The following is a 230,686-nucleotide window of genomic DNA, read 5'->3' on the forward strand; positions in this document are numbered from 1 at the left end:
TGTCCTCGGGAAGTTCCGCCGTCATGTCGGTGTCGATGAAGCCGGGCGCGACGACGTTCGCCGTGATGCCGCGCGATCCGAGCTCGCGCGTGAGGGAGCGGGCGATCCCGATGAGCCCCGACTTGGACGCCGAGTAGTTGATCTGCCCGGGCGCTCCGTACAGGCCGGTCACGCTCGAGATGAGGATCACCCGGCCCCGCCGGAGCCGGATCATGCCGCGGGAGGCGCGCTTGACCACACGGAAAGCACCGGTGAGGTTGGTGTCGATGACGTCGGTGAAATCGCTCTCCGACATGCGCAGGAGCAGCGTGTCCCTCGTGATGCCGGCGTTGGCGACGAGGACCTCCACCGGACCGTGCTCGGCCTCGACCCGGGTGAACGCGGCGTCGATCTGCTCCTCGCTGGTGACGTCCGCCTTGACGCCCAGCATGCCCTCGGGAATCTCACCACTTCGGTAGGTGATGGCAACCTTGTCGCCGTTGGCTACGAATACCTTGGCGATGGCCAGTCCGATCCCACGGTTGCCCCCGGTGATGAGGACGCTGCGGCCGGTGGCCGTCGTCGTGTTGTCTGCACCAGATGCCACGGGAAGAACTCCTCTGTCTGCGGGCCGGAAAGGGGTCCACGTTGTCCGTATCGACGATGTCGCGAGCGATCCGGCGGGGATGTACCGCGTCCCGCCGGCCCCGTCCGCGCCTGTTCGTCAAACTATCCCGACGATCCTATCGGCGCATCCCTCGACTTCGGGAACGAACCCCGAAGTGAGACAATAGAGGGAGTCTCCTTGGAGTGTGATGAGTAAACAAACGAAGCACAACACAGACGTCCACAGCATCTCAGACGCACGTGAATCACACAGCGATGAAATGCGAACCCGAATGATCCGCTACACGGTCTCGATGAGCATCCGTCTCGTCTGCTTCATCCTGGTCTTCGTCGTTCCCTACGGCTGGCTGTCCTGGGTCATGATCGCCGGCGCGGTCTTCCTGCCGTACTTCGCTGTCGTCGTCGCCAACGGCGGCGGTGACACGAGCAACATCAGGCACAGTGATGCGCTGATCGACCGGGCGCCGGTCCGCGAGATCGAAGCGAAGGTGGTCGACGCCGGTCCCGAGGACGACGACGACATCCTGAGCGGCGAGATCATCGATGACAGCGCCGACCCCGCCCATCACGGGTCACACGCGACGGGCACCGGAAGACCGGGTACGGATGCCTGACGTACCACCGATTCCCCGACCCGCGGTCACCTCGACCGCGGGTCTCGGTCTGTTCGGGGTGCACCCGGCACCCGGCGACGCTCCCGTCTGCTCCCGCAAGGGATGCCGCGAGCGGGCCACCTGGCAACTGCTCTGGAACAATCCGCGGATCCACGCACCCGAGCGTCGTAAGGCCTGGGCCTCCTGTCCCGAGCACGTGACGTGGTTCGAGGAGTACCTGCGCGAGCGCGGGCTGTGGAAAGAGACGCTGCCCCTGACCGCCGGCCAGCCGATGGGAGCTCTCTAGATGTACCGGTTCCTCTTCTCCGCACGCTGGTTCGGCTGGCTCGCCATGGTGATCGTGCTGGCAGCCGGCTGCGTGGGGCTCGGCCGCTGGCAGCTCGACCGGCGGGAGGCCGTCGTGGAGGACATCCAGCGCATCGAGGCGAATTACGACGCCGCGCCCCAGCGCTACGTCCCGGGCGAGAACGGCTTCGACAGGTATGACCCTGCACGCGAGTGGACCCCCGTGACCTTCGTCGGGACCTACGACGTGGACAACCAGGTCGTGGCACGGAACCGTCCCCTCAACGGCCAGCCCGGGTACGAGGTGCTCACGCCGTTGCGGCTCGACGACGGCACGGCCGTCATCATCGATCGCGGCTGGCTGCCGATCGGGAACATCGAGGCCGGCCGGCCCGATGAAATCCCGGCGCCTCCGTCCGGGCAGGTCGAGGTGACCGCGAGGATGAAGCCGGGCGAGCCGGCCGTCAACCGCGGAGCGCCGGAGGGCCAGGTGGCATCGATCGACCTCGTCGCGCTGTCCGACCGCCTCGACTACCCGCTGCAGGACGCGGCCTACGGACTCCTCGCGCTCGAGCGGCCCGGAGCCGCAGTCACGCCCGTCGCGGCCCCCAAGCCGTCGATCGACGAGGGCCCGCATCTGTCCTACTCCCTGCAGTGGTTCGCCTTCGGGGTCCTCGCCTTCGTGGGCCTCGGGTACGCCGCCCGGCAGCAGCGACGCAGCAATGCCGAGCTGGACGGGAGCGCTCCCGACCTGCCGACGCGGCAGCGCCGTCGTCCCTCGTCCGAGGAGGAGGAGGACGCCATCCTCGACGCACAGGGGATCCGCTAGCTCCGCACGCCGGGCTCTCCTCAGCGACCGAGCCAGCCGAGCGCAGCACGCTGGACAGCGGGCAGCGAGGAGACGACGAGGTCGTAGGAGTCCTCGATCAGGTCGCGGAGCATCCCCTCGTCCAGGGTTCCGTCGAGACGCACACCGTTCCAGTGCTTCTTGTTCAGGTGCCATGCGCCGGTGATCTCCGGATGGGCGGAACGGAGCTGCACGGCGAGGGCGGGGTCGCACTTGAGGGAGATGGAGAGCGGTTCGACCTCCACCCGGACGAGGGCGAAGATCCTGCCGGGTCCGGGCGGTGCGGCCCCTCCGGGGACCCGCACCCGGAACACGGCGATCTCCGGACCGAACGGATAGTCCTCGTAGGCACCGGCGAGTCCCAGGCAGGCGGCCCGGAGCCGTTCGACATCCATACGGCCACCCTAGTCCCGCCCGTCCGTGACTGCGTCGCCGGACGGGCGGGAGGTCGTCCGAGAAACTTAGGCGCCGACCGGTTCGACAGCCTCCTGAGGAGTTATGCTGACGGAAGCACGGTGACCTGTCTCCTCACCCTCGTGCTGATCACCTCGTGACCTGATCCGAGATCATCCCTTCTGGATACTCAGCAGTGCGATCGCGCTTTCGGCCCCGCCCCTCCGCTGGAAGGCGACCCTTGAAAAGCAGCAGTACAGCACGCCATGCCCACTCCCGCTCGAGCCGACGGGCGCCCGGCGCCCTGGCGGCGGGGGCGCTCGTCTTCACGCTGCTGGCCACGGCCAGCGGCCCCTGGTCGGCCTCCGCCGCCGAAGCCCCCGTGGGCCTCGGCACGGCCGGTTCCTACTCCGTCCTCGGCGGAGAGACCGTCACCAACACCGGCCCCACCATTCTCAGCGGCAGCCTCGGCGTCAGCCCCGGATCCGCGATCACGGGCTTCCCGCCGGGCGTCGCGGCCGGGACGATCAATGCCGCCAACGCCGAAGCGCTGCAGGCGCAGTCCGACGTCGGGATCGCGTACGACGACGCCGCGAGCCGCGCCCTCACCGAGAGCGTCGCCGGCGATCTCGTGGGGCGCACCTTGCCTGCCGGCGTCTACAACTCCACCGGCCCGCTGGCCCTCAGTGGCACGGTGACCCTGGATGCGCAGGGAGATCCGAACGCCGTCTTCATCTTCCAGGTCGCATCGACGCTCATCACGGCGTCCGCGAGCACCGTGGCCCTGATCGGCGGAGCCAGCGCGTGCAACGTCTTCTGGCAGGTCGGCTCCTCCGCGACCCTCGGGACCGCCTCCACCTTCAAGGGCACGATCCTCGCCCTCACCTCGATCCAGGTGACGACATCCGCCAGCGTCGAAGGCCGGGCGCTTGCGCGGACCGGTGCCGTCACCCTCGACAACAACGTCTTCCTCACGAACTCGTGCGGCGTCGTCCCGACGGTGCCGCCCACGGCCACTCCGACGGTTACGCCGACGGTCACTCCGACGCCCACGGCCTCTCCGACGGTTACGCCGACGGCAACTCCGACGCCCACGGCCACTCCGACGACGCCCACCCAGCAGCCGACCGTCCCCCAGCCGACGACCCCTCCCGCCGGTCCCTCCGACGCTCCCGGCGCCCCGATCCAGCCGGGCGGCGGGCCGGGCACCGGGGACGGCACCGGCGGTTCGGGTGGCGCGGGCGACGGCACCGGTGGTTCGGGTGGTATCGGCGACGGCACCGGCGGTTCGGGTGGTATCGGTGACGGCGCCAGCGGGTCGACCGACGATACGGCCGGCGGCGGCAGCACGTCGCTCGGCATGAATCGCGGGACGAACGTCCAGACCTCGGCCACCGCCGCGAGCCCGTTGACGCCGTTCACTCCGATCTTCGTCGGCGCCGCCCTGCTGTGCGCGGTCGCCGCGCTGGGCTCGCTGAAGGACGTGGCAATCAGGCGCACGGCGGGATCGCACCGCCGGCACTGACCCGCTTCGGGCAACGGTCCGGGCGCTTCTTCCATCCGGCGTCGCGACAGTGCTCCTGCCCCGGGACCGGCTCGGTCGAAGCCGGCCCGGACAGGCCCCTACACAGGCACGGCGCAGCCGATGACGGCGACGGCGGAGAGGACAGCGTCCGCTGTCCTGTGGTGTCCCGCCGGTGGTTCAGCGGCCGACGGATCCGGGTGCCCGGCGCGTCCGTTCCGCGGATCACCGCAGGGCGACGAGGACCAGGTCACATGATGCGGATCAGGCCAGGGTGACGAGCTCCAGGTAGTCCTGGTTCCAGAGATCCTCGACGCCGTCGGGCAGCAGCACCACCCGCTCGGGGTCGAGCGCATCCACCGCACCCTCGTCGTGACTCACCATCACCACGGCACCGCTGTAGTTCTTCAGCGCCCCGAGGATCTCGGCACGGCTCGCGGGATCGAGGTTGTTGGTGGGCTCGTCCAGGAGCAGCACATTGGCCGAGGAGGCGACGATCGTGGCGAGGGCAAGGCGCGTCTTCTCACCGCCGGAGAGCACTCCGGCGGGCTTGTCGACGTCGTCGCCCGAGAAGAGGAACGAGCCGAGGATGCCGCGTACTTCGGCGTCCTGCATGTCGGGGGCCGAGGACTTCATGTTCTCGAGCACGGAGCGTTCCGTGTCGAGCGTCTCGTGCTCCTGGGCGTAGTAGCCGACCTTGAGTCCGTGACCGGCGATGACCTTGCCGGTGTCCGGCGTGTCGACGCCCGCGAGCATGCGGAGCAGCGTCGTCTTGCCGGCTCCGTTGAGCCCGAGGATGACCACCTTCGAACCGCGATCGATGGCGAGATCGACGTCGGTGAAGATCTCGAGCGACCCGTAGGACTTGCTGAGCCCCTCGGCCGTCATCGGGGTCTTACCGCAGGGCGAGGGCTCGGGGAAGCGGAGCGCCGCCACGCGGTCCGAGGCGCGGACGGCGTCGAGCCCGCCGAGCAGCCGCTCGGCACGCTTGGCCATGTTCTGCGCGGCGACGGCCTTCGAGGCTTTCGCGCGCATCTTGTTCGCCTGGTCCATGAGGACCTGCGCCTTCTTCTCCGCGTTGGCCCGCTCGCGCTTCCGCGCGCGCTCGTCCGTCTCGCGCTGCAGCTGGAACCGCTTCCAGCCCATGTTGTAGATGTCGATCGTGCCGCGGTTCGCGTCGAGCTGGAACACCTTGTTGACGGTCGCCTGCAGCAGTTCCACATCGTGGCTGATCACGATCAGGCCGCCCTGGTGGTTCTTCAGGAACTCACGCAGCCAGGTGATGGAGTCGGCGTCGAGGTGGTTGGTGGGTTCGTCGAGGAGCATCGTCTCGGCGCCGGAGAAGAGGATCCGCGCGAGCTCGACCCGGCGGCGCTGGCCGCCCGAGAGCGTCTTCAGCGGCTGGTTCAGGATGCGCTCGGGCAGGGCGAGGTTGGAGGAGATGGCCGCGGCCTCGGCCTCTGCCGAGTAGCCGCCCCCTGCGAGGAACGCTGCCTCGATGCGGTCGTAGCGGGCCATGGCCTTGTTCCGCACCGACGTCTTCTCGCTCGCCATGTCCTCCTGCGCCTGGCGCAGTTCGGTCACGACGGCGTCGAGGTTCCGGGCCGAGAGGATGCGGTCCCGGGCGAGCTGCTCCATGTCGGGTGTTCGCGGGTCCTGGGGGAGGTAGCCGATCTCGCCGGACCGGGTGACAGTGCCGCCTGCGGGCAGCGACTCCCCCGCCAGGACCTTGGTCAGCGTCGTCTTGCCCGCGCCGTTCCGGCCCACGAGGCCGATCTTGTCGCCCTTGTCCACACGGAAGGACACCTCGTCCATGAGCAGGCGAGCGCCGGCCCGGAGCTCCAGGTTCGATACGTTGATCACGGTCAGGGCCTTTCGATGGTGTGCCTGAGACGGCGGTTTGTTGTAGGAACCCCACAAGGGATCCCCGGGTGACCGGCGCTAGTCTCGGTACAGAAGCAGTTACGGCTGGAGGAAGTCGACAAATCACCGGAGCAACCGGTGCGACTCCGGCCCGCTGGAGGAGCGTGTGCCATGCAGCCGACCGAGAAGACCTCTCCCGGACCTGTCGTCGACGGCCGTCCGTCGTCCCGCAAGCGGTGGGACACCACCGATCTCTCGCTGGTCGCGGTCTTCGCCGCCCTCATCGCCGCCCTAGCAATCGTACCCGGTATCCCGGTCGGCCCGCTCGGGGTGCCGATCACGCTGCAGACGCTCGGGGTCATGCTCACCGGAGTGGTCCTGGGACCAGGGCGCGGGACCGCCGCCGTCCTGCTGTACCTCGCCGCCGGACTGATCGGCCTCCCCGTGTTCAGCGGCTTCAGCGGCGGATTCGGCGTCCTCGCCGGACCGTCCGCCGGCTACCTCATCGCCTTCCCTCCGGCGGCCCTCGTCGCAGGGCTCCTCGCCAGGGCGGTCCTCCGTAGGGCCGCGCGTTTCCGCACCGTCCTGCTCTTCCTCGCGTGCGTCGTGGCGAGCCTGTCCACCATCCATCCGCTCGGAGTGGCGGGGCTCATGGTGAACGCCGATCTGTCCCTGCGGGACGCCGTGCTCGTCGACGCCGCCTACCTGCCGGGCGACATCGTCAAGAACGTCCTCGCGGCCCTCCTCGCGGTATCGGTGCATCGCGCCTTCCCACGGCTCCTCGCCCGACCCCGTGCCTGAGGGCCGCGCCTGCCCAGCCGGACGACGATGATCGAGTTCATCGGAGCGGCAGTGCAGTCGGACGACGACCGGCGCACGCTGCTGCACCCGCTGACCCTTTCCCTGGCGGAACGACGTGTCTCCGTCATCGGCGCCAACGGCTCGGGCAAGTCGACCCTCCTCCGCCTCGTCAACGGATTGCGTCTGCCCTCCCAAGGGAGGGTCGAGGTCCTCGGTCAGGACACCCGGAAGGCCGGCGGCGCCGTCCGCCGGTCGGTCGGCTTCGTCTTCACCGATCCCCTCTCGCAGCTGGTGATGCCCACGGGACGCGAGGACGTCGAACTGTCCCTCCGCACCCGGAAGCTGCCTGCCGCGGAGCGCCGGCTGCGTGCCGGGGAGGTCCTGCGGCGCTTCGGTCTGGAGCATCTCGCCGACCGCAGCATCTACGACCTCTCCGGCGGCGAACGGCAGATCCTCGCCCTCGCCGTCGTCCTCGCGGTCGAGCCACGCATCCTCCTGGCCGACGAACCGACCACGCTGCTCGACCTGCGGAACGACACCGTCGTGCGGGCCCTGCTCGCCGGCCTCCGGCAGCAGGTGGTGTTCACCACCCACAACCTCGACTTCGCCCGGGAGGCGGAGCGCACCCTCGTCATCGACGGCGGTCGGGTGGTGTTCGACGGCACGCCCGACGACGCGGTGGCCTGCTACCGGGCGCTGTCCACCCAGCCCGACGGCGGCCCGGCGGGCGACGGACACCTCCTGCCGTGAGGGGATTCGGCAGCACGCTCGGCCTGTACCGTCCCGGCGAGGGACTCCTGTACCGGTGGCCGCTCGCACCGAAAGCGGCGGCCTCACTGGGTTGCGCGATCGCCGTCGTCGGATGGGGTTCCGTGCCCACCACGAGCACCGTCCTGGCGCTCGCGCTCGCCGGCCTGCTGATCGGCGCCCGACAATCCGTGCTGCAGACGGTGCGGATGCTGCTTCCGGCGGCACCCGTGCTCGGGATCCTCGCGCTCCACCAGGGCCTTTCGCAGGGATGGGTCCAGGCGTTCGTCGTGGTGGGCGGAATCGCGGGATGCCTCCTCGCGGCGCGGTCGGTGACGCTGACGACTCCCCTGCAGGTGCTGCTGGACGGTACCGCGTCGCTCGCCCGCCCGTTCCGGCGGCTGGGCGCCGACCCGGAACGCTTCGCCCTGGCCCTGTCCATCATGCTGAGGAGCATCCCCTACCTCGCCGGCCTGTTCGTCGACGTCAGGGAGGCAGCACGCGCCCGGGGCCTGGAGCGGAGCCCCAGGGTCGCGGTGACCCCGCTGGTCCTCGGCGCCGTCGCGTATGCACACCGGACGGGTGAGGCGCTGGCCGCCCGGGGGCTGGGTGAGCACGACGAGGGGGACGACCGCGGGCAGGACCACGAGCGCGTCGTCGGATGAGACCGCCGGGTACGCAGAAGGGCGGTCCCGGTCGTCGCCGGAACCGCCCGTCATGGCACATCACGCCCGTCAGCGGCTGACATCAGCAGCCGGCATCGGACGATCAGATGTTGAAGCCGAGTGCCCGCATCTGGTCGCGGCCGTCCTCGGTGATCTTCTCGGGACCCCACGGCGGCATCCACACCCAGTTGAGGCGCCACTCGTCCACGACGCCGTCCAGCGCCTGGCCGACCTGCTCCTCGAGCACGTCGGTCAGCGGGCATGCCGCCGTCGTCAACGTCATGTCGATCAGGAGGGCGCCGTCCTCCGCGTACTTCAGGCCGTAGAGGAGGCCGAGATCGACGATGTTGACGCCCAGCTCGGGGTCGATCACATCACGGAGCGCTTCCTCGACGTCGCCCAGCGCGGTCTGCGCCTGCTGCACATCACTCATCGAACTGTTCCTTTCGCGTATCCCGACGGCGGCCGGGAGATCGGGGTGGTCCTAGGCCTCGACCGGGGTCTGGGCCGTGAACCGATCGTAGCCCTCGGCCTCGAGCTGGTCGGCGAGTTCGGGGCCGCCCTGCTCGGCGATGCGGCCGGCGACGAACACGTGGACGAAGTCCGGCTTGATGTAGCGGAGGATCCGCGTGTAGTGCGTGATGAGCAGCGTGCCCATCTCCCCCTTCGAGTGCTCACGGTTGACGCCCTCGGAGACGACCTTCAGGGCGTCGACGTCGAGACCGGAGTCGGTCTCGTCGAGAATGGCGAACTTGGGGCGGAAGAGCTCGAGCTGCAGGATCTCCACGCGCTTCTTCTCACCACCGGAGAAGCCCTCGTTGACGTTGCGCTGGGCGAAGTCCGCGTCGATGCGCAGCTGGGCCATGGCCGTCTTGACGTCCTTGGTCCAGTGGCGGAGGCTCGGCGCCTCGCCGTCGAGGGCGGTCTTCGCGGTCCGCAGGAAATTGGTCATGGTGACGCCCGGGACCTCGACGGGGTACTGCATCGCGAGGAAGAGGCCGGCACGCGCGCGCTCGTCGACGCTCATGGACAGGACGTCCTCGCCGTCGAGCGTGATGGAGCCACTGTCCACCGTGTAGCGGGGGTGGCCGGCGATGGTCGACGCGAGGGTCGACTTGCCGGAGCCGTTGGGCCCCATGATGGCGTGGGTCTCGCCGGTGTTGATGGTCAGCGTGACGCCCTTGAGGATGGGGACGTTGCCCTGCTCGGTGTCGATGCTGACGTGCAGGTCCTTGATTTCAAGTGTGGACATCGTGTTCTTTCTCCTTCGCCTGCTGGTGCAGGAAGAGTGCAGGAAGTAGGGGTGCGGGACGGCGTTGCGTCAGCCGAGCTGTGGTGCCGGCGCCCCGTTGGTGACGGTGGTGACATCGACGTAGACATTGCCGTCGTGGATCTCCAGCGCAAAGACCGGGACCGGCTCGTACGCCGGGAGCTGCAGGGGGGCGCCGCTGCGCAGGTCGAACTGGGAACCGTGGCCCCAGCACTCGATGGCGCACCCCTCGACGTCGCCCTCCGAGAGGGAGATGTCCGCGTGGGAGCAGGTGTCCCCCAGCGCATGGATCTCCCCGTCGGAGTCGCGGACGACGGCCACGGGGTAGTCGTCGATGAGGACCCTCAGCGCCTGCTTGACCTGGATGTCGTCGACGCTGCAGATCAGCTCGCCGCGGGGCTCGGCAGCCATCAGAGGTTGCCCGCAGCGAGCTCGCGCTCGACGGACTCGGACAGGCGCTCCTCGAGGGCGGGCACCTTGATCTGCTGGATGACCTCGGTGAGGAACCCGCGGACCACGAGGCGGCGTGCGGCCTTCTCGGGGATGCCACGTGCCATCAGGTAGAACAGGTGCTCGTCGTCGAAGCGGCCGGTGGCGCTGGCGTGGCCGGCTCCTTCGATCAGACCCGTCTCGATCTCGAGGTTCGGCACGGAGTCCGAGCGCGCACCGTCCGTGAGGATCAGGTTGCGGTTGGTCTCGTAGGTGTCGGTACCCTCGGCGGCCTTACGGATGAGGACGTCACCCACCCACACGGTATGTGCGTCGGCGCCCTGCAGGGCTCCCTTGTAGGTCACGCGGGACTTGCAGTTTGGTACGGCGTGGTCCACGAGGAGGCGCTGCTCGAGGTGCTGGCCGGCGTCGGCGAAGTACAGCCCGTACATCTCGACCTCCGCGCCGGGCGCGGTGAGGATCGACGACGGCGTGAGGCGCACGAGGTCGCCGCCGAGGCTGACGACGACGTGCTTGTAGCGCGCGTCGCGGCCCACCTTCGCCTGCTGCGAGGAGACGTGCACGGCGTCGTCGTCCCATTCCTGGACGCTGACGACGGTGAGCTCCGCACCGTCGCCGACCACGATCTCGACGTTCTGCGCGAGAGTCGCCGAGCCCTGGTGGTCGAGCACGACGACGGCCTTCGAGAAGGCCTTCGCGTCGATGAGGATGTGCTGCGCCGAGGCTTCGGCGTGCGTCCCCCTGACACTGACCATCACCTCGCCGTCGGCCACGGTCTCCTGCGGGACGGTGATGACGGTGGCGTCGCCGAAGGCATTCCACGCGGCGGCGGACACGCGGTCCTCCGGGGTCGCCGAGGCACCGAGCCGGACGTCGTCGCGACCGACGGTCTCGACGGTGACGTTGCCGGCCCCGGTGACCTCTACTGCCGGCGCGGAGGCGGACAGCGCCTCCGTGTGCAGGCCGCGCAGGCGCTTCAGCGGGGTGAAGCGCCAGTCCTCCTCGAGCCCCGTGAGGGTCGGGAAGTCCGCGATGTCGAAGGACCTGCGACGCTCACCGCGTGACGCCTCCGGGATCACCGGGGCATTGCCGTGGCTGTGCTTCTTCAGGCCGAGCTGCTCGCTGCCGGTGTCCCCGCTCGAGAGGGACTCGCCCTCCTCGGTGAAGCCGTCGATCGCGCTCGAGCTGTCGACGGCGCCTGCGGGAGCGCCGAGGCGCGCCTTCTCGTCGAGATCACCGAGATCGGTGACCTCGCCGTCGGGTGCTGTATCGGGTGTGAATTCCGTGTGGGTGGTCTCAGCCATTGCTAGCCTACGGCCCCTTCCATCTGCAGTTCGATCAGCCGGTTGAGCTCGAGCGCGTACTCCATGGGCAGCTCGCGTGCGATGGGCTCGATGAAGCCGCGCACGATCATGGCCATGGCCTCGTCCTCCGGCAGGCCGCGGGACATCAGGTAGAACAGCTGCTCCTCGCTGACGCGCGACACGGTCGCCTCGTGGCCCATGGTGACGTCGTCCTCGCGGATGTCGACGTACGGGTACGTGTCCGACCGCGAGATCGTGTCCACCAGGAGGGCGTCGCACCGCACCGTGTTCGCGGAGTGCTTGGCTCCCTCGCGCACCTGGACCAGGCCGCGGTAGGCGGCGCGGCCACCGCCGCGGGCAACGGACTTCGAGATGATCGAGGACTTCGTGTTCGGCGCGATGTGCACCATCTTCGACCCGGTGTCCTGGTGCTGGCCCTCGCCGGCGAAGGCGATCGAGAGCGTCTCACCCTTGGCGTGCTCGCCGACCAGGTAGACGGCCGGGTACTTCATGGTGACCTTCGACCCGATGTTGCCGTCGATCCACTCCATGGTGGCGCCCTCGTGCGCGATGGCGCGCTTGGTCACGAGGTTGTACACGTTGTTCGACCAGTTCTGGATGGTCGTGTACCGGACGCGCGCGCCCTTCTTGACCACGATCTCGACAACGGCCGAGTGCAGGGAGTCCGAGGTGTAGATCGGGGCGGTGCAGCCTTCGATGTAGTGCACGTAGGAGTCCTCGTCCGCGATGATCAGCGTGCGCTCGAACTGGCCCATGTTCTCGGTGTTGATGCGGAAGTAGGCCTGGAGCGGGATCTCCACGTGGACGCCCTTGGGGACGTAGACGAAGGAACCGCCCGACCAGACGGCCGTGTTCAGCGACGCGAACTTGTTGTCCCCGACGGGGATGATCGTGCCGAAGTACTCCTTGAAGATCTCGGGGTGCTCGCGCAGCGCGGTGTCGGTGTCGAGGAACAGGACACCCTGGCGCTCCAGGTCCTCACGGAGCTGGTGGTACACCACCTCGGACTCGTACTGGGCAGCGACGCCGGACACGAGGCGTGCACGCTCCGCCTCGGGGATGCCGAGCTTCTCGTACGTGTTGCGGATGTCCTCGGGGAGGTCCTCCCACGTGTTCGCCTGCTTCTCCGTGGACCGCACGAAGTACTTGATGTTGTCGAAGTCGATGCCGGAGAGATCTGCACCCCAGGCGGGCATGGGCTTGCGGTCGAAGTACTTCAGGCCCTTGAGGCGGAGGTCGAGCATCCACTGGGGCTCGTTCTTCTTCGCGGAGATGTCGCGGACGACCTCCTCGCTCAGGCCGCGGCGGGCGTTGTCGCTCACCTCGTTCTTGTCGGCCCAGCCGTACTGATAGGTGCCGATGCCCTCGAGCTCCGGGTTCTTCTCCAGGATGTCGCTGATCACCGACTCCGGCACTGCCGACGCGGCTGGCTTGCGGTCTACTTGATCCGTCATCACGGCCTTCCTTGCTGATGGATAGAAGGGGTTGCTGGATTGCTGGGCGGCGCGGCTTCCGCAGCCGCCGTGGATTCGGCGGTGCCGGGAGCATCCGGGCTGGCCGGCGCGGCAGGTGCCGCCGTCGTCCGTCCCAGGGGAATGTGGGTGGTGCAGACGTGACCGCCTGCCGCCAGGGTGGAGAGGCGCCGGACATCGACGCCGAGCAGCCGGGAGAACACGCCGGTCTCCTGCTCGCAGAAGGCGGGGAAGGCCGAGGCCAGCCCCTGGATGGGACAGTGTCCCTGGCAGAGCTGCACGCTCAGCATCACCGGCCGGCCGGAGGACGCGACGGCCCGGGAGCCCCGAAGCTGCGGCAGTCCGACGGTCTTGGTCGATCCGACGAAGCCGTCAGCGGTCAGCGCACCGGCCAGCGCCTGGGCCCGTGCCTCGAGGTCCGGGCCCGCGGCCTCGACGACGGGCCGGTAGCGCTCCTCCATCCCGGAGAAGCGCGCACGGGCGAACTCCTCGATGGCCTCCGGGCCCGCGGCCGCACCGAGCTGAGCCAGCGCAGCGGTGGCGATGTCGAGGTAGTCGTCGCCCATCTCGGTCTGGCCCCGCCGGCTGAGCACGTAGCGGCGTGCAGGGCGTCCCGCGCCGGTGGCGGAGCTCCGCACACGCTTCACCTCGATCAGGCCGTCCTGCGACAGTGCGTCCAGGTGCCGCCGCATGGCTGCAGGGGTGAAACCGAGACTGTCGCCGAGTTCCGCGGCGCTGACGGGACCGCGCTCGAGGACCGCGGACAGGACCCGGTCCCTGGTGCGCTCGTCGGGATCCGGCGAGACGATCTGGGCCGTCCGTTGCGCACCGCGCGGGGAGGCCGCCGTCGCAGGATCGGGAGCGGAGAGGGCGGCGCGTGGCGATACGGTCACAGTCCATTCCTCCCGTCGGCGACAAAATACACAACACAAGCATGACCTAATGTATTCCGGCCGACCACTTGGGCGAGGCTACCCATCGAGGACCCGCCGCCGCACTACTACCTGTCGTAGAATATGAGGGTGCCGACTACTGCCCCCGCCCTCGAGATCGACGGCCTGATCAAGGACTTCGGTCCGGTCGGCGCGCTCGACGGCCGCATGGTCCGCGTGCTGGACGGCGTGCACCTGCGCGCCTCGCACGGGGCGGTGACCGTGCTCCTCGGAGCGAACGGGGCGGGCAAGACCACCACTCTCGAATGCGCGCAGGGACTCCAGCGCGCCGACGGCGGCGTGGTGCGACTCCTCGGCCAGGACCCGTACCGTGCATCGCCGGACCTTCGCGCCCGCGTCGGCGTGATGCTGCAGGACGGCGGGTTGCCTCCGTCGGTGCGGCCGCTGGCACTGCTCCGTCACGTCGCCTCGATGTACAGCGATCCCCTGCCGGTCGACGGCCTCGCCGGGCGCCTCGGGCTCGACGAGTTCGGTGCCGTCTCGATCCGCCGGCTCTCGGGTGGGCAGAAGCAGCGCCTGGCCCTCGCCTGCGCCCTGGTGGGACGGCCCGAGGTGGTGTTCCTCGACGAACCCAGTGCAGGTCTGGACCCCCAGTCGCGGACGATCGTGTTCGATCTCATCAGGGAACTGCGTGCGGACGGCCTCGCAGTCATCCTCACCACGCACCTGCTCGACGACGCCCAGAAGCTGGCCGACTACGTGTACATCGTCGAGGGCGGCCGGACCGTAGCCGAGGGGACCGTCGCGGAGCTCACCGCCGACAGTGAGACGGACGGGATGCGCGAGCTGCGCTTCGAGACCGTCCCCGGTCTCACACTCCCGCCCGGGCTCCTCCCCCACCTGCACCAGCTCGAGTCCGAACCCGGGCAGTACGTCCTCCGGGGCACGCTCACGGCGGAGGACGTGGCACACCTCGCCACCTGGTGGGCCTCCTGCGGCGTCATGCCCACGACCATCTCCCTGGCGCCCCGATCCCTCGAGGACGTCTTCCTCGACATCTCCGGACGGAGCATCCGATGAGCCGCCCGCACACGGCCTCCGGCCTTCCCGCCGCGCCCCGCGGCAGGACGGCGTCGGGAACGGCCGCGCCGCTGTCCCTTCGGGTGCTCCGGCACGGCGGCTACGAGGCGCTGGCCATGCTGCGCAACGGGGAGCAGTTGGTGCTCGCGATCGTGCTGCCGCTGCTCGCCCTCGTGGCCCTCGTCCTCACCCCCCTGCTGGACGCCTACGGGCCGAGCCGCATCGACGTCGCCGCCCCGGGGGTCCTGGCCCTCTGCACCATGTCGACGGCCTTCACGGGCCAGGGGATCGCCACGGGCTTCGACCGGCGGTACGGGGTGCTCCGCTTCCTCTCGACCACTCCGCTCGGTCGATCGGGCCTCATCCTCGGGAAAGCCGTCGCCGTGGCCGCCGTCCTCGCCGTGCAGCTCGTGGTGATCGGCGGAGCAGCGCTGCTGCTGGGATGGTCGCCCCGGCCGGAGGGGATCCTCCCCGCCGCCCTCCTGCTGCTCGTCGGCTCCGCGGCGTTCACCTCCCTCGGACTCCTCGTCGCCGGCACGCTGCGGCCCGAGGCGACCCTCGCGGTCACCAATCTCGTATGGATCCTCCTCGCCGCCGCCGGCGGCGTGATCATCCCGGCCACGGGCCTCCCCGCCGCCGTCGAGCCGTTCGTCTCGATCCTGCCGTCCTCCGCGCTCGGCGACGGCCTGCGGAACGCCCTCGTGGACGGCGCCCTCGATCCCCTCGCGTGCCTGGTGCTCCTCGCCTGGGCCACCCTCGCCGGCCTGGCGGCCATCCGCTGGTTCAAATGGAGCTGACCTCATGACCTTCCCCCCACTCACCCGCCTCACCGGCCGCCTGCCGAGGACCACCACGCCGCTGGTGCGCCGCCTCGCGGTCGCGTCCCTCGTCTCCCAGATCGCCATCGTCGTCACCGGCGGGGCTGTCCGTCTGACGGCGTCGGGACTCGGGTGCCCCGAGTGGCCGCGCTGCACGCCGGAGTCGATCGTCACCACACCCGAGATGGGCTTCCACGGGGTCATCGAGTTCGGCAACCGCCTCCTGACCTTCGTGCTCGTCATCATCGCCGTCGCCATGATCGTGGCGCTGCTCGGGATGCGGCGGGAGCGCAAGGACCTGTTCAGGCTGTCCGTGGGACTGTTCCTGGGCATCCCGGCGCAGGCCGTGATCGGCGGCATCACGGTATGGACGGGGCTGAACCCCTGGGTCGTGGGACTGCACTTCATCGTCTCGATGGTCCTGGTGGCGCTCGCGACCGTCCTCGTCAACCGCGCACGGCTGACGACGGAGCAGTACGGGGTCCGCAGGCCCGCGGCGGCGCCGGCACTCCTGCGGCAACTCCTCGTCACCTCGACCGTTCTGACCTCAGTAGCCGTCGTCCTCGGCGTGATCGTGACGGGTTCTGGGCCGCACGCGGGTGATCACGGTGCCGCGCGCAACGGCCTCGACTCCGACCTCATGACGCGCCTCCACGCGGTCCCGGTGTACCTGCTGGTCGCCACGGTGGCACTCGCCGTCGTCGTCGCCTACCGCACCGGCGTCCACGCGAAGCTCCGCAAGGCGCTCGTCCTGCTGGCCGCCGTCGTGCTCGTCCAGGGTGCGATCGGCTACACCCAGCACTTCCTGCACCTGCCGGTCGTGCTCGTGGCGCTGCACATGCTCGGCGCGTCGCTGCTGATGGCTGCGGCGGTCCACGCCCACTACACGGGGACGACCAGACGCACCCTGCCGGGTACGGTCACGGCGACGAGGGTGCCGCAGCCCGTCGCGTAGCGCGACAGCCGGTGTCGCGAAGTGATGCGCGACGCCGGGGCCCCGTCCGACAAGCCGACCGGTCAGCCGTCGTCGAATTCGCTCTCGAGGACGTCGAGCAGCCGGCCGAGCTCGCGCAGCTCGGACCCGGGACTCGGCAGCAGGGGCGGCCGCGGATCACCGGCGGCCACGCCGCACGCGCGTGCCAGGAGGTGGAGCCCGCTGATCTTCCGAAGGCCGGCCACATGGTCGACCAGGGGGGCGAGCACGTGGCGCACCCGGTCGATCTCCCTCTGATCACCGTTCACCACGGCAGACCTGAGGCGGGCGTAGAAGGTGGGCAGCAGTGCTGCCGGACCACTGTGCCATGCCTCCGCAGCGACCTCGCCGGACATCATCAGGACGTCCCCGCTCACGCCGTGGCTGAAGGATCCGTCGACCAGCGCCCGGAGTGCAGCGTGCCGCGCGTTGAACGTCGCGGCGTCGGGCGCGGTGTCCTTGAACGCGACGACCTGAGGCAGCACGGCCACCTCGGCGACCACGTCGAGCGAGTAGTCGAACTGGGTGGTACCGGGGTTGTTGTAGAGGCAGATCGGCAGGTCCGTGGCCGCGCACACCGCATGCACCTGCGCCACCACCTCGTCATCCGTGAGCGGCACGTAGGAGACCGGGGAGAGGACGAGGCCGGCAGCACCGGCCTGCGCGGCGTCGACCGCGGACTCGAGGACCTCCCGCGTGCCCACCGAGCTGATGCCCACGGCGACGGGTCTCCTGCCTCCCACCGCGTCGATGGCGGTGCGTGCCACCTCCGCGCGTTCGGCGCGGTCGAGGTAGGCGAAGCTCCCCGAGGACCCGAGGACCGTGATCGCGTCGACGTCCGACGCCGCCAGACCGTCGAGGAGGGAGCGGAGGTCCGCGTGGGCCACGCCGCCGTCCGGGTCGAAGGGCGTGAGTGGATAGGCGATCAGGCCGGTGAAGTCCATGCCGACAGCCTAGGGGCTCGCCCCACCGGTCATCGACCGTGCGGGCGGATCGGCCGGCGGACGATCAGGGAAGGACGGCCGATCCGACGAACGGATCGACGGCGAGGGCGAGGAAGAGAACCGTCAGGTAGCTGATCGACCCGTGGAAGACCTTCATCGCGGCCTTGTTGCTGAGCTCACCCTGCTGTGCGAGGGAGTGGAGGCGGTGGGATTCGCGGATGAACCAGGCACCGCCGACGAGGGCCGCGACCGAGTACACCCAGCCGGCACCGGCGGGGATCAGCAGGAGCGAGCACGCGACCATGGCCCAGGCGTAGAGGACCACCTGGACGGACACCGTGCGGGCCCCGGCGATGGCTCCGAGCATCGGTACGCTGGCGGCGTTGTAGTCGTCGCTGTACTTCATCGACAGGGGCCAGTAGTGCGGCGGGGTCCACAGGAAGATGATGAGGAACAGCACGACGGCGGGCCAGTCCACGGAACCGGTGACAGCGGCCCACGCGATGAGCACGGGCATGCAGCCCGCTGCTCCACCCCAGACGATGTTCTGGGAGGTGCGACGCTTCAGGACCAGCGTGTACACGACCACGTAGAGGAAGATGGCCGCGACACCGAGCATGCCCGCCAGCGGGTTCGCGCCGAACCAGAGAACGGCGATCGCCACGATGCCGAGGACCCAGGAGAACACGAGTGCCTCGCGCGGGGTGACCTCGCCCGTGACGAGCGGCCGGTTCTCGGTGCGGTGCATGAGCTTGTCGATGTCGCGGTCGATGTAGCAGTTGAAGGCGCCGGCGCTACCGGCTGCGAGGGCTCCGCCGACCATCGTGGCGAGGATCAGTCCGAGAGGAGGGAACCCGCCCTGGGCGAAGATCATGGTGGGAAGTGTGGTGACCAGGAGCAGCTCGATCACGCGGGGCTTCGTCAGCGCGAGGTAGGCCTTCGCTTTGCGACCGAAACCTTGACGGGCCTGCGGGGAACGTGCCGGAGCAGGAGCCTGCTGGGTCTTCACAAGGCAACACTTTCGTTTCTTCCGGAGTAAAAGACAAGGCCCATCATACCCTTTTACGCCGTGTAGAAATGGGCGATAGGTGGGGACGGCGGGCGGTTGCGGGACCTCATCGGTCCTTCCCGCAGGTGAGGCGTCACGGACATACGCCGTCCTCGCCGCGCAGCCCCCTCCTCCGGCGCCGCATGCAACCGCCGGATGTGAGCAACGACATTCTTGGACTCCCACGGACGTGAGCGGAGCTGAAGGGATAGTGTGGGTTCGAAAGCCCGCCGCGGATGCGCGCCCGGAAGAGTTTGCCGGGGCTCAGTGCTGTCGCCGTGCGGAGCCTTATATGCAGTATTCAACGGTGAACGGCCAGTCCGACGGCGTGCCAGCAGGTACGCCCCGTCATCAGCTGAGGGGCCGTTCCGGACAGAGAGGGGCCCGGAAACGTGCCACAGACGCAAGAGCAGGAACTGACCTGGACCGAACTGGACCAGAAGGCGGTCGACACCGTCCGCATCCTCGCGGCGGACGCCGTGGAGAAGGTGGGCAACGGTCACCCGGGTACGGCGATGAGCCTCGCACCGGCGGCCTACCTCCTTTTCCAGAAGCTCATGCGGCACGACCCCTCGGACCCCGAGTGGACCGGACGCGACCGCTTCGTCCTCTCCCCCGGCCATACCTCGCTGACCCTCTACATCCAGCTCTTCCTCTCCGGGTACGGCCTGGAGCTCGACGACCTCAAGGCGCTGCGCACCTGGGGTTCGCTCACGCCCGGGCACCCCGAGTACCGCCACACCAAGGGCGTGGAGATCACCACCGGCCCGCTGGGTCAGGGCCTCGCGACGTCCGTCGGGTTCGCCTACGGCCAGCGCCGCCAGCGCGGCATGTTCGACGCCGACGCCCCCGCCGGCACCAGCCCGTTCGACCACACCATCTGGGTCATCGCCTCGGACGGTGACCTCCAGGAGGGTGTCACGGCGGAAGCATCCTCGCTCGCCGGGCACCAGGAGCTCGGCAACCTCGTGGTCGTCTACGACCAGAACCACATCTCAATCGAGGACGACACCGACATCGCGTTCTCCGAGGACGTCCTCAGGCGGTACGAGGCCTACGGCTGGCATGTCCAGCGCGTCGACTGGACGAAGACCGGTGAGTACGTCGAGGACGTCGCCGAGCTGTACTCCGCGCTCGTCGAGGCCAAGAACGAGACCTCCAAGCCCTCGATCGTCGCCCTGCGCACGATCATCGGGTACCCCGCGCCGAACAAGCAGAACACGGGTAAGATCCACGGTTCCGCCCTCGGTAAGGACGAGGTCGCGGCGGTGAAGGAAGCCCTCGGCTTCGACCCGGAGAAGCACTTCGACGTCGACCCGGAGGTCCTGGAGCACGCCCGTGGTGTGGTGCAGCGCGGCGCGGAGGCCCACGCCGAGTGGCAGCAGGGCTTCGACGCCTGGGCGTCGGCGCACGCGGACGAGGCGGCCCTGCTGGAGCGCATCCAGGCCCGCACGCTCCCCGAGGGCTGGGAGGCGAGCCTGCCCAGCTTCGAGGCGGGCAAGGACGTCTCGACCCGCGCAGCCTCGGGCAAGGTCCTCACCGCGATCGGTCCCGTGCTCCCCGAACTCTGGGGCGGCAGTGCGGACCTCGCCGAGTCGAACAACACGACCATCGAGGGATCGCCGTCCTTCATCCCCGAGAGCCGCCAGACCAACGCCTGGTCGGGGAACCCCTACGGCCGGGTCCTCCACTTCGGGATCCGTGAGCACGCGGCGGCCGCGATCGTCAACGGCATCGTGATGCACAGCAGCACGCGCGCCTTCTCCGGCACCTTCCTCATCTTCAGCGACTACCAGCGGCCCGCGGTCCGCCTCGGAGCGCTCATGGGCGTCCCCGCGATCTACGTGTGGACCCACGATTCCATCGGCCTCGGGGAGGACGGCCCCACTCACCAGCCAGTGGAGCAGCTCTCCTCGCTGCGCACCATCCCCGGTCTCGACGTCGTCCGCCCCGGCGACGCGAACGAGGTCGCCATCGCCTGGCGCACCATCCTCGAGAACACCGAGAACCCCGCCGGGATCGTGCTCACGCGCCAGAACATCCCCACCTACGAGCGGGGCGACGGCGTCGCATCGGGAGACACGTTCGGCTCGGCGGAGGGTGTGGCCAAGGGCGGGTACGTCCTCGCGGAGGCGAAGGACGGCGCCCCCGACGTCATCCTGATCGGTACGGGCTCCGAGGTGCAGCTGGCCGTCGAGGCCCGCGAGCAGCTCGAGTCGCAGGGCATCTCTGCGCGCGTCGTGTCCATGCCGTGCCTCGAGTGGTTCAACGCCCAGGACGCCGCGTACCGCGACAGCGTCCTGCCGCGCACCGTCCGTGCCCGCGTCTCCGTCGAGGCCGGCGTGTCCCAGAGCTGGCACGGGATCGTCGGCGACGCCGGACGCAGCGTGTCGCTGGAGCACTTCGGCGCATCCGCCGACTACAAGACGCTGTACCGGGAGTTCGGCATCACCAGCGACGCCGTCGTGGCCGCCGCGAAGGACTCGCTCGAGGCCGTCGCCGCCGACCCCCTGGCACCGAACGGCACCGCAGCCATGGCCTCGGGCCACCAGGCCACCGAGACCGGCGACCAGCAGTAGCCTGCACCGCACGTCCCACACCAGCACCCACCAGCACTCATCCGCAGCAGCGGACAAGGAGCACATCATGACCACAACACCCACCGCCGACCTCTCGGCCGCCGGCGTCTCCATCTGGCTCGACGACCTCTCGCGGGAACGCCTCAACTCGGGAGGCTTCAAGCGCCTCATCGAGGACCTGAACGTGGTCGGCGTGACCACGAACCCGAGTATCTTCGCCGCCGCCCTCAAGAACGGCGACTCGTACGCCACCCAGGTCGGCGCCCTCGCCGAGGCCGGGGCCGACGTCGACCGGGCCGTCTTCGACATCACGACCCACGACGTCGCCCAGGCCTGCGACCTCTTCGCCGCGGAGGCCAAGCGCACCGACGGCGCCGACGGCCGCGTCTCGATCGAGGTGGACCCCCGCCTGTCCCGCGACACGGCGGGAACCATCGCCGAGGCCAAGCGCCTGCACGCCAAGGTGCAGCGCACCAACGTGCTCATCAAGATCCCCGCGACGGTCGAGGGGCTCGAGGCCATCTCCGAGACGCTCGCCGCCGGCATCAGCGTCAACGTCACCCTGATCTTCTCCCTCGAGCGCTACCGGGCGGTCATCAACGCCTTCATGATCGGTCTCGAGCAGGCCAGGGAGAACGGGCACGACCTCGCCACGATCCACTCGGTCGCCTCCTTCTTCGTCTCGCGCGTCGACGCGGAGATCGACGCGCGGCTCGACGCCGTCGGCAGCGAGGAGGCCACGGCGCTCAAGGGCAAGGCAGGTCTTGCCAACGCGCGTCTCGCCTACCAGGTCTTCCAGGAGCAGTTCTCGTCCGAGCGCTGGCAGGTCCTCGAAGCGGCCGGGGCGAACGCCCAGCGCCCCCTCTGGGCCTCGACCGGCGTCAAGGATCCGAACCTCCCCGACACGCTCTACGTCGCAGGACTCGTCGCCGCGAACGTCGTGAACACCATGCCCGAGAAGACGCTCGACGCGATGGCCGACCACGGCGTGGTCGAGGGAGACACCATCACCGGCTCCTACGCGGAGGCCGCCGACGTGCTCGACAAGCTCGACGCCCTCGGCGTGTCCTACCAGGAGGTCGTCGAGAAGCTCGAGACGGAAGGCCTCGACAAGTTCGTGACCAGCTGGTCGGAGCTCCTCGAGACCGTCCAGACCGCGCTCGACGCGGCGAAGGGCTGACCCCCGTGGGCTCCTTCGCTCTGACCGCCTCCGGCGATGCGCTTACCGCCGTCGACGCCGCGGTACCCACGCTCGTCGCCGATCGTTTCGCCTCCCGGCTGATGGCCAAGGACGCCACCCTGTGGGGCGCCGACGCCGAGCCCGAGGCGTCGATCCGCCTCGGCTGGATCGATCTGTTCGACGGTTCCCGCGCTCTGCTGCCCGAGATCGCCGGGCTGCGCGCGGACCTGAACGGCGAGGGCGTGGACCGGATCGTCCTGTGCGGCATGGGCGGCTCGTCGCTCGCGCCGGAGGTCATCACCAAGGAGGCCGGAGTCGAGCTCGTCGTCCTCGACGCCACCGATCCGGAGCAGGTCCGGGCAGCCCTCGAGGATCAGCTGGAGCGCACCGCCATCGTGGTGTCGTCGAAGTCGGGTTCCACGGTGGAGACCGATTCCCAGCGCCGCGTGTTCGAGCAGGCCTTCACGGACGCGGGCATCGACGCCGCATCGCGCATCATCGTCGTCACCGACCCGGGCTCGCCCCTGGAGGAGGCCTCGAGGGCTGCCGGCTACCGCAGGGTCTTCACGGCCAACGCCGAGGTGGGCGGCCGGTACTCCGCGCTGACCGCGTTCGGCCTCGTGCCCTCGGGGCTCGCGGGTGCGGACATCGAGACGCTGCTCAACGATGCCGAGGACAGCGCGGAGTTCCTCGGTGACGATGACGCCGGCAACGTCGGGCTCCAGCTGGGTGCCGTCCTCGGAGGAACCGCTCCCCTGCGCGACAAGATCGTGTTCGCCGACGCAGGTTCCGGTCTCCCCGGCTTCGCCGACTGGGCGGAGCAGCTCATCGCGGAATCCACCGGCAAGCTCGGTACGGGCCTCCTGCCCGTCGTCGCGTCGATCGACGCTCCGGAACTGGCCGACGTCGCCGACGACGTGCTCCCCGTGGTCCTCGCGCCGTTCGACGAGGCGCCGAGCGACGAGTCGACGACCGGGACGCGGGTGACCGTCAGCGGGAACCTGGGCAGCCAGATGTTCGTCTGGGAGTACGCGGTCGCGGTGGCCGGCCGACTGCTCGGCATCAACCCCTTCGACCAGCCGGACGTCGAGGCCGCGAAGAAGGCCGCCCGCGGCCTGCTCGACGCCCAGCCCGAGCCCACGCCGGCCGCCTTCACCGACGGCGCCGTCGAGGTGCGCGGCGACGCCGGACTGCTGGGGTCGTCCAGCACCCTCGCGGAGGCTCTCGAGGCGCTCCTCGCGGCGATCCCCGTGAACGGCTACCTGTCGGTCCAGGCGTACCTCGACCGGCACCGCCAGGCGGATCTCGAGCACATCCGTGGCCCCCTGGCCGCTGCGACCGGACGCCCGGTCACCTTCGGGTGGGGTCCGCGCTTCCTGCACTCCACCGGTCAGTACCACAAGGGCGGCTCCGCCATCGGCGCATATCTGCAGCTCACGGGCGCCGGCAGCACCGATCTCGCGATCCCGGACCGCCCGTTCACCTTCGGTGAGCTCATCGCGGCCCAGGCCGCCGGTGACGCCCAGGTCCTCGCGGACCACGGCCGTCCGGTCCTCCGGCTGCACCTCACCGACCGCACCGCGGGCGTCCCCCAGCTGCGGGACGTCGTCGCCTCCCTCGCCGCCCCCGGCGAGGTCCGCGGGAACGGCTGAGGATGGCTGACAGCACATCGACCCGTGCGGCCAATCCCCTCCGCGATCCCCGTGACCGCCGGCTGAGCAGGATCGCGGGACCCTCGTCCCTGGTCCTGTTCGGCGTCACCGGCGATCTGGCCCGCAAGAAGCTCATGCCGGCCATCTACGACCTGGCGAACAGGGGCCTCCTGCCCCCGAGCTTCGGGCTCGTCGGCTTCGGCCGCAGGGACTGGAGCAACGAGGACTTCGTCCAGCAGGTCCGGGACTCCGTGACGCAGCACGCCCGGACGCCGTTCAACGAGACGGTCTGGGAGCAGCTCTCGGCGGGCATCCGCTTCGTCAGGGGCGAGTTCGACGACGACGACGCCTTCCGCGACCTGAAGGAGTGCATCGAGGAACTGGATGCGAGCCGGGGAACGCGGGGCAACCACGCGTTCTACCTCTCCATCCCGCCCAACGCCTTCGAGACGGTCTGCCAGAAGCTCTCCGAGCACGGCCTGGCCCAGCCCGACGACGGCGAGTGGCGCAGGGTGGTCATCGAGAAGCCCTTCGGCCACGACCTCGAGTCGGCGCGCGAGCTGAACAGCATCGTCGAGGAAGTCTTCCCTCCGGACGCCGTGTTCCGCATCGACCACTACCTCGGCAAGGAGACGGTCCAGAACATCCTGGCGCTGCGCTTCGCGAACCAGCTCTTCGAGCCGCTGTGGAACGCCAACTACGTGGACCACGTGCAGATCACCATGGCCGAGGACATCGGCATCGGCAGCCGCGCCGGGTACTACGACGGCGTCGGAGCGGCACGCGACGTCATCCAGAACCACCTCCTGCAGCTGCTCGCCCTCACGGCGATGGAGGAGCCCATCTCCTTCGACGCCCACCACCTGCGGTCCGAGAAGGAGAAGGTCCTCGCGGCCGTCTCCCTGCCGGAGGACCTGACCGAGCGTTCCGCCCGCGGACAGTACGAGGCAGGCTGGCAGGGCGGTGAGCGGGTCAACGGATTCCTCGAGGAGGACGGCATCCCCGCTGACTCCACGACGGAGAGCTTCGCGGCCCTCCGCCTCGACATCAACACACGGCGTTGGTCCGGGGTGCCCTTCTACCTGCGCGCGGGGAAGCGCCTCGGACGCAGGGTGACGGAGATCGCCGTCGTGTTCAAACGCGCACCGAACCTGCTGTTCCGGGACCACAACGAGGAGGACTTCGGGCAGAACGCCGTCGTCATCCGCGTCCAGCCGGACGAGGGCGTCACCATCCGCTTCGGGTCCAAGGTCCCCGGGACCCAGACCGAGGTACGCGACGTGACGATGGACTTCGGGTACGGCCACTCCTTCACGGAGTCCAGCCCCGAGGCCTACGAGCGCCTCATCCTCGACGTGCTGCTCGGCGAACCGCCGCTGTTCCCCCGCCAGGAGGAGGTCGAGCTCTCGTGGAAGATCCTCGACCCGTTCGAGAAGTACTGGGCCACCCTCGACGGCCAGCCCGAGCCCTACGTGCCCGGTAGCTGGGGCCCCGCATCCGCCGACGAGCTGCTCGCAGCCGATGGACGTACCTGGAGAAGGCCATGATCGTGGAACTGCCGGACACCACCACCTCGAAGGTGTCCAAGGAACTGATGGCCATGCGTGAGCGCGGTGGCGTCGTCGCTCTCGGGCGGGTCCTGACGCTCGTCGTCATCACGCGTTCCGGGTACGAGGAGGAGGCGATCGACGCGGCGAACGACGCGAGCCGCGAGCATCCGTGCCGCATCATCGTCCTCGCCGAGGGATCGCCGGACGAGCCGACCCGGCTCGACGGCCAGATCAGGGTGGGAGGTGACGCCGGCGCCTCCGAGGTGATCGTCCTGCGCGGGTACGGCGACCTCGCGGACGAGAACGAATCGCTCGTCTCCGCCCTGCTGCTCCCGGATGCGCCGATCGTCGCCTGGTGGCCCCACGGCGCGCCGGAAGCCGCAGCGCAGACGTCGATCGGCAGCATCGCGCACCGTCGCATCACCGACTCCGCCAATGAGAAGGACCCCACAGCGGCACTGTTCACCATCAGCAGCACCTACACGGCCGGGGACACCGATCTCGCCTGGACGAGGCTGACGAACTGGCGCATCCAGCTCGCGGCGGTCATGGACCAGGTGAAGGGCGACCAGCCCGTCACCGCCGTGACGGTCGAGGGCGCGTCCGACTCCCCCAGCACCGTCCTGCTCGCGGCATGGTTGACCATGACGCTGGACGCCCCCGTCACCATCGCGGCGGGACCCGCCGGCACGGGCCTGAAGCGGGTCCGGCTGAAGCGCAGCGGCGGGGACATCGAACTGCACCGTCCCGGTCACGACGTCGCCGAGCTGTACCAGCCCGATCAGCCGGTGCAGCGCATCTCGCTGCCCCGCCGCGGGCTGCGTGACTGCCTCGCGGAGGAGTTGCGACGCCTGGACCCGGACGAGGTCTTCGGCGAGGTCATCACCGAAGGACTGTCCCGCACCAACCTGAGGAGTGTACGAACGAGTGAGCGCTGAACCGAAAGTCAGCATCCATCCGTCCCAGACCTCGCTTGCGGCAGCCGTCGCGGCCCGGCTCATCACGAGACTGGTCGACGTGCAGAGCGACCGGGGCACCGCCACCGTGGTGCTCACCGGCGGCTCGATCGGCACCGCGGCACTGAGGGCGGTCGCCGAGTCCCCGGCGCACACCGCCGTGGACTGGTCCAACGTGCACGTCTGGTGGGGTGACGAGCGCTTCCTCGCGGCCGACGATCCCGAGCGGAACGCCGTCCAGGCCCGTGCGGCCCTCCTGGACCATGTCGGCGTGGATCCGGCGAAGGTCCACGAGTTCGGTGCGAGCGATGCGTTCGACGACGAGGATGCCGCAGCGGCGGACTACGCGGCCCAGCTCGCCGCTGCGGCCGAAGCCGAGCTCGATGCCGATCCTGGCGCCGTGCAGACGGATCCCCGACTGCCCCGATTCGACGTCCTCCTGCTGGGCGTGGGGCCGGACGCGCACATCGCCTCGCTGTTCCCGGAGATGGCGGGCATCCGTACGAAGGGTTCGACGACGGTGGGCGTGGCCGACGCGCCGAAGCCCCCGCCCAAGCGCGGCTCCCTGACCCTGGAGACGATCAACACCGCCCAGGAGGTCTGGCTGTCGGTGAGCGGCAGCGACAAGGCCGGTGCCGTGGGGCTCGCCCTCGCAGGGGCCGGACACGTCCAGGTCCCGGCCGCCGGCGCACGCGGGCTCCGGAAGACCCTGTGGCTCATCGACCAGGACGCGGCACAGAAGCTTCCCGGCCGGCTGATCGACCACGACGAGGAGCAGGCCGGCTGACGCCGCCACCTCGGAGACGACGAAAGAGCCCCCGCTTCGTCGAAGCGGGGGCTCTCTCGTCGTGTCGGAAGGGTCAGGATTCGCCGGCGAACCGCTGGATCAGGCCGAGCGCCACGATCACGACGCCCCAGGCGAGGCCCAGTGCAACCGTGAAGCGATTGAGGTTGCGCTCGGCAACACCGGAGGATCCCATGCTCGAGGTCATCCCACCGCCGAACATGTCCGACATTCCGCCGCCACGGCCCTTGTGCAGCAGGATCAGCAGGGTCAGCAGGAGGCTGGTGATCCCGAGCAGGACGAGCAGGATGATACGAAGGATGTCCACGGGGCCCTTTCAAGGCTCGGAAAGCCGCTCGTCGGAGCGGCAGGCGCAGGAACTAGTCTGTCACCAGATGCTGTTCGAACCTGACAATACTAGCAAATTCGGACACGTCGAGGCTCGCACCGCCGACGAGCACGCCGTCGACGTCGCGCTCCTTCAGGATGCTTGCGGCGTTCGCAGCCTTGACCGATCCACCGTAGAGCAGGCGCGTCTTCGCGGCGGTGTCGGCGTCGAAGAGGGTTGCGAGTTCGGCGCGGATGGCGGCGCACATCTCCTGCGCGTCCTCGGGCCCGGCGACCTCGCCCGTCCCGATGGCCCAGACGGGCTCGTAGGCGACGACGAGCCTTCCTGCCTGGTCCGCGTCGAGACCGGTGACACCCTGGCGCAGCTGCTCGAGGGTGTGGGCGACGTGCGTGCCGGCCTGGCGGATCTCGAGTCCCTCACCCACGCAGAGGACGGGCACGAGGTCGTGGCGGTAGGCAGCGTGCACCTTGCGGTTCAGGACCTCGTCCGACTCGTGGTGGATGGTACGGCGCTCGGAGTGGCCCACGAGCACGTACGTGCAGTCGAGCTTGGCGAGGAACTGACCCGAGATGTCGCCGGTGTAGGCACCGGAGTCCTCGGGTGAGAGATCCTGACCGCCGAAGACCACCTCCAGGTTGTCGCCCTTCACGAGGGTCTGCACGCCTCGGAGATCGGTGAACGGAGGGAAGACCGAGACCTCGACGCGGGAGAAGTCGTGGTCGGCGTCGTCGAGGGTCCAGGCGAGCTTCTGCAGGAACGTGATCCCCTGCATGTGGTCCAGGTTCATCTTCCAGTTGCCCGCGATGAGCGGCCGGCGATCGAACGCGCCGTTGGTCGAGGTGGTCATCGTCTTCTCCATCATGGTCGTGTCATGGCGGCGGGATCCGGTGCCCTGGGGCTCCGGATCCCGCCGGTGTGGGTCATGCAGGGGGACCGCCGGACAAATCCGGACCGGCCCCGTCGGGCCCTACCCGCGCTCGAGGGCGCTGAGGCCGGGCAGTTCCTTGCCCTCGAGGTATTCGAGGCTCGCACCGCCACCGGTCGAGATGTGCCCGAACTGGTCGTCGGCGAAACCGAGGCCCCGGACGGCTGCGGCGGAGTCGCCGCCACCGACGACCGTGAGAGCACCGGCGGCCTCCGCATCGACGAGCGCCTGGGCCACGGAGCGGGTGCCGCCGGCGAAGGAATCGAACTCGAACACGCCCATCGGGCCGTTCCAGAAGACCGTCTTCGCCTCGGCGATGTTCGCTGCGAAGTCCTGCGCCGTCACCGGTCCGATGTCCAGCCCGAGACCTTCGGCGCCATACGGCCCCGATTCGATGGCGTCGGCGGCGATCACGCTGCTGCCGGCGTCCGCGGCGAACTTCTCGGCCACCACGATGTCCGTCGGCAGCACGAACTGCGTGCCGTCACGTGGACCGCGCTCGAGGTAGCCGCGCACCGTCCCGATCTGGTCCTCCTCGAGGAGGCTCGCCCCGACGCGGTGACCCTGGGCTGCGAGGAACGTGAACACCATGCCGCCGCCCACGAGGATGCGGTCGGCGGTGCCGATCAGATTCTCGATCACGGCGAGCTTGTCCGAGACCTTCGACCCCCCGAGCACCACGACGAACGGCCGCTGCGGGTCCTTCGTCAGCCGTTCGAGGACCACGAGCTCCGCCCTGACCAGGTCACCCTGGTACGCGGGCAGCAGGGCCGCGATGTCGAAGACGCTCGCATGCCGGCGGTGCACGGCACCGAAGGCGTCGTCCACGTACGCGCCGTCCTCGCCGGCGAGCTCGGCGAGCTCCCGCGCGAAGGCCGTGCGGTCGCCGTCGTCCTTGCTCGTCTCACGGGCATCGAAACGGACGTTCTCCAGCACGAGCACCTCGCCCTCCCCGAGTGCGGCGGCAGCGCTCCGCGCCCCCTCACCCGTGGTGTCGGGCGCGAGTGCGACCGGGAAGTCTGCCAGCTCGCGGAGGACGTCGACAGCCGGCGCGAGGGAGTACTTCGCCTCGGGCGCCCCCTTGGGCCGGCCGAGGTGTGCCATGACGATCACGGCCGCCCCTGCCTGGACCAGCTTGCGCAGGACGGGCAGGGACGCGCGGACACGGCCGTCGTCGGTCACCGTCAGGGAGGGGACGTCACCCTCCAGGGGGACGTTGAGGTCGGAACGGACGAGGACGCGACGTCCCCGGACGCCCTCGGCGAGGAGGTCGTCGAGCGATGCGTAGGCCACGGGCGGATCCGCCTAGGAGAGCTTTGCCGCGACGATTTCGGTCAGGTCGACCAGGCGGTTCGAGTAGCCCCACTCGTTGTCGTACCAGCCGACGACCTTGACCTGGTTGCCGAGGACCTTCGTCAGGCCGGAGTCGAAGATGCACGACGCCGGATCCGTCACGATGTCCGAGGAGACGATGGGGTCCTCGGTGTAGGAGAGGTAGCCCTTGAGCGAGCCGTCGGCAGCTGCTGCCTTGTAGGCGGCGTTGACCTCCTCGGCGGTGACCTCGCGGCCGACCGTCACGGTCAGGTCCGTCGCGGAACCGGTGGGGACCGGGACGCGGATGGCGTAGCCGTCCAGCTTGCCCTTCAGTTCGGGCAGGACGAGGCCGATGGCCTTCGCCGCTCCCGTGGAGGTGGGGACCATGTTGATCGCGGCGGCGCGCGCACGGCGGAGATCCTTGTGGGGACCGTCCTGCAGGTTCTGGTCGGCCGTGTAGGCGTGCACCGTGGTCATGAGGCCGCGCTCGATACCGAAGGAGTCGTTCAGCACCTTGGCGAGAGGGCCGAGGCAGTTCGTGGTGCACGAGGCGTTCGAGATGATGTGGTGGTTCTCGGGGTCGTAGTCGCCGTCGTTGACGCCGAGCACCACGGTGAGATCCTCGTCGGAGGCGGGAGCGGAGATCAGGACCTTCCTCGCACCGGCGTCGATGTGCTTCTGAGCGTCGGAGGCCTTGGTGAAGAAGCCGGTGGACTCGATGACGATGTCCACGTCCAGGTCCTTCCAGGGCAGGTTCGCGGGATCGCGCTCGGCCAGCACCTTGACGCGCTTGCCTCCGACCACGAGGTCACCGCCGTCGACCTCCACGGAGGCCTTCAGGCGACCGGTGACGGAGTCGTACTTCAGCAGGTGCGCGAGGGCCTCGGGGCTCGTGAGGTCGTTGACGGCCACGATCTCGAGGTCGGCACCCTGCTCCAGGGCGGCGCGGAAGTAGTTGCGGCCGATGCGGCCGAAGCCGTTGATTCCAACACGGGTAGTCACGGGTTTCCATCTCCTTGATAGGTGGTGCCGCCGGCCCTCCCTCTCGGGTGACGCCGGCGACGAATACATCTTGTACCGGGCACCCCTTCGTGCCGACGTTGATCGGGTCCTGCGGGCTCCCTGTGAAGCCGGTCATCCGTTCGGAGCCGTGCGGGGATCGCTCCCTGCACGGCTCCAACCTTACTCAGCGCTGCGTTCCCGCGCGCACTCGTGACGCGGGTTGCCCCGCCGGTGAGGCGCGTGGTGGCGTCCTGCAGCCGGAGCGTGCAGTGCGGTGCGCTGTCGGGTGGCTAGTGGCCGGGGGTGATCAGGCTCGAGGCCCCGGTCCTCGCAGCCTGGAAACGGGTCTGGACATCGGCCCAGTTCACCAGGTTCCACCACGCCTTCACGTACTCGGGCTTCACGTTCACGTAGTCCAGGTAGAACGCGTGCTCCCACATGTCCAGCATCAGCAGCGGAACCGTGCCCACCGGCACGTTGCCCTGCTGGTCGTAGAGCTGCTCGATCACGATGTTCTTCCCCAGCGGCTCGTACGCCAGGACCGCCCACCCCGACCCCTGCAGCGACGTCGCCGCCGCCGTGAAGTGCGCCCGGAACGCGTCGAAGGACCCGAACGCGTCATCCAGCGCCGCAGCCAGCTCACCCTCGGGCTTGTCCCCGCCCTCGGGCGACATGTTCTTCCAGAAGATGCTGTGGTTGATCACACCACCCACATGGAACGCCAGATCCTTGGAGAGCTTCGGGATGGTCCCGAACTCACCCTTCTCACGCGCCTCGGCCAGCTGCGCCAGGGCATCATTGGCGCCCTTGACATAGGTGGCCTGGTGCTTGGAATGATGCAGCTCCATGATCCGGCCCGAGATGTGCGGCTCCAGGGCCGCGTAGTCGTAGTCAAGATCCGGCAGTACGTAAACGCTCACGTAGTCCTCCATGTAGTGATCCCGTGTACCCGCGCTGCCCGCAACCCCTCACGGGCTCCGAACGGCAGGAGTCCCGCCGGATCAGCTATCGACCGCGAGCGGGCTTGCTGTTCCATCCTATGCATTCATTCACTCGTCGAGCATGTCCGCGGTCACATTGGCGTCGGTCCCCGGGATGCCGATGTCCGAGGCCCTCTTGTCGGCCATCGCGAGGAGCCTCCGGATGCGGCCGGCGATGGCATCCTTCGTCATCGGAGGGTCCGCGAGGCGCCCCAGCTCGTCCAGGCTGGCCTGCTTGTGGGCCACCCTCAGCTCGCCGGCATAGCGCAGGTGCTCCGGGACCGTCTCACCGAGGATCTCGAGCGCGCGCTCCACGCGGGCACCGGCGGCGACGGCGGCCTGGGCGGAGCGGCGCAGGTTGGCGTCGTCGAAGTTCGCGAGGCGGTTCGCCGTGGCCCGCACCTCCTTGCGCATGCGCCGTTCCTCCCACACCATGAGGGCGTCGTGCGCGCCCATGCGGGTGAGGAGCGCGGCGATCGTGTCACCGTCCCGGATGACGACACGGTCGACGCCGCGTACCTCGCGGGCCTTCGCGGCGATGTCGAGGCGGCGGGCGGCGCCGACCAGTGCGAGGGCGGACTCGGGGCCGGGGCAGGTGACCTCGAGCGACGACGAGCGCCCGGGCTCCGTCAGCGAGCCGTGGGCGAGGAAGGCACCGCGCCAGACCGCCTCGGCGTCCGCGGTCGAGCCGTTGACGACGGCGGAGGGCAGTCCCCGCACGGGGCGGCCGCGGGTGTCGAGGAGCCCGGTCTGCCGGGCGAGGGACTCGCCCTCGCGCACCACGCGCACCACGTAGCGGTTGCCTCGCTTGAGTCCGCCGCCCGTGACCACGATGATCTCGCTGTTGTGGCCGTATACCTCCGCGATCGCGGCACGGAGGCGCCGCGCGGTCGACGCGAGATCCACCTCGGCCTCGATGACGATCCGGCCGGAGATGATGTGGAGTCCTCCGGCGAATCTCAGCAGCGCGGACACCTCGGCCTTGCGGACCGAGGACTTCTTGACGTCGAGGTGCGAGAGCTCCTCCTTGACGTCGGCGGTCAGGGCCACAGATACACTCCTAGTTCTCCCCAAACATGTCGTTGTAGGACGTCGCCAGCCGCAACGGATCATGTACGGGCTTTCCGGTCGAAACTCCCACTGTACCGAAGACGGCGCGCCCGCCCATCCCGGCGACGGCCCGCTCGAACGCGGCATGGTCCCCTACCACGGCGGGGTCGACGAGGACGACGTCGACGGTGAATTCCGGGGCGTAGCGCGAGATCACGGTGAGGTGGTCGATGGCGCTCATGCCCTGCGTCTCCTTCGTGTCGTTGCTGAGGTTCATGGTGAGGCAGCGCCGGGCCGACGTGCGGCAGAGGGCGTCCCGCAACTCGGGGAGGAGCAGGTGGGGCAGCACCGAGGTGTACCAGGAGCCCGGCCCGAGCACCACCCAGTCGGCGAGTTCGATCGCCTCGAGAGCGTCCTGGCACGCGGGGGCCGACGCCGGGAGGAGCCGGACGTTGCTCACGTTGCCGGTCTCGGCCGCGACGGCGAGCTTCGCCTGGCCGGAGACGTTCGTGACGCGCAGGGCACCGTCCACCTCGCTGAGGACGTCCCCCTCGATCGTCAGGGGGACGCTGGCCATCGGCAGCACGCGTCCGCGCGCCCCGAGGAGTGCCCCCGCCCATTGAAGGCCTGCCACAGGATCACCGAGGAGCTCCCAGAGCGTGACGATCAGCAGATTTCCCATGGCGTGGTGGTCGAGCGACCCCTCGACGCCGGGACGGGACGTGAACCGGTGCTGCATGACGTCGCGCCACGTGCGGCCCCAGTCGGTGTCGTCGCACAGGGCCGCCAGGGCCATGCGGAGATCCCCCGGCGGCAGCACTCCCAGTTCGTGGCGGAGGCGCCCGGAGGACCCGCCGTCGTCCGCCACCGTCACCACGGCGGTCAGTTCCTGCGTCAGGAGGCGCAGCGCCGAGAGGGAGGCGGACAGGCCGTGTCCACCGCCGAGGGCGACGACGGACGGCCCGGGTCCCTGCCCCTCACCGCCCTGGCGTGCCGCCGGCGGGATGAGGGGCAACGGGCCCGAGAACAGCGCCACTACTCACGCCCGAGGTCGCGGTGGTGGGCCGTGACCTGCACTCCGGGCAGCTGCGCCAGGCGCTGCGCGATCTCCTCGGTCACCGCGACGGAACGGTGCTTCCCGCCCGTGCAGCCGACGGCGATGGTCGCGTAGTGCTTGTTCTCCCGGCGGTAGCCGTCGAGGACGGGGACGAGGGCGTGCACGTAGCGGTCGATGAAGTCGCCGGCCCCCTGCGCCCCGAGGACGTAGTCGCGGACCGGCGCATCCAGCCCGGTCTGCGGGCGGAGGACCGGCACCCAGTGCGGGTTCGGGATGAAGCGCACGTCGGCGACGTAGTTGGCGTCCACCGGCAGTCCGTACTTGAAGCCGAAGCTCATCACGTTGAGGCGGAGGACGATCGGGCCCGACTCCGAGAACAGCTCGGTGACGCTGGTTGCCAGCGCGTGGACGTTGAGCTCGGTCGTGTCGATCACGATGTCCGAGGAGTGCTTGAGCTCCTTCAGGACCTCGCGCTCGGCGGCGATGCCGTCGAGGATGCGTCCGTCCCCCTGCAGCGGGTGCGGACGGCGCCCCTGCTCGAACCGGCGGACCAGCACGGCGTCGTCGGCGTCGAGGAACAGCACGCGGTAGTTGACGCCCGCTGCTCGCAGGGCCGCCAGCGAGGCGCGGATGTCGTTGAAGAGTTCCTTGCCGCGCACGTCGATCACGACGGCCAGCTTCGGGATGGACTGGGGCGTCCTGGCCACGAGTTCCGTCAGCGTGGACAGCATCTGCGGTGGGAGGTTCTCCACGACGTACCAGCCGTGGTCCTCGAGCGCATTGGCCGCCGTGCTGCGGCCGGCGCCCGACATGCCGGTCACCACCAGCAGCTCGGACTCGGTGGGTTTGACCGGAGTCAGGCTCGTGGCCTCAGTCATCGTGGTGCATCCGTTCCGGATCGACGGGGGCCCGGTCCCGCTGGATGCCCCGATGTGTGCGGTCTGTGTGATCAGCTCATGATCGGTGCGGCCTTCGAACCCACCGCGCCTTCAGCCTAGCTAATCTTCGATGATCTCGCCCGTGGCCATGTTCACGGCCGGGGCGGGAGCATGGTCGGGCTCGACGGCGAGCGAGCTGCGGACGGTCTCGGCGAGTGCGGGCCCGATGCCGGGCACTGCGAGGAGCTCGTCGACGGACGCCGCGCGGATCTTCTTGACCGAGCCGAAGTGCTTGAGCAGGGACTTCCGCTTCGCGGGCCCGAGCCCGGGGACCTCGTCGAGGGCGGAGGCCGTCATCGACTTCCCCCGTTTCTGGCGGTGGAAGGTGATCGCGAAGCGGTGCGCCTCGTCCCGGATGCGCTGCAGCATGAACAGTCCCTCGGATGCGCGGGGCAGGATCACGGGGAACTCGCTGTCCTGCACCCACACCTCCTCGAGGCGCTTGGCGAGCCCGACGACGTAGACGTCGTCGATCCCCAGGTCCTCCAGCGCACGCGCCGCTGCGGCCACCTGCGGCGGGCCACCGTCCACGACCACGAGACTCGGGGGGTAGGCGAACCGGTTCCGGGTGACCGCCGTCGTCGTGTCCCGCATCGGCTCGCCCGCCCCGTCGACCTCCGGATGGTCGAGGACCGAACCGGCGTCGTCCACGGGGTCGGTCTCCGGATCCGGCAGGTCCGCGGCGGCGTCGCGCTGCTCGCCCGCCTTGCCGGCCAGGTAATTGCGGAAGCGGCGGTGGATGACGTCGTACATCGACGCGGTGTCGTCCCGCGCCGCGTCGCCCGTGATGGAGAACTTCCTGTACTCGGACTTGCGGGGCAGGCCGTCCTCGACCACGACCATCGAGGCCACGACGTTGGTGCCCTGGACGTGGGAGATGTCGAAGCATTCGATGCGCATGAGCGGCTGGGGCAGGTCCAGGGCCTCCTGCAGTTCCTGCAGGGCGGCGGAGCGCGTGGTGATGTCACCCGCTCGGCGGCTCTTGTGGAGGCGCAGCGCATCCGCGGCATTCTGCTCCACGGTGCCCATGAGGGTCGCCTTGTCCCCGCGCTGCGGCACACGGATGTCGACGCGTCCGCCGCGCAGTCCGCGCAGCCACTCGAGCATCTGCTCGCCGTTGCTCGGGAGCACGGGCACGAGCACCTCCCGCGGGATCTCCTCGTTGCTGCTGCTGCCCTCGCCGTAGACCTGCTGCAGCAGGTGCTCCACGAGGTCGGCCGTGTCCATGTCCTCGACCTTCTCGACGACCCAGCCGCGCTGGCCCCGGATGCGGCCGCCGCGCACGTGGAAGACCTGCGCGGCGGCCTCGAGCTCGTCCTCCCTCAGGGCGAAGATGTCGGCATCGGTGTCCTCGGAGAGGACCACGGTGTTGCGCTCGAACACCCGCCGGAGCGCCGCGATGTCGTCCCGCAGGCGTGCCGCGGCCTCGAAGTCGAGCTCGGCGACAGCCTCGCCCATCTTCCGTTCCAGGCTCGAGATGAACTTCTTGGAGTCCCCCGCCATGAAGTCGCAGAAGTCGCGGGCCAGCGCGCGATGGTCGTCGGGGCTGATGCGTCCGACGCACGGCGCCGAGCACTTGTCGATGTAGCCGAGGAGGCAGGGCCTGCCGCTCCGCTCCGCGCGCTTGAAGACGCCGCTGCTGCAGGTCCGCACCGGGAAGACCCGGATCATCGTGTCCACCGTCTCGCGGATGGCCTTGGCGGGGTAGAACGGCCCGAAGTAGCGCGTGTCCTTCCTCTTGTCACCGCGCATCACCTGCACGCGGGGGTACTTCTCCCCCATCGTGACGGCCAGGTAGGGATAGGACTTGTCGTCGCGGAACATGATGTTGAAGCGCGGATCGAACTCCTTGATCCAGGTGTACTCGAGCTGCAGGGCCTCGAGTTCACTGCCGACCACGGTCCACTCCACGCTGGCAGCGGTGAACACCATGGAGCGCGTCTTCGGCAGCAAGCCCTGGGGGTTCGCGAAATAGGAGTTCAGGCGGGAGCGGAGGTTCTTGGCCTTGCCGACGTAAATGACCCGGCCGTGCTCGTCGCGGAAGCGGTAGACCCCGGGATCGAGCGGGATCTCGCCGGTCTTCGGACGGTAGGTCACTGGGTTTGCCACGCCATCAATCCTAGGGCTGCGCGGTGACACGCCCCGACCGTACGGGCCCCCGTCCGCTGACGGCTGCACCACCGACCGGCCCGGCGCCGGCAGGGATGCGGGACCTACTCCGCCGGCGGGCTCTGGTTGTAGTGGCCCACGCGTTCCTGGCCGCTCAGCGCCGCGATGCTGTCCATGATCGTGTCCGTCGCGTTCCGCCGGGCCGGCAGCGGATGGCCCGGACCCGTCCGGGCGAAGACGAGGGGCTCACCGATCCGCAGCGTGAAGTGCTGGGGCCGGACGCCCCGCCGCCCCGCCGGCTGCAGGGCGTCGGTCCCGATGAGGCCAACGGGCACCACGGGTGCGCCCGTCGTGAGGGCCAGCCACCCGACGCCGGTCCGCCCCCGGTACAGCCGGCCGTCCCGCGACCGGGTGCCCTCGGGGTAGATGCCGACACCGTCGCCCTGCTCCAGCAGGTCCAGGAGCGTCTTCAGTGCGGCGACGCTCGCGGCCTGCTGGCCCCGCTCGACCGGGATGGACCCGACGCCCTCGAAGAACGACCTCATGAGCGAGCCCCTGATCCCGGTGCCGGTGAAGTACTCGGCCTTGGCGAAGAACGCGACGGGCCGCGGCATGAGCGCCTGGACGAGGACGCTGTCGAGGAAGGACAGGTGGTTGGGCGCCACGATGAACGGACCGGTCTTCGGCACGTGGTGCAGGCCCTCGACCGTGGGACGGCACAGACCGGCGATCAGGCCCCGCGTGGTGCTGCGCGTCAGGTCATAGACCCCCACGGAGCACCTCCAGCAACTCGTCGGCCGTGTGCACGACGGCGGCCGCCCCGGCCTCCTCGAGCTCGCCGGGCGCGGCGAAGCCCCACGCGACGCCGACGCCGGGGAGGCCATTGGCACGGGCCCCCTCGACGTCGTGCCGCCGATCCCCGACCATCACGGCACGCCGAGCCACGGCAGGGTGGGTGTCGAGTGCGGCCCGGATGATGGAGGTCTTGCCCGTGGCCGCCAGGCGCTCGTCCCGCGGGGATCCGTGCACCGACGCGAAGAGGGACCGCAGGCCCTGGGTCTCGAGCAGTTCCTCCGCCAGCCATTCAGGCTTCTGCGTCGCCACGGCGACGACCGCCCCGGCCTCCGCGAGTATCTCGACGCCCCGCGCCACTCCCGGGTAGGGACGGCTCTGCTGCATGCCGGTCGACCGGTAGCCGGCCCGGTAGGTCGTTATGACGGCACCGATCAGCGGCGCCGGGACCCCGGCGATGACGCCGAGCGAGTGGAGGAGCGGCGGGCCGACCATGGCCTGCAGGGCGTCCTGGTCGGGGACGGCGAGGCCGTGGGCACGCAGGGCCTCGCTGATCCCGCCGGTAATGGCGCCGGCCGGGTCGACGAGGGTGCCGTCGAGGTCGAAGAGGATCAGCGAATACGGAGGAGGCACCGGGCAAGCTTGCCATAGTCCCCGGGCGGCATGCATCATGCATGCCGCGCCGGGAATATCCGCGGGAGCGGGGTGGGTCAGACCGCGGCTTTATCGAAGATCTCCTTGAGGAAGGTCCCCGTGTAGCTGCGATCGCTCTTCGCGACCGCCTCGGGCGTTCCTGTCGCGATGATCTGGCCTCCACCCGAACCGCCGTCGGGCCCGAGGTCGATGACCCAGTCGGCGCTCTTGATGACATCGAGGTTGTGCTCGATGGTGATGACGGTGTTGCCCTTGTCCACGAGTCCCTGCAGGACGATCAGCAGCTTGCGGATGTCCTCGAAGTGCAGACCCGTGGTCGGCTCGTCCAGCACGTAGATGCTGCGGCCGTTCGACCGCTTCTGGAGCTCACTCGCGAGCTTGACGCGCTGCGCCTCGCCGCCGGAGAGCGTCGTCGCCGGCTGGCCGAGCCGCACATAGCCGAGCCCCACTTCCACCAGGGTGTTCAGGTGCCGCGCGATCGGGCTGAACGCCGCGAAGAACTCGGCGCCCTCCTCGATCGGCATGTCCAGCACGTCCGCGATGGTCTTGCCCTTGTAGTGCACCTCGAGCGTCTCGCGGTTGTACCGCGCACCGTGGCACACCTCGCACGGGACGTAGACGTCGGGCAGGAAGTTCATCTCGATCTTCAGCGTGCCGTCACCGGAACACGCCTCGCAGCGGCCGCCCTTGACGTTGAAGGAGAACCGCCCCGGCAGATAGCCGCGGACCTTCGCCTCGGTGGTCTCGGCGAAGAGCTTGCGGATGTTGTCGAACACGCCGGTGTAGGTCGCCGGGTTCGAACGGGGGGTCCGGCCGATGGGGCTCTGGTCGACGTGGATGACCTTGTCGAGGTGCTCCAGTCCGTCGATCCGCTTGTGCCTCCCGGCGACCTGCTTGGCACCGTTGAGCTTGTTCGCCAGGACCTTGTAGAGGATGTCGTTGACCAGCGTGGACTTGCCGGACCCGCTGACGCCGGTCACGGCGGTCAGCACGCCCAAGGGGATCGTGGCGTCGAGGTTCGTGAGGTTGTGCTCGCGCGCACCGACGATCTTGAGCTGGCGTGACCGGTCGATCTTCCGCCGCTTCTTCGGGATCTCGATCTTCCGGCGCCCCGAGAGGTAGTCGCCCGTCAGCGACTTCTCGTTGGTCAGCAGGTCCTCGAGGAGTCCGGAGTGGACCACCTCGCCGCCGTGCTCGCCGGCACCGGGTCCGATGTCCACGATCCAGTCCGCCTCGGCGATCGTGTCCTCGTCGTGCTCGACGACGATGAGCGTGTTGCCCAGGTTGCGAAGGCGTGTGAGCGTCTCGATGAGGCGCCGGTTGTCGCGCTGGTGCAGGCCGATCGAGGGCTCGTCGAGGACGTAGAGCACCCCCACGAGACCGGAGCCGATCTGCGTGGCCAGGCGGATGCGCTGGGCCTCGCCGCCGGACAGCGTGCCGGACGCCCGTTCGAGGTTCAGGTACTCCAGTCCGACGTCGAGGAGGAACGTCAGGCGGGCCTGGATCTCCTTGAGGACCTGGTTGGCGATCTGCGCCTCGCGTCCCGTGAGGACGAGGTTGTCGAGGAAATCGGCGCAGTCGCGCATCGGCATGGCCGAGACCTCGGCGATGGACCGCCCGTTGATGAGCACCGAGAGCGACGCGGGGTTCAGCCGCGCCCCGCCGCACGTGGGGCAGGGGATCTCCCGCATGTACTCCTCGTAGCGGTCCCTGGCGTGGTCCGACTCCGTCTCGAGGTGCTTGCGCTGGATGTACTGGATGGCACCCTCGAAGCCCGTGCTGTACTTCCGCTCCCGACCGAACCGGTTCTTGTACTGCACCACCACCTTGTGGTCCTTGCCGTACAGCGCCGCCTCGCGGGCGCGGTCCGGGAGCTTGCGCCACGGCGTCGTGATGTCGAACTTCAGCTCCGAAGCGAGGCCCTCGAGGAGCCGCGTCCAGTACTCGAGGGTCGCGGTCCCGAGCGACCACGGTGCGATGGCACCCTCGGCGAGGCTGAGATCCGGGTTGGGGACCACGAGCTCCTCGTCGACCTCGAGCTTGGTGCCGATGCCGGTGCAGGCAGGGCAGGCGCCGAAGGGGTTGTTGAACGAGAAGGAGCGCGGCTCGATCTCGTCGATGGCGAGCGGGTGCTCGTTGGGGCAGGCCAGGTGCTCCGAGAAGGCGTGGAGGCGCTTCTCGTCGTCCTCGGGGAGGTCGACGAATTCCGCGAGGACGCGACCGTCGGCGAGCTTCAAAGCCGTTTCGACCGAGTCGGTGAGCCGCTGCTGGATTCCGCCCTTGACCACGAGGCGGTCGATGATGACCTCGATGGTGTGCTTGTACTGCTTGCCGAGCTTCGGCGGATCGCTGAGCTGGATCAGCGTGCCGTCGACGCGGGCACGCGAGTACCCCTTGGCCGTCAGCTCCTGGAAGAGGTCGACGAACTCGCCCTTGCGTGCCCGCACGACGGGTGCGAGGACCTGGAAGCGGGTCCCCTCGTCGAGTTCGAGCAGCTGGTCGACGATCTGCTGGGGGGTCTGCTTGGCGACGGGCTCGCCGCACACCGGGCAGTGCGGCCTGCCGACGCGCGCCCAGAGCAGACGCATGTAGTCGTAGATCTCGGTGATGGTGCCCACCGTGGAGCGCGGGTTCTTGCTCGTGGACTTCTGGTCGATCGACACCGCGGGCGAGAGGCCCTCGATGAAGTCGACGTCGGGCTTGTCCACCTGGCCGAGGAACTGGCGCGCGTAGGCCGACAGGGATTCGACGTACCGCCGCTGTCCCTCCGCGAAGATGGTGTCGAAGGCGAGCGACGACTTCCCGGAACCGGACAGACCGGTGAACACGATCATCGCGTCACGCGGGAGGTCGAGGTCCACGTTGCGCAGGTTGTGTTCGCGGGCGCCCTTGACGATCAGGCGCGAGAGGTCCTGGGGAGCGGGGTCCGGGTGATGGGCATGCTGCTCGAGAGAATGTGCTGTAGCCACCCGTCAACTGTAGGGGAAAAGGCGTTCGAAGACATATTCGAATCGGACATCCCCCGCCCTGATACTGCGCGTGCAGCGGACCCGTTCACGCTCGGCGCAATGCGGCCCTGATGATCGCCACCGCGTCGGCCTCGGAGAGGCCCACCGAGCGGACCGTCCCCGCGAATTCCTCGGCGGCAGCACCCACCTTCTGCCGAGCGTCGTCGCTCCCTGCCGCGATGACGGTGCCTGCCCTGCCGCGCGTCTCCACGACACCTGCCTGGTCGAGTTCGCGGTAGGCCCGGGCCACCGTGTTGGCCGCGACGCCGAGGTGGGTGGCGAGCGCGCGGACGGGTGGCAGGCGGGTCCCGACGGCGGCTCGGCCGGAGTTGGCCGCGGCCATGACGGCGTGCCTGACCTGCTCGAAAGGCGGGACCGCACTCGTCGGATCCAGCCTCAGCCATCGGGGGATGTCCTGCTCCATGCGTGTCCTTCCGTGGAGGCCGGCAACGGGTGGGCCTGGTACCTGCACCCTATCTCCGGCAGCGGGGGCGCCCGCGTGTCCCGGACCCCTGAACCACCGGTCCGTGTGCGTCCTGCGGGCTCCCGCTCCCCTGCCTACACTGAACCCATGCACCAGCTCAGCGAAGTGACCATCCGTTCGATCGCCGTCTCCGAGATGGACAACAACGTGTACCTGCTCACCTCCCGGTCCTCGGGTGCGCAGGTCCTGATCGACGCGGCGGACGACGCACCGGCGATCCTCGCCCTGCTGGCGGATGCACAGGAGGACACGGATGCCGAGGCCCGCGTGGCCCTCATCATCACCACCCACGCGCACTGGGACCACGTCCGGGCGCTGGCCGAGGTGAAGGAGGCGACCCACGCCAGGACGGCGGCGGGCGCGGACGACGTCGCGGACATCGCCGTTCCCACCGATGTCGCCCTGCAGCACCACGACGTCGGGTCCTTCGAGGGCTTCGAGCTGGAGGCGATCCACCTGCGCGGGCACACACCGGGGTCCGTCGCGCTGCTGTACCGCGACCCGCACGGTCCCGCCCATCTGTTCACGGGCGACTCGCTGTTCCCGGGGGGCGTGGGCAACACCCAGGGCGATCCCGACCGCTTCGCGTCCCTGATCGAGGACGTCGGGACGCGGATCTTCGACTACCTGCCCGACGACACCCTCGTGCATCCCGGGCACGGCGCGGGCACCACGCTCGGGGCGGAGCGCGGCTCGCTCACGGAATGGAAGCAGCGCGGCTGGTGACCAACGGGTCCCCTGAAGGACCGCGCCGTTCCGGCCGGCGGAGGGTTAGGAGCTCGGTGAGCCCACCGGCCCCCGGCGTGAGTGGCCACCGGTAGGCTGGACACACCATGAGGATCCACGAGCACCTGTCCCGGCACAACGACGGCCGACTCACCGCTGATGCGGTCTACGAGGCCTTCACGGGGTGGGCGGTCGAGCGGGGACTGGTGCTCTATCCGGCGCAGGACGAGGCGGCCATGGAGCTCGTCTCGGGGAACAACGTCATCCTCGCCACACCCACCGGATCCGGGAAGTCCCTCGTCGCCGTCGCCGCGCACCTGAAGTCCTTCGCCGAAGGGCGCACGAGCTACTACACCGCGCCCATCAAGGCGCTCGTGTCCGAGAAGTTCTTCGCGCTCTGCGAGATCTTCGGGCCTGAGAACGTCGGCATGATCACGGGCGACTCCGGGGTCAACCAGGACGCCCCGATCATCTGCTGCACCGCGGAGATCCTCGCGAACCTCGCGCTCCGGGAAGGTGCGCTGGCCGACGTCGACACCGTGGTGATGGACGAGTCCCACTTCTACTCCGACCCGCAGCGCGGCTGGGCCTGGCAGGTCCCCCTCCTCGAGCTCCCCCAGGCGCAGTTCCTCCTGATGTCGGCGACCCTCGGCGACGTCAGCAGGTTCGAGAAGGACCTCACCGACCTCACGGGTCGTCCCACCGCGACGGTGACCTCCGTCGAACGGCCCATCCCGCTGCACTTCTACTACGTCGAGACGCCGGTGCAGGAATCGCTCGAGGAACTGCTCACCACGCGGCAGGCCCCCGTGTACGTGGTGCACTTCAGCCAGGCGGAAGCCATCGAGCGAGCCCAGAACCTGATGAGCATCAACATCTGCACGCGCGAGGAGAAGGACCGGATCGCCGAACTGATCGCCACGTTCCGTTTCTCGGCGGGCTTCGGCAAGACCCTGAACCGCCTGGTCCGGCACGGCATCGGCGTCCACCACGCCGGCATGCTGCCGAAGTACCGCCGCCTCGTCGAGCAGCTCGCCCAGGCCGGCCTGCTCAAGGTGATCTGCGGGACGGACACGCTCGGCGTCGGGATCAACGTGCCCATCCGCACGGTCCTGCTGACCGCGCTCAGCAAGTACGACGGCGTGCGGACACGCCTGCTGAACTCCCGGGAGTTCCACCAGATCTCGGGCCGCGCGGGCCGCGCCGGCTACGACACGGCAGGCACCGTCGTCGTCCAGGCCCCCGAGCACGTCGTCGAGAACGTGAAGGCCATGACGAAGGCCGTGGGCAAATTCGGCGACGACCAGAAGAAACTGCGCCAGGTGGTCCGGAAGAAGCCACCGCAGGGGTTCGTGTCCTGGGGCAGACCGACCTATGAGCGGCTCGTCGAGAGCGTGCCGGATCCGCTGACGTCGTCGTTCTCCGTCAGCCACTCCATGCTGCTGAACCTGCTCGAGCGCCCCGGCGACCCGTTCGCCGCGGCCAAGCGGCTCCTCACCGAGAACCACGAGACGCGGGCGTCCCAGCTGCGGCTCATGCGCCGAGCCATCGGCATCTACCGCGAACTCGTGACCGCCGGCATCGTGGAGAGGCTCACCGAACCGGAGCCCGACGGCCGGATGATCCGCCTCAAGGTGCACCTGCAGGCGAACTTCGCGCTCAACCAGCCCCTCTCACCCTTCGCCCTCGCAAGCCTGGAGCTCCTCGACCCCGACGCGCCGGGGTACGCGCTCGATGTCGTCTCGGTCATCGAGGCGACACTGGAGAAGCCGCGCCAGGTGCTGAACGCGCAGGAGAAGAAGGCACGCGGCGAGGCCGTTGCTGCCATGAAGGCCGAGGGTATCGACTACGACGCGCGGATGGCGCGCCTCGAGGAGGTGACCTACCCGAAGCCGCTGGAGGAATTGCTGCAGCAGGCGTTCGACGTCTACCGCTCCTCGGCGCCGTGGCTGGGAGACTTCGAGCTCGCTCCGAAGTCCGTCGTCCGCGACATGTACGAGCGGGCCATGAGCTTCGGCGAGTACGTCGCCTTCTACTCCCTCACGCGCTCCGAGGGGATCCTGCTGCGCTACCTCGCCGACTGCTACAAGGCCCTGCGGCACACCGTCCCCGTCGAGGCACTGAGGGAGGACCTCAGCGACACGATGGAGTGGCTCGGCGAGCTCGTCCGCCAGGTGGACAGCAGCCTGCTCGACGAGTGGACCCAGCTCTCCGCCGGTATCGACGCGGGTGCGGCCGCCGCTGCCGCCGTCGACCTGCCGGAGGAACCGCCGTCGGTCACGTCGAACGAGCGCGCGTTCCGGGTGATGGTGCGCAACGAGATGTTCCAGCGGGTCAAGCTGTTCGCCGACGAGCAGGACGAGGCGCTCGGAGCCCTCGACGCGGAGTCCGGCTGGACGGCCGATCGCTGGGCAGAGGCACTCGACGGGTACTTCGGCGACTACGAGGACATCGACGACGGGCCGGAGGCCCGCGGTCCGGCCCTCCTGCTCATCACGAAGGCGCCCGGGACCTGGCGCGTCCGGCAGATCCTCAAGGACCCCGAGGGCAACGGGGATTGGGGCATCAACGCCGAGGTGGACCTCGCGGCCTCCGACGATGCAGGGAGTCCTGTCGTGCGGATCCTCGGTGTGGGCGCACCCGCAGGCTGAAGCGCTAATGCCGGGCGGCTGCCGGACGGATGCCCCGGCGTCGTTAAACTTGCCTCATGACGATCCGCGAAGCACGCCCGACCGATGTCCCGGTGATCCTGCAGCTCATCCATGACCTCGCCCTGTACGAGAAGGAGCCCGACGCCGTGAGGAACACGGCGGAGGGCCTGGAGGCCGCACTGTTCGGTGACCGCCCCACGATCTACGCGCACGTGGCGGAGGCGCAGGGCGAGGTGCAGGGTTTCGCCCTGTGGTTCCTGAACTACTCGACCTGGGAGGGCGTCAACGGGATCTACCTCGAGGACCTGTACGTGCGTCCCGACGCCCGCGGCGCCGGGTACGGGAAGGCGCTGCTGTCGAATCTCGCCCGCATCGCCGCCGACCGTGGGTACGCCCGTGTCGAGTGGTCGGTCCTGGACTGGAACGAACCGTCCATCCGCTTCTACGAGCGCCTCGGAGCCCGCCCGCAGTCGGGCTGGAGCACGTTCCGCCTCACGGGCGACGCCCTGGCCGAGGTTGCCGCGCTGTGACGCCGGCCACCGGGTCCGGCGTCCCGGACGTCCCGACGGACGCAGCGGACCACACCACCGGACCGACGCGGGTGATGAGGGGCCTCCGCGCAACCGGTCATGTCTTCCGCGTGCCGCTGGACCACGCCGACCCGGCCTCCCCGACCATCGAGGTCTTCGCCCGGGAATACTCCTCGCTCGACCACGACGACCCGGACGTCGCCCGGCTCCCCTGGCTGCTCTTCCTGCAGGGTGGACCGGGCGGACGCGGCGTGCGGACCACGCAGCTCTCGGGCTGGATGAAAGCCGCGGCGAAGGACTTCCGCATCCTCATGCTCGACCAGCGGGGCACCGGCCTGTCGACCCCGGCCGACGCCGCGACGCTCGGCCGCTTCCGGACTCCGGCGGAGCAGGCCGGCTACCTCGCCCATTTCCGGGCGGATTCGATCGTGGCGGACGCGGAACTGATCCGCCGCGCGCTCGGCAGCGGCCCGTGGACGGTCTTCGGCCAGAGCTACGGAGGCTTCTGCACCCTCACCTACCTCTCCCTCGCGCCCGAGGGGATGGAGCGGGCGCTCATCACGGGCGGCCTCGCCCCCCTGTCCGGCCCCGCCGACGATGTCTACCGCGCCACGTTCACGCGGGTGGAGGAGCGGAACCGCGAGTACTTCGCCTGGTATCCCGAGGACCGTGACCTGGTGACGCGCATCGCCCGCCACCTGGACGGCGTCGAGGAGGTCCTGCCCAGCGGGGAACGCCTCACCGTGCGGCGCTTCCAGATGGTCGGGGCCTTTCTCGGCGGCAACACCCGGGTGCACGCGCTGCACTACCTGCTCGAGGACGCGTTCATCGAGATCGACGGACGGCCCCGGCTCTCCGCCGTGTTCCTCGAGCAGGTCCACGCGGTGGTGAGCCGCGCATCGCAGCCGCTCTACGCCGTGCTGCACGAGTCGATCTACTGCCAGGGCACCGCGTCCGCCTGGGCCGCCGAGCGGGTCCTCGGAGATCATCCGCAGTTCCTCCCCGACGCCCCGAAGGTCCTGCTCACCGGCGAGATGGTCTACCCCTGGTACTTCGGGGAGGATCCTGCCCTCCGCGCGCTGCAACCCGTCGCGGAACTCCTCGCCGGCAAGGAGGACTGGGGGCGACTGTACGACGCCGACGTCCTGGCCACGAACACCGTCCCCGCCGCCGCCGCCGTGTACCGGCACGACATCTACGTCGACCGGGACCTGTCCCTGCGGACCGCCGCGGCCGTCCGCAGCCTCGAGGTCTGGGAGACGGACGAGTTCCACCACGACGGCATCGCCGACGACGGCGAGGCGATCTTCACCCGCCTGCTGGGCATGACCCGGCGGTAGCCCCTGATCGTTCCGGTGCCCCGGAGCGTCGATGCCGTCCGGCGTCGCGTGTCGCCTCCCGTGGCAGCCCGGTCCTCCCTTCCGCGCGGCGCAACGCGGAAGGACCCCCGTGCACGGCGGCACGGGGGTCCTTCGTCAGGTCGGGTGTGGAGTGGCCGGCACGTCCGCGGCTCCGCCCGTGGACAGGACACGGACGGGACCGACACGATTCCGCCTGCTAGCGGCGGGTGTCCTTCGCTCCGACGTCGCCCGCCGCCTGGTCCAGGTCCTCGTCGACGACGGGTGCCTCGGCGACCTCGCCCTTCTCATCCGCGCGCGCCGCGGGGTTGTCCGTCACGCGCGAGCGGATGAGGCTGGCCACGACGGCGATGACGATGGTCGCGATGATGACGGCCAGGGATACGAAGGTGGGGATCTCGGGCGCCCACTCGATGTGCTCGCCGCCGTTGATGAAGGGCAGCTCGTTCACGTGCATGGCGTGCAGGACGAGCTTCACACCGATGAACGCGAGGATCACCGACAGCGCGTGCTTGAGGTAGATGAGACGTGTCATCAGGCCGCCCAGCAGGAAGTACAGCTGACGGAGACCCATGAGGGCGAAGATGTTGGCCGTGAACACGATGAACGCGCTCTGCGTGAGACCGAAGATGGCGGGGATGGAATCGACCGCGAAGAGGAGGTCCGTGAGGCCGATCGTGACGAACACGATCAGCATCGGCGTGAAGACCTTCTTACCGTCGACGACGGTGCGGATCTTGTTGCCGTCGTAGGACTCGGACATCGGCAGGACCGACTTCAGCTTCGAGATGAGCTTGTTGTCGCCTGCGTGCTCCTCGTCCTCGCCGGAATCGGTCGCCTGCTTGTAGGCGGTGTAGAGGAGGAAGGCGCCGAAGATGTAGAAGATCCAGCTGAAGTTCTCGATGACGGCCGCGCCCAGGGCGATGAAGATGCCGCGCAGGATGAGCGCGATGATGATGCCCACCATCAGCACTTCCTGCTGGTACTTCCTCGGGACCGAGAACCTGGCCATGATGATGATGAACACGAACAGGTTGTCGATGCTGAGGCTGTACTCCGTGACCCAGCCGGCGACAAACTGCCCCCCGTACTCCGGACCCGTGAAGACGAACATCAGTGCCGCGAACACGAGCGCGAGGCCTACGTAGAAGGCGACCCACAGGCCCGCTTCCTTCATCGACGGCTCGTGCGGGCGCTTGACGACGAGCAGCAGGTCGAACAGCAGGATGATGCCGAGGACGACGAACGTGCCGACCTCGAACGCGAGGGGCAATGTGGGCATGGAGTACCTTCCGGGGGTGCAGTGACGTGCCGTAAGTCTCTCCGCCGCGGCATGCTGCCGACCGACCGCTACGCCCGGCGGAGCAACGATGCTCAGCGTGTTGACGTCCGTAGCGCTTGGGATACTCCCCTACGTCCGCCCAATCCTACCCGCGGCGCAGGAATACCGGGGTATGGGCACCTCGAGCCTTGACATCGACCCGGCCGGGCCGATCGACGTGCCACCCCGCACGGTGGACGACGGCGTCCGGCTCGCCCACGGGCATCGGGACAGTGCCGGGCCCGGACGGCGCGACGAACCCCGCAGCGCCGCAGGTCAGGCGTGACCGGCCGACTGCATCTGTCGAAGCTCCTTCTTGAGGTCGCTGATCTCGTCCCTCAGGCGACCGGCGAGCTCGAACTGCAGCTCGCCGGCAGCAGCATGCATCTGGTCGGTCAGCTGCTGGATGAGATCGGTCAGATCCTCCGCCGGCACCGAGGCGAGTCCGTCGTGCCGCCCTGCGCCCTTCTTCGGCTTCCGGCTCTTCCCGGCCTCCTCCAGCAGCGCGCGGGTGTCGGCGTCCTCCCGGTTGATGGTGTCGGTGATGTCGGCGATCCGCTTCCGGAGGGGCGTGGGGTCGATACCGTGTTCGAGGTTGTGCGCCACCTGGATGGCGCGGCGTCGGTTGGTCTCGTCGATCGCCCGGTCCATCGAGTCCGTGATGCGGTCGGCGTACATGTGCACCTCGCCGGACACGTTGCGGGCGGCACGCCCGATGGTCTGGATGAGCGACGTCGTGCTCCTGAGGAAGCCCTCCTTGTCCGCATCGAGGATGCTGACCAGGGACACCTCCGGCAGGTCGAGGCCTTCCCGGAGGAGGTTGATGCCCACGAGGACGTCGAAGGTCCCCATGCGGAGTTCACGCAGGAGCTCGACGCGCCGCAGGGTGTCGACGTCCGAGTGCAGGTACTCCACCTTGACGCCGTGTTCCAGAAGGTAGCCCGTGAGGTCCTCCGCCATGCGCTTCGTGAGCGTGGTGACGAGGACGCGCTCGTTGATCTCCGTGCGCTTGCGGATCTCCCCGAGGAGGTCGTCGATCTGGCCCTTGGTCGGCTTGACGACCACCTCGGGGTCGATCAGACCGGTGGGCCGGATGATCTGCTGGACGAATCCGTCCGCCTTGCCGAGCTCGTACTTGCCCGGGGTCGCCGACAGGTAGACGGTCTGCCCGATGCGGTCGAGGAACTCGTCCCACTTGAGCGGTCGGTTGTCCATCGCCGAGGGAAGCCGGAACCCGTGATCCACGAGGGTCCGCTTGCGGGAGGAGTCACCCTCGTACATGGCGCCGATCTGCGGGATGGTGACGTGCGACTCGTCCACGACCAGCAGGAAGTCGTCCGGGAAGTAGTCGAGGAGGCAGTGCGGCGCGGACGCCGGATCGCGCCCGTCGATGTGGCGCGAGTAGTTCTCGATGCCGTTGCAGAAGCCCATCTGCTGCATCATCTCGAGGTCGTACGTCACGCGCATGCGCAGCCGCTGCGCCTCGACGAGCTTGTTCTGGGATTCGAACTCGGCCAGCCGCACCTGCAGCTCGTCCTCGATGTCCTTGATGGCGCGCGTCATGCGGTCCTGGCCGGCGACGTAGTGCGAGGCAGGGAAGACGTACATCTCCTCCTCCTCGCGGATCACGTTGCCCGTGAGGGGATCGAGCGTGTAGATGTTCTCCACCTCGTCGCCGAAGAACTCGATCCGCAGGGCGTGCTCCTCGTACATGGGGATGATCTCGACGGTGTCCCCGCGCACCCGGAAGGTCCCCCGGTGGAAGTCCATGTCGTTGCGGGTGTACTGCATGCCGACGAACTGACGCAGCAGCTCGTCCCGGTTCATCTGATCGCCACGGCGCAGCGTGACCATCTTGTTGATGTACTCCTCCGGCGTGCCCAGGCCGTAGATGCAGGACACGGTGGCGACGACGATCACATCGCGCCTCGTGAGCAGGGCGTTGGTGGCCGAGTGCCGGAGGCGTTCCACCTCCTCGTTGATGGAGGAGTCCTTCTCGATGAACGTGTCCGTCTGCGGGACGTAGGCCTCGGGCTGGTAGTAGTCGTAGTACGAGACGAAATACTCCACCGCATTGTTCGGCAGCAGCTCCCGGAACTCGTTGGCCAGCTGCGCGGCGAGGGTCTTGTTCTGCACCATGACCAGGGTGGGGCGCTGGACCTGCTCGATCAGCCACGCCGTCGTTGCACTCTTGCCGGTACCGGTGGCTCCGAGCAGCACCACGTCCTTCTCGCCGGCGTTGATGCGTTCCGCCAGTTCCTTGATGGCCGTGGGTTGGTCACCCGCCGGCTGGTACTCGCTGATGACCTCGAAGGGCGCGACGACACGCTTGATATCCTGCGCAAGACTCATGCGTCAACGGTATCGCCTGACGGTGACACTTCTCCTCCGTTTTCCTGCAGGCTGAACATGGCTCGGCAGCCATCTGCGGCCTTCCCGTCCCAAGCCCGCCCGCGCACTGCCGAATGCGCCCGAGAGGCGGCCTCACGACCCGTCGGGGAGCACTCCTGCGCCCACAGGCAGCACGGTCACGGTGACGTCGAGCGCCGGATCCGCCGATCGGTGGATGACGGTGTCCGTCCCTGATCGGTGGACCCCGGCGTCGGAGCCCCGGGGCACCTCCGCCCGCGGGAAGCCCGCTGCCGCCACGGCGGCCGACACGGCAGCCAGGTCCTCCCCGGGTCCCGGCCGGACGAGCACCTCCGCGACGACGACGTCGGACCCTGGGCCGGGCTCGACGGCGGCTCCAGCAGGGAGGGCGGCGGTGAGTTTCGCCGCCATCCGTCGGGCGAGGCCGTGCGTCCCCGCGAGGCCCGCGGGGAGCTCGGCACCGCGGGGATCCGGCGCGGCGGGAGGGCGGGTACGGGCCGGTCGGCCGTGTACGAGGTTCACCGCGAACGGGAGGATCCTGATGTCCCAGAGGGCCTGGGTCGCGGCGACGAGTGCCTCAGGCGTCCCATCATTGACGAGCACTGCGTCCGCGGCCGCTCGTCGCTCGCCGCGTGGAGCCTGCGCCGCGATGCGCTGCTCGGCGTCCTCCCGGTCCATGCCCCGCCGTTCGATCATCCGGGCGATCCGCGTCTCGTCCGGGGCGTCCACCACCAGGACGAGATGGAAGCGCGCGGCCTGGTGCGTCTCGACGAGGAGCGGGATGTCCTCCACGACCACCGCGTCGGCCGGCGAACCGTCGATGAGCCGGGCGGCCTCCGCTCGGACCCGGGGATGGATGATCCGGTTCAGCGTCTCCCGCGCCCCGCTGTCACCGAAGACGAGCCGTCCCAGCGCCGGCCGGTCCAGGGCCCCGTCCCGGCCGAGCACGTCCGTGCCGAAAGTCCGGACGACCTCGTCGAACCCTGGCGTGCCCGGATCCACGACGGCCCGCGCCAGCAGGTCCGCATCGACCACCACCGCCCCGAGGCGTCCGAGTTCCGTGGCCACCGCGGACTTCCCCGCGGCGATGCCTCCTGTCAGACCGATGCGCAGCATGAGCACAGACTAGCCCGTCGCGAACCCTCTCCATCGTCCGGTCGCGAGTGTCTGTCAAGGGTCTCCTCGCTGCCCGCCCGACCCGGGGGAATGTCGGTACCCGTGAATACGCTCAGTGGACTTACTTTCTCGAGGAGGACCGTGTCCATCACGCTGCAGGACCTTCAGCACACCGCTGCTTCCACCTTCGGTTGGGACGATCTGCGGTCCGGCCAGGAGCATGCCATGGAGGCGGTCCTCGAGGACCACAGCATCCTCTGTGTCATGCCGACCGGCTCCGGCAAATCCGCCATCTACCAGGTTCCGGCCATGGCGCTGCCGGGCGTCGCCGTCGTCATCTCACCCCTCATCGCGCTGCAGCACGACCAGGCCGAGGCGATCAACGCCCATGCGGGCTCGCCGCGTGCCCGCGTCATCAACTCCGCCCTGCGGAAGCGCGAGCTCGAGGCCGCGTGGGAGGCAGCGGCCGACGACGACGAGCAGACCCGCGCCAAGTTCCTCTTCCTCGCACCGGAACAGGTGGCACGGGACGAGGTCGCGGCGCGGCTGCGGTCTCTCGACGTCTCCCTCGTGGTCGTGGACGAGGCGCACTGCGTGTCCTCGTGGGGCCATGACTTCCGCCCCGACTACCTGCAGCTCGGCCACCTGGTGCGGGACCTCGGTGCGCCCGTGGTCGCACTGACCGCGACCGCGTCGCGCCCCGTGCAGAAGGAGATCGTCGAACGTCTGCACCTGAAGGACCCGACGATCCTCGTCGAGGGCTTCGACCGTCCGAATCTGCACCTCGAGGTGGTGCACCACGTCGAGGACGCGGAGAAGCTCGACGCCGTCCGCAGCCAGGTGCTCGGCCTCATCGGACCGGGCCTCGTCTATGTCGCCACGAAGAAGGCGGCGGACCGGCTGGCCGCCGAACTCCAGGAAAGGGGTCGCCATGCGGACGCCTACCATGCAGGGCGGCGCAAGAAGGACCGCGAGTCGGTCCACGAAGGGTTCCTCGACGGTCGTATCGACGTCGTCGTCGCCACGACCGCCTTCGGCATGGGCATCGACAAGCCCGACGTCCGCTTCGTGGTGCACGCCGACATCTCGGACTCGCTGGACAGCTACTACCAGGAGATCGGTCGCGGCGGCCGCGACGGACTCGACGCCCGGGCCATCCTCCACTACCGGCCCGAGGATCTCTCGCTCCGTCGGTTCTTCGCCGCGAAGACCGCCAATCGCACTCAGCTGGAGGACCTATTCCGGCTCATCTCGTCGCAGGGTGGACCCGTGAAGATGAAGAGGCTGAAGGAACTGACCGGTCTCTCCTCCCGCAAGCTCGCGGGCCTGCTCAACCTCCTGACCGCCTCAGGGTGCGTGAGCGACGGAGTGAAGGGGTACCGGGCCCGGAAGATGAACGCCGGGGAGGCCGTCGACCGCGCGGTGGAGCAGGCAGCGAACCGGGAGCGGATCGACCGGTCGCGGATCGACATGGCCCGCCGCTACGCCGAGACGAAGGGGTGCCGCCGGCAGTTCCTCCTGTCCTATTTCGGCGAGGAGTTCCCGAAGACCTGCGGGGCGTGCGACAACTGCGAGCGGACCGCCGGGTCGGGCACACCGGACACGACGCAGGAGATGTACACGAACGGCACTGCGGCGGGCAGTGCCGACGGCAGCGCGGAGGAGACCGCGCACGTCGACGAGATGCCCTTCGCCGTCGACGCCGCGGTGGAACACGTCGAATGGGGGCGGGGCTCGGTGATGGGATATGAGGACGGGATCGTCACGGTCCTGTTCGAGACGGTCGGCTACAAGACCCTCTCCCTCGAGCTCGTCGAGGAAAAGGACCTGCTGACGGGCGTGTCGGCCGCCGGTTAGGCAGGCGGAGAACGCAAGGACCGGTCGTGGGAGAGCCCTCGAACGGACGTCCCGTTCAGGGGACGGCCAGCTCAGGGGACGATTCGTCGAGGGGACGGCCCGTCCGGAGGACCTCACGATGGGGCGCCGCCCGATGGGGCGCCCCCCTCGTCACCTCGGCTGGGCGGGGTTGGTCGGATCGCCCTGCGACGGCGGGTTGATGGGCGGACCGGACGTCACAGGGCTGACCGGTGACCCGCCGGCCGTACTTTCCATCTCCGGCATCGACGTGGCAGCCCCCTCGGAGAGTTCGGCACCGCGCAGCACGGCGTCGAGCCTGTGCTGCAGCACCACCTTCACCGGCAACCGGTCACCGTGTGCTTCCTCGTAGTCGATCAGCGCCTGCAGGCCACCCGCGTCGATGCCCGTGATGCGGGTGGGAAGGGTAGCGAGCGGGATGTGGTCGTAGTCGGGCAGGGGCAGCGCATCGTGGTCTGCTGATCCGGTCACGTCGACTCCTCGGGGTATCGGTAAGCATGCGTGGTGATTCCACCCTAGGGACGGCTGGTTGAGGGGTGCAAGCACCCTGCCGCCTGCCCTCCACTGGACCGGGAGCAGTCCTACCGTGTACGCGGGTCCGCTGTCTGCCCCGGATCCGGGGCGTGATCGACCATGGCCACGGGGCGGCGCTGTGTATCCTGATACTTTGTATCCGATCAGAATCACTCTGTTGCCGAGGCTGGAATCTTGACGTCACCGATGGAAGAACTGACCATGGTCTTCGCCCGGCTCAAGGGTCTCCTCCTGACCGAACTGAAGGCCGGGCAGGCGGTCGAGGACCTCGCCGAGGCCGTGAAGAAATCGGTCCCGGGGTCACTCGGCGCCGGAGTCTCGCTCATCGACGATCAGGGCCGGAGGCGCAGTACGGGGTACACCGACGACGTCGTGGCCACCGCGGACGCCCTGCAGTACGAGCTGGGACAGGGTCCCTGCCTCACCGCCTGGGCGGCGGAGTCGACGGTCCAGATCGATGACCTCCAGGAGGACGATCGCTGGCCGCTCTGGCGTCAGGCCGTCGCCGGCCTCCCCCTCCGTTCCACCCTCAGCACCGCGCTCATCCACGACGGGAAGAGCATCGGCGCGCTGAAGGTGTATTCGCCCCTCGCCTCGGCCTTCTCGACGCAGGACCGCAAGCAGCTCATGCTGCTCGCCTCCCCCGCGGCCACGCTCCTCGGCAGCGCCCAGCCGGACACCGCGGCCGGTACAGCAAGCAGGGCCCTCCGCGAGGCCCTGAACACCAGGGACGTCATCCACACGGCCCGGGGCATCCTCATGGAGCGGCACGGACTCGACCCCGAAGCATCGATGAGGCGCATGCTGGACGAGGCGTCCGCCACGAGAACCGATCTGAGGACCGTCGCCCTCGCCGTGATCGACGGCACTGCCGGTAGCTCGCACTAAGGCGAAGCCCGTGGAGAACCATCCAGATCACGAATATCAGCGGATCCACCTCCTCAGGGCCATCCGGCATGCCCAGATCGACGCGAGCGAACTGTGGCTGCACTACTTCGGGCTCGGCGGGGATGCCGGCGAATACGAGGTGGAGGCCTACCTGCACGGTTCCTTCACACTTCCCCCGCTGCAGCGGGACCTGCTCGCCCACGCCGCCAACGAACTGATCGATCGGCTCCCACCACCGCCGCGCGCCCCGTACAGCACCGACCCCTCGGCCGAGGAGGCGGACCTGCCGGAGCGGGGACCGTCCGGCCCGGAGAGGGCTGCCCCTGACGGCTCGTCACTCGACTGGCTCTTCGACGACCGGCGTGGGGACACCGAACCGGACGGCGGAGCCGACAGCAGTCCCGGCACCCCCTGATGGGAGAGTCGGGCGTCCTGGGACGGGCCCTACGATGGATCGGGTGAGCCCCTTCGATCCCGACCTGCTGCGCCGGCGCCCCGACCTCGAAGCCCCGGAGCTCGTCGCCGTGGACGCAGCGGACCGTCTCCTGCTCGACGTCGCAGCGGAGGCACTGCGACGCACCGACGGCGCGATTGCGACGATCGGGGATTCCTACGGAGCGGTGACCCTGGGAGCCGTGGACCTGACGGGGCGGAGCGACCTTCGGTCCTTCCAGGACGGCCTGGTGCACGAAAGGGCTCTCGCCCGCAATGCCGCGGAGCAGGGGCTGCACCGCGCCTACCGCTCCTATCCCCTCTCGCCCGAACTGCTCGACGGCGTCTCGACGGTACTGCTCCGTCTGCCCCGTGCACTCGACGAGCTGGACGAGCTGGCCTGGACGATCGCTGCCCACGCACGGCCGGACGTCCAGGTGTTCGCCGCAGGCCGCCTCAAGCACATGTCCGTCTCGATGAACGCCGTCCTGGCTCGCCACTTCGGGGCCGTCACCGCGAGCCTGGCGCGGCAGAAGTCGAGGGTCCTGGTCTCCCGGCAGCCGCTGGCCGTCCCCGCCACCGCCTTCCCCCGTCGCTCCGGGCACGACGTCGGCCTGGACCGACCGCTCGAGCTCCGCGCCTTCGGCGCCACCTTCGGCGGGGCCGCGCTCGATCCCGGCACGCGGCTGCTCCTCCCCCACCTGCAGGGCATCTCCGTCGGCGGGCCGGTGGAAGCAGAAGTGATCGACCTCGGCTGCGGCAACGGCGCGATCTCCGCCTTTCTCGCGCTCAGCCGGCCCGACCTCCGTCTGCACGCCAGCGACCAGTCGGCGTCGGCGGTCGCCTCCACGCTGGCGACCGCTGCGGCCAACGGGGTCGCTGACCGCGTGGCGGTCAGCCGGGATGATGCCCTCTCGGCCCGGCCGGATGCCTCCGCGCGCGTAATCGTTCTCAATCCGCCGTTCCACAGCGGGAGCACGGTCCACGAGGGTATTGCACACCGCCTCTTCGACGCGTGCGCGCGGGTACTGACGGAGGGCGGCGAGCTCTGGACGGTGTGGAACAGTCATCTCCGGTACAGGCCGGTCCTCGAGCGCACCATCGGCCCCACACGGCAGCTCGACCGCACCAGCCGCTTCACCGTGACCGTCTCGACCAGGAGGAAGCGGCCGCACGGGTGATCGACGTGCTGTCTCGTTCGGACGAGTGGCCGCGTACAGCCCCGGACGCACAGAAGGCCCCCATCCGATGGATGGGGGCCTTCTTGTCAGCGGTGAACCGGTGGCTTACGCTCCGGTCAGCTTCTCGCGGAGTGCCGCGAGTGCCTCGTCGGACGCGAGCGTCCCCGAACCGGAGTCGGTGACGACGGGCTCGGACGAGTAGCTGGTCGAGTTGGACTCGACCGGCTCGTTCGCCGCGGCGGCGTCGTCGGACGCGTGCTGGACGACCTGCTTCTTGTGGGCTTCCCAGCGGGACTGCGCCTCGGCGTACTGGGCTTCCCAGGCCGCGCGCTGCGTCTCGTAGCCCTCGAGCCATTCGTTCGACTCGGGGTCGAAGCCCTCGGGGTACTTGTAGTTGCCCTCGTCGTCGTACTCGGCGGCCATGCCGTAGAGCGCGGGATCGAACTCGGTGCTGTCGGCGTCGACGCCCTCGTTGGCCTGCTTGAGGCTGAGCGAGATGCGGCGGCGCTCCAGGTCGATGTCGATGACCTTGACGAAGAGCTCGTCCCCGACGGAGACGACCTGCTCGGCGAGTTCCACGTGGCGAACGGCGAGCTCCGAGATGTGCACGAGGCCTTCGATGCCGTCCTCGACGCGGACGAACGCGCCGAAGGGAACGAGCTTCGTGACCTTGCCCGGGACGACCTGGCCCAGGGCGTGCGTGCGGGCGAAGGTCTGCCAGGGATCTTCCTGCGTGGCCTTCAGCGACAGGGAGACGCGCTCGCGATCAAGATCGACCTCGAGCACCTCGACCGTGACCTCCTGGCCGACCTCGACGACCTCGGACGGGTGGTCGATGTGCTTCCAGGACAGCTCCGAGACGTGGACGAGGCCGTCGACGCCACCGAGGTCCACGAAGGCACCGAAGTTGACGATCGAGGAGACGACGCCCGGACGGACCTGGCCCTTCTCGAGCTTGTTGAGGAACGTGGAGCGGACCTCGGACTGCGTCTGCTCGAGCCATGCACGACGCGACAGCACGACGTTGTTGCGGTTCTTGTCGAGCTCGATGATCTTCGCTTCGATCTGCTGGCCGATGTACGGAGCCAGGTCGCGGACGCGACGCATCTCGACGAGCGATGCGGGCAGGAAGCCGCGCAGGCCGATGTCCAGGATGAGGCCACCCTTGACCACCTCGATAACGGTACCGGTGACGACACCGTCCTCTTCCTTGACCTTCTCGATGTCGCCCCAGGCGCGCTCGTACTGAGCCCGCTTCTTGGAGAGGATCAGTCGGCCTTCTTTGTCTTCCTTGGTGAGCACCAGAGCTTCGACCTGATCGCCCACGGAGACGACGTCCCCCGGGTCGACGTCGTGCTTGATGGACAGCTCGCGGGAAGGAATGACACCCTCGGTCTTGTAACCGATGTCGAGCAGGACCTCGTCGCGATCGACCTTGACGACCGTACCCTCGACGAGATCTCCGTCGTTGAAGTACTTGATGGTCGCGTCGATAGCTGCGAGGAAGTCCTCAGCGGTGCCGATGTCGTTGATAGCGACCTGCGGGGCACCTTGCTTCTCGGTGGTGGTGATGGTCATGTAGTTGGGACTCCGTTGTGGATGATGACGTGCTCCGGTCATGGTGAACGCCGCGGTTCCAGCCATGCCGGGAGCGGGTTCCCCTGTCCGGATGTGGACGAAAGGGACAGAACCTCGAGAGGTTCGACAGTGGTAGTGCCCTGCGGAGGACATCGGTCTGCACCGGGACCCGCCAGAGCGCACTACGCGCCTGTCCAGTCTAGCCTCGGCCCCCAACACCGTCAAAGCAGCCAGGTCGCGGCGAGCCGCTCGGACGGGGCCCTGCCCGACCCGGTCCGGCGGTCACCTTCGAAGCTAGAAGTGCGTGATGCAGTAGGGCTCCTGTGCCAGCCCGAACAGGACATCCAGCCGCTCGACCTCGGCCGCGCCGGCAGTGAGGCCACCGGCCGCCGCGAGGGTCGAGGCCTGGACTCCACCGAGGTAGAGCGATCCGAGGGCGTTGACCGTGAGCGTGACGTCGGCGGCGGTACCGTCGTCGACGATGTGCACCTGCGCGACGCCGTCCGTCACCGCCAGCGCGAAGGTGCCCTGTGCGAGGCCGAGATCGTCCTGCACATCGAGGACGATGCTCCCGCTGCCGCGGTAGGACCGCGCTCCGAGCGCCGCGGGGACGTCGAGCATGCGGACCCAGAGGACGTCGTCCGTGCCCTTGACGGCATAGCAGCGGCGGTCGCGCAACGCCCACGGGAGGGGGTCGTCGCGTCGGGCCTCGTCCCAGGTGACCACCTGGATGAGGTCGAGCGATCCCAGGTAGCGCCACAGTTCCAGATAAGCCGACGGGGTGCCGGCGACGAGGTCCAGGACCTTCATGGTGCGCGGCGACGTCTCCCAGCCCGCGAAGCGGTAGGTCACATAGCCCGCGGGCGTTCCCTCGGCGTCGTAGTGGACCGCCATCCGGACGGCACGGTCCTCGACAGGCCGCTCGCGTCCCCAATCGCCGGAGGCCCGCCGCGCATAGGCGTACTGTCGGCCCACGGATCCGAAGGTCGACGCCTGGAAGCCGGCGAACACCTGCCCGGCAAGGCGCACCGCGTGCTCGCGGGCCACGAGGGTCGTGGTGCCGGTGGCCGGAGCAGTCACCTCGAAGCGCTCCCGCACGTCCACCTCGATGCTCTGCGTGAACGTCGCTGCCCCGAACCCGAAGCGGCCGTAGATGGTCGCCTCCGATGCGGTGAGGATCGCGACGGGAAGGCCACGGTCCTTCGCCTCATGCAGGTCGCGCGTCATCATGGACCGCAGGATGCCCCGGCGGCGGTGGCTCGCCCGGACGGTCACCGCCGTGATCTGGTGGACCTCGATCTGGGCCGAGCCGACGTTCAGGGGGTGGACCATGGTGCCGTAGGTGCCCACCGGATGGTCGGCCCCGAGCGCTTCGGCCGGCTGGGCGTCGTCGTGGACACCCCAGAGCACGCGCCCGTCGGCCTGGTACGCCTCGAGGAAGCGCGGGATGTCCTCAGGATCGAAGGTGCCGTCGTGGAAACCGATGCCCTCGGCGTTCAGCCAGGTCGCGAAACGTCCCGTCGTCGAGGCGTCCTCGTCGGGATCGGGGGTGAAGATGCGGGTCTCGAGGGCAGGTGTCGTGTCATGGCTCACGAGGACCACCCTAGCCCGGCGACCGCGTCCCGGTCCCTCGTCGGCGCCTCCGTCCGCTCCTAGTGTGCGGCGTCGTGCCAGCTGGCTCCCGTACCCACCGAGACGTCGAGCGGGACGGAGAGGTCGGCCGCCGACCCCATCTGTTCGCGCACGAGTGCCTCGACCTCCTCGGCCTCGCCCTCGGCAATCTCGAGGACGAGTTCGTCATGCACCTGCAGCAGCATCCTCGAGGCGAGTCCGCGCCGGGTGAGGGCCTCGTCCACCCCGAGCATCGCCTTCTTGATGATGTCCGCCGCGGAGCCCTGGATGGGCGCGTTCAGGGCCGCGCGCTCGGCCATCTCCCGCAGCTGGCGGTTGTCGCTCGAGAGATCCGGGAGGTACCGGCGACGTCCCTCGATCGTGGAGGTGAAGCCGTCCTTGCGTGCCTGCTCCACGATGCCGCGCAGGTAGTCTCGCACGGCACCGAAGCGCTCGAAGTAGTCGCGCATCAGGGTGCGCGCCTCGTCGACGGAGATGTTCAGCTGCTTCGAGAGGCCGAAGGAGCTCAGACCGTACACCAGACCGTAGGACATGGCCTTGACCTTCGACCGCATCGCGTTGGTCACGTCCTCGGGAGCCACGCCGAAGATGTGCGAACCGACGAAGCGGTGGAGGTCCTCGCCCTCCTGGAAGGCGGCGATCAGCCCCTCGTCGCCGGAGAGGTGCGCCATGATCCGCATCTCGATCTGCGAGTAGTCCGCCGTCATCAGGCTCTCGTACTTCTCGCCGTTCCGTCCCTGCCCGACGACGAACACCTCGCGGATCCGCCGTCCCTCGTCCGAACGCACCGGGATGTTCTGCAGGTTCGGGTTCGTCGAGGACAGCCGGCCGGTCGCCGCGATCGTCTGGAGGTAGGTGGTGTGGATGCGGCCGTCGTCGTCCACCGCTTTCCGCAGGCCCTCGACCGTCTGGCGCAGCTTCATCGCGTCGCGGTACGCGAGCAGCTGCGTGAGGAACGGGTGCCCGGTCTTGACGATCAGATCGGTGAGCGCGTCCGCGTCCGTGGAGTACCCGGTCTTGATCTTCTTGGTCTTCGGGAGCTCGAGCTCGTCGAACAGCACCGCCTGGAGCTGCTTCGGGGAACCGAGGTTGATCTCCTTGCCGATGATCCGGTAGGCCTCGGCCCCGGCAGCGCTGATGGTGGTGGAGAAGTCGTCGTAGAGCCGGTCCAGACCCTCGACCGAGACGGCCACGCCGGTGAGCTCCATCCGGGCGAGGACCTCCGCGAGGGGCAGCTCGAGTCCGCCGAGCAGCTGGTTGGCGCCGCGCTCCACGAGCTGTCCGGCGAAGTGCTCGCTCAGCTGGAGCGCCGCGTAGGCCGCGACGACGGCGGGCGAGGCGACGTCGTTGCCGCCGAGGTCCAGAGCCTGCTGGCCCGAGGAATCGTTCGCGGCAGCCGTGATCGAGAGCCGGAGGTGATACTGCGCCAGATCGGCGAGCTCGTAGCTGCGGCGGTCCGGCTGGATCAGGTACCCGGAGATCGCCGTGTCGTCGACCTCGCCTGCCAGTGCGAACCCGCGAGCGTGCAGGAGCTTCGCGACGGTCTTGAAGTCGTGCACGATCTTGGGGGCGTCCGTGCCGGCCAACCACGCACCGAGGATCTTCTCCGCCTCGGCGTCGAGCTGCTCGAGCGGGATGAACGCGGCCTGCAGGGAGGTCACAACGGCGATCCCCACGACGTCCGTGGCGCCGGCCGTCGTCTCGGTGGCCAGGGAGACGGAGGCCTGGGCCTGGTTGGTCGACGCGAACCAGTGCGTCAGCGCTGCAGCGTCCTCGAGCATCACGTGGGCCGGGGCGCTCTGCTCCTCCCCCTCCTCCTCGGACTCCTCCTCCCCGAAGAGATCGAAGAGGCGCTTGCGCAGGGTGTTGAACTGGAGCGAGTCGAAGAGATCCTCGACGGCAGCGCGGTCGGGGTGCTGGGACACCATCGCGTCCAGGTCCACCGGCAGCTCGAGGTCGGTGAGCAGGCGGTTCAGGCGGCGGTTGCGCTTCACGTCCTCGATGTTGGCGCGCAGCGAGTCACCGACCTTGCCGCCGATCTTGTCCAGGTTCTCCAGGATGCCCTCGAGGCCGCCGTAGAGCTTGATCCACTTGGCCGCCGTCTTGGGGCCGACCCCCGGCACGCCCGGCAGGTTGTCCGCACTCTCTCCCACCAGCGCCGCGAGGTCCGAGTACTGGTGGGGCGGGACGAAGTACTTCTCCTCGATGGCCTGCGCGTCCATCTGCGGGATGTTCGTGACGCCCTGCTTCGGGTAGAGCACGGTCACGCGGTCGTTGACGAGCTGGAAGGCGTCCCGGTCACCGCTGACCACCTGCACGTCCCAGTCCGCCGCGGCTGCCTGGTGGGCGAGCGTCGCCAGGATGTCGTCCGCCTCGTAGCCATCGAGCGAGATGGTGGGGATCCGCATGGCCTCCATGACCTTGATGATGAGGTCCACCTGCCCGTGGAATTCCTCGGGCGTCTTGGATCGGCCGCCCTTGTACTCCGTGTACTCCTCCGAGCGGAAGGTCGGGGTGTCGAGGTCGAAGGCCACGCAGACGTGGCTCGGCTTCTGGTCCTTGATGAGGTTGATGAGCATCGCGGTGAAGCCGTAGACCGCGTTGGTGTGCTGACCGGTGTCGGTGGAGAAGTTCTCCGGCGGCAGTGCGTAGAAGGCGCGGAAGGCCATCGAATGGCCGTCGATCACCAGAAGTCTGTTGCGCGAGCCGTCGCTCCGCCGAGCCGACGCCTGCCCGCCGGCCGGTGCCACGGCGCCGTCCGGGGTGCCCTCGGCAGGCGGCGTCATGGTCAGGGTGGCAGCAGGTTTGGTCGTTTCACTCACAGGTGCCAGCCTAGTTGCCATGACAGACAACCGCACCCGCCCCGACCCCGTCCAGCAGCCCACGGAGGAGCGCCTGGCCGAGCTCACCGCCGCAGGGATCCCGCCCGAGATGCACGGGTGGCTCGGCCGGTACGGGGTGGGTGCGCTGACCGTGAAGATGGGCATCGTCTTCCAGGAGATGAGCGCCGAGCGGATGGTCGCCACGATGCCCGTCGAGGGGAACCAGCAGGTCGCCGGCATCCTCCACGGTGGCGCGCACGTGGTGCTGGCCGAGACGCTGGGGTCCTTCGCCGCCGGCCTGCACGCCGGTCCCGGTCGGCAGGCGGTCGGGATCGAGGTCGGAGCCACGCATCACCGGAGCATCGATTCCGGCACGGTGACCGGCACGGCGACGGCGATCCATCTCGGGCGGACGCTCACCACCCACGAGGTCGTCATGACCGACGAGCAGGGCAGGCGTCTGTCCACCGCCCGCATCACCAACATGATCCGGGACGCGCGCGGTTGATCCTCACCCCGTCCGGGCCCGCCCCTCGGTCCGTCCAGCGGACGGACACCCACCGCCCAGAGAACAGTCAGTCGATCCCCGGATACTGACTGCGGCCGGCCGGGTGGGACGCCCCGGGGCGTCCGCCCCGGGACACGCCGGGAGCGGGACGAGGGATGATGGCGGACAGACAGCAGGGAAGGCGACCAGCGCCGGGATCGATGCCATGGCGGATCGCGGTGATGCTCCGGTCCGCGTGGCACAGTCCGGTCCGGCCGGCCCGCACGGCTCCCCTCGCGCTGTCGGTCCTCGCCGCCGTCTGGCTCCTCGCCCTCGGCACGGGTGCGCTGCCCGCCGGACCGCCCGCCGGGCTCGCGCCGTCCGTCCTCTTCTCCGCCCGCACCTCGGAGCAGCACCCCCTCTCCCTGCTGCTGTCCCTGGTCTGGGCGCCGGATCTTCCCGCCTACCTCGGAGCGACGGCGGCGACCGCCGCCCTCGGCATCCTCGCCGAGACCCGGCTCGGGACGCGGCGCTTCGCCCTCGCCGTCGTCGTCACCCACCTCGCGGCGCTGATCGGCGCCCTGGTGCTCGGTACCGCCGTCGCTCCCCTCTTCCCCCGCTGGTCGGCAACGTTCGGCAGTGCATCGCTCGGCGGTCCGACGCTCGGGATGCTCGGTGCCATGCTGGCCGCCACCGCGGGGATGGGGCCCCTCTGGCGGCGGCGGCTGAGGATCATGGGCGTCCTCCTGCCGTTGACGCTCGTCCTCTACAACGGCGCGCTGATGTCCGTCGCGCTCCTGCTCGCAGCCCTCGCGGGCCTGGCTGCCGGGCCGCTCCTCCTGGGGCGCCACGCGCACCGACCGGCTGCGCCGTCCATCCGTGAGTCGCGTGTCCTGGTCGCGCTCGTCTGCGCCGCCGCCGCCGTCGGGCCCGCGCTCGCCGCCCTCTCGCCGCATGCGACCGGGCCGTTCGCGGTCCTCGGGATCCTCTTCACCTCCGTGGAGGGCGCCACGCCCGACGCCGTCCGAGCGGCCTGCAAGCCCGGCGGCGTGGTGCGGCGCTGCGCCGAGGCGCAACTGCAGGCACGGGCCGGTGCGGGGGGCCTCGTGATGTCCTGCCTCCCGACGGTCCTCCTGCTCGTCCTCGCCGACGGCCTGAGACGCGGCCGGCGCTTCGCGTGGGCCGGGACGATCGTGGTGCAGCTGGCCCTGGCGCTGCTGTCGGTCCACACCTTCCTCACCTTCCTGCGGCACCGCGCGGACGGTGAGCTCGCGACGCTCCTGGCGGGTGCACGCCCGGAACGCATCATCGCCGACCTCGTGGTGCCGGCGCTGCAGCCCGTGGTGATCGTCGTGCTCCTGGTCCTCGTCCGGCGCCTCTTCGTGCTTCGCGCGGCTCCCGGCACCTACCGCACCATCGGGCTTCACACGGCCGGCGCCCTCGTCGGTTCCGGCACCCTCTACGTGGGGCTCGGACTGGTGGTCGCGCGCCAGTTCAGCCCGGGGGCCACGCTGCCCACGCTCCTCGCCGACTTCCCGCAGCGGCTGCTGCCGATCGCGGCGACGCTGCACGTCTACCCCGGGTTCCTGCCCTCGGACAGCGCGGCGATCATCCTCTACGAGTGGATCGGGATCGCCTTCTGGGCTGTGGTCGCCGGACTCCTGCTCCGCTCCTTCCGGTCGGTCCGGCGCACCGGGGACGACGCCGACCGCGATCGCGCACGGAGCATCGCCTCGGTGGAGGGCCGCGGCTCCATGACCTGGATGGGCCTCTGGCCGGGCAACTCCTACTGGTTCGACGGGTCCTCCTACGTGCCCTACCGGGTGATCTCCGGCGTCGCACTGACCCTCGCGGGTCCGGTCGGCCCGGCCGCCGACACCGGACGAGCACTGCGCGGGTTCTCGGAGTACTGCCACACGCAGGGCTGGATCCCCTGCTTCTACTCGGTCACCGGCAAGGTGGCGGACCTGCTGCCGCGTGGGTACCGGCGCCTGCAGGTCGCGGAGGAGACAGTCCTGGACCTCGACGGGCTCGCCTTCACCGGCAAGCGGTTCCAGGACGTCCGCACCGCCCTGAACCAGGCCAGGAAGAACGGCGTCCACAACGAGTGGGTCGATCCCGTGCAGACCCCGCCGGTGATCCTCGACCAGGTGCGCAGCATCTCCGAGGAATGGGTGGCGGACAAGTCGTTGCCGGAGATGGGCTTCACCCTCGGCGGGATCGACGAGCTCCGCGACCCCGCCGTGCGCTGTTCCGTCATCATCAACGACGGACGGACGGTCCACGCCGTGGCGTCCTGGCTGCCCATCCACGACGGCGGACGGGTGACCGGGTGGACGCTCGACTTCATGCGCCGGCGCGGCTCCGGCTTCAAGCACAGCATCGAGGTGCTGATCGCGCAGGCCGCGCTGGACCTGCAGGCGGAGGGCCGTACAGAGCTCAGCCTCTCCGGTGCTCCCCTCGCCCGGTCGGGGTCGGAGGACGCCGACGGCGACCCGGGCGACGCCCTCGACCGGATGCTCGGCGTCGTCAGCCGCACCCTCGAGCCGGTCTACGGCTTCCGTTCCCTCTTCGCCTTCAAGGCCAAGTTCGGCCCGCGCTACGTCCCGCTGTACCTGTGCTTCGAGGACCCGGCCACGCTGCCGGCGATCGGGCAGGCCATCACGCGTGCCTATGCGCCCGACGTCGGCGCGGCGGACGTGTGGCGGCTCCTCGTCACAGGGCCGCGACGCAGGGGCCGGACCGCACCCGGGCCGGCGCCGGCCTCCCTGCCCGTCCGCGCATCCGGTCCCGTACCCGCACCCGCACCGCCCCTCCGCGAGCGCGACCCGTCCCCCACCCGTTCCGGCGGACCGAAGGAGTAGCCATGGACCCGCTCGAGTGGGACCTCATCGACGGGCCCGCGCCCGCCGTCCTCGCCGCCCTGGGCGGACTGGCCCTCCTGTGGCTCGTAGCGGGCCGCCGGCGGCACCTGGTTCGCGCCGTCGTCCCGGCCGCACTGATCGGCGCGGTAGGGGGTGTCGCGGTCTGGTTCGTGACCGAGGAGGTCCTCAACATCTGGGGGGCGCCACAGCCCCCCTGGTTCTACCTGCTGGGCGGCACGGCGATCGCGGCGGTCCTGCTCGGCGCGACGGGGCTCCGCACCCGCCGGCGGTGGTGGCAGCGCGTGCTGACCGTCGTCGCTCCCGTCCTGGTCCTCGTGGCGGTCGCCGTGAGCATCAACGCCTACTACGGTTCCTTTCCCACCCTGCAGGCGATAACCAACGGTGCGGACGTTCCCCGCCTGGAGGCCGTCCGCACTCCCGAGGGCTCCGGTCCGTTGACCACCCTCGACGCCTGGGAGCCACCGGCCGACATGCCCTCCACGGGGACCATCTCGGTGACGACGATCCCCGGGACGGTCTCGGGAGTGGAGGCCGGTGACGCCTACGTCTACCTGCCCCCGGCGTATCTTGCGTCCACCCCGGCCCACCTGCCGGTCCTCGTCCTCATCCATGGCGACCCCGGCGGGCCCGAGGACTGGATCACGGGCGGTCGGCTTCCCGCGGTGATGGATGCGTACGCCGCGGCGCACAAGGGCCTGGCCCCGATCGTGATCCTCCCTGATGGCTCTGCCAGCACCGGTCCCACGCCGTCACTGTGCCTGGACAGCAACTACGGCAAGGCCGGGACCTATCTGTCCACGGACGTCCCCGCATGGGTGAAGTCCACGCTGAAGGCGGGCACCCATGCAGCTACGGACTGGGCGATCGGGGGATTCTCCTACGGCGGGACCTGCTCGCTGACCCTGGCGACAGGACACCCGTCCGTGTATCCGACCTTCCTCGACATCTCCGGCGAGGACGAGCCCACCATCGAGGCGGGCCGCGACGCGCTGATCGCGAACTACTTCTCCGGTGACGCGGCGGCCTTCGAGGCCCAGAATGCCCTGGACGTCGTCACAACGACTCCCCTGCCCGGCACCGCGGGGATCATCACGGTCGGTGCCGATGACAGCTTCTACAGGCCGCAGGGCGAGAAGGTCTCGGCGGCCCTGACGTCGGCGGGGGTCGACGTCCAGCTGCAGACCGTACCCGGCGGTCACACGTGGGAGGCCTGGAATGCCGGCCTGCAGAACAACCTCGACTGGCTCATGCAGCGGGCCGGCGTCCTGGCCGGGTAGGAACCACGGTGCCGGAAAGCAAGTCCGCCCTGTGACCCCCGGGATGGTTGCCCGGGCTCCCCGGCTCTTCCTACCGTGGAAGGAGGGCCGGTCCCCGATGACCGTCCTGCCAGAGCACAGAACAGCACCCGGACGGAGCCTCCCATGGCAGACAAGCATCACAGGACCATCGCCGCCCTCCTCGCCGCGAGCACGCTCTTCCTGGGCGGCTGCGACCTCGGCACCAAGGACAGCGACAACTCCGGGACGGACACCGGAAACTACGACGACAACAACGGCATCGACACCGACCTCGGCGACGATGCCCGGGGGAACGACAACTAGTGGCGGAGCGCGCGGCGGCCCTCGGCCGGGCGGCTCTCCGCGGTGCCGCGGCAGGCCTGCTGGGGACCGCGGCCATGACCGCCGGTGAACTCCTGGAGCAGCGCGTCACCGGCCGGCCGGACTCCCACGTCCCCGCGCGCACGCTGCGTCTGCTGTTGCGCCGGCCCACCGGCCAGGCGGCGCAGTACCCGGGGTGGAACCACGCGATGCACTGGCTCACCGGTGCCGCGCTCGGCGCGGTGCGTGGCATCTGGTCCGTCACGGGGATCCGTGGTCCGTCAGCGACAGCCGCTCACACCGTGCTGCGCCTCGCCTTCGACCAGACACTCGAGAACGCGACCGGGGCGGGCGCCGCTCCGTCGCTCTGGCCCTCCGGCGAGAAGACCGTCGACTACCTCCACAAGGGCGTGTACTCGGTGGTCACGGGTGCGGCGTCCGACGCGCTGAACCCACCCGCACTCGTCAGCCGAGCCGGCGTGCGCTCGCACTGACGCAGGACCCACCCATCGGCACCTGCCGACATGGGTCAGGCGTCGGCGGTGGCCGTCCCCTCCTGGATGTGCCGTCGCAGCTCGGCGGGCCGGAAGGGCTTGCGGAGGTAGCGGTCCGCCCCGGACTCGAATCCCCGCTTCTCGTCCGAGGGATCCGCGCGCGCCGTCAGCATGACGATGAAGGTTCCCGAGAACCGACGGATGCGCTGCGCGACCTCGAAGCCGTCGATGTCGGGCAGGCCGACGTCGAGCGTCACGACGTCCGGCATCAGGCGCCGCACCATCTCGACCCCGGCGAGTCCCGCCGGCGCGGTGTGCACGCGGAAACCGGATCCTGTCAGCACGGTGTGCAGGAGATCCCGGACGTCGTCATCGTCCTCGATGACGACGGCAGTGCGGGCGCGGTCGGTACTCGGCATGCCGCAAGTTTACTCCGGGGCGTTTCCGCCGGGGCACGCAGCCCTACGGGATGCTGCAGCTGCGGGGAGGGTCAGGACTCGGGCCTGACCGTCGCCTCGACCGCCTCGACGCCGCCGGACGGCTGGACCATAACGGTCCGGAGGGTGCCCGGCAGTTCGGGGAACAACCCGATCATGAGGAGTTCGCTCGTTTCTCCCGGCAGCGCTCCCCCGCTGTACTCCTCCACGAGTCCGACGACGTCAGGATTGGCCTCACCGCCGTTCGCCGCCGCGCCCCACTCCTCGATCACCGCCGCTGCGGGTCGGAGTTCCAGCTCCTGCCCCTCGGGCGTGGAGATGGTCACGGTGTCCAGGTCGAGGGTCAGGCCACCCTCGGGATTCTGCACCGTGACCAGAGCGTAGGTCACGGCGTCCTCGCCCAGCTCGGCGCGCAGGGCCTCCACGTCGGCCGGCGCCTCGGCGGGCAGGACGACGTCCCCCTTCGCCTGGTCGACGAGGAAGGCGAAGCTGCCGCTGTTCGCATCCGCGAGCCCCTCCACGGAGGGCGCGTCGGACGGGGATGCAGCCTGCTCCGATGCCGTCTCGGCCGGATTCGGCGTGGGTCCGGCAGGTTCAGGACCGGTGGCGGGGTTGCCTCCGCAGCCGGAGAGCGCGAGGAGCAGCAGGAGGGTCGTCGGCAGGGCGTTCTTCTTCATGGTTCTCCCAGCGGCCGGCCAGGGACCGGCACGGTGTCAGGCCCGGTTCCACCGGGGCGCAGCAGCGTTCCTTCCTGTTCTACCAGCGGGCCATCGGCGTCGGGCAGGGACCTCGGACGACGCCGGACCGTTGACAGGCCGCGTCAGTCCCGGTTACGTGCACGACTGGGCTGCACCCGCATCGGTTCCCCGGGCATCTTGGGGAAGTCCGGTGGGAAGGGCAGCTCCCCGAGTCCCTGCTCGGCGTCGCGCTCCCACCACGAATGCAGCACGTCGATGCTCCCGGGTGCGTCATGCATGTGCTCCCACGGATCGCCGATCGTCCTCAGTCGCTGCGGGACCGTGGCGACCGTGAACGACGCCGGGTCCACGCCGGAGAGCTCCTCCCACGTCACGGGGCAGGAGACGGGCGCATGCGGCAGAGCCCTCGGGCTGTAGGCGCCCGCCATGGTGCGGTCCCGGTTCGCCTGGTTGTAGTCGACGAAGATCCGCTCGCCGCGCTCCTCCTTCCACCATGCCGTGGTCACACGGTCCGGCATCCGGCGCTCGAGCTCACGCGCGGCAGCGATCACGGCGCGGCGGACGTCGAGGAACTCGTGGGCGGGCTCGATCGGCGCGAAGATGTGCAGTCCCCTGTTGCCCGACGTCTTGACGAAGCACGCGAGCCCGGCGTGGGCGAGGACGGCGCGCAACTCGTGGGCTGCGGCCACGACGTCGGCGAAGGTGGTACCGGGCTGCGGGTCGAGGTCGATCCGCAGTTCGTCGGGGAGATCCGGCTCCGCGGCACGGGACGCCCACGGATGGAAGACGACCGTGTTCATCTGTGCGGCCCAGACGACGGACGCCGGTTCATCGAGGACCAGCTGCGGATGGGAGCGTCCGCTGGGATACGTCACCGTCACGCTCCGCACGTAGTCAGGAGCACCCTTGGGCGGATTCTTGCTGAAGAAGAACTCACCGTCCACGTCCGCGCCGAAGCGCTGCAGGGAGACGGGGCGGTTGCCGTTCGCACGGAGGAAGGCGGGGGCGACCTCCACGAGATACCGGGCGAGGTCCAGTTTGGTGAGGCCGACGTCGGGCCAGAGCACCCTCGAGGGGCTGGACACCCGGACCGGCCGCACGCCCTCCGGTCCGTCGACGTCGAGGATCATCGCTTCGCTGGCCATGCGCCCACAGTACCCGCGGGTCCTTCCGGGCGGCAGGCCCGGCGGGAGTCAGCCGTCCGCGGGCCGCTCCCCGAACGGCCTCACCGTGTCCCGCAGCACGTGGAGCGTGAAGGCGGGACAGGCGGGATCCATGACCAGCCGGACGAGCGGTCGCGCACCCCAGACGCAGGTGCAGCGGGTGGCGCTCACCGGCCGGACCCGGGGGCTGGTCCTGCAGTCCGAGGAGGCGTCTGGAGCGGAAGGGTCGGCGTCGTCATGACGCGATGATCCCGGGTGCGGAGCAGGAGAAACAGCAGGGTGCTTCACACACCCCGGGTGTTACGCGAACAACGCCGCCGGGTGATCCGCCTGACCATCCGCCGCATCGGCAGCGCGATCATCAGCGCGGTCATCAGCGCGGTCATCAGGGTGGTCCGCCGCGCGGAAGGACCGCGGCCGTGGTGCCCGAAGTGGGACTCGAACCCACACACCTCTCGATACTGCATTTTGAGTGCAGCGCGTCTGCCAATTCCGCCATTCGGGCCGTGCCCGCCACGGCTGTGAGGAAGAAGGCCGACTTCCGTCCTCCGCCGGTGCGCGAAACCACTCTACATGCCGATAGGCTGGATCCCGGATCGGGACCATGCCGTCCGCGGTCCGCCGGAACGCCGTCATCATCAAGGAGCAACAGTGTCTGAATCCACCGAAACCACGCCCGCCGGACCCGCTCGCCGGGTCATCGTGGCCGAGGACGAGACGCTGATCCGGCTCGACATCATCGAGATCCTCCGCGGCGAGGGCTACGAGGTCGTGGCGGAGGCCGACAACGGCGAGAAGGCGGTCGCCCTGGCCCAGGAGCACAGGCCCGACCTCGTCCTCATGGACGTCAAGATGCCCGTCATGGACGGCATCACCGCTGCGGAGCAGATCGTCAAGGCGCGCATCGCCCCCGTGGTCCTCCTCACGGCCTTCAGTCAGAAGGAACTCATCGAGCGCGCCCGTGACGCCGGTGCCATGGCGTACGTCGTCAAGCCCTTCACTCCCGCGGACCTGATCCCCGCCATCGAGATCGCGATGTCACGCCACGAGGAGATCAAGGCCCTCGAGGCCGAAGTGTCCGACCTCCAGGAACAGTTCGCCACCCGCAAGCTCGTGGAGCGGGCCAAGAGCCTGCTCACCACCAAGATGGGCCTCACCGAGCCCGAGGCCTTCCGCTGGATCCAGAAGACCTCCATGGACCGCCGCCTCAGCATGCGCGAGGTCGCGGAGACGATCATCAACCAGGTCAACTGACCCCGCAGGGACCCCTTGCGGTCCCACCCGGTCGGCAGCGCCGACCACGAAGACCCCCACCCGATCGGGTGGGGGTCTTCGTGGTCAGCGGGCGATCGCTACTTCTTCTTGACGGGCCAGGGGCCGACGTCCTCCTTGATGAAGGAGGTGTGGTCGTCGGGCAGCTGGCCGGCGTCGGTGATGTCGCCGACGCGGTGCACCTTGATCGAGTTGGTCGATCCTGCCTGCCCGGGAGGGGAACCGGCGGCGATGACCACGAGGTCGTCGACCTCGACGAGACCCTGCTCGAACAGGACGCGGTCCACCTGTGACGTCATCTGGTCCGTGTGCTCGACGAACTCGACGAGCTTCGGCTGGATGCCCCAGATGAGCGACATGGTGTTCAGCGTGGACTGCACCGGCGTGAAGGCGACGACCGGCTTCTTCGGGCGCAGGCGGGACAGGCGGCGGGCCGAGTCGCCGGACTGCGTGAAGGTGCAGATGTACTTCGCGTCGAGCTGGTCGGAGATCTCGACGGCCGCACGCGTAATGGCGCCACCGCGGGTCTTCGGCTTGCTGCCGAGCGGCGGGACGCGCTCGAGGCCGTGGCGCTCGGTGGACTCGATGATGTCGTTCATGATCTTCACCGTCTCCATCGGGTACTTGCCGACGCTCGTCTCACCGGAGAGCATGACGGCGTCCGCGCCGTCGAGGACGGCGTTGGCGCAGTCCGAGGCCTCGGCTCGCGTGGGCCGCGGGTTGTCGATCATCGACTCGAGGACCTGGGTCGCGACGATGACCGGCTTGGCCCAGCGGCGGGCGAGCTCGATCGCCCGCTTCTGCACGATCGGCACGTCCTGCAGCGGGAGCTCGACGCCGAGGTCCCCACGAGCAACCATGATGGCGTCGAAGGCGTCGATGATCTCCTCGAGGGCGTCGACGGCCTGGGGCTTCTCGATCTTCGCGATGACGGGGACCCGGCGTCCCTCCTCGTCCATGATCTCGTGCACGCGCCGGACATCACCGGCATCACGGACGAAGGACAGCGCGACCATGTCGACGCCGATCTGGATGGCCCAGCGGAGGTCCTCCTCGTCCTTGTCGCTGAGGGCGGGGACGTTGACGGCGACACCGGGCAGGTTGATGCCCTTGTTGTTGGACACCATCCCACCGACGACGACCTCGGTGGTGACCTTGACGTCGTCGACGGCAGTCGCGCGGAGCGATACCTTGCCGTCGTCGATAAGGAGCATGTCACCGACGTTGACGTCGTGGGGCAGTCCCTTGAAGGTGGTGGAGCAGATCTCCTGCGTCCCCTCGACGTCCTCGGTGGTGATCGTGAAGACGTCCCCCGGGGCGAGGGCGTGGGGTCCGTCGACGAACCGGCCGAGACGGATCTTCGGGCCCTGCAGGTCGGCGAAGATGCCGACGGGCTTGCCCAGCTCCTCCGAGGCGCGCCGCACGTTCTGGTAGGTGCTGCTGTGCACGGTGTAGTCACCGTGGCTCATGTTCATCCGGGCGACGTCCACGCCCGCCTCGAGCACGGCGAGCGTGTTCTCATAGCTGGCGATTGCGGGCCCGAATGTTGCAACGATTTTTGCGCGTCTCATAAACCTAGCCTAGTCGTGTTGGGGTCGTGGGGATGGTGTGGGGGCCGGTCAGAGAACGGCGATGGAGCGATCGGACGGTGCTACGGGCGCAGGCAGCTTCGTGGATCCCATGAGGTACTTGTCCACGGCGGCAGCGCACGCGCGGCCCTCCGCGATCGCCCAGACGATCAGCGACTGGCCGCGGCCGGCGTCGCCCACCGAGAAGACGCCCGCGGTATTCGTCATGTAGTAGCCGTCCCGCGCCAGGTTGCCCTGGTCGTCGAAGGCGGCCTCGACCTGCTCGGTGATGCCGGCGGGTTCGGCGCCCGTGAAACCGAGCGAGAGCAGCACGAGGTCCGCCGGGATCTCCCGTTCGGAGCCGGCCTTGGGGACACGCCGTCCGTCCACGAACTCCGTCTCCGCGACCTTGATGCCGCGCAGCACGCCGTTGTCGCCCACGAACTCGACGGTGGACGCGAGGTAGCGCCGCTCGCCGCCCTCCTCGTGCGCACTGGCGATGTCGAAGAGCGTCGGGAACGTGGGCCAGGGCTGGTCCGGCCGGCGCTCCGCGGGGGGCTGCTGGCCGATGGCGAGCGTGGTCACGGACGCGGCCTTCTGGCGGTGAGCGGTACCGAGGCAGTCGGCCCCCGTGTCGCCGCCGCCGAGGATGACGACGTGCTTGCCCTCGGCATGGATCTGGTCCTCGACGGCGTCACCGGCCACCACCCGGTTCGCCGGGACCAGGTAGTCCATGGCGAAGTGCACGCCCTGGAGGTCACGGCCCGGGATGGGCAGGTCGCGCGGGACCGTGGCTCCGGTCGCGACCACGACGGCGTCGTAGCGGCGCTTCAGCTGTCCCCAGCTGATGTCCCTGCCGACGTCGACGCCGGTCCGGAAGCGCGTCCCCTCGGCCTTCATCTGGTCGACGCGGCGCTCCACGTGGATCTTCTCCATCTTGAAGTCGGGGATCCCGTAGCGGAGGAGTCCGCCGATACGGTCGTCCCGCTCGTAGACGGCGACCGTGTGCCCGGCGCGCGTGAGCTGCTGGGCCACGGCGAGGCCCGCCGGTCCGGATCCGACGACGGCGACCGTGCGGCCCGTCAGGCGCTCCGGGGGATGCGGCTCCACCCAGCCCTCACCGAAGGCCTGGTCTGCGATGGACACCTCGACCTGCTTGATGGTCACGGGAGGCTGGTTGATGCCGAGCACGCACGAGGATTCGCACGGCGCCGGGCAGAGCCGGCCCGTGAACTCCGGGAAGTTGTTGGTCGCGTGCAGCCGGTCGATCGCCTCCCGGCCCTTCTCCCGGAACGTGAGGTCGTTCCACTCCGGGATGAGGTTGCCGAGCGGGCAGCCCTGGTGGCAGAACGGGATGCCGCAGTCCATGCAGCGGCCGGCCTGCGCCTTCAGGACGCCCTTCTCCTGGGCCTCGTACACTTCCTTCCAGTCCATGATGCGCACGGGGACCGGGCGTCGGGGCTGGGTCTGGCGCTCGCGCACCTTCATGAATCCGCGTGGGTCAGCCACCGGTTACCTCCAGGATCTTGGTCCACGCCTCTTCGCCGTCGGGGTCGAGCCCCTGGTCGACGGCGGTGGCACGGGCGTCCAGCACCGCGGCGTAGTCGCGCGGCAGGACCTTGGTGAGACGGGCGATGGTGTCCTCGAAGGACCCGAGCAGGCTCTCCGCGAGGGTGGACTCGGTCTCCTCGACGTGCTGGATCAGCAGCCGCCGGACGATCTCGATGTCCTCGGCGTCGAGGTCGACGAGCAGGAGCTCCCCGTTCTCGAGGCTCTGCTTGTTGACGCGCGCACGGTCCAGGTCCAGCACGAACGCCGTCCCTCCGGACATGCCCGCGCCGAAGTTGCGGCCCGTGCGCCCGAGGATGAGGGCCTGCCCTCCCGTCATGTACTCGCAGCCGTGGTCGCCGATCCCCTCGGCCACCGCCGTCGCGCCGGAGTTGCGGACGAGGAACCGCTCCCCCACCTGCCCGCGCAGGAACATCTCGCCGCTCGTCGCGCCGTAGCCGATGACGTTTCCGGCGATCACGTTGTGGTCGGCCCGGAACACGTTGGCGCGGTCCGGACGCACGATGATCCGGCCTCCGGAGAGCCCCTTGCCCACGTAGTCGTTCGAGTCGCCGAGCAGGCGCAGCGTGATGCCGGCCGGCAGGAAGGCCCCCAGGGACTGTCCGGCCTGGCCGGTCAGGGTGACGTCGATGGTGTCCGTCGCCAGGACGTCGAGGCCGAAGATGCGCGTGACCTCGTGCCCGAGCATCGTCCCGACGGAGCGGTCGGTGTTGACGACGTCCAGCGAGATGCGGACCGGCGAGCGGTGCTGCAGCGCGTCGGCGCTCATCTCGATGAGCTTGTTGTCGAAGTGCTGGTCCAGGTCGTGGTTCTGCTTCAGCATGTTGCGCATCGGCTCGCCGGAATCGAACTCGTTGCCGCGCAGGATCGGATCCAGGTCCAGTCCATCGGCCTTCCAGTGCTCGATCGCCGTGCGGGCGTCGAGCAGCTCGCTGTGGCCGATGGCCTCCTCGAGCGTCCGGAAGCCGAGCTCCGCCAGGATCTCGCGGACCTCCTCGGCGATGAACTCGAAGAAGTTGACCACGAACTCCGGCTTGCCGGTGAACCGGCTGCGGAGCTCGGGATTCTGCGTCGCCACACCCACCGGGCAGGTATCGAGGTGGCAGACGCGCATCATGATGCAGCCCGAGACCACGAGCGGAGCAGTCGCGAAACCGAACTCCTCACCGCCCAGCAGGGCGGCGATGACGACGTCGCGCCCGGTCTTCAGCTGCCCGTCGACCTGGACCACCACGCGGTCGCGCAGGCCGTTGAGCATGAGGGTCTGCTGCGTCTCGGCGAGGCCGAGCTCCCACGGGATGCCCGCGTGCTTCAGGGAGTTGAGCGGGCTCGCGCCCGTCCCGCCGTCGTGCCCGGACACCAGGACGACGTCGGCCTTGGCCTTGGTGACGCCCGCGGCCACCGTGCCGATGCCCACCTCGGACACCAGCTTCACGTGGACCCGCGCGCTCGGGTTGGAGCGCTTGAGGTCGTAGATGAGCTGGGCGAGGTCCTCGATGGAATAGATGTCGTGGTGCGGCGGCGGCGAGATCAGCGCGACGCCGGGCGTGGAGTGCCGCGTGCGGGCGATCCACGGGTAGACCTTCTGGCTCATGAGCTGGCCGCCCTCACCGGGCTTGGCTCCCTGCGCCATCTTGATCTGGATGTCGTCGGCGTTGGTCAGGTACAGGCTCGTGACGCCGAACCGGCCCGAGGCCACCTGCTTGATGGCCGACCGCCGCTCGGGATCGAGCAGGCGCTCGACGTCCTCGCCGCCCTCGCCCGTGTTCGACTTCCCGCCCAGGCGGTTCATCGCGATGGCGAGGGTCTCGTGCGCCTCCTGGGAGATGGAGCCGTAGCTCATCGCCCCCGTGGAGAAGCGCTTGACGATCTCCGAGACCGGCTCCACCTCGTCGAGCGGGATGGGCGGCCGGGCGTCGTCGCGCAGCCGCAGCAGGCCGCGGAGCGTCATGAGCTCGCGCGACTGGTCGTCGACGCCCTGCGTGTAGGCCTTGAAGATGTCGTAGCGGCGCTCGCGCGTCGCGTGCTGCAGCCGGAAGACCGTCTCCGGGTTGAACAGGTGCGGCGGGCCCTCGCGGCGCCACTGGTACTCGCCACCGTTGTCGAGGCCGCGGTGCGGGTCCTCGATGCCGTCCTGCGGGTACGCCGTGTCATGCCGTGCAGCGGTCTCCGCGGCGATGACGTCGAGGCCCACGCCACCGAGCTGCGTCTGGGTGCCGTGGAAGTACTCGTCCACGAGCTCCTGCGAGAGTCCGAGCGCCTCGAAGGTCTGCGCGCCGCAGTAGGAGCTGACCGTGGAGATGCCCATCTTGGACATGATCTTCAGGACGCCCTTGCCGAGGCCCTTGATGAGGTGCGCGACGGCGGCCTCGGCGCTCACGCCCGTGATGTCCCCGTTGCGGACCAGCTCCTCGCAGCTCTCCATCGCGAGGTAGGGGTTCACGGCGGACGCCCCGTAGCCGATCAGCACCGCGACGTGGTGGACCTCGCGGACATCGCCCGCCTCGACCACGAGGGACGTCTTGGTGCGGTTGGCGCTCTTGAGGAGGTGGTGGTGCACGGCGCTCGTCAGGAGCAGCGACGGGATGGGCGCCCACTGACCGTTCGAATCGCGATCGGAGAGCACCACGTACTCGACGCCGCGGTTCAGGGCGCTGGAGACCTGCTCGCAGATCTCGGCGAGGCGCGCCCGGAGGGCCGCCTCCCCGCCGTCGTGCCGGTACAGGCCGCGCACGCGCACGGTCAGGCGGTCGCCGTCGTCGGTCTCGAGGTTGGCGATCTTCGCCAGCTCGTCGTTGGTGATGACCGGGAACTTCAGGGCGATCTGCTTGGACCGGACCTGGCCGGTGGAGAGCAGGTTGCCGTCGGGCCCGATCGTGACACCCATGGAGGTCACGAGTTCCTCGCGGATGGAATCCAGCGGCGGATTGGTGACCTGCGCGAAGGACTGCACGAAGTAGTCGAAGAGCAGGCGCGGACGCTTGGACAGGACGGCGATCGGCGTGTCCGAGCCCATGGCGCCGAGCGGCTCCGCACCGTTCTTCGCCATCGGGCCGAGGAGGATGCGCAGCTCCTCCTGCGTGTAGCCGAAGGTGCGCTGGCGGCGGTTGATGGAGGCCTTGGTGTGCACCACGTGCTCGCGCTCGGGCAGGTCCTCGAGCTGGATCAGGTTCTCCCGGACCCACTCCCCCCACGGGTTCGCCGCGGCGACCTCGGCCTTGATCTCCTGGTCCTCGATCAGCCGGCCCGCCTCGGTGTCGACGAGGAACATCTTGCCGGGTGAGACACGGCCCTTGCGGACCACGCGGGACGGCTCGACGTCGAGCACGCCCACCTCGGAGGCGAGGATGACGAGGCCGTCCTCGGTGACCCAGTACCGGGCGGGGCGGAGGCCGTTGCGGTCCAGCACGGCGCCGACGAGCCGACCGTCCGTGAAGGACACGGCGGCGGGTCCGTCCCACGGCTCCATGAGCATGGAGTGGTACTGGTAGAACGCGCGGCGGGCGGGATCCATGGTGGCGTGGTTCTCCCACGCCTCCGGGATCATCATCATGATCGAGTGCGTGATGGGCCGGCCGGAGAGCGTGAGGAGCTCGGCCACCTCGTCGAAGGACGCGGAGTCCGACGCGCCGGGCGTGCAGATGGGGTACAGCTCCTCGGGCGAGTCCCCGAGCAGCGGGTTGGACAGCTGCGACTGGCGGGCCCGCATCCAGTTCCGGTTGCCCTTGACGGTGTTGATCTCGCCGTTGTGGGCGATGGTCCGGAAGGGCTGCGCGAGCGGCCACGACGGGAAGGTGTTGGTGGAGAAGCGCGAGTGGACGATCCCGAGGCGCGTCTTGAACCGCTCGTCCGACAGGTCCGGGTAGAACGGTTCCAGCTGCGCCGTGGTCAGCATGCCCTTGTAGACGATGGTCTTCGAGGACAGCGACGGGAAGTACACGCCGTACTTGTTCTGCGCCCGCTTCCGCAGGCGGAACGCGCGTCCGTCGAGATCCGACGCGTCTCCGTCGGCGGGAGCCAGGAACAGCTGGACGAAGTGCGGCATGCAGGCGCGCGCCATGGCTCCGACGAGCTCGGCGACGACGGGCACCACGCGCCAGCCGAGGACCTCCAGGCCTTCGGACTCGGCGATGGACTCCAGTCCGGCGCGGGCGGTCTCCTCCTCCTTCGCCTCGGCGGGCAGGAACGCGGTCCCGACCACGTAGCCGCCGGCGGGCGGCAGGTCGAAGCCCGCGACGGCGCGGAAGAACTCGTCGGGGATCTGGGTGAGGAGGCCCGCACCGTCTCCGGTGCCCTCGTCCGCCCCGACCGCGCCGCGGTGCTCGAGGTTGCGGAGCGCCGTCAGGGCGGCATCGACGATGTCGTGGCCGGGTTCACCGCGCAGGGTGGCGATGACGGCGAGGCCGCACGCGTCCTTCTCGTTCTGCGGGTCGTACAGACCCGTGGCCTCGGGCAGCGAGGCGAACCGCGTGAAGGGGGACTCGGCGGCGTCCGTCGAGGACGTGGCCGTGCCCGGGTCCGCCTGCAGAGGGTGTGGCGTCAAAGCAGTCATAGAAAGGATCCTTCCCCCATGATGGAGCGTCGGGAGGGGACAGCCTTGGCCCCGCGGGCACCGATCCGAGGGGAACGGGCACCGTCTGTCGATCTCGCGTGCACCGCCCGGCCCGGCGCCGCCCGGCGCTGTTGGCGGGCGATCACTGTGGTCATCCTGCGCTGGTCAGGGCGGTACCGGTGCAGGCTCGGAAGGTGATCCGGCCGTCGCACCTGTGGTCCACAACTGTGTGGTGTTGCGTCCTTGAGGGGCGGTGGCCCGGGGACTGCTGTCGGGGACCCAGTCCCGCGGCTCCGCTCTCGCGGGGTCCTCGGAGCGTGGATCGATCCTCAGGAGCCGTTTGTTTCGGACAGATTACCACGCTCGTTCCGCGCGTCCGACGCTCCATCCGGGGCGTGGCCACCTGTGGCTGAAGCGTTACTCGCGGACCGTCCGGCGTCGGCACGATCGGTGGCACCTGCGGCACCTGCGGCACCCGTGGCACCCGCGGCACCGGTGCCCTCGGTGGTGGGCGTGGTGTCGTTCGCGCTCGTGGCGCTCGTGGCGCTCGTGGCGTCCGCCCCGACGGCGTCCTTCGGTTCCCGACCCGACAGGTATACCGACGGCGCCTCGGCCGGCCGGCGCTTCACCGCGAGATACACGAGGACGGCCAGCGCGACGACGAACACCGCGATGCTGGTCCAGACGTTCAGGCGCTGCGTGACCCCGAAGAGCGTCACCATCTCGGCGTCGTCGATGCGCAGGGCCTCGATCCAGACGCGTCCGAGCGTGTAATAGGCGGCGTAGAGCCAGAACATGCGTCCGCCGCGGAGGTTCAGCTTCCGCGCGAGCAGCAGGAGGATCACGACTCCGGCGAGGTTCCACAGGAGCTCGTAGAGGAAGGTCGGGTGGAACAGCGTCCCGGGCTCCTGGTCGAGCGGGAAATTGGCGTTGTCGGCATCGATCTCGAGGCCCCACGGCAGCGTGGTGGGCGCGCCGAAGAGCTCCTGGTTGAACCAGTTGCCGAGACGCCCCACGGCTTGCGCGAGGAGGACGCCCGGTGCCGCCGCATCGGCGAAGGCGGAGAGCCGGACCCCGGCCCGCCGCGCCCCGATCCAGGCCCCGACGGCACCGAGGGCGATCGCGCCCCAGATCCCGAGGCCGCCCAGCCAGATCTGCGGGATCCGGGCGAGATCCCCCTCGGGCCCGAAGTACGCATCCGGCGACGACACCACGTGGTACAGCCGTCCCCCGATGATGCCGAAGGGGATGGCCCAGATGGCGATGTCCCACACAGCGTCGGCGTGCCCACCGAAGGCGACGAAGCGCTTCTGCGTGAGGATGAGCGCGAGGATGATGCCCGCGAGGATGCAGAGCGCGTAGGCGTGGATGGTGACCGGCCCGAGGGCGAAGCTCGCCCACTCCGACGGCGGGCTCGGGATGGACGCCGCGACGGCGATCCCGGTCATGCCGACCCTCCGGCGGACACCTTGGCGGCACCCGTGCTGAGCTCGCGCGTGAGGTCCGCGACGGCCTGCACGCCACCGTCCCTGAGGGCAGCCACCAGGGCCGTGCCGACGATCACGCCGTCGGCGTAGGCGCCGATCTCACGGACCTGGGCGGAGGACGAGACGCCGAGTCCGACGCAGACGCGCTCGGCGCCGGCGTCGTGCGCGGCGTCGACGACGGCCTGGGCCGCCGCGCCGACGGAGGTCCTGGCACCGGTCACGCCCATGACGGACACCGCGTAGACGAAGCCGCGGCTGGCATCGACGGTGTTCTGCATGCGCTGCGGGGAGGTGGAGGGCGCGACGAGGAACACCCGGTCGAGGCCGAGCTCCTCGGAGACCTGCAGCCATTCCGCCGCCTCGTCGGGGATGAGGTCGGGGGTGATGAGCCCGGCTCCCCCGGCGGCGGCGAGGCGCTCCGCGAAGTCGCGGACACCCATCCGCATCACGGGGTTCCAGTACGTCATCACGAGCACCGCGGCATCCGTCTTCCGGGTGATGCCTTCCACGACGTCGAAGATCTGCGGCACGGTGAAGCCGTTCGCGAGGGCCTCGACCGTCGCCTCCTGGATCACGACCCCGTCCATGACGGGGTCGGAGTACGGGATGCCGATCTCGATGAGGTCCACGCCGTTCTCCGCCATGGCGATCCCGGCCTCGATGGTGGTCCTGACATCGGGGAACCCCGCGGGCAGGTAGCCGATGAGCGCTGCGCGACCCTCGCTGCGGGCCTTCTCGATGGCGGCAGCCGCCTTCGAGGCGGGTGCGCCGGACTCCGGCTGCTGCCGGTCAGGGAGGTGTGTCGTCACAGCTGCTCACCTTCCTCCGCGATCTCCTGCTCCACGCTGTCGTCCGGCAGCAGGTCGAAGTAGCCCGCGGCGGTCGCCACGTCCTTGTCCCCACGGCCCGAGAGGTTCACGACGATGATCCTGTCCGAGGGCTGCTCTCCGGGAGCGAGGTCGGCGGCGAGGCGCCGGCCGAGCTTCATGGTCCCGGCGAGTGCATGTGCGGTCTCGATGGCGGGGATGATGCCCTCCGTCTGGCTCAGGAGCTTGAAGGCCTCCATGGCCTCGGCGTCGGTGATGGGCTCGTAGTGCGCGCGTCCGATGTCCGCGAGGTAGGCGTGCTCGGGCCCGACCCCGGGGTAGTCCAGGCCCGCCGAGATGGAGTGCGACTCCATGGTCTGGCCGTCCTCGTCCTGCATCAGGTAGGACCGGGCGCCGTGCAGCACACCCGGTCGGCCGAGCGTGATCGTCGCGGCGTGGCGGCCGGTCTCCACGCCGTCGCCCCCGGCCTCGAAGCCGTACAGCGCGACCTCGCGGTCGTCGAGGAAGCCGTGGAACATGCCGATCGCGTTGGACCCGCCGCCCACGCAGGCCGTCACGGCGTCGGGCAGGCGTCCGGTCTGCTCGAGGATCTGCTCGCGCGCCTCGTCGCCGATGACCTCGTGGAAGTAGCGGACCATCGACGGGAAGGGGTGAGCTCCCGCGGCGGTGCCGAGGAGGTAGTGCGTGGTCTCGACATTGGCGACCCAGTCCCGCAGGGCGTCGTTGATGGCGTCCTTGAGGGTCTGCGACCCGTTCGTCACGGGGACCACCGTCGCGCCGAGCAGCTGCATGCGGGCGACGTTCAGCGCCTGCCGGCGCGTGTCCTCCGCGCCCATGTACACGACGCACTCGAGGCCGAGGAGGGCTGCCGCGGTCGCGCTGGCGACGCCGTGCTGGCCGGCGCCGGTCTCCGCGATGACGCGGGTCTTACCCATGCGCTTGGCGATCAGCGCCTGGCCGAGCACGTTGTTGATCTTGTGGGACCCGGTGTGGTTGAGGTCCTCCCGCTTGAGGAAGACCCTGACGCCCCCGCAGTGCTCGGCGAAGCGCGCGGCCTCGGTGAGCAGCGAGGGACGGCCGGCGTAGTTCTTGTTGAGCTCCGCGACCTGGGCCGTGAACTCGGGATCCGCCTTGGCCTTGTCGAAGGTGTCCTGCAGCTCGTCGAGCGCAGCGATGAGCGATTCGGGCATCCAGCGGCCGCCGTAGGCACCGAAGTAGGGACCGGGGGCGTGGCGGAGGCTCTGGTCGTGGCTGAGGAAGGCCTCGGCCGTCCCGGCGTCGATGGCGTCCGCTGCTCCGGCGTCCGTGCCGGTCAGGCCCGTGTCCTGGTGCATATCAGTCATGACTTCAGCAATCCTGTCCTGTTGGTCCTCGCCCGGACGGGGATGCGTCGCGGGCGCCGACGGGTCCGGTGATCCGTCCCGCGTGCTGCTCGGTGGTGCTGGTGCCGACCGGTGGCCGGTGCTTGGCGGGCGCGTGCCCGGTACGGGTGGTCCGGCTGGACCGCTCCCCGGTGGGAGCTGACGCCGCCGGTCCGTCCACGCGTTCAGGCGCGTGCGGCCATGCCCGACTCCCGCCAGGCGGTCCGACCCGTCCGTCGGAACTCCTCGATCGTCGCGGCTGGATCGTCGTGCCGGACGAGTGCCTCGCCGACGAGGACCGCGTGCGCGCCCTGGCCCGCGTACTCCTCGACGTCCGCCGCATCACGGACGCCCGACTCGGCGATGACGACGGTCCCCGCCGGGATGAGGTGGGCCAGTCCGGCGAAGACGCCGCGGTCGATCTCGAGCGTCTTCAGGTTGCGGACGTTGACACCGATGATCGGCGCCCCCGCCGCGACGGCACGCCGTACCTCGTCCTCGGTGTGGGTCTCGACGATGGCGTTCATGCCGAGTTCGTGGGTGAGGGCGAGGAAACCTGCGAGCTCGGCGTCGGTGAGTGCCGCGACGATCAGGAGCACGACGTCGGCGCCGTGGGCCCGCGCCTCCCAGATCTGGTAGGCGTCCACCGTGAAGTCCTTCCGGAGCACGGGCAGCTGCACCGTCGCTCGGACGGCGTCGAGGTCGGCCAGCGAACCCCTGAAGCGCCGCTCCTCCGTGAGCACGGAGATGACGGCGGCTCCGCCGCGCTCGTAGGACGCGGCGAGGGACGCCGGATCGGCGATGTCCGCGAGGGCGCCCTTGGAGGGGCTGCTCCGCTTCACCTCGGCGACGACCGCCAGGTCTCCTCCCGCACCCGAGCCGAGCGCCGCGAAGGCGTCGATGGGCGAGGGAGCAGACGTCGCCGCCCTCCGGACGTCCTCGAGGGGAACGGCACGCCGACGCTCCGCGAGGTCCTCGCGGACGCCCTCGATGATGTCGTCGAGGACCGTCATCTAGTGGCCGTTGTTCTTGAGCTTGGAGCCGCCGACGCCGTAGCCGATCTTCCGGAGGACGAATCCGACGAGGAGGCCGACGAACATCACCGCGATCCCGATCCAGAAGAGGAGGGTGCCGAAGTCGTGGTTGCCCTCGGTGCTCGCCAGGATGTAGGCGAAGGAGGCCACAGCGGCACCGGCCAGCATGATGAGCACGCAGGTCCATGCCGCGGGGCTGTTGCCGTGACCGATCGTCTCGTCACCCATCCGGGCGTGGTTCGCGGGGGTGTTGCGGGTTGCGGAGGCGCGGGTCTCGGATGCCATGGTGAATCTCCTTCGAACGGGTCAGGTTCCATTCTGCCATTGATGGGGCGGTCGGGAGGAACCGGCGGGGAGGTACACGACCGGCTGTCAGCCGGTCGGGTCGTTGCCCCGTGAGAGCTGGTCCCAGCTGTCGATCTCGTCCGCGTGGGCACTGGACCGGCCGCGCGAGGGACGCGCCGCGGGCGAGGGTGCCCCGCCGGTCACGTCCCCACCCGGAGGCAGTGCGTCGGGGGTTCCGTCGGGCGCCGCCACGGACCGCGCTGCCGTGGCGGATGACGCGCCCCCCTGGACCGGTCGTCCGTCAGCGGGACCTTCTCCGCCGCCGGCGTCGTCACCGGAGGCGGGGACCACCCCGGGGGCGACGTCTCCCGTGGAGGGCGCGGGTGCTCCGGGCTGCAGGTCGCCGGCAGCGGGCGTGACCGCCCGGGAGGCTCCGGCGTCGTACCGTCGGTTGACCCCCCAGGTGCGGCCCGCGACGACCACCCAGGCGGCCGCGAGCACCAGGAGGACGCCGGCGGCGACGGCGAGCCACGGGAAGACGCCGGCCGTCGCCTCGGCGCCGGCCAGGCCGCTCACGCCGATGGCCTCGCCGACGGCGGGTTCGGCAGCCGCTTCCGGATCGAGAGCGACCCCCGCGCTGGACAGGGCGATACCGACGCCGGAGAGCACGAGGATCACGGCGATGACCCACCGTGCGAGGCGACCGGCGATGGAGACGGCGAGGGCCGCCGCCAGGGCCACGAGGGCGAAGGCCGTCACGGGGGTCGACGCGTCGCTCCCGGCGATCATGAGGTCCGGCGTCTGCACCGCCTCCTGCGGCAGGCGGACGGTGAGCCAGGTCTGGGTCGTGGAACCGAAGGCCAGGAGCGCGAGGACCACGATGCCCATGACGACGATGCCGCGGCGGGTGAACCTCCCCGGCGCGGTGCGCTCTGTGCGCCCGGCACTCATGGTGCGTCCACTGCAGCAGGCCGCAGCCCGGCCGCGGTGAGAGCGGCCCGCAGGGGTGCCGCAGCCTTGTTCACGGTCTCGAGGGCCTCGGCCTCCAGCACCGAGTCGGCGACGATCCCGCCGCCGGCCTGCACGTACGCCGTGCCCTCGCGCAGGAGGGCGGAGCGGATGGCGATGGCCATGTCCATGTCTCCCGCGAAGTCGAGGTAGCCGACCACTCCCCCGTAGATGCCGCGGCGGTGCGGTTCCACCTCGTCGATGATGCGCAGTGCGCGCGGCTTCGGCGCCCCGGAGAGTGTCCCGGCCGGGAAGGTCGCCGCGAGGACGTCGTAGGCCGTCTTCGCCGGCGAGAGCCGGCCGACGACCGTGGAGACGAGGTGCATGATGTGGCTGAACTTCTCCACCTCCATGAATTGCGTGACGTCGACGCTGCCCGGCGTGCACACCTTGGAGAGGTCGTTGCGCGCGAGGTCCACGAGCATGAGGTGCTCGGCCTTCTCCTTCGTGTCCGCCCGGAGCTCGACGGCGAGGTCGCGGTCCTCCTCCGTGGTCCTGCCGCGGGGGCGCGAGCCGGCGATGGGGTGGGTGATGACCTCGTCGCCCGTGACGGTGACGAGTGCCTCCGGCGAGCTGCCCACGATCGAGTACCCGCGTCCGTCCGAGTCCTCGAGGCTGAACAAGTACATGTAGGGGCTCGGGTTGGTGGTCCGCAGGATGCGGTAGACATCCAGCGGCGAGGCGTCGCACTCGATCTCGAAGCGGCGGCTGATCACGACCTGGAAGACCTCGCCGTCGACGATGGCCCGCTTGCCGCGCTCGATGGCGCGCAGGTACTCCGGCTCGAACCAGGACTCCCGGACGCGCTCCATCGACTCCTCCGCCGTCGGCGTGCCCTCGGCCATGACGGACACGGCGAGTTCGGCCGGGGCGACGAGCATGGCGAGCATGGCGCGCACCCGCGCGACGGCGTCGTGCCAGGCCTCGTCGACCCGCTCGTCGGTGCCGTCGAAGTTGACGGCGTTGGCGACGAGGGTGAGCGAGCCCTCGGAGTTGTCATGGATGGCGAGGTCGGAGACCAGGCACATCGCCAGTTCGGGCAGCAGGAGATCGTCCTCGGGCGGACTCGTCAGCCGCTCCCAGTGGCGCACGGCCTCCCAGCCCACGAAGCCGACCATGCCGGAGGTGAACGGAGGCAGTTCCTCGAAGCGCTCCGTGCGCAGGGCCTCGACGGTGAGGCGGAGCGCCTCGACGGGATCGCCCGCGACCGGGACGCCGGCCGGCGGCTCGCCCAGCCAGTGCGCCTCGCCGTCCCGCGTGGTCAGGGTCGCCCGGGAGTGCGCCCCGATGAACGAGTAGCGCGACCAGACGCCGCCGACGGCCGCGGATTCCATGAGGAACGTACCCGGGCGGCCGTCCGCGAGCTTGCGGTAGATCCCGATGGGCGTGTGCGCATCCGCCAGGACCTTCAGGTGCACCGGCACCACGCGCCGCGCCTTCGCCAGGTCGCGGAACTCCTCGAGGGTGGGGCTGATGGTGCCGAGCTGCTGCATGCGGGTCAGGATCCTTCCGCGTCGGGACGGCTGGAGGTGACGGAGGGCAGGTCGCGGCCGTCGAAGCAGGTGCGGGTGCCGGTATGGCAGGCGGCGCCTTCCTGGTCGACGGTGACGAGCAGGGCGTCGCCGTCGCAGTCCAGGGCCACGCCCTTGACCCACTGACGGTGTCCGGAGGTGTCACCCTTCCGCCAGTACTCGTCGCGTGACCGGGAGAAGAAGGTGACCCGACCCGTGGTCAGGGTCCGGCGCAGGGCCTCCTCGTCCATCCAGCCGAGCATGAGCACCTCGAGCGTGTCGTACTGCTGGACGACGGCGGCGACCAGGCCGGCGTCGTCCTTCTTGAGGGCCCCGGCGATCGCCGGATCGAGCAGGGGCGCGCCGGGCGCCGCCTGGCGTTCGGAGACCGGAGGAGCGCCTGTTCCGGCGGCGGACGGGGAGGACGTGGTGGGAGGCATCACCCCTGATTCTAGTGCGGCCGGGACGGCGGCGCGGCGCGCCTGCCACCGCTCTCGCGCAGCGTGCTAGTTTCAGCAGTGATGCACTACGTAACCCCGTCCCGCGAGGTCCTGGCCGAGACGCTCCTGGCAGCCGGTCCCGATGCCCCCACGCTCTGTGAGGGGTGGCACACGCGCGACCTGGCGGCGCATCTGTACCTGCGCGAGCACAAGCCGGCCCTGGGCCTCGGCATGGTCGTGAAGAGGTTCGCCCCGATCACCGAGCGCGCCACGCGGGAGACGGCCGAACGTGCCGGATCCCCGGCGGGCTACGAGGCGCTCGTGAGGCGTTTCCTCGCCGGTCCACCCGCGCTCTCACCGATGCGCCTCAATGCCGTCGACAAGAGCGCCAACCTGATCGAGTACTTCGTCCACACCGAGGACGTCCGGCGGGCCGGCTCGCGCTGGGCACCGAGGGCGCTCGACGAGGACTACGCGAACGCCCTGTGGGAGGAACTCGTGAAGCGCGCCGCCATCCTCTACCGCGGCGTGGATCTCGGGATCGTGCTGGTGCGGCCGGACGGTCCCCGCCACGTCGCGAAGCGCGCACCCGTATCGGTGGCCATCGTGGGCGAGCCGGGCGAGCTGCTCATGCACGCCCACGGTCGCCGCGCCCAGGCCCTCGTCACCTTCGAGGGCCGGCCGGATGCCGTCGCCCTGCTCGAGAGTGCCGACGTCGGTCTCTGAATCCTGCCGCTGCGGGCGGGACCCGGCGCCTAGCGGACGGGGAACCCTGCCGCGCGGATCGCGGCCTTGACGTCCGCGATCGCGGACACCGGACCGAAGTGGAACACGGACGCCGCCAGCACGGCGTCCGCGCCGGCCTCCACCGCAGGCGGGAAGTGTGCGGGCTCGCCCGCACCGCCCGAGGCGATGAGCGGCACGCCGACGGCGGCCCGCACGGCGCGGATGAGTTCGAGGTCGAACCCCTCCTTGGTGCCGTCGGCGTCGATCGAGTTCAGCAGGATCTCCCCCACCCCGCGGTCGGCGGCTTCCTTCGCCCAGGCGACGGCGTCGATCCCGGTACCCTTGCGGCCGCCGTAGGTCGTCACCTCGAAGCCCGACGGCGTCGCGGCGTCCCGGGTGCGACGCGCGTCGAGGGACAGGACGAGGACCTGGGCACCGAAGTGCTTCGTGATCTCGTCGATCACGGCCGGGCGAGCGACGGCGGCGGTGTTGATGGAGGCCTTGTCCGCGCCGTAGCGCAGGAGACGGTCGACGTCGGAGATCTCCCGGACCCCCCCGCCCACCGTCAGCGGGATGAAGACCTCCTCGGCGGTCCGCGAGACGACGTCGAACGTGGTCTCGCGGTTGCCGGAGGAAGCGGTCACGTCGAGGAAGGTGAGTTCGTCGGCACCGGCCCGGTCGTAGCGGTGCGCGAGCTCCACCGGGTCCCCGGCGTCACGCAGGTCCTCGAAGTTGACCCCTTTGACCACGCGTCCGGCGTCGACGTCGAGGCAGGGGATCACGCGGATGGCGACACTCATGCCCGCCTCCCTAGATCCTGCAGGCGTGGATGGTGCTGACGAGGATGGCGCGCGCACCGAGCTCGTACAGCTCGTCCATGATGCGGTTGGTCTGGTTCCGCCGGACCATGGAGCGCACGGCGACCCACTCGGAGTCGCGCAGGGGCGAGACGGTCGGGGACTCGAGGCCGGGGGTGAGCGCCGCCGCCGCGTCGACGAGGTCCTTCCTGACGTCGTAGTCCATCATCACGTACTGCCGGGCCACGAGGACGCCCTGCAGGCGGCGCAGGAGCACGTCGAGGCCCACGGGAGCCTCCCCCGCGCGGCCGATGAGCACCGCCTCGCTCTGCAGGATGGGATCCCCGAAGATCTCCATCCCCGCGGCGCGCAGCGTGTTGCCGGTCTCGACGACATCGGCGATGGCGTCGGCGACGCCGAGGCGCACGGAGGACTCCACGGCGCCGTCGAGCCGGACCACCGACGCCGTGATGCCGCGCTCGGCGAGGTAGTCCTTGAGCAGGCCCTCGTAGCTCGTGGCGAGCCGCTTGCCCTCGAGCTGCTCGAGGGCGTCGAAGTCGCCGACCGGGCCGGCGAAGCGGAAGGTGGACGCGCCGAAGCCCAGCTGCATGAGCTCCTCCGCCTTCACCTGAGCGTCGAGGAAGAGGTCACGGCCGGTGATACCGACGTCGAGCGTCCCGGAACCGACGTACACCGCGATGTCGCGGGGCCGAAGGAAGAAGAACTCGATCTCGTTCTCGGGATCCACGAGGACGAGCTCGCGGGAGTCGCGGCGCTGGCGGTAGCCGGCCTCGGCGAGCATGGACGAGGCGGCCTCGGAGAGGGCGCCCTTGTTGGGGACTGCTACACGGAGCATGGGGTACTTTCGCGTCAGGAGGGTGGGACAGGCGATCGTGGGCCGCGGGCGGATGGGCCGGCGCGGCTAGAGATGCTTGTAGACGTCCTGGAGCGTGAGGCCCTTCGCGATCATGAGGACCTGCAGGTGGTAGAGCAGCTGCGAGATCTCCTCGGCGGCGTCCTCCGTCGACTCGTACTCCGCGGCCATCCAGACCTCGGCGGCCTCCTCGACGACCTTCTTGCCGATGCCGTGCACGCCCGAGTCGAGTTCCGCGACGGTGCGCGACCCCGCAGGGCGCTCGACGGCCTTGGCGCTGAGCTCCTCGAACAGGGAATCAAAGGTTTTCACATCCCCTAGGCTATCGGCTCGCCGCACCGGCTCGGCACGCCCGGCCCGCCCTGTGACGGATGCCTCGGTCGTCACCGCCCGAAGGCCCGGAGGACGGAGGCCGTGGCCAGCGCCGCGGAGACCGCCTCGTGGCCCTTGTCCTCCGAGGAGCCGGGCAGGCCGGCGCGGTCGAGGCCCTGCTGCTCGGTGTCGCAGGTCAGGACGCCGAAGCCGACCGGTACGCCCGTCCGGACGCTGACGTCGGTCAGGCCGGAGGTCGCGGCCTGGCACACGTACTCGAAGTGGGGCGTGCCGCCGCGGATGACGACGCCGAGGGCAGCGACCGCGTCGAACTGCGGGGCGACGCGCGCGGCAGCGACGGGCAGCTCGAAGCTACCCGGCACGCGGATCTCGGTGACGTCCGCGCCCGCCTCCGCGGCGGCACGCCGGGCGCCGTCGAGCAGTCCGCCCATGATCTGGGTGTGCCAGCTCGCGGCGATGATCGCGAGCCGCAGTGGCGCACCGTCCTGGGTGGTGAGTGCGCTGATGTCGATGCTGGGTGCTCCGTGGCCGCTCATGATGGTCCTTCCGGGTGGTATCTGTGGGTATGTCTGTGGGGATGCCCAGGGGTGTCCGGACGATGGACTGCGCCGCCGGCGCCGGTGCGGCCGTCAGGCCCCGGACGCTGCACGTGCCCCGATGAAGGCGACGAGGTCCTCGATCGAGACGAGGGGGATGCCGTGCTCGTCGGCGAACCGGCGCAGGGCCGGCAGCCGCATCATGTCGCCGTCGTCGTGAACGAGTTCCGCGATGACGGCGGCCGGGCGCTTGCCCGCGAGGACACTGAGCTCCACCCCGGCCTCGGTGTGGCCGGCCCGCTCGCGCACGCCGCCCGGTGCAGCGCGGAGGGGGAAGACGTGGCCCGGCCGGGTGAGATCCATGGGCCCGCTGGCGCCGTCCGCCAGGACGCGCGCGGTCCGGGCCCGGTCCGCGGCGCTGATGCCCGTGCTGACGCCTGTCGCGGCGTCACAGGACACGGTGTACGCCGTGCCCTTGGAATCCTCGTTCACGGCGGTCATCGGCGGCAGGAGGAGGCGGTCCGCGTCCTCCGCGCGGAGCGGGACGCACAGCACACCGGAGGTCCACCGCACGGTCCAGCCGACGAGCTGCGGGGTCGCGTCCTCGGCGGCGAAGACGATGTCGCCCTCGTTCTCGCGGTCCTCGTCGTCGACCACGACGACTGCGCCGCCGGCCGCGATGGCGGCGATCGCGTCCTCGACGGGATCGAGGCGGAGGGGCGTCACGTCGCGGGCAGGCTCGCGGATCACTGCGCGTCCCCGGCCGCGTCCTGCCGCCGGGCGTCGGCCGCCGTGAAACCGAGCAGGCGCTCGGCGTACTTGGCGAGCACGTCCATCTCGAGGTTCACGGGATCGCCGATGCCCTTGGCGCCCAGGCCGGTCTCCTTCAGGGTCGTCGGGATGAGGCCGACCTCGAACCACTGGTCGAGCTCGTCCGGCGCGCTCACCGCGGTCACGGTCAGGGACACGCCGTCGATCGCGACGGACCCCTTCTCGGCGGCGTACCGGCCGAGCGTCGCGGGCAGGCCGAAACGGAGCCGGTGCCACGCGCCGAGGTCCTCGCGCTCGAGGAGCACCCCGATACCGTCGACATGGCCCTGGACGACATGACCGTCGAGGCGTCCGCCGGCCGGGACGCAGCGCTCGAGGTTGACGGGCGTCCCGGGCTGCAGCCCGCCCGTGGTGGTGCGCCGGAGGGTCTCTCCCATGACGTCGACGCCCACGCGCCCGCCGTCGAGCGTCACCGCCGTGAGGCAGACGCCGTTGACGGCGATCGACGCCCCGGGGCTGAGGTCCCTCCCGGTCTCGGGCGCCTCGAAGACGAGCAGCGCGCTCTCGCCGTCGGGGGTGACGTCGAGTGAGACGACGCTGCCCTGCTCGGACACGATTCCTGTGAACACGGGTACTTCCTTCGGGTGGGTCGGGTGGGTCTGGAGGAGATGGAGCGACGGGTGGGTCCCGTGGAACTACCTGGGGTCGGGTCGTCCGGCATCGGACACCGGGACAGGTTCGGCCTGCTCGCCGGGTGGCGGCGGGCGGAGGTGCAACCGCACATCAGCACCGAGCCGGCGGACGGCCGGTCCGCCCGCATCGTCCAGGCTCCAGCGCGGGGCGGCGGCGAGGGAGTCGATCCCCAGGTCCGGGAAAGCGGGAGCGCCGTCACCGAGAACCACGGGCGCCACGTAGCTGACCAGTTCGTCGACCACACCGGCGCGGAGGAAGGCGGCGGCGATCCGCGGTCCCCCTTCGACGAGGAGGTGCCGCACCCCCCGGGCGAAGAGCTCGTCGAGGGCGGCGGGGACGTCGCGGGTGGGCAGGTGGACGAAGCCCGCACCCCGGATGGCGGCCTCGGAGGGCACCGGAGTCAGCCCCATCGCGACGCGCAAAGCCGGCCCGGACCCCGCGGCAGGCTCCTCCCCCGAGGCCCCGCCGCGCGCGGTGAGGCGCGGATCGTCGTCGCGCACGGTCCCGCTGCCCACGAGGACCGCGTCGGCGAGGGCCCGGAGGCGGTGGCCGTCGGCGCGCGCCTCCGGTCCGGTGATCCACTGGCTGGAGCCGTCGACCGCAGCCACCCGCCCGTCGAGGGACTGGGCCGATTTCAGCGTCACGAAGGGGCGGCCCGCTACGACGGACGCCGTCCAGCGCTCGTTCAGGTGCTTCGACGCTTCCGCTTCGACCCCGCCGACGCACCCGACGCCCGCCGCGCGGAGCCGGCTCGCGCCGCCCGCCGCCGGTCCGTTGACGTCGTCCGCGGCGAAGACCACGCGGGCCACGCCCGCGCTGATGAGCGCCTCGCTGCACGGGCCGGTGCGTCCCGTGTGATTGCACGGTTCGAGCGTGACCACCATGGTGCCCCCGCGGGGGTCGTGCCCGCGGTCCCCGGCGTCCGCGAGGGCCGCGGGTTCCGCATGGGGTGTGCCGGCGCCCCGGTGGTGCCCCTCCCCGAGGACCGTGCCGTCGGGAGCCAGGAGCACGGCGCCGACGAGTGGGTTCGCGCCACGCACGCCGAGACCGGCGAGCTCGAGCGCGCGCAGCATAGCCCTCGCCTCGGCCTCCGCCACCCGCCGCGTCGTCGTGCTCATCGGAGGCTGGGGTCGGGCAGGAGGGCCTCGACACGGGGTTGCGCCGTGCGCTGGGCCCTGGCCCATACGAAGAAGCCCACCAGGGTGAAGACCCCGTAGAAGGCGTACATGACGGCGCTCGCGTAGTAGCCGGCGCTGAACAGCAGGGGAACACCCACGAGGTCCACGGCCACCCAGACCAGCCAGAACTCGACCCAGCCCCTGGCCATGCCGTAGGTGGCGAGGAGGGACCCGACGAAGGTCCAGGCATCGGCCCACACGGGCTCGTAGGAACCGAGCATGCGGAAGAGGGGGGTGAGGGCGACGGTCCCCAGGACCATGAAGGCGACCATGCCGATCCGGGCCCTGGTTCCGGCCCAGCGGGGCGTCACGGCCTGTCCGCCCCCGTGCCGGCTCGCCTGCCACTGGCGCCACCCGTAGACGGAGACGGCGATGAACATCACCTGGCGGCCGGCCTGGCCGAGGAGGTTGGCGGCACTCTCGGCGCCGAAGACCGAGCCGAGGAAGACGGTGAGGAGGAGGACGTTGCCGACGATGCCGACCGGCCAGGCCCAGACCCGACGCCGCATGCCGCCGAGGGCGCTGAGCAGGCCGAACACGTTGCCCATCACCTCACGGAGCAGCAGGGAGCCGTTGCCAACGGGGATGCGGGCTTCGAACAGCCACTGCAGTAAATCCATGCCGATCCTTCGCCGCTACGACGGCTCCGGGTGATGGCAGCAGTGGACCCCGTGCCGCGGCGGACTACGGCAGGGCCGCCACCCGTCGATCGGGCAGCGGACAGTGCACTGCTGTGCGTGCTTCTCCCATCCAGACTTTGACTGTCGGTCCCGGAATTCCACCGGCTCAACCGCCCTCGTTCCGCGGGTGCGGAACGACGGAGCGGGTCGCGGACTATCACCGCCGGTTCGGACTTACACCGACCCCGGAGCACGTACTGCGCCGATTATTTCACAGTGCCCGCGTACCCACCGCCGGATCGTCACAATTCGTCCGACAGCGATCATCGCGCGGCCGTGGCGGACGAGGCCCCGGACGACGGAGGGACGGGACACCCCTGCCGGTTGTCCCGTCCCTCGTGGCTCGCGGAGGAACCTAACCGGCCTGTCGGTCGGCCGTGGTCTCCGACCTGGGCTTCGCGTCGACGCCTGCCTCCTTGCGCTGCTGCGCCGTGATGGGCGCGGGGGCGGCGGTGAGCGGGTCGTAGCCGCCGCCGGACTTGGGGAACGCGATGACGTCACGGATGGAGTCCGTGCCGGCCAGCAGCGACACCACGCGGTCCCAGCCGAGCGCGATCCCGCCGTGGGGAGGCGCTCCGTACTTGAAGCCCTCGAGCAGGAATCCGAACTTCTCCTGGGCCTCCTCGGCGCTCAGTCCCATGACCGCGAACACGCGCTCCTGGACGTCACGCTGGTGGATACGGATGGATCCGCCACCGAGCTCGTTCCCGTTGCACACGATGTCGTACGCGTAGGCGAGGGCGTTCTCCGGGTCCGTGTCGAACGTGTCCACGAACTCGGGCTTCGGCGACGTGAAGGCGTGGTGCACGGCCGTCCACGCGCCGCCACCCACGGCGACGTCACCCGCGGCCACCGCGGCCGACGCGGGCTCGAACATCGGAGCGTCGACGACCCACACGAACGCCCAGTCACCCTCCTTGACGAGTCCCGTGCGTCGGCCGATCTCGACCCGTGCGGCGCCGAGGATGGCGCGCGACGACGCGGCGTCCCCGGCAGCGAAGAAGATGCAGTCGCCGGGGCTTGCACCGGTCGCCGCAGCGAGGCCCTCGCGCTCCGCGTCGGTCAGGTTCTTCGCGACCGGTCCGCGCAGGCTGCCGTCGTCGTCGATCAGGACGTACGCGAGGCCCTTGGCGCCGCGCTGCTTGGCCCATTCCTGCCAGGCATCGAGCTGGCGGCGGGGCTGCGACGCGCCGCCGGGCATGACGACGGCGCCCACATAGGGTGCCTTGAACACACCGAAGCCGGTGTCCTTGAAGAAGCCGGTCAGCTCGCTGAGCTCCAGACCGAAGCGCAGGTCAGGCTTGTCCGAGCCGTACTTCGCCATGGCGTCCGCGTAGGTCATGCGACGGATGGGCAGCGGTACGTCGACGTCGATGAGCTTCCACAGGCGGGAGACGAGCTGCTCGCCGAGGGCGATGATGTCGTCCTCCTCCACGAAGCTCGCCTCGATGTCGAGCTGCGTGAACTCGGGCTGGCGGTCCGCGCGGAAGTCCTCGTCGCGGTAGCAGCGGGCCAGCTGGTAGTACTTCTCGAAGCCGCCCACCTGGAGGAGTTGCTTGAACAGCTGCGGCGACTGCGGCAGGGCGTACCAGGAGCCGGGTGCGAGGCGAGCGGGCACCAGGAAGTCGCGCGCGCCCTCGGGCGTGGAGCGTGTCAGGGTGGGGGTCTCGATCTCCACGAACCCGTCCTCGTGCAGCAGCTCGCGGGCCACGCGGCTCGCCTCGGAGCGCAGGCGCAGGTTGGCCTGGGGGCCCGGACGGCGGAGGTCGAGGTAGCGGTGGCGGAGGCGTGCCTCCTCGCCGACCTCGACGTGCTCGTCGATCTGGAACGGCAGGGGGTCCGAGGTGTTGAGGATGGTCACGGAGTCCGCGATCACCTCGACGGCGCCCGTGGGGAGGGCCGGGTTCTCGTTGCCCTCGGGGCGCTGCTGCACGGTGCCGACGATCTGCAGGACGTACTCGTTGCGGAGGCTCGAGAAGACGTCCTCCTCGCGGACCACGACCTGCGCGAAACCGGAGGCATCACGAAGGTCGAGGAACGCCACGCCGCCGTGGTCGCGGCGTCGCGCGACCCAGCCTGCCAGGGTGACCGATTGTCCTACGTGCTCGGGCCGAAGGGAGCCGAGTTCATGCGTGCGGAGCACAGCATTCCTTCCCACAGGGGTGTCAGATGAATCGCAGGTGTCGATGCGCCTGCCTACAGTTGGTGCGAACCGAGACAACTTTACCGGTCCGCCCCAGGGCGCCCCGACACCGTCGGCCGGAGGAGGACGGCGCCCCGCCGTCCCACCCGACCGGCGTGATCCGCCACCCGGCCGGCCCGCACCCGAGGAGGACCATGTCCCAGCAACCAGCCCTGCGCCGCGTGATGGGCGCCTTCGATGCGACCACGGTGGGCGTGGGCGCGATGATCGGTGCCGGTGCCTTCGTCGTCTTCGCGCCTGCGGCAGCCGCCGCGGGGCGGTTCCTGCCCCTGGCGATACTGATCGCCGGCCTCGTCGCCTACTGCAACGCCTCCGCGACGGCCTCCCTGGCCGTCCGCTACCCGTCCAGCGGCGGTACGTACGTCTACGGCCGCGAGCAGCTCGGTCACTGGACCGGCTTCCTCGCGGGCTGGAGCTTCGTGACGGGAAAGCTGGCCTCCTGCGCGGCGATGGCCCTGACGTTCGGCCTCTACGCCGCCCCGGGTTTCGAGAAGGCAGCGGCCGTCACCGCCGTCGCCGGACTCACGGCCGTCAACCTCCTCGGCGTGACGCGCACGGCTCTCGCGACCCGCGTGATCGTCTCGCTCGTGGTCCCGGTGATCGCCTTCGTGATCGTGGTCGCCCTCAGCACGCCCCCGGCGGAGGCAGCCCCCGACGCCGTGTCCGTGGGAGCCGGCGGGGTCCTGCAGGCGGCGGCCCTGCTGTTCTTCGCCTTCGCCGGGTACGCACGCATCGCGACGATGGGCGAGGAGGTGCGCAATCCCCGCAGGACCATCCCACTGGCCATCCTCGGTGCCCTCGGCTTCACCGTGGTCCTCTACCTCGTCCTCGGGGTGTCCCTGCTCAGGTCGCTCGGCCCGGCAGCCCTGGCGGACGCCACCGCTCCCCTGCGCGACGTCTTCGACGCCGCTGTGCCGGGCGAGGGCTCGATGGGCAGGGGCGGCGCCGTCGTGACCCTCGCGGCAGCACTCGCGAGCCTGGGCGCGCTGCTCGCGCTCATCGCCGGCGTCGGGCGGACGAGCCTCGCGATGGCCCGCGGACGCGACCTGCCGCAGCTGCTGGGGCGCGTCTCGCGGGGCTTCGGCGTCCCCTGGGTCGCCGACATCGCCACGGCCGTGGTCGTCGTCGCGCTGCTGCTGGTCACGGACGTGCTGACGGTGGTCGGCTTCTCGAGCTTCGGTGTCCTGCTGTACTACGCGATCGCGAACATCGCGGCCTTCACCCTGACGGACCGGCAGTGGTACGCGCCGCGCTGGCTGAACGTGGCCGGCGCGCTCGCCTGCCTCGTCCTCGCCTTCACGCTCCCGGCGACGTCGGTGGTCACCATGCTGGTGGTGCTCGCCGTCGGACTCGCCGGCCGGGCGATCGTGCTCGCCCGGCGGCGCGCGACGACGTGAGCAGGGTCAGGCGCGGGTGACCACCGGGCGCAGGTCCGCCGCCGGGGGCATCCACGTGGCGGGGTCGGCCACGACCTGGTCGCCGGACCGGATGTCCTTCACCTCGTGCGTGCCGTCCGCGGCCGTGAACCAAACGAAGGGGATGCCCCGTCGATCGGCGAACCTGATCTGCTTGCCGAACTTCTCGGCACCCGCAGCGACCTCCGCGGAGATCCCGCGCAGGCGCAGGGCCGCGGCGACGTCCTGCGCCTGCGACCACGCGTCATCGTCGGCGAGTGCCACGAGGACCGCCGTCGGCACGGCACGGGAGGCGGTCGCGAAGCCCTGGCTGAGCATGCGCGAGACGATGCGGGTCACCCCGATGGACAGGCCGACACCGGGGAAGGTGCGGTTGCCCTTGCGGGCGAGGGAGTCGTAGCGGCCGCCCGAGCAGATGGAGCCGAGGCCCTCGTGCCCGTCGAGGACCGTCTCGTAGACGGTCCCCGTGTAGTAGTCGAGACCGCGGGCGATACTGAGGTCCGCGACGACCCGGCCCGGGGCGCGACGCGCCGCCTCACCGACCACCTGGCGGAGCTCGTCGAGGCCCTCCTCCAGCAGGTCGTTCGTCACCCCGAGGGCACGCACCTGGTCCACGAAGGACGTGTCCGGCGTGCGGATACCCGCCAGCTCGAGGGCGAGGCCCACCTGCCGGTCGTCGGCACCGGTCTCGTCCCGCAGCAGGGCGCCGACCTTCTCGGGGCCGATCTTCTCCAGCTTGTCGATGCTGCGCAGCACCGCCGCCGTGTCCTCGAGACCGATCCCCCGGTAGAACCCCTCCGCCAGCTTGCGGTTGTTGACGCGGAGCGTGACATCGGGGATCGGGAGGGCCCCCAGGGCCTCGACGACGGCGAGGGCGAGCTCGACGTCGTACCGGAACGGCAGGACGCCGTCACCCACCACGTCGATGTCCGCCTGCGTGAACTCGCGGGCCCTGCCCTCCTGCGGGCGCTCACCCCGCCAGCACTTCTGGATCTGGAACCGGCGGAACGGGAAGGTGAGGTGCCCCGCGTTCTCGACGACGTAGCGGGCGAACGGAACCGTGAGGTCGTAGTGCAGCGCCAGTCCGCTCTCCGAGGCCGAGGCCTCCTCGGCCTGGAGCCGCGACACGGCGTAGACCTCCTTGTCGATCTCGCCCTTGCGCAGGAGGTGCTCCACGGTCTCGACGGCGCGCGTCTCGATGCTCGAGAATCCGTGCAGCTCGAACGTGCGCTGCAGGACCTCGAGGACGTGCAGCTCGATCAGGCGCTCTTCCGGGAGCCACTCGGGAAAGCCGGACAGTGATGCCTTGCGGGCCATGGTGTTGATCTCCTCCTGCACGGGGTCCGGTCACCGCGGCCGTGCTGCCGGCGGTCCGGTTCTGCGGCCTCAATCCTAGGCGTCACGCAGGGCAGCCGGAAAAGGGACGGCAGGCGGTGACAGGGACCGGGTGGCGCTCGGGTGGACGCACCGGCCCGATCCGCGCCGGGACGCGGAACCGAGGGCAGTGGGTAAAGTAGCCTCAGGGGCAGGAATCGCGGTACTGCCGGTGTCGAGCAGGGGTGTCCGGTGGACGCCTCCCTCGCCGCCCGGGACCGGACCGATAGACTCCTGAACCCTGCATGGTGTGATCCTGCATGACATGGCTCCGGCGTTGATCAGGGCCATCCGACGAGCGAAAGACTTCTAGCGGTGACAGAGAGTCAGCAATCCGACGAAACGACCATCGGCCTCGGGACGCAGCAGGACGCTGCGGAGGCCGACGGTGCCATGGGCGACAACCCCTCGACCTCCGGGACGGAGGACGCTCCCGCGGACGCCCCTGCGGCTCCCGCGCCAGAGGCCCCTGCGGACGACGCGGCGGCTCCCGCGCAGGAGGCCCCTGCGGCTCCCGCTGACGAGGCAGTCGGGGACGGATCCGCCACGGATCATGACGCGACTGCGGATGAGGCGTCCGGAGACGGATCCGCCGCGGATCATGACGCGACGGCGGATGAGGCGTCCGCCGGTGCGGCGGACGCGGTGTCCACCGAGGTCGACACGGCTGCCGCCACGGTCGAGGAGGTCGCGGCTCCGGCCGACGCCGCAGCAGCGGATGCCGCCGGGGCTCCGGAAGCGGAGGCGACAGCGGACGACGTCGTGACGACGCCCGGAGCGACCGGGACGTCCGAGCCCGCCGCGCCCCTCGCCGCTGAACCCGCTCCTCTCAGCACCCCCTCCCCCCGCCTCGCAGCTCCCAAGCCGCCGCTGCCCACCGCCATGGCGCCGCGGCCGCTGAAGAAGGCCGCCCAGCCCGTCGTCGCTCCCCCGGCGCACAGCACCTCCCTCGAGGAGGCCGCGAAGTTCGCCCGTGTCGAGGAGGACGGCCATGTCTTCCTCCTCGTCGGCGGCGAGGAGCACGCGGTGGGCCAGTACCCCGATGCGACGCGTGACGAGGCGCTCAGCTACTTCGTCCGGAAGTACGACGACGTCGTCAGCCAGGTCGCCCTGCTCGAGCAGCGTGTCCAGGCGAAGGCGCCGTCGTCGGACATGACGAAGACCGCAAAGCACCTGCGCGCGCAGGTCGGCGAACGCAAGATGGTCGGCGACGTCCTGGCGCTGGAGGCGCGGATCGACGCACTCCTCGCGGCGATCGGCGGTCTCGAGAAGGCCGAGCGCGCCGTGCAGGACGAGTTGAAGGCGAAGGAACTCGCTGCCCGCGAAGCCATCGTCGCCGAGGCCGAGGAGCTCTCGGGACGGGATCCTTCCACCGTGCAGTGGAAGGCCAGCAGCACGCGCATGAACGAGCTGTTCGAGCTGTGGAAGGCGGCCCAGAAGAACGGGCCGCGCCTGGGCCGCGGCACGGAGGACGCCCTGTGGAAGCGGTTCCGCTCGGCCCGCACCGTGTTCGACCGCCACCGCCGTGCGTACTTCTCGCAGCTCGACAACGACAATGCCGAGGCCAAGCAGGCCAAGGAAGCGCTCATCAAGCGTGCCGAGCAGCTGTCCACCTCCACGGACTGGGGCCAGACCGCCGCCGAGTACCGGCGCCTGATGGACGAGTGGAAGGCGTCGAAGCGCGCCAGCCGCAAGGACGACGACGCCCTGTGGGCCCGCTTCCGGGCAGCGCAGGACCGCTTCTTCGAGGCCCGCAAGGCCGTCAACGAGGCCGTCGACGAGGAGTACGCCGGGAACCTCGTGGCGAAGGAGGCCCTGCTGAAGGAAGCCCAGCAGATCCTGCCGATCCGCGACCTCGCCGCCGCCAAGAAGGCGCTGCAGTCCATCCGCGACCGCTGGGACGAGGCCGGCAAGGTGCCCCGCGCGGACATGGGCCGGATCGATGCCGGTCTCCGCCAGGTCGAGGACGCCGTGAAGTCGGCGGACGACGAGCACTGGACGAAGACGAATCCCGAGACGAAGGCGCGCACCAACAGTGCGCTCAGCCAGCTGGAGGGGACGATCGCGCAGCTCCGGGAGGACCTCGCCTCGGCCGAGCGTGCAGGCAACGCGAAGAAGATCGCCAACGCGCGCGAAGCTCTCGCCGCTCGCGAACAGTGGCTGGAGATGCTGCAGAAGTCCGCCCAGGACTTTTCCTAGCCGGGGCCGGTCCGCCGGCCGCCAAGCCACCAGCCCTCCGACGCCGTTGTCCACATCGGCGCCGGAGGGCTTTTGCGTCGAGGCCGTCCTCGTGATGCTGGACCAATGCCTCCCCTCGACAGTGCCGACGCCGCAGCACCCCCGGAACGCCACCTGGGGGCGGGCGTCGTCCCGGTGACGTCGACCGGCGGCGCCCTGTTCCACGCCGGCGAGATCTTCACGTCGGCCGAGCTGCAGGCCATGCGGCTCGACGGCCTCGTCCGCCTCGTGATCGGGGACTCCTACCTCCGCAGCGACTTCCGGGAGGATCCTGCCACGAGGTCCCGGGCGGCGGCGCACAGCGTCCCGCACTCACTGCGCCCCCGGGTGGCGCTCGGTCGCTCCTGCGCGGCGTGGATCTACGGCTGCGCGCCTCCTCCGAGCCTGATCAGCCTCGTGACGGACCATCGGCGCCGCACGACCGCCCTCCCGCCCTTCTCGGCCGCCGTCATGCACCAGGTGGCGCTCGGGCCGTTCGACGTCAACCTGGTGGGTGGCGTGTCCGTGACGACCCCGCTGAGGACGGCGCTGGACATCGCCGTGCACGGAGAGGAGCGGGACGCGGTGGAGATCCTGCGCGCCATCGCGTCCTCGGCCACGCTGGACTGCCCGCTCCGGCTGGTGGAGGTGGCCCTGGCCAGGACCGCGCGCGTGCCGGGGAAGACCCGGGCACTGGAGCGGCTGCGTCAGGCCCGGGGTGCACGTCATGACTGAGCGCAGGGAGCGAGGCGGTGCAGGGAAGCCCGATCACGTCGTCCCGCCGGACGCCTGCCGGTCCAGGACCGGACAGGTCCGAGCACCGGCGCCACGTCCGCCCGTGATCCGATCAGCGGCGCTGCGAACCCGTCGTTCGGTACACGTCGAAGACGCCGTCGATACGGCGCACGGCACTGAGGATGTGGTTCAGGTACTTGGGATCACCCATCTCGAAGGCGAACCGCGACATGGCAACCCGGTCCGAGGACGTGTTCACGTTCGCCGCGAGGATGTTCACATGATTCTCGGCGAGCACGCTCGTGACGTCGGAGAGCAGGCTCTTGCGGTCCAGCGCCTCGACCTGGATCTCGACGAGGAACACGCTGGACTGCGTGGGGGCCCAGTCCACCGGAACGATCCGGTCCGGCTGATCCCTCAGCTCCGCCACGTTCCGGCAGTCGTTCCGGTGCACCGAGACGCCGGAGCCGCGCGTGACGAACCCGATGATGGGGTCCGGCGGGACGGGCGTGCAGCACCGGGCGAGCTTGACCCACACATCACCGACACCGCGGACCGTCACACCGGAGTCGGAGAACTTCGGTCTGCGGGGCTGCGTGGCAACCGCCGTCTCCGCAATCTTCTCCTCCGCGCTCTCATGACCGCCCATCAGCGCGACGAGGTGCTCGATCACGTTCTGCGCGGACGTGTGGCCATCACCCACGGCCGCGTACAGCGCGGAGATGTCCTGGTGTTTCAGCTCCTCCGCGACCGACATGAGGGCACTGTGCGTCATCATGCGCTGCAGCGGCAGGTTCTGCTTGCGCATGGCGCGCGTCAACAGCTCCTTGCCCTTGTCGATCGCCTCCTCGCGGCGCTCCTTGGTGAACCACTGGCGGATCTTGTTCCGGGCGCGGGGACTCTTGACGAAGCCCTGCCAGTCCTGGCTGGGACCGGCCCCCTCCGCCTTCGAGGTGAAGATCTCCACCCAGTCGCCGTGGTTCAGCTCGCTGTTGAGCGGCACCAGCTTCCCGTTGACCCGCGCGCCGATGGTCCGGTGTCCCACCTCGGTGTGGACGGCGTAGGCGTAGTCGACGGGCGTGGACCCGGCCGGCAGCGCCATGACCTCACCCTTCGGGGTGAACACGAACACCTCGCGCGCATTGATCTCGAAGCGCAGCGAATCGAGGAACTCGTTCGGGTCGGACGTCTCCTGCTGCCAGTCGACGAGGCTACGGAGCCACCCCATGTCGCCGTTCTCCGGGGTCTCGAGCGGCCGCCCGCCGTTCTTGTACTTCCAGTGCGCGGCGACGCCGTACTCGGCGCGGCGGTGCATGTCGTGCGTCCGGATCTGGATCTCCACCGGCTTCCCGCCGGGGCCGATCACCGTGGTGTGCAGCGACTGGTACATGTTGAACTTCGGCATCGCGATGTAGTCCTTGAACCGTCCGGGCAGGGGGTTCCAGCGCGAATGCAGCGAGCCGAGGGTCGCGTAGCAGTCGCGCACGCTGTCCACCAGCACGCGCACGCCCATCAGGTCATGGATGTCGTCGAAGTCCTTGCCGCGCACGATCATCTTCTGGTAGATCGAGTAGTAGTGCTTGGGCCGCCCGGTGATGGTGGCCTTGATCTTCACCGCGCGGAGGTCCTCCTCGACCTGGTTCCGCACGAGGCTCAGGTGCTTCTCCCGCTCGGGGGTCCTGTCCCCCACCATCCGGACGATCTCCTCGTACACCTTCGGATGCAGCGCGGCGAAGGAGAGATCCTCCAGCTCCCACTTGATGGTGTTCATGCCGAGGCGGTGCGCGAGTGGCGCGAAGATCTCGAGGGTCTCCCGTGCCTTCTTCGCCGAGGATGCCGGGGAGACGAACCGCCAGGTCCGGGCGTTGTGCAGCCGGTCGGCGAGCTTGATGACCAGCACGCGGATGTCCTTGGCCATCGCCACGACCATCTTGCGGACCGTCTCGGCCTGGGCTGCGTCCCCGAAGGACACCTTGTCCAGCTTCGTCACGCCGTCGACCAGCATGGCGACCTCCGCGCCGAAATCACGCTTCAGTTCGTCCAGGGTGTAGGAGGTGTCCTCTACGGTGTCGTGCAGCAGCGCTGCCGCCAGCGTGGTGCCGGTCATGCCGAGCTCCGCGAGGATGGTCGCGACGGCCACGGGGTGCGTGATGTAGGGGTCGCCGCTCTTGCGCGTCTGGCCCTCGTGGCTGCGCTCGGCGACCAGGTAGGCGCGCTGGATGAGGTCCAGGTCCTCCTTGGGGTTGTTGGCGCGTACGGTGCGCAGGAGCGGCTCGAGGACGGGCGAATACCCAGAGGAACCCCTCCCGGTGAGCCGCGCGATCCTGGCACGGGTGCGGCCGCGGCGGCCGGGGGCGACTTCACTGGCGCTGCTCGCGGAAGGCGCGGACGACGGCGAGGCGGGCTGCACGAGCCCCCGCGCTGCAGGCTGCGGGACCTCGGTGGTGACGGGCCCGGTGCCCTCGGCCGGGACGACGTCCTGGGCGTCACCGGGCCGCACTGCGGGGTTTACCGCTTCAGCCATGCACAGCCCCTCAATCTCGGTATCGGACCCTGGAAGGACTCAAGATGCCACAGGTCGGGTCGCACATCCAAGTCTAGCCGGGCTTTTCACCGCGCAGGCCGCAGCCTCCCGGGAAGGGAGGCTGCGGCCGGAGCAGCACATCGGAGTCGTCGCCGGAGTCGCCGATGCGCTCGTCGGGTCAGCGGTCCGGCGCTGCGATCAGGCGGCAGCGGCCTCCATGGAGCGACGGTTCAGGACCTTCTTCTCCTGCTTCCTCAATTCGGGCTCGTTGAGCCGCAGCGCCGCGTATAGGGGGGCTGCGATGAAGATGGTGCCGAGCGTCCCGAGGATGATGCCGATGAACAGTGCCAGGGAGAGGTCCTGGAGGGTTCCCGCCCCCAGGATGAACGCACCGATGAACAGGATCGAGGCGACAGGGAGGATGGCGACGACCGACGTGTTGATGGAGCGCACCAGGGTCTGGTTGACGGCGAGGTTGACCTGCTCGGCGAAGGTCCGCTTCGTGGAGATGGTGACGTCCGCCGTGTTCTCCCGGATCTTGTCGAACACCACCACCGTGTCGTAGAGGGCATAGCTCAGGATCGTCAGGAAGCCGATGATCGCCGAGGGGGTGACCTCGAAGTCACTGAGTGAGTACAGGCCGGCCGTCACGACCATGACGACCACGAGGGCCGCCATGGCGGCGAGGGACATCTTCCACGTGCGGAAGTAGATGCCCATCAGGATCGCGGCCAGGACCACGAACACACCGAACCCGATCAGCGCCTGGCGGCTGACGTCCTCGCCCCAGGTCGGGCCGACGAAGCTCGACGTGACCTGGTCCTCCCCCACACCGTAGCCGGTGACCAGGTTGTCGCGGACGCTGAGGGTCTCGTCGTCGGAGAGCCGCTCGGTCTGGATGCGCATCGTGTCCGCGGCGATGTTCGTCACGCGCGGCACGGCGTCGGGTACGACGTCGGTCACGGCCTGCTCACCGACGGCCACCTCGGTGTTCTCCGTCGCGGACACGGTGAACTCGGAACCACCCCGGAAGTCGATACCGAGGTTGAAGCCACCCTTGACCACCGGGATGACGATCGAGACGAGAAGGGCGATCCCTGCGATCAGGAACCAGAGGTTCCGCTTGGCGACGAAGGGATACGAGCGCTTGCCCGAGTAGAGCTCGTTGCCGAAGGTGGCGAAGCTTGTGCGGCTCATTCGTGGGTCTCTTTCTGGGAAGAACCGGTGCGGTCGACGACGGTGGACCCCGTACGTCCGGCGAGTGCCTCCTGCTGCTCCGCGCGACGACGCTCGGCGATGGTCAGGCGGCGTTCCGCCTCACCGGATGCGCCCTTGTTCCTGGTGCGGGTGGTGGCGGCCGGCACGGGAACGGTGGCGCCGGGCTCGCGGAGCCTGCCTGCTCCCCGGTAGAGGGGTATCCCGCCGAGGCGGCGGGGATCGAGGCCGGACCACGGGTGGCCCTCCCCGAAGAACTTCGTCCTCGCGAGGAGCCGCAGCACAGGGTGCGTGAACAGGAAGACGACGATCAGGTCGGCGATGGCGGTCAGGCCGAGGGTGAAGGCGAAGCCACGGACGTTGCCCACGGCGACGAAGTAGAGCACCAGCGCGGCGAGGAGGTTGACGGCCTTCGAGGCGAGGACCGTGCGCTTGGCCCGTCGCCACCCGTTCTCGACGGCGGAGACGAGCCCGCGCCCGTCGCGCAACTCGTCGCGGATGCGTTCGAAGTACACGATGAACGAGTCCGCGGTCTGGCCGATGGCCACGATCAGGCCTGCGACACCGGCGAGCGAGAGACGGTAGTTCTCCGTCCAGCCGAGGATGCAGATGGCCAGGTAGGTCAGGACGCCCGCGACGACGAGCGATGCGATGGTCACCAGTCCGAGGAGGCGGTACTGGAACATCGAGTACACGGCGACGAGGAGCAGGCCGATCAGCCCGGCGATCAGGCCCAGGCGCAGCTGGTCCGCACCGAGGGTCGCGGAGATCTGCTGCTCGCTCTGGATCTCGAAGCTGATCGGCAACGCACCGTACTTGAGCTGCTCGGCCAGCGCCGCGGCGGACTCCTCGGTGAAGTTGCCGCTGATCTGCGGATTGCCGTCGGGGATCACGGCGTTGGTGGTGGGCGCGGAGACGATCCGGCCGTCGAGCACGATGGCGAACTGGTTCCGCGGGTCCCCTTCGCCGAGGGCGAAGAGGCGCTCGGTGACCTCGCGGAAGATCTGCGTGCCCTCGTCGTTGAAGTCGATGTTGACGGCCCAGGTGTTCAGCGCCTGGCCCTGCGCACCTCGCTGCAGCCCGTAACTCGCGGTCGAGATATCGGTGCCCGGTACCTCGACCGGGCCGAGGATGTACTTGCCCTGGGTGTCGGGCTCGCAGGCCACCATGGGCTCATCGGCGGGTGCCGGCTCCTCCGCGGGCTCGAGAGCGGCGGGATCGAGGCAGTCGAGCGCCTCGAACTCCTTGTACAGCTCCGGGGTGATCCAATTCGGATCGCTGGCGTCCTGCGGCTCGGCCGCGGGCTGGGGCAACTGGTCGTCGGGCGTCGGCGTCTCAGCGGCAGGCGCCTGACCGGGGCCGCCCGCGAGGACCGGCCGGAACTCCATCTGCGCGGACGCCTGGATCAGGTCGCGCGTCTCCGGGTCAGGGGTACCCGGGAGGGACACGATCACGTTCTGGCCGGACTGGGTGTTGATCTCGGCTTCGGCGACGCCGGACCCGTCGACACGCTGGCGGATGATCTCGACGGCCTGGTCGAGCTGCTCTGGCGTGATCTCGCTGCCGCCCTGGACACGGGGGGCGAGGATCATCTGGGTGCCGCCCTCGAGGTCGAGGGCCAGGCGCGGGCTCCAGCTGGCCGTGCTCCAGATGGAGCCGGAGCCGAGGAGGATCGCGAGCAGTGCGGTCAGTACGCCCAGCCAGACAAGTGTCCGCTTGGCTGCCGTCCCGGGACCGGTACGAGGCATGGTGAGGTGTCCTTATGCTGTGGCGCCACGCGGGGCGCCGGTGTCACGACAGGCACGGCTGAGTACCGGCCCCTGAGGAATGCTAGTGGTCGGGGTTCGCTTTGGGGTCGCGGGCGTCGCGCGCGTCGCGGTTCTCCCGCAGCGGCTGCTCCCCCCCGGGCAGCTCGCCGCCCTGCTCGCGAGAGTGGTCGGGGGTCTCGGCACCGGACACCGTGGACGGCGAAGCGGCGGTCGCCCCACCGGTGGCGGGCCGGTCGACGCCGTCGAGCGAGGAGGCGTCGTCCGGAACGATCGCGCCGTCGTAGGCCTCGAGGTCGCGCTGTGCGGCATCATCGCCGTCGGCCGTACCGGGCGTGCCCTCCCCCGCGCCGGACTCCTGCTGGACGACCTTCGAGAGCGCCTGCGTGTGGACGGTCGCGAAGGTGCCCGGGGACAGTTCGAGGACAGCCTTGTTGTTCTCCTGGTCGATGGAGGCGATCGTGCCGAAGAGGCCGAACTGCGTCATGACCTCGGTGCCCGGCTCCATCTGCGTCCGCATCTCCTTGACCTGCTGCTGCGACTTACGCTGCCGCCGGAACATGGTGAAGATCAGGAACGCCAGCGCCAGAGGCAGCAGCAGCGAGAAGATGTCGAAGGGAGGAGCATCTTCGGATGCGGTCTGGGCAACTACGTGTGCAAGCACTGGGCGAATCCGTTCGTGGGGCTGGGTGTGTGCGGCAGGGATGTGCCCCGGCACACAGACGACGACACCAGTGTAGAGGGGAATCCTGACCGCTCCCGCGTCACGGGTCCGGCCGGGCCCAGCTGTCAAGCGCGGATTCACTGCCCATCAGGTCCTCCGGCGCCACGGAGAAGAGATCCTCGGGCATCGCGGCGGCCACGGTGGCGGGCATGATGAGGCCAAGATGTTTCCACGCGGCGGCGGTCGCGATCCGCCCCCTCGGGGTGCGTCCCAGCATGCCCTCACGCACCAGATAGGGCTCGGCCACGGTCTCCACGGTCTCTGGTTCCTCACCGACGGCGATGGCCAGGGTGGACAGCCCCACCGGCCCTCCGTTGAACTTGGTGATGAGGGCCGTGAGCACCGAGCGGTCGAGCCGGTCGAGTCCTCGCGCGTCCACCTCGTACATGTCCAGCGCCGCACTCGCGGACCGTGCATCGATGAGGTCGACACCGTGGACGAGCGCCCAGTCCCTGACACGCCGCAGCAGGCGGTTGGCGATACGCGGTGTCCCCCGGGAGCGGCCGGCGATCTCCGCGAAGGACGCCGAACTGACCTTCATGTCCATGAGCATCGCCGAGCGGCGGAGCACGAGCTCGAGTTCCTCGGTGGAGTAGAACTCGAGATGTCCGGTGAATCCGAACCGGTCCCTGAGCGGGCCGGGAAGCAGGCCCGCTCGCGTCGTGGCTCCGACGAGCGTGAACGGCGGCAGCTCCAGGGGGATGGCGGTGGCGCCGGGTCCCTTGCCGACGATGATGTCGACCCGGAAGTCCTCCATGGCCATGTACAGCATCTCCTCGGCGGGCCGGGACATGCGGTGGATCTCGTCGAGGAAGAGCACCTCCCCCTCCGTCAACGACGAGAGGATCGCCGCGAGGTCGCCGGCGTGCTGGATGGCGGGCCCGGACGTGATGCGCAGCGGCGCGTTCATCTCCGCGGCGATGATCATGGCGAGGGTCGTCTTCCCGAGCCCGGGAGGGCCGGACAGCAGGACGTGGTCGGCGCTGCGCCCCCTCAGCCGGGAGGCTTCGAGCACCAGCGAGAGCTGCCGCCTGACGCGCTTCTGCCCGACGAAGTCGTCGAGGTTCTTCGGCCGGAGCGCTGCCTCGACGGCGCGGTCCTCCGGGTCGGCCGAGGGCGCGACCAGCGGCACGTCCTCGGGGTGGTGGTCGGTCATGCGCCCACCCCGGCATCGGCCTGGGCCCGGCCGTCAGCGCCCGCAGGAGTGCGCGGACCCCGGGTGGTCGACCGGGCGGAGCTGCGCGCGCCGTCCTGGCCGAGCCTGCGGAGGGTGAGCTTGAGGATCTGCCCCACGTCGCCGGACGCGGCGACCTCGGGCGCCTCGGCGACGGCGGCGTCGATCGCCGCTCCGGCGTCCTTCTCGGACCAGCCGAGGCCCATCATGGCCGTGAGCACCTGGCCCTGCCAGGACTGCGGTGACACGCCGGGCTTCGCCTCCAGCGGCACGAGCTTGCCCGCGAGTTCCAGCACGATGCGCCGCGCGCCCTTGGGACCGATCCCGGGTACCTTGCTGAAGGCCTTGTCGTCGCCCGACGACGCCGCGATGCGCACGGCGTCCGGGGTGTGGACGGCGAGCACGGCCAGGGCCAGACGCGGACCGACGCCGCTGACGGCGAGGAGCGTCTCGAAGACCTCGCGCTGGTCGGCGTCCTCGAACCCGAAGAGCGTCATCGAGTCCTCGCGCACGATCATCGCGGTCGCGACGCTGGCCTCCTCGCCCGTCCGCAATCCCGAGAGGGTCTGCGGGGTGGCCTGGACCTGCATGCCGAAGCCGTTGACGTCGATGACGGCGGAGTGCAGGCCCACGTGGGTCACTGTCCCGCGGAGGGAACTGATCATGAGGAGCTCCAGAGGCACGTGCGGATGGATGGACCGGGCGCGCCCGGTGTCGAACATACGTTCTAATGCACTACGGTACCGGCGTCACGCTGTGCGATCGAGCCGCCACACCGCGGAGCGGGCCTACCGGCGTCGGGCCCTGGCTTCCGCTTCGGCCCACAGGCGCTGCGCCGGGGTGAGCGAGCCGCCGGACATCGCGGCGCCCTGCTGCCCCACTCCCCTGCGCCACGCGTGGGTGATGGCGAGGGCCAGCGCGTCGGCGGCATCCGCCGGCCGCGGAGGGGTGTCGAGGCGGAGGATCTTCGTGACCATCTTGGTGACGGCCACCTTGTCCGCCTGCCCGTTCCCCGTGACGGCGGCCTTGACCTCGGTGGGCGTGTGCAGGGCGACGGGGATCCCGCGGCGTGCGGCCGCGACGATGACCACGCCCGACGCCTGGGCCGTCCCCATGACGGTGCTCACGTTCAACTGGCTGAACACGCGCTCGACGGCGAGGACCTCCGGCTTGTGCAGGTCCAGCCAGGTGTCGACCGCCTCGGAGATGACGAGCAGCCGTTCGTCCAGGCTGCGGCCCGCCTCCGTCCCGACGACGCCGACGGCCACGAGCGTCGAGCGCCGGTTCGGTTCGATGTCGACGACGGCCAGGCCGCACCTCGTCAGGCCGGGGTCCACGCCCATGACACGGTAGGTCACCGGGCGGATCCGGTCAGCAGGACGACGCCGACAAGGAGGACGATGTCAGTCGTCCTCGAGCTCGGCCAGGACCTCGTCGGAGAGGTTGGCGTTCGAATACACGTTCTGGACGTCGTCGAGCTCCTCGAGGGCGTCCACGAGCTTCAGGAACTTGCGCGCACCGTCGGAGTCCAGGTCCACCTGCATGGACGGGACGAACTCGACCTCGTCGGTCTCGTACTCGATGCTGCTCGCGTCGAGGGCCTCGACGACCGCACGGAGGTCCTGTGGCTCCGACACGATCTCGAAGGTGTCGGCCGATTCCTTGACCTCGTCGGCGCCGGCGTCGAGCACGGACATGAGGAGCTCGTCCTCGGTCAGTCCGTTCTTCGGCAGCGTGACGACGCCCTTCCGGGCGAACAGGTAGGCCACGGAGCCGGGGTCGGCGATCGTCCCGCCGTTGCGGGAGATGCCGAGCCGCACTTCCGAGGCAGCACGGTTCTTGTTGTCCGTGAGGCACTCGATGAGGAGCGCCGAGCCCTGGGGCCCGCGGGCCTCGTACATGATGGTCTGGTAGTCGACGGCCTCGCCGAGCAGGCCGGCGCCGCGCTTCACCGCGCGGTTGATGTTGTCGATGGGCACGGAGGTCTTCTTGGCCTTCGAGACGGCGAGTTCGAGGCCGGGGTTACCGGCGACGTCGGCACCGCCCGCGCGCGCCGCGACCTCGATGTTCTTGATCAGCTTCGCGAAGGACTTCGCGCGCTTGGCGTCGATCGCCGCCTTCTTGTGCTTGGTGGTTGCCCACTTGGAGTGCCCCGACATGCTTACGCTTCTCCTCTGATCATCCGGATAAAGAGTTCGTGGACCCGCCGCTCACCGGTCACTTCCGGATGGAAACTCGTGGCCAGCAGGTTGCCCGAACGCACTGCGACAATTCTAGCGACCGGCTCCAAGTCCGCTCCTGCGCCGCCCGTCGCACCGCCGGGGCCATCGCCGGGGCCATCGCCGGAACCATCGCCGGAGCCATCGCCGGCAGCACTGTCACCGAAGCCGTTCCGGGGACCCGCCTGGGGTGTCCCGGCGGCGGGCACCTGCGCCAGCACCTCGACGCCTTCGCCCACCTTCTCGACCCAGGGCGCCCTGATGAAGACCGCGCGCACGGGGTCCCCGGCCGCGGCGGAGCCCGTGGCCGCCAGCTCCGCGAAGTCGAGGTCGGTCTCGAAGGACTCGCGCTGGCGTCCGAAGGCGTTGCGCCGCACCACCATGTCGAGCCCGCCGAACGTTTGCTGCGGGTTCCCCGAGCGGTCGGTGGCGGGGTCGGCGATGCCATCCGAGAGCATGATCATGCCCGCGCAGGAGCCGTACACGGGCAGGCCGCCGGCGATCAGCTCGCGCAGCGGCGCGGCCAGCCCGAAGGTGCGCGTCAGCTTGTCGATGGTGGTCGACTCCCCGCCGGGGATGATGAGGCCGTCCACAGCGGCGAGTTCCGCCGGACGCCGCACCGTGATGGCGCGTCCGCCGAGCGACTCGATCGTCGCGATGTGCTCTCGTACGTCGCCCTGCACCGCGAGGACCCCGACGACGACGTCGCGCCGTCCGGCCACGGTCCTCTCCTCCACGGACGCGCGATCCGCGGAAGCCAGCGCCGACCCGGACGGGGCCGACCCGAGCGGTGCGGACGTGGACGGGGCCGACCCGGACGGGCGCCCGCCGGGTCGACGGGCGCCGGCCGGGGCGTCGGCCGGCGCGTCGATTCGCGCATCGATCGGCGCGTCGGATACCGGGACCGACGTCGGCAGGGGCGCCGAGGAGGACGAGGAGGTCATCCCTCGATTCTAGGTCGTAGGCCGGGCGCAGCCGGCGCAGCCGGCGGCGTCTCGTCCACCGCCTAGCGGGAAGAGCACCGGCCCAGCGATATCGTGGAGGCATGAATCCCCTTCCAGTCCTCGTGGGCAAGGCCGTGCGCATCGCGTCCCGCCTGCGCGGCGGCGGCTCCGCCCTTCCCGGCCTCGTGGTCGAGCGCCTCGACCCCGGGTTCATGGCCCGCGCGCTGTCCACCCTCCCCCGCGGCGTCGTCGTCGTCAGCGGGACGAACGGCAAGACGACCACCACCAAGATGGTGGTGGAGCTCCTCGAGGGCCAGGGCCTGAGGGTCTTCACCAACCGCACCGGCAGCAACTTCACGCGCGGCGTGGCCGCCGCGCTGCTCGGCGAGGTGGACTGGCGCGGGCGCCTGACGGCGGACGTCGCCGTGCTCGAGCTCGACGAGGCGCACGCGGTGCACTTCGTCAAGCTCGTCCCCCCTCGCTTCTCCCTGCTCCTCAACGTACTTCGCGACCAACTGGACCGCTTCGGCGAGATCGACGCCACCACGCGGCTGCTCGAGCGCATCGCCCTGGCCACGACGGGCACCGTCGTGCTCAACCGCGAGGACCCGCGCGTCGCCGGTATCGCCTCGTCGGTCACGGCTGCCGACGTCGTGTACTTCGGCCTCGACGAGTCGCTGCGGAGCACGTTCCCGAACGACGACGAACTGCGCGGAGCGGCCGGCACCGCTCCTGCCTCCGCCCTGCCTGCCGACGTGGTCCTCCGCTCGGTCGACGGCAACTCCGCCGAGTTCGAGGCGGACGGCGCGGTGACCCGCACGGACCTCCGCCTCCGGGGCGTCTACAACATCTTCAACGCGGCCGCCGCGCTCGCTGCGGCGCGGACCGTCATGGCGGGAACCGCCGACGACGACGGGTTGTACGCGTCCCTGGCCGCCGTCGAGCCCGCGTTCGGACGGGGTGAGAGCCTCGTCGTCGACGGTCTTCCCCTGGAACTGGTCCTCGTGAAGAACCCGAGCGGCTTCCGGCTCGGGCTGAAATCGTTCGATCCTGCCGGCTGCGCGACGATGATCGCGATCAACGACAACTACGCCGACGGCCGCGACATGTCATGGCTCTGGGACGTCGACTTCGACTCGCTCGGACTCGGCGGCGTCGAGATGGTCAGCGGGGTCCGCGCCTACGACATGGCGCTCCGCCTGAAGTACGACGACGTCCGCGTGGGCGCCGTCGAGACCGACATCCCGGACGGGCTCAAGCAGTTCATCGGCTGTTCGGCGGGCCGCCCCAAGCGCATCTTCTGCACCTACACGGCGATGCTCGCCGTGCGCCGCGAACTCTCCAAGATCACGAAGGTCGAGGTGGTCTCCTGATGACCGATGCACCGTCCGCCAGCCACCTCAGCGAGGCTCCTGCCGACCCGGCGAAGGGGACGCTGCGCATCCTGCAGCTGTACCCACGGGAGATGAACATCTACGGCGACTACGGCAACGTCCTTGTCCTCAAGCAGCGGCTCGCCTGGCGCGGCTACGGCGCCGAGATCCTCGAACACAATGCCGGCGACGCCTTCCCCGCGGACATCGACGTCATCATCGGTGGCGGCGGCCAGGACAGCGGCCAGGTGGTCATCCAGGACGACCTCCAGTCGATCGCTCCGCGGCTCCGCGAGCTCGCGGAGGACGGCACGCCCATGCTGCTCATCTGCGGTCTGTACCAGCTCTTCGGGAGGGAGTTCCGGACGCACGACGGCACCGTGATCCCCGGCATCGGCGTGCTGGACCTCGAGACGCGGGGTGGCACGGAGCGACTGATCGGCAACGTCGTCGCCACCAGCGAGGAATTCGGTGACATCCACGGCTACGAGAACCACAGCGGACAGACCTTCCTCGGCGAAGGCGTCACGCCGCTCGCGACCGTCGTCAAGGGCGCGGGCAACAACGCCGAGGAGAAGCACGAGGGGGCGCGCTACCGGAACATCGTGGCGAGCTACCTGCACGGCTCGCTCCTGCCCAAGAACCCGGCCATCGCCGACTTCCTCCTGCGCAGCGCCGCCGAGCGCAAGTTCGGTTCCTTCGACGCCGCCGGCCTGGACGATTCCCTGGCCGATCTCGCGCGCAGCCACGCCGCCGAGCGCCCCCGATAGGACAGCACGGGCGAGCCGCCGTCAAGGGTCCTCTCCTGCGGAGCGCCGGCTCCGACCGGCCGGTAGCGTGCCGAGGGACGGGCCCGGCCGGGTCCGCGAACCCTCTGGATCCCCTCCGGATCCGCGGAAGGAGCATCATGGCCAAGGGAGTAGCAACCGTCTGGGTCCCCGTCGAGGACATGGACCGCGCGCTGGCCTTCTACCGGGACACCCTGGGACTGGACGTCAGCATGCAGGAGGACGAGTGGGCCGAGATCGACGCCGGCGGGCTCACCATCGGCCTCAACGCACGGGAGGACACCCATGGCGGAGCAGGCGGCGGAGCCGTCATCAGCCTCGAGCCGGAAGGCTCCATCGAGGACGAGCTCGAGCGCATCGCCGCCCGGGGTGGAGCGTCCGTGGAGGGCGACATCAGCGAGTACCCGTGGGGTCGCATCCTCCCGTTCAAGGACAGCGAGGGCAACGACCTCCAGCTCTACAGCCCCCCGAACGGCTGACCTGCGGACGACGTGGACCCGACGCCGTGCCCGCCCGACGCCGTGCCCGCCCGACTCCGTGGCGGGCACGGCCGGTGTCCGGGCGGGGTCCGCTCTGGCCTCCAGCGCATTCTGCTCCGGCGTCCAGGCCTTCCGCTCCGCCGGGTGGGCTGGTTCTCCTCCGCCGGACGGGTGACCGTCCTCCGCGCGGAGGACACCGGGATCAGCACGACGGCGGATGCGCCCGCGCCGGACAGGTCCGTAGCGTGGATCCCATGTCGCCGAAGACCGCACCTCCCCTCCCACTGCCAGCCGATCTCCTGTCCGGACTGGGCATCATCCTCTGGTACGCCCTGCCCGACTACACCACGAGCAGGCCGGTGCGCGTCGTCGCCAAGACGATGATCCTCACGGCCAGTGCGGCCTACGGGATCGCGATGATCAGACGCGGCAGGCACACCGCCGGCGACGACGCTGCACCGGAGCCGGAGCCCGGCGACCCAGGTGCCCCCGCCGATCCTCCATCACCCCGGTCGACCACCGATCGACGCTGCGGCAACGCCCGCGGCCCGCGTTTCCGATCGCCGATGCGCCACCCCGTCAGTCACCCGGTGCGCCACCCGGTGGTGCTCGCGGGAGCGGCCGTGGTTTTCCTCGGCGGGAGCATCGCGCTGACCGTCGGCATGGAACGGCTCGTTTTCGGTGTCGGGGAGCGCCTTGCCGACAGAGGTACGCGGCTCCCGCACACCCGCATCGGCCTGGTCCTCGGTGTGGGCAGCACGGCTGCGACCCTCGGTGCGGATGCGCTCAGGACGCGCGACCGCCTAGGCAAGGAAAGCTAGGACTCGCACCCGCCCCGCCAAGGACAGCCCGCACCGTGCTCGTTGCCATCCGCGTCGGACGGCGATGGAGGTGACCGTGGAGGCGGGCCGTGACCGCGGAGGGAAGCCGTGACCGCGGAGTGAGGCCGTGACCGTGCCGCGGAGGACGGACGCCACGTCACTCGCGGCGATGCCCGACCGGCTGCGGGGACGCGACGCGGTCCGACGTCGTGCTCGGCAGCTCGTCGGCGTAGGCACCGAGCGCTCTCCGGTAGCCGTCGAGCGTCGGGATCAGGGCCGCGAGTGCGGTGCGCAGGGCATCGCCATAGCGTCCCTCGTCGTAGAGGGCGAGGGCCAGGAAGGCCTGACGCGCCGCCTCGTCGGCCTCCGTCACCGGCATCGACTCGAGCATCCGCACCGCCTCGGCCGACGCGCCGACGTTCCGCAGGGTGCTGGCCAGCTGGATGAACACGCGGGTGGCGCGCTCGCCCTCGAGGCCCGCACGGATCGCCGCACGATACAGGGGGATCGCCTCGTGTTCGAGACCGAGGGCGTCGTGCACGCCCGCGTACTCGAAGAGGGCTGCCGCATCGCCGTCGGGCCGCACGGCGACCAGGTCGCGCATCCGGGCACCGGATTCCTCGGGACGCGTGTCGTCGAACTCCTGCTCCCAGTAGGTCCCGATCCGCTGTTCCCAGGTCTGCTCGTCCATCCGACAACCCTGCCACAGCCGATGTCCCCTTCCGGCCGTCCACGCAGAGAGGCCCCCGCCGGAGCGGAGGCCTCTCCTGTTCACCCCACCATCAGGGGATTCTGCTCTGCGCGGCGTCCCTCTGCAGCTCGCGTGCGTCGTAGGTGGTCAGGAAGCCCTCGCGTTCCAGGCTGCGTGCGCTGTCCTTGACCGCCTTCACGTAGGTTCCGTGGTTCCGGTAGAGGCTGTCGATCACCGTCTGGGACAGGGGGCGCTCGTATCCTGCGATGAAGCAGAAGGACGCGCCCGTCGCCGTGCCGTACCAGGTGCTGGTGGGCGCGTCGAGGAACGGCGACCGGAGGCCGCCCTGCACGTTGCCGAACCGGTCGAGGACCGGCGCGCCGTTACGCACCAGGATGGGCTCCGCGCGGGGAGGCGCGACGCCGTCGCGCACCCAGGCATCGAGGTTCCGCAGCGCTGCGTTGAAGAAGATCGAACTCGGGAACCGGCTGCGTGGCCCCTCGTTGCAGGATGCCGGCGGGACGGCGCGATCCGCGGCGAGGATGTCCGCGGAGGACGCGGAGAACGTCAGCTCGTCCGGGGTCGCGTGGCCCGCTCCGGCCATCTCGTAGTGGCGGTACTGGTCGCCCGGCGCATCGCTGTCCTCCCGGCGGGAGCCGATGCCGAGGAGATAGTCGGACTGCGACATCATGCGCATGATGGGCACGCCGACGTCCCTGAACTGGCGGCGGACATCGGTGGCCGGAGGAGCGGGCTCGCACTGGTTCATGGGGTACGCGCCGGCGAAGGCGCCACCGGCCACGGCGACGAGGTAGGCGTCGTAGATCGGCGCTCCGTCCGATTCGACGACGAGCGGGTGCACGCCGTTGATGTAGTTCACGAGGAAACCACCGGTCTGGGAGTATCCGAAGCCGTAGGCGTGCTCCACGCGGGTCGTCTGCGCGCCGTAGCGCAGCGGGTTCCTGGCGTCGTCGCTCCTCAGCCAGGCACCCACCTGCGAATAGATGTCCCAGATGAGCCCGTTCTCCGTGGTTCTGGAGGAGTCCGCGGCGACCGTTGCGCAGTTGGCCGGATCGGTCAGGGGCAGCGGATTGGCGAAGGACAGCGAGGCGTACCGCTCCGCGTCGAAGTTCTTGAGCGCCTCGACGGCGATCGGCTTGGCGGTGATGCCCACCCAGGCGTCGCCGTTGGCGACGATCTGCTCCTGCGCGACGGCCCAGCCGATGTTGAGGTCGAAGAGGTTGCTCGGATTGAGCATCTCGACGATCACGTTGCCACTGAAGGCCTGGCCCTTGGCCGGCTTACGGACCAGCACGCGGGTGCTGTACGGAGCGTCGGGGGTACGGATCTCGGCGGGCCCTGCCGCAGGCCACGTGTAGACGTTGGAGGTACCGCTCACGAGGTACTCCTCCTCCACGTACCCGAGGCGGGAGAGATCCTGCGGCACCTCCTGGTGGTCCGCCGCTCCGAAGGGGTAGGACTGCGCCGTGGAGGCCAGGGGGCCCTCGACGGCCGGGATCGGCGTCGTCCCCTCGGCGGCGAGGGGGGCGACGACGCGGGCCGGAGCCGGCGGTGGTGCCGCTGCTGCCGGGACGGCCGCGACGGTGACCCCGCTGAGGGCCAGCGACAGTGTCAGCAGGACGGATGTTCGGGAACGGGTTCTCATGGGTGCTCCTTCTCGGGACCGGGCTGCGCTGCCCGGCGTGCTCCGCGGCAACCGGCTCCTGTGCCGGCCGCCCCTGTCCTGGTGGCGCCCCCGGAAGGACGCCGATCATCAGGCAGCGAAGCATTCCCGACCCTAGGGAGCGTGATCCGGACGGGTCAAGGGTGGTGCGCATACGTGCAACAACGTGCAAAAGTTAGTTCTCATGAGCAACCCTTTCCTCGAGCCGAGCACCCTCGACTACCAGCTGCCACCCTTCGCCGCCCTGCAGGAGGAGCACTACCTGCCCGCCTTCGACGCCGGATTCGCCGAGCACCTCGCGGAGATCGACGCAATCACCGGTTCGGCCGAGGCCCCGACCTTCGAGAACACGGTCGTGGCACTCGAACGCGCCGGGGGTACGCTGCACCGGGTCGCGAGCGTGTTCTTCAGCAACTCGGTCAGCCACGCGACGCCCTTCATCCAGGATCTCGAACAGCAGGTGGCGCCGCGGCTCGCCGAGCACGAGGACAACATCAAGCTGAACCGGCCCCTGTTCGAGCGTCTCCGCCGGGTGCCGCTCGACGGGCTCGACGACGAATCCGTGCGCCTGGTCGAGGAGTACCTGCGCAGCTTCGTCCGGGCAGGTGCGGAACTGGACGACGACGCCCAGGTGACCCTGCGCCGCCTGAACTCCGAGCTCTCGGCCCTCAGCACGGAGTTCTCCCAGAAACTCCTGAAGGACACCAACGATTCGGCGCTGCTCCTCGACCGCGCGGACGAACTCGACGGCCTGTCATCCGATGCCGTCTCCGCCGCCGCCGGAGCTGCCGCGGAGGCGGGACACGAGGGCAAGTACCTGCTGACCCTCATCCTGCCGACCGCCCAGCCCGCGCTGGAGCTGCTGACGGACAGGGACGTCCGCCGCAGGCTCCACGAGGCGTCCGTCAACCGCGGAGCGCGCGGCAACGAGGCGGACACCCTCGCGATCGCGACCCGCATGGCGACCCTCCGCGCCGAACGCGCAGCCCTGCTCGGGTTCGACACGCACGCAGCGGCGGCGACCGACAACCAGACGGCGCCGTCGCTCGCCACGATCATGGACCGGATGCGGGAGCTGGCCGCTCCGGCCGTCCGTAACGCCAGGACCGAGGCCGCGGAACTCGAGGCCGAGGCCGGGCACCCGATCGAACCGTGGGACTGGGCGTTCTACGCGTCGCGGGTGCGGAAGGCGAAGTTCGACGTGGACCTCGACGCGCTGCGCCCGTACTTCGAACTGGAGAGCGTCATCGACAACGGCGTGTTCCACGCCGCGAACCTGCTGTACGGGCTCACGTTCACGGAGCGCCCCGACCTCGTCGGCTACCACCCGGACGTCCGCGTCTGGGAGGTCTTCGATGCGGACGGGTCAGGGCTGGGCCTGTTCCTCGGCGACTACTACACGCGTGACACGAAGAGCGGCGGTGCCTGGATGAACTCGTTCGTGGACCAGTCAGCGCTCGAGGGCACGCGCGCCGTCGTCGTCAACAACCTGAACCTGTCGAAGCCGGGCGCGGGCGAGCCGACACTGCTGTCCTACGACCAGGTGGTCACGACATTCCACGAGTTCGGCCACGCCCTGCACGGCCTGTTCTCGGACGTCACCTATCCGCTGTTCGCCGGGACCGCCGTCCCGCGCGACTTCGTCGAATACCCCTCACAGGTCAACGAGATGTGGATCCTGTGGCCCGAGATCGTCGCGAACTACGCACGCCACCACGAGACCGGGGAGGCGCTCCCCCAGGACGTCATCGACCGCATCCACGCGGCGGGCGCCTGGGGCGAGGGCTTCGAGACCACGGCCTACCTCGGCGCCACCCTGCTGGACCTCGCCTGGCACTCCATCCCCGCCGGCCCGGTGATCGAGGACCCGCTGGCCTTCGAGGCCGCCGCACTCGCGGAAGCGGGCGTGGATTTCACGCCGGTCCCGCCGCGCTACCGTACGTCCTACTTCAAGCACATCTTCGCCGGCGGGTACGCGGCGTCCTACTACGCCTACATCTGGAGCGAGATGCTCGACGCCGACACGGTCGAGTGGTTCAGGACCTCCGGCGGCCTGACGCGCGAGAACGGCGACCACTTCCGGCGCGAGCTGCTGTCCCGGGGCAACAGCATCGATCCGCTGGAGGCCTTCCGCCGGTTCCGCGGACGCGACGCGGACCTGCAGCCCCTGCTCGTGCGGCGCGGTCTCGCGTGAGAGGCGTCCGTCCGGGCGCACCCGCATGGTGACCATCGCGCAGTGCCAGCGGCTGGAGACGGCATGGTCGGCGGCGCTGGCGACGGCGACGGGTGGGAGGACGTTCTCGACGCACGGGAACACCTGGGTCTGGCTGCCGGCGCGGCGTGAGCTCGGGCTGATGTTCCCCTCCGCCGTCAGCGCCGCCGCCGTGCGGCCCGCGCTGGCCGAAGGAGTACGGCTCGGCGCCGCCTCGGTCCGCGTGTGGCTGAACGGGGCCGTGGACGCCGTCGAGCTCCGGGACCTCCGCTTCGAGCCGAGCTGGCAGCCGTGGTGGATGGCCGCACCGGTGTCCGCCGTCGCCGGTGACACGGGCGTGGCGCAGGAGGGCGACGACGATGGCGGGGACGCGGGCCCCGCCCGACTGACGGACGAGGTGCCCGACTACACCGGACCCCTGGCGCAGGAACTGCGCGTGGTGCGATCGCAGCCCCGCCAAGCGTGGCATGCAGTGTCACGGTCGGCCGACACCGGGAACATCACCGGAGCCGCCTACTCGTTCTATCCGTCCGGCGTCGCCGGGCTGCGCGGCCTCGGCGGCATCCAGCACCTCGAGGTGCTCCCGGATCACCAGCGGCAGGGACTGGCGACCTCCCTGGTGGCGACGACGGCACGGCGGGCCGCGGCGGCCGGCGCCCGCGACCTCGCGGTCAACGCCACTCCCCAGGGCTATCAGTTCTTCTCCCGACGCGGCTTCACGTTGCTGGGCCGCGGGAAGACGTTCTCGCTGCAGCTCGACGGGTCCGCACGCCCGTAAGCCGGTTCCGGCCAGGAACGGCAGGAGGACCGCAGCCCGTGCGGGCTGCGGTCCTCCTGAATCCTCGCGTCCCTGATCGGGGACGGGACGTACTACCAGCCGCGCTCTGCGAGGCGGTGCGGCTGCGGGATCTCGTCCACGTTGATGCCGACCATGGCTTCGCCGAGTCCGCGGGAGACCTTGGCGATCATGTCGGGGTCGTCGTGGAAGGTGGTCGCCTGGACGATCGCATTGGCGCGCTCGGCCGGGTTGCCGGACTTGAAGATCCCGGAACCGACGAACACGCCGTCCGCACCGAGCTGCATCATCATCGCGGCGTCCGACGGCGTCGCGATCCCGCCGGCGGTGAAGAGCACCACGGGGAGGCGGCCGGCCGAGGCAACCTCCCTGACCAGCTCGTAGGGCGCCTGGAGTTCCTTGGCGGCGACGTAGAGCTCGTCCTCGGCCATGGAGGACAGCCGGTTGAGCTCCGCGCGGATGGTGCGCATGTGCATCGTGGCGTTCGAGACGTCACCGGTGCCGGCCTCGCCCTTCGAGCGGATCATCGCAGCGCCCTCGTTGATGCGACGCAGCGCCTCACCGAGATTGGTGGCACCGCAGACGAAGGGGATCTGGAACTTCCACTTGTCGATGTGGTTCGTGTAGTCGGCCGGCGTGAGGACCTCCGACTCGTCGATGTAGTCGACACCGAGCGACTGCAGGACCTGCGCCTCGACGAAGTGACCGATGCGCGCCTTGGCCATCACCGGGATGGAGACGGCCTCGACGATGCTGTCGATCATGTCGGGATCGCTCATCCGGGACACGCCGCCCTGGGCGCGGATGTCCGCGGGAACCCGCTCGAGCGCCATGACGGCCACTGCACCGGCGTCCTCGGCGATGCGGGCCTGATCGGCTGTGACGACATCCATGATGACGCCGCCCTTGAGCATTTCGGCCATACCCCGCTTGACCCGGCTTCCGCCGGTCTGTGCTGTGGTTGCCGAATTGTCTTCAACGGTGGACACAACTTGCCCCTCAAGGTAGAAAAAAGCTGACCCTTCATGATACGACGCCCGGGGCACTGTTCCGGCCGCCGCGGCGCCTCCTGGGAGAGCTGCCGGCCCGCCCGCTCCACGGGGCCGGCGGGTGCGGACAGGGCATGAGGACCCCGACCTGCCCGAGGAACATCCGCTCCGGTCGGGCCGGTGGGGGCCCGGACGGCACAGATCCGCCCGGATGCCCCGATCAGGTCCAGTAGAGCAGGCGGGCCGCCGGGACGCGCCGCTCGAGCTCCTCGACGAACCAGGTCCGCATCTCACTCATGGTCTGCTTCGGGTACACGTACTTGACACCGCCGAACTTCGAGCGCTTCTGGCTCCGCAGGTCCTCGTCCATCTCGAGCTTCGTCCGCGGGTACCAGCCGAGCAGCACCTCCTTGCTGGCGGGCGTGAACCGGTGCGTGATGATCTCGGCCGTGAGGTCGAGGGCATCGATGCCGTCGAGGGCAGCGGCGACGTCGTCGAGCAACGCGCCGTACTGCTCGCGCCAGCCGGGGATGGGCATGATGGGGGCGATGGTCAGGCCCACGCGGTAGCCTGCCGCGGCGACCGCGCGGAGCGCCGTGAGCCGTGCCGGCATCCTGGCCGTCCCACCCTCGAAGCGGTTGGCCACCTCGGCGGCATTGACCGAGAAGCGCACCCGCGTCCGGCCGCCGTGATCCAGCGTCACCAGCTCGCCGACGTCGTCGAACTTCGTGGTGAACCTCAGCTGGACGTCCTCGCCGAACTCGCCCGAGCCCACACGGGAGATCGCCGCTGCGAGCGAGCCCGTCACGTTCTCGATGCCGAGCGGGTCGGTGTAGCAGGACATCTCGAAGGTGGTGCCCTCTCCCCCGCGCTCGATGGTGCCGCTCGTCACCGTGCCCCGGCCGGCGTGCGTGCGCACCCCGTCGAGGACGTCGTCGAGGTTCGCGTAGACGCGGGTCACCGGCGGGCCCTGGAGCGAGCCGGCCAGGTAGCAGTACTGGCAGTGGGCGGGGCAACCCTTCGCGAGGTCGATCCGCCAGTCGGCGCTCGGGGGGATCGGCTGGGGCTTCAGCGCACTGGGCGGTGCGACGACGACGGCCAGCGTGTTCTTCGCCGACGCGTAGGTCTCCCGCTCCGTGGCACCGCGGAGACCCGTCAGGGCATTGCCGGAGAGGATGCGGATGTCCTCGACTCCGGCTGCCTCGCAGCGGCGGACGATCTCCGCGGTGTGCGGTAGCTCGGAGGCTGCACGCGTGATCAGCACGTGTTTCGGGACCCACAGGCGCGTGGGGGTGATCGTGGTCAGATCCTGTTCCTGGGGCGTCATCATCACCCTGTACAACACTGCGAAGGGTACGTATGTTCCGCGGGCGACGGGTGTCCGGCACCGGCATCCGGGGCCAGGACGACCGCGGATCCCGGTCCGACAGGTGAGGGCACCCGAGGCCGCAGAGCGTCATCGGGGGTCATCGGAAGTCACGCTCCGACGCATTCCGGCACACCGGCGGTGGGAGGACCTAGCCTCGGAGGACAGATCAAGAGTTCCGACGCGAAGCCCTGGCTCGTCGGACGGCAACCCCCTCCGTGGCGGGGTGCCCCAGGTGAGGATCAGGCCCCGCGCAGCCCGCGTCGGGGCAAGCACGGCGCGCACCCCTGGTCCGCGTCCTGACGACGGGACATCCATGTCGTACATCTGCCTCCTGCTCTCCGGGGCCGCCCTTCTCGTCAACGGCGTCTCCCTGCTCGGCCGCGTGACCCCGCGCGACGCCGGTGTCTTCAACCTCGCGATCGGCCTGCTGCAACTGGTCGTGGCGCTGCTCATCGCCTCGGCCGATCCCGGCGCCGCCGGATCGGCGGCCGGGATCGTCCTGTTCGGCCTGACCTACCTGTACGTGGGCCTGAGCTCGGTCGCCGGCCTCGGATCGGCCGGCGTCGGCTGGTTCTGCGGCTTCGTCGCCGTGCTCGCCCTCGTCATCGCCGGCACGGCGGCCCGCGAGGACCCCGTCAGCTCTGTGCTCTGGATCGGCTGGGCCACACTCTGGACCCTGTTCTTCCTGCTCCTCGCCCGCGGCGCGGAGCGCCTCACGCGGGTCACCGGCTGGAGCGCGATCCTCGTGGGCACGGTCAGCACCGTGATTCCCGCGCTGCTCGGCCTCAACGGCGCCTGGCCGGGTGGGACCACGGCCGTCGTCGCGACGGCCGTGGTACTCGGTGCCCTCTTCGCGGTCGCCGTCACCCTCGGCGGCCGGCCCGTCCGCGTCACCACCGCGCAGCCGGTCGCCGTCGACGCCTGACGGCCGCTCCACTCCCTCTCCGCGCCCCGTCCGCCCTGAATCCCTCCACCGAAAGGTCCGTCATGACCACCATCACGAACATCACCCGCACCGCGGACGCCGACTACGAGCTCCTCGCCGCCCGCTTCCGCCCGCTCTTCGCCAGGATCGCCGAGGGCGCCTCCCGGCGGGACCGTGAGCACGAACTCCCCCGCAACGAGATCCGCGCCCTGATCGACGCAGGCTTCGGCGCCCTCCGGGTCCCCGTCGCCGACGGCGGTTTCGGCGCCTCCCTGCCGCAGCTGTTCCGGCTGCTCACCGAGCTCGCCGCGGCCGATCCAAACATCCCGCAGGCCCTGCGCGGCCACTTCGCCTTCGTGGAGGACCGGCTGGTCTCCTCGGGCCCGCAGCGCGAGACATGGCTCGGGCGGTTCGTCGACGGCGAGACGGTCGGGAACTCATGGACCGAGGTGGGCGGCGTCACGATCGGCGACGTGATCACCAAGGTCAGCCCCGACCCGGACTCCAGGGGGTTCCTCATCAGCGGCACCAAGTACTACTCCACGGGCAGCATCTTCGCCGACTGGATCGACACCTTCGCCCAGCGCACCGACAACGGCGTCAAGGTGATCGCCGTCGTCAGTGCCCACCAGTCCGGCGTCACGCACGCCGACGACTGGGACGGCTTCGGCCAGCAGACCACCGGCTCCGGGACGTCGACGTTCGACGCCGCACGCGTCGACGCCGAGAACGTCATCGACTTCGATACCCGGTTCGCGTACCAGACCGCGTTCTACCAGGCGGTGCTGCTTGCGGTCCTTGCCGGGACCATCAAGGGTGCGGAGCACGACGTCGCCCGCGAGGTCCGTACCAGGACGCGGATCTTCAGCCACGGGAATGCGCCGTCGTTCGCGGCCGATCCCCAGATCCTGCAGGTCGTCGGGGAGGTGTCCGCGGCCGCGTACGCGGCGGAGGCGACGGTCGAGCGTGCTGCGCGGGCGCTGCAGCACGCCTACGAGGGCGCGTTCCTCGACGACGAGGCCGAGGACGAGCGGCGCAACGACGTCGCCGAGCTCGAGACCGCGAAGGCCCAGGTGATCCTGTCCTCACTCGCCACGCGGGCCACGTCCGACGTCTTCGGCGCCCTCGCAGCCTCGGGCGTGAGCACGGCGAAGAACCTCGACCGCCACTGGCGCAACGCCCGCACCGCGGCAAACCACAACCCCTGGGTCTTCAAGGCGAGGATCGTCGGCGACCATTCGGTCAACGGGGCCGTACCACCGCGGATCTGGTCCATCGGGTCCGCGCCGGCGCCGGGCGCATGACGCCGAGGGACGGCGGCGCGCTCGTCGCGTCCGTCGCCGTCGCGCGGCATCGCACGGACTGACCCACCTCAGGTCACCGCGGCACGGCGGCGTCCCTGCGCTCGAGCTCGTCCAGGACGCTGTCGACCGCCTCGTCGGGCCAGGGCGGGCACCGGCGGCTTCCGGCGCCGGGTCCGGTGCGGTGGTCACGCGCAGTGCCGCCGGCCTGCAGGAGGAGGAGATCGCCCTGCGAGACGATGTGCAGGTCCGCGGGCAGGAATCCGAGGGGTGACATGACGCCGTCCTTCCGTCGTGGAGCGTCGGTGTCCCTTAGACGGTCCACGCGCACGGGACTCATCGGTGCCGGGCGGACGGGACAAGCTGGCAGCGGGACCCGGACCACGGAGCACCTTCGGCACGACCCTGGACGGCTACGAGGACGCTCAGCCGCTCACCGGCTCCGCTACCCGCTGCGCGATCCCGTGATCCCGTGATCCCGTGATCAAGCGGGTCAGGAGGGCGACGCCGCCTCGAGCGACTGCCGCCGCACGGCACGGACACGCTGGTACACCGTGACGAGGCTCGCCAGCGCCAGGATCACGAGCACGGCGAACAGGACGACCTCCGGCAACCCGAGGCCCGTCAGGCCGGTGACCACGAGGACCGACACGAGCCGCTCGGCCCGCTCCGCCACCCCGACGTCGGCCGTGAAGCCCAGGGATTCCGCCTTGGCCCGCGCGTAGGACACGAGCATGCCCAGCACGAGGCACGCCAGGGCAGCGATCGCGATGGCGGGATTCTGCCCGCCGGTGAAGAACCAGATGGCGACGGCGGCGAACAACGCGCCGTCGGCGATGCGGTCGAGCGTGGAGTCGAGGAAACTGCCCCAGGAGCCGCCGTGCCCCTTCAGGCGTGCCATGATCCCGTCGATGACATCGGAGAAGACGAAGAGCGTGATGACCACGGTCCCCCAGAACAGCTGTCCGAGGGGGTAGAACACCAGCGCACCGCCCGCCACCCCGATCGTGCCGGCGATGGTGACGGCATCCGGCGTCACGCCCCAACGCAGCAGCAACCGCGCCAGCGGGGTGAACAGCCGGGTGAAGAAACCTCGGGCGTACCTGTTCAGCATCAGGAGACCGGTTCCGGCGGAGCGGCGTCGTCCCCGCGCGGAGGCCATGCCTCGGCGACCTGCGCCCGGACCTCGCCGAGCGTCTGGGTGATGGCCTTGGTCTGCGCGATGATCGGCAGGAAATTGCCGTCCCCACCCCACCGCGGCACCACGTGCTGGTGGAGGTGGGCGGCGATCCCGGCCCCGCCCGTCGCCCCCTGGTTCATCCCGAGATTGAAGCCCGTCGGGTGGGAGACGCGGCGCAGTACGCGCATGGCGGTCTGGGTCAGGGCCGCCACCTCGGCCGTCTCCGCCTCGTCGATGTCCGTGTAGTCGGGCACGTGCCGGTACGGGACCACGAGGAGGTGACCGGCGTTGTAGGGGAACAGGTTGAGCAGGACGAACGCATGGGTTCCCCGGTGCACGATCAGCGACTCCTCATCACTGAGCCGGGGGGCGCGGCAGAAGGGGCACGTCTCCTCGGAGCTGACCTGGTCCTGGCCGCCCTTGATGTACGCGAGGCGGTGCGGGGTCCACAGGCGCTGGAACGCGTCCGGCACACCCGCCAGCTCGAAGCCGTCGGTCACCGCAGCGTCGCCCCGATAGCCGTTCGCGGCGCCCTCCACGGGCGCGTCCACTCCGTCCGCCGCCACCATCAGACGGTCGCTTCCCTGCTGCGGACCGCCTCCACGATCCGTCGGACGGCCTCGTCCACGGGCACCTGGTTGTCCTGGCTGCCGTCACGGAACCGGAAGGAGACGGCGTTCGCCTCCTGGTCCTCGCCTCCCGCGATGAGGACGAAGGGGACCTTCTCCTTGCTCGCCGTACGGATCTTCTTCGGGAAGCGGTCGGATCCGGCATCGACCTGCGCCCGGATGCCCTCGGCCTTCAGCTTGTCGACGACGTCGTAGAGGTACTCGTTGAACGCCTCGGCAACCGGGACGGCGAGCACCTGCACCGGCGCGAGCCAGGCCGGGAAGGCACCGGCGTAGTGCTCGGTGAGAACGCCCATGAACCGCTCGATCGAGCCGAACAGGGCCCGGTGGATCATCACGGGGCGCTGGCGCGAACCGTCCGCCGCCTGGTACTCGAGCTCGAAGCGGTCGGGCAGGTTGAAGTCGAGCTGGATCGTGGACATCTGCCACGTGCGGCCGATCGCGTCCCGGGCCTGCACGGAGATCTTCGGTCCGTAGAACGCCGCTCCCCCGGGATCGGGCACGAGCTCGAGGCCTGATGCCTCGGCCACCTCGGCGAGGGTGCGCGTCGCCTCGTCCCAGATCTCGTCCGACCCGACGGACTTCTCCGGGTTGCGTGTGGAAAGTTCGAGGTAGAAGTCCTCGAGCCCGTAGTCCTTGAGGAGGCCGAGCACGAACGTGAGCGTCCCGGTGAGCTCGTCCTTCATCTGCTCCCGCGTGCAGTAGATGTGCGCGTCGTCCTGGGTCATGCCGCGCACGCGCGTCAGCCCGTGGACGACGCCGGACTTCTCGTACCGGTACACCGAGCCGAATTCGAACAGGCGCAGCGGCAGCTCACGGTAGGAGCGCCCACGGGACCGGAAGATCAGGTTGTGCATGGGGCAGTTCATGGGCTTGAGGTAGTAATCCTGCCCGGGCTTCCGCACCGAACCGTCCTCGTTGAGCTCCTCGTCGACGTGCATCGCGGGGAACATGCCGTCGCGGTACCAGTCGAGGTGTCCCGAGACCTCGTAGAGGTGGCCCTTGGTGATATGAGGCGTGTAGACGAACTCGTACCCGGCGTCGGTGTGGCGCCGGCGGGAGTAGTCCTCCATCTCCTTGCGGATGATTCCGCCCTTGGGATGAAACACCGGGAGTCCGGAGCCCAGCTCGTCCGGGAAGGAGAAGAGGTCGAGTTCGGTTCCGAGGCGCCGGTGGTCGCGGCGCTCCGCCTCGGCCAGGCGTTCCTGGTACGCCTTGAGCGCGTCCTTGGTGGGCCAGGCCGTGCCGTAGATGCGCTGCAGCTGCTTGTTCTTCTCGCTCCCGCGCCAGTAGGCGGCGGCCGAGCGGGTCAGCGCATAGGCGTTGGAGATGAGCTTGGTGTTGGGCAGGTGCGGCCCGCGGCAGAGGTCCTGCCACACCACGTCCCCGGACTTGCGGTCCACGTTGTCGTAGATGGTCAGCTCGCCGGCGCCTACCTCCACGGAGGCGCCGTCCTCCTCGGTGGCGCCGCCCTTCAGGTCGATGAGCTCGAGCTTGTACGGCTCGTCCTTCATGGCCTCGCGGGCCTCGTCCTCGGACACCACGCGGCGGACGAAGCGCTGGTTGGCGTTGACGATCTTCAGCATCATCTTCTCGAGCTGCTTCAGCTCGTCCGGCGTGAAGGGCTCCTCGACGTCGAAATCGAAGTAGAAACCGTCCGTGATGTAGGGGCCGATCCCCAGCTTCGCCCCCGGGCGCAGCTGCTGCACGGCCTGGGCCATGACGTGGGCGGCGGAGTGGCGGAGCACCTCGAGCCCGGCCGGGTCCTCGAGCGTGACACCGTCGACGGTCGCACCGTCCGTCAGTACCTGGTCGAGGTCGCGCAATTCCCCGTCGATGCGCATGACGACGACGTCGCGCCGCTCGGAGAACAGCTCGGTGCCGGTGGTCCCCGTGGTCGCCTGCTTCTCTTCGCCGTCGACGATGAGTTTCATGGGCTGCGGCGCTGACACGGGAGGTCTCCTCGGTGCTGGGTGGAAAATGGTTGCCCGAACGGGCGCGGCGGCACTCGGGAGGGCCCGGAACCGCCGTCCTGATCGTATCGGCTGGGCAGACGGCCGACCAACACGCTCGACGCAGGGAGCCGCAGGGAGCCGGCGGGAGCCGCAGGGAACCGGCGGAGGTTCGACGGGCGTCAGCCTTCGCGCCGCACCTTCAGCTCCAGGTCGATGAAGGCCGAGATCATGGCACGGTACGTGTGCTCGACGACCGTGGGGTCCACCCCGAGCTTCGCCGCGTAGCCCCGGACGTTCGTGATCACCTGCTCCACCCGCGCCGGCGCGCGCACGGAGGCGTCGTCCTGCTTCAGGGCACCTGCACGGCGCACCAGGCGCTCGCGCCGCGAGATGAGGGAGACGATCTGCTCGTCCACCTCGTTGATGGCCACGCGGACCGCCGCCAGCTGCATCGCGTTCTGCTCTTCGTTCGCTCCGGGCATGCCGTGAGCCTACCGTCGTCCCGGTCGGCGCGCGCCAGGGGCGGCGGCTGGGTCCTGGAATGCCCGCCCCACCACGCGCGTTGAGGAGGGTGCGGGCGGGAATGCCGACCGCTGAGAGATCACAGCACGTGCGGGAGAACCGCACGCAGATTCGAGGAGCACCGTGGACTACACGCCCGACGCCGGAACCATCACCATGTTCTCCACCTCGTGGTGCGGGTACTGCCGACGCCTGAAGTCGCAGCTGGACGCCCAGGGGATCGGCTACACCGAGGTCAACATCGAGGAGGTCGAGGGCACCGCCGAGCTCGTGGCGTCCCTCAACGGCGGCAACCAGACCGTCCCCACCGTGATCTTCCCGGACGGCAGCACGGCCACCAACCCGTCCGTCGCCGATGTGAGGACACGCCTGTCCGTCTAGCCCGGACCCGGCGCCGTTCCCGTCCGCCGTCCCCCCTATGCTGGGGGACGGCGGACCGGCAGGACGCGGTCCGACCGCCAGCAGGTACCCAGCGGAAGGACAGCGAGACCATGGTGCACAGAGTTCAGGGAGTCGTGGTGCGGGCGAAGGATGCCCCCGCCACCATCGAGACCATCCTGGTGCCGGACCCGGGTCCCGGCGAGGCCCTCGTCGACATCCTGACGTGCGGCGTCTGCCACACGGACCTGCACTACAAGCAGGGCGGCATCAACGACGACTTCCCCTTTTTGCTGGGACACGAGGCCACCGGCGTCGTGAGTGCCGTGGGTGACGACGTCACGCAGGTGGCGCCGGGTGACCGCGTGATCCTGAACTGGCGTGCAGTCTGCGGTGAGTGCCGGGCGTGCCGCCGCGGCGAGCCGCAGTACTGCTTCGACACGCACAACGCCACCCAGAAGATGACCCTCGAGGACGGCACCGAGCTCACGGCCGCCCTGGGCATCGGTGCGTTCGCCGAGAAGACGCTGGTCGCAGCCGGGCAGTGCACCAAGGTGGATCCCGCGGCCGACGCCGCCGCCGTCGGCCTCCTCGGCTGCGGCATCATGGCGGGTATCGGTGCGGCCATCAACACGGGCAACGTATCGCTCGGCGATTCCGTCGCCGTGATCGGGTGCGGCGGGGTGGGCATCGCGGCCGTCGCCGGTTCGAAGCTCGCGGGCGCCACCACGATCATCGCCGTCGACATCGACGACCGGAAGCTCGAGCTCGCCAAGGGCCTCGGTGCCACCTACACGGTCAATTCGAAGGACGAGGACCCCGTGGAGGCCGTCCGCGCGCTCACCGGTGGGAACGGCGCCGACGTCGTGATCGACGCCGTCGGGCGCCCCGAGACGTACAAGCAGGCGTTCTACGCCCGCGACCTCGCCGGTACCGTGGTGCTCGTCGGCGTCCCGACGCCCGAGATGACCCTCGAACTCCCGCTACTGGACGTCTTCGGCCGCGGCGGGTCGCTGAAGTCCTCCTGGTACGGGGACTGCCTCCCCAGCCGGGACTTCCCGATGCTCGTGAACCACTACCTGCAGGGCACCCTCGACCTCGAGGCCTTCGTCACCGAGCGCATCTCCCTCGACCAGGTCGAGGAGGCCTTCGAGAAGATGCACGGCGGTGCGGTGCTGCGCTCGGTGGTGGAACTCTGATGGGCGCGCGGATCGAGCACCTCGTCACCTCGGGCACGTTCTCGCTCGACGGCGGCACGTGGGACGTCGACAACAACGTCTGGATCGTGGGTGACGACGACGAGTGCGTCATCATCGACGCACCGCACGATGCCGCGGCGATCGTGGAGCAGGTGAACGGTCGCAGCGTGCGGGCGATCCTCCTGACCCACGCGCATGACGACCACATCCGTGCCGTCGGGGACCTCTTCGACGCCGTACGGGCACCGATCCACCTGCACGAGGCCGACCGCGAACTGTGGGACATGGTGTTCCCGGAGCTGAGCCCGGACCAGTGGATCGGCGACGGAGACAGGGTCGAGGTCGCCGGTGTCGTCCTCACCGCGCTGCACACGCCCGGGCACTCCCCCGGCTCCACCTGCTTCTACCTCGAGGAGGCCGGCACGGTCTTCACGGGCGACACGCTCTTCCAGGGCGGACCCGGCGCCACCGGGCGCTCCTTCAGCGACTTCCCGACGATCATCGACTCCATCCGGACGCGCCTGCTGACGCTGCCCGCGGACACGATCGCCCGCACGGGTCACGGCGACAGCACGACGATCGGCGACGAGGCCCCGCACCTCGAGGAATGGATCGCCCGCGGGCACTGACCTAGGAGCTGCAGCACCACGGTCCGTCGGCGTCCCGTCCCTCCTCGCTGAGGGGCGGGACGCCGTGTTCCCGGACGAGCTGGCGGTCAGGCCGGGTCGAGGCGGACGACGGCGGCATAGGCGGCGAGCAGCGCGTGCTCGACGTCATGGACGGCGAGTCCGGGAGCCAGGTCCTCGGCCCCGCCCGCCGTCGAGGGCAGCCAGTCCAGGCCCAGTGCCGCGTACACGTCCGAGAGGACCGCACGCAGCGGCGTGGCGTCCTCCACCACCACGACGGACGAGAACAGCCAGGCGCCGGAGATCACACGCTGGGCCGTGCCCACGAGTTTGACCGCGGGGACGCCGTCGTGGCGGCCGTGCACACTGAACTCCCCCGGGCAGTACTCCCCCGGGACCTCCCCCACGTGCGCATCGACGCCGACGCGGGCGAGCACCGCCGCGAAGAACCCGCCGAAGGCGGCGAAGCGCGCCCGCGTACCGGCGACGCCGTCGGCCGCCGGTTCGAGGTGGTCCACCACCAGGCAGCCGTCGTGATAGGCCGCGGCCCGGCCCCCCGCCCGCCGGACGAGCGGCGTGAATCCGCGCTCCTCGGCGGCACGGCCCGCGGCAGCGAACCCGGGGAGGCGGGCGTCCCGCTGGCCGAAGGCCACGGTAGGGCTGGGCCGGTAGAGGCGCAGCGTCGGCGGGCGGGTCCCCGAGGCGACCTCGCGCAGCAGGGCGATGCCCCGATCGAGGTCGGCAGCGGCGCGCGGCCCGGCCCCCACGGTCGCGTCGTCCACCAGGCAGCCATCCGTATCCGTGGGACCACCCTCGACGACGACGGCGAGCGCGTCGGCGCCGTTCCAGGGATTGCTCATCCCTCCATCGTAGGCAGCGGTGGCCGGTGCGCGGCCAGCGGCCGGCCATCGCGGGCGACGTCGCGCCTGCACCGAGCCCTGATCACCGCCGGGAGCCCCCGGCCGTCCGACCGGTCGCGCAGGGGGGGTCAGCTTCTCCCGTCCTGCCATGCCCGGAGCAGGTCGCGTGCGCTCGCCGACGGATCCACGGCCGTACACAGGGCGGAGACGACGGCGATCCCCGCGGCACCGGCGCGGCGCAGCGGAGCCACGTCGTCCGCCGTGATGCCGCCGATCGCGACGCAGGGCAGTGGAGCAGACGTCATCAGGCCCGCGAACCCGTCGACGCCGAGGGGCGCCGGGTGATCGGGCTTGGTAGTGGTGGCATGCACCGCACCCACGCCGAGATAGTCGACCGTGCCCGCCGGGAGGTCCGCCGCCGCCCCGAACTGCCCGGGCGTCGCTGCACTCAGTCCGACGACGGCGTCGGGCCCCACCATGGTCCGCACCAGATCGGCAGGAAGGTCCGACTGCCCCACGTGGACCCCGTGCACCCGGGCACCCCCGGCGAGGGCGGCGAGGTAGACGTCCACCCGATCGTCGACCAGCACCGGCACCCGGCCATCCACGGCGGCGGCCACGGCCACCAGCAGGTCCAGGAGATCGCGGCCTCCCGCGCGCTTGTCCCGGACCTGCACGCAGGTGACCCCGCCCTCGACGGCGAGCGCGACGAGGTCGGGTACCGACCGTGGCGAGCAGAGCACCGTGTCCGTGACGAGGTAGAGGGGCAGGTAGGACGCCGGCGACTGCCGGGCACTCCCGTCCTGGGCGACCATCAGGAGTCTGACCGCAGGGTCAGCCCGCGCCGGACGTCGTCCGGGGTGATGGCCGAGAGGGCGTCGAGGAACTGCGCCGCGAAGGTGCCCGGCCCCGACGCGACGGCTGCGGCGTGTTCTGCGGCGATCGTGTACACGCCGGTCGCGGCGACCGCCGCGAGGAGCGGATCCTCGGTGAGGGCGGCGAAGGCGGCCATGACGGCCCCCAGCGCGCACCCGCCCCCGGTGACCTGCGTGAGGAGGGGCGTCCCGTTGGCCACGCCGACGACGGCACCGGACGGCGCGACGATCATGTCCACGGCGCCCGACACGGCGACGACCGACCCGTGGCGGGAGGCCAGGAGCCGCGCGGCGTCGAGCGCGGCGGCCGGCTCGTCGAGGGAGTCCACGCCGCGGCCGCCAGCGCCCGCACCTGCGAGCGCGATGATCTCCGAGGCGTTGCCCCGGATGATCGCGGGGCGGAGGGCGACGAGCTCCGTGGCGGTCTGCGTGCGGACGGCGAGGAAGCCGACCGCGACGGGGTCGAGGACCCAGGGGGTCCCCGACTCGTTCGCCGCGTCCGCTGCCTCCAGCATGGCCTCGCGCTGGGAACCGGTGGGGGTGCCGAGGTTGACGAGCACAGCCGAGGCGACGGGGGCGAACTGCCGGGCCTCGCCGGGGATGTCCACCATGGCGGGAGTCGCTCCGAGGGCGAGGAGCACGTTGGCGGTGACGTTCGTGACGACGGCGTTGGTGATGCACTGCACGAGCGGGACGGCGTCGCGCAGGGCCGAGAGCAGCAGCGCGCAGTCCTCGGCGGTGACGGGGCCGACGGCCTGGGTGGGGTTCTGCTGGACCTGGTGCACGATGGCGTCCTCTCGCGATGGGGCGGCAGGACGCACGGGGCCGACGGCCCGGCAGGACATCCCTTCGCCAGTATGAGCTGGATCAGGTTCGACGGGTCTGTTCTCAGCCCCTCCCATGGAGGGACACCCCGTGTCACTGCTCGAAACGATAGCCCGTCAGGCGGACGGAGCCAACCGGGTCAGCGGCCTCCGGCGATCCCGCGGCTGCGCTGCTCGATGCCCGGGCCGCCGTAGGGGTAGTCGCTGAACGTCGGGGCACTGACGTCGTCGAGCCGGGAGAGTTCCGTCGCGGTGAGCTCGAGGTCCGCGGAGGCGAGGTTGTCGGCCAGCTGCTCCTGGGTGCGGGCGCCGAGGATCACCGAGGTGACGCCGGCCTTGGCGGCCACCCACGCGAGGGCGACATGGGAGGCGTTCACACCACGCTCGCCGGCGATGCCCGTCACGGTGTCGATGATGCGCCACGTGCGGTCCTGCGCGTTGCGCTTCTCCCAGGCCTCCATGCCGCACTGCGGGTTCTCGCCGAGCCGGGTCTGCCCTCTGGGCTCCGTGTCCCGGCTGTACTTGCCGGTGAGCCAGCCGCCGCCCAGCGGGGACCAGGGCAGCATGCCCATGCCGGCGTCGAGCACCGCGGGGACGATCTCCGCCTCGATCTCGCGGACCAGCAGCGAGTACTGCGGCTGCAGGGTCACCGGCAGGGAGTACCCGCGCTGCCGGGCGATCATCACGGCCTTGGTGAGCTGCCAGCCGGTGTAGTTGGAGAACCCGTAGTAGCTGATCTTGCCCTGCGCCACGGCCTGGTCGAGGAAGCCGAGGGTCTCCTCGAGCGGTGTCAGCGGATCCCACGAGTGCACCTGGTACAGGTCGATGTGCTCCACGCCGAGACGCGTCAGGGAGGCATCGAGCGCGCGGCGGAGGTGGCGCCGGGACAGCCCCAGGTCGTTCGCGTCATCGCCCATGGGGAAGCGGCCCTTGGACGCGAGCACCATGCGTCCGCTCTCGGCCGGGTTCTTCGCGATCCAGCGGCCGATGATCTCCTCCGAGGCCCCGGCGGTGTAGACGTCGGCGGTGTCGATCAGGTTGCCGCCCGCCGCCGCGTAGTCCGAGAGGATGGCGTGCGAGGTCGCCTCGTCCGATTCCGCGCCGAAGGTCATCGTGCCGAGGGCCAGGTGCGAGACCGAGGTGCCGCTGTTGCCGAGTGTCCGGTTCTCCATGGTGCTCCTTCATCCTGCGCCGTGCGGCGCCGTCGTCCGTTCGGGGTTCAGGGCGGGCTGCGTCCGTCCCACACGCGCGAAGGGCGCCGTCGAACGACGGCGCCCTTCGGCCACGTGGTCACTCGCTGACCGTGACGCCCTTCCAGAAAGCGTAGTAACCGCGGATGTTCTCCGCCGCTTCTTTCGGCTCCGGGTAGCTCCACGCGGCGTCCTTGTTCTGCTCGCCGTCGACGTCCAGGCTGAAGTAGCTCGCGGTCCCCTTCCACGGGCACACCGTCTGTGTCCGTGTCGGCACGAAGAACTGCTCGGAGATGGAGTTCGGCGGGAAGTAGTGGTTCCCCTCGACCATGACCGTGTCCGTGGACTCGGCGATGACCTGATCGTTCCAGATAGCTTTCGGCATGCTTCCTCTTCCTCGACGTCCCACGGGCGCGTGGGCGCGATCGCCCGGGCGTGGAGCACGCCGCAGGCATCCATGCCTCGTGCAACCATGGCCGGCGCGCCGTCATTCCGGCAGGTGCACCGTCATTCCGGCAGGTGCCCGTCAGAGCTTCCGCACGGTGAGGATCTGCTCGAGCCGTCCGAACGGCCCGTCGAGGTCGTGCACCACGCTCGAGGTCAGCCCGACGCCGTCCCGCCCGAACGTCACGCGCGTATCCAGGCCGAGCCACTCCCCCGCGGGCTCCCGGTACAGATGGACCTGCAGGTCCACGTTGGGGAACATCCAGCTGTCACCGCCGGGCGCCACCCGGGAGGCGATGCCGTTGGCGGCGTCCATCATCCCGACCAGACGGACCACGTCGGGCGCCACTGCGCCCTCCACCATGGCGTAGGGGTTCCGGAGCCATACCTGTCCGCGCCCCGGCCGGTGCCCCGGCACCACGCGTACGTCGAGCGACCGGATGAACCCGCCCGGCCATGCGGTCATGCCCTCGTGGGGCCCGGCCGCGTCGGGACCCGGGATGCGCGGATCCTCCAGCGCGGCGACGGCTTCGGTGTCCTGGACGCTCAGGCGCCAGGCCCGCGCGACGATCGCGGTCCTCCCCGCGGCCTCCATCCTGGCCTCGAGCAGCTCGATCGTCCGCCCGGGGCGCACGACGGCGGTGGAGATCTCGAACTCACCCCCGGGGATCATCCCGAGGATGTCGAAGCTGATCCGGCTCAGCTGCATGCCCTCCCGCGGTGCGCACTCGAGCAGGCACTGCGTCATCAGCCCGGAGATCGGAGCCATGTGCTGTTCCTCCGGGTTCCACGCCCCCTGCGCGTTGAGCGTGGAGACGAACCGCCCGCCACCGAGTCCGCGGTAGAAAGAATCGGACACAGGGAGTTCTCCTTCGTCGTCGGACATGGAATGGCGCGGACCGGAGCCGGCGGAACCGGCGATCCCCCGGCTCTGGCTCGGGGCGCCGCACCAGCCCTATGCTAGTGGAGCAGCGGACCGCCGGGGCCGGAAGAGGACGACGGCGGAGCCGCCGTCCCCGGGCAGACGGATCGCGGGCGGAATAGACTCCCGGACCCCGGGGTTCAGGTAGTTGACCGGATCAACCATTCACCTGGACGGTCCCCTGTACACACGCATACCGGCCCCGGATGGATCGTCCCGGCCGGGCGGCACCAGATCGAACCGAGCGGATCACGATGACCCAGAGCCCATCCTCCAGCGTCTCCGACGCACTACCGAGTCCCGAGGTGCCCGGCGTCGGGGCCGCGGCCGCAACGGCCCGGGCTGCAGCGCCTGCCCGCACCGACACCGGCGCCGAAGCCCCGTCCGATGCTCGCCGGACCGCCGGTCCCGTCGGCGCCGCACTCCCGCCCCGCGACAAGCTCGTCATCACACTCCTGCTCATCTCCGCCTTCGTGGTGATCCTCAACGAGACGATCATGGGTGTGGCGATCCCCCGGCTCGTCGAGGACCTCGGGATCACGGTCGGCGCCGGGCAGTGGCTCAGTACCGCGTTCATGCTGACCATGGCCGTGGTCATCCCCATCACCGGCTACCTGCTGCAGCGCTTCGACACCCGCCCCGTCTTCATGGCCGCCATGGGCCTGTTCAGCCTCGGCACGCTCATCGCCGCGATGGCGCCCGGCTTCGGTGTCCTGGTGATCGGCCGTGTGGTCCAGGCGAGCGGCACCGCGATCATGATGCCCCTGCTCATGACGACCGTCATGACGCTGGTCCCGCCCGCCTCCCGCGGCAAGATCATGGGCAACATCTCGATCGTCATCTCGGTGGCTCCCGCCCTCGGCCCCACGATCTCCGGAGCGATCCTGAGCGTGCTCGACTGGCGCTGGATGTTCTGGCTCGTCCTCCCGATCTCCCTCGCCGCGCTCGCCATCGGCTCGGCCAAGATGCAGAACGTCACGGAGCCGCGCCGGTCGGCCATCGACGTGCCCTCCGTCATCCTGTCCGCCGTCGCCTTCGGCGGCATCATCTACGGGTTGAGCCAGCTGGGCGAGGCATCGACCGGCAGCGCCGTCCCCGCGTGGATCCCCCTCGTCGCCGGCATCGCCGGGCTCGCCCTCTTCATCACGCGTCAGCTCGTCCTGCAGCGCCGGGACGCGGCCCTTCTGGACCTCCGGGTGTTCACCTCCGGCAACTTCACCATCTCGATCGTCGCGATCGCCGTCAGCATGATGGCCCTGTTCGGCACGATCATCCTCATCCCCATCTACGTACAGACCGTGCTGGGCATGGACCCGCTGGTGTCCGGACTCCTCCTGCTCCCGGGCGGGCTGGCCATGGGCCTGCTCGGCCCCGTGGTCGGTCGGATCTACGACCGCCGCGGACCCCGCGTCCTCCTGGTGCCGGGAGCCCTGCTCGTCAGCGTGGTGTTCTGGGCCATGACACGGCTCACCGAGACCACGCCCGTGCAGCTGGTGCTCGTGGCGCACGTGTTCCTCAGCATCGGCCTCGCCCTGATGTTCACGCCGCTGCTGACCTCGGCCCTCGGGTCCGTCAAGCCGCACCTGTACTCGCACGGCAGCGCCGTGTTCGGCACGGCGCAGCAGCTGGCGGGCGCCGCGGGAACCGCGCTGTTCATCTCCGTGATGACCCTGCAGACCACGGCGCTGGTCTCGGAGGGCGTCGGCGAACTCCCCGCCATGGCCGGCGGGATCAGGGCCGCGTTCATGTACGGTGCGATCATCTTCCTCCTCGCCGTCGTCGCCTCCTTCTTCGTCCGCGCGCCGCAGCAGGACGGCGCCGCGCCGACGCCCGTGCACTGACACCCATGTACTGAAACCCGTGCACTGACACCCTTGCACCGACACCGGCGCGCCGAGCGCGTCAGGACGAGCCCCGCCGGACTCCGGCGGGGCTCGTCCTGCCTGTGGCACAGTGGAGGCTCCCCCACCGCCGGCATCGATGGCCGGCGCCGTCCATCCGGAAGGACCCCGTGCCCGCCGTCCCCCTGCGCCTGACCGGGTACCCCGAGGTCCCCCTGACCGCGGACTGTTCCAGCTGCTTCGCGCTGTGCTGCTCGGCACTCGGTTTCGAGCGCTCCAGCGACTTCGCGCACGACAAGCCCATCGGCCGGGCATGCCACAACCTCGCCGACGACTTCTCCTGCACCATCCACCGGAAGCTGCGCGATACGGGTTACAAGGGCTGCACCGTCTTCGACTGCTTCGGGGCCGGGCAGCAGGTGGCCCAGGCGACCTTCGGCGGACGCAGCTGGACGGACCACCCTGAGGTGCGCGTACCGATGTTCGCCGCTTTCCCCGTGGTCCGCGACCTGCACGAGATCCTCTGGTACCTCGATGAGGCGCTGGCCCTGGCCGCCGGCGCACCGGAGGTCGCGCCGGGCGTGAGGACCACGATCGCCGCGCTCCTCGAGGAGACCACCGCCCTCGCACGCCTGGATGCCGACCGGCTCCCGGGCCTCGACCTCGAGGCTCTCCGTCGTCGGGTCGGCGACGCGCTGACGGCCGTCAGCGCGTCCGTACGGCGCAGCGCTGCCGGCACGCGCCACCCCCGCCGGATCGGCCCCGGTGCCGACCTACTCGGCGTGGACCTCACCGGCCGTACGCTCCGCGGTGCCGATCTTCGCGGCGCGTACCTCATCGCCGCGGACCTCTCGGGCGTGGATCTCGACCGGGTGGACCTCCTCGGCGCGGACCTGCGCGACACGCGCCTGCACGGCGCGGATCTCTCCGGCGCCCTGTTCCTCACGCCGATGCAGGTCGCCGCGGCGCTCGGTGACCGCGGCACGCGGCTGCCACGGCGGCTGTCGGCGCCGCAGCACTGGCTCGCCTGAGCGGCCCTGCGGAGCGCGAGCGCACCCCCGGAGTGTCGCAGCCGGGCGGCCGCGGACCGTCGCGCCGCCCCGATAGGCTGGTCCCCGGGATGCCGGGTGGAGGCTCTCAGGGGGAGTGCGACACACGATGACCAGGACGACGACCGGGGCGGCCGGCGACAACCCCCCGCTGCGCCCTCGCCGAGGCGGGGCGCTGACACTGCTCGTGTCGCTGACGCTCGTGGCGGGCATGATGCCGGCATCGGCATCGCCCGGTGACGTGCAGGAGTCCGGCCGCACCCCCGCCCGGTCCGTGGTCGTACCGGGCGAGGTCCTGCCTCCACGACGCCCCGATACCTCACCTCAGGCCCCGACCAGCACAGGTGGGACGATCGTGGAACCGCCCGCGGTGCTGTCCGTGCCGAACCTGAAGGTCGGGAGCACGGTACCCAACCCGACGACCGGCCGGCGCGAGGTCGTGGTGCAGGACGTGCACCGGACGGCCGTCCTCATCGGCGATTCGCAGGCGTCCGAGCAGAACTCGTGGCCCCAGCTCGCCCTGCGCGCCCTCGGCTACGATGTGCGCTTCTCGGGTGCAGGAGGGACCGGCTACGTCGCCGCGAACCCGACGATCGATGCCCCGAACTACTACGACGCCCTGACCGGCGGCACATGGGTGCTGCCGCACGGCGAGCCCGCGCTCGTCGTCGTCGAGGGCGGCGGCAACGATGCTGCACGCGGTGCCTCCGACGGTGACATCCTCGCGAACGCGAATGCCCTGCTCCTCGGACTCGAAGAGACCTACCCCCGCTCACGCATCATGATGATCGGCACGCTGAGCCGCAGCTCCCGGGACGGCGGTGGTCGCCGTGCCGAGGTCGACGCACTCCTCGGGGATCTCGCCGCCGCGCGGGGCATCACCTTCGTCTCCGTGGGCGACTGGCTGACGGCGCACGAACTCGAGGACGACCTGGCCGACGCCGTCCACCTCACCCCCGAGGGCAGCCGGAAGGCCGCGGTGATCCTCGAACGCGAGCTCGACACGCTGAAGCTCGGCGTGTCCGAGGTCCTGGTGGATCCAGGGACCTGGCCGCGCGCCGGCCGGCCGCTTGCCTAGTGGTGCGGCGCGTCACCCTCCGTACACCGCCGGACGCTAAGTCAGCTTATGGTTGATTCATGAGTTTCAACGACAGGACCCGCCTGGACCCCTCCCGGGTCAGTGACCGGCGAGGCCGGGGCCGCGGCGTCGCCGTCGGCGGCGGCGTGGGTGGGGGGCTCCTCCTGATCCTCTCCCTCATCTTCGGTCCGGGTGTCGTGGACCAGCTCGGGCTGCAGGACGGTACCAGCACGGCCGGACAGGGCGACGACGGTGGCGGTGCCATCAGCGAGTGCGTCTCGGGGGTCGAGGCGAACGAGAGGCTCGACTGCCGCATCCTGGCGACGGCCGAGAGCCTCGACAGTTTCTGGCTCCCCTACCTGGACCAGTTCGGGGTCGCCTACACCCAGCCCGGCGTGGCCCTGTTCACCGACCGCACGGACACCGGCTGCGGCACGGCGACCAGCGCCGTCGGACCCTTCTACTGCCCTGTCGACGAGCAGACCTACTACGACACCGCGTTCTTCGACGAACTGGTCACGCAGTTCGGCGCATCGAGCGGCCCGCTGGCGCAGGAATACGTCGTCGCCCACGAGTTCGGCCACCACGTCCAGAACCTCATCGGCACGCTCGGCGCCGCCGGGCAGGACCCGCAGGGCGAGGAATCCGGCGGCGTCCGCGTCGAGCTGCAGGCCGACTGCCTGGCCGGCATGTGGGCTGCGCATGCCACGACGGTGGAGGACCCGGAGTCCGGGCAGCCGTTCCTGCTCCCGTTCTCCACGACCGATCTCCAGGACGCACTGTCCGCTGCCGCGTCCGTCGGCGATGATCGCATCCAGGAGGCCGCGACGGGCCGGGTCGATCCCGAGGGGTGGACCCACGGTTCCAGCGCCCAGCGCCAGGCCTGGTTCTCGCAGGGGTACGAGACCGGAGACCTCCGGTCCTGCGACACCTTCGCGGCCGCCGACCTCGACAGACCCTGAGTCCTCCCTCCCCCGTGTCCGCCCCCCCCCCCCCCCCCCCCCCCCCCCCCCCCCCCCCCCCCCCCCCCCCCCCCCCCCCCCCCCCCCCCCCCCCCCCCCCCCCCCCCCCCCCCCCCCCCCCCCCCCCCCCCCCGAAGGACCACTCGTGACCGACCGGCTCGCCGTCGTCGTACCCGTCTTCAACGAACCCGGCATCACGCACACGCTCGAGGCGCTGCTCGGGCAGCGCGAGCCCGACGGCCTGCACGTCTACGTCGTGGACAACAACTCCACCGATGACACCGCACAGCGCGTCCGGCAGTTCGCCGCCGCACACCCGTCCGCCGGCCTCACTCTGCTCACCGAACGTCAGAAGGGCACGGGCGCGGCCTGCGACACCGGCTTCCGGACCGCGATCGCCGACGGCTACACCGTGGTCGCCCGCACCGACGGCGACAGCGAACCGGCCGAGGACTGGGCGGCGCGCATCCGCCGCACGTTCGCCGAGCACCCGGAGGTCCAGCTGCTCGGCGGGACGAGCGTGCCACTGCGGGATCGCCACTACCGCTGGGGCGACGACATCCTCATGCCCGGCGCGCTGAGGCTCCTGCGCGTCATGATGGCCGCAGTCCACCTCGACGTCGCCTTCCTGCGCTTCGTGGCCGGGCACAACATGGCCGTGCGGGCCTCTGCCTACCTGGCCACGGGCGGCTTCGGGCGGACCGCGATCGACACCCGCGACGAGGACATCGACTTCTCCGCCCGGGTGGCGCGCCGCCTCGGCTACAGGGCGGTCCGCATCGACCCACGGCTGCGGGTCGCCACGTCCATGCGGCGGGTTCGCCGGTACGGCGTGGGCCTCATGGGGGTCCATCACCTCGTGCCGGCACTACGTGGACGACTGATCCGCACCATCGACATCCGCTAGGGCGCACCGCTGGATCGCACCAGGGCGATCGCCTCCTCGACCTCCGGAACCCGGCTCCGCTGGACGCCCGAGATAGAGCGGATGGTCCGCCGGAAGGCGTCGTCGTCGCCGTTGCCCGACCGGTAGGCGGGCAGGTGCGCGAGGACGGCCGCGCGCCGCAGCAGGGGCTCGTCGGCACCGGCCCAGCGGGCCACCACGGCGCTCGCCCGCACCGCTTCCTGCCCCGCCAGTCGCTGCAGGAGGCTTCCGACGACGTCGACGGCGAGTGCATCCACGAGGTCGTGCAGCGCTGCGGACCGGATGAAGCCCTCGATCCGGGTGAGGTCGGAGTGGCGGAGCAGTCCGGACGCGGACTGGAGGAGGACGACGGCGGCGAGCCGCCGCTCATACACCGGCGTGGACCACAGCGCGCTCGCGAGAGCGGTGACGTCGTCGTGGTCCAGGCCGGGATAGCGCCGTCCGGCGTTACGGATACTGCCCCGGACGGCACCGACCGAGGCGCCGTAGTACTCGAGGTCGGCGCCGAAGCGCCGCTCGTGGTCCTCCGCCCGCTCCCACGTGCTCTCGTACTGCAGGGACTCGTCGATGAAGTCCAGAACCTCTGCCACCCGCTCGGCACTCACCAGACGAAGATGTCGATCCAGGCCCGGTTGTGGGCGTGGATCAGGACGAGGAACAGGACGAAGTCGAAGAGCAGGTGCACGCAGATGATGTAGGAGAGCGAGCGGGTGCGCGTGAAGATGAAGGCCTGCAGCAGGGCGAACGGGAAGATGAAGAACGGCGCCCACGCGTGGAAGCCGAGCTCCCAGAGGAAGGACGTGAACAGGACGGCCTGCAGGATGTTGGCCTGGGCCCTCGGGAGGTGCCGCCGCAGGAGGGCGAACACCGTGCAGATGAAGAACAGCTCGTCCAAGACCCCGAGCCCGTTGGTCCCGACGAACAGGCGGGCCACCTCGCCCGGCTCGTCGGCGGCCGGCCAGTTCGCGTAGACGCCGGTACCCAGCATGTACACGGGGAGCAGCGCGTAGCCGATCACGAGGACGGCGGGCAGATACCACTTCTCCGCGCGCGTCCAGGGCTGGCCCGTGCGGACGGGGAAGGTGATGGCATGGTCCCGGTAGATGAAGCGGGACACGGCGTAGGGCACCCCGACGGCAAGGATCATCGCCGCTCCCATGACGGTCATGTGGTCCACGCTGATGTCCGTGGTGATCGGGACCAGGCTCATGACCGTCAGGCTGAAGGCGACGAGCAGGAGGTCGCGGAAGAGCGCCCGGTCGACGACGGCGGACACCGCGAGAGCGAGCACCAGGAGTCCGTAGCCGATCAGCGGCTGATGCAGCACCAGGAGGGTGAAGCCTGCGAGGGACACGAGGCCTGCAGGAAGCAGCGCCCACGACGGCGTCCGCCACGAGCCCGCCGCCCACGATCGGGCGGCCCTCGCCGTCGGCCGCTCGCGGCGGAGGCCCACGGCCGCCGCTCCGGACTGCTGCTCCACCACACCACGCTCCTTCAGCCGTTCAGATCCATCCCCCGGCGGTGTGCCACCCGGGCTGCGTCTCCGCCATTGTCTCCCCACCGAGGGAGGCTGCACCACCGCGGCACCACGGCGCCCGCAGTCCTCCTCGGTGCAAGACTGGGACCATGCGCGAGCTCGTCATCCTCGGGACGGCGTCCCAGGTACCCACCAGGACCCGCAACCACAACGGGTACTTCCTGCGATGGGAGCGCGAGGGCATCCTCTTCGATCCCGGCGAGGGCACGCAACGGCAGATGATCCATGCGGGGGTGTCCGCGTCCAGGATCACGAGGATCTGCCTCACCCATGTGCACGGCGACCACTGCTTCGGGCTGCCCGGAGTCCTCTCCCGGATGGTGCTCGACGGTGTCGCGCACCCCGTGCACCTGCACTACCCGGCGTCGGGCGGCGGGACTGTCCGCGCGCTCGTCTCCCTCGCGACACCGGGCCTCGATCTGCACCTGCATCCGCACGGGGCTGCCGGACCGGTCGCGGACGGCATCGACGTCGAACCGCTCCGCCATCGCATCGAGGCCTACGGCTACCGGGTGACCGAGCCGGACGGACGGACCTTCCTCCCGGCACGCCTCGAGGGCGCGGCGGTCCGGGGTCCCGACGTCGGACGGCTGGCCCGCGAAGGCCGCTTCGGGGACGTGCGGCTCGAGGACGTCAGCGTGCACCGTCCCGGGCGGCGGTTCGCCTTCGTCATGGACACGGCGGTCTGCGACGGCGCGTTCGCGCTGGCGGAGGGCGCCGATCTCCTCGTCACGGAGAGCACCTTCAGCGACGACGACGCACGGCTCGCCGAGGAGTACCTCCACCTGACGGCGGGGCAGGCAGGCTCCATCGCCTCGTCCGGGGCGGCGGGGTCACTGGTCCTGACGCATTTCTCGTCCAGGTACGACGACGTCGGACTGCTCGCCGCGGGCGCCCGGCGGACGGCCGGGCCCGCCACCACTGTGGTCGCGGCGTCGGACCTGGACCGCATCGCGATCCCGGGTCATCGGGCGGCCGACGAGGGATCCCTGCGGCCGGGTGAGCGCCGGGCGGCTACCTGATGACCTCGAGGCCGCTCGTCGACCGGTCGTACTGCGTCCAGATGGCGCCCAGCGACGGCGCGTGGATGGCGCTCTTCAGGGTTCCCGCACGCGTGTCGATCTCGAGGATCCGGACGGGATTGGTGACGTTCGAGTGGAAGGCGCCAAGGTAGGAGAAGATCCTGTTCCCGTTCACCCCGGTGTCCTCGCGGGCGGCAGCCTGGCCGACATGCCCGGAGAAGACCATCTTGATGTTGGGACACACCTTCACGAGGTTGTCGTACAGGTACTGCGGTGAGCTGACGCCGTAGTCGCTGTTCTGTGCGATCGAACCGTCCGCAGTCAGGTAGGCGTGGGTGTTGATGATGACGTTGTGCCTCGGATGGGCCGCGACGACACCGCGGGCCCACTGCACGGCTTCGACACGGGGCCAGAGTTCGAGCGTCAGGACCAGCCAGTCCACACCCCCCGCCTCGAAGGTGTGGAAGTTGTTGTCGATCTTGCCGGGCTCGAAGGTGCCCTCGAGCCCCGCGTTGGCCGTCGTCGGGAAGTACGCATTGAAGGTGGAGGTGTCGCGGACCAACTGACGTGTGCGCGTGTGGTCAGCAGCCGACCCACCCGGTCCGACGGCCGCGGTGTCGTGGTTGCCGATGGCCAGCGAGGTCTCCAGCCGCGCATCCTCGAGCACCCTGATCCCCTTCCTGGCAACCTCGTACTGGGCGTGGTCGGGTGTATCCCAGTTGACGACGTCACCGCTGTGCACCACGTAGCGCAGGTCGTACCGGTCCTCGTTGTCGACGAGCCAGCGGGTACGTCCCGAGAAGCGTGAGTTGGTGCCGTCCGGACGGTCCGCGAACACCTCCTGCTGGGTGTCCGGGATGACGGCGATGGAGAAGATACCGTCTTCCGGACCAGGCTGGGGTGGAAGGGGCGGAGTGACCGGGGGCGGGATCGGTGGCCCCCCCGGCCCGGCCGCTGTACCCCAGTACTTCGGGCCCTCGGCGACCCAGCCGTCCGCCAGGAGTGCGGCGCCGTACCCGGGATCGGCCGTGGCACGATGCGTACCGCCGCGGCGGAAGACCTCCACGCCTGCACCGCAGTCGATGGTGTGTGGCGCCGCATAGAAGTTCACGCCCTGATCGGTGTAGCCGTAGACCGTCACGGCTCTGGCGAACTCGCTCGAGTGGGGCTTGTCCGGGATCCAGACGAACTGACCCTTCTTGACCAGCCGGTGCACCGGCACGAGCCCCGGCTGCTGCGTGGCGGATGCCTTGAACGCGACGCCGCGTCTCTCCGTGAAGCCGTGCCGGCTCGCGGCGCTCTCGATCTCGCCGGTCCACCGCGTGAGGAGCGAGGCGCCCGTGGTCGGGTTGACGCTCTGATGGATGTCCGTGGTCATCGAGGCGCACAGCGCGGTGTCGTCCGACGCAACGGTCTCCGCCATCGCACTCGGGGCGACACCCAACCCGGGAAGCAGTGCGGTGAGCACGGCGACGACGGCAAGGGATCGGATGGTGGTGCTCGTGGTCTTCACTGGGACCCTCCGGCTCGTGGACGTGGTGTCAGCAGCTCGCCATCGAGATTGCCTGCTCGTGGACGTGGCCCCCGGCAGTCCGACGTGGCGGACCTAGGTCCTGGTGCGCGGGACCGCCCAGTCGGCCCCGATGACCGATGGACATCTTGCGCCATTGTGATTCAGGACGCTTCACGGCGTCCATTATGACGGTGCGTGCGGAATCCGCTTGCCCATAGACTCACCGGGTGGATGATCAGCGCAGCGCCTCGGACTGGGAGACGGCCCGGTCGACCAACCTGAGCAAATGGGAGGACCGCGTCCCTCTTCACGAGGCTGCGTACGGTCTCGAGCGATTCGACGACCCCGCGTACCTCACCAGCGTCGTTCGGACGGACCTGGCCGCACTGACCCCCTTCCTGCCCGGCGACTCCGTGGCAGGGCTGGACGTCTGCCATCTCCAATGCCACATCGGGACGGACACCCTGTCCCTGGTGCGAGCCGGCGCGCGCGTCACGGGCGTCGACTTCTCCCCCGCAGCGCTGGCCTCCGCGGATCGGCTGGCGGCCCGGCTCGGCCTCGACGCGACCTGAGTGGAGAGCGATGTCCTCGAGGCCAGGCAGGCCGTCGCGGGCGAGTTCGACGTCGTCTACACGAGCATCGGAACGATCACCTGGTTGCCGGACCTCGATCGCTGGGCGGCCCAGATCGCCGGGCTCCTGAAGGCGGGAGGCACCTTCTACATCCGGGACGGTCACCCCGTCCTCTACTCGGTCGACGAGCAAGGCGACGGGCTGACGCTGCGCTACCCGTACTTCGGCGACGGCGAAGCCCAGATCTGGGACGAGTCGTCCACCTACGCCGGCGACGGCGTCGTCGCCCATCCGCGCACCCTCGAGTGGGCGCACCCGATCTCGGAGATCGTCAACGCCCTCATCGGCGCTGGGCTGACGATCCTCCGCATGGACGAAGGCACCACCCTGCCGTGGCGATTCTCCGCGCGCATGGTGGAGTTGGACGACGGATTCGCGTGGCCGGAGCCCGAGCGCGCACTGATTCCCTGCACCTACACGATCATTGCGCGGAATCCGGCAGCCTAGCTCAGTCTCGTGTGGCCGGTAACCGGACCGTTCCGCCGTCCCTCAGGCGCCGGAGCTCGTCGAGCTCGGCGCGGCGCGCACGCCTCCCGCGCAGCGCGAGCAGGACCCAGTAGCCGGCGAGCCCGATGCCCATGACGAGGAACACCCAGTCGAGGCCGTTGCCGGCACCATCCGCCAACCGGACGATGATCGGGATGGTCAGGAGCACTGCGAAGCCTGCAATCACACGAAGGAGGGTCCCGGTGGAGCGTACGGACGCGCCCGGGGCGACGCCACACCATGGTCGTCGGAACACCCACCAATCATGCCTACCGCTCCACCGCTCCCCTACCCCCGGGTGCCGTCGCTCGGGAACCGTTGAAGGCACACCCTGAGAGCGAGCAGCGCAGGGCACGACGGCGGATCAAGGCTCTGCGGCATGACCAGCGATGCTGAGGCGACACCCGGACGCTCACCAGTGTGTGACGACGGGAAGGGGCTTCACCACTGACCCTGCCGTCGCTCTCCGGCGCCACGAGCGTCGCTGAAGCAGCCTGGAAATAGGCCCGTGCCCGCTCGTCCGGTGCGGTAGCGTGGTGATGATCCCGTTCGACTGGCGGGACACCACCAGGCTTCGACGGGTGCGGTGGCTGACCTTCCGGTGGGACGGCTGGCGGCTGCCGGTCAGCCGCGCAGGAGGACGACATGGCCGCTGGCCGCAATCCACTCGACGACCTCCGCGAGACGTTGAGCCACCTCACGGATCAGCTCAAGTCCTCGGGGTCGGAGCGCGTCGAGGATCTACGCGGGGAGTACTTCGCAGCGCGCCCCGGTCCGGCCCGCCCGTTGGCCGAAGTGCAGGCCGAACTCGACGCCCTCGTGGGACTGGACACGGTCAAGGAGCAGGTGCGCGCTCTTGTCGCCCTCCTCCAGGTGCAGGCACGCCGGAAGGCGCACGGACTGCCCGAGGTGGCGACGTCACAGCATCTCGTCTTCCTCGGCAACCCGGGGACCGGGAAGACCACGGTCGCGCGGCTTCTCGCCGAGATGTACCGCGCTGTCGGACTGCTGCAGAAGGGGCACCTCGTGGAGGTGGACCGGTCCGGCCTCGTGGGGCAGTATGTCGGGGCGACCGCTATCAAGACGGACCGGGTGATCCGGCGGGCACTCGACGGGGTGCTCTTCATCGACGAGGCGTACGCACTGACGCCCGACGACGGCCGGATGGACTTCGGTCCGGAGGCCATCGAGGTCCTGCTCAAGCGGATGGAGGACCACCGGCATCGACTGGTGGTCATCGTGGCGGGCTACCCGCAGCTGATGGAGGCGTTCCTCCTGTCGAACCCCGGGCTGCGCTCCCGTTTCGCCCGGGAGATCACGTTCCCCGACTACTCAGTGGACGCGCTCCAGACGATCTTCCATCAGATGCTGGCCCAGCACGAGTACGTCCTTGCCGACGGCGCGGACGAGATGCTGCGCCGCATCTTCCTGGGCCTGCACGTCGGGGAGGATTCTGGCAACGCCCGTTTCGCCCGCACGCTGTTCGAGCAGGCATTGAACCGGCAGGCGCTCAGGCTCTCGCTCGACGAGGGCCGGGACTTCGACGCGCTCGACCGCGACGCCGTCATGACCCTCACCGCCGAGGATCTCGTCGAGGCCGCCCAGGCGCTCGGAGGCGAACCGGAGCCTGAACCAGTCCCCCGCCCGGAACCGGAACCGTCGCGCTGGTGGAGCTGGCTGACCTAGTCGTCAGAGCGTCCGACGGCGGATGTGCAGACGGGCCCGGACGGAGGATTTCCGGCCGGGCCCGCTCATGATGCGGCAGGACTAGAAGTCCCAGTCCTCGTCCTCGGTGTTCACGGCCTTGCCGATGACGTACGAGGAACCCGAGCCAGAGAAGAAGTCGTGGTTCTCGTCCGCATTCGGTGACAGCGCCGAGAGGATCGCAGGGTTCACATCGGTGACGGACGACGGGAACATCGCCTCGTAGCCGAGGTTCATCAGCGCCTTGTTGGCGTTGTAGTGCAGGAACTTCTTGACGTCCTCGGCCAGACCCACGCCGTCGTACAGGTCGTGGGTGTACTGGACCTCGTTCTCGTACAGCTCGAAGAGGAGCTCGAACGCGTAGTCCTTGATCTCCTGGCGGCGCTCCGGCGTCGCACTCTCGAGCCCGCGCTGGAACTTGTAGCCGATGTAGTAGCCGTGCACGGCCTCGTCACGGATGATCAGGCGCACCAGGTCGGCCGTGTTCGTGAGCTTGGCGCGGGAGGACCAGTACATGGGCAGGTAGAAGCCGGAGTAGAACAGGAAGCTCTCGAGCAGCGTCGAGGCGACCTTGCGCTTCAGGGGATCGTCACCGCGGTAGTACTCCGTGACGATGCTGGCCTTCTTCTGCAGGTTCACGTTCTCCGTGGACCAGCGGAACGCCTCGTCGATCTCCTTGGTGGAGGCCAGGGTGGAGAAGATCGAGGAGTAGCTCTTGGCGTGCACCGACTCCATGAACGCGATGTTCGTGAGGACGGCCTCCTCGTGCGGCGTGATCGCGTCGGGGATGAGGCTGACGGCGCCGACCGTGGCCTGCACGGTGTCGAGCAGCGTCAGACCGGCGAACACACGCATGGTGAGCTGCTGCTCGTCCGGCGTCAGCGTGGCCCACGACTGCACGTCGTTGGACAGCGGCACCTTCTCGGGCAGCCAGAAGTTGTTCACCAGGCGGTTCCAGACCTCGACGTCCTTGTCATCCTGGATGCGGTTCCAGTTGATGGCCTGGACCTGGTCGACGAGCTTCAGCTTCTCGCTCATGGTGTGTTCCTTGTCTGGGGGTGTGGGTGGTGCCTGGTGGAACGGGGATGCCGGACCGGGCGCGATGCCCGGTCCGGCGAGAACTGCTAGAGCATGCAGGAGACGCAGCCCTCTACCTCGGTCCCTTCCAGCGCGAGCTGGCGGAGACGGATGTAGTAGACGGTCTTGATGCCCTTGCGCCAGGCGTAGATCTGCGACTTGTTGATCTCACGCGTGGTCGCGGTGTCCTTGAAGAACAGCGTCAGGGACAGGCCCTGGTCCACGTGCTGCGTTGCAGCGGCGTACGTGTCGATGATCTTCTCGTAGCCGATCTCGTACGCATCCTGGTAGTACTCCAGGTTGTCGTTGGTGAGGTACGGCGCCGGGTAGTACACGCGGCCCAGCTTGCCTTCCTTGCGGATCTCGATCTTCGACGCCACCGGGTGGATGGAGGAGGTCGAGTTGTTGATGTACGAGATGGAACCGGTCGGTGGGACGGCCTGCAGGTTCTGGTTGTAGATGCCGTGCTCCATGACCGAGGCCTTCAGTGCGCGCCAGTCCTCCTGCGTGGGGATGTGCACGTCGGCGAACAGCTCACGGACGCGCGGCGTCGCCGGCTCCCACACCTGATCGGTGTACTTGTCGAAGAACTCCCCGCTGGCATACGTGGAGCGCTCGAAGCCCGCGAACTGGCGGCCGGTCTCGATGGACATCAGGTTCGACGCCCGGATGCAGTGGTACACCACGGAGTAGAAGTAGATGTTGGTGAAGTCCAGGCCCTCCTCGGAGCCGTAGTGGACCCGCTCCCGGGCGAGGTAGCCGTGCAGGTTCATCTGGCCGAGGCCGATGGCGTGCGAGGCGTCGTTGCCCTTGGCGATCGAGGGCACCGAGCTGATGTGGCTCATGTCCGAGACAGCCGAGAGGGTGCGGATCGCGGTCTCGATGGTCCGGCCGAAGTCGGGCGAGTCCATGGTCTTCGCGATGTTCAGCGAGCCGAGGTTGCAGGAGATGTCCTTGCCCACCTGGTCGTAGGACAGGTCCTCGTTGTACGTGGTGGGCTCGGAGACCTGGAGGATCTCGGAGCACAGGTTGGACATGATGATCTTGCCCTCGATCGGGTTCGCCCGGTTCACGGTGTCCTCGAACATGATGTACGGGTAGCCGGACTCGAACTGGATCTCCGCGAGGGTCTGGAAGAACTCGCGGGCCTTGATCTTGGTCTTCTTGATGCGGGCGTCGTCCACCATCTCGTAGTACTTCTCGGTGACCGAGATGTCGGAGAACGGCATGCCGTAGACGCGCTCGACGTCGTACGGGGAGAACAGGTACATGTCCTCGTCGCGCTTGGCGAGCTCGAACGTGATGTCGGGGACCACGACGCCGAGGGACAGCGTCTTGATGCGGATCTTCTCGTCCGCGTTCTCGCGCTTGGTGTCGAGGAAGCGGTTGATGTCCGGGTGGTGGGCGTGCAGGTACACGGCACCGGCACCCTGGCGGGCGCCGAGCTGGTTGGCGTAGGAGAAGCTGTCCTCGAGGAGCTTCATCACGGGGATGACGCCGGAGGACTGGTTCTCGATCTGCTTGATCGGCGCGCCGACCTCACGGATGTTCGTCAGGGCGAAGGCGACGCCGCCGCCGCGCTTGGAGAGCTGCAGGGCCGAGTTGATGGAACGGCCGATCGACTCCATGTTGTCCTCGATGCGGAGGAGGAAACAGGAGACGAGCTCGCCGCGCTGGCGCTTGCCGGCGTTGAGAAAGGTGGGGGTGGCGGGCTGGAAGCGGCCGTCGATGATCTCGTCGACCATCTGCAAGGCAAGCTGCTCGTTACCGCGGGCCAGGTGGAGGGCGACCATGCAGACGCGGTCCTCGTAGCGCTCGAGGTAACGCTTGCCGTCGAACGTCTTCAGCGTGTACGAGGTGTAGTACTTGAAGGCGCCGAGGAAGGTCTCGAAGCGGAACTTCTTGGCGTAGGCACGCTTGAAGAGGTCGCGGATGAAGTTCATCGTGTACTGGTGGAGCGTCTCGCGCTCGTAGTACTCGTTCTTCACGAGGTAGTCGAGCTTCTCCTCGAGGTCGTGGAAGAACACGGTGTTGTTGTTCACATGCTGAAGGAAGTACTGGTGCGCGGCCTCGCGGTCGGCGTCGAACTGGATCTCCCCGCTCGGTCCGTACAGGTTGAGCATGGCGTTGAGCTCGTGATAGCCCATGTCCTTGAAGCGCTCTACTGCGGCTGCGGGTGCGCCCGTCTCCGTCTCTGCAACACTCATGTCCAAAACTCTTCCAATCCTGTGGTTACGCGGGCGACGTCCTCGGACGTTCCCATGACTTCAAATCTGTAGAGGACCGGCACGTTGCACTTGGCGGCGACGATGTCGGCGGCAAGGCAGTAGGTCTCACCGAAATTGGTGTTACCGGCCCCGATGACCCCGCGGAGGAGGCTGCGGTTCTGCTCGTTGTTCAGGAACTTCACGACCTGGCGGGGCACCGCGCCCTTGCCGGTGATCCCGCCGTAGGTCGGTAGGACCAGGACGTACGGCCTGGTCGCCTGCAGGGTCGGCTCCCTGGTGAGCACCGGCATGCGGGCGGCCCGGACGCCCAGCTTCTCCACGAAGCGGTGGGTGTTGTCGGAGACCGACGAGAAGTAGATCAGTGCGGCATCGGTGACCGCCCCCTCCGCCACGCCGGCTGCTGCCGGATCGGCGGCGGGGGAACGATCATCCACGGTGAGGATGCTCATCGCCCGATGCCCGGCCTGCGGATCCCCGAGGGGATCGCTCAGGCCACCGAGCTGACGGCCGAGTCGGCGATCGCGCTGATCTTGTCGGGGCGGAACCCGGACCAGTGGTCGTTGTCCGTGATGACCACGGGAGCCTGCATGTAGCCCATGGAGCGCACGCGCTCGAGGGCGGCGGGGTCCTGCGAGATGTCGACGCTCTGGTAGGCGATGCCCTTCTTGTCCAGAGCGCGGTACGTGGCGTTGCACTGTACGCAAGCCGGCTTCGTGTAAACCGTGACCGTCATGTCCTAGTCCCCTTTTCGTCTACTGCTGTCGTGCTGTGTCATGGGTGGAGCGCGGCCCCGGACAGGGGAAGAAATCCGGGGATTTCCGCGCTTCCGGGCCCATGCCCGTCCAGCGGTTGTTTCTGTGGTTCGATACTACATCTAGTGCGCACCGCTCGGGTGAACCCCTAGATGATGTATTACAAGTATGTCATTACCGGTCCGAGTAGTCCACACGATGTCCACAGATCGGGGTTGCTGGAAAGCCCGGAAACGAGCGATTCCAGCACCATGGCGGGGCCTCGGTCCACATGCTGTGGAGGAGTTCCACACAGGCAGAAAAAACGCCGTGTCGTGATTCCGCGGCGTGTCGCGGACGTCCTGCCGAACCCGGCGGCGGCCGGCCTCGACCTGCACACGACGACGGCCGGCACCGCTTCCGGGGAGAAGCGGTACCGGCCGTCGGACCGGCGTGATGCCGGCTGGGGCAGCGCTACCGGAGCGGGCGCTCCGCGAGGATCTGGTCCACGCCCATCCGGCCGTCCCGGAACGTCATCGACGCGCCGACCATGTAGAGGCGCCAGACCCGGGCGACCTCCTCGCCCATCATCGCGACGGCGCGGTCCCAGTTGGCCTCGAAGCGGTCCTCCCAGGCGTCGATGGTCCGGACGTAGTGCTCGCGGAGCGCCTGCACGCCGCGGATCTCGAAGCCGGCGCCCTCGATCAGGTTGACGGTGTCCCCCACGGGCCGCATGTGCATGTCCGGGGCGATGAAGGACTCGATGAAGGGCCCTCCGCCCGGGTGCTTGCCGTGCCGCGACATCTGCTGGATCAGGACCTTCCCGCCGGGGGCGACATTCCGGAACAGGGTGGACGTGTAGGTCCCGTAGTTCTCCTCGCCCACGTGCTCCCCCATCTCGAGGGAGGCGACGGCGTCGTAGGGTCCGTCACGCACGTCGCGGTAGTCCTGGAGCCGGATCTCGACGCGGTCGCCGAGCCCCCGCTCCGCGATCCTCCGGTCGATGAACGCCTTCTGCTCCTTCGAGATGGTGACGCCGGTGACCCTGGCGCCGAAGTGCTCGGCGGCGTACAGGCTCAGCGACCCCCAGCCGCAGCCGACGTCGAGGAACCGCATCCCCGGCTTCCGATCGAGGCCCACCTTGCGGCAGACGAGGTCCAGCTTGTCGCGCTGCGCGTCCTCGAGGGAGTAGTCGGGGTCGTCGGAGAGCCAGTAGCCGCAGGAGTAGGCCATGTGGTCATCGAGGATGAGGCCGTAGAAGTCGTTGGAGAGGTCGTAGTGGTGGCTGATGGCCGCGCGGTCCCGCAGCAGGCTGTGCAGGCGGCCCTTGATCTTCGCCTGGGATGCCGGCGCCGGCAGGGGCGGACCGAAGGCCCCGACCTCGCGGGCCACCTTCGTCAGCTGCAGGACGAGCTGCGGGGTCAGCCGCGGCATCGAGAGTCCGCGCTGCCCGATCACGGTCCACAGGTGGGTGAGCGCCTGCTCGAGGGATCCGGGGACGTCGAGCTCGCCGGTGACGTAGGCCTGGGACACGCCGAGCTCGCCCGGACTCCAGAGGATGCGGCGCAGGGCGTTCGCGCTGTTCAGGCGGACCTCGGGCTGGTCCTCGCCGCCCGCAGCGCTGCCGTCCCAGGCGACGAGCCGGACGGGGAGCTCCCCTCCGACGATCGGTGCGAGGATTCCGGCGAGCTTCTGCGCGATCCCCTCCGTCCCGCTGCCTGATCGGCCGGTGGACCTGGTGCCCTGCTCGGGGTCAGTCACGCGATACTCCTTGGTGGGACAGGTTGGGACAGGTTGGGACGGGTTGGGACGGGTTGCGACGGGTTGGGCCGCGGGGAACGACGAGAAGAACGGGAAGCTCGGGAGGAACGGGGAACGACGAGAAGAACGGGGAGCTCGGGAGGAACGGAGGCACGTCAGGGCCGCCGGTCGAAGATGAGCTGCTGGACGTCGAGGTAGCCGGCCTGGAAACCCGCCCGGGAGTAGCAGAGGTAGAACTGCCACATGCGCTCGAACGTGTCGTCGAAGCCGAGGGCCGCCACGTCGTCATGCCGTGCGAGGAAACGCTCCTCCCACAGGCGGAGCGTCTGGGCGTAGTGGTCGCCCATGGAGAGGCGCTCACGCACCCGCAGGCTGGTGTAGCGGTCGGTGACGTCCTCGATGGCGCGGACCGAGGGGATGAACCCCCCGGGGAAGATGTACTTGTGGATCCAGGTGTAGGACCGCCGTGTCGCCATCATCCGCTCATGCGGGAGCGTGATGGCCTGGATGGCCACGCGGCCCCCCGGGGCGAGGACGCGGTCGATCGTCTGGAAGTACACGGCCCAGAACTCGTAGCCCACGGCCTCGATCATCTCGACCGACACCACGGCGTCGTACTGGCCCTCGACCAGCCGGTAGTCCTTCAGCTGCACCTCGACGCGGTCCGCGAAGCCGGCGGCGCTGATGCGCTGCTCCGCGAGCTCCTTCTGCTCGCTGGACAGCGTCACCGACACCACCGTAGCTCCGCGGGCGGCGGCCCGGAGGGCGAGCTCTCCCCAGCCGGTGCCGATCTCGAGGACCCGCGTGCCCTGGCCCACGTTCGCCTGGTCGAGCAGGCGGTCGATCTTCCGCTGCTGCGCGGCGGCGAGTTCGTTCCACTCGACGTGCAGGAGATCCTTGCCGGTGGTATCGAAGAGAGCGCTCGAGTAGGACATCGTCGGGTCCAGGAACAGGGCGAAGAGTTCGTTGGAGAGATCGTAATGCCGCGAAATATTCGAGCGCGTGTTGGCCGTGCTGTTCCGCTCGCGCCGGGGCGGCTTGGGCAGGGAGAGTCCGCGGAGCTTCTGCAGCGGCACGGGCACCAGGTGCGCGGCACGAGCTGCGAAGACCTGGATCACCTCGGTGAGGTCCGACGCCGTCCAGTCCCTGGCCATGTAGGACTCACCGAGGCCGATCAGGCCGCTGTCGCCGAGCCGGGCGTAGAAGTCGGCGGGCCGGTGGATGCGCATCTCCGGTCGTGGGCCGCCACCTGGCGCGCCCAGGGTGGTGCCGTCGTCGTGGATGACCCGGAGCTCGAGGGTGTTGACGGCCGCCGAGAAGATCTTCTCGGCAATGGTGGCCCGGACCTTGCTCCTCGTCCCGCTGGGGACGCCGGCGATGCCCGGCCAGGCGGCCGGATCGACGTCCGCCTGCGAGGGAACAACTGTGGTGCTCATCGAACTGCCTCCTGGTGTTCATGGAGCGGCCTGGGACTGATGGGCAGCCGCCGCAGCCAGAGTCTAATCCCCTGCCAGCGGATCTGGACGACGACGCGGAGGGGTGCCAGAGGGACCGCGAGCGCCATCCGGACCACGTTCGCGGTGGTCGCGGGCAGCCGGTGTCCGGTCATGGTGGCGGTGAAGGGCGCCTGCTCCTCGCGGTGCAGCACGATCGCGACGCCGAGTCTCTCGGCGGGCTCGGGCACGCGCATCTCGTAGTCCCCCTCCACGGGGTTGAACGGCGACACGTAGAACGCCTTCGGGGTGTGCGCCGTGCCGTGCGCATCGACGTCGAGCAGATAGCAGTGGCGCTCCCCGTAGGTGTTGTGCACCTCGGCGACGACGGCGGTGAGGGCGCCGGAACGGTCATGGCACCAGAACAGCGACAGCGGATTGAAGACGTGCCCGAGCACCCGGCCGCTCGAGAGCATCGTGACGCGTCCGCCGTCGTCGTTCCTGCCCTGCGAGCGCAGGAAGGCGGCCACGTTCTCGCGGATGCTGCGCTCGGGCGAGCCGAGATGGTCCTCGGAGAGGAACCTGGCGAACGGGGCGAGCCGGCGGGGCAGGACGGGGAGGTCGTCGAGGTCCACGAGCCAGCTGTAGCTGCGGTAGGTGAAGTCGTGGCGCAGCGGCGTCCGCCGGACGTGGCGGATCGTGGTCGGGTAGAGGAAGGCGCTCATGCCCGTACGTCGGCGAGTTCAGTGGCGGGGTTCCCGTCCCACGACCCGCCGATGCTCTCAGCGGCGCGGCGGCCGGACAGGGCGCCGTCCTCGTGGAAACCCCACCCGTGGTACGCGCCGGCGAAGGCGATCCGGTCGTCGCCGAGCTCCGCCAGCCGTGCCTGGGACGCGAGGGACTGCGGCGTGTACTGGGGGTGCTCGTAGACCATCGTCTTCAGCACGGTCGACGGATCGATCAGGTCGCCCTCCCCCAGGCTGACGATGAAGCGGTGGTTGGTGCGCCCCTCGAGGCGCTGGAGCCGCGTCATGTCGTAGGACACGAGGACGCGGTCCGGCGTCGCATCGCACGAGGGCAGGCGGTAGTTCCAGGAGGCGCGGGCGCCGTGCACGCGGGGCAGCACCGACTCGTCGGTGTGGAACTGCGTGGTGTTCACGGAGTACGGCATGGTGCCGAGGACCTCGGCGGCGTCGCCGCTCGGCTCCTCGAGCATCGCCAGGGCCTGGTTCGGATGCGTTGCGATGACGACGGCGTCGAACAGCTCGCTCGCACCGGCCGTCGTGACCAGGACGCCGTCGGCGGTCTTCCTCACGGCGGTCACCGGACTCGACAGCCGCACGTCGTCGAGGACGTCGACGATGCGCCGCACGTACTCGTTGGAGCCTCCCGTGACGGTGCGCCACTGGGGAGAGCCCTTGATGGTGAGCATTCCGTGGTGGTCCATGAAGGAGAACAGGTACCGGGCCGGGTAGGCCAGGGCCGTGGTCGGATCGCAGGACCAGACGGCCGACACCACGGGCGTCATGAAGTGGGAGGTGAAATAGGCGCTGAAGCGGCCCCGATCGAGGAAGTCGCCGAGCGTGGGCTCCTCCTCTCCGGCGGTGCCCGCCATGGCGTCGTCGCTGTGGCGCAGGAGCGCCCGTGCCGACCGCTGGAACCGCAGGATCTCGGCGAGCATGCGGAGATACCGGCCGCGGAACAGCACACCGGGCTGCGCGAACACCCCACGCCGGCCCTTCGCCCCCGCGTACTCCAGGCCGCAGCCGTCACAGCGGATGGACATGCTCATGTCCGAGTCCTGGGTGGACACGCCGAGCTCCTCGAAGAGCCGGACCAGGGTGGGATAGGTGCGGTCGTTGTGGACGATGAACCCGGTGTCGACGCCCGTCGTCGTGCCGTCCGCGAGATCGACCTGGTGGGTGTGCGCGTGACCGCCCGGGCGGTCGTCGGCCTCGAAGAGGGTGACCGCGTTGCCGTTCCGGAGGATCCAGGCGGCCGTGAGGCCCGAGACACCGCTCCCGATCACGGCGACGCGGCGGCCGGCCGGCTGCCCGCCGCGGGTAAGCTCGACGGAACCCGTCTCTTCGTCGGACATGTCTTCTCCTGCCGGTCGTGTGGCTGTACGGCGGAGCATCCGCAGGTTCCCACGGACTCGCCACAAGCCGCCACACCCCGCCGGGACACCGGTGGATCGGACTCCAGAGACCTGTCGCACAGTTGATTCGGGAGAAGTTCGGAGGCTCACAGATTCGGGATTGGTGCAACTACTTCTTCCGGCTGCGGGAATCATGGACCAGCCAGGGAGGAAGTGCTAGATGGTCAACCCCATCCACCTGCGGACACTGCTCGAGGTGATCCGCCATGGGTCCTTCAGCGGCGCGGCCACCAGCCTGGGGTACACGGCGTCAGCCGTCTCCCAGCAGATGTCCGCGCTGGAGCGCGATACCGGCGCCACCCTCTTCACCCGCACCGCCCGCAGTGCCATCCCGACGGACGCGGCCCTCGCCGTGTCCCGCCACGCCGCGAAGGTTCTGACCGACATCGACGCCCTCCTCGCCTCCACGGCGCGCGCCGGAGCCGGTCCCGCCCACGAGCTGAGGCTCGGGATCTTCCCGAGCCTTGCGACGTTCGCGCTGCCCCGACTCCTCGGCATGCCGGAGTGGCAGCGGCTCGGCGTGTCCCTCCGCGTCTTCGTCGGCGAGCCCGCCCACACCATTCAGGGCCTGCGCACCGGCGGTGACCTCGATCTGGCCCTCGTCTACCAGGTGGGCCAGGCCGGGCTCGCCTGGCCGTCCACGCTCAGCCGTCAGTGGATCGGGGACGACGATTTCCGCGTCATCCTGCCCGCGACCTGGGGCATCCGCAGCGGCGCCCGCATCACCGCGGACCAGCTGGCCGACATGCCCTGGATCATGCACCACCCGGGCACCGCCGACGCGACCGTCATCGAGCGTCTCTTCGCGAGCTGCAACCTCCACCCGCGCATCGCCGCCTACTGCGACGACTTCAACGCGACCCTCGAACTCACGGCCGCCGGCCTCGGCGCCGCACTGGTCCCCGACCTCGCGATGGTGAGCCGACCCGAGGGGATCGTGACCCTCGACGTCCCGGAGATCCGGCTGGCGCGGAGCATCTTCGCGCTCCGGACCGGAGACGCGGACGACGCACGTGTCCGCCTGTTCATGGATCACCTCGCCGAGATCCTGCGCACCCGGAGCATCGGGCCCAAGCACACCCCGCACGCGCTCGCATCCCCCACCTCCCACTGATTCCCCGTTGCGGCCGTGTCGGAGCCGTCCGTAGGTTCGAGACACGCGGGATCCCGCAGGGAATCGGAGGAGCGAGCATGCGCATCAGGAACAGTGTCGTGGTCATCACGGGAGCTGCGAGCGGGATCGGACGCGCGACGGCACTGCGCTTCGCCCGGCGGCACGTGGACCTCGTCCTCGCGAGCAGGCGCGTCGAGGCGCTCGAGTCACTCGTGAGCGAATGCACCGCCCTCGGCTCACGGGCCATCGCCGTCCCGACGGACACCTCCGAGTACGACGCCGTGCAGGAGTTGGCAAGCCGTGCCGTGGAGGAGTTCGGCCGCATCGACGTCTGGGTCAACAACGCGGCGGTCTCCTTCTTCTCCCCCTTCCTCGACGTCCCGATGCGGGACTTCCAGCGGGTGATCGACGTCAACCTGATGGGGTACGTCCACGGCGCGCGCGCCGCCCTCGAACGCATGCAGGATCAGGGGGCAGGGGTGCTCGTGAACGTCGCCTCGATCGTCGGCGAGGTCCCCCAGCCCTACACCTCCGCGTACTCCGTCTCCAAGGCCGCGGTCCGCGCCCTCGGGGTCAGCCTCCGGTCCGAACTCACTCTCGACCGGAAGAAGCGGATCCACGTGTGCACGGTGCTGCCGCCGACCATCGACACCCCCTTCTTCGATCACGTGGCGAACTACACCGGGCGGCGAGCGGTTGCCATGCCCCCCGTGTACTCGGCCGATCGGGTGGCGAAAGCCATCCTGGGCGTCGTCGACTCCCCCACGCGGGAGGTCGCTGTCGGACGCATCGGCCGATCCATGGTCCGACAGCATCGGCTCATGCCGGGGCGCCTGGAGAAGCTCATGGCACACCAGGTCGAGAACACGCACCTGTCGAAGAAGGAATCGGCGGAGGACTCCACCGGGAATCTCTACGGGCCCTCCCTCGACCCGGTGAACGCCCGTGTGAGCGGCGGGTGGGGCGGGCGACGACGGACCGTCCAGCGGACCGTCGTGGGCAGCGCGCTCCTCGGCACAGCACTCGGCGCCCTCGTCTTCGCCGAACCGCTGAAGACCGGCGTCCCCGTCCTGGCGGGCAGGGCTGCGAACCTGGGGCGGGAACTGCTGGGCGCCGACTGACGGGAGCCGTCCGGCGTCCTGCACGCCGTGGGTCTTCCCGGGACACGAGGACGGCCCATACGTCGGTCGGATGCTCGATCGCCCGAACGCGAGGGGTTCACCCAGCCCGAGGACACGATGGCAGCCGCAGGCGCCCCGTGCGAGGATCGAGCGTGACCTCCCGATCCCGGAGCTGTCCGGGCCTTCCCTTCCCTCTCGAGCCGTACGGCGCCGCCGCTCCCGGCGATCCGGACGTGACCGGCACGGCGCTGCGCCTGACCGCGGGGGCGGGCGCCGATCTGTTCCTCGATCCCCGGGGCGCCGAGAGCCCCCGGCCCGATGCGGAGCGATGGACAGCTCCTGTGGACGGCGACTTCCAGCTGCAGGCCCATGTGGCCGCGGGTTTTGTCGCCGACTTCGATTCCGGCGTGCTGCTGGGCTGGTTCGACGACGACACGTGGTTCAAGGTGTGCGCCGAGCGTGATCCCGCCGGGATCACCAGGGTGGTCTCGGTCGTGACGCGCGACGGGGCCTCCGACGATTGCGACAGTTCGCCGATCGACAGCTCGGGCACCCACCTCCGCATCAGCCGGATGGGCGGCGCCTTCGCCCTGCATGCCTCCCCCGACGGCGCCCGCTGGTCGATGATCCGCTACTTCTCCGTCGGACGGAGCGCCGCCGAGACGCTCCAGGTCGGGTTCGTGGCGCAGTCCCCCGCAGGGTCGGGCACCTGGGCGACCTTCAGCGACATCCGGTTCACTCGGACCACGCTCCTCGAGGTCCGGGACGGCTCCTAGCTCCGCACCTCCACGGCGGCACGGACGGCCCTCGCGGCATCGACCAGATGCCGCAGCGACCGCTCGGTCTCCCGGTAGCCCCGGGTCTTCAGCCCGCAGTCGGGGTTGACCCACAGCTGTGCCGCGGGTACGTGGCGCACTGCCCGCTCCAGGAGCAGCCGGATCTCCTCCGCCGACGGGACACGCGGGGAATGGATGTCGTAGACGCCGGGGCCCACACCGCGCGGGAAGCCGTGCTCCTCGAGATCGTGCACCACCTCCATGCGGGAGCGGGCTGCCTCGATCGAGGTGACGTCCGCGTCCAGGCCGTCGATCGCGGTGATGACCGCACCGAACTCCGAGTAGCACAGGTGCGTGTGGATCTGTGTGGCGGGAGCCGCTGCCGCCGTCGCGAGATTGAAGGCCCGCACCGACCAGTCGAGGTAGGCGGGCTGGTCGGCACGGCGGAGCGGGAGCAGCTCGCGCAGGGCCGGTTCGTCGACCTGGATGATGCGCGTGCCCGCCCGCTCGAGGTCCAGCACCTCGTCGCGCAGGGCGAGTGCCACCTGGAAGGCGGTGTCGGCCAGCGGTTGATCGTTCCGGACGAAGGACCAGGCGAGGATGGTCACCGGACCGGTCAGCATGCCCTTGACCGGCCTGCCCGTCAGCGACTGCGCGAAGGACGTCCACGGCACCGTGATCGGTGCGGGCCGGCTGACGTCGCCCCAGAGCAGCGACGGGCGCGTGCACCGCGACCCGTAGGACTGCACCCAGCCGTGCTGCGTCACGTCGAACCCGTCGAGGTTCTCGGCGAAGTACTGCACCATGTCGTTGCGCTCGGGTTCACCGTGCACCAGGACGTCGAACCCGAGCTCCTCCTGCAGCGCGATGACCCGGCGGATCTCGTCCTGCAGCGCAGCCTCGTAGCCCGCTGCTGAGAGGTCGCCGCGGGCAGCCCGGGCACGCGCGGATCTCACCTCCGCGGTCTGCGGGAAGGAACCGATCGTCGTCGTGGGGAGGAGCGGCAGGTTCAGGGCCGCCTGCTGGGCGGACCGCCGCTCCTCGAAACCACCACGGTCGAAGTCCGACGGCGAGAGCCCCGCCGCACGCTCGCGGACCGCGGGAACCTCGACGCCGGGAGCGGAGCGCCGACCGGCGAGGACCGTCGTGGCAGCGGCGATCGCGCGATCCGCCGAACCCGGATGCGCGACGTGCCCTGCGAGGACCACCACCTCCTCGACCTTCTGATCCGCGAAGGACAACCACGAACGGAGCTCGTCAGGAAGTGACTGCTCGACGCCGGTGTCGTGCGGCACGTGCTGCAGGGACGTGGACGTCGCGACGGACAGGGACACCCCGTCCGCCCTCAGTCGGTCGAGCACGGCCGCGGCCTCGCCGAGATCCGCCTTCCAGACGTTGTGTCCGTCGATGATCCCGGCCACCAGGGTCTTCCCCTTCAGCAGCGCGAGCTCCGCGGGAGCAGGGACGGCTCCCCTGACCAGGTCGAGGTGGACCGCCTCGACACCCGTCGCTGCGATGGCCCCGAGGCGCTGCCCCACGCCCCCGTAGGGCGTCGTGAGGAGGATCGCGGGCCGCCCCGCCACCCCCGACAGGTGGTCGTAGGCACGTCGGACGGCGTCGTCCACGACGGCGTCGGGCAGTGGCGTGTCGGTGGCGAGCGCAGGCTCGTCGAACTGGACCCACCGGACACCTCGCTCCTCGAGCCGATCCAGGAGTTCCGCGTACAGCGGCAGGACGTCGTCGAGCCGGTCCAGCGGCGCGAAGCCGCCACCGGCTCCCTCGGCCGCCTTGCTCAGCAGGAGGAACGTAACGGGTCCGATCAGCGTGGGCCGGACGCGGTACCCGGCGTCGGCTGCCTCTGCGACCTGGCGCAGCAGGGTGTCCGGGTCCAGCGTGAACGGCGTCCGTGGCCCGATCTCGGGCACGAGGTAGTGGTAGTTGGTGTCGAACCACTTCGTCATCTCGAGCGGCGACCGCTGCTCGTCACCGCGTGCCAGCGTGAAGTAGTCGTCGATCCCGAGGGGGCCGTGGTCCGCGGCGAGGTCGGGGAACCGTTCGGGGATCGCACCCAGGAGTACTGCGGTGTCCAGCACCTGGTCGTACATCGAGAAGGACGCGGGGATGGAGGCGTCGTGCGGGTTCAGCCCGAGGCCGGTGAGGCGTGCGTAGGTGGCCTCGCGCAGCCTCCTGGCCTCCCGTTCGAGGGCCGTGGCGTCGATGCGACCGGCCCAGTACGCCTCCAGGGCCTTCTTGAGCTCCCGTCGCGGGCCGATCCTGGGGTATCCGATGATGGTGCTGTGCGGGAAGAGTGCGGGCACTTCGATCTCCTGACGGCTGTCGTGGATGGTAGGGCTGTCCTGCGTAGGGCGCGGTGCTCGATCGGGTTGAACCGGTCGGACCTGTCACAGCGAGGCGGCGAGACCTGCTTCGGGAGGGCGTTCGAGGTCGAGGGCGTCCAGGACGTCCAGCGCGGCTGCATGCTCGTTGAACGTGTACAGATGGATCCCCGGGGCGCCGTCGTCCAGCGCCGCCCTCGCGAGGCCGACCGTCGCGGTGACCCCGACCCGCCGTCGCTCCTCATCGGTGCGTGCGCCATCGAGCTTCGCCCAGAGGGTCTCGTCGACGTCCACTCCCGCGAGTCCGGCGAGCTTCTTCAGCCGCCGTGTACTGGTGAGGGGCATGACACCCGGGATGATCGGGATGGTGACGCCCGCCCGCCGCGCCCGTGTCACGAGCCGCGTGTAGTCCGACGGCGTGAAGAAGACCTGCGTGATGGCGAAGTCGGCACCGGCCTCCTCCTTGGCGAGGAGGACCTCGATGTCCTGCTCCACGCTGGGCGAGTCGGGGTGGCGGGTGGCATAGGCGGCCACCCCGACCGAGACCCTGCCGGCGGCCAGCTGAGCGGTGCGCCTGCCCTCCACCTCGCGGATCAGGCGGACGAGGTCGTCCGCGTGCTCGACGTCGCCCGCAGCCGCCTCGAAACCCTCGGGGGCATCGCCCCGCAGGGCGAGGATCCCCCGCACCCCGCCACCGATCAGACGCTCGACGATCTGCGTGAGCTCGGCCCGGCTAGTGCCCACGCAGGTGAGGTGCGCCAGAGGTCTCAGCGTCGTCTCGGTGAGCAGCCGCCGCAGCAGGTGGATCGCCGTCTCACGGTTGCTTCCGGCTGCGCCGTACGTCACGGACACGAAGTCCGGGCGCGTGTCCTCCAGCCGGCGGATGGACGTCCACAGGGATTCCTCGGCGGCGGCATTCCTGGGTGGATACAGCTCGTAGGACAGGGCGGGATAGGTGGGCGGCGGCATGGGTCCTCTTCGTACGTGCCCCCAGCCGCGCCGTACGCGCGCCGGGAACGATGGTGTGCAGGGGAACGACCGGCGCGGACACCGGCGGTACTGCGTACGAATGTCAGGCCCACATGGGGGCACCCACACTTCCTCTCGGAAGTCGCTGACCCGCTACCTCAGTAGCTGGACCACACGCTACGACACATGATCGGGACCATCAAGTGTGCGGCTGTTCATGACGCGGCTACACCGAGGACGTCAGTCGGTGGTCCCGGGCACGTCGGTCTCCTCGGGAACGTCAGCGGACCGGACCTCGCTGCGGATGATGCCGAGTTCCTCCAGGCGGGCCGACATGCCCGCGCCGTCCGCAGCGTAGATCCAGGTGATGCCCGGAGTGTCCCGCATGCCCGACTTCGAGCGGCCGCCGGCCAGGACCGCCTCTCCTGCGGAGAGCTGCCGGATCGCGATGGCGCGCACGTTCTCCGGATGGCGCCGGGCGAACTCGGAGTAGATGGCCTCGTCGTGCTGGCCGTCGTCGCCCACCAGCAGCCACTTCACGTCCGGGAACTCCTCGGCGAGCCTCTCGAGGGAGGTGCGCTTGTGGTCCTGGCCGCTCCGGAACCAGCGATCGCGGGTGGGTCCCCAGTCGGTGAGCAGCTTCGGTCCCGCCGGGTAGAGGTTGCGGGAGAGGAAACGGGACAGCGTGGGCGCGACGTTCCATGCACCGGTCGAGAGGTACAGGACGGGGGCGGAGGGGATGGTCCGGACGATCCTCTCGTACAGGACGGCCATTCCGGGAGTAGGGGTGCGCGCGTGCTCGTCGAGCACGAAGGTGTTCCACGCGGCGAGGAACGGACGCGGCAGGGCAGTGACCATGACCGTGTCGTCGATGTCGGACACGACCCCGAACTGCGTACCGTCCGCGACGACGCGGACTGGCGCCTCGACGGAGCGCGACTGCCCGGACTGGAGCGTGATGGTGTGCCATCCGGCGTCCAGGGACACCGGTATGCGGGCGTCGACCACCCCGCCGCGGTCGGCCACGACGTCATGCACCGCGTCCCCGACGGTCACGTGCACGACGGCGTGGGCGACGGGTGCGCTGGTGAAGTTGCGCCAGCCGCGCATCCCCTCCTGGAGGGGTTTCAGCGGGCCGGACTCCGAGCCGCCGCCGGTGTCCCGAGGATCAGCGAGGACCACGCGTGCGAGGACCCGGACCCAGGCCGTCGTACCGTAGCCCGTGTAGGGGATCACCGTGTGCACCCGGCCGCGTCGGACGGCGAGACGGGTCTGGAAGCGCAGCCAGGCATCGTCGAGGCGCAGCGCGAGGTGACGGTCCGTCGCCGGTTCCGGCGGCACGGCGGCCCGGTCGGTGCCGGGTATCGGTGCGGGAGCCGCCGACGGGTGGGCGGAATCCTGGGGACGGTCTGAAGGAGGACACATGCCTCCCAGTCTGGCACGGCCGGCACCGGGCGACGAGGGGACCCGCACCGAGGTCACGACCGGCTAACGACTTCACCCGGGAGGAGGACGCGGGTTGTAGCAAAGGGCCCCGGCTGGGACGCTGAGGACTCGGCTCGGCACACGATCATCGGGGGATGCATGGCACGGGAATGGGAAACGACCGGGCTCCGGGTCAAGGAGGAGCCACTCCTGCGGGACTGGGACACGGCCGCCCGCGAGGACTTCGCGGCCTCCGCGGCGGACCTGGCGCATGCCATCGCCTTCGGCGCCGCGCAGGAGGCCCTCGAGTCGGTAGCGGCCGGCGGCAGCGCCCTCACCGCCCAGGACGCCCGCGCACTGCATTTCGCCAATGAGATGGCGGAACTGCGTCATTACGGACCGCTGGTCGCCGTCGAGCACGACCGCCCGGTGCTCGCTCCCGGCGTGCGGATCCTGATCGACGGCATGGAGGAACTGGGCCTGTGGAGGGAACGACGCCCCTGGGTCCTCTGATGCCTGCCTGACCCCTCACGCCGTCGGAGCGCCCGCTGACCACGCCCGGAGCGCGCAGCAGGACTCCTCCCCTACCGACCCATCCGTTGCCTCAGTGGCGTCGAATGCGTGCTGGTCGGCGCCCCTGTGCGCGGCCCGCCGCGCACACGCGGCTCAGTGTCGGCCCGGGCAGCGGTGGAATGCCGTCGGAGGCCCATATGAGGCGGTCTCTCTCGATGGATTCACAGGTCATGACCCAGCGCGCGTCCCGGGTGTCGGTCTCGGCCCTGCCCTTCCTGCTGCGCGCCCCGGATGGTCGTGCAACGCGCTGACGTCGTGCAGGCAGGTCGGGCGATCGACTCCTCGGGCGGATCCACCCTGCCGCTGCTCGTCGAGGTATCGGCACTCAGGGAAGTGACCTGGGATGCCCGTCATGCCGTCCTCTCCTACCGCCACCCCGCACGCGTCGTCATCCTCGGGTCCGACGCCGTCGACCTCGTCCTCACGGCCTTCACCGTCCGCTCGCCGATGACCATCCGCTTCATCACCGACCGTGACGATGCCGTCCGGTGGCTGCTGCAGCGCTGAATCTTGCGTTCCCGCCGGCGCATCCCCGAGGAGCGCGCAGTGTTCCTGCAGGTTTCGCGCAGGTAGAAAGTGCTTGACAGCACGACTGCGATGATCTGAGCGTGCCCGCTGGGGGCACACCTGTTCATCGAGGTTCCACATGCCCTTTCTCCGAGGCCCCTTCCTGCGGGCCCTCTCTCCCGTTCCTTCGGCTGTTCCCGGCACGGTGCCACGTCGCCGGGTGGCGCTCGCACTGCTCCTGACGGCCGCCGCCCCGCTGGCTGCACTGCAGGGTCTTTCGCCCGCAGCGGCAGCCAGCACGCCCTGTACGCCCATGACACAGTCTGTCTACCAGAGCATCAACCCGACAACGACGGCCTCCCTCCTGACGACGTCCGCCACCGAGGCCGTCAACTCGCGGTCCTCAGGCTTCACCGAGCTCAAGGGCCTGGTCTTCCGGGCCTCCAACACCGCCGCGGCAGGACTTGTGCCGATCCACCGACTGTTCCTCAACGGCAACTACCTGCTCCTTCCCGATGTCGCGGGAGTCGACGAGTACGACATCGTGCAGTCGCGGTTCGGGTACAAGCAGCAGAAAGTGGCGTTCTACGCCTCGCTCACGCCCGTTGCGTGCGGTGTGGAGGTTCGCCGCTACCACCGAGCAGGCAAGCACCGATTCAGCGCGTCCGTGGCCGATGGCCGCACGCTGCGGAGCGCAGGCTGGGCCGACGAGGGCGCCCGCTTCTGGGTAGCCCCGCTCACGACGACGGCCCCGGCTCCTGCTCCCACGCCGGCGCCCACGATGGCGCCCACGGCGGCACCCACGGTGGCGCCCACCGTCGCACCCACGGCGGCACCCACTCCCGCACCGACAGTTGCTCCTGTTCCGGCGCCGACCCCCGTGTCGCCGCCGCCGGCTCCTGCTCCGTCTCCTGTGCCTGTTCCGACGGTACCGCCCGTCACCGTGCCATCCGACTGGGTGCTGTGGAGCAGCATCGCGCGGCCAGGAGACGACATCAACAGCGTCCTGGCCAAACCGGAACTCTCGGGCAAGATCCTCAAGCTCCCTGCCGGTGTCTTCGAGGTGAGCAACTTCCGGGACGCCTCGGTTGCCATCCGCGTGCCGAAGCAGGTCAAGGGAGTCATCGGTGAGGGCCGGGACACGATCCTGCGCATCAAACCCAACACCTCGACCTTCGGCGGCACTGTTCCTGCACAGGGCACGGGCCAGACGAACCAGCTCTACGTGCTCCGCATGAACGAGGGACTCGTCCCGCAGGTCCTGTCCGACTTCTGGCTCCAGGGGACGCCGCAGGGTCATCTGTTCAACGGCATCATGGTCGGCATGTCGAAGCCGGGCACGACGGTCGAGAACCTGCTGATCACCGGGATCGACGGTGACGCCGGGTCCCCTCCGGGCGAGACCTTCGGCCTCAACTGGTGGCGCGGAAGCGACTCCATCACCCGGGACATCGAGGTGGACGCCTACCAGTGGAGCGGTGACCGGTTCGCATCGAGGGTCCGGGGCGCTCAGGTCGGCTCGTCGCCGATCGGGTACAACAGCCACGACCGGGGCAAGCTATGGAATGCCTTCACGCACGACTCCCTGTTCGGCATGCCCACGTTCTGGCAGTCGAACAACTCGGAGACCTGGAACCTGCAGTCCATCCGCAATGTCATCGGCATCAATCACGAGGAGAGCTTCGGCACCGTTCACCATGAACCGGTCATGCACAGCTCCAAGACACGTCGTCACGTGAACTTCATGTCCTCCCGCGGGGACGGCGCACTGACCATCATCGGCGCCACCAACGACGAGTGGATCAACACGACGACGTCGGGACCGATCGGCAAAGGCAAGAAGATGCTCGTTCTCACGCCGACGAACTACACGGGCCCGAATACCAACCGCATCGTCACGCCCCCGCGTATCCAGCACGACAACGGCACGGCCGCTCCCTGGCTCTGGGCACACTGAGGAGTAGTCAAAGCTCCTGAACGACGGGAGGGGCCGATCATCCGGCCTCTCCTGTCGTTCGCCTCGCCGATCGTGGCAGACTCGGCACCATGGTGGCCTTGATCATTGCGTGGAGGACGACGGGTACGCAGTGGTCGGGGATCTATCCCGCCGACGTGGACACGGTCCGGCGCACGGGAAGCATCCGGCGGCACTGGCCATTGCCCGTGCCGCCGGCCGTTCCCATCGGGGCAGACGTCTGGCTGCTGGTCGCGCACGGCGGACCCGCGATGCAGGGCATCGCGGGTCACGGCGTCGTCACAGGCGTTTCTCCGGAGTCCTCCGAAGACACCCGACCGGGTATCGAGGTCGACTTCGACATCCTGCTGCAGCACGGCGACCAGGTCCCGCTGTCGCTCCTCGAGAGCACCGTTCCGGGCTTCCCCGCACCGTCGGCCGCGTCCGGATCGGTGGACGACCGGCAGGCTGCGGCCCTGCGGAGTCTCTGGGCCGAGTTCATCGTCCCGGACCACGGGGCGGTGCATCCGGTACCTGGTGTCCTGCCACCGCACCTGACCCGCCGCGTGATCGTGGATCGCACCGAGCACGACGACGACCTGCGGCGCACTGCCCTCGCTCATCGGGGTTCGGCCTGTCACGCCTGCGGGCTCGACATGGAGCAGGCGTACGGGGAGCACGGACGGGATCTCGTCGCCCTCCACCACACCACTCCCCTGGCGCACCTGACGGACCGGTACGAGGCTGATCCGACGACGGACCTGGTGCCCCTGTGCCCGAACTGCCATGTGGTCGCCCACAGCCGATGGCCCCTGGCCTACAGCGTCGAGGACCTCAGGGCGATGCTCCGCAACGGAGGCCACCTGCGCGGTGCGATCATGACCGATGAGCAGCTCGCGGCAGAGGCCGCGGCTGAACGACTGCTGCGGACGGACGGGACGGACGGGACACCCGGGACGTAGCGCGGCCGGTGGCCCTCCGGCCGTGACCACGCACGTGCGGGCGGTCCTGCGGACGCACCTCCCGCGGGCACCGCGCAGCCGACATCAGGCGTCGACGGCGCACCCCCGGTGATCCTTCGTCAGCGCACGTCCCCGACCTGATCGCCCCAGCCCGGCGGTGACGGTCTCCCGACCAGAGCGGCGAGGATCCTCCGCGCCGTCCTCGTGAAATCCCGGACGTCGAACTCCTCACCGCGGCTGTGGATGCTGCCGAGGGTGAACGCGATCCGCTCGACCGTCTCCTCGTCCACGGCGATGCGGTGCGTGTCGTGCAGGAGGTCGGTAGCATCGGCGGCTGCGATGGCAGCGATCATCCGATCGCGGGGATCGCTGCCGGGCGCGCTGTCGAAAGCCTGGACGGCCGGGCTGATCCGGGGATCGAGCGGCGTCCGCTCGGTACTGAGGTCGATGGTCACGCAGCAACCTTACTCGCGGGCGACAAAAAACCGCCGGACCGAGGGCTTGCCCTCGAATTCCGGCGGTTCATTGTGGAGCTAAGGGGATTCGAACCCCTGACCCCCTGCATGCCATGCAGGTGCGCTACCAGCTGCGCCATAGCCCCGTACGTGCGCCCCTTCGGAAGGCTTTCACACCGCCGAAGCAACTTGTCCAGTGTAATGAATTCTGACGGCAGCGCCAAATCGGCCGAGGTGTCGGGGTCAACCCTCGATGGGCTCGGCCGGGAGGGACCCCAGACCCACGTTGTGCTCCGTCAGTTGCCAGGAGAACAGCGCATCACCCCGGTCCACGACCTCGTGAACCTCGGACCAGTGGCAGTTGGAGAGGCCCGCCAGTGCCCCCCACCGTTCGGGCGGCAACCCCATCAACGCTGCCAGTGCAGCCCTGATCGCTCCCCCGTGACTGACGACGACGAGCGTCCCGGCCGGAGCGATGCGCCCGACGGCCTCGGTCACCGCCGCGAGCATCCTCCGCCCGACGTCGATGCGGTTCTCCGCCCCGCCAGCACGGACCGTCGGGTCACCACCGCGCCAGGCGGCGTTGTCCTCGGCGAACTGCTCATCGATCTCCGCGAAGGACAACCCCTGCCAGCGGCCGGCATCCGTCTCCCGCAGCCGCTCGTCGTAGGACACGGGGAGGCCGGTCAGGTCCGCCAGCGCGGCCGCGGTATCCGCCGCGCGGCGCAGGTCCGACGAGATGATGGATGACGGATGGCGGGTCTCGAGTACCTCGGCGGCCCGCAGGGCCTGCTCGCGGCCCGTGGCATCGAGGTCGATGTCCTCCTGGCCCTGGAACCGCCCCGCGTGGTTCCACTCCGTCCGCCCGTGCCTCCAGAAGATGACGCGGCGAGCCCCGGGGTCAGCGTGTACGTGCCGCGTCACTCCGTGACGTCGTCGGACACTGCCGCCTGCGGCGAACTCTGGAGTGCACCCTCGAGCTGCAGGTCCACGGACGGGCAGTCCTTCCACAGCCGATCGAGCGCATAGAACACGCGGTCCGCCTCGTGCTGCACGTGGACGACGACCTGCGCGTAGTCGAGCAGCACCCAGCGGCCCTCGCTGCGACCCTCGCGGCGCACGGGCTTGAGTCCCTGCTTCGAGAGTTCCTCCTCGATCCCGTCGACGATCGCATTGACCTGGCGCTCGCTCGGAGCGGAGGCGATCACGAAGACGTCCGTGATGGCGAGACGGTCACTGACGTCGATGGCGACGATGTCCTGGGCGATCTTGTCCGCTGCCGCGTGCGCCGCGGTGCGGGCGATGCTGATGGACTGTTCGGTTGCGCTCACTGATCTCCTTGTGTGTGGCCAGCATTCTTACCCATTGAGGGAGCTGACTGTCATCATTATCCCGGTTGTAAGTGCGGCTGCGCCCACCCCGAGCAACGAGTACTGCAGGTAGCGTACGCGGCGCATCCTCCCGAGCCCCGCCGTCATCGCATCGAGCGGGTCCAGTCCGAACGCGCTGCGTGCCTCGACGGGCTCGGACCCCGGTTCCCCGGAACGGCCGGAGCCGACGCGTGGGTCCGTCTCCTCGGACCCGGCCGGCGGGACCGTTGGTTCCCGGCCGGGCTTCGGCAGCACGATCGGGATGTGTGACGTACCCGGCGCCCGGAGGATCGCTCGGCTGCCACCGGGTACCTGGAGGTATTCGGGCGGCGCGACGATCGACAGGTTGTGGGCCGACGCCGGATCGTTCGGGACGGGCGTGCGCGGCTGCACCTGCTCTGCCAGTTCCCGGACCCGCCGGGCGCGCGCGTTGAGGACGGCGGCCCGCTCGGCCAGCGCCTTCTGTTGCGCCAGGACCTCGAGGTCGACCGCGGATGGATCCTTCTCGCCCTGCATGAGGACGGCATGCCGCCGCGCGTCGTCGAGGAGTGCTTCGCGGGTCGCCGGAGCGTTCTCGAACGGCGTCCCGGCCGACCCTCCGTCCGCGCCGGCTGCATCCTTCCCGGTGTCCCCGGCAGCCCCGGGCGCTCTGGATATCGCTTGCGCCATCCTGCCCGTGTCGGTCTGTCGACGTCGGTCCCTGCGGCCGCCGGGTAGCGGATCGCGCGACGATCCTGCGGTGGTCGAACCATCGCGTGGCGTCGAGGTCCCGGCGGAGGGTCGAATGACGGCGGGGTCCGCTGCGCCGTTCTCCTCGGCGCCCGGAGAGCCGGAATCAGAGGGCACCGGGTGTGCCTCGACGGCGTACGACAGGTCGACCGCGTCGGCATCTTCACCGTCGGCATCTTCACCGTCGGCGTCTTCACCGTCGGCGTCGGTCGGCACGACGCCGGAACCCGCGCCGGACGCGTGTGCGGCGTCACTGGGCACGGTGGCGGTACTCCCACCGGCTTCATCCACATCGGCGACGTCGGTAGGCACCACGCCGGAACCCGCGCCGGAACCCGCGCCGGACGCATCATCGGCATCGTTCAGCACGCTGTCGTTCTGTGGGTGCGCGGTGGGATCGACGGCGCGCCCCTGCGCGAGCTGCAACCTCAGCTGACGACGGGTGGGCGTCTCGAGCCTGGCGCCGTCCTCCATCCCGGCCGTCCCGCCCTCCATGAGTGCACGCCTGGCTCGCAGCGCTTCCCGGTCGCGGGCGCGGGCCTGCGAATCGCGCTCCTGGCGCCCCGCCGGAACGGCGTCCACCGGTGTACCGGCCGCTCTCCTGCTCCTGCGCAGCAGCTGCCCGGGGGCAGCTCCCCCGTCCGTCGCGGTCCCGGTCCCGGCTCCAGCTCCAGCTCCAGCTCCAGCGATGATTTGTGCTCTGCCGGCGTTCCCCTCCGAACCACCGACCGGATCGTCCCCTGACGCCGACGCGTCGCTTCCTGCCATGACCGACTCCCCTGACTCGGCACGGTCCGCTTCGTGAGACCCGGAGACCCGTGCGTCGTCCATCGTCCTGCTCATTGCTGATTCACCCGGTTGGTCGTTGTGCGGAGCTGTGATCGCCCCCGTGCCTTCCCTCCGACGGGAAGACGTCTTCGTCGATCTCCGACGCCATGCCGGCCTCGAGGTCCCCGACCCTGCGGTAGAGGCGGTGCTTCGCGATGTACTGCACCACGCCGTCGGGCACGAGATACCAGACGGGCTTGTCCTCGCCGACGCGCCGACGGCAGTCCGTGCTGGAGATGGCCATCGCCGGTACCTCCAGCAGGCTGACGTCGCGTCCCCCACCGTTGAGTTCGTGCCCGGGCCGCGTCACACCGATGAAGTGGGCCAGGGACCACAGTTCCTCGGCGTTCTTCCAGGTGAGGATCTGCGACATCGCATCCGCGCCCGTGATGAAGAAGAGCTGCGCATCGGGCCGCTGGACCTTGAGGTCCCGCAGCGTGTCGATCGTGAACGTCGGTCCGGGCCGCTCGATGTCGACCCGGCTCACCGTGAAGCTGGGGTTCGACGCCGTGGCGACCACCGTCATCAGGTACCGGTGCTCGGCGGCCGTGACGTCCTTGTCCGCCTTCTGCCACGGCTGTCCGGTGGGGACGAAGACCACCTCGTCGAGATCGAAGACCGAGGCCACCTCGCTCGCGGCCACGAGGTGCCCGTGATGGATCGGATCGAAGGTCCCACCCATGACGCCGAGGCGCCAGGGTGAGCCGTCACGGTGTCGCTGCCGGGGCCCGCCCATGACGTCCCTCCGGTTGCTGTCCACGGGACCGGTACGGCTAGTGCCGGCCCGCTTCACCGTGGTCGTGGTTGTTGGCGTGCTGCTTGTGGGGATCGATGTGCTCCTCGACGGCCTCGTGCCGGTTGCGCACGTTGGAGAAGGACACCGTGACGATCATGAGGGTCAGGAGGATGCCCATGGCGATCAGTCCGTACGCGATGGCAGGCATCGGGAGTTCGGTGTGGTGTTCCATGGCTTCGGTCGCCAGCAGTGCGCTGCCGAGGGAGTAGAGCATCGTGTGTCCTCTGTCGGGTCATGAACTGCCGGACCATCCGGTCCGGCGCGGGCATTACGTCCCATGGTACGCGCTCGGCCCTCGGGGCCTCCCCTCGGCCACGGCCTTCAGCGCCGGATCTGGCCCTCGCCCTGGACGATCCACTTGGTCGTCGTGAGCTCGCTGAGGCCCATGGGCCCGCGCGCGTGCATCTTCTGCGTGGAGATCCCGACCTCCGCACCCAGTCCCAGTTCCCCGCCGTCGACGAAACGGGTCGAGGCGTTCACCAGGACGGCTGCGGAGTCGACACCGGCGACGAACTCCTCGGATGCCGAGAGGTCGTTGGTGATGATGGCCTCACTGTGCCCCGTGCTCCACCGTCGGATGTGCGTGAGGGCCTCGTCGACGGAGTCGACGGTCCGCACCGCGAGGTCCAGTTGCATGTACTCACGGCCCCAGTCGTCCTCGGTCGCCGCGGGAGCGTCGGTCCCCTCGGGCAGCAGCGCCCGGGCCCGATCGTCCACGTGCAGGGTGACACCGGCACGGACGAGCGCGGCGAGCACGCCCGGTGCCGCCGCCGACCGGCTGTGCACGAGGAGCGTCTCGACGGTGTTGCACACACTGGGCCGCTGGGTCTTGGCGTTGAGCAGCAGGTCGACGGCCATCTCCTCGTCCGCGGACGCGTCGAGCAGGATGTGGACGTTGCCCTCACCGGTCTCGATGACCGGCACGCGCGCCGTCGTCACGACGGACTGGATGAGGTCGCGGCCACCGCGCGGGATGAGGACGTCGATCCGGCCGCGCGCCGCCATGAGGACCTGGGCCCCGGCCCTGCCGTACTCGTCGATGGTGAGGACGGTGTCATCGGGCAGCCCGTGGTCCTCGAGAGTGTCGCGGATGATGCCGATCAACGCGGCGTTGGTCGCCTGGGCCGCGCTCCCACCGCGGAGGACGACGGCGTTGCCGCTCTTCAGCGCCAGCCCGGCGATGTCGACCGTGACGTTGGGACGCGCCTCGTAGATCGCCGCGACGACTCCGAGGGGTACCCGGACCTGCCGCATCCGCAGTCCATTGGGCAGAGTTTCCGCACGCACCGCGGTGCCGACGGGGTCGGGGAGGGCGGCCAGCTGCGCGAGGGCGGCGCACAGCCCGTCGATCCGCGCCGGATCCAGGGTCAGGCGGTCGAGGAGATAGTCGGAGGTCCCGGCCGCACGGCCGCGTTCGACGTCGGCCCTGTTCGCTGCGAGGACGACGTCGCGGCGCGCCACGATCGCCTCGGCGATGGCCAGCAGTGCACGGTCCTTGCGAGCCCTGGTGGCGCGGCCCAGGACGCGCGAGGCGGCGCGGGCCCGGTCGGTGATGGAGTGGACGGCCTCGGTCAGCTCGTCCGGCGACAGCGACGGTACAGACGACGCGGCCGACGCGGCCGGGTGGGTCGACGGCGATCGCTCGGCGTCGTCGTCGTTCTGCGTGGTGCGGGCGTCCTGGAGCTCGGTCATGCGGACAGTCTAGCGAGCTACTCCGTCCGGGCCCGAGGGCACCCGGTTCGTGACGCGGTCGTCGGCGGAGGGGATGACTGCAGCGCCCTCGCCCCGCCACGGCCCGCTCAGGATGCCGCCGGGCCCTGCCGGAGGACCACGAGGTCGTTGACGTGGACGACCGAGCGTTCGTACTCCACGCCGAGCTCCTCGGCGAGGTCGTGGGTGGACCGGCCGAGCATGCGTGGCAGCTCCGACGAGCTGTAGTTGACGAGGCCGCGGGCCACGACGGTCCCGTCCCCTGCGACCAGCTGCACGGGATCACCGGCCTCGAAGGCGCCCGAGACGTCGACCACCCCGGCCGGGAGCAGGGACCGGCGCCGCTCGCCGACAGCGCGGACAGCACCGTCGTCGAGGACGAGTGTTCCGACCACCCGCGCCAGGTGCGCGAGCCAGAGGAGCCGTATCGGTTGGCGCTTGCCGGTGGCCGTGAACCAGGTGCCGACGTCGTCCCCCCGCAGGGCGGCTGCGGCGTTCGCCGTGGATGTGACGAGCGCAGGGATGCCGGAGGATGCGGCGATCGTGGCGGCCTCGACCTTCGTGACCATGCCGCCCGTCCCGACGCCGGCCTTGCCGGTCCTGCCGATGGTGACCCCCTCGAGGTCCAGCGGTGAGGCGACGAGGGGGATGCGCCGGGCCCCCGCGCTGGGCGGGCCGTCGTAGAGGGCGTCGACATCGGACAGGAGCACGAGTGCCTCCGCCTTGACGAGGTGCGCCACGAGCGCGGCCAGGCGGTCGTTGTCGCCGAACCGGATCTCGTGACTGGCGACGGTGTCGTTCTCGTTGACGATCGGCACTACGCCGAAATTGAGGAGGCGCTCCATGGCCCGGTGGGCGTTCGCGTAGTGGGAGCGCCGGATCAGGTCGTCAGCGGTGAGCAGGATCTGGCTCACGGTGATCCCGTGCGTGCCGAAGGCCTGCGAGTACCGGGCCATGAGCAGACCCTGCCCCACGCTGGCAGCGGCCTGCTGGGTGGAGAGCTGGGCCGGGCGTCGCGCCAGACCCAGCGGGGCGAGGCCCGCCGCGATGGCACCGGAGGACACGAGGATCACCTCGGTCCCCCGTGCCCTGCGCTCGGCCAGGACGTCGGCGAGGCCTACCAGGGCCTCGCCGGAGATCCCGCCCGTCACCGATGTGAGGGAGGACGAGCCCACCTTGACGACGATGCGTCGCGCCGACGCGAGCCCTGCCCGGTCGGCGGCAGGCTGCGGGCCGTACTGGTCCTGCGCCACGGTCCTAGCTCTGGGACTCGGCGTCGGCCTCCTGCTGGGCAGGGGCGGGCTGCTTGCGGTTCTGGACCGACTCGGTCCAGATGCCGGCCTTGCGGTCGGCCTCGAGCTCGGCGCGCGCCGCCGCCTTGGCGTCCTTGCGCTCCTGGTACTCCTCGCGCTTCTGCTCGCGCGTCGGCCGGATGTACTCCGCCAGTCGGAGATCGCTGCCGCGGGGACCCGCCAGCAGTTCGGCGCCGCCCATCATGGTCGGCTCCCAGTCGAAGACGACGCCGTCGCCCTCGCCGATGACCACCGTGTCACCGGGCTTCGCACCCGACTTGAACAGCTGCTCCTCCACGCCGAGCTTGGCGAGGCGGTCGGCGAGGAAGCCCACGGCCTCGTCGTTGGTGAAATCGGTCTGCTTGACCCAGCGCTCGGGCTTCTCGCCCAGCACGCGGAACAGCGGCAGCGCGTCCTTCTCCTCGTTGCGGATGCGGAAGGAGGCGGCGTTGACACCGCGGGGCCGCAGCACGGGGGGTGCCACCACGGGCGGGGCCGTGGCGACGGCCTTGCGGGCCGCCTCGACGATCTCCGCCATGGCGAAGCCCAGCTGGCGCAGGCCCTCGTGGCTGGATGCGGAGACCTCGAACACGCGGTAGCCACGGGACTCGAGTTCGGGCCGGACGAAACCGGCCATGTCCTTGCCGTCGGGGACGTCCACCTTGTTGAGCGCGATCAGGCGGGGCCGCTCGTTGAGGGGAACGACATCGCCGGCGGGGCCCGCGAAGCTCATGTCCACGGCATACTTCTCGAGCTCGCGCTCGATGATGGCGAGGTCGTTGAGGGGGTCGCGGTCCGTCTCCAGCGCGGCGCAGTCGAGGACGTGCACGAGGGCCGCGCAGCGCTCGACGTGGCGCAGGAAGTGGTGTCCCAGCCCCTTGCCCTCGCTCGCACCCTCGATGAGTCCGGGGACGTCCGCGATCGTGAAGCGCGTGGAGCCTGCCTCGACGACGCCGAGGTTCGGGACGAGCGTCGTGAACGGGTAGTCCGCGATCTTGGGCCGGGCGGCCGACATCGCGGCGATCAGGCTGGACTTGCCCGCGGACGGGAATCCGACGAGGGCGATGTCCGCGATCGACTTCAGCTCCAGCACGACGTCGCGCTCGTCGCCCGGGATACCGAGGAGGGCGAAGCCGGGCGCCTTACGCTTCTGCGAGGAGAGCGCGGCGTTGCCGAGCCCGCCCTGGCCGCCGGCCGCGGCGACGAACTCGGTGCCCTCGCCCACGAGGTCGGCGAGGACCTCACCGTCCTTCGTCTTGACGACCGTGCCGTCGGGGACGGAGAGGACCAGGGTCTCGCCGCTCTTGCCGCCGCGCCAGTCACCCATGCCGTTGCCGCCGTTGGTGGCGTGGCGGTGGGGGGCGTGGTGGTAGTCGAGGAGGGTTGTCGTCTGGTGGTCCACACGAAGGATGACGTTCCCGCCGTCGCCGCCATTGCCGCCGTCGGGTCCGCCCAGGGGCTTGAACTTCTCGCGGTGGACGGACACGCAGCCGTGGCCACCGGTGCCACCGGATACGTGCAGGACGACGCGGTCTACGAAGCTCGCCACGTGGGTCTCCTTCTACAAGTACTTCACTGTGCCGAGTCTAGTCGGCTTAAAAGAAGGTGGGGCGAGCCGAAGCGGCTCACCCCACCCGAATGCTGGTGCACGATACGTGCACGTCCGCGGCGCAGATTACTCTGCTGCGGCTCCTACGATGTTGACGACCTTGCGTCCGCGACGGGTACCGAACTCGACGGCACCTGCCTCGAGTGCGAACAGGGTGTCGTCGCCGCCGCGGCCGACGTTGGCACCGGGGTGGAAGTGGGTGCCGCGCTGGCGGACGATGATCTCGCCGGCCTTGACGACCTGGCCACCGAAGCGCTTGACGCCGAGGTACTGTGCGTTCGAGTCGCGGCCGTTACGAGTGGAGCTTGCGCCCTTCTTATGTGCCATGGTGTATGCCTGCCTTCGCTGAAGTGTCTAGGTGACCGATCGGTAGTCCGAAGGACTACGCGATACCTGTGATTTTGACGCGGGTCAGTTCCGAACGGTGACCCTGGCGCTTCTTGTAGCCGGTCTTGTTCTTGAACTTCTGGATGACGATCTTCGGTCCACGAAGATTCTCGACGATCTCGGCAGTGACGGAGACCTTCGCGAGGTCCTCCGCTGCAGAGGTGATCTTGGCGCCGTCGACCAGAAGGAGGGCGGGAAGCTTGAACGTGCTTCCGGCCTGACCGGTGACGCGGTCAAGGGTAACGAGGTCTCCTACAGAAACCTTTTCTTGGCGGCCGCCTGCGCGGACAATCGCGTACACCACTTGGGAACTCACTTCTCTCGACAATCTGACTTCTGATGAAAAAACTCGGGTGCGCCTCGGCCGCGAACTGGTTCGCCGTGCCGGGCCCGCTCTGTGCGTCTTCGACGCTGCTGCCCTGGGGCTGCCGGAGCCTGACCGGATTCCTGCGGGGCCTCGCCCCTCCAGGTTCCGTCGGACACGCCGTTAACAGGCGGATGCACCGAGGGTCAAGATTACGGCAGGACGACGCCTTCCCGCAAATCAGCGTGCTCGGACGGCGCGGCGTCCGCGGATGGTCCGCGGTGCGCGTCGAAGAAGTCGCGCTCGTAGGTGGCGGACCAGCGGAATGCCAGGAGCATCGCGTCCCGCTCGTCCGGCGAGGCGGCGCGGTGCGCGCGGTCGGCGATCAGCTTGGCCTCGGCGGTGGCCTCGGCGAAGACGGGGTCGGCGTACGTCGCGATCCAGGCGCCGTACGGGTGGGCCGCCTCCGCTGCGCCGCCGTCCTGCCGCACCTGGTCCCGGACGTAGTCCCCCACCGCGGCATAGAGCCAGAAACAGGGCAGCACCGAGGCCACGAGCTCGGCGTAGGAGCCACGGGCCGTCGTCGCCACGAGATGGTCGCAATACGCACGTGTGACGGGGCCGGGCAGGTCCGTGCCGCGCGGTCCGGGCTCCGTCCCGAGCCACGACCGGTGCAGCTCCGCCTCCGTCTCGAGGCACGAGGTGGCGCACTGGAGCCAGAACAGCTGCTCGGTCTCGGTCGGTGCCAGTGCGGCGGTGCGGGCCAGCACGCCGGCGTACTCGCGGAGATAGAGGGCGTCCTCCCGCAGGTACCCCGCGAAGTCCGCCGCGGGCAGGCTGCCGTCGGTCAGCCCGACGACGAACGGGAGCTGCAGGATCTCGTGCCGGAGGCCGGCGGTGTCCCGCCAGGCGAGGTCGGTGAACGGCTGCCGGTGGCGCGGATCCGGAAGCGCATGGAAATGGTGCACGGGGCCGGCGCCCCGACCCACCCGCAGGGATGCCGAGGCGCCGAGGGCGGCTTCGAGCCATCCCTTCGCCTCACGGACGGCGGCGGACCAGTCCCCGGTCACCGCGTAGCGCGTGGCGATGGCGGACGAGAGCGAGCAGCCGGTCCCGTGCGTGTTGTCCGTCCCCACACGGCGTCCGTCGAACACGAGGGCTTCACCGGGGTGTCCGGCTCCCCCGCCCGGCAGGATCAGGGCATCGGGGCAGCGCGGCCCCGGCAGGTGCCCGCCCTTGACGAGGACGGCCGTCCCCACGCGTCCGGCGAGTTCCCGGCCCTGCCGCAGCGCCTCCTGCCAGGATCCGGCCGGCGCCGCTCCGATCAGGACGCCGAGCTCCGGGATGTTCGGGGTGACGAGGGACGCGCGTGCAGCGAGCCGGAGAACGGCCCGTACGGCGTCGTCGTCGAGCAGTCGCGCGCCGCTCGTCGCCACCATGACGGGATCCAGGACGACGACGGCGGGCCGGACGTCGTCGAGCCATCCGGCGACGCAGTCCGCGACCTCTTCGCTCCCCAGCATCCCGATCTTCACGGCATCGAGGAGGATGTCGTCGGACACCGCGTCGAGCTGCCGGCGCAGGAACTCCACGGGCGGGGTGTGGACACCTGTGACACCCATGGTGTTCTGGGCGGTCAGCGCCGTCACCACCGCGAGGGCGTACCCGCCGTTGGCACTGATGCTCTTGACGTCCGCCTGGATCCCGGCTCCTCCGCTCGGGTCGGATCCGGCGATGCTCAGGACGTTCGGGAGCGCGCGACCCCGGCTCGTCGCTGCTCGGTGAGGTTCCATGGCTGACATCCCTCCGCTAGGCCCCGGACGCCGTGCGTCCGCTAGATCAGGTTCGACGGGTGTGATCTCAGCCCTGCATCCGGCAGGGCACCCCGTGTCACCGGTCAGCCTAGCGCAGCTCCGGTGACCGGCGTCCCTGGCCGGCGTAGGGGCCGGACGTCGAGGGTCGGACGTCGAGGGTCCGACGTCGAGGGTCCGCCCCCGGGGTCAGCGATCCACCATCGCTCAGGGGTCGGACCTCCCCGGACGCGGAAGAGGACCGGAGTCCACCGGACTCCGGTCCTCTTCCCGTCCTGCAGTGCCTGCTGCTACAGCTCCGAGGCGGGTACGCCGACGCCGAAGATCAACGGCTCGGCGGCGCTGGTCGCGGGAGTCCGCACCGGCGCCTGGGCTCGCGCGACATGACGCGTGCCCGCCGGTTCGGCTGCGGCTTCGGCGCCCTGCGTCTCGATGGTGGTGTCTGCAGCGCCCTGTGCGCTGCGGGCGACACGACGGCGGGGCCGCGACCGGACGGCAGGGGGTTCCTCCACTGCGGCCGGGGCCACCCGGGTGTTCCCGGCGGGAGCGGATGACGGCGCCGCTGCGATCCCCGCCTCCTGTCCGGCCCCACGCTGCGGGGCAGCCTGCCGCGCCTCACCCGATACCGGCGTGCGTCCGAACGCCTCGCTCAGGCTGTCGAGGGTCAGGCGGGTCGCCGGAGCGTCCGCCGTCTCCTCGACAGCAGCACGACGCCGATTGGTGGCACGCGGAAGGGTCACCGTCTCGCCGTTGATCGTCAGCACGGCCTCGGTCACCTGGATGTCCGCGTCGGCGGCCGTGCCGTCGGTGTGTGCGCCCCGATCACCGTGCGCCGCAGATTCCTCGTGGGCGTGGTGCGTTGCCGCCGCGATGCTCGCGAGCGCCGCGCGGGCCGCCTCGGCCTTCGCCACGCGGTCGGGGCTGTCCGCAACGGGTGCGGCAGGCGGCGTCACGAGGTCGTCCTGCTGCTGGCCGCCGCGTCCTCCGCGGTTCCGCTTGCGCTCGCTGCGGGACATCTTGTCCTGCCGAGACTGCTGCTGTTCGGGGGCGGGCGTTGCATGGCGGTGCTCGACGGGCTCCATGTGCGTGACCACGCCGCGTCCCGCACAGTGCTCGCAGTCCTCGCCGAAGACCTCCAGGAGGCCGGTCCCCATGCGCTTGCGCGTCATCTGGACGAGGCCGAGCGAGGTGACCTCCGCGACCTGGTGCTTGGTCCTGTCGCGCCCGAGGCACTCCACAAGGCGCCGCAGCACGAGGTCGCGGTTCGCCTCGAGCACCATGTCGATGAAGTCGATGACGATGATCCCACCGATGTCGCGCAGGCGAAGCTGCCGCACGACCTCCTCGGCGGCCTCGAGGTTGTTCTTGGTGACGGTCTCCTCCAGGTTGCCGCCGCTGCCGGTGAACTTCCCCGTGTTGACGTCGACCACCGTCATGGCCTCCGTCCGGTCGATCACCAGTGATCCGCCCGAGGGCAGGAACACCTTCCGCTCGAGGGCCTTGGCGATCTGCTCGTCGATGCGCGACGCCGCGAAGATGTCCTCCTCGCCCGTCCACTTCTCCAGACGGCCCACCAGGTCGGGCGCCACGTACATGACGTAGGCCTCGATGGTGTCCCAGGCGTCCTCGCCGGAGACGACGAGCTTCGAGAAGTCCTCGTTGAAGACGTCGCGGACCACCTTGATGGTGAGGTCGGGCTCGCCGTACAGGAGCTCCGGTGCGAGGGTCTTGGTCGAGCCGGACTTGCGCTCGATCTCCTCCCACTGTGCGCGGAGCCTGTTGATGTCGTGCGTCAGCTCCTCCTCGCTGGCACCCTCGGCCGCCGTACGGACGATCACGCCGGCGTTCTCCGGCAGGCGGTCCTTCAGGATGCGCTTCAGGCGGTTGCGCTCGACGTCGGGGAGCTTGCGCGAGATGCCCGTCATGGAGCCGCCGGGCACGTACACGAGGTAGCGGCCGGGCAGCGAGATCTGGCTGGTCAGGCGGGCGCCCTTGTGGCCCACCGGGTCCTTCGTCACCTGGACGAGCACCGGGTCGCCGGACTTCAGGGCGAGCTCGATCCGGCGCGGCTGCCCGTCGAGTCCGGCGGCGTCCCAGTTCACCTCGCCCGCGTACAGGACGGCGTTGCGGCCGCGCCCGATGTCGACGAAGGCCGCCTCCATGCTGGGGAGCACGTTCTGGACCTTGCCGAGGTACACGTTGCCGATCAGGGAGTCCTGCTGGGTGCGGGAAACGAAGTGCTCCGCGAGGATGCCGTCCTCGAGGACGCCGATCTGGATGCGGTCGTCGCTCTGGCGCACGATCATCTGGCGGTCCACCGACTCACGGCGGGCCAGGAACTCCGCCTCGGTGATCACCTGGCGGCGTCGGCCCGTATCCCGCGACTCACGGCGACGCTGCTTCTTGGCTTCGAGGCGCGTGGAGCCGCGCACACTCGTGACGCGGTCCGAGACGGGCTCGCTGGACTGGCGCGGCGCGCGGACGCGCGTGACGGTGTTGGGCGGGTCGTCGTCCTCGCCACCGGTGAGTTCGAGATCCTGGTCGCCACGGCGACGCCGGCGGCGGCGACGCGAGGTGACGGCGGTGGTGTCGTCCGGTCCGCTCGACTGCGGGTCATCGTCGGAGCCCTCGGCGTCGGACCCGCCCTCGGCAGCACCGGTCGCTGAATCCGCATTCGCGTCTCCGCGCGTGCGGCTCCTGGTCCGGCGACTGCGACGCGAGCGTCGCCCGGCGTCCTCGGTGTCGTCCTCCTCGGAGTCCTCGTCCCGGGGTGCCGCGACCTTGACGGACGGCACGGTGACCGTGGTGAGGTCGGGCGCGTGGAAGAGCAGGGACAGGGGCGATTCGGGGACGGCGAACGGGTCGAATCGGTGGGTCGACTCGTCCGGCGCATTCTCGGTGCCATCGGCCGGATCCACCTCGGCGGCGGGGTCTGCCTGGTTGCTCGGCTGCCCGGCGCTCTCGGACGGTGCTCCGGTGGCGGGTGCGTCCGCCTGTGCCGCCGCCTCGACCTGCGCGTCGCCCTGCACGTCGCCCTGCGCCGCGACGCGACCGGACCTCCGGGAGGTGCGCCGTGTCGCGGGGCGGGTCGCTGCGGCCTCCGTGGTGGTGTCCGGCGGTGCGCTGCCGGGCGCGGACGCGTCTGCGACCGTGTCCGTCGTCGGGGCCTCCACGGGCTCGGAGGCGCGACGGCTGCGGGTGGCGGTCCGCCTGGTGCGGACAGTCTTCTCCTCGGCAGGGGACGCCGCGTCCCCGTCGCCCACGGACGTGCCCGACGCCGTTGCTCCGACGGGCGCCGCAGCACTGCCGGACGACACGGTGGAGTCGGATGGAGCGGTGGAGGCGGCCTGGGCGACCGCATGGGAGGAGGGGCCCTGTGCGAGACCGGCGTCCGCGGTGCTGCCTGGCCCGATCGGTGCCGGTGCGGCGGGTTCGACGGCACGGGCCGGTCCGGCCTCCGCGGTCGCGGCACGACGGCGGGTCCGGGGCGCGCGTGCGGGTGCTGCACCCGTCGGTCCCTCCGTCTCCTCGGGAGTTGCCGAGGGTGCAGGAGACGCAGCAGCAGCGGACGTGTCGGCGGGATCAGCGACGCCCGCGGCAGGGGCGGACTCCGGTGCGGAGGTCTCGTCGGTGACGACGACCGGCTTGCGGGCGCGGGTCGCCCTCTTCCGCACAGGGGCTGCAACGGCCTCGGAAGGGGACGACGGCGGGGCGGGTGGGGCGCCTTCCGGCGCACTCGCCGCCCGGCGCTTCCTCGGGGCCTTCGGCGGGGCGGTGTCCGCGGCGACCTCCGGAGTGGTCACCGGCGCTTCCGTGCGGTCCTGTTCGTTCCCCTGCAGTTCTGACTGATCCATGGGTCTCGCTCCAAACCCCTGCGGCACCGGCCACATTCCGGCACCCACCAGGGCGGTATGTCGGCCGGCCGCGGGCCCTTCGCCCGGCGGCAGACCGGAAGTCGTTGTCATGTCGTCCGAGGTCACACCGTCAATCGGGTGCGGAATCACTCGGAGACCAGTGGCGCTTTTCCACCTCAGCCGCCCTTGCGGACGGTGGGTCCCCCCAGCGGATTCCGCCTCCTTCCGCCGGTGGGGCGGACTCGGGAGGGCAGAAGCATCGCTCGCGGAACGGAAGCCTGTCACTGGACCGGCGGGGGAATGTGGTTCCCTCTCCGGCCTTCGTCATTGTCTCACACCGCCCCTCGGAAGGACCGTCGCGCCGGGCCGGACCTGCTCGCGGAGCTGAGCCGCGCCCGCGGAGCCTGACGAGCCGGAGGGCTCAGCGCTGGGGGAACTGACCCGTCGCCGGGGCCGTGTCCTCGGCCAGCGGGCGTGCGACCGGTACCTTCGTGCCGAGGACCTGGGCGACGACGTCGTGCGTGATCTGCTGCGCGGTCAGCCCCACGCGATCCAGCACCTGGTTGCGCGAGCCGTGGTCGAGGAACTCGACCGGGAGACCCACCTCGTTCAGCGCGGTGTCGACTCCGGCCGAGCGCATCTCCTGGCGGATCCGTGATCCGACGCCGCCTGCGCGGACGCCGTCCTCGATGACGATGACGATCCGGTGCTCGGCGGCGAGGTCGATGACCGACCGGCGGACGGGCAGCAGCCATCGCGGATCGATCACGGTGGAGCTGATGCCCTGGGCGCCGAGCCGGTTCGACACGTCGAGCGCGAGCTCGCTCATGGCCCCGACGCTCACGATCAGGACGTCGTTGTGGCGTGAGCCGGCGGGCCGGCGCGAGAGCACGTCCACGCCGTCGTCGAGACGCTCGACCGCCTCGACCTCGGCGCCGACCGACCCCTTGGAGTAGCGGACCACGCTGGGCGCGTCGGAGATCGAGACGGCCTCGCGCAGCTCCTCGCGGAGTCGGGAGGCATCCCTCGGAGCGGCGAGGTGCAGGCCGGGCACGGCCTGCAGCAGGGCGAGGTCCCACATGCCGTGGTGACTGGCGCCGTCGGGCCCGGTGACGCCGGAGCGGTCGAGGACGACGGTGACGCCCGCCCTGTGCAGGGCCACGTCCATCAGCAGCTGGTCGAACGCCCGGTTGAGGAACGTCGCGTAGAGGGCGATGACGGGGTGGAGCCCGCCGAAGGCCATGCCGGCCGCGCTGGTGAGGGCGTGCTGCTCGGCGATGCCGACGTCGAACACGCGGTCCGGGTGCCGCGCGGCGAAGCGATGCAGCCCGACGGGGATGAGCATGGCGCCGGTGATGCCGACGATGTCCGGACGCTCGTCCGCGATGTCCGCGATCTCGTTCGCGAACACCGACGTCCACGACTGCTGGCCCGCGGCGTCGACGGGTTCGCCCGTCTCCGGGTCGATGATGCCGACGGCGTGGAACTGGTCGGCCTCGTGGGCGCGGGCAGGAGCGTAGCCGTGACCCTTCTCGGTGATCGCATGGACGATCACGGGCCCCTCGTAGTTCTTGGCGAGGTGCAGGGCCTGCTCGACGGCCGCCTGGTCGTGACCGTCCACCGGACCCACGTACTTCATGCCGAGGTCCTCGAACAGGCCCTGGGGCGCCCACCAGTCCTTGATGCCCTTCTTCATGGCGTGGAGGCTCTTGTAGCTGAACTCCCCGACCGGTCCCCCGTTCTGCATGCGGAGCTTGACCCAGTCGAGCGTGCGCTCGTAGACGCGGTGGGTGCGGACGGAATCGAGCGTGGGTCGCAGCGAGGCGAGATAGTCGGCGACTCCGCCGATGGTGGGCGCGTAGGACCGCCCGTTGTCGTTCACCACAATGACCACGCGCCGGCGCTTGTCGGCGGCGATGTTGTTGAGGGCCTCCCACGCCATGCCGCCGGTGAGCGCGCCGTCGCCGACGAGCACGACGGTGTAGCGGTCACCCTCGCCGTTGAGGGCGCGGGCGCGCGAGATGCCGTCGGCCCAGGAGAGGGAGGAGGAGGCGTGGGAACTCTCGACGACGTCGTGCACCGACTCCGCGCGGGAGGGGTACCCGGAGAGGCCGCCCTGCTGGCGGAGGGTGCTGAAGTCCTGACGCCCGGTCACGAGCTTGTGCACGTAGGACTGGTGGCCCGTGTCGAAGATGATGCTGTCACGCGGCGAGTCGAAGACGCGGTGGATGCCGAGCGTCAGTTCGACGACGCCGAGATTGGGACCGAGGTGTCCGCCGGTGCGGGACACGGTGCTGACCAGGAAGCTGCGGATCTCCTTCGCGAGGGCCTTCAGCTGCACGGCGGTCAGTTTGCTCAGGTCCTGCGGGCCGTTGATCGTCTCCAAGAGTCCCATCGGCGCCTCCTCGCTTCGTTCGGCACGGGCGGTCGACCACCCGTGATTGACCTTAACCCTAACGTTCGGGCCTCCCCAGGGGTGCCATTGACGGCACGGCAAGCCCGGGGCTTGCGTCCCTCCCGAGCCGTCAGGCGGCAGGTGGCAGCAGACGGGCGAAGATTTCCAGATGGTGGGTGTGCGGGTACAGGTCGAAGACGCGCAGGCTGTCCAGCGTCCAGCCTGCCGCCCGGAAGTAGCCGAGGTCGCGCGCGAAGGACGCGGGGTCGCAGGAGACGTACCCGACGGCCCTCGGACGGGCGGCGGCGATCTGCCGCACCACCTTCTTCCCCGCCCCCGCACGCGGCGGGTCGAGCAGGACGATGTCGAGCCGGTCCGTCCGGCGTCCGAGGACGGCGTCGACCCTCCCCTGGACGATCGACACGTGGCCCTGTCCGTGGAGGTTGCGGCGCGCGTCCCGGCTGGTGCCCGCCGATCCTTCGACCGAGAGGACCGCACCGTCCGGTCCGACGGCGCGTGCCATCGGGACGGTGAAGAGACCGGCGCCCGCGTACAGGTCCGCGACGCGCTCCCCGGGCGCGGGGACGAGTCCGTCCAGCACCGCCGACACGAGGGCTTCCGGTGCGCCGCGGTGGATCTGCCAGAACCCGGCGCCGGTGACCCGGTAGTCGGTACCGAGCACCGATTCCTGCAGCCACGTGCGTCCCTTCAGCCGTTGCACCTGGCCGGATGCGGGATCGAGGACCCCGACGGACGCGCCGTCGATCGACGCGGCGACGGTGCCGACGCGCTTCGGCGTGGTGCCCGGTGCGGGGACGAGCAGCACCAGCGGCTCCCCGCCGCCGGAGGGGACGGCGACGTCGACCCGCTCCATCCCGCTGAGATCGAGGGTCCACAGACGCAGCGCGTTCACCGGCCCGACGGCGAGGGGCATCTCCTGGACGGGCAGGACCTCGTGCGAGCGGTGGAGATGCATCGCGAGCCGGCCCGCGGCGTCGACCGCGAAGGCCGCCCGCGTCCGCCAGCCCAGGCCGTCCTCCGACTCCCCGGGCGCCGGCTCGACGACGACCGCGCGGTCGGTCCCCCCGAGCCGCGAGAGCTGCTCCTCGACGACGGCGGACTTCAGGCGCCGCTGCTCCGCCAGGTCGATGTGTCCGAATTCCGCGCCGCCCACCGCCGAGCGCCCGCGGGCGGCGGCGCGCAGGGCATCCGCGACGGGCCACACGTGGTCCACCCGATGGGGCGAGCCCTCGAGGACCTCGACGACGTCGGCCCGCCAGAAGCTGGCGTCGTCGGCCGTGTCGGTGAAGCGGACGCGGACACGCTCACCGGGCAGCGCGTGCCGGACGAAGACCACGCGGCCCTCGTGCCGTGCGACGAAGTGCCCGCCGTGCGCGGGGCGCCCGATGGTCAGCTCCGCGGTGGGCGGACCGGTCTGCTCCCCCGTCGACGGGGCGGCGGCGGCTGGTGCTGCGTCGGTCATGGTGTCTTCCTACTTGAGGTCCTGGTAGATCTGCGCCGCGTCGGAGGACGCCAGCTGCCACGGCACGCTGGCGACCATCACGCCGGGGACGAAGTGCAGGCGCGCCTTGATCCGCAGCGCGGTCTGGTTGTGGACCAGTTGCTCCCACCACTTTCCCACGACGTACTCGGGGATGTAGACCACGATCAGGTCGCGCGGGGAGTCGCGGCGCATGGTCCTGATGTAGTCGAGGATCGGCGTGATGGTGTCGCGGTAGGGCGAGGCCAGGACGGTGATGGGGACCGGTATCTCGTACTTCTCCCAGTCCGCGAGGGTCCGGCGGGTCTGCTCGGGGTCGACGTCGACCGTGACCGCGTCCAGGCGGGAGGGTCGTGACGCCCGCGCGAAGGCGAGCGCGCGAAGGACGGGTTTCCGCAGGTGGGAGACGAGGATCACCGCGTGGACGCGTGACGGGAGCGCGCGCAGCCTGACGGCGTCGTCGATCGCGAGTTCGGCGGCCACGGCGTCGTAGTGCTTCTTGATGCTGCGCATCACCGCGAAGAGGACGGCCATCGCGAGGACGGCAATCCAGGCCCCGTACTCGAACTTGGTCACGAGGACGACGACGAGCACCGCCGCGGTGAGCGCGAAGCCCAGGCTGTTGATGGCCCGCGACTTGTGGATGGCCCAGCGGTTCTGCGCCCCGACGGTGCTCCGCAGCGTCCTGTTCCAGTGGCGGATGAGTCCGAGCTGACCGCCGGTGAAGGAGACGAACACCCCGACGATGTACAGCTGCACCAGAGCCGTGACGTCGGCGCGGAACACGAGGATGAGCACCACGGCGCCGAGGCCGAGCGCGAGGATCCCGTTGGTGAAGGTGAGCCGGTCACCGCGCGTACGGAGCTGCCGCGGGAGGTACCCGTCCGTGGCCAGGATCGACGCGAGGACGGGGAAGGCGTTGAAGGCCGCATGACCCGCGAGCATCAGGATCAGTGCCGTCGCCGCGACGACGAGGTAGAAGGCGGGCGAACCGGCGTCGAACACCGTGCGCGCGAGCTGGCTCACCACCGGCGCCTGGATGTAGTCCTCCGGGACGGGTCCGCCGTCGAGCAGCAGTTGCCGGGACGGGTCCTGGACCACGTGGACGCGCGCCGCATTGGCGAGGTAGATGACACCGGCGAGCATCGCGGCCGAGACGATCCCGAGGACGACGAGCGTCGTCGCGGCGTTGCGAGCCTGCGGCGCCTCGAAGCGCGGCACATTGGAGCCCGGGCCCTCGAGTCCGGTCAGGGCGGCGGCGCCCGCGGAGAACGCGCGGAGGATCAGCAGGGCCCCCGCGAGCCCGACCAGACCGGCGTCCAAGGCGGCATCCGGGACGATCTCGAAGCGGGCACTCGGAGCCTGCGCCAGGGTCCCGGTCGCGGACTGGACGATCCCGGTGACGCAGAGTGCGGCGATACCGGCGAGGAACGCGTAGGTCAGCACGGCCCGGGCGCGGACGCCGCGCGTGATGCCCCGCAGGTTGAGCAGGACGAGGACCGCGACGCCGAGGACGGCGAGCGTGATCCTGGCGTCCTCCAGCGCCGGGGCGAGGGAGACGACGTACTGCGCGGCCGCGGACACGGAGACCGCGACGGTCAGCAGGTAGTCGATCATGAGCGCGGAGGCCACCGTGGTGCCCGCACGGGGACCGATGTTCCGCTTCGCGATCTCGTAGTCTCCGCCCCCGGAGGGGTAGGCGTGCACGGCCTGCCGGTAGGACGCGACGACGACGAGGAGGACCGCGATCACGGCGAGCCCGACCCAGGGCGAGATGGCGACCGAGGCGACCCCGGCGAGGGCGAGCGTCAACAGGATCTCGTCCGGCGCGTAGGCCACGGAGGAGAGGGCGCTCGCGGAGAAGACGGGCATGGCGAGGCGCTTGGGAAGGCTTCTGTTCCTCAGCCTGTCGCTGGCGAACGGCTTGCCCACCAGCACCCGCTTGACGGCCTCGAGAAAAGTCAGCACAGCCCACAGACTAGCGCGTCCGCGCGGGTGGCCAGCCACTAGGCTTGGGGCTGGTACAGCACGGATCAGCAGGATCTCCACGACGAACAGACCAGGAATCAGGGGTGCCCTCGGTGGCTCATTTTGTGATCATGGGGTGCGGCAGGGTGGGTGTCAGCCTCGCCCACACGCTCGACGAATCCGGGCACTCGGTGGCCATCATCGACCAGGACGACCGCGCCTTCCGTCGCCTCCGCTCCTCCTTCGGCGGCCGCAAGGTCACCGGGGTCGGCTTCGACCGGGACACCCTGAAATACGCAGAGATCGACGACGCCTATGCGTTCGCCGCGGTGTCGAGCGGTGACAACTCGAACATCCTCGCCACGCGCGTGGCCCGCGAGACCTTCCACGTCCCCCACGTCGTCGCCCGCATCTACGATCCGGGGCGCGCGGAGATCTACCAGCGCCTCGGCATCCCCACCGTGGCGGCCGTCCGCTGGAGCGCGGACCAGGTACTCCGGCGGATCCTCCCGGAACAGACCATCAACGGCGATTTCCGCGAGACGTCCGGGCGCCTGATCCTGGCCGAACTGGCCCTGAGCGACGCCTGGCTCGGCCGGCCGCTGCGCAGCATCGAGATAGCGAGCGGTGTGCGCATCGCGTACATCACGCGCTTCGGCGAGGGCATCCTGCCGACTCCGGAGACGAGCTACCAGCAGGGCGACATCCTGCACGCCATGATGAAGACGACCGCGACGGACGAGATCGGACGGATCCTCGCGGCCGCACCGAAGGAGGAGTCATGAGGGTCGTCATCGCCGGGGCCGGGAGCGTCGGCTCGTCCATCGCCCGGGAACTGCTCGGCAACAAGCACGAGATCCTCCTGATCGACGAGAAGCCCGAGGTGATCGGGCGGAGCGGGCTGAAGGGGGCCAAGTGGCTGATCGGCGACGCCTGCGAGCTCACCACCCTGAAGGACGCACGGCTGGACGAGGCCGATGTCGTCGTCTCCGCGACCGGCGACGACAAGGTGAACCTCGTGGTGTCACTGCTCGCCAAGAGCGAGTTCGGCGTGGGCCGGACCGTGGGCCGGGTCAACAACCCCAAGAACGACTGGATGTTCGACGACTCGTGGGGCGTCGACGTGGCTGTCAACACGCCCCGCCTCATGACGGCGCTCGTGGAGGAGGCGGTGGAGATCGGCGACCTCGTGCGCCTGCTGACCCTGCAGACCGGCATGTCCTCGATCGTCGAGTTCACGGTCCCCCAGGACTCGCCGCTGGTCGGCGGGACGATCGGCAGCATCAGCCTGCCTGCGGAGTGCGCGGTCGTGGCCGTCCTGCGCGATGACTCCCCCATCACGCCGAGTCCTGACGACGTCGTCGAGGGCGGCGACGAGATGTTCTTCCTCGCGGCGATCGCGGCGGAGGACGAACTCAGGGTCGCGCTCTCCGCACGGAGCGACGGCGACCCGGAGGAGGAGCGCTAGCTGCGCCCGGGCCCGGCCGGGTCCGGCGCGGGTCCCTGACCGGAGGCGTCCGCCGCAGCAGGCGTGGCGGCCGCAGGACGTGACACGACCCACGCGAGCCACAGGCCGAGGGCGTACAGCGGAAGCCCCATGGCCACGCGCGTCGAGCCGAGGGCGGCGACGTTCTCGACGAGGTAGAGGGGTACCTGCACCGCGAGGCGCAGGGCGAGGACCGAGACGATGATCCACGTCGCGAGGGAGTAGGCGCGGACGCGCTGCGGATCCTTCCGCCACTCGATGCCCTCGTTGCGGATGAATCCGAAGAGGAGCCCGGCGAAGGGCCAGCGGAACAGCACGGAGGCGGCCATCGCGACGATGTAGGCGCCGTTGATGAAGAACCCCGGGAGGAAGAAGTCCTCGGCGTTCCCCGTCCTCAGCGCCACGAAGGCGCAGAATGCGACACCGACCAGGCCGGCGAGGGCCTGCGTGACGGGCTTCCTCGACACCAGGCGGATCACGGTGAAGACCGCGGCGACAGCGAGGGCCGCGACGAGGGACACCATGAGATCCCGCGCGAACGTGAAGACGAGCGTGAACACGAGCCCGGGCGCGATGCTCTCGGCGAGTCCCTGCACCCCGCCGATCGACGAGAGGACGTCGATCTGCCCGTCGTCGCTGCGACGCACGCCCGACGTCGCGGCGTACTGCGTCGCCAGGTCCGCCGCCGTGGGGCCCACCGCGCGCTGATCCGCCGCAGGCGCCGCAGCTGCGGCGCCCTCCGGACGCTGCTGCGGGAGCTGCTCCGAATGCTGCTCGGGACCGTGCTCCGGGGACTGCTCCGGGGTGCTCATGCGTGGACACTCATTCGTACTCCTCAGTACTCCTCTGGACGCCCGAAGATCTCGTAGCGGGGGTTGTAGACCGTGGGCGTGCCGGCGACGCGGCTCAGCATGCCCTCGAACCGCAGCGTGACGCCTGCCTCGACGCCCGGCACGCGGCGCCGGCCCATCCACACGATGAGCACCGACTCGTGGGCGCCGTCCCACTCGATGCGGGCGAGCGCCCGGAACGACGGCGACGCCGTCACGGGAGCGATCGTGATCCGCTCGATCACCCCGTGCGCCTTGATCCTTCCCCGCGTCGGCAGGGCGGACGTGGACGGCGCCGGGGAGGCCGCCACGGAGCCTGGGCGATGGGCGTGGTGGAGCGTGCCGTGCGCCGACCGATGCTCGGGCCCGGGGGGATCGGCGGGCCCGGGCAGGGCGGTCGTGGCGGGCACCGGAGCTAGCGGGTCTCGGTGATCTCGGGGCCGCGCTCGAGCGGATTGAGGTCCGGCCGGCGGGACTCGGGAGCGGGAGCCGGTGCTGCGGCGGCGTCCTTCGGCAGCTTGAGCTGCAGCAGTTCGCGTGGCGGCAGCGGATGGTCACCGCGCACCACGACCACGTCGCGGAACAGGCTCTCGATCGGGGCGGCCGCATTCTGCTCCAGCGCGGCCGGCCCGCCGAAGACACCCCGCAGGAACCAGCGCGGTCCGTTGATGCCCGCGAAGCGCGCCACGCGGTAGCCGGCCTGGCCGTCGGGCAGCTGCGCGGGCAGCTTGGCCAGCAGTTCCGTGCCCAGCCGTCCCGGGCGCTCCTCGACCGTTCCACCCTGGGACCCGACCGAGACGCCGATCTGCTCGCGGATCTCGTCCCAGAGACCCTCGGTCTTCGGCGCCGCGAAGGCCTGCAGCTGCAGGGTGGAACCACCGAGGTCCAGGGTCACGGCGATGACGCGCTTGCTGCGTTCCTCGACCTCGAGGCGCAGCTGCAGTCCTTCGGCGGCCTTGATCCTCAGGGCGCCGAGATCGATGTAGCCGCTGTCGGTGTTCTGCTCGGAGACGTCGAACGGCCCGAGAACCGTCCGATCGTAGTCCGCGCTGGAGACGTGCCCGGCGGGGACGGCAGACGCGGTGGGAGCGGCAGGCGCTGCGGCATCACCGGCCACGCCCTCGCCCCCTGCCGGCAGATCGTCCGTCGCACTGTCCGGCGCACCCTCCGTCGGATCCTCGTCCGAGGAGGGGAGTCCCGCCGCGTCGTCGGACCCGGCAGCGGCAGCGGTCGTCGCCGGGGCGCTGTCCTCCGGCGTCGCCTGTACGGCGTCGCTCGTCGTCTCCGCCGCTTCGCCGGTCGCGTCGTCCTGCTTCTTCTTCCTGAGGCGCCCAAAAGCCATGCCGGGTCCCTTTCCTGATGCCGTGGTCTGTATGTCGAATCTGTATGTCGAAGGAGTCTGTCTGTGACTGTAGGTCGTGATCGCTGCTGCCGTGGGTCTCCGCACGGATCCGGGGGCGGGCTCCGCCCGGTCAGCCGCCCGCGGGAAGGACGGCGGGTTGCGCGTCGATGGTGCCGAAGCCGCCCGTCGAGCCGAATCCACCGGTCCCACGCGCGCTGCCCGGAAGCTCGTCCACGATCTCGAACACCGCCCGCTCCACGCGCTGGATGACCAGCTGCGCGATTCGGTCGCCGCGGGAGAGGTGCACGGACTCGGTGCGGTCGGTGTTGAGCAGGCAGACCTTGATCTCGCCACGGTAGCCCGCGTCGATGGTTCCCGGCGCGTTGACGATCGTCAGGCCGTGGCGGACGGCGAGCCCCGACCGGGGGTGCACCAGGCCTGCATAGCCGTCCGGGAGTGCGATCGCCACGCCCGTCGGGACGAGCACGCGCTCGCCCGGGGCGACGACGACGTCGACTGCGGTCCTGAGGTCCGCTCCGGCATCCCCCTCGGTGGCGTACGACGGGGGCTCGAGGCCGTCGTCGAGCAACCGGATGCGGACCGGAAGGCCCTGCTGCGTACTCATCGATGCACCCCTTGATGTACTTGATGACCCTGTGGTGACGTGCCGGTCGACGAGGACGCGGCCGGCACGGAGGTGAGGATGCGTGCACGGCTCCGTCGAGCACCTCCCCCGGTGACCAGCACCCCACTGTAGCGCCTTTGCCGGAGCCCCACCTGACAGTCTTCGGCACGGCCCCGGAGTCCGGCCGAACGCCTTTCCGGCCGTCGGGATGAGGTCGCCGCCCAGAAGTGGAATGCTGGTGTCATGTCGAGCGAGCCAGGGGAAGCACCCCGCAATACACCAGATCAGGCAGTCCTGTACGAGGAGCGGCTCTGGCCGTCGCCGTGGATCTGGCTGATCGCGGCGGGATTCTCGTCGGCCACGATCGTCATGTTCGCGCCGATCTCGATGGAGGTCGGGTTCGGGGCGGCCGCCGTCGTCGCCGCGATCGTCTTCACCCTGCTGTTCACGTCCACCCCGCGCATCACCGTCACTCCCACCACACTGACGGTGGGGCGGGCCACGATCGAACGCCGGTACCTCGGGACCGCGGAATGGTTCACGGGCGACGACGCCACGTACCAGCGCGGCCGCGGCCTGAACGGGCTCGCCTATCTGTGCATCCGCGGGTGGATCTCACCGGTGGTCAGGGTGGAGGTCCTCGATCCGGACGACCGGACGCCCTACTGGCTCGCCTCCTCGCGCACGCCGGAGCGCCTCGTGGCCGCGCTCGAGGGCTGACACCGCGTTCCCGGTCAGCCCTCGCAGTCCACGCAGTACAGCCGGCCTCCGCGGTCGACGGCGATCTGCGACCGGTGGCGCACCAGGAAACACGAGGCACAGGTGAACTCGTCGGCCTGGGCCGCGAGGATCTGGACCGAGATCTCCTCGCTCGAGAGATCCGCACCCGGCAGGTCGAACGCATCAGCGGCCGCCAGCTCGTCCTCGTCGATCAGCACATCACCCACTCCTCGCCGGTCTCCCGTGCGACCCACGAGCAGCTGAGCTGCAGCACCCACGGCCCCGGTCCCGCCGTCGTTCGCCGTCGTCGTGCGCGGCGTGTCGTCATCCATCGGCATACCTGTTCTCCCACGCTCCATCGGTCGGGTCCTTCCCCAGCGGTGTCCCCTCGGCAGCCACAACGCCGGGACCCCCGGATTTGTGCCCGCTCGTGGACGTGTGCCCCGCCACGCCTCACCGCGTAGTAGGAAAGGCCGCCATTCAGTGGCAAAGTTTCACCTAGTGATTATTCTCGGCTGGAGGAATTGATGCAGGAGTTACGCCTGGTGGGTGTCCATGAGGATGGCGGACATCTGCTCCTGAGCGGTGAGACGGGTACGTCCTTCAGACTGCCCATCGATGACGCACTGCGCACTGCGAGCACGGGCGCGTCGGAGGAGACGGCCACGCCGGCCTCCACCCCTCCGCAGGACCTCCGGCAGCCCCCACGCCAGAAGGCGGCCAAGGCGCCCGTGCATCTCACGCCCCGTGACATCCAGGCACGGATCCGTGCCGGGGCGACGGCGGAGCAGGTCGTCGCCGAGTCCGATCTCGACCTGGCGCACGTCCGACGCTACGAAGGCCCCGTGCGTGCCGAGCGGGACTACGTCGCCTACCTCGCCCAGCGCGTGGAGGTGGCCTCGCCCCTGCCCAGCCACGACGGCTACCGCTCCGCCTTCGGCGACGCTCCCGCGCTGCTCGGCGACATGGTGTCCTACCGCGTCCAGAGCTACGGAATCGATCCGGGCTCTCTCGAGTGGGATTCCTGGCGCCTGCAGGACGGGTCCTGGCACGTCGAGGCCTCCTTCGACCTGCCCGAGGACTTCGCGGTCGATCTCGGCGAGCAACCCCCGGCGCACTGGACGTACAACCCCACGCGGAAGACCGTGGCGAACGGCAACCGGTGGGCGCAGGTGCTCAGTGAGCTCGAGCCGCTCGACGGTCCCCTGCCCTCGCGGCGGCTGAGCGCCGTCGCCGACCGCGTGTTCGACTTCGAGGCGGAGAAGGAGGAGGAGGCACCAGAGGCGACCGAGACGGACCAGGACGGGCTGCTCGACGTGCTGCGCTCGCGACGGGGCCAGCGTCTCGGGGCGGACGAGGACGGTGACGACGCCCTCGCCGAACTCCTCACCCGCGGCAGCATCCCCGCGGCCCACCCGCGCGACGGTGAGGCGCCCGACGGTCCCGTCGACGATCCGTCCGGGGACACCGCGCAGGAACGCGACACCCTCATCCCCGGTCTGGCACTCGCGCCGAGGGCCGGAGGGGACCTCCCGGACGAGTCCGACGACGCCACGGCGTACCACGAGGACGGGACGCCGCGCCTCTACGACGGGGTCAGCACCGAGACACGCGAGATCAGCATCTTCGCGCAGCCCTCGCGCCGGCTGCAGCCGCCCGCTCCCCCGAAGCCCCCGTCCGACGACGCCTCGGCCCGCCCCGCGCGGAGCGCCCGGGACGCAGCCCGGACGTCGGGTCAGCAGGCGGGTCGGGAGGCCGAGAGGAGCAGCCAGAAGGACGCAACGGACGGTACCGAGCCCGTACCCGAGCGGAAGGCCAAGCCGAAGCGGTCGAGTGTCCCGAGCTGGGATGACATCGTGTTCGGCCGCAAGGGCGACTAGGACCAGCCCGGACACCGCCCGTCCGGCACGCATGACGGGCGGATCCGCCCGGCCCAGCCCTGCACGGCGTCGGGTCAGGCCTGCACCGATTCCTGGCCGGAGAGCGTCCGGGCCTCGCCCGCATCCGGTTCCGTCGTCGGGCCCTGCTCGAACGGCAGGGGCACCTGGTTGACGTACAGCGAGGGCGACGTGCGCGAGGTCTGCTGCCGCATGTGGTGCCTCCGGCACAGCGTCTCGTAGCCGACGGTCGCTCCACGGGGCGCAGGTCCCGTCGTGTCCGCCGGTCCGGCGGACGCGTCCTCCCACCCACCGGATGCCTGCCCGGCCGCGTCGGTGGGCTGCGGGCCTGGACCGGCGTCGTCGGGCTGGTCCACGTCCCCCACCACCATCTGGTCCCCCTCGACCACCATGACGCCGTCGATGGTGCGGGCGTTGTGCGTGGCCCGCTTCCCGCACCAGCACAGGGCCTCGACCTGCAGGACCTGCACGCGGTCCGCCAGCTCGATGAGCCGCTGCGACCCCGGGAACAGGCGGGTCCGGAAGTCCGAGGTGATGCCGAAGCCGAAGACGTCGATGCCCATCTCGTCGACGACGCGCGCGAGCTGATCGATCTGCTCCGTGGAGTAGAACTGCGCCTCGTCGCAGATCACGTAGTCGATCCGCGCTCCCATGGTCTGGCGCGCGGTCAGGTCCGTCCAGAAGTCCGTGTCCGAAAAGACCTCGACGGCGGGTACCTGCAGGCCGAGCCGGCTCGAGATCATCGACTCCCCCGCACGGTCGTGGGAGCTGAACAGCACCCCGCGTCGGCCGCGGGCCTTGTGGTTGTGGTCCATCTGCAGTGCGAGGGTCGATTTCCCGCAGTCCATGGTGCCCGAGAAGAACAGCAGCTCAGCCATGCTCCGTGCCCGTCCTCCGCCCGCGGCGCCGGCCGCCCGCCGGTGTCGCAAGGGTCAGGAGCGGGATCTCGCGCTCCGCCCTGGTGAGCGAACCGTGCTGGCCCACCATCTCGAACGCCGCGGGCTGCGACCGCCGCCCGTCCACGAGGGCGATCCCCTCCCTTGCGAGCACGAGCAGGTCCCCGATCCTCGGCAGGACGACGTCGCTCACCTCGCCGAAGTACCCGTGCGCCACCGCTTCCTGGCGGGTCAGGATCCAGGCCCGGTTGCCGAACGCCTCCTGCCAGCGCTCCGCGAGGAGCTCGCGCTCCGCGGCGCCGAGGGCCGGCTCGAGGTACAGGTGCAGCATCCGGGCCTCACCGCCCGTGTGGGCGACGCCGTCGAGCAGGTCCGGGCGCTCGGAGTAGTCGATCCGCTGCGAGCGCACCACATCCACCATCCCGTGGTCGGCGGTCAGCAGCAGCAGCGTGTCCGACGGGACGCGGCGTGCGAGCAGCTTCAGGGCGGCGTCGAGGTCCTCGAGCGCGGTGATCCACTGCGGCGAGTCGATCCCGTACCGGTGGCCGGCCTTGTCGAGGTCGTTGACGTAGAAGTAGACGAGCACCCGTGGAGCGGCGGCGAGCTCCGTCGCGGCTGCATCGATGCGCGCGTGGATCGTGTTCGCTCCCACGAAACGCCCCCCGCGCAGCGCGGCGCGCGTCATGGGCGAGTCGGCGAAGCGGGGCTGGCTCACGGTCACCATCGGGAGGTGCTCGGCGACGCGCTCGAAGACGGTGCGGTGGGGTTGCCAGGCCAGCGGATCGACTGCGGGGTCCCACCGGCCCAGCATGTTCACCACCCTGCCCTGGTCGGGGTCCAGGACGTCGTAGCCGACCATGCCGTGCTGCCCCGGGGCGAGGCCCGTCCCGAGGCCGGCGAGGGAGGCTGCGGTGGTCGAGGGGAACGCGGAGGACAGGGTCCTCGCGGTCCCGAGGCCCTCGCGGAGGAACGGGGCGTGCGCGGCATACCTGCGCAGCAGCGTCATCCCGAGTCCGTCGACCATGACCACCGCGATCCGGCGTGCGGCGGGCAGGGCGAGGGCGTTGGTGAAGCCGTCGACGCCGAGCGCGGCGGCCGCACTCGTCATCACCTCGGAGACGGTGGACACGCCGTAGGCGGGCGGGGCCGGGAGTGGCTCCCTGTGCTGTCGGGGCATGGGCCGCTACCGCTGGTGGTGGGCCCGGGTGAACCGGGCGCCGAAGCCCGGCTGGCGACGCGGCGCCACGTCCGGACCGGCGAAGTACCCGCCACCCACGGGGCTTGCCGTGTTGACCTTGCGCAGGGCGCGGGCGAACGCCTTCGCGTTCTGCACCGCCTGCGCACCGTCCGCCTCGGCGCTGACGCGCAGCACGATGTCCTCCTGGGCAACCGTCCCCGTGAAGCCGTGGTCGGCGTCGCACTGGGGGTCCCCGCAGCTCGCCGGACCGATGTCGAGGCGCTGGGCGCCGGACCAGGCGATGGCGAGGGTCACCTCGCGCGTCTGGTCGCTGGGCTTGTAGTCCTGGGGCTGCGCGTAGAGGTAGCTCAGGACCACCGAGCGGATCTGGCTGACGGGCACGGACTCCGTGGAGATCTGCGCCGTGACCCGTTCGCCGGCGTCGTCGAGCTGCTGGTCGTCCACGTGCGTGATGACCAGCATGTCCTCGGTCAGCACGAGCACCGTGATGTGCCGGTGCACCTCGGTCCGTTCGAAGTGGGTCTCGAGATGCGCGACATGGGACAGGGGTTCACGCCCGTCGAGGGCATCGTGCACCACGTCGGCCACGAGTCGGGGGTAGAAACCTGCCCGCTCGAGGGACGCATCGAGGTCGCGCCACGTGGCGGAGGGCGATGGGGTCATGCTCCCAGTTTCCCCCACCGGGCCGTCCAGCGCCTAACCCGGCGGCGTCAGTCCCGCATGGCGCGGCGCGCGCTGTCGGTGCGCCGCTGCGGGTTCCCGACGTCGATCGCGGCGCTCAGGACGGTCAGCCCGGAGGTCGCGACGAGCACCGGGTTGAGGTCGAGCCGGGCGATCTCGGGGTGGTTGTCCTTCAGCAGCGCGACCCGGGCCAGCAGGTCCTCGATCGCGGGGACGTCGGCCGGCGGCAGGCCCTGGTACCCGAACAGCTTGCGGCTCGCACGGGGGGAACGCACCAGGTCGGCGGCGTCCACCGTGCTCAGCGGAGGGACGGCGTGCGCCCAGTCGTCGAGGAGGTTGACGGCGTCGCCCGCGAGACCGAAGGACACCACCGGTCCCATGAGGGGGTCCTCGATGGCGCGGATGCTGCAGGCCTGTCCCGCCGGCGCCATGGATTGCACCTCCATGCCGAAGCTCCCGAACGGGGCCAGGACACGTTCCATCTGGGCGATGTTGCGCCGGAGCGAGGCGGCATCGTCGATGCTCAGGCGCACCCCACCGAGGTCGAGGCGGTGCCGCAGGTGTTCGTCCATCGTCTTCAGGGCGACGGGCCAGCCCAGGCGTGTCGCCTCGGCGACGGCCTCCTCGGCCGTGGTGAACCGCGCCGACGGCAGCAGGCGGATGCCGTAGGCGGCCATGAGCGCGACGCACTCCCCGCCGGTGAGGCGCGTCAGCTCGACGTCGGCGACCCGCGTCCGCGCCGTCGCGAGGACAGCGGCTGCCGCGTCGACGTCGACCCCCTCCGGGTCGAGGAACTCGCCGTGGTCCCGTGCGCGCCATCGCGCATACCGGACGACGGCGCCGAGGGCGGCGAGGGCCGCACCGGGACTTGTGAAGCAGGGCAGTCCGCGCTGCAGCGGGAGCGCCAGCGGCGTCGAGGCCTGCCCATCGGCCGCCGTCGTGACAGATTCCGCAGGCGCTCCCGACGGTCCCGCGGGTGCGGACCCGTCGTGCGCTGCGTCCTCCTGCACGCCTCCCTTCCCGTGGCCCTCCGGCGTTGCGTCCGGCGGAGCCGGGCTCACGCCGCCCGCCGACGCGGCGGTGACGAGCCCGTCGAGCTGCAGGGCGGCGTCGAGGATGCCGGTGAAGGAGGCGATGACCGGCTTGCCCGCGGACTCCGCGCACCGCTGCAGGCAGGCGGCGACGGACTCGGCGGTGAGCCCGCGAGCCGGCAGGGTCGTCACGACCGCCGCGTGGACGGCCGGATCGGCGAGGGCACTGTCGACCGCCGAGGCGAGGGCAGGGAGGGCGACGGACTGACCGGCGTCGAGCTGGAGGTCGGTCCGGAGGCGGGCGACCGTCATGCCCTGCGACACGACGCCGTCCGCCACGACCTTGCCGAGCGCGGAGGAGTTGCTGAAGACGGCGATCCCGCTTCCCCCGGGCAGCGGCTGGCTGGCGACGATCTGCGCGATGTCCATCAGCTGCTCCGTGGTCTCGACGCGCATCACGCCGGACTGCCGGAGCATCGAGTCGAGTGCCCCCGGCGGCGCCTGGCTGGTCCGCACGGCGTGCCCGGGCGGGAGCTGGAGGCCGGTGACGTCGGACTTCGCCACGATCACGGGTTTCGTTCGGGCGAGTCTCCGGGCGATCCTCGAGAACTTCCTCGGGTTGCCGATCGACTCGAAGTAGAGCCCCACAGCGCGTGTGGAGGGATCGTCCTCCCAGAACTGCATCGCGTCGTTGCCGGACACGTCGGCGCGGTTGCCCGCCGAGATGACGGAGGAGACGCCGAGGCCGCGGCGGTGCGCACTGGCGTAGAGGAGGACCCCGAGTCCCGCCGACTGGCTGAAGAGGGAGAGGGCCCCCCGCTCCGGCAGGTCGGGTGCCATCGACGCGTTGAGGCGCACCAGGGGATCGGTGTTCACCAGGCCGAGGGACGCCGGTCCCACGACCCGCATGCCATGGGCCCGCGCCCTGTGCACGAGGGCGCGCTGCCGCACCATGCCCTCACCGGCGTCGTCGGCGTAGCCCGCGGTCACCACCAGGAGGCCCTTCACGCCGGCACGCGCGCAGTCGTCGACGACGGCGTCGACCTCCTCGTGGGGCACGGCGATCACCGCGAGGTCGACCTGCTCGGGCACCTCGGCGAGGGAGGCGTACGAGATCATGCCGCCGAGCTCGAAGGCCTCGGGATTGACCGCGTGGATGCGGCCCGTGAACCCGCCGTCCACGAGGTGCTCCAGCAGCGCGTGGCCCACCGTCCCCCACTCACGGCTCGCGCCGACGACGGCGACCGACGACGGCGTCAGGAGCTCGGCCATGCTCCTTGCCTCCGCGCGGTGCTCCCTCGCCTCCATCACGGCCTGCGACTTCCGCGTGGGGTCGATGTCGAAGCTGAGCATCACCACGCCGTCGTCGAAGTGGCGCTCCACCTCGTAGCCCGCCTCGGCGAAGACCGTGATCATCTTCCGGTTCTCGGGGAGCACCTCGGCGGAGAACCGCCGGATCCCGTTCTCGCGCGCGGCCACCGCGAGGTGCTCGAGGAGGATCGACCCCACGCCGCGGCCCTGGTGGTGGTCGGAGACGTTGAAGGCCACCTCCGCCTCGAGGGGATCGTCGAGGCGGTCGTACCGGCCGATCCCGATGATGTCCGCACCCCGCGTGATGACGAACGCCACGCGGTCCCGGTGGTCCACCTCGGTGAAGCGTGTCAGCTCCTTGGCGCTCAGCTTCGCCTTGTAGGTGAAGAAGCGGAGGTAGATCGATGCCTGGGACTGGCGGACGTGGAAGGCCTGGACCGCATCGGCGTCCGTCGGCGAGATGGGCCGCAGATGCGCGGTGCCACCGTCGCGCAGGATGACATCAGCCTCCCAATATTCCGGGTATTGTCCGTCGGCCACCATAGACTCAGGGTAGTCGGCATCCCCTGCGGTGTCGCAGGTCCGGCCGTCACCGGAGCCGCGCCGCGGGGTGGACGCAGGCTCACCACCACGTCATCACCACCCGAACCGTTGAGGAACAGCCGCACATGGCCAGGCGCCAGACCCCCGCTCCGCCGGAGGATTTCACCGAGAAAATCATCGACGTCGACGTCGAAGCCGAGATGGAGGAGTCCTTCCTCGAGTACGCGTACTCGGTCATCTATTCGCGCGCCCTGCCGGACGCTCGCGACGGGCTCAAGCCCGTGCAGCGGCGCATCCTCTACATGATGTCCGACATGGGCCTGCGTCCCGACCGCGGCCATGTGAAATCCGCCCGCGTGGTGGGCGAGGTCATGGGGAAGCTCCACCCGCACGGTGACAGCGCCATCTACGACGCCATGGTCCGCATGGCCCAGGACTTCTCCCTGCGACTGCCCCTCATCGACGGGCACGGCAACTTCGGGTCGCTCGACGACGGACCGGCGGCTGCGCGCTACACGGAAGCCCGCCTCGCAGCGGCGGCCCTGACCATGACGAACCACCTCGACGAGGACGTCGTCGACTTCATCCCCAACTACGACAACTCGCTCGAACAGCCCGAAGTGCTTCCGGCGGCCTTCCCCAACCTCCTCGTCAACGGTGCGAGCGGGATCGCGGTGGGCATGGCGACGAACATGCCGCCGCACAACCTCGGCGAGGTGGTCGCCGCCGCGCGTCACCTGATCGCGAACCCCGATGCACCGCTCGAGGACCTCATGCGGTTCATCCCCGGACCGGACCTCCCGAGCGGCGGCAAGATCGTCGGGCTCGACGGCGTGCGCGACGCCTACGCGAGCGGCCGCGGCTCCTTCAAGACCCGGGCGACGGTCAAGGTGGAGCAGCTCTCCGCCCGGCGGACGGGCCTCGTGGTGACCGAGCTGCCCTACACGGTCGGGCCGGAGAAGGTCATCGAGCGCATCAAGGACGCCGTGACCGCCAAGAAGCTGCAGGGCATCTCGGACATCGTCGACCTCACCGACCGGAAGCACGGGCTGCGGCTCGTGATCGAGCTCAAGAACGGGTTCAACCCGAATGCCGTCCTCGCGCAGCTGTACCGGTTCACCCCCATGGAGGATTCCTTCGGCATCAACAACGTGGCGCTCGTCGACGGACAGCCCCGCACCCTGGGGCTCGTGGAGCTGCTGCAGGTCTATGTAGCGCACCGCGTCCTCGTGGTCCGCCGTCGCACCTCCTACCGGCTGCAGCGCAAGCGCGACCGCCTGCACCTCGTGGAGGGCCTGCTCGTCGCCATCGTGGACATCGACGAGGTCATCCAGATCATCCGCTCGTCCGACGAGTCCTCCGCCGCGCGCGAGCGCCTGATGGCCATCTACGACCTCACCGAGATCCAGGCCAACTACATCCTCGAACTGCGCCTGCGCCAGCTCACGCGCTACTCGCGCATCGAGCTCGAGAAGGAGCAGGAGCAGCTGCGCCTCGAGATCGCCGAGCTGGAGGCGATCCTCGGGTCGGAGGACCGCCTCCGGACGCTCGTCTCCGAAGAGCTCGCGGCACTGTCCGAGCAGTTCGCGACACCGCGCCGCACGGTCCTCCTCGAGTCCGAGGCGGCCGCCCCGCTCAAGGGGTCCAGCCTGCCCGCTCCCGCGGGCAAGGGGGCGAAGGCCGTCATGCCGCTCGAGATCGCCGACGATCCCTGCTGGGTCCTGCTCTCGGCCTCGGGTCAGCTCGCCCGGACGTCGGACCGTGAGCCTCTCGCCGACGGCCAGCGCATCAAGCACGACGCCTTCCGCTCCGTGCTGCCGTCCACGGCCCGCGGTGAGGTGGGCGCGGTGACGTCGGCGGGTCGCATGATCCGCCTGCAGGTGATGGACATGCCGGCCCTCCCGCCGACCGCCGGAGTGCCGAATCTCGCGGGCGGCGTGCCGTCGACGGAGTTCATCACCCTCGAGCGCGGGGAGCGCCTGGTCGGACTCGCCCCCCTCAACGGCGTGGTGGCTCTCGGCACGGCGCAGGGCGTGGTGAAGCGCGTGCAGCCGGACTATCCGCTGAACAGGGACGACTGGGAGGTCATCTCGCTGAAGCCGAAGGACGCCGTGGTGGGCGTCGCGTCCGCGTCGGACCAGGACGACCTCGTCTTCGTCACCCGCACGGCCCAGCTCCTGCGCTTCCCGGCGTCGGCCGTGCGGCCGCAGGGCAGGACCGCCGGCGGGATGGCAGGCATCAAGCTGGGGGCCGGTGACACCGTGCTGCACTTCGGTGCCGTCGCGTCCGCCGACGATCAGGCCGTCGTGGTGACGGTCACCGCTGCGGGGGATGCGCTGCCGGGGACGTCAGCCGGGTCGGCCAAGGTCACGGAGTTCGCCGAGTACCCGGTCAAGGGACGTGCGACCGCCGGCGTGCGGGCCCACCGCTTCCTCCGTGGTGAGGAGTCGCTCTCCCTGGCCTGGGCCGGGCACGGTCCGGCGAGGGCCGCGTCCGCGAACGGCGTGGCTCGGGCGCTTCCCACCGAGCACGGACGCCGGGACGGCTCGGGCGTGCCCCTCACGCAGCAGATCGATGCGGTCGGTCCGGCGCTGGCAGGACTCCTCGAGTCCGGGCGACCGGGAGCGGAGGCTCCGGTCGGGAAGGTTCAGCCCGTGAGCGAGGGTGCTCCGGCAACGGTCGGGGTGCTCGACGGTCCAGCTGCTCGACCCCCGGACGACGACGCGCAGGGCACGCTGCTCTAGGCCGTCGGGGCCGGACCGGCGACCTCCTTCCCTCCCGGAGCGGCGTGGCGTCCCGTGGATGCCCGGAAGGGTCAGTCGATCGCTGGGTCGAGGGGCAGATCGAAGACGATGGAGCGCTGTGTGGGGACGAATCCCATGCGCTCGTACAGGCCGAGCGCACCGGACGGGTTCTCCGTGTCGACACCGAGGCCGGCATTGTCCATGCCCGCCGCGCGGTAGCGCCGCATCGCCTCGGCGAGAAGGGCCGGGGCGAGTCCCCGTCCCCGCCACTTCCGCCGGACGCCCAGCAGATCGGTGTAGCCCTCGGAATGGCCGAGCAGCTCCGGCGAATCCGGGTCGAAGCTCGCCAGCTGGTAGGCCACCACCTCCCCGGTGAGGGGGTCCACCAGGCCGAGACTCCAGTCGTCGCGGAACTCCGGATGGCTGACCGTGAACTGCCATGACTCCTGGTCCCGGGGCTCACTCCCCCAGTGGTCCTGGAAGGCGTCGTTGTGGGCGAGGCGCACCCGTTCCGCGATGTTGCGGTCCGCGCCGTCCGCGAACGTCACCAGCTCCAGCTCGGCGGGGAACGGCAGATCGGGGATGGGTTGATCGAGTGGGCGCGTCATCTCGGTGAAGTACCGGACGATCGTGCTCCGGCTCGCCGTCATCAGCGCCAGGTGCGAGGGGTTCCGCTCCTCGACATAGTTGCGGAAGATACCGTCGGTCCGGCCGGTCTCCCGCACGCGTTCCGCTGCACGTCGTGCCTGCCACGCGAGGACCGCTCCGCCGATCCCCCGCCGGCGCCAGGCCGGATCCACGCCACCCGCGCCGTGCACGAGTGACGAGCCGGCGTTCATCGACACGCGGCCGAACGCGCGGAGGACGCCGTCGCCGTCGAAGCCGGCGAGGGTGTCCCGCCGCGGGTCGTTCTTCGACGCCCTGAGGGCCTGCTCGAGATCGGCACGCTGCTCCACCCAGTCCGGCTGGTCCTCGACGGCGATCCGCTTGACGAGCGCCAGCCAGCGGTCGATGTCCGCGTAGGCCAGCGGTCGCCACTGCAGCACAGGGGGCAGCGGCAGGACGTCCTCCAGGTGGTCGGAGGTGGGCCCGATGTCCGGTGATGAAGTCTCGCGCGTCATGATGCCAGCGTATTGCAGGGTCCATCGGCTCCGCTGGAGATCCGTCCGCCTCCGGGTGGTGTCCGGGCGCGGCGGAGTCCGGGGCTCGGGACGCGCGTGCCCGGGTGCAGTGCGGCGCGGGCGGGTCGGGCACGACAGCCGGTTCCACCGCGCCACGTCAGGGGCGGACGTGTGGTGCCGCGGCCTGGGCCGGCTCGCCCGCCGCACCGAGGACCACGACGTCGTCGCAGGTCGCCGCCTCGGCGGGATCGTGCGTCACGAGGAGCACGGCGGTGTGCGGCAGGCCACGGCGCAGGTCGGTGAGCAGCGCGCGGGCACCGTCACGGTCCAGATGCGCGGTCGGCTCGTCGAGGAGCACGACGCGGGACCGCGTGAGCAGGGCACGCGCGACGGCGACCCGCTGACGCTGCCCGCCCGAGAGGCGCGACCCGCCGGAGCCCACCTGGGCGTCGAGGCCGTCCTCGAGGCCGTCCACCAGCTCCGCCAGGCCCACCGCCCGGACCACCTCGAGGAGCTCCTCCTGCGTCGCGGGATCCCCGGGCCTCCGGGCGAGCTGCAGGTTCGCCCGGAGGGTGGAGGTGAACAGGTGGCTCTCCTGCGGACACCAGGCGACCCGCCGCCTCGTCGAGGGCCGGGCGGACCGGCCGTCGACGAGGAGCCGTCCCGTATCCAGGGGCAGGAAGCCGAGGAGTGCACCGAGGACGGTCGACTTGCCGCTCCCTGAGGGGCCGGTGAGACCCGTCCACCGACCCGGGACGAGCGTGAGGTCCACGCCGGTGACCACGGGCTCCCCGGGTACGTACCCGATCGAGGCGTCCTCGAGGGCGAGCGTCGAGGCGGGGACGTCATCCTGCAGGTCCGGTCGGCCGTCGTCGCGTCCCGCCGGCGCCGAGTCCAGCAACGGCCGGAGCCTCCCCACCACGGCGGCGAGGGGACCCCAGTGCCGGACGGCCGAGGTACCGGCCGCGAACGGCTCGATCAGGGCGAGTTGCATGAGGACGAGGACGGCCGTGACGTCGGCCGGCAGTCCCTCCGCCGTGACGAGGATGCCCAGAGCGGCGGCGGAGCACGCGGCGACCACCACCGCGGTCGACACCCCGGCTGCGGCTGCGGAACGGTGCGCCGCGCGGGCGAGCAGCGACTCCGTCCGTCGTGTCGCCAGCAGCGCGGCACCATGGACACCGTTGACGCGGAGATCGGGTGCGGCCCGCAGCAGTCGCGCGACCCGTCCGAGGGCATCCGCCCTCAGCTGCACGGCCGCAGCGCCCGCGGCCCGTTCCCTGAGGACCGCGACCACGGGCGCGACGACGACGGCTCCGCCCACGGCGAGCATCTGCCAGCCCAGGGAGGCGGGATGCAGGACGGCAGTCGTCACCAGGGCGGCCGCACCGGTGAGGACTGCCGTGAGGAAGGGTGACAGCGCCCGTGCGGAGAGGTCCCTCAGTTCGTCGATGTCGCCGACGAGCCGCTCGATCCCGCCGGAGCCGCGGGCCAGGGTCCGCCAGGACTGCCCGGCGCGGAGGAGGCCTGTCCACAGGCGGAGCCGCGTCTCGTCCGCCCGGTGGAAGACCGCGCGATGGAGCCAGAGCCGCTCCTCGTAGCGCAGGAGCGACCGGCCGATGCCGAAGAACCGCACGCCGACGATCGCCGTGAGCAGGTAGAGGATGGGCGGCTGTTCCGATGCGCGGACGATCAGCCACCCGCTGAGTGCGGTCAGAGCGACCGCGAACACGGCGGATCCGAGACCGAGGAGTGTCGCGGCGACGAAGCGCCGGTCCCACGGCTTCACGACGACCAGCACGTGACGCGCGGAGTGGAGCCACCCGGAGACGGACGGTCGCGCCCCAGGGACGCCGGCGGACGCGTCCGCAGAGGGATCGCCCGCCGCCCGTCCCGTCATCCGTCCCGTCGTGCGCTCCGCTGTGCGTTGGGTCGTGCGGGACGAAGCGCGTACGGCGGCCGGCGCCGATGCGCCGGTCGGGCTGCCGGTCGGGGCGGCGGTCGGGCTGCCGGTCGGGGTATCCGTCGAGACGCTGGTCGGGCTGCCGGTCGAGGTGCCGAATGACGTGGCGGACGGGGTGGGCGACGATACGACCGCCGTCGCCCGTGGCGCGGTCCCGTCAGGCGCGTCAGGCGCGTCAGCGATCGGCACACCCATGGCCGACGCACTCGTGGCGGCCCGGGCGCCGGCCGCGGCCCCCAGGTGGACCTGCGTGTCGGCGATGGCCGCGGTGGCGTCATCGTGCGCGATCAGTAGGACCGTCAGCCCCGGCCGACGCATCGCGATCGCGGCGCGGATCGCTGCGGAGGAGCCCTCGTCGACGTGCGCGGTCGGCTCGTCGAGGAGGAGCAACCCTACGGCGGGGTCCTGCGCGCGCAGGAGGGCCCGGGCGACGGCGACGCGCCGCAGCTCGCCGGGACTGAGCTCGCCCGTCCGACGGTCGACGAGGTCCGCCGCGCCCACGCCTGCGAGCACCTCGGTGATCGCGGGATCGTCCTCCTCCGTCCGCCCGTACAGCGCGAGTTCGGCCCGCACCGTCGGGGCGATCAGCTCCGGATGCTGCGGGACCCACGCCACCGCACCATCCGCCGGTGCCGTGATCGTCCCCTCCACGTGCAGCCCCGCGGGCACCGCGGCCCCGCCTGCCAGGGCGCGCATGAGCGTCGACTTACCGGTCCCGCTCGGTCCCCTGAGTGCGGTGACCGTTCCCCGCTCGAGCCGGAAGGACACGTTCGCCACGACGGGCGGGACGACGCCGTCGTACCTGACCGTCACGCCCGCCAGCCTGGCGGTCACCGGGTCGGCCACCGCCGATCGGACCGTTCCCGCACCGGCTGTCGTCGGCTGGGCGTCGATCACGGCGCGCACGCGGGCGCCGCTCTCCTCCCCGTCCTCGCTCGCGTGGTGCGCGGCTCCGACGTCGCGCAGGGGCCCGTAGCACTCGGGCGCGAGGATCAGGGCGATCAGGGCGGTCTCGAGCCCGAGGTCCCCGTGGATGAGGCGCACCCCCGCGAAGACGGCGACGACGGCGACCGAGATGGTGCTGATCAGTTCGAGGGCCAGCGAGGACAGGAAGACGGTCCGGAGGGTCGTCATGGTGCGCGACGAATACTCGGCAGCGATCTCGCGCAGCGCCCTGGTCTGCTCGCCCGCGCGGCCGAGGCCCACGAGCACCGGCAGCCCCCGGGCCAGTTCCAGGAGGTGGTCGGAGAGCCGTCCTAGCGCCGTGGCGGCCTGCTGCGTCCGCTCCTGCGTGTGCAGGCCGATGAGCACCATGAACACCGGCACGAGGGGGACGGTGAGGACGATGATGAGTGCGCTCACCCAGTCCGCGGCGAGGATCCGCGCGCCGACGAGGAGTGGCACGACGGTGCAGGTGATGAGCGATGGCAGGTACTGCGTGTAGTACGCGTCGAGCCCGTCGAGGCCGCGTGTGAGCAGCACGGCGAGGGAGCCCTGGCCGGTGCCGCCGTTGCCCGCCCGGGTGGTCCCCCCGTCGCCGAGCACGCGCAGCAGCGCCGCCTCGCGGAGCCGCTCGCGGACTCCGAGGGCCAGCCGGGCGGCGGTGGCGTCCTGTCCCCAGGCCGCCACGGTCCGGAGGATCGCGCCGGCGACGCCCTGGACGAGGACGGCCTCCACCTCGAGGTCGCCTGCGGCGACGGAGGCGATGCCGACAGAGAGTGCCTGCGCCATGAGGACCAGGCCGAGCGCGCGTGCTGCGGCGAGGACACCGAGGAGATAGACCGCCGTCGTCGATCCGGCCGCACCGGCCGGTCCGCCCGCCCTCAGGGAGGCGACAGGGGACCTCCGCGGGGCGGGCGCCGACGCAGCGGTCGCCTCCGACAGGTCGCCGGCGGGGACGTCCGCGGTCGGCGTGGAGTCGCGCATGACGGTCCTGATGGCTCCGCTCACAGGGCTTGGACGGCGTGGGCCGCGGGGATGCTCTCCTCCGACACACGCCGACGGAACACCCAGTATGTCCAGGCCTGGTAAGCCAGGACAAGCGGCAATCCGATGCAGGCGACAATGCTCATCAGGCCGAGAGTGTAGGGCGAGGACGAGGCATTCTGCACCGTGAGGTCGAACGCGGTGTCGATCGTCGACGGCAGGACCACCGGGAACGCGGCGCCGAAGATGGACCCGACGAGGATGAGCATCCCGATGCCGAGGGCGGCGAAGGCCCGGCCGTCCCGGCCGATCGCGGCGGACCTGTGGGAGACCAGGAAGGCGACCACGGCGAGGACGACGGCGGACCAGGTGACCACCGTTCCGTCGTCGGCCTGGATGAGGAGCGCCCACCCGACGAACGGGATCATGGCGACCGGCAGTAGCCGCCGGAACAGGCGATCAGCCTGGCGGCGGACGCCACCATCGGTCTTGAGTGCCACGAACGCCGCGGCGTGCACCAGGCAGAAGAGCACGACGGCGGCCGCCCCGAGGAATGCCGGTGCCGTGGCCCAGGCGAACGCCCCGCCGACCCGATCGCCGTTCGCGTCGAGCGGCAGGCCGGTCGTGGTCAGGGCGAGGGCCGCCCCGATGCCTGCTGCCGCGGTGAAGGAGCCGAGGGCGATGGCCCAGTCCCACCGGTTGCGCCAGGCGTCGCTGTCATGCTTGCCCCTCCACTCGAAGGCCACGGCCCGGAAGATCAGTCCGAGGAGCACGAGCATGAAGGGCAGATAGAGCGCGGACAGGAGGGAGGCGTACCAGAGGGGGAAGGCGGCGAAGGTGGCACCGACAGCGGTCACGAGCCAGACCTCGTTGCCGTCCCAGACCGGGCCCACGGTGTTGAGCAGGACGCGCCGCTGGGTGTCGTTGCGCGCCATGAGCTTCATGAGCATGCCGACGCCGAGGTCGAAACCCTCGAGGAAGAGGTAGCCGGCCCAGAGCAGGGCGATGAGGACGAACCACACGGTGGGCAGGGCCTCGGTCATCGTGGTGCCTTTCGGGGTGCGGACGGAAGGGGTGCTGTGGTGCGGGTGGCGTTCCCGCGACGACCGGAGGGCCGGTCAGTAGGCGAACGCGAGGACATCGCCGTCGTCCTTCCTGCCGCTCCGCGCGTCGTCGTCGCCGGTGTGGGCGAGTTCGGGCATCGCGGATGCGGTGCCGCCCCGGACGTAGGTCATGAGGAGCTTCACCTCGACGACGAGGAGTACGGCGTAGACGGCGGTGAACAGGACGAGGGAGGTGACGAGTTCGGTCAGGGACACACCCGGTGACACGGCTGCGGCGGTGAACATGAAGACTCCGTCGACGCCGGTCGGATCCGGGTTGGGAGCGACGACGAAGGGCTGGCGGCCCATCTCGGTGAACACCCAGCCCGCGATGTTCGCGCCGAAGGGTGCGAGGATCCCGAACACCGCCAGGCGCATCAGCCAGCGCGACTCCGGGACGGTGCCCCTGCGCAGGACCCACAGGGCGGCCGCGGCTGCGGCGGCGGCGATCGCACCGAAGCCGATCATGATGCGGAAGCCCCAGTAGGTGACCTCCATGACGGGCAGGTAGTCGATCTCGGTGCCGGCGAGGTCGCCGTACCGGGGGTCATCGGGCAGATTCGTGCCGTACTTCTCCTGGTACTCCGGGAGGAGGGTGTTCACACCCTTGACCTCGGTGGTGAAGTCACCGTTGGCGAGGAAGGAGAGCACCCCCGGGACCTCGATCACGGCGGTGATGTCGTCGCAGCTCTGGGCCCCGAGGTTGCCGACGGACAGGATGGAGAAGCCGGTGCCGTCGTGGCAGGCAGCCTCGGCCGCGGCCATCTTCATGGGCTGCTGGTCGAACATCAGCTTGCCCTGGAGGTCGCCGGTGATGCCGGTGCCCGCGAAGGCGATCATGGCGACGACGGCTCCGGCGCGCGCCGAGCGCAGCCACACGGCGTGGTCGACGGCGTCGCGCGATCCCGTCCGTGCGCCGACGACGACCCTGCCGTCCGCGCCGACGGCGTCGATCCCGTCGTGGCGACGCTTCCACAGGTGGTACCAGCTGATGCCGAGGAGGAATGCCCCGGCGACGGCGAGGCACCCGAAGAGCGTGTGGGGGAAGGCGACCAGTGCCGTGTTGTTGGTGAAGACGGCCCACGCGTCCGTCATCACCGGCCGGCCCTCGACCATCTCGACGCCCACGGGGTGCTGCATCCAGGAGTTCGCCACCAGGATGAAGTAGGCGGAGAACACCGAGGCGAGGACCGCGGCCCAGAGCGACATGAGATGCAGCCGCTTCGGCAGCCGGCCCCAGCCGAAGATCCAGAGACCCAGGAAGGTGGACTCGACGAAGAAGGCGAGCAGCGCCTCCATGGCCAGCGGTGCGCCGAAGACGTCACCGACGAAACGGCTGTACTCGCTCCACGCCATGCCGAACTGGAACTCCTGCACGAGTCCCGTGGCCACCCCGACGATGAAGTTGATGAGGAAGAGCTTCCCCCAGAACTTCGTCATGCGCAGATACTGCTCATGGCCGGTGCGATGCCACATGGTCTGCATCACCGCGACCAGGAGCCCGAGACCGATCGTCAGGGGCACCATGACGAAGTGGTAGACGGTCGTGATCCCGAATTGCCACCTAGCGATCTCCAAGGCTTCCATGAGGCCCTCTCAGCTGTGCCCACCGTCGCTCCGGACGGGACTTCTACGGCGTGTAGAAAAGTTCTTCTACACAGTGTAGAACGATTTCACCCGTACTTCTACGTGGAGTAGAAATGTGCGGCGCAAGGCTGTACGTTAGATGCACCACGCTTCATCGCTCCCTCCGGGGGGCGGATCCCTGTACGAGGCGGGCCGGGATCGCGGATTGATCGAAGGAAGAACATGGCAACGCTCGGAGACCTCGAACGCACGGTGATGGATCTGCTGTGGGCGACACCGGAGGCGGCGACCGCCAATGAGCTGCGGGACGCCATCGCCGAGGCGCCGTCGGGAGAAGTGGGACGCGAACTGGCCGTGACGACGGTGCTCACCGTCCTGTCACGCCTCGAGAAGAAGGGCCTGGTGGAGCGGGAGCGCGACAGCCGCCCGCATCGCTACAGGTCCGTGACCAGCCGCGAAGACCACACGGCCGAGCTGATGCACGAGGTCCTCGTGACGGCTCCCGACCGCGAGGCCGTGCTGGCCCGCTTCATCGGCAGCGTCTCCGAGGCCGAGGCGCAGACCCTCCGCAAGCTGCTCGGCGGCAGCTGACCCTCCGGTGTTCTGGGCCTCCTATCTCCTGGCGGCTCTCGCGATCATCCTCGCGTGGCCCGCGCCGATCGCGCTGTCACGCGCGTCCTGGCCGGCCCGCGCGCCGTTCACGGCGATGGTCCTGTGGCAGTCGATCGCACTGGCCGGTGGCCTGTCGATGATCGGGGCGATGCTCGTCTGGGGTCTCGAACCCCTGGGGGACAATCTCGTCTCCGCCTCCGTGGGTTTCCTCGACATCCTGATCGACGACGAATCCGCCGAGACGCTCGGTGTCGTCCACGTCTTCGCCATCAGCGCGGCGACCCTCCTGTTCGCCCACCTGATCAGCACCCTGGTCCTGACCTTCATCCGCATCCGGCGCCAGCGGCGCCGGCATCGCGACATGCTGAACCTGCTGAGTTCGCCTGCGGCGGATCAGCCCGCGACGCTCGTGATCAACCATCCCGCCCCGGTCGCCTACTGCCTGCCCGGTGGCGCCCGGTCGGTCACCGTCATGTCCGACGGACTCATGGACCTGCTGACCCGCGCCGAGCTCGACGCCGTGCTCACGCACGAGAGCGCCCACCTGCACCAGCGCCACCACCTCCTGCTGTGGGCATTCGCAGCCTGGCGTTCCGCGCTCCCCTGGCTTCCCACGTCACGGCTCGCCCAGCGGGCCGTGAGTGAGCTCATCGAGATGCTCGCGGACGACGAGGCGCTGCGCCATGTGGACGAGCCCACCCTCGTCCGGGCGATCGCCATCGTCGGCTCGGGGGCGCTCCCCCGGGCGGAGGACGTCCTCGACGACCCCCTCGCCGACGACCCGGGACGCGACACGAGTGCCGGTGCCGCCGTGACCGGCGGGACGGCCGGCACGCGGTCCACGGCGCACCGCCTGAGCCGGTTGCTCACACCGCTTCCACCACTGAGCAGATTCCAGCAGGGTCTGGCTCTCTCGACGGCCGGCCTGCTGCTCGTGGTCCCGCCCGCCCTGCTGGTGGCACCGGAACTGCTCGGCTGAGCCGCGACCGCAGGCCTGTACCTCCTGCGGATCCGCCTCAGGCGTCGATGCGATCCCGGTCGAGCGACGACGCCCCGGCCACGATGAAGTCCTTCCGCGGAGCGACATCACTCCCCATGAGGAGATTGAACACGCGCTCGGCGGACTCCGCCTCCTGGATCCGCACACGGCGCAGCGTCCGGTGCCGCGGATCCATGGTGGTCTCGGCCAGCTGGTCGGCGTCCATCTCCCCCAACCCCTTGTACCGCTGGATGGGCGACTTGTAGCGCTTGCCCTGCTTCTCCATCGCCGCGAGCAGACGGTTGAGCTCCGCTTCCGAGTAGGTGTAGATCATCTCGTTCGCCTTCGACCCGCCGTTGATCACCTCGACCCGGTGCAGGGGCGGGACCGCGGCATACACACGCCCGTCCTCGACCAGCGGCCGCATGTAGCGGAAGAACAGCGTGAGCAGGAGCGTGCGGATGTGCGCGCCGTCGACGTCGGCGTCCGTCATCAGGATGACCTTGCCGTACCTCCGGGCATCGAGCTGGAAGCTCCGGCCGGACCCGGCTCCGATGACCTGGATCAGGGCAGCGCACTCGGCGTTCGACAGCATGTCGCCGACCGAGGCCTTCTGCACGTTCAGGATCTTGCCCCGGATGGGAAGCAGCGCCTGGTAGTCGGAGGACCGCGCGTTCTTGGCCGTCCCGAGAGCGCTGTCACCCTCGACGATGAACAGCTCGGAACGCTCCTGGTCGTCGATGCGGCAGTCGGCGAGCTTCGCGGGCATGGTCGAGGTCTCCAGGGCGTTCTTCCGGCGCTGGGTCTCCTTGTGGACGCGCGCGGAGATGCGCGACTTCATCTCCGCCACGACCTTCTCGAGGAGGAGCGTGGACTGCGTCTTGTCGTTGCGCGCCGCGGAGGTCAGCCGCGCCTGGAGCTCCTTCTCGACGACCTTCGTCACGATGGCCTTCACCGCGGACGTGCCGAGGATCTCCTTCGTCTGGCCCTCGAACTGCGGTTCGGCGAGCCGCACGGTGAGTACGGCGGTGAGCCCCGCGAAGACGTCGTCCTTCTCGATCTTGTCGCTGCCGGCCTTCAGCTTGCGGGCGTTGTCCCCGATGACCTTGCGGAACGTCTTCAGGAGGGCCCCCTCGAAGCCGCTCTGGTGCGTCCCGCCCTTCGGTGTCGCGATGATGTTGACGTAGCTGCGCACCGTGGTCTCGTAGCCGATGCCCCAGCGCAGGGCGATGTCGACGTCGCAGTCGCGCTCGACCTCGGCCATCCTGCTGTGTCCCCGCTCGTCGAGGACGGGGACCGACTCCTTGAACCGACCCGACCCCTGGATGCGCCAGACGTCCGTGACGGCGGCGTCGAGGGCCAGGAACTCGGCGTACTCGGAGATGCCGCCGTCGTGCTGGAAGACCTCCTCCACGGGCCCCGACTCACCGGGTGTACCCGGCATCCTCCGCTCGTCGCGCAGCACGATGCGGAGTCCCGGGACCAGGAAGGACGTCTGTCGTGCCCGCGTCTGGAGTTCCTCGTAGGAGAAGGTCGCATCGGCGGTGAAGATCTGGCGGTCCGCCCAGTACCTGATGCGCGTCCCGGTGACGCCCCGTTTTGCCGTCCCGACCACGTCGAGGCGCGATCCGTCGAGGAACGGCTCGAAGGCGGACGTGGGCGACGGCGTCCTCGCGTCCTTGAAGGTACCGGGTTCACCGCGGCGGAAGGACATGGTGTACGTCTTGCCGCCGCGGTCCACGAAGGCGTCCAGCCTCGAGGAGAGGGCGTTGACCACACTGGCCCCGACACCGTGCAACCCACCGGAGGCGGTGTAGGAGCCGCCACCGAACTTGCCTCCGGCGTGGAGTTTCGTGAAGACGACCTCCACCCCGGTGAGACCGGTCTTGGGTTCGATGTCCACCGGGATACCGCGCCCGTCGTCGTGGATCTCGACGGACCCGTCGGCGTGCAGGATGACCGTGATGCTCTGTCCGTGCCCGGCCAGTGCTTCGTCGACCGAGTTGTCGATGATCTCCCAGAGGCAGTGCATGAGGCCCCGTGAGTCCGTCGACCCGATGTACATGCCGGGGCGCTTGCGGACTGCTTCGAGTCCCTCGAGCACCGAGAGGTGCCGGGCTGTGTAGTCCGAAGTGGGAGGTGTCACGGTGCGGGGGTCTCCTTGGCGGGACGGCACGATCCAGGACAGGCGTCAGGAGGGTGATGGTGGGGAAGAGTCTCGGCCAGTTTATTACGGGTGACCGACACCGGCCGGAAGGGCGCGATCGGGGCCGGATTCCGGGGCTCGGCGACTGCACCCCATACCCCCGGTACGCCCGGAGCGAAAGGAGGCCCAGCCTGCGAAGAGGCGGCGACGAATAGTGGTTATATGAGTACACGATCCACATGAGGAGGCATTCATGACCACTGCAGTAGCAACTCGCGAACTCACTGCCCTGGACCGCTGTGACCGATGCGGCGCCCAGGCCTATGTGCGGGCGGTCCTTCAGTCCTCCGGTGGAGAGCTTCTGTTCTGCGGCCACCACGCGCGTGCAGTCGAAGCCAACCTGAAGCCGCTCACATCCGAGTGGCAGGACGAGACCCAGCGGCTTCACGAGAAGCCCGCCGTCGTGGCCGACTGACCGGGATCATCCCGCCCCATCCGACGTACGACACCAGCGCCCCCCGTGTACAGGGAGCTGACAAGGAAAGGCCCCCTCCATCGGAGGGGGCCTTTCCTGCTTCTGCACGCGCCCCGTTGCATCCGGGCCCAGCCATGGACCCACGCGCACGTGCTGGGCGCTGCAGCCGCCACGGCGCGGCAGCCGATCGCGACACCTGCTGCCGTGCTCGAACGACACAGGGCCCCTCCCGAGGGAGGGGCCCTGTGTGCACCAGGCAGGACCGGCGATGCCGGAGCCGCTGATCAGTCGAGGTAGTCGCGCAGCACCTGGGAGCGTGAGGGGTGGCGCAGCTTGGACATCGTCTTGGATTCGATCTGGCGGATACGCTCGCGGGTGACGCCGTAGACCTTGCCGATCTCGTCCAGCGTTTTCGGCTGACCGTCGGTCAGGCCGAAGCGCATGGCGACGACGCCGGCCTCACGCTCGGACAGGGTGTCGAGGACGGAATGCAGCTGCTCCTGCAGGAGGGTGAAGCTGACGGCGTCCGCGGGGACGACCGCCTCGGAGTCCTCGATGAGGTCGCCGAACTCGGAGTCGCCGTCCTCGCCGAGCGGCGTGTGCAGCGAGATGGGCTCGCGGCCGTACTTCTGCACCTCGACGACCTTCTCCGGCGTCATGTCGAGTTCGAGGGCCAGCTCCTCCGGAGTGGGCTCGCGGCCGAGGTCCTGCAGCATCTGTCGCTGGACACGGGCCAGCTTGTTGATGACCTCGACCATGTGCACGGGGATACGGATGGTGCGGGCCTGGTCCGCCATGGCCCGCGTGATGGCCTGACGGATCCACCAGGTGGCGTAGGTCGAGAACTTGAAGCCCTTGGTGTAGTCGAACTTCTCGACGGCGCGGATGAGGCCGAGGTTGCCCTCCTGGATGAGGTCGAGGAAGAGCATGCCGCGGCCGGTGTAGCGCTTGGCCAGCGAGACGACCAGGCGGAGGTTCGCCTCGAGGAGGTGGTTCTTGGCGCGCTTGCCGTCGTGGATCACGAACTCGAGCTCGCGCTTCAGCTTCGCATCCATGTCCGGATCGGCGGCGATCTTCTCCTCGGCGAACAGGCCGGCCTCGATGCGCAGCGCAAGGTCGACTTCCTGCTCCGCGTTGAGCAGCGCGACCTTGCCGATCTGCTTGAGGTAGTCCTTGACGGGGTCGGCCGTCGCGCCGGCCGAGACGACCTGCTGCGCGGGGGCGTCGTCGTCGTCCGCATCGGAGTAGACGAAACCGGTGGTGGTGCCGACCTCGGCCGCCTCGGGCTTGGCATCCTCGGGCTCTGTGTCGACGGCGACCTCGATGGCCGGATCTGTCGGCTCGAGCGTGTCCACCGAACCCTGCGCGGCGGAGGCCTTGGCCGCCGCAGCGGAGGAAGCAGCCTTCGTGGCAGGCTTCTTGGCCGTTACCCGTCGCTTGGTAGTGGTGGTACCAGCGTCTGTCGACGCCGGAGCTGCTGTCTTCTTGACCGGCACAGGGGACCTTTCATACGGCGGTGTGTGGTGTCATCAGACGGACAACACCACTATGACCCTGTCAAGTCCGCGCTGATCCCAGACGAATCCGACGGAGTCCGTTCCCTGGAGAACGGTCCCGCCGACCGCGCTATTCCCTGCCGACGTGGGCCTCGCGGCCTTGCACGGACGGGAACGCTCGATCGAGTTCTGGTGCACGGACCCAACCGGGTCTCAAATTTCATTGTCTCATGACCGACCGTCGCGCCGGAAATTTTCGTCGGTGCAGACGGGCGCGGCAGGCTGCACCCGCCAGCCCGGTGCGCGCCCGTCACGCAGCGGTCCCACGACTCTGCCCGGCGGTCGCCGTCCACGCCGTCCTGCGGGTCCTGGCCCAGGCAGGCATCCCACCGCGCCGGAGGAGTTCGTGGAGCAGCCGGGCGAGACGATACCCCGGCACCGCCCGCTCGGCGGCGTCCAGGTAGACGGCCGCCCGTGATCCCCTGCCCCTCGCGTAGTCGAACCAGGCGGCCATCGTCAGTGCGGCAGCCCTCGACTCCCCCTCGGCGACCCGTGCGAGGCGACCGAGCACGTGGCTCATCGCATCGACGCGTGCCCACTCGATCGTCCCGGCGTAGCGCCCCGCGAGGAGATCACCGTACAGCCGGGCTGCCTCGTCGAGGGGACGGCCGAGGGCGTCAGGATCCTCCTCCTGCCCGAACCACTCGGATGCCGAGGACGTCGCTCCGTGATCCAGCGCTGCTCGAAGCGCCTCGGGAAGGTCGCCGCGCACCGGCACCTGCGCCGGACCGGCTTCGCGAGGGGACACCGCCGGGGTGATCTTCCCCTGCGCCCGCGACGGTCGGAGCAGGCCGCATGCCGCGGCACCCTGCAGGGCTGCGGCGGACCCCAGGCACGCACTGACCAGGAGGTAGTCACGCACCGTCCTCGACTCGACGGCTGCGAGCAGGAATCCTGCGAGGCCGGCGTCGGCAGCGACATCGATCCCGGGAGTGCCCTCGAGCACGGCATCCCACACCGCTGACGTCGCCCGGAACTGGCCCTCGTCCGTCCACCGGCCTGTACACCGGGCGACGGCGAGGGCCTGGGCGTCCTCGATGTCCGGGTGGGTCCCGCCCGTCGCCGCAAATTCCGTCCGGAGAAACGGTGTGGTCCGCTCCACCGCGGCGGGAGCGGACGCGTCGAAGGCGCTGCCGCCATAGACGAGTTCCGCGTTGAGTGCACTGTCGGTCACGGTGTCGAGCGGCCGGCCCGGCCACGGGCAGCATTCCTCGTCGCGGCAGAAGTAGTCCCGCCACGCCTCGTGGGAGACGTGCCACCCCGCGCGGACGGGCAGACCGGCAGCTCCGAGCACGGCCTCCAGGGCGCGTACCGTGTCGGACGCCGGCGGGGCGGTGAGCCGCTGCCACTCCTGGCCCGAGTACACGAGGACCAGCGTGCCGTCCGCCTCCGTGTCGCCCTCGAGGAAGGACAGGACACCCTCGGCGAAGGTCAGCCGATCCGTGCCGGAACACGGGAGGTCGACCCGGAGCGTGGCGCCGAGTCGCCGCTCCGAGGTGGTCAGGACGACGAGGCTCTCCTCGGGCATGAACCCGAGGGCATGAGGTACATAGGACAGGATGTCGGCCGGCGAGGTGACGGCAAAGGACGGGGACGCGTGGCTGCCCGCTGCGGGGCTCGTGAAGGAGGACATGCGATCCAGCCTCGTGGCGTCTCCGGCGGGACGCGCGAGAATGCGCTGCTATGTGGACAACGGGTCGGACCCGCCGACGGTCCTAGCCGTCCTGCCTCCGCGCGGCCTTCCGCTCACGGCGCAGCCGCCGTTCCCAGGCGAGCGCGTCCCGCAGGGGCGGGACCACGACGCCCTGCTCCGCCATCCGCCGTCGCACCCTCCCGCGCGCGACGACCACCGCCGTCGCACCGGTGGCCAGCACCACGAGCTGGACGGCCATCGCGAGGCGGAAGGAGGTCAGGGCGTAGAGGTCGCCGCGCGAGTACCCACCCGCGAGAAGGAGGTCGAGCACGATCCCGATCACGAACATCGTCAGGAGCGATGCCATGAAGCCGCCGATGTTGACGATCCCGGTCGCGGTGCCCATGCGGGCCGCGGGGTTGAAGGTGCGCGCGAAGTCGAAGGCGATCATCGATCCGGGGCCGCCGACGGCGAGCGCCACCACCAGGAGGGTCAGCAGAGGCAGGGGTGCGGGCCCCGGATAGAGCAGGACGGCGAGCCAGGCAGCCGCCATCAGGCCGGCGATGGAGAGCACCATGGTGGAGCGGCGGAGCGGGTGGCGGCCCACGTAGCGCCCGAGGAGCGGTCCGCAGGCGATACCCACGGCCACGAACAACGTCATGAGCGCGGACGCCGCGCCTTCCCCGACCTTCTCCGCGCGGACGAGGTACGGGTAGCCCCACATGAGCACGAAGACGGTCCCGGGGAACTGGATGGTGAAGTGCGACCACAGCCCCAGCCGCGTTCCCGGCTGCTTCCACGCCTCGGCGAGCGATGTCCCGGTCTCCCGGAGGGTCTGGGACCGGCGTTCGCTGCCCGCGACGGGGGAATCGCGGATCACAGCGAGGGACAGCACGACGGCGAGCACCGACAGCGCGGCAGCGGACAGGAACGCGGGCTGCCACCCCACGCCCGACAGGAGGGCGACGAACGGGATGACGGACACCACCTGCCCGAGCTGACCGATGATGCCGGTCCACTGGGTGAGCACCGGGATGCGCCGTGGCTCGAACCAGGCGGGGAGGAGGCGCAGCACACTGATGAACGTCGTCGCATCACCGGCGCCGACGAACAACCGTCCGACGATACCGGCACCGACCGAATCCGCGAAGGCCAGCTGCGCCTGGCCGAGCGCCATCAGCACACCACCGGCCACGATCAGCGTGCGCGGCCCCCACCTGTCCACCAGGACACCCACGGGGACCTGCAGGCCGGCGTAGACGAGCAGCTGCACCACGGTGAAGACGGACAGCTGGGACGCCGTCGCGCCGAAACGGTCCGTCGCTTCGAGCCCTGCCACCCCGAACGTGGTGCGCTGCGTCACGGCCACCAGATACGCCAGCACGCCTGCCGCCCACACCAGTCCAGCCCTCGAGAAGATCACGCTTCCCATTATCCCGTGGCGTCCCCTGCAGGATCGCCCTCCTGCGGCCCTGCCGCATATGACGATGCCCACCCGCCTGGTCGGCGGATGGGCATCGTCGGCGCGGGAGCCGGCCTGTCCGACCGGCTCCCGCCGCGGGGATCAGACGGAATCGAGGCGCTGGATCGAGGTGCGGGGACTCGTGCGCCGGCTCAGGAGGACGGCTGGGTGCCGGACGGGCCGTCGTCGTCCGTCGCCCCTGGCGCCCCGCTCCCGGACCCGTCGGACCTGTCGGACTCGTCAGACCCGACGGCCGCGTCGGAGCCCTCCGCTCCCGCTCCACCTGCAGCACTGCCGTGCGAGCCGTAGTCGATGGGCGTCGTCCCCAGGAACTCGGTGTCCCACAGCAGGGTCGACTCCTCCTCCGCCTGGGGGCTGGCGAGGTAGGCCTCGACGGCGGCGCCGAGTTCGTCGGCGCTCGCCAGTTCGCTGTTCTCCTTCACCAGCAGCGACCGGCGGGCCGCTCCGTCGGCGTACTCGTCGTACCTCTGCTCGAGGGACGTGACCACGGACTGCACCTCGGTGGAGTTCCCCACCTGCCGGGCGATCTGCCGCTCGACGTCGCGGCCCGTCTCGCGCAGCCTGTCCGTCGGCAGGACGAGCCGCGCCGACGCGCCGAGGTACTCGAGTCCGGCGACGGCCGCGGGCGGGTACTCCGCCTCGGCGAGGTAGTGCGGCACGTGGATGACGTGCCCGACGACGTCGTTCCCGGCCTCGATGAGGCGCATCTCGAGGACGTGCCCGATCGATGCCTGGAACTCCGCCGTCGGCCGCCACGCGCTCATGCCGTCGATGAGGTCGGGACGGTTGCCGTGCACGGTCACGCCGAGGGGGCGCGTGTGCGGGACGGGCATGGGGATGGCGTGCACCCAGGAGACGATCGAGACCTCGAGGTCCTTCACCAGTCCGACGACGGCGCTCGAGAAACGCTCCCACTGCAGATCCGGCTCGAGACCGGTCAGCAGGAGGAACGGCTCGCCGAGGCCGTCGTACAGGCGGTGGAGGCCGAGACGGTGCGGCCGGTAGTCCGTCAGGTGGTCCTCGACGAAGGTGATCCGCGGGCGTCGCCCGCGGTAGTCGATGAGCTGGTCGGCATCGAACTCGGCGACGGGCTCGTGCTCGAGCACCTCCATCAGTTCCTCGCTGACCTGGGACACCACCTGGCCGGCGTCCATGAAGCCCGTGAGGCTCATGAGCAGCGGGAGGCCCTTGGTCGCGGGGTCGTCGAAGACGTCGGTGTTGATGTTGTAGAGGGTTCGTGGATCCAGCATGGCTCTCTCCTTGCTCCGTGGTCCTGCAGGTGTCAACGCCACCCGGACCGGCTTCATTCCGGGGAGTGGGAGGGTGGCGGACCGCGGGCCCGGGCGGCACGCGGCGGCTGCGGATCGCGCGGTATGCGTCCTGCGAACGACTGCGGGGCACCCGCGGCACAGAGACTACGATCGTCAGGACGGTTCCCGGACCACCAGATACCGGAACCACGCAGCATGCAGCATCTGGACAACCCATCCGGACACGAGGAGACAGATTCCGTGATCAAGACGAGCGAACTACACCTGACGGCTTCCGCGAAGGACATCAAGAAGATCCCGAGCGACGCGCTCGTGATCGCGGTCGCCAAGGGGACGGACGGACCGGTCCTGCTCGAGAACCCTCTTCCCGCCAAGGCCGCGCGCGCCCTCGGTGACTCCCTGCAGGTGCTCGGGATCACCGGGGCAGCGGACGAGGTGCGCCGGCTCCCCGGCCTGCCGGAGACCAGCGCGGACTCGCTCGTCCTGTCCGGCGTCGGTGCGGTGTCCGCGGACGCCGAGGTACCCGCCGAGACCCTGCGCCGCGCGGCGGGAGCCGCGGTCCGCCAGCTCACCGGGCTCGACACCGTGGTCATCGCACTCCCCGCCACGACGGTGGCTGCGGCGACAGCCGTCGCGGAAGGCGCCGCCTTCGGCGCCTACAGCTACGAGGGCCACAAGTCGGGCATGAAGGCCGACGGGACGATCGCCCCGGCGACCGACCGAGCGGCAGTGCGCAACGTCGTCGTCCACACGGCCGTGGCCGACGACGCGGAGATGGCTCCCGCCCTCCGGCGGGCCACCATCCTCGGGAAGAACGTCAACACCACGCGCTCCCTCGTCAACCAGCCGCCCAGCCACCTGTACCCGGAGACCTTCGCCCAGGCGGCCAAGGACCTGACGCGGGGCCTGCCGATCAAGGTCACGGTCATGGACGAGAAGCGCCTCGAGCGGGACGGCTACGGCGGGATCCTGGGCGTCGGCAAGGGTTCGTCCCGTCCCCCGCGCATGGTGAAGGTCGAGTACTCCCCCACCAAGTCCGCCGTGCACCTGGCCCTCGTGGGCAAGGGCATCACCTTCGACTCCGGTGGACTCTCGCTGAAGCCCGCGGCGGGCATGCAGACCATGAAGCTCGACATGGCCGGTGCCGCCGTCGTCCTCAGCACCCTCCTGGCCGTCGCCGAACTGGGCCTTCCCGCCAAGGTCACGGCCTGGCTATGCCTCGCCGAGAACATGCCCTCGGGTACCGCGCAGCGCCCCGAGGACGTCCTGTCCATCTACGGCGGGCGCACCGTCGAGGTCCTCAACACAGACGCCGAGGGCCGGCTCGTGATGGCCGACGGCCTCGCCGCGGCGAGCGAGGAGGCACCTGACGCGATCATCGACATCGCCACCCTCACGGGTGCGCAGATGATCGCTCTGGGCACGCGGGTCTCGGGCGTCATGGGCGACGACGGCGTCCGTGACGCCGTCAAGGCCGCAGCAGACCGCGCGGGCGAGCAGTTCTGGCCGATGCCGCTCCCCGAAGAGCTGCGGCCGAGCCTCGAGTCCCAGGTCGCCGACATCGCGAACATCGGCGAGCGGAACGGCGGCATGATGACCGCAGCCGTGTTCCTGCGGGAGTTCGTCGGCCAGGTCGACGGCGAGAAGATCCCCTGGGCGCACCTCGACATCGCGGGCCCGGCGTTCAACGAGGGTGCACCCTACGGCTACACGCCCAAGGCGGGCACCGGCGTCGGCGTCCGTACGCTCCTCGCCTATGTCGAGGACACCCTCGCCCGCACGGTCTGACCGGAGGGTCCGTCCGGCGGACGGACCCCCGGCGCGTGAGACTGCGCACATCACGACCCCACGGTGCGTCCGGCACCGACTTCGAGTAGAAGCCGGATGCACCGTGGGGATAGGGTGAAAAACAAAGCACACGAACGATCAGCGACCGCATCGCGACCGCATGAGCAAACGATCCACCAACCGACGCGCAGGGCGCGTCCCAGACCACGCGAGGGAGCGTTCAAGTGGCCGCATCGGCAACTGCGCAAGAATTCGACATCCTGGTACTCGGCGGAGGAAGTGGCGGATACGCCGCCGCACTCCGTGCCGTGCAGCTGGGCTTCACGGTGGGGCTCATCGAGAAGGGCAAGCTCGGCGGCACCTGCCTGCACAACGGCTGCATCCCCACCAAGGCCCTCCTCCACTCCGCGGAGATCGCCGACGGCGCCCGCGACGCCGAGAAGTACGGCGTGAAGGCGACGTTCGAGTCCATCGACATGAACGCGGTCAACGCCTACAAGGACGGCATCATCGCCGGCAAGTACCGGGGCCTGCAGGGACTCATCAAGTCCAAGGGCATCACCGTGATCGAAGGATCCGGCAAGCTGGCGTCACAGAACACCATCGACGTCGACGGCACCGTCTACACCGGCAAGCACATCATCCTCGCCACCGGGTCCTTCTCCCGCAGCCTCCCGGGCCTCGAGATCGGCGGCAAGGTCATCACCTCGGACCAGGCCCTGACGATGGACTTCGTGCCGAAGTCCGTCATCATCCTCGGTGGCGGCGTCATCGGCTGCGAGTTCGCCTCGGTGTGGAAGTCCTTCGGCGTCGACGTCACGATCGTCGAGGCGCTCCCCTCGCTCGTGCCCAACGAGGACGCGTCGATCGTGAAGAACTTCGAACGCGCCTTCAAGAAGCGCGGCATCAAGTTCAACACCGGTACCCGCTTCAAGTCGGTCGAGCAGAACGACGACGGCGTCGTCGTCTCGCTCGAGGACGGCAAGACCTTCGAGGCGGACCTCATGCTCGTCGCCGTCGGCCGCGGACCGGTCACGCAGAACCTCGGCTACGAGGAGGCGGGCCTCACGATGGACCGCGGCTTCGTCATCACCAACGAGCGCCTCCACACCGGCGTCGGCACCATCTACGCGATCGGCGACATCGTCCCCGGCCTGCAGCTGGCCCACCGCGGCTTCCAGCAGGGCATCTTCGTGGCGGAGGAGATCGCGGGCCTGAAGCCCGTCGTCGTCGCCGACCTCAACATCCCCAAGGTCACGTACAGCGATCCGGAGATCGCCTCGGTCGGCTACACCGAGAAGGCCGCCCGCGAGAAATTCGGTGACGAGAACGTGCTGACCCACGAGTACAACCTCGCCGGTAACGGCAAGAGCTCGATCATCGGCACCGGCGGGATCGTCAAGCTCGTCCGGGAGAAGGACGGTCCCATCGTCGGCGTCCACATGCTCGGCAGCCGCATGGGCGAGCAGATCGGCGAGGCACAGCTGATCGTCAACTGGGAGGCCTACCCGGAGGACGTCGCCCCGCTGATCCACGCACACCCCACGCAGAACGAGGCGCTCGGCGAGGCGCACCTCGCGCTGGCGGGCAAGCCGCTGCACGGCTGACGCCCGTCCGGGAGCCGTCACACGGTCCCACGAGCCTGGTCCACGCCCCGGAGGCGTGGACTAAGCTCGGAACCAGGAATCTCACGCACGTCCAGCTGAGCGGGCCACGCTCGTCGATCAGCTGTCAGGAACGATCTACGAAGGAGAAACGGGCGCATTATGTCTGAATCCGTGAACTTGCCCGCTCTCGGTGAAAGCGTCACCGAAGGCACCGTCACCCGCTGGCTCAAGCAGGTCGGTGACCGTGTCGAGGTGGACGAGCCGCTCCTCGAGGTCTCCACCGACAAGGTCGACACCGAGATCCCGTCGCCCATCGCCGGCGTCATCGAGGAGATCCTCGTAGCCGAGGACGAGACCGCCGAGGTCGGCGCACGGCTCGTCCGGATCGGCGACGGATCGGGCAGCAGTGACTCCGGCGATGCCGCTCCGGCCGCGGACGACGCACCGGCCGAGGCCGAACAGCCCTCGCAGTCCGAAGCATCGGAGGCCTCGGAGGCCTCTGAGGCAGAGGCACCGTCCTCCGACAGTGGGAACAGCGCCGGGAGCGACGACACCGGATCGGGCGAAGGCACCGAGGTCACCCTTCCCGCGCTGGGCGAGAGCGTCACCGAGGGCACCGTCACCCGCTGGCTGAAGGCCATCGGCGACGAGGTGGAGGTCGACGAGCCCCTCCTCGAGGTCTCGACGGACAAGGTCGACACGGAGATCCCGTCGCCCGTGGCCGGCACCCTGCAGGAGATCCGCGTCAACGAGGACGAGACCGCCGAGGTCGGCGCGGTCCTCGCCGTCATCGGCGCCGGCGCGTCCGCCCCTCGGAAGGTCGAGGCAGCATCGGGTGAGCCGCTCGTGGCCGCACCTGCCGAGGAGCGCGAGGACGCCCCGACGGAGAAGCCCGGCTCCCACCATGAGGCCGAGCGCGCCTCCGGTACGTCGGAGCCCGACGACGACGCGAGCGGCGCGCCGGCTCCGCAGCCCGCCGCTGCTGAGAAGCCGGTGGAGAAGCCCGCCGAGAAGTCCGGTGACAAGCCCGCCGAGAAGTCCGACTCCAGCGATTCGGACGCATCCGCGTACGTGACCCCGCTCGTGCGACGCCTCGCGCACCAGAACGACGTCGACCTGTCCGCCGTCAAGGGCACCGGGGTGGGAGGGCGCATCCGCAAGCAGGACGTCCTCGACGCCGCCGAGGCCCGGAAGGCGGCGCAGGCGGAGCCCGCCCAGCAGGCCGGTCCGGCCGCGCCGTCGCCCGCCGCTCCTGCAGGAGGCGCAGCACCGTCGAAGCCCGCGGCGCCCGCCGTCGAGCCCTCGAAGCTGCGCGGCACCGTGGAGAAGGCGCCCCGCATCCGCCAGACCATCGCCAAGCGCATGCGGGAGTCCCTCGAGGTCTCGGCGCAGCTCACCCAGGTGATCGAGGTCGACATGACCCGGATCGCCAAGCTGCGGACCGCGTCG

Annotated in this window: 201 protein-coding genes, 2 tRNA genes, 1 pseudogene and 4 riboswitches (2 of these 208 cut by a window edge); of the genes and pseudogenes, 73 read left to right on the forward strand and 131 right to left on the reverse strand. The window is 70.0% G+C overall.

The features are described from left to right. Positions 1–586, reverse strand: partial view of a 3-oxoacyl-ACP reductase FabG gene (locus tag FNH21_RS09315; RefSeq protein WP_191931802.1) — the 5' portion only. Its footprint begins 152 nt before the window's first position; the window shows 586 of its 738 coding nt (coding positions 1–586); it begins with the start codon at positions 584–586; its stop codon lies off the left edge, out of view. 208 nt (positions 587–794) lie between these two features. Here FNH21_RS09315 and FNH21_RS09320 point away from each other — a divergent pair, with 208 nt between their 5' ends. From FNH21_RS09320 to FNH21_RS09330, 3 genes are read left to right on the forward strand one after another with little or no spacing between them, the layout of a single operon-like run. Then, positions 795–1,220: a DUF3099 domain-containing protein gene (locus tag FNH21_RS09320; RefSeq protein ID WP_152814567.1), complete on the forward strand. Its 426-nt coding sequence runs from the start codon at positions 795–797 to the stop codon at positions 1,218–1,220. Continuing rightward, positions 1,213–1,506: a hypothetical protein gene (locus FNH21_RS09325; RefSeq protein WP_241743146.1), complete on the forward strand. Its 294-nt coding sequence runs from the start codon at positions 1,213–1,215 to the stop codon at positions 1,504–1,506. The genes FNH21_RS09320 and FNH21_RS09325 overlap by 8 nt, the downstream gene beginning before the upstream one ends. Then, positions 1,507–2,334 (forward strand): SURF1 family cytochrome oxidase biogenesis protein, encoded by an 828-nt coding sequence (locus FNH21_RS09330; RefSeq protein ID WP_152814569.1) that lies wholly within the window; start codon positions 1,507–1,509, stop codon positions 2,332–2,334. 20 nt (positions 2,335–2,354) lie between these two features. Here FNH21_RS09330 and FNH21_RS09335 read toward each other — a convergent pair whose 3' ends face one another. Further along, positions 2,355–2,747, reverse strand: coding sequence for an MmcQ/YjbR family DNA-binding protein (locus FNH21_RS09335; RefSeq protein WP_152814571.1), 393 nt, complete (start codon positions 2,745–2,747; stop codon positions 2,355–2,357). A gap of 239 nt (positions 2,748–2,986) precedes the next feature. Here FNH21_RS09335 and FNH21_RS09340 point away from each other — a divergent pair, with 239 nt between their 5' ends. Next, positions 2,987–4,270 (forward strand): ice-binding family protein, encoded by a 1,284-nt coding sequence (locus FNH21_RS09340; protein ID WP_152814573.1) that lies wholly within the window; start codon positions 2,987–2,989, stop codon positions 4,268–4,270. A gap of 261 nt (positions 4,271–4,531) precedes the next feature. Here FNH21_RS09340 and FNH21_RS09345 read toward each other — a convergent pair whose 3' ends face one another. Beyond that, entirely contained in the window at positions 4,532–6,130 is a 1,599-nt protein-coding gene (locus FNH21_RS09345; protein WP_055773488.1) for an ABC-F family ATP-binding cassette domain-containing protein, read from the reverse strand. Positions 6,131–6,301: 171 nt separating this feature from the next. Here FNH21_RS09345 and FNH21_RS09350 point away from each other — a divergent pair, with 171 nt between their 5' ends. Genes FNH21_RS09350 through FNH21_RS09360 form a run of 3 tightly spaced genes read left to right on the forward strand, consistent with a single transcriptional unit; the run spans position 6,302 to position 8,343 of the window. Next, on the forward strand, positions 6,302–6,931 hold the full coding sequence (locus tag FNH21_RS09350; RefSeq protein ID WP_152814574.1) for a biotin transporter BioY: 630 nt from the start codon (positions 6,302–6,304) through the stop codon (positions 6,929–6,931). Between the two features lie 27 nt (positions 6,932–6,958). Next, complete coding sequence (locus FNH21_RS09355) at positions 6,959–7,681, forward strand: energy-coupling factor ABC transporter ATP-binding protein (protein ID WP_152814576.1); 723 nt, start codon at positions 6,959–6,961, stop codon at positions 7,679–7,681. Next, a complete protein-coding gene (locus FNH21_RS09360; protein ID WP_338403223.1) occupies positions 7,678–8,343 on the forward strand; it encodes an energy-coupling factor transporter transmembrane component T family protein in 666 nt (221 codons plus the stop codon). Before FNH21_RS09355 ends, FNH21_RS09360 begins: the two co-directional genes overlap by 4 nt. Positions 8,344–8,446: 103 nt before the next feature. Here the strand turns inward: FNH21_RS09360 and FNH21_RS09365 are convergent, their stop codons facing one another. From FNH21_RS09365 to FNH21_RS09390, 6 genes are all read right to left on the reverse strand, one after another. Beyond that, positions 8,447–8,776, reverse strand: a complete 330-nt coding sequence (locus tag FNH21_RS09365) for a metal-sulfur cluster assembly factor (RefSeq protein ID WP_152814578.1) — start codon at positions 8,774–8,776, stop codon at positions 8,447–8,449. Positions 8,777–8,827: 51 nt separating this feature from the next. Continuing rightward, positions 8,828–9,595 (reverse strand): Fe-S cluster assembly ATPase SufC, encoded by a 768-nt coding sequence (gene sufC / locus FNH21_RS09370; protein ID WP_055773496.1) that lies wholly within the window; start codon positions 9,593–9,595, stop codon positions 8,828–8,830. Positions 9,596–9,664: 69 nt separating this feature from the next. Further along, the gene (locus tag FNH21_RS09375) at positions 9,665–10,024 is read right to left on the reverse strand and encodes a non-heme iron oxygenase ferredoxin subunit (RefSeq protein WP_152814580.1); all 360 of its coding nucleotides are present in this window, start codon (positions 10,022–10,024) and stop codon (positions 9,665–9,667) included. Then, positions 10,024–11,367 carry a Fe-S cluster assembly protein SufD gene (gene sufD, locus FNH21_RS09380; protein WP_152814582.1) on the reverse strand — a complete coding sequence of 448 codons (1,344 nt, stop codon included), beginning with the start codon at positions 11,365–11,367 and terminating at the stop codon, positions 10,024–10,026. The genes FNH21_RS09375 and sufD overlap by 1 nt, the downstream gene beginning before the upstream one ends. A 2-nt stretch (positions 11,368–11,369) precedes the next feature. Further along, a complete protein-coding gene (gene sufB, locus FNH21_RS09385) occupies positions 11,370–12,842 on the reverse strand; it encodes a Fe-S cluster assembly protein SufB (protein ID WP_055773500.1) in 1,473 nt (490 codons plus the stop codon). Beyond that, on the reverse strand, positions 12,842–13,669 hold the full coding sequence (locus FNH21_RS09390) for a helix-turn-helix transcriptional regulator (RefSeq protein ID WP_338403244.1): 828 nt from the start codon (positions 13,667–13,669) through the stop codon (positions 12,842–12,844). Before FNH21_RS09390 ends, sufB begins: the two co-directional genes overlap by 1 nt. A 207-nt stretch (positions 13,670–13,876) precedes the next feature. Here FNH21_RS09390 and FNH21_RS09395 point away from each other — a divergent pair, with 207 nt between their 5' ends. The 3 genes from FNH21_RS09395 to FNH21_RS09405 are packed head-to-tail and all read left to right on the forward strand — an operon-like array spanning position 13,877 to position 16,606. Then, positions 13,877–14,833 (forward strand): ABC transporter ATP-binding protein, encoded by a 957-nt coding sequence (locus FNH21_RS09395; RefSeq protein ID WP_152814586.1) that lies wholly within the window; start codon positions 13,877–13,879, stop codon positions 14,831–14,833. Next, positions 14,830–15,630 (forward strand): ABC transporter permease, encoded by an 801-nt coding sequence (locus FNH21_RS09400; RefSeq protein ID WP_152814588.1) that lies wholly within the window; start codon positions 14,830–14,832, stop codon positions 15,628–15,630. Before FNH21_RS09395 ends, FNH21_RS09400 begins: the two co-directional genes overlap by 4 nt. Positions 15,631–15,634: 4 nt before the next feature. Then, positions 15,635–16,606, forward strand: coding sequence for a COX15/CtaA family protein (locus FNH21_RS09405; RefSeq protein ID WP_152814590.1), 972 nt, complete (start codon positions 15,635–15,637; stop codon positions 16,604–16,606). Between the two features lie 62 nt (positions 16,607–16,668). On the opposite strand, the gene FNH21_RS09410 is transcribed toward FNH21_RS09405, so the two are convergent. Beyond that, positions 16,669–17,568: a dihydrodipicolinate synthase family protein gene (locus FNH21_RS09410; RefSeq protein ID WP_152814592.1), complete on the reverse strand. Its 900-nt coding sequence runs from the start codon at positions 17,566–17,568 to the stop codon at positions 16,669–16,671. Positions 17,569–17,632: 64 nt separating this feature from the next. Continuing rightward, complete coding sequence (locus FNH21_RS09415; protein WP_055773508.1) at positions 17,633–18,577, reverse strand: heme o synthase; 945 nt, start codon at positions 18,575–18,577, stop codon at positions 17,633–17,635. A gap of 431 nt (positions 18,578–19,008) precedes the next feature. On the opposite strand from FNH21_RS09415, the gene tkt reads away from it, so the two are divergent. The 6 genes from tkt (at position 19,009) to pgl (ending at position 27,320) form a co-directional block, all read left to right on the forward strand. Next, entirely contained in the window at positions 19,009–21,195 is a 2,187-nt protein-coding gene (tkt, locus tag FNH21_RS09420) for a transketolase (RefSeq protein ID WP_191931804.1), read from the forward strand. A 67-nt stretch (positions 21,196–21,262) separates the two neighbouring features. Further along, entirely contained in the window at positions 21,263–22,375 is a 1,113-nt protein-coding gene (gene tal / locus FNH21_RS09425) for a transaldolase (RefSeq protein ID WP_152814593.1), read from the forward strand. 5 nt (positions 22,376–22,380) lie between these two features. After that, positions 22,381–24,027, forward strand: a complete 1,647-nt coding sequence (locus FNH21_RS09430; RefSeq protein ID WP_338403224.1) for a glucose-6-phosphate isomerase — start codon at positions 22,381–22,383, stop codon at positions 24,025–24,027. Positions 24,028–24,029: 2 nt separating this feature from the next. After that, complete coding sequence (gene zwf, locus FNH21_RS09435) at positions 24,030–25,574, forward strand: glucose-6-phosphate dehydrogenase (RefSeq protein ID WP_152814595.1); 1,545 nt, start codon at positions 24,030–24,032, stop codon at positions 25,572–25,574. Then, positions 25,571–26,515, forward strand: a complete 945-nt coding sequence (locus tag FNH21_RS09440; protein ID WP_152814597.1) for a glucose-6-phosphate dehydrogenase assembly protein OpcA — start codon at positions 25,571–25,573, stop codon at positions 26,513–26,515. Before zwf ends, FNH21_RS09440 begins: the two co-directional genes overlap by 4 nt. After that, positions 26,505–27,320, forward strand: coding sequence for a 6-phosphogluconolactonase (gene pgl / locus FNH21_RS09445; RefSeq protein ID WP_191931805.1), 816 nt, complete (start codon positions 26,505–26,507; stop codon positions 27,318–27,320). The genes FNH21_RS09440 and pgl overlap by 11 nt, the downstream gene beginning before the upstream one ends. A 73-nt stretch (positions 27,321–27,393) precedes the next feature. On the opposite strand, the gene secG is transcribed toward pgl, so the two are convergent. The 13 genes from secG to FNH21_RS09510 all read right to left on the reverse strand — a co-directional run bounded on the left by secG (position 27,394) and on the right by FNH21_RS09510 (position 41,919). Then, positions 27,394–27,645: a preprotein translocase subunit SecG gene (secG, locus tag FNH21_RS09450; protein WP_055773518.1), complete on the reverse strand. Its 252-nt coding sequence runs from the start codon at positions 27,643–27,645 to the stop codon at positions 27,394–27,396. 52 nt (positions 27,646–27,697) lie between these two features. Beyond that, positions 27,698–28,513 carry a triose-phosphate isomerase gene (gene tpiA, locus FNH21_RS09455; RefSeq protein WP_152814599.1) on the reverse strand — a complete coding sequence of 272 codons (816 nt, stop codon included), beginning with the start codon at positions 28,511–28,513 and terminating at the stop codon, positions 27,698–27,700. Between the two features lie 120 nt (positions 28,514–28,633). After that, a complete protein-coding gene (locus FNH21_RS09460) occupies positions 28,634–29,884 on the reverse strand; it encodes a phosphoglycerate kinase (RefSeq protein WP_191931806.1) in 1,251 nt (416 codons plus the stop codon). 12 nt (positions 29,885–29,896) lie between these two features. Continuing rightward, positions 29,897–30,907: a type I glyceraldehyde-3-phosphate dehydrogenase gene (gene gap, locus FNH21_RS09465; RefSeq protein ID WP_191931807.1), complete on the reverse strand. Its 1,011-nt coding sequence runs from the start codon at positions 30,905–30,907 to the stop codon at positions 29,897–29,899. A 290-nt stretch (positions 30,908–31,197) separates the two neighbouring features. Further along, the gene (locus FNH21_RS09470; protein WP_191931808.1) at positions 31,198–31,827 is read right to left on the reverse strand and encodes a superoxide dismutase; all 630 of its coding nucleotides are present in this window, start codon (positions 31,825–31,827) and stop codon (positions 31,198–31,200) included. Positions 31,828–31,956: 129 nt separating this feature from the next. Next, positions 31,957–32,937 (reverse strand): DNA-binding protein WhiA, encoded by a 981-nt coding sequence (whiA, locus tag FNH21_RS09475; protein ID WP_191931809.1) that lies wholly within the window; start codon positions 32,935–32,937, stop codon positions 31,957–31,959. A gap of 10 nt (positions 32,938–32,947) precedes the next feature. After that, positions 32,948–33,973, reverse strand: coding sequence for a uridine diphosphate-N-acetylglucosamine-binding protein YvcK (locus FNH21_RS09480; protein ID WP_191931810.1), 1,026 nt, complete (start codon positions 33,971–33,973; stop codon positions 32,948–32,950). Then, on the reverse strand, positions 33,973–34,872 hold the full coding sequence (rapZ, locus tag FNH21_RS09485) for an RNase adapter RapZ (protein ID WP_055771633.1): 900 nt from the start codon (positions 34,870–34,872) through the stop codon (positions 33,973–33,975). The genes FNH21_RS09480 and rapZ overlap by 1 nt, the downstream gene beginning before the upstream one ends. 120 nt (positions 34,873–34,992) lie before the next feature. Next, complete coding sequence (uvrC, locus tag FNH21_RS09490) at positions 34,993–37,041, reverse strand: excinuclease ABC subunit UvrC (RefSeq protein ID WP_191931811.1); 2,049 nt, start codon at positions 37,039–37,041, stop codon at positions 34,993–34,995. 104 nt (positions 37,042–37,145) lie between these two features. Next, complete coding sequence (locus tag FNH21_RS09495; RefSeq protein WP_191931812.1) at positions 37,146–37,814, reverse strand: 1-acyl-sn-glycerol-3-phosphate acyltransferase; 669 nt, start codon at positions 37,812–37,814, stop codon at positions 37,146–37,148. Continuing rightward, positions 37,801–38,466 (reverse strand): HAD hydrolase-like protein, encoded by a 666-nt coding sequence (locus FNH21_RS17075; protein WP_191931813.1) that lies wholly within the window; start codon positions 38,464–38,466, stop codon positions 37,801–37,803. The genes FNH21_RS09495 and FNH21_RS17075 overlap by 14 nt, the downstream gene beginning before the upstream one ends. A 77-nt stretch (positions 38,467–38,543) precedes the next feature. After that, complete coding sequence (gene uvrA, locus FNH21_RS09505) at positions 38,544–41,456, reverse strand: excinuclease ABC subunit UvrA (RefSeq protein WP_191931814.1); 2,913 nt, start codon at positions 41,454–41,456, stop codon at positions 38,544–38,546. 85 nt (positions 41,457–41,541) lie between these two features. Beyond that, on the reverse strand, positions 41,542–41,919 hold the full coding sequence (locus tag FNH21_RS09510) for a GntR family transcriptional regulator (protein WP_152814612.1): 378 nt from the start codon (positions 41,917–41,919) through the stop codon (positions 41,542–41,544). Positions 41,920–42,066: 147 nt separating this feature from the next. Between FNH21_RS09510 and FNH21_RS09515 the strand changes: the two genes are divergently transcribed. From FNH21_RS09515 to FNH21_RS09530, 4 genes are all read left to right on the forward strand, one after another. Beyond that, complete coding sequence (locus FNH21_RS09515) at positions 42,067–42,705, forward strand: MBL fold metallo-hydrolase (protein WP_152814614.1); 639 nt, start codon at positions 42,067–42,069, stop codon at positions 42,703–42,705. Between the two features lie 107 nt (positions 42,706–42,812). After that, positions 42,813–45,356 (forward strand): DEAD/DEAH box helicase, encoded by a 2,544-nt coding sequence (locus FNH21_RS09520; protein ID WP_152814615.1) that lies wholly within the window; start codon positions 42,813–42,815, stop codon positions 45,354–45,356. 56 nt (positions 45,357–45,412) lie between these two features. After that, a complete protein-coding gene (locus FNH21_RS09525) occupies positions 45,413–45,886 on the forward strand; it encodes a GNAT family N-acetyltransferase (protein WP_152814617.1) in 474 nt (157 codons plus the stop codon). A gap of 74 nt (positions 45,887–45,960) precedes the next feature. Next, on the forward strand, positions 45,961–47,226 hold the full coding sequence (locus FNH21_RS09530) for an alpha/beta fold hydrolase (protein WP_152815155.1): 1,266 nt from the start codon (positions 45,961–45,963) through the stop codon (positions 47,224–47,226). 217 nt (positions 47,227–47,443) lie between these two features. Here FNH21_RS09530 and FNH21_RS09535 read toward each other — a convergent pair whose 3' ends face one another. Continuing rightward, positions 47,444–48,526, reverse strand: a complete 1,083-nt coding sequence (locus FNH21_RS09535; RefSeq protein WP_152814619.1) for a TerC family protein — start codon at positions 48,524–48,526, stop codon at positions 47,444–47,446. A gap of 172 nt (positions 48,527–48,698) precedes the next feature. Here FNH21_RS09535 and FNH21_RS09540 point away from each other — a divergent pair, with 172 nt between their 5' ends. Further along, on the forward strand, positions 48,699–48,851 hold the full coding sequence (locus FNH21_RS09540) for a hypothetical protein (RefSeq protein WP_191931815.1): 153 nt from the start codon (positions 48,699–48,701) through the stop codon (positions 48,849–48,851). On the opposite strand, the gene uvrB is transcribed toward FNH21_RS09540, so the two are convergent. Beyond that, the gene (gene uvrB, locus FNH21_RS09545) at positions 48,842–50,917 is read right to left on the reverse strand and encodes an excinuclease ABC subunit UvrB (protein ID WP_055771663.1); all 2,076 of its coding nucleotides are present in this window, start codon (positions 50,915–50,917) and stop codon (positions 48,842–48,844) included. The two genes, FNH21_RS09540 and uvrB, sit on opposite strands and share 10 nt — an antisense overlap. 132 nt (positions 50,918–51,049) lie before the next feature. After that, entirely contained in the window at positions 51,050–52,051 is a 1,002-nt protein-coding gene (gene coaE, locus FNH21_RS09550) for a dephospho-CoA kinase (RefSeq protein ID WP_152814621.1), read from the reverse strand. A 141-nt stretch (positions 52,052–52,192) separates the two neighbouring features. Here coaE and FNH21_RS09555 point away from each other — a divergent pair, with 141 nt between their 5' ends. Continuing rightward, entirely contained in the window at positions 52,193–53,908 is a 1,716-nt protein-coding gene (locus tag FNH21_RS09555) for a RecQ family ATP-dependent DNA helicase (protein ID WP_338403225.1), read from the forward strand. 150 nt (positions 53,909–54,058) lie between these two features. Here the strand turns inward: FNH21_RS09555 and FNH21_RS09560 are convergent, their stop codons facing one another. After that, on the reverse strand, positions 54,059–54,397 hold the full coding sequence (locus FNH21_RS09560) for a DUF8129 domain-containing protein (RefSeq protein WP_191931816.1): 339 nt from the start codon (positions 54,395–54,397) through the stop codon (positions 54,059–54,061). Positions 54,398–54,634: 237 nt separating this feature from the next. Here FNH21_RS09560 and FNH21_RS09565 point away from each other — a divergent pair, with 237 nt between their 5' ends. Genes FNH21_RS09565 through FNH21_RS09575 form a run of 3 tightly spaced genes read left to right on the forward strand, consistent with a single transcriptional unit; the run spans position 54,635 to position 56,961 of the window. Further along, positions 54,635–55,348 carry a GAF and ANTAR domain-containing protein gene (locus tag FNH21_RS09565; RefSeq protein WP_206687052.1) on the forward strand — a complete coding sequence of 238 codons (714 nt, stop codon included), beginning with the start codon at positions 54,635–54,637 and terminating at the stop codon, positions 55,346–55,348. 10 nt (positions 55,349–55,358) lie between these two features. After that, on the forward strand, positions 55,359–55,763 hold the full coding sequence (locus FNH21_RS17080; RefSeq protein ID WP_338403226.1) for a hypothetical protein: 405 nt from the start codon (positions 55,359–55,361) through the stop codon (positions 55,761–55,763). A 34-nt stretch (positions 55,764–55,797) separates the two neighbouring features. Next, entirely contained in the window at positions 55,798–56,961 is a 1,164-nt protein-coding gene (locus FNH21_RS09575; RefSeq protein WP_152814628.1) for a class I SAM-dependent methyltransferase, read from the forward strand. A gap of 105 nt (positions 56,962–57,066) precedes the next feature. On the opposite strand, the gene rpsA is transcribed toward FNH21_RS09575, so the two are convergent. The 3 genes from rpsA to polA all read right to left on the reverse strand — a co-directional run bounded on the left by rpsA (position 57,067) and on the right by polA (position 62,840). Next, positions 57,067–58,539, reverse strand: coding sequence for a 30S ribosomal protein S1 (rpsA, locus tag FNH21_RS09580; RefSeq protein WP_055771683.1), 1,473 nt, complete (start codon positions 58,537–58,539; stop codon positions 57,067–57,069). A 294-nt stretch (positions 58,540–58,833) separates the two neighbouring features. Then, complete coding sequence (locus FNH21_RS09585) at positions 58,834–60,132, reverse strand: GNAT family N-acetyltransferase (RefSeq protein WP_191931817.1); 1,299 nt, start codon at positions 60,130–60,132, stop codon at positions 58,834–58,836. A 59-nt stretch (positions 60,133–60,191) separates the two neighbouring features. Next, on the reverse strand, positions 60,192–62,840 hold the full coding sequence (gene polA / locus FNH21_RS09590) for a DNA polymerase I (RefSeq protein ID WP_241743180.1): 2,649 nt from the start codon (positions 62,838–62,840) through the stop codon (positions 60,192–60,194). 172 nt (positions 62,841–63,012) lie between these two features. Here polA and FNH21_RS09595 point away from each other — a divergent pair, with 172 nt between their 5' ends. The 5 genes from FNH21_RS09595 to FNH21_RS09615 all read left to right on the forward strand — a co-directional run bounded on the left by FNH21_RS09595 (position 63,013) and on the right by FNH21_RS09615 (position 68,457). Next, on the forward strand, positions 63,013–63,501 hold the full coding sequence (locus tag FNH21_RS09595) for a hotdog fold thioesterase (protein ID WP_191931819.1): 489 nt from the start codon (positions 63,013–63,015) through the stop codon (positions 63,499–63,501). 200 nt (positions 63,502–63,701) lie between these two features. Then, positions 63,702–66,344 carry a bifunctional lysylphosphatidylglycerol flippase/synthetase MprF gene (locus FNH21_RS09600; protein ID WP_206687053.1) on the forward strand — a complete coding sequence of 881 codons (2,643 nt, stop codon included), beginning with the start codon at positions 63,702–63,704 and terminating at the stop codon, positions 66,342–66,344. A 2-nt stretch (positions 66,345–66,346) separates the two neighbouring features. Continuing rightward, complete coding sequence (locus FNH21_RS09605; protein WP_152814636.1) at positions 66,347–67,642, forward strand: alpha/beta hydrolase; 1,296 nt, start codon at positions 66,347–66,349, stop codon at positions 67,640–67,642. 144 nt (positions 67,643–67,786) lie between these two features. Then, complete coding sequence (locus FNH21_RS09610) at positions 67,787–67,966, forward strand: hypothetical protein (protein ID WP_055771699.1); 180 nt, start codon at positions 67,787–67,789, stop codon at positions 67,964–67,966. Next, positions 67,966–68,457, forward strand: a complete 492-nt coding sequence (locus tag FNH21_RS09615) for a hypothetical protein (protein ID WP_206687054.1) — start codon at positions 67,966–67,968, stop codon at positions 68,455–68,457. Before FNH21_RS09610 ends, FNH21_RS09615 begins: the two co-directional genes overlap by 1 nt. 35 nt (positions 68,458–68,492) lie before the next feature. Here the strand turns inward: FNH21_RS09615 and FNH21_RS09620 are convergent, their stop codons facing one another. The 5 genes from FNH21_RS09620 to FNH21_RS09635 form a co-directional block, all read right to left on the reverse strand. Then, positions 68,493–68,876: a response regulator transcription factor gene (locus FNH21_RS09620; protein ID WP_152814638.1), complete on the reverse strand. Its 384-nt coding sequence runs from the start codon at positions 68,874–68,876 to the stop codon at positions 68,493–68,495. A gap of 71 nt (positions 68,877–68,947) precedes the next feature. Then, a complete protein-coding gene (locus tag FNH21_RS09625; RefSeq protein ID WP_152814640.1) occupies positions 68,948–69,571 on the reverse strand; it encodes a hypothetical protein in 624 nt (207 codons plus the stop codon). Between the two features lie 143 nt (positions 69,572–69,714). After that, entirely contained in the window at positions 69,715–70,737 is a 1,023-nt protein-coding gene (ligD, locus tag FNH21_RS09630) for a non-homologous end-joining DNA ligase (protein ID WP_152814642.1), read from the reverse strand. A 48-nt stretch (positions 70,738–70,785) separates the two neighbouring features. Beyond that, positions 70,786–70,926: a hypothetical protein gene (locus FNH21_RS16890; RefSeq protein WP_206687055.1), complete on the reverse strand. Its 141-nt coding sequence runs from the start codon at positions 70,924–70,926 to the stop codon at positions 70,786–70,788. Positions 70,927–71,175: 249 nt separating this feature from the next. Beyond that, positions 71,176–71,260, reverse strand: a tRNA-Leu gene (locus FNH21_RS09635). 146 nt (positions 71,261–71,406) lie between these two features. On the opposite strand from FNH21_RS09635, the gene FNH21_RS09640 reads away from it, so the two are divergent. Continuing rightward, positions 71,407–72,009 carry an ANTAR domain-containing response regulator gene (locus FNH21_RS09640; protein WP_055771718.1) on the forward strand — a complete coding sequence of 201 codons (603 nt, stop codon included), beginning with the start codon at positions 71,407–71,409 and terminating at the stop codon, positions 72,007–72,009. Between the two features lie 98 nt (positions 72,010–72,107). Here FNH21_RS09640 and pyk read toward each other — a convergent pair whose 3' ends face one another. From pyk to hisI, 11 genes are all read right to left on the reverse strand, one after another. Beyond that, on the reverse strand, positions 72,108–73,598 hold the full coding sequence (gene pyk, locus FNH21_RS09645) for a pyruvate kinase (RefSeq protein ID WP_152814644.1): 1,491 nt from the start codon (positions 73,596–73,598) through the stop codon (positions 72,108–72,110). A gap of 48 nt (positions 73,599–73,646) precedes the next feature. Next, complete coding sequence (locus FNH21_RS09650) at positions 73,647–75,104, reverse strand: glutamate synthase small subunit (protein WP_191931820.1); 1,458 nt, start codon at positions 75,102–75,104, stop codon at positions 73,647–73,649. Further along, a complete protein-coding gene (gltB, locus tag FNH21_RS09655) occupies positions 75,097–79,716 on the reverse strand; it encodes a glutamate synthase large subunit (protein WP_152814646.1) in 4,620 nt (1,539 codons plus the stop codon). Before gltB ends, FNH21_RS09650 begins: the two co-directional genes overlap by 8 nt. A 329-nt stretch (positions 79,717–80,045) precedes the next feature. Then, on the reverse strand, positions 80,046–81,164 hold the full coding sequence (gene lgt, locus FNH21_RS09660; RefSeq protein ID WP_152814648.1) for a prolipoprotein diacylglyceryl transferase: 1,119 nt from the start codon (positions 81,162–81,164) through the stop codon (positions 80,046–80,048). Next, on the reverse strand, positions 81,161–82,012 hold the full coding sequence (trpA, locus tag FNH21_RS09665; protein WP_191931821.1) for a tryptophan synthase subunit alpha: 852 nt from the start codon (positions 82,010–82,012) through the stop codon (positions 81,161–81,163). Before trpA ends, lgt begins: the two co-directional genes overlap by 4 nt. Then, positions 82,009–83,364, reverse strand: a complete 1,356-nt coding sequence (gene trpB, locus FNH21_RS09670; protein WP_152815170.1) for a tryptophan synthase subunit beta — start codon at positions 83,362–83,364, stop codon at positions 82,009–82,011. The genes trpA and trpB overlap by 4 nt, the downstream gene beginning before the upstream one ends. Before the next feature lie 212 nt (positions 83,365–83,576). Further along, positions 83,577–84,404 (reverse strand): indole-3-glycerol phosphate synthase TrpC, encoded by an 828-nt coding sequence (trpC, locus tag FNH21_RS09675; protein WP_152814650.1) that lies wholly within the window; start codon positions 84,402–84,404, stop codon positions 83,577–83,579. Then, positions 84,405–84,653: an HGxxPAAW family protein gene (locus FNH21_RS09680; protein WP_082471566.1), complete on the reverse strand. Its 249-nt coding sequence runs from the start codon at positions 84,651–84,653 to the stop codon at positions 84,405–84,407. A gap of 144 nt (positions 84,654–84,797) precedes the next feature. After that, positions 84,798–85,661: a Trp biosynthesis-associated membrane protein gene (locus tag FNH21_RS09685; RefSeq protein ID WP_152814657.1), complete on the reverse strand. Its 864-nt coding sequence runs from the start codon at positions 85,659–85,661 to the stop codon at positions 84,798–84,800. Continuing rightward, positions 85,658–87,211 carry an anthranilate synthase component I gene (locus FNH21_RS09690; RefSeq protein ID WP_152814659.1) on the reverse strand — a complete coding sequence of 518 codons (1,554 nt, stop codon included), beginning with the start codon at positions 87,209–87,211 and terminating at the stop codon, positions 85,658–85,660. The genes FNH21_RS09685 and FNH21_RS09690 overlap by 4 nt, the downstream gene beginning before the upstream one ends. A gap of 5 nt (positions 87,212–87,216) precedes the next feature. Beyond that, positions 87,217–87,669: a phosphoribosyl-AMP cyclohydrolase gene (gene hisI, locus FNH21_RS09695; RefSeq protein ID WP_152814661.1), complete on the reverse strand. Its 453-nt coding sequence runs from the start codon at positions 87,667–87,669 to the stop codon at positions 87,217–87,219. 81 nt (positions 87,670–87,750) lie between these two features. Between hisI and FNH21_RS09700 the strand changes: the two genes are divergently transcribed. Then, positions 87,751–88,395 carry a TIGR03085 family metal-binding protein gene (locus FNH21_RS09700; RefSeq protein WP_152814663.1) on the forward strand — a complete coding sequence of 215 codons (645 nt, stop codon included), beginning with the start codon at positions 87,751–87,753 and terminating at the stop codon, positions 88,393–88,395. Positions 88,396–88,424: 29 nt separating this feature from the next. Here the strand turns inward: FNH21_RS09700 and hisF are convergent, their stop codons facing one another. The 9 genes from hisF to aspS all read right to left on the reverse strand — a co-directional run bounded on the left by hisF (position 88,425) and on the right by aspS (position 96,400). Beyond that, positions 88,425–89,195 carry an imidazole glycerol phosphate synthase subunit HisF gene (hisF, locus tag FNH21_RS09705; RefSeq protein WP_152814664.1) on the reverse strand — a complete coding sequence of 257 codons (771 nt, stop codon included), beginning with the start codon at positions 89,193–89,195 and terminating at the stop codon, positions 88,425–88,427. Between the two features lie 10 nt (positions 89,196–89,205). After that, positions 89,206–90,048 carry an ATP phosphoribosyltransferase gene (hisG, locus tag FNH21_RS09710; protein ID WP_055771765.1) on the reverse strand — a complete coding sequence of 281 codons (843 nt, stop codon included), beginning with the start codon at positions 90,046–90,048 and terminating at the stop codon, positions 89,206–89,208. Positions 90,049–90,114: 66 nt separating this feature from the next. Next, positions 90,115–90,378: a phosphoribosyl-ATP diphosphatase gene (locus tag FNH21_RS09715; RefSeq protein WP_055771768.1), complete on the reverse strand. Its 264-nt coding sequence runs from the start codon at positions 90,376–90,378 to the stop codon at positions 90,115–90,117. Positions 90,379–90,449: 71 nt separating this feature from the next. Next, the gene (ribH, locus tag FNH21_RS09720; RefSeq protein WP_152814665.1) at positions 90,450–90,935 is read right to left on the reverse strand and encodes a 6,7-dimethyl-8-ribityllumazine synthase; all 486 of its coding nucleotides are present in this window, start codon (positions 90,933–90,935) and stop codon (positions 90,450–90,452) included. Positions 90,936–91,028: 93 nt separating this feature from the next. Beyond that, positions 91,029–91,685 carry a 3,4-dihydroxy-2-butanone-4-phosphate synthase gene (gene ribB, locus FNH21_RS09725; protein ID WP_191931822.1) on the reverse strand — a complete coding sequence of 219 codons (657 nt, stop codon included), beginning with the start codon at positions 91,683–91,685 and terminating at the stop codon, positions 91,029–91,031. Continuing rightward, positions 91,682–92,335: a riboflavin synthase gene (locus FNH21_RS09730; protein ID WP_191931823.1), complete on the reverse strand. Its 654-nt coding sequence runs from the start codon at positions 92,333–92,335 to the stop codon at positions 91,682–91,684. The genes ribB and FNH21_RS09730 overlap by 4 nt, the downstream gene beginning before the upstream one ends. Before the next feature lie 66 nt (positions 92,336–92,401). Continuing rightward, positions 92,402–93,517 (reverse strand): bifunctional diaminohydroxyphosphoribosylaminopyrimidine deaminase/5-amino-6-(5-phosphoribosylamino)uracil reductase RibD, encoded by a 1,116-nt coding sequence (ribD, locus tag FNH21_RS09735; RefSeq protein ID WP_152814667.1) that lies wholly within the window; start codon positions 93,515–93,517, stop codon positions 92,402–92,404. After that, complete coding sequence (gene pnuC, locus FNH21_RS09740) at positions 93,514–94,197, reverse strand: nicotinamide riboside transporter PnuC (protein WP_152814668.1); 684 nt, start codon at positions 94,195–94,197, stop codon at positions 93,514–93,516. The genes ribD and pnuC overlap by 4 nt, the downstream gene beginning before the upstream one ends. 114 nt (positions 94,198–94,311) lie before the next feature. After that, a riboswitch (FMN riboswitch) is annotated at positions 94,312–94,454 on the reverse strand. Between the two features lie 158 nt (positions 94,455–94,612). Then, positions 94,613–96,400 carry an aspartate--tRNA ligase gene (gene aspS / locus FNH21_RS09745; protein ID WP_191931824.1) on the reverse strand — a complete coding sequence of 596 codons (1,788 nt, stop codon included), beginning with the start codon at positions 96,398–96,400 and terminating at the stop codon, positions 94,613–94,615. 194 nt (positions 96,401–96,594) lie between these two features. Here aspS and FNH21_RS09750 point away from each other — a divergent pair, with 194 nt between their 5' ends. Further along, on the forward strand, positions 96,595–97,857 hold the full coding sequence (locus tag FNH21_RS09750) for an APC family permease (protein ID WP_152814672.1): 1,263 nt from the start codon (positions 96,595–96,597) through the stop codon (positions 97,855–97,857). Positions 97,858–97,863: 6 nt separating this feature from the next. Here the strand turns inward: FNH21_RS09750 and hisS are convergent, their stop codons facing one another. Next, positions 97,864–99,192: a histidine--tRNA ligase gene (gene hisS / locus FNH21_RS09755; RefSeq protein ID WP_152814674.1), complete on the reverse strand. Its 1,329-nt coding sequence runs from the start codon at positions 99,190–99,192 to the stop codon at positions 97,864–97,866. A gap of 372 nt (positions 99,193–99,564) precedes the next feature. Here hisS and FNH21_RS09760 point away from each other — a divergent pair, with 372 nt between their 5' ends. Continuing rightward, positions 99,565–101,448, forward strand: coding sequence for a DUF349 domain-containing protein (locus FNH21_RS09760; RefSeq protein WP_338403227.1), 1,884 nt, complete (start codon positions 99,565–99,567; stop codon positions 101,446–101,448). Positions 101,449–101,553: 105 nt separating this feature from the next. Next, positions 101,554–102,201 (forward strand): hypothetical protein, encoded by a 648-nt coding sequence (locus FNH21_RS09765; protein ID WP_152814676.1) that lies wholly within the window; start codon positions 101,554–101,556, stop codon positions 102,199–102,201. A gap of 112 nt (positions 102,202–102,313) precedes the next feature. On the opposite strand, the gene FNH21_RS09770 is transcribed toward FNH21_RS09765, so the two are convergent. The 9 genes from FNH21_RS09770 to pdxT all read right to left on the reverse strand — a co-directional run bounded on the left by FNH21_RS09770 (position 102,314) and on the right by pdxT (position 112,560). Beyond that, the gene (locus FNH21_RS09770) at positions 102,314–104,725 is read right to left on the reverse strand and encodes a RelA/SpoT family protein (protein ID WP_152814678.1); all 2,412 of its coding nucleotides are present in this window, start codon (positions 104,723–104,725) and stop codon (positions 102,314–102,316) included. 198 nt (positions 104,726–104,923) lie between these two features. After that, positions 104,924–105,922: a protein translocase subunit SecF gene (secF, locus tag FNH21_RS09775; protein ID WP_152814680.1), complete on the reverse strand. Its 999-nt coding sequence runs from the start codon at positions 105,920–105,922 to the stop codon at positions 104,924–104,926. Then, complete coding sequence (secD, locus tag FNH21_RS09780; protein ID WP_152814682.1) at positions 105,919–107,688, reverse strand: protein translocase subunit SecD; 1,770 nt, start codon at positions 107,686–107,688, stop codon at positions 105,919–105,921. Before secD ends, secF begins: the two co-directional genes overlap by 4 nt. 82 nt (positions 107,689–107,770) lie before the next feature. Continuing rightward, positions 107,771–108,370 (reverse strand): preprotein translocase subunit YajC, encoded by a 600-nt coding sequence (gene yajC, locus FNH21_RS09785; protein ID WP_191931825.1) that lies wholly within the window; start codon positions 108,368–108,370, stop codon positions 107,771–107,773. Between the two features lie 100 nt (positions 108,371–108,470). Then, positions 108,471–109,586: a Holliday junction branch migration DNA helicase RuvB gene (gene ruvB, locus FNH21_RS09790; RefSeq protein WP_152814684.1), complete on the reverse strand. Its 1,116-nt coding sequence runs from the start codon at positions 109,584–109,586 to the stop codon at positions 108,471–108,473. Beyond that, a complete protein-coding gene (gene ruvA / locus FNH21_RS09795) occupies positions 109,583–110,269 on the reverse strand; it encodes a Holliday junction branch migration protein RuvA (protein WP_152815185.1) in 687 nt (228 codons plus the stop codon). The genes ruvB and ruvA overlap by 4 nt, the downstream gene beginning before the upstream one ends. 123 nt (positions 110,270–110,392) lie before the next feature. Further along, positions 110,393–110,962 (reverse strand): crossover junction endodeoxyribonuclease RuvC, encoded by a 570-nt coding sequence (ruvC, locus tag FNH21_RS09800; protein ID WP_191931826.1) that lies wholly within the window; start codon positions 110,960–110,962, stop codon positions 110,393–110,395. Positions 110,963–111,007: 45 nt separating this feature from the next. After that, complete coding sequence (locus FNH21_RS09805; RefSeq protein WP_152814686.1) at positions 111,008–111,763, reverse strand: YebC/PmpR family DNA-binding transcriptional regulator; 756 nt, start codon at positions 111,761–111,763, stop codon at positions 111,008–111,010. A 2-nt stretch (positions 111,764–111,765) separates the two neighbouring features. After that, on the reverse strand, positions 111,766–112,560 hold the full coding sequence (pdxT, locus tag FNH21_RS09810; RefSeq protein ID WP_191931865.1) for a pyridoxal 5'-phosphate synthase glutaminase subunit PdxT: 795 nt from the start codon (positions 112,558–112,560) through the stop codon (positions 111,766–111,768). A 308-nt stretch (positions 112,561–112,868) separates the two neighbouring features. On the opposite strand from pdxT, the gene FNH21_RS09815 reads away from it, so the two are divergent. The 4 genes from FNH21_RS09815 (at position 112,869) to FNH21_RS09830 (ending at position 116,228) form a co-directional block, all read left to right on the forward strand. Continuing rightward, positions 112,869–114,140, forward strand: a complete 1,272-nt coding sequence (locus tag FNH21_RS09815) for a Mur ligase family protein (RefSeq protein WP_152814688.1) — start codon at positions 112,869–112,871, stop codon at positions 114,138–114,140. Continuing rightward, positions 114,140–114,910, forward strand: a complete 771-nt coding sequence (locus tag FNH21_RS09820) for a type 1 glutamine amidotransferase (RefSeq protein ID WP_152814690.1) — start codon at positions 114,140–114,142, stop codon at positions 114,908–114,910. Before FNH21_RS09815 ends, FNH21_RS09820 begins: the two co-directional genes overlap by 1 nt. 137 nt (positions 114,911–115,047) lie before the next feature. Continuing rightward, complete coding sequence (locus FNH21_RS09825; RefSeq protein WP_152814692.1) at positions 115,048–115,407, forward strand: VOC family protein; 360 nt, start codon at positions 115,048–115,050, stop codon at positions 115,405–115,407. Positions 115,408–115,661: 254 nt separating this feature from the next. Beyond that, positions 115,662–116,228: a hypothetical protein gene (locus FNH21_RS09830; RefSeq protein ID WP_152814694.1), complete on the forward strand. Its 567-nt coding sequence runs from the start codon at positions 115,662–115,664 to the stop codon at positions 116,226–116,228. Between the two features lie 157 nt (positions 116,229–116,385). Here FNH21_RS09830 and FNH21_RS09835 read toward each other — a convergent pair whose 3' ends face one another. Both FNH21_RS09835 and FNH21_RS09840 read right to left on the reverse strand, forming a co-directional pair. Then, positions 116,386–116,919 carry a tetratricopeptide repeat protein gene (locus tag FNH21_RS09835; protein ID WP_152814696.1) on the reverse strand — a complete coding sequence of 178 codons (534 nt, stop codon included), beginning with the start codon at positions 116,917–116,919 and terminating at the stop codon, positions 116,386–116,388. A gap of 91 nt (positions 116,920–117,010) precedes the next feature. Then, on the reverse strand, positions 117,011–118,585 hold the full coding sequence (locus tag FNH21_RS09840; protein WP_152814698.1) for an alpha/beta hydrolase domain-containing protein: 1,575 nt from the start codon (positions 118,583–118,585) through the stop codon (positions 117,011–117,013). A 202-nt stretch (positions 118,586–118,787) separates the two neighbouring features. Between FNH21_RS09840 and FNH21_RS09845 the strand changes: the two genes are divergently transcribed. Next, positions 118,788–120,797: a M3 family metallopeptidase gene (locus tag FNH21_RS09845; RefSeq protein WP_152814700.1), complete on the forward strand. Its 2,010-nt coding sequence runs from the start codon at positions 118,788–118,790 to the stop codon at positions 120,795–120,797. 25 nt (positions 120,798–120,822) lie between these two features. Next, positions 120,823–121,593: a GNAT family N-acetyltransferase gene (locus tag FNH21_RS09850; protein WP_152814702.1), complete on the forward strand. Its 771-nt coding sequence runs from the start codon at positions 120,823–120,825 to the stop codon at positions 121,591–121,593. Positions 121,594–121,685: 92 nt separating this feature from the next. Here FNH21_RS09850 and pdxS read toward each other — a convergent pair whose 3' ends face one another. Both pdxS and FNH21_RS09860 read right to left on the reverse strand, forming a co-directional pair. Then, a complete protein-coding gene (pdxS, locus tag FNH21_RS09855; RefSeq protein ID WP_191931827.1) occupies positions 121,686–122,600 on the reverse strand; it encodes a pyridoxal 5'-phosphate synthase lyase subunit PdxS in 915 nt (304 codons plus the stop codon). A gap of 220 nt (positions 122,601–122,820) precedes the next feature. Beyond that, positions 122,821–123,927 (reverse strand): spore photoproduct lyase family protein, encoded by a 1,107-nt coding sequence (locus FNH21_RS09860; RefSeq protein WP_152814707.1) that lies wholly within the window; start codon positions 123,925–123,927, stop codon positions 122,821–122,823. A gap of 206 nt (positions 123,928–124,133) precedes the next feature. Continuing rightward, positions 124,134–124,247, forward strand: a riboswitch (SAM riboswitch). A 35-nt stretch (positions 124,248–124,282) separates the two neighbouring features. Here FNH21_RS09860 and FNH21_RS09865 point away from each other — a divergent pair. Continuing rightward, positions 124,283–124,894, forward strand: a complete 612-nt coding sequence (locus FNH21_RS09865) for an AmiS/UreI family transporter (protein WP_152814709.1) — start codon at positions 124,283–124,285, stop codon at positions 124,892–124,894. 62 nt (positions 124,895–124,956) lie between these two features. Continuing rightward, complete coding sequence (locus FNH21_RS09870; protein WP_152814711.1) at positions 124,957–126,198, forward strand: acyl-CoA dehydrogenase family protein; 1,242 nt, start codon at positions 124,957–124,959, stop codon at positions 126,196–126,198. Between the two features lie 73 nt (positions 126,199–126,271). Here FNH21_RS09870 and FNH21_RS09875 read toward each other — a convergent pair whose 3' ends face one another. From FNH21_RS09875 to FNH21_RS09895, 5 genes are all read right to left on the reverse strand, one after another. After that, complete coding sequence (locus tag FNH21_RS09875) at positions 126,272–126,472, reverse strand: hypothetical protein (protein WP_152814713.1); 201 nt, start codon at positions 126,470–126,472, stop codon at positions 126,272–126,274. Between the two features lie 216 nt (positions 126,473–126,688). Continuing rightward, on the reverse strand, positions 126,689–127,309 hold the full coding sequence (gene pgsA, locus FNH21_RS09880; RefSeq protein WP_152814715.1) for a phosphatidylinositol phosphate synthase: 621 nt from the start codon (positions 127,307–127,309) through the stop codon (positions 126,689–126,691). Further along, positions 127,309–127,944 carry an HIT family protein gene (locus FNH21_RS09885; RefSeq protein ID WP_152814717.1) on the reverse strand — a complete coding sequence of 212 codons (636 nt, stop codon included), beginning with the start codon at positions 127,942–127,944 and terminating at the stop codon, positions 127,309–127,311. The genes pgsA and FNH21_RS09885 overlap by 1 nt, the downstream gene beginning before the upstream one ends. Further along, positions 127,944–129,938: a threonine--tRNA ligase gene (gene thrS, locus FNH21_RS09890; protein WP_152815194.1), complete on the reverse strand. Its 1,995-nt coding sequence runs from the start codon at positions 129,936–129,938 to the stop codon at positions 127,944–127,946. The genes FNH21_RS09885 and thrS overlap by 1 nt, the downstream gene beginning before the upstream one ends. A gap of 200 nt (positions 129,939–130,138) precedes the next feature. Beyond that, positions 130,139–130,441, reverse strand: a complete 303-nt coding sequence (locus tag FNH21_RS09895; protein WP_152814719.1) for a chorismate mutase — start codon at positions 130,439–130,441, stop codon at positions 130,139–130,141. A 163-nt stretch (positions 130,442–130,604) separates the two neighbouring features. Here FNH21_RS09895 and FNH21_RS09900 point away from each other — a divergent pair, with 163 nt between their 5' ends. The 3 genes from FNH21_RS09900 to FNH21_RS09910 all read left to right on the forward strand — a co-directional run bounded on the left by FNH21_RS09900 (position 130,605) and on the right by FNH21_RS09910 (position 132,687). Further along, positions 130,605–130,862 carry a mycoredoxin gene (locus tag FNH21_RS09900; RefSeq protein ID WP_055771854.1) on the forward strand — a complete coding sequence of 86 codons (258 nt, stop codon included), beginning with the start codon at positions 130,605–130,607 and terminating at the stop codon, positions 130,860–130,862. A 110-nt stretch (positions 130,863–130,972) separates the two neighbouring features. Next, positions 130,973–132,058, forward strand: coding sequence for an S-(hydroxymethyl)mycothiol dehydrogenase (locus FNH21_RS09905; RefSeq protein WP_152814721.1), 1,086 nt, complete (start codon positions 130,973–130,975; stop codon positions 132,056–132,058). Then, positions 132,058–132,687, forward strand: a complete 630-nt coding sequence (locus tag FNH21_RS09910) for an MBL fold metallo-hydrolase (protein ID WP_152814723.1) — start codon at positions 132,058–132,060, stop codon at positions 132,685–132,687. The genes FNH21_RS09905 and FNH21_RS09910 overlap by 1 nt, the downstream gene beginning before the upstream one ends. A gap of 86 nt (positions 132,688–132,773) precedes the next feature. On the opposite strand, the gene FNH21_RS09915 is transcribed toward FNH21_RS09910, so the two are convergent. The 6 genes from FNH21_RS09915 to FNH21_RS09940 form a co-directional block, all read right to left on the reverse strand. Next, positions 132,774–133,544, reverse strand: coding sequence for a lipoyl protein ligase domain-containing protein (locus FNH21_RS09915; protein ID WP_241743147.1), 771 nt, complete (start codon positions 133,542–133,544; stop codon positions 132,774–132,776). 128 nt (positions 133,545–133,672) lie between these two features. Next, positions 133,673–134,359: a thiamine phosphate synthase gene (thiE, locus tag FNH21_RS09920; RefSeq protein ID WP_152814725.1), complete on the reverse strand. Its 687-nt coding sequence runs from the start codon at positions 134,357–134,359 to the stop codon at positions 133,673–133,675. After that, complete coding sequence (thiM, locus tag FNH21_RS09925; RefSeq protein WP_422108767.1) at positions 134,359–135,207, reverse strand: hydroxyethylthiazole kinase; 849 nt, start codon at positions 135,205–135,207, stop codon at positions 134,359–134,361. The genes thiE and thiM overlap by 1 nt, the downstream gene beginning before the upstream one ends. 39 nt (positions 135,208–135,246) lie before the next feature. After that, a riboswitch (TPP riboswitch) is annotated at positions 135,247–135,345 on the reverse strand. A gap of 38 nt (positions 135,346–135,383) precedes the next feature. Next, entirely contained in the window at positions 135,384–136,415 is a 1,032-nt protein-coding gene (locus FNH21_RS09930; protein ID WP_152814728.1) for an aldo/keto reductase, read from the reverse strand. Between the two features lie 118 nt (positions 136,416–136,533). Further along, the gene (locus FNH21_RS09935; protein WP_152814730.1) at positions 136,534–136,818 is read right to left on the reverse strand and encodes a DUF427 domain-containing protein; all 285 of its coding nucleotides are present in this window, start codon (positions 136,816–136,818) and stop codon (positions 136,534–136,536) included. A gap of 141 nt (positions 136,819–136,959) precedes the next feature. Continuing rightward, positions 136,960–137,763 carry a thioesterase family protein gene (locus FNH21_RS09940; protein ID WP_152814732.1) on the reverse strand — a complete coding sequence of 268 codons (804 nt, stop codon included), beginning with the start codon at positions 137,761–137,763 and terminating at the stop codon, positions 136,960–136,962. 290 nt (positions 137,764–138,053) lie between these two features. Between FNH21_RS09940 and FNH21_RS09945 the strand changes: the two genes are divergently transcribed. The 5 genes from FNH21_RS09945 to FNH21_RS09965 all read left to right on the forward strand — a co-directional run bounded on the left by FNH21_RS09945 (position 138,054) and on the right by FNH21_RS09965 (position 143,636). Next, the gene (locus FNH21_RS09945; protein ID WP_152814734.1) at positions 138,054–139,640 is read left to right on the forward strand and encodes an MDR family MFS transporter; all 1,587 of its coding nucleotides are present in this window, start codon (positions 138,054–138,056) and stop codon (positions 139,638–139,640) included. 170 nt (positions 139,641–139,810) lie between these two features. Further along, complete coding sequence (locus FNH21_RS09950) at positions 139,811–140,671, forward strand: pentapeptide repeat-containing protein (RefSeq protein WP_338403229.1); 861 nt, start codon at positions 139,811–139,813, stop codon at positions 140,669–140,671. A gap of 127 nt (positions 140,672–140,798) precedes the next feature. Beyond that, positions 140,799–141,767 carry an SGNH/GDSL hydrolase family protein gene (locus FNH21_RS09955; protein WP_241743148.1) on the forward strand — a complete coding sequence of 323 codons (969 nt, stop codon included), beginning with the start codon at positions 140,799–140,801 and terminating at the stop codon, positions 141,765–141,767. Positions 141,768–141,826: 59 nt separating this feature from the next. Further along, complete coding sequence (ypfJ, locus tag FNH21_RS09960) at positions 141,827–142,729, forward strand: KPN_02809 family neutral zinc metallopeptidase (protein ID WP_152814736.1); 903 nt, start codon at positions 141,827–141,829, stop codon at positions 142,727–142,729. 145 nt (positions 142,730–142,874) lie between these two features. Further along, positions 142,875–143,636, forward strand: coding sequence for a glycosyltransferase (locus FNH21_RS09965; protein ID WP_152814738.1), 762 nt, complete (start codon positions 142,875–142,877; stop codon positions 143,634–143,636). Here FNH21_RS09965 and FNH21_RS09970 read toward each other — a convergent pair. Together FNH21_RS09970 and FNH21_RS09975 are read right to left on the reverse strand one after the other, a co-directional pair. Further along, on the reverse strand, positions 143,633–144,259 hold the full coding sequence (locus FNH21_RS09970) for a DNA alkylation repair protein (RefSeq protein ID WP_338403231.1): 627 nt from the start codon (positions 144,257–144,259) through the stop codon (positions 143,633–143,635). The two genes, FNH21_RS09965 and FNH21_RS09970, sit on opposite strands and share 4 nt — an antisense overlap. Continuing rightward, positions 144,256–145,137, reverse strand: coding sequence for a CPBP family intramembrane glutamic endopeptidase (locus FNH21_RS09975; protein WP_338403232.1), 882 nt, complete (start codon positions 145,135–145,137; stop codon positions 144,256–144,258). Before FNH21_RS09975 ends, FNH21_RS09970 begins: the two co-directional genes overlap by 4 nt. 143 nt (positions 145,138–145,280) lie before the next feature. Between FNH21_RS09975 and FNH21_RS09980 the strand changes: the two genes are divergently transcribed. Then, a complete protein-coding gene (locus tag FNH21_RS09980; protein WP_152814740.1) occupies positions 145,281–146,213 on the forward strand; it encodes a ribonuclease Z in 933 nt (310 codons plus the stop codon). Here FNH21_RS09980 and FNH21_RS09985 read toward each other — a convergent pair. Continuing rightward, positions 146,206–147,726 (reverse strand): metallophosphoesterase family protein, encoded by a 1,521-nt coding sequence (locus FNH21_RS09985; RefSeq protein WP_152814741.1) that lies wholly within the window; start codon positions 147,724–147,726, stop codon positions 146,206–146,208. The two genes, FNH21_RS09980 and FNH21_RS09985, sit on opposite strands and share 8 nt — an antisense overlap. A 227-nt stretch (positions 147,727–147,953) precedes the next feature. On the opposite strand from FNH21_RS09985, the gene FNH21_RS17085 reads away from it, so the two are divergent. Beyond that, complete coding sequence (locus FNH21_RS17085; protein ID WP_241743149.1) at positions 147,954–148,298, forward strand: class I SAM-dependent methyltransferase; 345 nt, start codon at positions 147,954–147,956, stop codon at positions 148,296–148,298. Further along, positions 148,299–148,805, forward strand: a complete 507-nt coding sequence (locus FNH21_RS17090; protein ID WP_241743150.1) for a class I SAM-dependent methyltransferase — start codon at positions 148,299–148,301, stop codon at positions 148,803–148,805. Position 148,806: 1 nt separating this feature from the next. Here FNH21_RS17090 and FNH21_RS09995 read toward each other — a convergent pair whose 3' ends face one another. Continuing rightward, positions 148,807–149,031 carry a hypothetical protein gene (locus tag FNH21_RS09995; RefSeq protein WP_152814742.1) on the reverse strand — a complete coding sequence of 75 codons (225 nt, stop codon included), beginning with the start codon at positions 149,029–149,031 and terminating at the stop codon, positions 148,807–148,809. Between the two features lie 458 nt (positions 149,032–149,489). Between FNH21_RS09995 and FNH21_RS10000 the strand changes: the two genes are divergently transcribed. Beyond that, positions 149,490–150,530: an AAA family ATPase gene (locus FNH21_RS10000; protein ID WP_152814743.1), complete on the forward strand. Its 1,041-nt coding sequence runs from the start codon at positions 149,490–149,492 to the stop codon at positions 150,528–150,530. Positions 150,531–150,611: 81 nt separating this feature from the next. Here FNH21_RS10000 and nrdF read toward each other — a convergent pair whose 3' ends face one another. The 8 genes from nrdF to FNH21_RS10040 form a co-directional block, all read right to left on the reverse strand. Next, positions 150,612–151,586, reverse strand: a complete 975-nt coding sequence (gene nrdF, locus FNH21_RS10005) for a class 1b ribonucleoside-diphosphate reductase subunit beta (RefSeq protein WP_055771894.1) — start codon at positions 151,584–151,586, stop codon at positions 150,612–150,614. A gap of 86 nt (positions 151,587–151,672) precedes the next feature. Further along, positions 151,673–153,832: a class 1b ribonucleoside-diphosphate reductase subunit alpha gene (nrdE, locus tag FNH21_RS10010; RefSeq protein WP_055771897.1), complete on the reverse strand. Its 2,160-nt coding sequence runs from the start codon at positions 153,830–153,832 to the stop codon at positions 151,673–151,675. Further along, positions 153,829–154,302 carry a class Ib ribonucleoside-diphosphate reductase assembly flavoprotein NrdI gene (gene nrdI, locus FNH21_RS10015; protein ID WP_152814744.1) on the reverse strand — a complete coding sequence of 158 codons (474 nt, stop codon included), beginning with the start codon at positions 154,300–154,302 and terminating at the stop codon, positions 153,829–153,831. The genes nrdE and nrdI overlap by 4 nt, the downstream gene beginning before the upstream one ends. 38 nt (positions 154,303–154,340) lie before the next feature. Continuing rightward, positions 154,341–154,586: a glutaredoxin-like protein NrdH gene (gene nrdH / locus FNH21_RS10020; protein ID WP_152814745.1), complete on the reverse strand. Its 246-nt coding sequence runs from the start codon at positions 154,584–154,586 to the stop codon at positions 154,341–154,343. 472 nt (positions 154,587–155,058) lie between these two features. Beyond that, positions 155,059–156,345 carry a class I SAM-dependent methyltransferase gene (locus FNH21_RS10025; protein ID WP_191931829.1) on the reverse strand — a complete coding sequence of 429 codons (1,287 nt, stop codon included), beginning with the start codon at positions 156,343–156,345 and terminating at the stop codon, positions 155,059–155,061. A 155-nt stretch (positions 156,346–156,500) separates the two neighbouring features. Continuing rightward, positions 156,501–157,781, reverse strand: coding sequence for a class I SAM-dependent methyltransferase (locus tag FNH21_RS10030; protein WP_152814747.1), 1,281 nt, complete (start codon positions 157,779–157,781; stop codon positions 156,501–156,503). After that, positions 157,778–158,503, reverse strand: a complete 726-nt coding sequence (locus tag FNH21_RS10035; protein WP_152814748.1) for a DUF1365 domain-containing protein — start codon at positions 158,501–158,503, stop codon at positions 157,778–157,780. The genes FNH21_RS10030 and FNH21_RS10035 overlap by 4 nt, the downstream gene beginning before the upstream one ends. After that, positions 158,500–159,876, reverse strand: coding sequence for an NAD(P)/FAD-dependent oxidoreductase (locus tag FNH21_RS10040; RefSeq protein ID WP_152814750.1), 1,377 nt, complete (start codon positions 159,874–159,876; stop codon positions 158,500–158,502). Before FNH21_RS10040 ends, FNH21_RS10035 begins: the two co-directional genes overlap by 4 nt. A 220-nt stretch (positions 159,877–160,096) precedes the next feature. On the opposite strand from FNH21_RS10040, the gene FNH21_RS10045 reads away from it, so the two are divergent. The 3 genes from FNH21_RS10045 (at position 160,097) to FNH21_RS10055 (ending at position 162,947) form a co-directional block, all read left to right on the forward strand. Next, positions 160,097–161,050 (forward strand): LysR family transcriptional regulator, encoded by a 954-nt coding sequence (locus tag FNH21_RS10045; RefSeq protein WP_152814752.1) that lies wholly within the window; start codon positions 160,097–160,099, stop codon positions 161,048–161,050. 77 nt (positions 161,051–161,127) lie between these two features. Then, a complete protein-coding gene (locus FNH21_RS10050) occupies positions 161,128–162,171 on the forward strand; it encodes an SDR family oxidoreductase (RefSeq protein WP_152814754.1) in 1,044 nt (347 codons plus the stop codon). A 152-nt stretch (positions 162,172–162,323) separates the two neighbouring features. Continuing rightward, positions 162,324–162,947: a DUF1349 domain-containing protein gene (locus tag FNH21_RS10055; RefSeq protein ID WP_191931830.1), complete on the forward strand. Its 624-nt coding sequence runs from the start codon at positions 162,324–162,326 to the stop codon at positions 162,945–162,947. On the opposite strand, the gene metE is transcribed toward FNH21_RS10055, so the two are convergent. The 3 genes from metE to FNH21_RS10070 form a co-directional block, all read right to left on the reverse strand. After that, on the reverse strand, positions 162,944–165,265 hold the full coding sequence (gene metE, locus FNH21_RS10060) for a 5-methyltetrahydropteroyltriglutamate--homocysteine S-methyltransferase (RefSeq protein WP_191931831.1): 2,322 nt from the start codon (positions 165,263–165,265) through the stop codon (positions 162,944–162,946). The two genes, FNH21_RS10055 and metE, sit on opposite strands and share 4 nt — an antisense overlap. A gap of 84 nt (positions 165,266–165,349) precedes the next feature. Next, complete coding sequence (locus FNH21_RS10065) at positions 165,350–166,252, reverse strand: methylenetetrahydrofolate reductase (protein ID WP_152814761.1); 903 nt, start codon at positions 166,250–166,252, stop codon at positions 165,350–165,352. A 240-nt stretch (positions 166,253–166,492) separates the two neighbouring features. Next, on the reverse strand, positions 166,493–167,677 hold the full coding sequence (locus FNH21_RS10070) for an App1 family protein (RefSeq protein ID WP_152814764.1): 1,185 nt from the start codon (positions 167,675–167,677) through the stop codon (positions 166,493–166,495). A gap of 159 nt (positions 167,678–167,836) precedes the next feature. On the opposite strand from FNH21_RS10070, the gene FNH21_RS10075 reads away from it, so the two are divergent. The 4 genes from FNH21_RS10075 to FNH21_RS10090 all read left to right on the forward strand — a co-directional run bounded on the left by FNH21_RS10075 (position 167,837) and on the right by FNH21_RS10090 (position 171,673). After that, a complete protein-coding gene (locus FNH21_RS10075; RefSeq protein ID WP_152814767.1) occupies positions 167,837–168,190 on the forward strand; it encodes a hypothetical protein in 354 nt (117 codons plus the stop codon). 297 nt (positions 168,191–168,487) lie between these two features. Beyond that, a complete protein-coding gene (locus FNH21_RS10080; protein WP_152814770.1) occupies positions 168,488–168,757 on the forward strand; it encodes a hypothetical protein in 270 nt (89 codons plus the stop codon). A gap of 313 nt (positions 168,758–169,070) precedes the next feature. After that, complete coding sequence (locus FNH21_RS10085) at positions 169,071–170,714, forward strand: hypothetical protein (RefSeq protein WP_191931832.1); 1,644 nt, start codon at positions 169,071–169,073, stop codon at positions 170,712–170,714. An 89-nt stretch (positions 170,715–170,803) separates the two neighbouring features. Further along, entirely contained in the window at positions 170,804–171,673 is an 870-nt protein-coding gene (locus FNH21_RS10090; protein ID WP_152814773.1) for an HNH endonuclease, read from the forward strand. 119 nt (positions 171,674–171,792) lie between these two features. Here FNH21_RS10090 and FNH21_RS10095 read toward each other — a convergent pair whose 3' ends face one another. The 17 genes from FNH21_RS10095 to FNH21_RS10175 form a co-directional block, all read right to left on the reverse strand. Beyond that, a complete protein-coding gene (locus FNH21_RS10095; RefSeq protein WP_152814776.1) occupies positions 171,793–172,128 on the reverse strand; it encodes a hypothetical protein in 336 nt (111 codons plus the stop codon). A 73-nt stretch (positions 172,129–172,201) separates the two neighbouring features. Next, positions 172,202–172,274: transfer RNA gene (locus FNH21_RS10100), tRNA-Ala, on the reverse strand. Between the two features lie 97 nt (positions 172,275–172,371). Continuing rightward, positions 172,372–173,052: a histidine phosphatase family protein gene (locus FNH21_RS10105; protein ID WP_338403233.1), complete on the reverse strand. Its 681-nt coding sequence runs from the start codon at positions 173,050–173,052 to the stop codon at positions 172,372–172,374. Next, complete coding sequence (rsfS, locus tag FNH21_RS10110; RefSeq protein WP_191931833.1) at positions 173,049–173,459, reverse strand: ribosome silencing factor; 411 nt, start codon at positions 173,457–173,459, stop codon at positions 173,049–173,051. Before rsfS ends, FNH21_RS10105 begins: the two co-directional genes overlap by 4 nt. A 27-nt stretch (positions 173,460–173,486) precedes the next feature. Further along, positions 173,487–174,809, reverse strand: coding sequence for a hypothetical protein (locus FNH21_RS10115; RefSeq protein ID WP_191931834.1), 1,323 nt, complete (start codon positions 174,807–174,809; stop codon positions 173,487–173,489). A 268-nt stretch (positions 174,810–175,077) separates the two neighbouring features. After that, positions 175,078–175,791 (reverse strand): nicotinate-nucleotide adenylyltransferase, encoded by a 714-nt coding sequence (nadD, locus tag FNH21_RS10120; protein ID WP_277819746.1) that lies wholly within the window; start codon positions 175,789–175,791, stop codon positions 175,078–175,080. Positions 175,792–175,828: 37 nt separating this feature from the next. Further along, entirely contained in the window at positions 175,829–176,065 is a 237-nt protein-coding gene (locus FNH21_RS10125) for a hypothetical protein (RefSeq protein ID WP_152814782.1), read from the reverse strand. Between the two features lie 107 nt (positions 176,066–176,172). Next, on the reverse strand, positions 176,173–177,543 hold the full coding sequence (locus FNH21_RS10130) for a glutamate-5-semialdehyde dehydrogenase (protein ID WP_152814785.1): 1,371 nt from the start codon (positions 177,541–177,543) through the stop codon (positions 176,173–176,175). Between the two features lie 107 nt (positions 177,544–177,650). After that, complete coding sequence (gene proB / locus FNH21_RS10135) at positions 177,651–178,814, reverse strand: glutamate 5-kinase (RefSeq protein WP_191931835.1); 1,164 nt, start codon at positions 178,812–178,814, stop codon at positions 177,651–177,653. 4 nt (positions 178,815–178,818) lie between these two features. Further along, positions 178,819–180,402 (reverse strand): GTPase ObgE, encoded by a 1,584-nt coding sequence (gene obgE, locus FNH21_RS10140; RefSeq protein ID WP_191931836.1) that lies wholly within the window; start codon positions 180,400–180,402, stop codon positions 178,819–178,821. A gap of 126 nt (positions 180,403–180,528) precedes the next feature. Then, positions 180,529–180,789: a 50S ribosomal protein L27 gene (gene rpmA / locus FNH21_RS10145; protein ID WP_028280075.1), complete on the reverse strand. Its 261-nt coding sequence runs from the start codon at positions 180,787–180,789 to the stop codon at positions 180,529–180,531. A 55-nt stretch (positions 180,790–180,844) separates the two neighbouring features. Further along, entirely contained in the window at positions 180,845–181,153 is a 309-nt protein-coding gene (rplU, locus tag FNH21_RS10150) for a 50S ribosomal protein L21 (protein ID WP_043444935.1), read from the reverse strand. 212 nt (positions 181,154–181,365) lie between these two features. Next, positions 181,366–182,946: a bifunctional hydroxymethylpyrimidine kinase/phosphomethylpyrimidine kinase gene (gene thiD, locus FNH21_RS10155; protein WP_241743151.1), complete on the reverse strand. Its 1,581-nt coding sequence runs from the start codon at positions 182,944–182,946 to the stop codon at positions 181,366–181,368. Beyond that, positions 182,938–183,051: riboswitch (TPP riboswitch) on the reverse strand. It overlaps the preceding gene by 9 nt. A gap of 203 nt (positions 183,052–183,254) precedes the next feature. Beyond that, positions 183,255–186,818, reverse strand: coding sequence for an Rne/Rng family ribonuclease (locus FNH21_RS10160; protein WP_152814799.1), 3,564 nt, complete (start codon positions 186,816–186,818; stop codon positions 183,255–183,257). A gap of 421 nt (positions 186,819–187,239) precedes the next feature. Further along, positions 187,240–189,213 carry a 1-deoxy-D-xylulose-5-phosphate synthase gene (dxs, locus tag FNH21_RS10165; RefSeq protein ID WP_152814802.1) on the reverse strand — a complete coding sequence of 658 codons (1,974 nt, stop codon included), beginning with the start codon at positions 189,211–189,213 and terminating at the stop codon, positions 187,240–187,242. Between the two features lie 130 nt (positions 189,214–189,343). Further along, positions 189,344–190,696: a class I SAM-dependent RNA methyltransferase gene (locus FNH21_RS10170; RefSeq protein ID WP_152814805.1), complete on the reverse strand. Its 1,353-nt coding sequence runs from the start codon at positions 190,694–190,696 to the stop codon at positions 189,344–189,346. 9 nt (positions 190,697–190,705) lie between these two features. Next, positions 190,706–192,682, reverse strand: coding sequence for an APC family permease (locus FNH21_RS10175; protein WP_338403234.1), 1,977 nt, complete (start codon positions 192,680–192,682; stop codon positions 190,706–190,708). Positions 192,683–192,795: 113 nt separating this feature from the next. On the opposite strand from FNH21_RS10175, the gene FNH21_RS10180 reads away from it, so the two are divergent. Together FNH21_RS10180 and FNH21_RS10185 are read left to right on the forward strand one after the other, a co-directional pair. Further along, positions 192,796–193,467, forward strand: coding sequence for an NAD-binding protein (locus FNH21_RS10180; protein WP_191931837.1), 672 nt, complete (start codon positions 192,796–192,798; stop codon positions 193,465–193,467). Next, positions 193,464–194,150 carry a potassium channel family protein gene (locus FNH21_RS10185; protein ID WP_152814808.1) on the forward strand — a complete coding sequence of 229 codons (687 nt, stop codon included), beginning with the start codon at positions 193,464–193,466 and terminating at the stop codon, positions 194,148–194,150. Before FNH21_RS10180 ends, FNH21_RS10185 begins: the two co-directional genes overlap by 4 nt. On the opposite strand, the gene FNH21_RS10190 is transcribed toward FNH21_RS10185, so the two are convergent. The 4 genes from FNH21_RS10190 to dut all read right to left on the reverse strand — a co-directional run bounded on the left by FNH21_RS10190 (position 194,147) and on the right by dut (position 196,965). Beyond that, entirely contained in the window at positions 194,147–194,980 is an 834-nt protein-coding gene (locus FNH21_RS10190) for a DUF3159 domain-containing protein (RefSeq protein ID WP_152814810.1), read from the reverse strand. The two genes, FNH21_RS10185 and FNH21_RS10190, sit on opposite strands and share 4 nt — an antisense overlap. 23 nt (positions 194,981–195,003) lie before the next feature. Further along, entirely contained in the window at positions 195,004–195,243 is a 240-nt protein-coding gene (locus FNH21_RS10195) for a hypothetical protein (protein ID WP_241743152.1), read from the reverse strand. Positions 195,244–195,413: 170 nt separating this feature from the next. Then, complete coding sequence (locus FNH21_RS10200; protein ID WP_152814813.1) at positions 195,414–196,340, reverse strand: DUF3710 domain-containing protein; 927 nt, start codon at positions 196,338–196,340, stop codon at positions 195,414–195,416. Between the two features lie 130 nt (positions 196,341–196,470). Then, positions 196,471–196,965, reverse strand: a complete 495-nt coding sequence (dut, locus tag FNH21_RS10205; protein WP_152814816.1) for a dUTP diphosphatase — start codon at positions 196,963–196,965, stop codon at positions 196,471–196,473. Positions 196,966–197,208: 243 nt separating this feature from the next. Here dut and FNH21_RS10210 point away from each other — a divergent pair, with 243 nt between their 5' ends. Then, positions 197,209–197,685 carry a DUF3093 domain-containing protein gene (locus FNH21_RS10210; protein WP_152814819.1) on the forward strand — a complete coding sequence of 159 codons (477 nt, stop codon included), beginning with the start codon at positions 197,209–197,211 and terminating at the stop codon, positions 197,683–197,685. A 14-nt stretch (positions 197,686–197,699) separates the two neighbouring features. On the opposite strand, the gene FNH21_RS10215 is transcribed toward FNH21_RS10210, so the two are convergent. Then, positions 197,700–198,023, reverse strand: a complete 324-nt coding sequence (locus FNH21_RS10215) for a DUF4193 family protein (protein ID WP_152814822.1) — start codon at positions 198,021–198,023, stop codon at positions 197,700–197,702. A 189-nt stretch (positions 198,024–198,212) separates the two neighbouring features. On the opposite strand from FNH21_RS10215, the gene sepH reads away from it, so the two are divergent. After that, positions 198,213–199,565, forward strand: a complete 1,353-nt coding sequence (sepH, locus tag FNH21_RS10220; RefSeq protein WP_152814825.1) for a septation protein SepH — start codon at positions 198,213–198,215, stop codon at positions 199,563–199,565. Positions 199,566–199,639: 74 nt separating this feature from the next. Here sepH and FNH21_RS10225 read toward each other — a convergent pair whose 3' ends face one another. Genes FNH21_RS10225 through FNH21_RS10240 form a run of 4 tightly spaced genes read right to left on the reverse strand, consistent with a single transcriptional unit; the run spans position 199,640 to position 205,243 of the window. Next, positions 199,640–200,461, reverse strand: coding sequence for a thymidine kinase (locus FNH21_RS10225; RefSeq protein ID WP_152814828.1), 822 nt, complete (start codon positions 200,459–200,461; stop codon positions 199,640–199,642). After that, positions 200,454–201,656, reverse strand: coding sequence for an alkaline phosphatase family protein (locus tag FNH21_RS10230; RefSeq protein WP_152814831.1), 1,203 nt, complete (start codon positions 201,654–201,656; stop codon positions 200,454–200,456). Before FNH21_RS10230 ends, FNH21_RS10225 begins: the two co-directional genes overlap by 8 nt. 6 nt (positions 201,657–201,662) lie before the next feature. Further along, positions 201,663–202,340 (reverse strand): DUF5998 family protein, encoded by a 678-nt coding sequence (locus FNH21_RS10235; RefSeq protein ID WP_152814833.1) that lies wholly within the window; start codon positions 202,338–202,340, stop codon positions 201,663–201,665. A gap of 47 nt (positions 202,341–202,387) precedes the next feature. After that, positions 202,388–205,243: a bifunctional acetate--CoA ligase family protein/GNAT family N-acetyltransferase gene (locus tag FNH21_RS10240; RefSeq protein ID WP_152814835.1), complete on the reverse strand. Its 2,856-nt coding sequence runs from the start codon at positions 205,241–205,243 to the stop codon at positions 202,388–202,390. A gap of 125 nt (positions 205,244–205,368) precedes the next feature. On the opposite strand from FNH21_RS10240, the gene FNH21_RS10245 reads away from it, so the two are divergent. After that, positions 205,369–207,987, forward strand: coding sequence for a DNA gyrase/topoisomerase IV subunit A (locus tag FNH21_RS10245; protein WP_152814838.1), 2,619 nt, complete (start codon positions 205,369–205,371; stop codon positions 207,985–207,987). A 71-nt stretch (positions 207,988–208,058) separates the two neighbouring features. On the opposite strand, the gene FNH21_RS10250 is transcribed toward FNH21_RS10245, so the two are convergent. The 4 genes from FNH21_RS10250 to FNH21_RS10265 form a co-directional block, all read right to left on the reverse strand. Further along, positions 208,059–209,108: a GNAT family N-acetyltransferase gene (locus tag FNH21_RS10250; protein ID WP_152814841.1), complete on the reverse strand. Its 1,050-nt coding sequence runs from the start codon at positions 209,106–209,108 to the stop codon at positions 208,059–208,061. A gap of 157 nt (positions 209,109–209,265) precedes the next feature. Continuing rightward, positions 209,266–212,997: a thiol reductant ABC exporter subunit CydD gene (cydD, locus tag FNH21_RS10255; RefSeq protein ID WP_152814844.1), complete on the reverse strand. Its 3,732-nt coding sequence runs from the start codon at positions 212,995–212,997 to the stop codon at positions 209,266–209,268. A 20-nt stretch (positions 212,998–213,017) separates the two neighbouring features. Then, the gene (gene cydB, locus FNH21_RS10260; RefSeq protein WP_152814847.1) at positions 213,018–214,040 is read right to left on the reverse strand and encodes a cytochrome d ubiquinol oxidase subunit II; all 1,023 of its coding nucleotides are present in this window, start codon (positions 214,038–214,040) and stop codon (positions 213,018–213,020) included. Between the two features lie 75 nt (positions 214,041–214,115). Further along, positions 214,116–215,687: a cytochrome ubiquinol oxidase subunit I gene (locus FNH21_RS10265; RefSeq protein WP_152814850.1), complete on the reverse strand. Its 1,572-nt coding sequence runs from the start codon at positions 215,685–215,687 to the stop codon at positions 214,116–214,118. A 222-nt stretch (positions 215,688–215,909) separates the two neighbouring features. On the opposite strand from FNH21_RS10265, the gene FNH21_RS10270 reads away from it, so the two are divergent. Then, a complete protein-coding gene (locus FNH21_RS10270; protein WP_152814854.1) occupies positions 215,910–216,278 on the forward strand; it encodes a BlaI/MecI/CopY family transcriptional regulator in 369 nt (122 codons plus the stop codon). Positions 216,279–216,285: 7 nt separating this feature from the next. After that, the gene (locus FNH21_RS10275) at positions 216,286–217,278 is read left to right on the forward strand and encodes a M48 family metalloprotease (protein WP_191931839.1); all 993 of its coding nucleotides are present in this window, start codon (positions 216,286–216,288) and stop codon (positions 217,276–217,278) included. A gap of 37 nt (positions 217,279–217,315) precedes the next feature. On the opposite strand, the gene FNH21_RS10280 is transcribed toward FNH21_RS10275, so the two are convergent. Continuing rightward, the gene (locus FNH21_RS10280) at positions 217,316–219,424 is read right to left on the reverse strand and encodes a DNA gyrase subunit B (RefSeq protein WP_191931840.1); all 2,109 of its coding nucleotides are present in this window, start codon (positions 219,422–219,424) and stop codon (positions 217,316–217,318) included. Positions 219,425–219,677: 253 nt separating this feature from the next. Here FNH21_RS10280 and FNH21_RS10285 point away from each other — a divergent pair, with 253 nt between their 5' ends. After that, entirely contained in the window at positions 219,678–219,899 is a 222-nt protein-coding gene (locus FNH21_RS10285) for a DUF7455 domain-containing protein (RefSeq protein WP_104049807.1), read from the forward strand. Positions 219,900–220,183: 284 nt separating this feature from the next. On the opposite strand, the gene FNH21_RS10290 is transcribed toward FNH21_RS10285, so the two are convergent. From FNH21_RS10290 to FNH21_RS10305, 4 genes and pseudogenes are all read right to left on the reverse strand, one after another. Beyond that, positions 220,184–221,395, reverse strand: coding sequence for an RNA polymerase sigma factor (locus FNH21_RS10290; RefSeq protein ID WP_191931841.1), 1,212 nt, complete (start codon positions 221,393–221,395; stop codon positions 220,184–220,186). Positions 221,396–221,705: 310 nt separating this feature from the next. Beyond that, positions 221,706–223,088 (reverse strand): DUF4192 domain-containing protein, encoded by a 1,383-nt coding sequence (locus tag FNH21_RS10295; protein ID WP_152814860.1) that lies wholly within the window; start codon positions 223,086–223,088, stop codon positions 221,706–221,708. 82 nt (positions 223,089–223,170) lie between these two features. After that, the gene (locus FNH21_RS10300; RefSeq protein WP_191931842.1) at positions 223,171–224,511 is read right to left on the reverse strand and encodes an MFS transporter; all 1,341 of its coding nucleotides are present in this window, start codon (positions 224,509–224,511) and stop codon (positions 223,171–223,173) included. A 416-nt stretch (positions 224,512–224,927) separates the two neighbouring features. Further along, positions 224,928–225,878 (reverse strand): annotated as a pseudogene (locus FNH21_RS10305) (proteasome assembly chaperone family protein); the annotation flags it as partial. Positions 225,879–226,082: 204 nt separating this feature from the next. On the opposite strand from FNH21_RS10305, the gene FNH21_RS10310 reads away from it, so the two are divergent. From FNH21_RS10310 to sucB, 3 genes are all read left to right on the forward strand, one after another. Next, positions 226,083–227,630, forward strand: coding sequence for a leucyl aminopeptidase (locus FNH21_RS10310; RefSeq protein WP_191931843.1), 1,548 nt, complete (start codon positions 226,083–226,085; stop codon positions 227,628–227,630). 224 nt (positions 227,631–227,854) lie between these two features. Continuing rightward, entirely contained in the window at positions 227,855–229,237 is a 1,383-nt protein-coding gene (lpdA, locus tag FNH21_RS10315; protein WP_191931844.1) for a dihydrolipoyl dehydrogenase, read from the forward strand. A 159-nt stretch (positions 229,238–229,396) separates the two neighbouring features. Continuing rightward, positions 229,397–230,686, forward strand: the 5' portion of a protein-coding gene (sucB, locus tag FNH21_RS10320; RefSeq protein WP_152814872.1) for a 2-oxoglutarate dehydrogenase, E2 component, dihydrolipoamide succinyltransferase. 582 nt of this gene lie beyond the right edge of the window; only the first 1,290 of its 1,872 coding nucleotides appear in the window; the start codon lies at positions 229,397–229,399; the stop codon falls past the right edge of the window.

This window comes from Arthrobacter bussei (assembly GCF_009377195.2).
In the GTDB taxonomy this organism is placed as follows: Bacteria; Actinomycetota; Actinomycetes; order Actinomycetales; family Micrococcaceae; genus Arthrobacter_D; species Arthrobacter_D bussei.

Excerpts from the sequence above, each read along its gene's own strand:
- nrdI (WP_152814744.1), bottom strand. The coding sequence starts at position 154,302 with ATGAGCATCCTCACCGTGGATGATCGTTCCCCCGCCGCCGATCCGGCA.
- hisF (WP_152814664.1), bottom strand. The coding sequence starts at position 89,195 with ATGAGTGTCGCCATCCGCGTGATCCCCTGCCTCGACGTCGACGCCGGA.
- FNH21_RS09515 (WP_152814614.1), top strand. The coding sequence starts at position 42,067 with ATGCACCAGCTCAGCGAAGTGACCATCCGTTCGATCGCCGTCTCCGAG.
- FNH21_RS10075 (WP_152814767.1), top strand. The coding sequence starts at position 167,837 with ATGGCACGGGAATGGGAAACGACCGGGCTCCGGGTCAAGGAGGAGCCA.
- FNH21_RS09395 (WP_152814586.1), top strand. The coding sequence starts at position 13,877 with ATGAGGGTGCCGACTACTGCCCCCGCCCTCGAGATCGACGGCCTGATC.
- FNH21_RS09835 (WP_152814696.1), bottom strand. The coding sequence starts at position 116,919 with ATGGACGAGCAGACCTGGGAACAGCGGATCGGGACCTACTGGGAGCAG.
- FNH21_RS10125 (WP_152814782.1), bottom strand. The coding sequence starts at position 176,065 with ATGCTCTACTCCCTCGGCAGCGCACTGCTGGCGACCGAAGCCATGGAA.
- FNH21_RS09440 (WP_152814597.1), top strand. The coding sequence starts at position 25,571 with ATGATCGTGGAACTGCCGGACACCACCACCTCGAAGGTGTCCAAGGAA.
- FNH21_RS09400 (WP_152814588.1), top strand. The coding sequence starts at position 14,830 with ATGAGCCGCCCGCACACGGCCTCCGGCCTTCCCGCCGCGCCCCGCGGC.
- FNH21_RS09895 (WP_152814719.1), bottom strand. The coding sequence starts at position 130,441 with ATGCCCGGAGCGAACGAAGAGCAGAACGCGATGCAGCTGGCGGCGGTC.
- FNH21_RS09405 (WP_152814590.1), top strand. The coding sequence starts at position 15,635 with ATGACCTTCCCCCCACTCACCCGCCTCACCGGCCGCCTGCCGAGGACC.
- FNH21_RS09685 (WP_152814657.1), bottom strand. The coding sequence starts at position 85,661 with ATGAGTGCCGGGCGCACAGAGCGCACCGCGCCGGGGAGGTTCACCCGC.
- ruvB (WP_152814684.1), bottom strand. The coding sequence starts at position 109,586 with ATGACCGACCACCACCCCGAGGACGTGCCGCTGGTCGCGCCCTCGGCC.
- FNH21_RS10170 (WP_152814805.1), bottom strand. The coding sequence starts at position 190,696 with ATGACCGACGCAGCACCAGCCGCCGCCGCCCCGTCGACGGGGGAGCAG.
- rapZ (WP_055771633.1), bottom strand. The coding sequence starts at position 34,872 with ATGACTGAGGCCACGAGCCTGACTCCGGTCAAACCCACCGAGTCCGAG.
- FNH21_RS09940 (WP_152814732.1), bottom strand. The coding sequence starts at position 137,763 with ATGTCCGACGACGAAGGAGAACTCCCTGTGTCCGATTCTTTCTACCGC.
- secD (WP_152814682.1), bottom strand. The coding sequence starts at position 107,688 with ATGCCTCGTACCGGTCCCGGGACGGCAGCCAAGCGGACACTTGTCTGG.
- FNH21_RS10215 (WP_152814822.1), bottom strand. The coding sequence starts at position 198,023 with ATGCCGATGGATGACGACACGCCGCGCACGACGACGGCGAACGACGGC.
- polA (WP_241743180.1), bottom strand. The coding sequence starts at position 62,840 with ATGGCCTTCCGCGCCTTCTACGCACTGCCGCCGGAGAACTTCTCCACC.
- nadD (WP_277819746.1), bottom strand. The coding sequence starts at position 175,791 with ATGGGCGGGCCCCGGCAGCGACACCGTGACGGCTCACCCTGGCGCCTC.
- FNH21_RS09375 (WP_152814580.1), bottom strand. The coding sequence starts at position 10,024 with ATGGCTGCCGAGCCCCGCGGCGAGCTGATCTGCAGCGTCGACGACATC.
- FNH21_RS09910 (WP_152814723.1), top strand. The coding sequence starts at position 132,058 with ATGGGCGCGCGGATCGAGCACCTCGTCACCTCGGGCACGTTCTCGCTC.
- FNH21_RS09955 (WP_241743148.1), top strand. The coding sequence starts at position 140,799 with ATGACCAGGACGACGACCGGGGCGGCCGGCGACAACCCCCCGCTGCGC.
- FNH21_RS09845 (WP_152814700.1), top strand. The coding sequence starts at position 118,788 with ATGAGCAACCCTTTCCTCGAGCCGAGCACCCTCGACTACCAGCTGCCA.
- FNH21_RS09530 (WP_152815155.1), top strand. The coding sequence starts at position 45,961 with ATGAGGGGCCTCCGCGCAACCGGTCATGTCTTCCGCGTGCCGCTGGAC.
- coaE (WP_152814621.1), bottom strand. The coding sequence starts at position 52,051 with ATGCTGCGCATCGGTCTGACAGGAGGCATCGCCGCGGGGAAGTCCGCG.
- FNH21_RS10160 (WP_152814799.1), bottom strand. The coding sequence starts at position 186,818 with ATGGATCAGTCAGAACTGCAGGGGAACGAACAGGACCGCACGGAAGCG.
- hisS (WP_152814674.1), bottom strand. The coding sequence starts at position 99,192 with ATGGCCCGCAAGGCATCACTGTCCGGCTTTCCCGAGTGGCTCCCGGAA.
- FNH21_RS10230 (WP_152814831.1), bottom strand. The coding sequence starts at position 201,656 with ATGCCCCGACAGCACAGGGAGCCACTCCCGGCCCCGCCCGCCTACGGC.
- dxs (WP_152814802.1), bottom strand. The coding sequence starts at position 189,213 with ATGGGACTCTTGGAGACGATCAACGGCCCGCAGGACCTGAGCAAACTG.
- FNH21_RS10065 (WP_152814761.1), bottom strand. The coding sequence starts at position 166,252 with ATGCCGCCGCCCACCTATCCCGCCCTGTCCTACGAGCTGTATCCACCC.
- FNH21_RS09355 (WP_152814576.1), top strand. The coding sequence starts at position 6,959 with ATGATCGAGTTCATCGGAGCGGCAGTGCAGTCGGACGACGACCGGCGC.
- FNH21_RS09905 (WP_152814721.1), top strand. The coding sequence starts at position 130,973 with ATGGTGCACAGAGTTCAGGGAGTCGTGGTGCGGGCGAAGGATGCCCCC.
- FNH21_RS10030 (WP_152814747.1), bottom strand. The coding sequence starts at position 157,781 with ATGAGCACCACAGTTGTTCCCTCGCAGGCGGACGTCGATCCGGCCGCC.
- FNH21_RS09520 (WP_152814615.1), top strand. The coding sequence starts at position 42,813 with ATGAGGATCCACGAGCACCTGTCCCGGCACAACGACGGCCGACTCACC.
- secF (WP_152814680.1), bottom strand. The coding sequence starts at position 105,922 with ATGAGCCGCACAAGCTTCGCCACCTTCGGCAACGAGCTCTACTCGGGC.
- FNH21_RS09770 (WP_152814678.1), bottom strand. The coding sequence starts at position 104,725 with ATGGCTGAAGCGGTAAACCCCGCAGTGCGGCCCGGTGACGCCCAGGAC.
- FNH21_RS09610 (WP_055771699.1), top strand. The coding sequence starts at position 67,787 with ATGGCAGACAAGCATCACAGGACCATCGCCGCCCTCCTCGCCGCGAGC.
- FNH21_RS10295 (WP_152814860.1), bottom strand. The coding sequence starts at position 223,088 with ATGTCCTCCTTCACGAGCCCCGCAGCGGGCAGCCACGCGTCCCCGTCC.
- ribH (WP_152814665.1), bottom strand. The coding sequence starts at position 90,935 with ATGAGCGGCCACGGAGCACCCAGCATCGACATCAGCGCACTCACCACC.
- FNH21_RS10035 (WP_152814748.1), bottom strand. The coding sequence starts at position 158,503 with ATGAGCGCCTTCCTCTACCCGACCACGATCCGCCACGTCCGGCGGACG.
- FNH21_RS09365 (WP_152814578.1), bottom strand. The coding sequence starts at position 8,776 with ATGAGTGATGTGCAGCAGGCGCAGACCGCGCTGGGCGACGTCGAGGAA.
- FNH21_RS09865 (WP_152814709.1), top strand. The coding sequence starts at position 124,283 with ATGTCGTACATCTGCCTCCTGCTCTCCGGGGCCGCCCTTCTCGTCAAC.
- tpiA (WP_152814599.1), bottom strand. The coding sequence starts at position 28,513 with ATGACCACCTCGACCAACGGCGCGTTCGATCGCCGGCCGCTCATCGCG.
- pyk (WP_152814644.1), bottom strand. The coding sequence starts at position 73,598 with ATGAGACGCGCAAAAATCGTTGCAACATTCGGGCCCGCAATCGCCAGC.
- FNH21_RS09860 (WP_152814707.1), bottom strand. The coding sequence starts at position 123,927 with ATGACGCCCCAGGAACAGGATCTGACCACGATCACCCCCACGCGCCTG.
- FNH21_RS10190 (WP_152814810.1), bottom strand. The coding sequence starts at position 194,980 with ATGAGCACCCCGGAGCAGTCCCCGGAGCACGGTCCCGAGCAGCATTCG.
- ruvA (WP_152815185.1), bottom strand. The coding sequence starts at position 110,269 with ATGATCAGTTCCCTCCGCGGGACAGTGACCCACGTGGGCCTGCACTCC.
- FNH21_RS09625 (WP_152814640.1), bottom strand. The coding sequence starts at position 69,571 with ATGAAGAAGAACGCCCTGCCGACGACCCTCCTGCTGCTCCTCGCGCTC.
- FNH21_RS10235 (WP_152814833.1), bottom strand. The coding sequence starts at position 202,340 with ATGACCCCATCGCCCTCCGCCACGTGGCGCGACCTCGATGCGTCCCTC.
- FNH21_RS09605 (WP_152814636.1), top strand. The coding sequence starts at position 66,347 with ATGGACCCGCTCGAGTGGGACCTCATCGACGGGCCCGCGCCCGCCGTC.
- FNH21_RS09820 (WP_152814690.1), top strand. The coding sequence starts at position 114,140 with ATGACCGATGCACCGTCCGCCAGCCACCTCAGCGAGGCTCCTGCCGAC.
- FNH21_RS09930 (WP_152814728.1), bottom strand. The coding sequence starts at position 136,415 with ATGGAGAACCGGACACTCGGCAACAGCGGCACCTCGGTCTCGCACCTG.
- FNH21_RS09815 (WP_152814688.1), top strand. The coding sequence starts at position 112,869 with ATGAATCCCCTTCCAGTCCTCGTGGGCAAGGCCGTGCGCATCGCGTCC.
- FNH21_RS09945 (WP_152814734.1), top strand. The coding sequence starts at position 138,054 with ATGACCCAGAGCCCATCCTCCAGCGTCTCCGACGCACTACCGAGTCCC.
- FNH21_RS09850 (WP_152814702.1), top strand. The coding sequence starts at position 120,823 with ATGGTGACCATCGCGCAGTGCCAGCGGCTGGAGACGGCATGGTCGGCG.
- FNH21_RS10245 (WP_152814838.1), top strand. The coding sequence starts at position 205,369 with ATGGCCAGGCGCCAGACCCCCGCTCCGCCGGAGGATTTCACCGAGAAA.
- FNH21_RS10000 (WP_152814743.1), top strand. The coding sequence starts at position 149,490 with ATGGCCGCTGGCCGCAATCCACTCGACGACCTCCGCGAGACGTTGAGC.
- sepH (WP_152814825.1), top strand. The coding sequence starts at position 198,213 with ATGCAGGAGTTACGCCTGGTGGGTGTCCATGAGGATGGCGGACATCTG.
- FNH21_RS09700 (WP_152814663.1), top strand. The coding sequence starts at position 87,751 with ATGCACTACGTAACCCCGTCCCGCGAGGTCCTGGCCGAGACGCTCCTG.
- FNH21_RS09620 (WP_152814638.1), bottom strand. The coding sequence starts at position 68,876 with ATGCCGAGTACCGACCGCGCCCGCACTGCCGTCGTCATCGAGGACGAT.
- FNH21_RS10265 (WP_152814850.1), bottom strand. The coding sequence starts at position 215,687 with ATGGAAGCCTTGGAGATCGCTAGGTGGCAATTCGGGATCACGACCGTC.
- FNH21_RS10285 (WP_104049807.1), top strand. The coding sequence starts at position 219,678 with ATGACCACTGCAGTAGCAACTCGCGAACTCACTGCCCTGGACCGCTGT.
- FNH21_RS10070 (WP_152814764.1), bottom strand. The coding sequence starts at position 167,677 with ATGTGTCCTCCTTCAGACCGTCCCCAGGATTCCGCCCACCCGTCGGCG.
- FNH21_RS10225 (WP_152814828.1), bottom strand. The coding sequence starts at position 200,461 with ATGGCTGAGCTGCTGTTCTTCTCGGGCACCATGGACTGCGGGAAATCG.
- FNH21_RS09690 (WP_152814659.1), bottom strand. The coding sequence starts at position 87,211 with ATGCAGCAGCTCGGCACCATCAGCCCCACCCTCGAGGAGTTCCGCGAC.
- lgt (WP_152814648.1), bottom strand. The coding sequence starts at position 81,164 with ATGACCGGGATCGCCGTCGCGGCGTCCATCCCGAGCCCGCCGTCGGAG.
- FNH21_RS10185 (WP_152814808.1), top strand. The coding sequence starts at position 193,464 with ATGAGGGTCGTCATCGCCGGGGCCGGGAGCGTCGGCTCGTCCATCGCC.
- nrdF (WP_055771894.1), bottom strand. The coding sequence starts at position 151,586 with ATGAGCGAGAAGCTGAAGCTCGTCGACCAGGTCCAGGCCATCAACTGG.
- ypfJ (WP_152814736.1), top strand. The coding sequence starts at position 141,827 with ATGAGTTTCAACGACAGGACCCGCCTGGACCCCTCCCGGGTCAGTGAC.
- FNH21_RS10270 (WP_152814854.1), top strand. The coding sequence starts at position 215,910 with ATGGCAACGCTCGGAGACCTCGAACGCACGGTGATGGATCTGCTGTGG.
- dut (WP_152814816.1), bottom strand. The coding sequence starts at position 196,965 with ATGAGTACGCAGCAGGGCCTTCCGGTCCGCATCCGGTTGCTCGACGAC.
- FNH21_RS10040 (WP_152814750.1), bottom strand. The coding sequence starts at position 159,876 with ATGTCCGACGAAGAGACGGGTTCCGTCGAGCTTACCCGCGGCGGGCAG.
- FNH21_RS10130 (WP_152814785.1), bottom strand. The coding sequence starts at position 177,543 with ATGACCGAGCTCCAGGACGCCCGCACCACGCAGAACGACGACGACGCC.
- tal (WP_152814593.1), top strand. The coding sequence starts at position 21,263 with ATGACCACAACACCCACCGCCGACCTCTCGGCCGCCGGCGTCTCCATC.
- ligD (WP_152814642.1), bottom strand. The coding sequence starts at position 70,737 with ATGGCCAGCGAAGCGATGATCCTCGACGTCGACGGACCGGAGGGCGTG.
- rpsA (WP_055771683.1), bottom strand. The coding sequence starts at position 58,539 with ATGACCATCACCACCACCGAGAAGCAAGGTGCCCCGCAGGTCGCTATC.
- FNH21_RS10045 (WP_152814752.1), top strand. The coding sequence starts at position 160,097 with ATGGTCAACCCCATCCACCTGCGGACACTGCTCGAGGTGATCCGCCAT.
- gltB (WP_152814646.1), bottom strand. The coding sequence starts at position 79,716 with ATGACTGCTTTGACGCCACACCCTCTGCAGGCGGACCCGGGCACGGCC.
- FNH21_RS09915 (WP_241743147.1), bottom strand. The coding sequence starts at position 133,544 with ATGAGCAATCCCTGGAACGGCGCCGACGCGCTCGCCGTCGTCGTCGAG.
- cydD (WP_152814844.1), bottom strand. The coding sequence starts at position 212,997 with ATGCGCGACTCCACGCCGACCGCGGACGTCCCCGCCGGCGACCTGTCG.
- FNH21_RS09885 (WP_152814717.1), bottom strand. The coding sequence starts at position 127,944 with ATGGTGGCGGCGGACGGAGTGGACGCGCCCGTGGAGGGCGCCGCGAAC.
- thiE (WP_152814725.1), bottom strand. The coding sequence starts at position 134,359 with ATGGTCGCCCAGGACGGGAGTGCCCGGCAGTCGCCGGCGTCCTACCTG.
- rpmA (WP_028280075.1), bottom strand. The coding sequence starts at position 180,789 with ATGGCACATAAGAAGGGCGCAAGCTCCACTCGTAACGGCCGCGACTCG.
- FNH21_RS09510 (WP_152814612.1), bottom strand. The coding sequence starts at position 41,919 with ATGGAGCAGGACATCCCCCGATGGCTGAGGCTGGATCCGACGAGTGCG.
- FNH21_RS09935 (WP_152814730.1), bottom strand. The coding sequence starts at position 136,818 with ATGCCGAAAGCTATCTGGAACGATCAGGTCATCGCCGAGTCCACGGAC.
- FNH21_RS10210 (WP_152814819.1), top strand. The coding sequence starts at position 197,209 with ATGTCGAGCGAGCCAGGGGAAGCACCCCGCAATACACCAGATCAGGCA.
- ribD (WP_152814667.1), bottom strand. The coding sequence starts at position 93,517 with ATGAGCACGACGACGCGGCGGGTGGCGGAGGCCGAGGCGAGGGCTATG.
- uvrB (WP_055771663.1), bottom strand. The coding sequence starts at position 50,917 with ATGAGTCTTGCGCAGGATATCAAGCGTGTCGTCGCGCCCTTCGAGGTC.
- sufB (WP_055773500.1), bottom strand. The coding sequence starts at position 12,842 with ATGACGGATCAAGTAGACCGCAAGCCAGCCGCGTCGGCAGTGCCGGAG.
- pnuC (WP_152814668.1), bottom strand. The coding sequence starts at position 94,197 with ATGGATTTACTGCAGTGGCTGTTCGAAGCCCGCATCCCCGTTGGCAAC.
- hisG (WP_055771765.1), bottom strand. The coding sequence starts at position 90,048 with ATGCTCCGTGTAGCAGTCCCCAACAAGGGCGCCCTCTCCGAGGCCGCC.
- thrS (WP_152815194.1), bottom strand. The coding sequence starts at position 129,938 with ATGAAACTCATCGTCGACGGCGAAGAGAAGCAGGCGACCACGGGGACC.
- FNH21_RS09540 (WP_191931815.1), top strand. The coding sequence starts at position 48,699 with ATGGGCACCTCGAGCCTTGACATCGACCCGGCCGGGCCGATCGACGTG.
- nrdH (WP_152814745.1), bottom strand. The coding sequence starts at position 154,586 with ATGACGGTCACGGTTTACACGAAGCCGGCTTGCGTACAGTGCAACGCC.
- FNH21_RS09335 (WP_152814571.1), bottom strand. The coding sequence starts at position 2,747 with ATGGATGTCGAACGGCTCCGGGCCGCCTGCCTGGGACTCGCCGGTGCC.
- hisI (WP_152814661.1), bottom strand. The coding sequence starts at position 87,669 with ATGCCTCCCACCACGTCCTCCCCGTCCGCCGCCGGAACAGGCGCTCCT.
- FNH21_RS09575 (WP_152814628.1), top strand. The coding sequence starts at position 55,798 with ATGGATCGGGTGAGCCCCTTCGATCCCGACCTGCTGCGCCGGCGCCCC.
- FNH21_RS09600 (WP_206687053.1), top strand. The coding sequence starts at position 63,702 with ATGCCATGGCGGATCGCGGTGATGCTCCGGTCCGCGTGGCACAGTCCG.
- FNH21_RS10090 (WP_152814773.1), top strand. The coding sequence starts at position 170,804 with ATGGTGGCCTTGATCATTGCGTGGAGGACGACGGGTACGCAGTGGTCG.
- FNH21_RS10240 (WP_152814835.1), bottom strand. The coding sequence starts at position 205,243 with ATGGTGGCCGACGGACAATACCCGGAATATTGGGAGGCTGATGTCATC.
- FNH21_RS09320 (WP_152814567.1), top strand. The coding sequence starts at position 795 with ATGAGTAAACAAACGAAGCACAACACAGACGTCCACAGCATCTCAGAC.
- FNH21_RS09410 (WP_152814592.1), bottom strand. The coding sequence starts at position 17,568 with ATGGACTTCACCGGCCTGATCGCCTATCCACTCACGCCCTTCGACCCG.
- FNH21_RS10250 (WP_152814841.1), bottom strand. The coding sequence starts at position 209,108 with ATGACGCGCGAGACTTCATCACCGGACATCGGGCCCACCTCCGACCAC.
- FNH21_RS09595 (WP_191931819.1), top strand. The coding sequence starts at position 63,013 with ATGACAGACAACCGCACCCGCCCCGACCCCGTCCAGCAGCCCACGGAG.
- FNH21_RS09680 (WP_082471566.1), bottom strand. The coding sequence starts at position 84,653 with ATGGGTGACGAGACGATCGGTCACGGCAACAGCCCCGCGGCATGGACC.
- cydB (WP_152814847.1), bottom strand. The coding sequence starts at position 214,040 with ATGACCGAGGCCCTGCCCACCGTGTGGTTCGTCCTCATCGCCCTGCTC.
- FNH21_RS10200 (WP_152814813.1), bottom strand. The coding sequence starts at position 196,340 with ATGGCTTTTGGGCGCCTCAGGAAGAAGAAGCAGGACGACGCGACCGGC.
- FNH21_RS09830 (WP_152814694.1), top strand. The coding sequence starts at position 115,662 with ATGTCGCCGAAGACCGCACCTCCCCTCCCACTGCCAGCCGATCTCCTG.
- FNH21_RS09350 (WP_152814574.1), top strand. The coding sequence starts at position 6,302 with ATGCAGCCGACCGAGAAGACCTCTCCCGGACCTGTCGTCGACGGCCGT.
- FNH21_RS09805 (WP_152814686.1), bottom strand. The coding sequence starts at position 111,763 with ATGTCGGGGCACTCCAAGTGGGCAACCACCAAGCACAAGAAGGCGGCG.
- trpC (WP_152814650.1), bottom strand. The coding sequence starts at position 84,404 with ATGACGGTCCTCGACGACATCATCGAGGGCGTCCGCGAGGACCTCGCG.
- FNH21_RS09870 (WP_152814711.1), top strand. The coding sequence starts at position 124,957 with ATGACCACCATCACGAACATCACCCGCACCGCGGACGCCGACTACGAG.
- zwf (WP_152814595.1), top strand. The coding sequence starts at position 24,030 with ATGGCTGACAGCACATCGACCCGTGCGGCCAATCCCCTCCGCGATCCC.
- FNH21_RS09765 (WP_152814676.1), top strand. The coding sequence starts at position 101,554 with ATGCCTCCCCTCGACAGTGCCGACGCCGCAGCACCCCCGGAACGCCAC.
- sufD (WP_152814582.1), bottom strand. The coding sequence starts at position 11,367 with ATGGCTGAGACCACCCACACGGAATTCACACCCGATACAGCACCCGAC.
- sufC (WP_055773496.1), bottom strand. The coding sequence starts at position 9,595 with ATGTCCACACTTGAAATCAAGGACCTGCACGTCAGCATCGACACCGAG.
- FNH21_RS09330 (WP_152814569.1), top strand. The coding sequence starts at position 1,507 with ATGTACCGGTTCCTCTTCTCCGCACGCTGGTTCGGCTGGCTCGCCATG.
- FNH21_RS09840 (WP_152814698.1), bottom strand. The coding sequence starts at position 118,585 with ATGAGAACCCGTTCCCGAACATCCGTCCTGCTGACACTGTCGCTGGCC.
- FNH21_RS09875 (WP_152814713.1), bottom strand. The coding sequence starts at position 126,472 with ATGTCACCCCTCGGATTCCTGCCCGCGGACCTGCACATCGTCTCGCAG.
- FNH21_RS09980 (WP_152814740.1), top strand. The coding sequence starts at position 145,281 with ATGCGCGAGCTCGTCATCCTCGGGACGGCGTCCCAGGTACCCACCAGG.
- FNH21_RS09750 (WP_152814672.1), top strand. The coding sequence starts at position 96,595 with ATGTCCCAGCAACCAGCCCTGCGCCGCGTGATGGGCGCCTTCGATGCG.
- FNH21_RS09535 (WP_152814619.1), bottom strand. The coding sequence starts at position 48,526 with ATGCCCACATTGCCCCTCGCGTTCGAGGTCGGCACGTTCGTCGTCCTC.
- FNH21_RS10085 (WP_191931832.1), top strand. The coding sequence starts at position 169,071 with ATGACACAGTCTGTCTACCAGAGCATCAACCCGACAACGACGGCCTCC.
- FNH21_RS09325 (WP_241743146.1), top strand. The coding sequence starts at position 1,213 with ATGCCTGACGTACCACCGATTCCCCGACCCGCGGTCACCTCGACCGCG.
- thiD (WP_241743151.1), bottom strand. The coding sequence starts at position 182,946 with ATGGAACCTCACCGAGCAGCGACGAGCCGGGGTCGCGCGCTCCCGAAC.
- nrdE (WP_055771897.1), bottom strand. The coding sequence starts at position 153,832 with ATGAGTGTTGCAGAGACGGAGACGGGCGCACCCGCAGCCGCAGTAGAG.
- FNH21_RS10050 (WP_152814754.1), top strand. The coding sequence starts at position 161,128 with ATGCGCATCAGGAACAGTGTCGTGGTCATCACGGGAGCTGCGAGCGGG.
- pgsA (WP_152814715.1), bottom strand. The coding sequence starts at position 127,309 with ATGCTGAACAGGTACGCCCGAGGTTTCTTCACCCGGCTGTTCACCCCG.
- trpB (WP_152815170.1), bottom strand. The coding sequence starts at position 83,364 with ATGCACCAGGACACGGGCCTGACCGGCACGGACGCCGGAGCAGCGGAC.
- FNH21_RS09525 (WP_152814617.1), top strand. The coding sequence starts at position 45,413 with ATGACGATCCGCGAAGCACGCCCGACCGATGTCCCGGTGATCCTGCAG.
- FNH21_RS09825 (WP_152814692.1), top strand. The coding sequence starts at position 115,048 with ATGGCCAAGGGAGTAGCAACCGTCTGGGTCCCCGTCGAGGACATGGAC.